This window comes from Streptomyces sp. NPDC051136, from assembly GCF_044455745.1.
Taxonomy (GTDB): domain Bacteria; phylum Actinomycetota; class Actinomycetes; order Streptomycetales; family Streptomycetaceae; genus Streptomyces.
In genome coordinates, this window is record NZ_JBITFE010000006.1 from 396,752 (window position 1) to 565,987 (window position 169,236).

The following is a 169,236-nucleotide window of genomic DNA, read 5'->3' on the forward strand; positions in this document are numbered from 1 at the left end:
CGAGTACGCCGAGTCGTCCCCCTCCGTCGTCACGCCGCTCAACAAGTACATCGGGTACGAGGAGGCCGCCAGGGTCGCCAAGAAGGCGCTGGCCGAGCGGAAGACGATCCGTCAGGTCGTCCTGGAGGGCGGGTACGTCGACCGCGGCGACCTCACGCACGAGCAGCTGGACGAGGCGCTGGACGTGCTGCGGATGACCCGTCCGTGAGGGTCGCCGGCCGGGCCCGGGGCGGGGACCGGTGGGCGCTGCGGCGATCGGCGGCGCGCCGCGTGGCCACGGCACCTAATATCTCCGCATGACAGACGGTGAAGCGGTGAGCGCGACGGCGGGACGGGGAGCGGACGGTCCGGCGGGCCCGGTGGACTTCTGGGCGCCCGGCAGCCGGATCCTGTGGCGGTACCGGGAGAACGGCGGTCCGCACGTGCACATCGCCCGTCCGGTCACCGTGGTGCGGGACGACGCCGAACTGCTCGCCGTGTGGCTGGCGCCCGGCACCGAGTGCGTGAAGCCGGTCCTCGTCGACGGCACTCCCGTGCACCTGGAGCCGCTGGCCTCGCGCTACACCAAGCCGCGCACGGTGCAGCGCGACCGGTGGTTCGGCACGGGCGTGCTGAAGCTGGCGCGGCCCGGTGAGGCCTGGTCGGTGTGGCTGTTCTGGGACCCGGGCTGGCGGTTCAAGAACTGGTACGTGAACCTGGAGCAGCCGCTGACCCGGTGGGAGGGCGGGGTCGACTCCGAGGACCACTTCCTGGACATCTCCGTGCACCCGGACCGTACCTGGCACTGGCGGGACGAGGACGAGTTCGCGCAGGCGCAGCGGGACCGGCTGATGGACCCGGCGCAGGCCGAGCGGGTGCGCCGGGCGGGCCGCGCCGCGGTCGCGGAGATCCGTGCCTGGGGTTCGCCGTTCGCCGACGGCTGGGAGGACTGGCGGCCCGATCCGGCGTGGCCGGTACCGCCCCTGCCGGCCGACTGGGATCGCACGCCCGCGCACGTCTCCTCGTGAGACCCTTGAAGTGCCCCCCGGCAGGAAACGTAGGATCGTCCTCCGCAACGAGCGCGGCAGCGGCAACCTGCGGAGTGTGCACTGTGCTTGACCGATCGTCACCGAGGGGCGGCAGGACGTGAGCGAGGGGTACGAGGGCAACACGGAGACGGGCCGCAGACGGTCCGCCGGTGACACAGGAACTGCCTCTGACCACGCGGGAATCCCGTTCCGTGGGCACGGATTGCGGGTATCGGGATTTCTGCGGGACGAACTGCACGCGACGCGCGCAGTCCCGGACGGATGGATTCGACACGCGTGACGGAGCACCCGACCTCCTTCGACCGCCCCACGACGGGCGCGGACCCCACGGATCCCCGCGGGGCGCTCCTGCGTGCCCCCGGGGCGCCGGGCGCCTCCGGGTCCGCGTTACCGGCCCAGGGGCCCGCCGGGGATCCGCCGCCCGGCGCGGGCGCGGACGCCCCGGGGACCTTCGAGCACGCCCAGCCGGGCGCCGAGCACGCCGCCGAGTCCGACGCGCACCGTCCGCGGCCCGTGGCCGAGGGCGTCCCGGTCCAGCCGGACGGCGGGCGGCAGGGCGGCGCGCCGCCGAGCGGTGCGGACCCCGGCGACTCCCCCTCGGACGGCGTCTCCCCGGGCGGCGGCGGGCGGGCCGGACTGCTGCGGTCCGGCTCCGGGGCACCGGCCGGCGCCGCGGTCCGGCGCGGGGCGCCGCCGGAGCAGGACCGGCGTACCGGGCAGCCCACCGCGCCGGGGCAGCCCACGCCCATGCGGCGGGACGGCGACCGGCTGCGCTTCGTCGGGGCCGCGACCCGGCGGATCGCCCGCGGCATGGACCTCGACGAGATCGTGATGGGGTTGTGCCGGGCCACCGTGCCGACGTTCGCGGACGCCATCCTCGTCTATCTGCGCGAGCCGCTGCCGGTCGGCGACGAGCGCCCCACCGGCCCGCTGGTGCTGCGGTTGCGGCGCACCGACCGGATACCGGCCGAGCGGGACACCGAGGGGGCCTTCACGCCCGCGGCCCCGCCCGAGCCGTCCGAGCTGGAGACGGTCGGCGCCGAGCTGTGCGAGGTGCGGCCGGGCAGTGCGCTGGCCGAGGTGCTGCGCGGGGTGCGCCCGGTGTTCACGGACGCGCCCGCCGCCCGCGCCGCACTGCCGGAACTGCTGGGCGAGGACCGCGACTTCGCGCTGCCCGACGGCCGCAGGGCGATCCTCGCGCCGCTGCGCGGCCGGCGCCGGGTGATCGGCGCCGCGCTGTTCCTGCGCGGCCCGGAGCGCGTCGCCTTCGAGGCCGACGACCTGCTGGTGGCCGCGCAGCTCGCCACGCACAGCGCGCTCGGCATCGACAAGGCGGTGCTGTACGGGCGTGAGGCGTACATCGCCGACGAGTTGCAGCGCACGATGCTCCCGGAGAACCTGCCGCGCTGCACCGGCGTGCGGCTGGCCTCCCGCTATCTCCCGGCCGCCGAGACGGCGCGGGTGGGCGGCGACTGGTACGACGCCATCCCGCTGCCCGGCAGCCGGGTCGCGCTGGTCGTCGGGGACGTGATGGGCCACTCCATGACGTCGGCGGCCATCATGGGTCAGCTGCGGACCACCGCGCAGACCCTGGCCGGGCTCGACCTGCCGCCGCAGGAGGTGCTGCACCACCTGGACGAGCAGGCCCAGCGCCTGGGCACCGACCGCATGGCGACCTGCCTGTACGCGGTGTACGACCCGGTCTCGCACCGCATCACCGTCGCCAACGCCGGGCATCCGCCGCCCGTCCTGCTGCACCTGGGCGGCCACGCCGAGGTGCTGCGGGTGCCGGCCGGCGCCCCGATCGGGGTGGGCGGCGTGGACTTCGAGGCCGTGGAGCTGGACGCCCCGGCCGGCGCGACCCTGCTCCTGTACACGGACGGGCTCGTCGAGTCCCGGCTGCGGGACGTGTGGACCGGCATAGAGCAGCTGCGGGAGCGGCTGGCGGCGACCGCGCAGCTGACCGGTCCCGACCATCCGCCGCCCCTGGAAGCCCTGTGCGACGAGGTGCTGGACATGCTCGGCCCGGGCGACCGGGACGACGACATCGCGCTGCTCGCCGCCCGCTTCGACGGCATCGCGCCCAGCGACGTGGCGTACTGGTTCCTCGATCCCGAGGACGCGGCTCCCGGAAAGGCGCGGCGTCTGGCCCGGCGGGCGCTCGCCCGCTGGGGCATGGAGGACCTCACGGACTCCGTGGAGCTGCTCGTCAGCGAGGTCGTGACCAACGCGGTGCGCTACGCGTCGAAGCCGGTCACGCTGCGGCTGCTGCGCACCGACGTGCTGCGCTGCGAGGTCGGCGACGACGTGCCGCAGCTGCCCCGGCTGCGGCAGGCGCGGGCGACCGACGAGGGCGGGCGTGGGCTGTACCTGGTGAACCGGCTGGCCCGGCGCTGGGGCGCGACCCGGCTGAGCACCGGCAAGGTGGTGTGGTTCGAGCTGAACCGCGGCTGAGGCGGAGGCGCGCGGGAGCAGCGAAGGGCGAAGGGGCGCCCGGTGAGCACCGGGCGCCCCTTCGCGCGTGGAGTGGTCGTCGGCGGTCTACGGCACCAGGTCCGCGCCGGGGAAGTCGGGTTCCCCCGACTCGGTGGAGCCGCCGCCGTCGGGCGGTGTCTCGCCGCTGGACGCGCTGTTCGACGGCGACTGGGACGGCGACTCGGGCGGTTCCTCGGTCGTCGGATCGCTGGACGGCGGCGCCTTGGTCGTCGGGTCGTCGGACGGCGGCGGCTCCTCGCTCGTCTCCTCCTGCGAGGGCGACTTGCTCGGCGACTCGGAGACCGTCGGCGACTTGCTGGGCTTGACCGCGGCGCCCTGCTTGGTCTCCAGTTCGAACTTGGTCACTTCGTCCATGACGCCGAAGGTGTACGCGGACCAGATCTCCGCCGGGGGGCCGCCGCCGTTGACGCGGTAGTCCACGCCGGCCGCCTTGTACATGGGGACCTGCTTGTGCGGGGGCGTGTCGTCCTCGCCGAACAGGCCGACCGAGGTGACCAGGCCGGGGGTGAAGCCGGTGAACCAGGCCGACTTGTTGTTGTCGGACGTACCGGTCTTGCCGGCCACCTGCTGACCGTCGCGCAGCGGGTTCTCCCGCACGGACGTCTTGGCCGTACCGTCGTCGACCACGCCGGTCAGCACGGAGGTCACGGTGTCCGCGGCTTCCCGGCTGATGACGTTCTCACCCACGGGGTCGGGCATCTCGATCGTGCGGTCCTTGTGCTCGACCGCCTTCACGATCGCCGGGGTGACCTTCTTGCCGTGGTTGTCGAAGGTGGCGTAGACGCCGGCCATCTCCAGGGGGCTGGCGCCCATGCTGCCCAGGGTCTGCGCGGGCACGGCCTGCTCGCCCTCGGTGTCCATGCCGAGGTCGGCGGCGACCTTCATGACCTCGGACATGCCGACGTCGGTGCCCATCTGCGCGAAGACGGAGTTGACGGACTTGTTCATCGCCTCCTGGACGTCGATCTCGCCGTAGTCCCGGTCGTCCTCGTTGGGCGGGGCGAAGCCGACCTTCTGGTCGCCGTCCATCACGGGGCGTTCGCTGTCGCCGTCGTAGAGGGTGTTGGCCGTGATCGGCACGCCGTCCTGGGTCTCGGCGTCGTGGTCGACGGCGGCGGCGAGGATCACCGGCTTGAAGGTGGAGGCGGGCTGGTAGTCGTCGCGGGTGGCGTTGTTGGTGTAGTGCTTCAGGTAGTTCACGCCGCCGTACATCGCCACGACGGAGCCCGTCTTCGGGTCGACCGAGACGGCTCCGGCCTGGACGTCCGCGTCGACCTTGCGCTTGTCGGGGTCCAGCTTGCCGGTGAGCTTCTCCTTGACCGCCTTCTCCAGCGCGGCCTGCTTCTTCTTGTCGATGTTGAGGGTGACGGTGTAGCCGCCGAGGTCCACCAGGGCCTTGGCCTGCTCCATGTCCTCGGCGGCGCCCTGGGCGACGAGCTGCTTCCTGAGCGCGTGGTCGGCCGCGTCGACCAGGTAGCCGACCTGGCCCTCCTTGCCGGCGGCGGCCTTGGGCTCCTTGGGCTCCGGGAACTTCATGCCCTGCCGGTCGCCCGCGCCCAGCCACTTCTGCTCGACCATGTTGTCCAGGACGTAGTTCCAGCGCTGCTGGACGAGCTTCTTGCCGGTCTCGCTGGCGATCGCCCAGTCGTACTGGTTCGGGGCCTGGAGCAGGGCCGCGAGGTAGGCGCCCTGCTCGACGGTGAGGTCCTCGGCGTCGACCCGGTAGTAGGCCTGGGCGGCGGCCTGGATGCCGTAGGCGCCGCGGCCGTAGTAGCTGGTGTTGATGTAGCCGGCCAGGATGTAGTCCTTGGACTTCTCCCGGTCCAGCTTCAGGGAGATGACCAGTTCCTTCAGCTTGCGCGAGACCGTCTGTTCCTGGGTCAGGTAGTAGTTCTTGACGTACTGCTGGGTGATCGTCGAACCGCCCTGGGCGCCCTTGCCGGAGAGGGTGTTGAGCACACCGCGCGCGGTGCCCTTCAGGTCGACGCCGGCGTCGTTGTAGAACGTCTTGTTCTCGGCGGCGACGAAGGTGCGCTGGACGTCCTTGGGGATCTTGGCGAGGTCGACGATCTCGCGGTTGCGGTCGCCGGTGCGGGCCATGACGCTGCCGTCGCTGTACTTGTAGACGTTGCTCTGCAGCTCCGCCTCGGGGTTGCCCTCGGGGATGTCGATCATCATGTACAGCACGATGAAGGCGCCCATGCCGAGCAGGCAGAGGCCGAAGAAGGTGCCGAGGATCTTCTTCCAGGTGAACAGCCGGCGTATGCGGCTCTTGCCGCCCGCGGCACCGCCCGCGGTCGACGAACGGCGGCGTTTCGGCGCCGCGCGGCGTCCACCGCGCTGCCGCGCTCTTCTCTCTTCCGCTCGTCCCATGGGTCCGATCCGCTCCGCTTCGGTCATCTGTGGGCACGTCTCGCTCACGTGTCACACAGGTTCGTCGCTCAGGTCAGCTCAGAAAGCTAACACCGGGAGATATGACAAACGGCAACTGATCCGGCCTTGTACGGACGTGAGAATCAGCACCCGCTCCACAGGAACCGACGTACGAGAGGGGTTCAGGGTTGTGATTCCGCGGTAAAGTGATATCACTTAGCTAGACAAGCGATAGACGAACACACAGATGCCGCGGCGCGCCCTGGCCCGCCCGGCGAGAACGGGGGACACCCATGTCCACGCACGATGCCCCGCAGGTCACCGCGGATGTGCCCGAAATGCCGGCGCCCCGGGTACGGGAGCAGCAGGCGCACAGCATCGGCGGCGGTTTCGCGCTGCTGCTCGGTCTGGTCGGGCTGCTCGTCGGAGCGGGCCTGGTCGTCACCGCCACGGCGGTCGACTCGGCCGGCGGCAAGGCCGGGCTGATCATCGGGGGCATCCTGATCGCCCTGGCCGCGTTCCTCGCGATGTGCGGGCTGAACATGGTCGCGCCGGGCGAGGCCCGCGTGGTGCAGCTCTTCGGGCGGTACCGGGGCACGATCCGCCAGGACGGCCTGCGCTGGGTCAACCCCTTCACCTCCCGCACCAAGATCTCGACGCGGGTGCGCAACCACGAGACGGCCGTCCTGAAGGTCAACGACGCCTACGGCAACCCCATCGAGCTGGCGGCGGTCGTGGTGTGGCGGGTGGAGGACACCGCGCAGGCCACCTTCGAGGTGGACGACTACATCGAGTTCGTCTCCACCCAGACCGAGGCCGCCGTGCGGCACATCGCCATCGAGTACCCCTACGACGCCCACGACGAGGACGGCCTCTCGCTGCGCGGCAACGCCGAGGAGATCACCGAGAAGCTCGCCGTCGAACTGCACGCGCGCGTGGAGGCGGCCGGCGTGCAGATCATCGAGTCCCGCTTCACCCACCTCGCCTACGCGCCGGAGATCGCCTCGGCGATGCTCCAGCGGCAGCAGGCCGGCGCGGTGGTCGCGGCCCGGCGCCAGATCGTGGACGGCGCGGTCGGCATGGTCGAGGCGGCGCTCGCCCGGATCAGCGAGCAGGGCATCGTGGAGATGGACGACGAGCGCAAGGCGGCCATGGTGTCCAACCTGATGGTCGTGCTCTGCGGGGACCGCGCCGCCCAGCCGGTCCTGAACACGGGGACGCTCTACCAGTGACACCCCCGTCCGAGGGTTCCGCGCCGTCCGGGGACTCCGCGCCCGAGGGCCCGGCCCCCAAGCGCCGGCCGCAGCAGCGCAAGCAGGTGCTGCTGCGGCTGGACCCGCACGTGTACGAGGCACTGGCCCGCTGGGCGGGCGACGAGCTGCGCTCGGCCAACGCCCAGATCGAGTTCCTGCTCCGCCGGGCCCTGGCCGAGGCGGGCCGGCTGCCCGGTGACACCGGGCCGCTGCCGCGCCGGGGCCGCCCGCCGAGGAGCGGCGGACCCGACAACGCGCCGCCGTCCTGACGGCTGGGCGGGGGCGCTCCGCGAGGCGCCGCCCCCGCCGTAGCGGAACCGTGACAATCGGCCCCGACCTGCGGCGCCGCCCCCTCCCTGCACCGGCCGCCACGGCCTCTGCACGGTGCGTATACATAGCGCGTATACACCGTGTGTAGAGTGCTCGTCATGTCCATCGGTCACACCCTCCTGGGGCTCCTGGAGTCCGGTCCGCGCCACGGTTACGACCTCAAGCGCGCCTTCGACGAGAAGTTCGGTCACGACCGGCCGCTGCACTACGGCCAGGTCTACTCGACGATGTCCCGCCTGCTGAAGAACGGCCTCGTGGTGGTCGACGGCATCGAGGCGGGCGGCGGTCCCGAGCGCAAGCGGTACGCGATCACCGACGAGGGGATCACCGACGTACAGCAGTGGCTCGCCACGCCGGAGAAACCCGAGCCGTACCTCCAGTCGACGCTGTACACCAAGGTCGTCCTCGCGCTGCTCACCCACCGCGACGCCGCCGACATCCTCGACACCCAGCGTTCGGAGCACCTGCGCAGCATGCGCATCCTCACCGACCGCAAGCGCAAGGGCGACCTCGCGGACCAGCTCATCTGCGACCACGCCCTCTTCCACCTCGAGGCCGACCTGCGCTGGCTGGAACTGACCGCCGCGCGCCTCGACAAGCTCCGTGAGGCGGTGACCCGATGACTCCTCCCGCAGGTTCCCTGCTGTCGGCCGAGTCCCTCCGCAAGGCCTACGGCCCGACCCTCGCCCTCGACGACGCGGAGTTCTCCATCCACCCCGGCGAGGTCGTCGCCGTCATGGGCCCCTCCGGGTCCGGCAAGTCGACGCTGCTGCACTGCCTCGCCGGCATCGTGACGCCCGACTCGGGGACGATCACGTACAACGGGAGTGAGCTGTCCGCGATGTCCGACGCCCGGCGCAGTGCGCTGCGCCGCTCGGACTTCGGTTTCGTGTTCCAGTTCGGCCAGCTGGTGCCGGAGCTGACCTGCGTCGAGAACGTCGCCCTCCCGCTGCGCCTGAACGGCACCTCCCGCAAGGAGGCCGAGCGGACCGCGCTGACCTGGATGGAGCGGCTGGAGGTCGACGACCTCAGGAAGAAGCGGCCCGGCGAGGTCTCCGGCGGCCAGGGGCAGCGGGTCGCGGTGGCGCGCTCGCTGGTCACGAGCCCCCGGGTGCTCTTCGCCGACGAGCCGACCGGCGCGCTGGACTCCCTCAACGGGGAGCGCGTGATGGAGCTGCTGACCGACGCGGCCCGTTCCACCAACGCCGCCGTCGTGCTGGTCACGCACGAGGCACGGGTGGCCGCCTACTCCGACCGCGAGATCGTCGTACGCGACGGCAAGTCCCGGGACATGGAGCGCGTCGTATGAACGTGCGCCAGTGGGCCGCGGACCTGATGCTGGGCGTCCGCTTCGCCTTCACCGGGGGCCGGGAGGGCTGGACCCGGGCCGTGCTGACGGCCGTCGGCGTCGGGCTCGGCGTGGCCCTGCTGCTGCTGACGACGGCCCTGCCGAACGCGCTCACCGTCCGGCACGACCGGGAGGCGGCGCGCTCCGACATCACCTTCGCCATCGATCCGATGCCGAAGGCGGACGACACGCTCGTGGTCGCCCACGTCGACGAGGACTTCCGCGACGACGACGTCCGCGGCCGGGCCCTGGAGCCCGAGGGGCCGCGGGCACCGCTGCCGCCCGGGGTGGAGAAGTTCCCCGCGGTGGGCGAGATGGTGGTCTCACCCGCGCTGAAGGAGCTGCTGGACTCGGACTCCGGGGCGCTGCTGCGCGAGCGGCTGCCGGACCGGATCGTCGGCACCATCGCGGAGGAAGGGCTGATCGGCTCGGCCGAACTCGCCTACTACCAGGGCGCGGAAGGACTCGCGGAGCACATCACCGCGGGCCGGATCGAGCGCATCGACCGCTTCGGCGACCCGAAGCCCGGGGAGCAGCAGTCCGACCCGGTGCTGCTCCTGCTGATCCTCGTCGTCTTCGTGGTGCTGCTGATGCCGGTCGCGGTGTTCATCGCCGCAGCCGTGCGCTTCGGCGGCGAGCGGCGGGACCGGCGGCTCGCGGCGCTGCGCCTGGTGGGCTCCGACAGCCGCATGACCCGGCGCATCGCCGCCGGTGAGGCCCTGGCCGGCGCGGTCCTCGGGCTGGTCTTCGGCGCCGGGTTCTTCATGGTCGGGCGGCAACTGGCGGGCAACGCCGAGGTGTTCCGCATCAGCGTGTTCCCCAGCTACCTGAACCCCTCCCCGGTGCTGGCCCTGCTGGTCGCCGTGGCGGTGCCGGCGGCCGCGGTGCTGGTGACGCTGTTCGCGCTGCGCGGGGTCGTCATCGAGCCGCTCGGCGTGGTGCGCGCGGGCCGGCCCGCCCGGCGCCGGCTGTGGTGGCGGCTGATCCTGCCGCTGGCCGGACTGGCGATGCTCTACCCGATGATCGGCAACGGGCGCGAGAACGGCGATTTCAACCAGTACCTGGTGACCGGCGGTGTGATCCTGCTCCTGGTGGGCGTGACCGCGCTGCTGCCGTGGGTCGTGGAGAGCGTCGTCGCGCGGCTCGGCTCCGGCGGTGTGGCCTGGCAGCTGGCCGTGCGCAGGCTGCAGCTGAGCAGCGGTACGGCGGCCCGGATGGTCAACGGCATCGCGGTGGCGGTCGCCGGGGCGATCGCGCTTCAGATGCTGTTCGCCGGCGTGGACGACGACTACACCAAGTCCACCGGGCAGGACGTGTCGTGGGCGCAGATGGAGGCGACCTTCCCGAGCGGGACCCCGACGGACCGGGCGGCCGGGAAGTTCCGCGACACCAAGGGCGTGAAGGAGGTCTTCGGCTACTCCGAGGGCTGGCTGGGCGACCGCCCCCAGGACCCCAACAACGGCACGACGCTGACTGTGGGCGACTGCACCGCGCTGCGGGAGATCGCCCGCCTGCCCTCGTGCGCCGAAGGGGACGTGTTCGTCGTCCACGGCGCCGAGTGGGACGGCGACGAGGACGTGACGAAGCTGGCCGTGCCGGGCCGGAAGCTCTACGCGGACCCGTCCTACGAGGGCGGCCCGAAGCGTCCGGCGGTCCCCTGGACGATGCCGGAGGGCGTCAAGGCCGCGAAGCCGCGTACCGGTCTGCTGGCCGGGACCGACCGGGGCGGGTTCCTGATGACGCGGGAGGCGATGCCGGACGCGCTCGTGCCGGCGCTGGACGGGCACGCCTACCTCCGGCTGGACGAGTCGGTGCCGGACGTGCACGACCTGGTACGGAACACCACGGCGTCCATCGACCCGCTGGCGGACACCGTGACCTGGGCCGAGACCGAACGCACCGACCGGTTCGACGCCGTCCGCACCGGCCTGTTCGTGGGGGCGGCCTGTGTGCTGGCGCTGATCGGCGCGAGTCTGCTGGTCTCGCAGCTGGAGCAGCTGCGCGAGCGGAAGAAACTGCTGTCCGCCCTGGTCGCCTTCGGCACCCGCCGTCGCACGCTCAGCCTGTCGGTGCTGTGGCAGACGGCGATCCCCATCGTGCTCGGCCTGCTGCTCGCCTCCGCGGTGGGCCTGACACTGGGCACGGTGCTGCTGAAGATGACGAACACCCCGGTCCACGTCGACTGGACCGGCGTCCTGTCCATGACCGGCATCGGCGCGGCGGTCGTCCTGGTCGTCACGCTGTGCAGCCTGCCGCCGCTGCTGCGGCTGATGCGGCCGGAGGGACTGCGGACCGAATAGCCGCACCGGCAGGTGACCGGGCGACCGCTCCGACGGGCGGTCGCTCAGTCGTGCACCGTCCGCACCGGGAGGTCCGCCATCGCCTCGCGAAGGGCCACCGCCAGCTCCTCGTACTCCGCCGCGCGGGCCGCTCCGGTGCGCATCGCCAGGGCGACACGGCGGGTGGGCGCCGGGTCGGCGAAGGACGCGGTGAGCAGCTGGCTGGAGCGGGAGGTCTCCACGCGGACGGCGGTGCGGGGCAGCAGCGTCACCCCGAGGCCGCCCGCCACCAGCTGCACCAGGGTGGACAGTCCGGCGGCCGTCGTGGTCGCCGGGACGTCCGCGCGGCCGGCCTCGCGGCAGATGTCGAGGGCCTGGTCGCGCAGGCAGTGCCCCTCGTCGAGCAGCAGCAGCTTCAGCTCGCGCAGCACCGAGCGCGCGAGGCCCTCCCGGCCGCCGAGCCGGTGGTCGAGCGGCGTGACCAGGACGAAGTCCTCGTCGAAGAGCGGCAGTTCGCTGACGCCGGGGACACCGAGCGGGACCGCGAGCAGGAGCAGGTCGAGGCGGCCGGACGTCAGGCCCTCCAACAGGCTCGCGGTCTGCTCCTCGTGGACCTGGAGGTCGAGGTCGGGATAGCGGTCGTGGACCAGCCGCAGCACCGTCGGCAGGAGGTACGGCGCGACGGTCGGGATGACGCCGAGCCGCAGCGCGCCGGTGAAGGGCGCCCGTACCGCCTCCGCCTCCTCCAGCAGCGCGCCGACCTCCGCCAGGACCGCCTTGGTCCGCACCGCGAGCCGTGCACCCGCCGGTGAGAGCAGCACCTTGCGCGTCGTACGCTCCAGGAGCGTGACACCCAGTGCCTCCTCCAGGGCGGACACGGCGCCCGAGAGCGCCGGCTGGCTCATGCCGATCGCCGCTGCGGCGTCGCGGAAATGCAGGTGCTCGGCGACCGCGTCGAAAGCCCGCAGCTGAGCGAGGCTGGGCTGCCTCTTCTTGTTGGACACTAATAGCCACCTCCGATCAACTCGACCGAGTGTAGCTATTTCACTAATCAATGCACCCTGTGCCAACATCATCAGCGTCCAACCCATGGGAAACGCTCGCAAAGCGGGTGTTTCTTCGCTGCACTTATTGGAGAGCGCGTGCTCACTGTCGGTGACAAGTTCCCCGAGTTCGATCTGACCGCCTGCGTCTCGCTGGAGAAGGGCAAGGAGTTCCAGCAGATCAACCACAAGACCTACGAGGGTCAGTGGAAGGTCGTCTTCGCGTGGCCCAAGGACTTCACCTTCGTGTGCCCGACCGAGATCGCCGCCTTCGGCAAGCTGAACGACGAGTTCGCCGACCGTGACGCCCAGATCCTCGGCTTCTCCGGCGACTCCGAGTTCGTGCACCACGCCTGGCGCAAGGACCACCCGGACCTGACCGACCTGCCCTTCCCGATGCTGGCCGACTCGAAGCACGAGCTCATGCGTGACCTCGGCATCGAGGGCGAGGACGGCTTCGCGCAGCGCGCGGTCTTCATCGTGGACCAGAACAACGAGATCCAGTTCACGATGGTCACCGCCGGCTCCGTCGGCCGTAACCCCAAGGAGGTCCTGCGGGTCCTCGACGCCCTCCAGACCGACGAGCTCTGCCCGTGCAACTGGAGCAAGGGCGACGAGACCCTCGACCCGGTCGCGCTGCTGTCGGGGGAGTGATCTGACATGTCGCTCGATTCCCTGAAGTCCGCCGTACCGGACTACGCCAAGGACCTGAAGCTCAACCTGGGCTCGGTCATCGGCAACTCCGACCTCCCGGCGCAGCAGCTGTGGGGCACCGTGCTGGCGACCGCCATCGCCTCGCGCTCCCCCATCGTGCTGCGCGAGCTGGAGCCGGAGGCGAAGGCGAACCTCACGCCTGAGGCGTACTCGGCCGCCAAGTCGGCCGCCGCCGTCATGGCGATGAACAACGTCTTCTACCGCACCCGGCACCTGCTGTCGGACCACGAGTACGGCACCCTGCGCGCCGGCCTGCGGATGAACGTCATCGGCAACCCGGGCGTCGACAAGGTCGACTTCGAGCTGTGGTCCTTCGCGGTGTCCGCCATCAACGGCTGCGGCATGTGCCTGGACTCGCACGAGCAGGTGCTCCGCAAGGCCGGTGTCGACCGCGAGACGATCCAGGAGGCGTTCAAGATCGCCGCCGTGGTCGAGGCGGTCGGCGTCACGCTGGACGCCGAGGCCGTCCTGGCCGGCCAGTAGTCGCGCGCCCGCCCGGCACGCGCGGCACGGGCCCCGCTCACCGGAAGGTGGGCGGGGCCCGTTTCGCGTTGCCGTGCCGTACCGGGGCGGGGCCGAGGCGGAGTGCCTGGGGCAGGCGGCAGGCGGCAGGCGGCAGGCGGCAGGCGGCAGGCGGCAGGCGGCAGGCGGCAGGCGGCAGGCGGCAGGGACAGGTGCCCCGCACCGCCTTCCGTTACGCCGGGGAGGCGTCCGACGGCGGACCGGCCTCCGGTGGGTCCTGGGCCTCGGGGGCGTCCGGGCCCCGGTCGAGGGCCGGGGCGGCGTCGGTCGACGTGGCACCGTGCGGCCGCGGCTTCTGCCGCAGGGCGGCCTCGCGGGAGTACGCCCGCAGGTAGCCCACGACGGTGTTGGTCACCGCGACCAGCGGTACGGCGACCACGGCGCCGCCGATGCCGGCCACCATGCCGCCCGCGGCCACGGACAGCACCACCGCCAGCGGATGGACCCGTACCGCGCGCCCGAGGATGAACGGCTGCAGGATGTGGCCCTCGATCTGCTGCACCACCAGCACCACGACGAGCGTCATGACCGCCGCGAACATGCCCTGCGTCACCAGCGCCACGACGACCGCGAGGGCGCCCGAGACGACGGCGCCGACCAGCGGGACGAAGGCGAACAGGAAGATGAACACGGCCAGCGGGACGGCCATCGGCACGTCCAGGAAGTAGATGCCGAGACCGATGAAGATGGCGTCGATCAGCGCCACGATCACCGTGCCGCGCACGTAGGCGGTCAGCGTCCGCCAGGCGCGGGGGCCGGCGCCGGCCACTCCCGGCCGGGCGGCCGCGGGCACCAGCTTCAGCGACCACTGCCAGATGCGCTTGCCGTCGTAGAGCAGGAAGAGCGTCGAGAAGGCGGCCAGCAGGATGCCGGTGAGCGCCTCGACGACGACCGTGACGCCCTCGAGTCCGGCCGACGTTATCTGGTCGGTGTTGGCGCCGACCGCTTCGCGCAGGTTCTTGGCGATCTCGTTGATCTGCTTGTCGGTGACGTGGAAGGGGCTGTTCAGCAGCCAGTTGCGCAGCTCGTCGATGCCGTCCTGGACCTGGTCGGAGAGGTTGTCGATGTTCTCCATGACCTGCCAGGTGACGAACCAGCCGATCAGCCCCATCACCACGAACCCGAGGATCGCGGTCAGGGCGGTGGCCGGGCCCCGGGGCACCCCGTGCCGGCGCAGCCAGGCCACGGTCGGCTGGAGCAGCGCGGTGATCAGCAGCGCGGCCACGAACGCCAGCACCACCAGCTGTACGGCGCTGATGATCCGCATCAGCACCCACACGGTGCCCGCGAGGACCAGCAGCCGCCATCCGGCCTCCGCGGCCACCCGCACTCCCCAGGGCACGGCTAGGGCCGGGTCGGGGCGGTCGGTGACGGCGACCGGGCCGTGCGCGTCGAGGTGCTCCTCGGCCGCGCCCGCGGCCGTGTCGTCAGGCGTGTCGTGCGGGTGCCGCCGCCCGGGACCGGAGACCGGCCCCGGCCCGTCGTCGACGTCGCGCCGGCGCGCCTCTTCGCGACGCTGCTCCAACCGCTCGCTCACCTGCGTCAGTCCGGCACCGAGCCGGCCGAGCCACCCTGGCACTCGTGACATGATCCGTCCTCTTCCCCCGTCTTTCCCCACCACTCCCCCCGGAGTCCTTCCGGTCCGACCGTACAGGGCGGGAGCGCGAAAGCCCCTCACCGTGAGACGGCGAGGGGCTGCGCGAGGTTGAGCGTGGGTCCCGACGGGGTACGGCGGTCGGCTCAGGGGCCTGGTGCCGGGCTCAGTACCAGTGGTTGGCCTGCCAGAAGCCCCATGCTTCGCACGGGCTGCCGTAGCGGTTGTTCATGTAGCTGAGGCCCCACTTGATCTGGGTGGCCGGGTTGGTCCGCCAGTCGGCGCCCGCGGAGGCGTACTTGCCGGCCGGGAGGGCCTGGAAGAGACCGTAGGCGCCGGAGGAGGCGTTGACGGCCTGGTAGTTCCAGCTCGACTCGTGGTTCACGATGTTGCTGAAGCACTGGAACTGGCCGCTCGGCACCATCTGACGGGCCATCGCCTGAATCTGGCCGGTGCTGTAGGAGCTCTGGACGGCGAAGCTGGTGGCGTCGCGCTCGGCGTCGCGGCTGGCCGCTTCCTTCGCCGCCTCACGCTTCTTGGCGTCCGCGGCCGCCTTCTTGGCCTTCTCCTGCTTGGCCACGGCGGTCTCGGCGGCTGCCTTGCGGGCCGCCTCCTCGGCGTCCTTCTTGGCGCTCGCGTCCGCGGCGATGGCCTGCACGTCGGCCTGCTGCGTCAGGGACGCGGTCTGCACCTGCGCCTGCTCACCCATGGGGATGTCGGCGAGCAGGGTCGTGCCTGCTGCCGTCGCCTCCGCGTCGTCGTTGCTCTGCGCGACGCTGCCCGAGGCAACGCCGACGACGCTTCCGACGGCGGTGACCGCCGTGGCCGAGGCCACTGCGAATCCCCGGACCGAGATCCGGCTCACACGGTTTCCTTCCAGCATCGCCCGCTTCGGTGACCCTCGCGGACGCAATCGTGCCCCTGGCACTGACCTCCCCAACTACGGGTCACGGGAGGCACGGGCCCGGTGGACAACTCCCCTGCGGGAGGCGCCGTGTGATGCTCGGGCGGCATACGACTCTGCTATGGAGTTGGCGTGGTGCTTCTGTGGTGCTGTACCGCTGGGGGTACGGCTGTGTCGTATGCGGGGCCTGACAGGAATGAGACTCTGCCGCAACCCGACGGGGTGAGGCAATTCTGCGTTGCGTGTGAAAGCTCACATCTCGTTTGGCCCAAGGGATTCCCGGAAAGTCGCACACAGCGAGGCGCCGCCCGGCTAGGCTCTCGGCCTTTCGGGCGGCGCCGACTGGTGGGTGACCGACCCTGGTCGGGCCGGAGCTCGCGGCCGGGTCAGATGTGCCCTTCCTCCAGCATTTCGGTGACAAGTGCCGCGATCTGGGACCTCTCGGAACGCGTCAGGGTGACGTGCGCGAAGAGCGGATGCCCCTTCAGCTTCTCGACGACGGCGACCACTCCGTCGTACCGGCCCACCCGCAGGTTGTCCCGCTGCGCCACGTCATGGGTGAGGACCACCCGCGAGTTGGCCCCGATCCGGGACAGCACGGTCAGCAGGACGTTGCGTTCGAGCGACTGCGCCTCGTCGACGATCACGAAGGCGTCGTGCAGCGAGCGTCCCCTGATGTGGGTGAGCGGCAGGACTTCCAGCATCCCGCGCGCGGTCACCTCCTCGATGACCTCCCGGCTGGTGACGGCCGACAGCGTGTCGAAGACCGCCTGCGCCCAGGGGCTCATCTTCTCGGCCTCGGAGCCGGGCAGATAGCCGAGCTCCTGACCGCCCACCGCGTACAGAGGACGGAAGACCATCACCTTCTGGTGCTGCCGGCGCTCCAGGACCGCCTCCAGACCGGCGCAGAGCGCGAGCGCCGACTTGCCGGTGCCGGCCCGGCCGCCCATCGACACGATGCCGACGTCCGGGTCGAGCAGCAGGTCGAGCGCGATCCGCTGCTCCGCGCTGCGGCCCTTGATGCCGAACGCCTCCCGGTCGCCGCGCACCAGCCGGACGTCGCCGTCGGGCGTGACCCGGCCGAGGGCCTTGCCGCGCTCGGACTGAATCGTCAGCCCGGTGTGCACGGGCAGCGCGGCGGCCTCGGGGACGTGGATGTGCCCTTCCTCGAAGAGCACGTCCACCTGCTCGCCCGGAAGGGTGAGTTCGGACATCCCGGTCCAGCCCGAGGCGTCCGTGATGGCCAGCTCGGCGCGGTACTCCTCGGCGAGGAGTCCGACGGAGGACGCCTTGATCCTGAGCGGGAGGTCCTTCGAGACGACGGTGACGTCGAAGCCCTCCGCCTGCAGGTTGCGGGCGACCGCGAGGATGCGGGAGTCGTTGTCCCCCAGGCGGTAGCCGGTGGGCAGCACGCTGGGGTCCGAGTGGTTGAGCTCGACACGGACGGTGCCGCCGAGGTCCCCGATCGGGATGGGGGCGTCGAGGCGACCGTGCCGTACCCGGAACTCGTCGAGCAGGCGCAGGGCCTGCCGGGCGAAGTAGCCCAGTTCGGGATGGTGCCGTTTGGCCTCCAACTCCGTCACCACGACGATGGGGAGCACGACCTCGTGCTCGTCGAAGCGGCTCAGGGCGTTCGGGTCGGCCAGCAGGACGCTGGTGTCGAGAACGTAGGTGCGCCTATCGGGCTTGTGGCGCTTTGTGCTGGTCACCACGGAAGGACGTACCCCCTCGGAAGAGGTCGGGGAGCGACGGAGTGGACGCTGGGCCGGGAGGGCGGGAACGAGCCGCGCCGGGAGAGCGGGAACGAGCCGCACTCGGAGGGCGGGAACGAGCCGACCGGTCCAGGGCCTGCCGGACGGAAGCCGTCAGGCAGGTCCTCCAGGCCGCCCTGCACTGGCGCGGGCCGTGGACCGGCCCTCCGCCGCGTCTTCCGTGCCGTGACCGCACGGTGGGGCTGGTGCAAAGGGCCTCCCGGGCGGACGGCTCCGTGCCGTCCGCTGAGATCCGACACCCGTGGTTCGGGCGTCGACCTGCTTGCCTTATGCCCTGGAACGAGCGCCGCCATGCCACGCCCCGGGGCGGCGCACCGGTGAACTCCTCGTTACGGGCGCACCAGGGTCAGGGGGGCGGAGGAGTGTCCTGGAGGCGGGACAGAAAAACGGGCCGGTCCGTGGGGGGGGAGACGGACCGGCCCGAGGGGGGGGTTCCACCATAACCCTTCGTAAGTGATGCTGCGTGCATCGGCGTGCCACAACTACTCTCCGGAGTCGTCCGGCGACGCCCGGATGGCCCGGACGCCCCCATTCCGCCCTGAATCATGGCCGGAACGCGGTGAACCCCGGGTGAGCGCCCGATTCGCGGGTGGACGGAGTGGCGGAAGGTGCGGTCCGACCGCCGGCCGGATCGGCGCCGGGCACGCGCGGAGCGGGGTGACGCCTCCCCCGTCCGGGTGACGCCGACGGCGCACTCCGACTTGACCCGGCACCGCGCAGCCCCCTCCACTGCGCGGTGCCACGCGCGTAGCTTTGCTCACGCGAATCACATGGATCTGAACTTACGTCACCCCGCGGTCCGGATTCGACCCTGGAAGGACACCGCTGAATAACGATGTGGGCGCCCTGTGAGGATCGGGGGGCGATTCCGCTCCCCGAGGCACCCTGCTCCGATCACGCGGATATTTGCGAAGGTGTGCGAAGATGCGCCCATTACGCCCGGAAGATCCACCCTCCGGACGGCACGCAGCCCCGGAACGACCTGTCCTCGCCTCACCCTCCCCTGACGTCGGCTCACGCCGACGACGACCGGGGTTCCTTGTACGGGAACGGGCACCCGCGCCTTCCGCGGACGCGGACGGCGACGGTTCCTGGCCAAAATGCGCCCGTCCGAGCAGGCCGGTCGTAGCCGCGGTCGCGGTCGCGGCCACCGTATGGGTGTATGGGTGTATGGGTGTATGGGTGTGACGGCGTGCGCTGCACGGCTTGCGCCCTACGGCTCGCGCTCTACGGTTTGCGCGCGTCGAAGAGATGACGGGAGCTGTGGGCGACGAAGGGCCCGTTGGCCCGGATGTGCTCGTGCAGGTCGCGCAACCGGTCGCGGTACGCCTCGACGGTGAACCCGGGGACCATCCACACGACCTTGCGCAGGAAGTGGACGACGGCACCGACGTCGAGGAACTCCATCCGGAGCCGCTCCGCCCGCAGCTCCACGACCTCCAAGCCCGCCGCCTCGGCGTCGGCGCGCTCCCGCTCGGGATCACGTTGCCGACGAGTGGTCTCGGGCAGCGGCCCGAGGAAGTACTCGACGAGCTCGAAGACACTGGCAGGCCCGACGTGCTGGGCGAAGTAGGTACCGCCGGGCGCGAGCACCCGGGCGACGTCCTCCCAGTGCGGCTCGACGGGATGCCGGCTCACCACCAGGTCGAAGGCGCCGTCCGCGAAGGGAAGGCGCGCGTCGTCGGCCGAGGCGACCACCGGGACACCGCGCGGGCGCAGCAGCCGGGTGGCCTCCACGACGTTGGGCGCCCAGCCCTCGGTGGCGACGACGAGCGGGGCCCGGTCCGGTCCGGCGGCGTCGAGGGCGAAGTCCAGCACCTCCCCGCCCCCGGTCTGCACGTCCAGTACCGCGGTGGCCGCGGTCAGCCGCCCCGCCATGGACCGCGCGTATCCCCAGGACGGCCGCGCCTCGGTGGCCCGCCCCTGGAACCAGGAGAAGTCCCAGCCCTCGGTGGGTACGGAGGCGCCTTCGGCCACGAGATCGTCGAAAGAACGGGAGTCGGACATGGCTAGGCCACCACCAGGGGCCGGACCTGCTCGGCGGCGAACCGCACGAACCCCTCCGGATCGGGCTCGTCGCCGGTCGGCTGGAGAATCACGGTGTCGGCCCCGGCCCCGGCCAGCCGCCGCACGACGTCGGCCACGGCCTCCGCGTCCCCGGCGACCCCGAGCTCCGGCACGTCCGCGACGCCTTCGGCGACCAGTTCGGCCCGCAGCCGCTCGTGGGCGCCGGGACCGGTGGCGGTGAGGAGGTACACGACGACCCGGTGCGGGTCACCCGTCCGCCCCGCCGCCGCGCGTCCCTCGTCGATCAGCCGCCGGGCCCTTCGCACCCCGTCGGGCGGCGTGTTCGCGGTGAGGACGGTCCCGTCGGCGGCCTCACCGGCCAGCCGCAGCGAACGGGGCCCGGTGGCGCCGGCGAACACCTCGGCGGCCTGCTCCGGGGACCAGCGCGACGTCGTCGAGCCGCACGTAGCGCCCCTCCACGGTCACCCGCTCCCCCCTCAGCAGCGACCGCAGCGCGAGGAGATGCTCCCGCAGCAGCGTGACCGGTGACTCGACCCGCGCCCCCACCTGACCCATCCAGTCCTGAACCCCGTGCCCCACGCCGAGGATCGCCCGGCCGGGGAACATCCGGTGCAGCGTGGCGGCCTCCATCGCGGTGACGGCCACGTTGCGCAACGGCACGGGCAACAGCCCGACCCCGACCCGCACCCGCTCGGTCCACGCGAGAGCGGCGGCGGCCGTGGAGATCCCACCCTCGCGGAAGCAGTCCTCCCACAGCCACAGCTCCTCGAGCCCCGCCTCTTCGGCGGCCCGAGCCACGGCACGGAGCCGCTCGGGGGCGAGCTGGGGGCGGAATACGGCGCCGAGTCCTGTCATGGTGCCTTCCTATCGTCGGCCGGGCCCCCGTTCAACACCATTACGACGCCGCCCCCAGCGGGTCCTCGAAACGAACGGTCCCGACGATCCCTCTCAACACCGCCCGGTACTCCTCCCGCCGGGCGCCCGAGACGGCGCTGATGGTGAACACGGCCAGCCGCCTGCAGTCGGGGTGAGGGAGGTGGGCGTGGACTTGGAGGACGGGGTGCTGAGGGAGCCCGCTCTCCGCGGCGCAGCGCACCGTCGTCTCACTGAGGACGACCGGGCCGCAGGGCACCTCCTCGAAGGCGATGCGCGTGTGCCCCCCGGCCGCGGTGACAGCACGGGCCGCCGTCACACCACGCGGAGCGACGTTCGTCTCCTGCCAGGAGATGGTGAAGAGGGAGAGCAGGGGCCGGACGCTGCTCCCGACATCATCACGGTGCAAACCGACCGCACAGTGAACCGTGCCGCATTCACGCAGCGCTCCTAACATGCGCTGACCCGATGTCAGGAGCGCCATGCACTCCTGCCGGACCAGCTCGCTCGGGGCCGCCGTGAGCAGGGGTTTAGCAGCCGCGCGCAATCGATCGGCCTCTGGCGTTTCGGGTGTCGCAAGCAGGACTTCCAGGGGCAAGGCGGTGAAGCCTGCCGGTTCAACAAACCACAACTCTGCGTGAGGGTCCTGGAGGGAGTCGTGTGCGGTAAGTACAGCAGGCCTCAAGGTGAGTCTCTTCTCAGCATCTACGGATTGGCGGGGTAGACGCCAGCGCGCTGCCCACGCTCAATGTCGTCCGGCGTGGCTCCCCAGTCGGCGAAGCGTGCACCACTACGCGCGTCGGTTCGCTGCTCAACGACGCGCAACCGACGGGGAACTGCTCCCCACCGGGGTGGCGCGGAAATGATCCCGATGAACCGGGGGTCGCCCGCGAACCAGATGGTTTCAATCTCTGCCTTCAGGCTTCTCCTGGCAAGAGGAGACATGCGACGGGACCACCATCGTCTGCGCAGGTGACTGGGAAAGACAAGTGCTAGCCACTGCTCGGGGCAGGACGGATTGGGAAATTCGAACCAGCCATACTGCTTGCTCACGATTTCTGGGCGTCTGGTCAACCCTCGCGGAGCATCCCGCACAACCCTCCACGGGTATGCGCGCAGAATTCGCAACATCAAAAAGGCGGCCGGAAAGTATTTGAGCTGGACCACCGCTCGGTACGGACCGTAGATGAAGTACGGCATGAACACCCACACGACCCAGTTGGGCGTCCAGAGCGACACCTGCAACAACACAACCCACGCTGCGATCCATCCGACCAGCCCGGTGACGATCAAGACCACATGCGCCACCCAAGCCCATCGCGTCGAGCGGTGGTCCCAGGCCGTCGCATTATTCGCAGGATGCAACTTGATACTCCCTCCGAACGAAGTCAGAATACGTGGCGAACGAGAGCGATCAATCCACCGTTGTCAATGATGAGACGGGAGCCGTCGATCCCGGCCACAGCACCGTCCTTGATGCCGTCGTCGTCGGCATCCACAGCCTTGTTGTAGAGGCCGAAACCTCCGGTGGCAATCCCAGTGAAACCTGATGCCGCCGACACAATCTTCGCAGCCTTATCCGGATTACTGAAACCGCGCACGGCTCGCGCAACAAGCTGGTTGTCCAGACTAGCGATGTGCCCAGCCTCATCGAGGGTCTTCGAGCCGTAGGTTCCCAGTTTCTGCCAGACATCCAGCGATCTTGCACCCGTTTGAATGGCATCTGTAGCTTCGATTCCCCCCTTCGCCACAGCGCCTAGCCCAGGCAGCACCCCCATGAAGTCCGCGCCCACTGAGACGGCGTTGCTCCAGAAATCCGCGTCGAGTTCGCCCTTGGTGATGCCGTCCACGAGGGACGCTCGCACCTCTGGGTCGTTGAGGCGCAGCCCAAGGGCCGTGGCACTCAGCCCGGAAGCCACCAGCATCAACGCCGCCACTGTCGCCAGCCCCAGAGGCCCGGCGAAGAGAAGCGCCACCACGCCGACCAGCCCCGCCACGAAACTGAGGATGTCCGGCAGGTTGTCGCCCAGCCAGTCGAGGACCTCGTCGAACCACCCGGGCTCATGCGGCACCAGCTTCTTCGTGGCGTCGCGGATCTTCCGCGCCCGGTAGCCGGCCTTCTCCTCATGCTCCTCGGCCAGCCGCTTCGCCTTGCCGATGATCTCCTTCAGCTCGGCCTGCGCGTCGACGAGGTCACCGTTCGCGCGCGTGAGCGCCTTCTGCGCGGCGTCCCCCTCGGCCCCTTCCTGCTTCAGGCCGGGAGCACGGCCCGCCGTGTCCGCACGCCCCTGCGCGCGCTCCACCGCGGCCTGCGCGTCCTTCGCGTCGCCCTCCAGCTTCCCGGCCCGCCGCTGGAAGTCGTCGAGTTCGCCCTCCCAGCGGTCCAGCTGCCTGGCCGCCTTGCGGACCGAGTGCGCCGCGTTCTTCAGGTTGAGCGACAGCGGCCCGCCGTCCAGTTGCTCGCGGAACGCGACCGCGGCGTCCCCCTTCCAGTAACTGCCGTCGAGCAGCTTGGTGACGAGGTCGTACGCCTCCTGGAGCACCTTCGCGCATCCGCTGAGCTTCTTCTCCAGCCCGCGCACGGTCTCCGTGTCCCCCGGCACCGGGTTGAAGCCGAGGTGGGGATACGACGGGTTGGGGATAGGCGGCGCGGACTTGAGTCCCTGCGGCTTTCCCAGGTCGGCGCGCGACTGCGGGTCGAGGGCGGCGCCGTACTGGTCGTGGCCGGTCGTGACGGTCACTGTCCGCCGCCCTTGGCCTCACGGGACTGCCGCAGCGCCGCTTCGGGTGCCTTGTCGACCTCGAGGTAGCCGTCCTTGCTCTTGCCGATGATGTCGGCGAGGTCCTCTGTTTGCTTCCCGATCTCCTCGGAGCCGTACTTCCAGTCCTCCTGGAACGCCTCGCACGCCGAGTCGAGCTCGTCCGTGCCGAGACCGACGATCGTCGCGTCCGACAGCGCCTTCCGCACGCCCTTGAGCGAACTCGACGACGTCTTCAGCGACTTCATGAACCGCCCGAGTTCGTCCCCGTCAACGGCGAGCCGCTCCGCCACCTGCCCGTCCCCTCTCACCGGTCCACTGCACCGATGAGAGGAACGACAAGGTCCGCTTTTCGTGGCGCCCTGGTGGCCGCCGCCGCCCTGGAGACTGGCGGAACTGCTCAGCGGTTGACGGCCTGGATCTCCTGGACGACGACGTCTTGCTCCCCGCCGAAGTCACCGTCGGGCAGCCGCCGCTCGCCGGCCACACCGGTGCCCGTCCAGTGGATCTTCCAAGTCACCGTGGCTTTGAGCTGGTAGGACCCGTCCCCCGACGAACGCAGGTACTTGACGCCGCACGGCGGTGTCTCGTCCGCCTTTCCCTTCGCGTACGGCTCACCGATACGGCCGTCATGGATCTCGCACGCCCCCGATGCGGGGTACGTCTCGGCATCGGGAGTGCCCGACTCGATCTGCAGCGAGACCGGTTCCGCCGTGGCCGTCGCCTTGATGCCGATTTCCCGCACGGACGCGGTGACCGAGACCGGCTTGAACTCGGCGCCGTCCAGCCACGCCCACGTCGGCAGGTTCACTTTGGTCGCCCCGGCGGGCGCCAGCGTCACCTTCGTGCCCGGGACGCGGATCTCCGCGTAGGCGAGCTCGGCGAGGACCTCCGGGGTGACGGCGTTCTCCTTGTCCGCCGGCGGCGGGTCGCCCAGGTCCACCCAGAAGTAGTCCGTGTCACACTTGTCCCAGCCCGGCGGGTAGCTCTTGTTCACGTACGAGCCCCACCAGTACCCCTCGCCGGTCTTGTCCTTGTTGAAGCCCTTCTTCTCATCCTTCGCGTTGTACTTCTCCCGCTGCTCGGCATCCCACTGATACCCCGTGGACTCGGCCTCCCAGATCGGCTCCAGGTAATCCTGCAACTCCTTGGGTGAGAACTTCGGGGCGTACCAACACGCCGGCGGCGACCACGAGGTGGACGAGGTCACCGGGCCGACCGATGCGCCACTCCCGTTCTTGGAACGGTCGAAGACGACACCGCCCACGGTGACCGAAACGGTGCCGTCGCCGCCGGCGTCGGCGCGCTGCTCCGTGGCCGTGTTCTCCGTATTGCCGTCCAGAATGTCGTCGGCGTGTGCCGCCCCGGGCAGGACGAGAAGTGACAGACATCCGCTCACCATGAGCGTGACCTGCACCGCCTTCTTCGCACGAGTCAGGGCTGGCACCGGTCACTCCCACTCTGCGAGGCGATCTTCTGGATCTCCCACACGCCCTCACCGTTCTTCTTCAGTGACGTGTGATAAATGACGTAGCTCTTTGCAGAGACCTCGGTTTTCCGTACCTTGCCGGTCTCGAGGTACTTCACGTACGCCTTGCCCTGGTCTTCGCAGTACGTGAACGAAGCGGTGCCGTCCTCGTCGACCGTCACTTCGGGGGCGTAGAAGCGGTAACTTCCCGTGATCCCAGCCTTCTGGTCCACGTAGTTCTGAATGAACTTCTGCGTGCCGGCGGCTGCCTCTCCCTCGTAGTAGTAGAGGTACGCCTGGTCGAGGGCATCCTGGTTCACGATCGCGAGGTCCACCGCCTTGATGGACTGCTCGCCGTCCGCAAGGACCGCGTCCTTGTCCTTGTCCCCCGTCTTGGGCCACTCGAACTTGTAGGAAAGGTCGGCGGGCAACTCGATCTTCGGCCTGGCGGCCTCCGGTGACTCGGAAACGGTCGGCGAGACCGACGGTGAGGCACTGCTCGTGTCCGCCCCCGTGATCTTGTCGTTGTCACCGGAACTGTCGTCGCTTCCGCACGCGGACAGCGTCAGGGCCGCGACGGCGGTCAGCGTGAGCGCTGTGATGAGGGTGGGTCGGCGGCGATTCACGGTCAGCTCCTGGGGGGACGAGACTTCTCTTGAGCGAAGCAACGCTATCCATCGGGGTGGAGGGACACCAGAGCTGACCTCGTGATCATGCTGTGTCTACGAGACGACCCGGACACTCACCGGGATCCGTCGGCCGAAGGCTCAGACCCGGAGCGCACGTTGACACCCGCAGGAGTAGTCGACCGCGAGACTTTCGGCGGACACGAACCGCCGTCGAACACCCGGGCGCCCCGGGCTACGGCTGGCATTGGGCCAGCCCTCTCTTAGAGACGATCTGGGATGTCTGCCAGACACCGTCGGCGTTCTTGTCGAGCCTGGTGTTGTAGTAGACGAAGCTGTTCTCGGTGACGGGCGTCTTGGCGACCTTGCCGGTCTTCTTGTCCTTACTGAAACCCTTGCTCTCGTCCGCGCAGAACGTCAGGACAGCCGAGGTCGGACTCTTGAGCGTCACCTTCCGGTCGAAGTAGCGAACCCGCCCGGTCACAGTGGCGTCGGCCTTCTCGAACTGGCCGATCCACGACACGGCTGCTTCCAAGGCCCTGCCCGTGTTGTAGAAGCGGATCGCCTTACCCTCAGGGTCCGTTCCGGCGATTGCGGCATCGACGGCACGCATCCGCTCCGCGTTGTCGACGAGTACGGCGTCCTTCACGGGGTCCCCAGTAGTAACACCCTCGAAGGTCAGCTTCAGGTCCGCCGGAAGCTCAATGTGCGGCCGGCCTGCCGCCACAGTGGAGGAAGCGGACGGAGTCGGCGCCTTCGCCGCGTCGTCGCCCGCGTCCGCTCCCACGCTTTCGGTCTCCGCCTTGCCGGAGCTGTCGTCGCCTGCGCACGCGGACAGCGTCAAGGCCGCCGCAGCGGTCAGTGTGAGCGCTGCGAGACGGGTCAAGTGGCGGTTCACGGTCAGCTCCTGAGGGGCGAGGCATCTCTTCGGCAACGCTGACGCTATCCAGCGGGGCCGAGCGGCACCATGTGAAGCCGATCGCCCCGCATGCGCTGCAGCTGCGGCACGAGCAACCCTGCCACGCGTGGTTCCCCGAAGCCGTGTCGGTCGGCCGGTCGTCGGTGATGTCCGCCGCGACGCTCCGAGCTGGCGGGTGCCTCAGGGCGAGACGATGTGCAGAAGGGCCGTACCGTTCGCGCCCGTCGTCGCCCGGATCACCGCAACTCCGACAGGCAGGAGGCAACTCGTTCAGCGACTCATGGACGGCACTTCGCACTCCCTCGCTCCGAAGACAGCCGCTCCGTCACCCAGACGCCGTTGCCGTTCTTCCGAAGCGTACCGGCGTAGACAACGTAGCTGTCATCTGTCACCGGCGTGACGTCCGTTTTCCCCGTCTTGAGGAACTTGTTGAACGACTTGCTCTGATCCTCGCAGTACACAAGTGCCGCGGTACCGTCATCGTTGAGGTTGACACTTTCACTGTAGTAGCGAGTCAGGCCCGTCGTACGAGCTTTGTGATCTACGAATTCCTGAATGTACTTCTCGCTGTCGGCGGCCGCTTCGCCCTCAGAGTAGTACCGATAGGCCGCGTGCAGCGGATCCTGCTCCGCGATGGCCATGTCCACAGCCTTGATGCGCTGTTCGGCATCACGCAGTACTGCATCCTTGTCCGGATCACCGGTTTTGGCCCACTCGAATGTGTACGTCACGTCATCCGGCAGGGCGATCTTCGGCCTATCAGGCTGCGCCGAAGCCGTATCTGTCGGTGACGCGGACGGGGTTGAACTCCCGGTGTCCGCCCCCGCGATCGTGCCCTCCCCCTTGCCGGAGCTGTCGTCGCCTCCACACGCGGACAGCGTCAAGGCCGCGACGGCGGTCAGCGTGAGCGCTGTGATGAGGGTGGGTCGGCGGCGATTCACGGTCGGCTCCAGAGTGGGACGAGGGTTCTCTTCAGCGAAGCAACGCTATCCACCGGGGCAGAGGTACACCAGAGGAGAGATTCGGGACCGCACACGGTCAGGGCTGGCACCTGTCGCTGCCCCTCTGGGAGTGAATCTCCTGCACAACCCAGACACCCTTGTCATTCTTGCGCAACTGAGTGTTGTACAGCACGTAGCTGTTCCTGGTCACGGGCGTCTTGTGGACCTTCTTCGGCTTCAGATACATGTCGTAGGCTTTGCTCTGGTCCTCGCAATAGACAAGTGAGGCTTCGCTTTTGCTGCGCATGTTGACCACCACGTCGTAGAAGCGGTACGCGCCCGTCACTCGTGCGTTCTCTTTGACATACGCCTGGATGAACTCCTCCGTGCCGGCTGCGGCTTCACCCTCGTAGTAGAAGAGGTACGCCTTGTCGAGCGGGTCCTGATTGACGATGGCCAGGTCCACGGCCTTGATGGACTGTTGTCCGTCGGCTAGGACGGCGTTCTTGTCCTTGTCCCGGGTTCTGGGCCAGTCGAAGGTGTACGAGAGGTCGGAGGGCAGTTCGATCTTCGGGCGGCCGGGATCCGCCGACGCCGACGCAGTCGATGACGCCGATGGGCTGGAGCTGCCGGTGTCCGCCCCCGCGGTCTTGTCCTCCCCCTTGCCGGAGCTGTCGTCGCCTGCGCACGCGAACAGCGTCAAGGCCGCAACGGCGGTCAGTGTGAGCGCTGCGAGGCGGGTGAAGTGGCGGTTCACGGTCAGCTCCTGGGGGGCGAGGCTTCTTCGGCGACACTGACGCTATCCAGAGGGGCGGCCCGCATGCGCCGTGTCCGCGGCACGAGCAACCGTGCCACGCGTGGTTCCCCGAAGGCGTGTCGATTCTGTTCCCCGGCCGGATACGTTCGGCAGGAAGATTGGACCGACGGGTCGGGGTGAGGGGATCGCTATGGGGTGGGGGCGGCGGAGGCGTCGGCGGGACGGGGTGGGTGTCTTGGTCGTGGAGGGGCGGGGCGGGGCGGCGGGGCTTCGCGTCCCGTTGGAGATCGCTGCTTCGTATCGTGCGCGTTCCAGGGGGCTCTTGGGGCGTGACTCCGTCGAGGGGGCGATGCTGCTGACGCCCGCCAACAGCGTGCACACCTTTCGGATGCGGATGCCCATCGACGTGGCCTACCTGGATCGGAGGCTCACGGTCGTCGCCGTGCGCACCATGCGGCCGGGTCGGCTGGGGCTGCCCCGGCTGCGGGCGCGGCACGTGCTGGAGGCCGAGGCGGGGGCGATGGGTGAGTGGGGGGTGCGGGTGGGGGCGCGGGTGGAGATCGAGGAGGAGGAGGAGGAGGAGGTGCCGGACGGTGGGGCCGGTCGCCGGTGACGTCCGCCGCGACGCTGTGAGCGGGCGGGTGCCTCAGGGCGAGACGATGCGCAGGAGGGCCGTGCCGTTCGTGGCCGTCGTCGCCTGGATCACCACCGCGTCGGGCTGCGGGCTCGGGCGGGTGGCGTCGAGGGGGCCGCAGGAATTGCCGCTGCCGGTCTCGCGCAGGTAGGTGAGGCAGCCCTGGCCCGGGCCGCTCGCGCTGCCCTGGGACCGGTTGTGGCCCGACTTCACCTCGTACTCGATCTCGTCCGGGCCTACCGCCGTCACCGACAACGTTGCCCGGCTGCCGTCAGCCGGTCCCTGGAAGGGGATGGTCACCGGCTCGGTCACCGTGATCTCGCAGTCGCCGTCGGCGCAGGCGTTGATGTCGCTGCCGTCCGCTGCCGACGGGGCGGGGGGCTCGGGGGCGGGGCGGGACGTCGTGGGGCGGTTCCGGGGAGCGGGCTTCCCGTCGGACTCCGGCGCGTTGCTGCACGCCGCCGTCGCGACGGCCGTCAGCACCGCTAGGGCTGTCAGCGCCGTGCGGGCGGGGCTCGGGCCTGGGCGCGTGCGTGTGCCCGTGCGTGTGCGCGTGTGTCTGCTCATGGTGCGTCAGGGCTCCGTGCGGGGGAAGGAGACCTCGACCCTGCGGTTCTTCTTGCGGCCGGCCTCCGTCGCGTTGTCCGCGATGGGGTACTGCTCGCCGTAGCCGCGGACCTCGTAGGTGATGCCGGCGTCGTTGAGGGACTGGGACAGCACGTCGTGCACGGCGTTGGCGCGCCGCTTGGAGAGTACGTCGCCGTGGGCGGAGGAGCCGAGGTCGTCGGTGAAGCCGAAGACGCGGACGCGGGTGGCGTTCTGGGTCCTGATCTCGTCGGCGATGCCCCTGATGCGGGACTTCGCCTCGGCGCCCAGTTTCGCGCTGTCTTTGCCGAACAGCACCTCGGCCTGGAGCGCGAGCGTCACGCTGGTGTTGGTGTCCTCGCGGCGTTCGTCGCCGCTCTGCTCTTCCACGACCGACTTGATGTCCAGGACCTTGGCCTGGGCGAGCGTGGCGCCGTCCGGGAGCTTGAGGTCGGGGTCGTTGGGGTCGACCTCCACGGGGGCGGAGGCGGAGGGTTCGGTGCCCGGGGGGTCGTTGGGGTCGTCTTCGGCGTGGGCCGTGGTGGTGCCGTAGAGGGTTGTGGCGAGCACGAGGGTGACGGCGGCCAGCAGACGGGGTTTCGGGGTCATGTTGCCCTCACCCGGAGATCGAGATGGTCGCGCTGGTGAAGGTCGGTAGTTGAAAGTTGACCTTTGTGGTGTCCTCAGGAGGTGACGGGAACTGCATGAAGACAGGAACAGATGCACCCGGTTTGATCCTGGGCAAATTGGTGGTGGTTAGGGGGCGACCGTCCGTGTCACGCAGCACGTAGTAGCGCTTCTTCTTCGCGGCATCAACGAGGGTTGCTCCGCCCAAGGAGGAACCATGCCGGATAATTTCTGTCTCGTCGCCCGCTGTACGTACGGATACCCGCACCGGTTCGTCGCCGTCATTCTTCAGCTCACCATTGACGGTGACGAATCCTCCGGCGTCTCTCGTGGCAGATGTGATCTTGAGCATGAGCCCTTCCTCGCCCTTGACCTCTGCCATTGCTTCCTCCGAACCCTCTTGAGTGCTCGGATCAGAGCCAGTGTCATTAGTTGCGGATGTCGAGGTTTCCGCCTTTCCCTCTCCCTCCCCGTCCCCGCTGCAACCGACCGCACTCAAGGCGAGGCCAGCAGCGACACCCACTGCAACCATCCCCTTGCGAGCCCTGGTGGTGAACCGAATGATCATGCCCCCTGCTTTCCTCGTCCTCATTGCTCGGTTGTCAGTCGACCAGATGGACATCGAACAGTTCATCGGCCGTCGGCAGATCAACCGGTTCCTCCGGATCGATCACCCAATGCTCGGCCCCGCACGCTAGTTCCGTCAGATCACCATCCTTCGACTCATCGGTGGGCGGGACGAAAGTGCACCGGGATTCGATCTCTGCAGTTGCGGAAGCTTGTGATCGCTTGTTCTCTGTGCCAGGCACGATGGAGTCCCCTACCGGCCTGATCGCCTCCACTTTCACCGTAAAGCCGAGCAACCCTTCCGGGGTGCAGCTCAGCACACGGGCGGCATTACGGGAGGCGAATTGCTCGGCACGCCAGCACGAGGGCCCGAGCCCCGCTACGTCGCCTTCGAAGATGCGTTCCCACTTCGTCGGATCGAGCACGTCATTGATCCACATATCCGCCAGTTGGTCGCGCGCGTCCTGCGCTGCCGCAAGAGCGGCAGCATCAGCGGCTGTCTGAGCCCCGTTCCGATTTGCCGAGGCCTGGCCGACTGCGAAGTAGGCGAGCGCAAGAAAGAGCAGACCTCCCACCACTGTGATGTAGATGGGAAAGGCCTGCCCTGCGTCGCCGCGCCCAAGGCGGCACATCAACCGTTGATGACCTCGTCGACCTTGTCCACGATGGCGTCGTAAATCGTCTGCCCGATGTCCGTCCCCGTGATCGCCAGCACGATCGCCACCACCACCGCGATGATGCCCAGGTACTCCACGGCCGTCTGGCCCTTGTCGTCGCGGTGGGCGGTGTGGGTGTGCAGGTGGGCGGCGGCGGTGTGAAGCCAGTTGGTCATGGTGTTCCCCTCCAGGGTGGGCGAAGCCGCGTTCCTCGTGCGGAACGTGCGGGTGGGCGGTGGGGATCGGGCGGCGGCTGGTCGTGCCGGATGTCGCGGCGTTCGTGATCTCCACCTCCCCAGCGCTCGGTCGGGACCTCGGCCCGGCGGGAATACCAGGCCTCGACTGTCCCACAGTTGGTTGCAAGTGCGAAAGGATTCGCGCGAAAGTAGCCCTACTGGGCGTTACTCCCGTGCCAGTTGACGTGGACGGTGCGTGTGCAGTCGCACTTTGGTTGCGTACGTGTTCCTCCCCTCCTGGACGCTGGACCGTCATGGCGCCGCTCCTCCTCCCCTACTCGCCCGTGATGGTGCCGAAGTCCGTCCCCGAGCCCAGGATCAGGCCCGCGCCGAGGAGGATCATCGTGGCCGGGACCATGAAGGTCGTGATCATGAGCGTGGCCTTGGGGACGGCGCGCGCGGCCTTGCGGCGGGCGTTCTGGGCGTCGGTGCGGCGCATGTCCTTGGCGAGGGAGACCAGGGTGTCGACGATCGGGGCGCCCAGTTCCTCGCCCTGCTGGAGTGCCGTCACGAACATCGCCACCTGCTCGGAGTCGTTGCGTCGGCGCAGCTCGGTGAAGGCTTCTCGGCGGCTCATGCCGAGGTCCATCTGGCGCAGTGTGATGCGCAGTTCGTCGGCCCAGGGGCCCTCGTAGCGCGTCGACACCCGGTCCAGCGCCTGGCGGAAACCCAGGCCCGCGCTGACGACGACCGCCAGGACGTCCAGGAAGTCGGGGAGCGTGCGCTCGATGACGTCCCGGCGGATGCGGATCGCCGACCAGATGCCCACCTCCGTCCAGAACGCGCCGAAGGCCAGCAGGAGGAGGGCCACCAGGTACTGGCCCCGGAGGACGAAGACCAGGAAACCGAGGGCGCCCAGGAAGCCGTAGACCGCGCGGCGGGCGGCGTAGCGGTCGATGGTGAGGCCGCCGGGGTTGCCGGCCAGGTCGATCCGGCGGCGGTAGCGGGCGACCAGGGCCGGGCCCATGAGGCGCAGTACGGCGGGGGCGTAGCGCATGCCCATGCGGTCGATGAGGGAGTGTGCCGCGCCGGTGCGGGTGGCGCCGACCTCCAGGGCGAGGGCGAGGTCGTCGGGGAGCTTGGCGTCCGCCCGGTACATGCGGATGCCGGCGAAGACGCCCCAGACGCCCAGGCCCATGAGGAGGGCCAGGAGCAGGCCGGGGAGCGGGATTCCCATGTCGTCGCTCACCTCCTCTCAGACGTCGATGCGGGACAGGCGGCGGATGAGGACGAAGCCGACGGCGTACAGCGCGAAGGCGGTGATCACCGCTGCCTGGCCGGCCGAGGAGCCCGTCATGCGTTCCAGGGCGCCGTCCTTGACCCCGTTCATGAGGAGCAACGAGCCGATGCCCAGGACGGGGACGGCGTACGACGTCATCGTGACCTGGGAGAGCTGGGTGCGGACCTCGCGCCGGGTCTCCTTGCGTTCCTCCAGGGTCTCCGTCAGGTTGCGCAGCGCGCTGACCACCTGGCCGCCCGCGCGGTTGGACAGGACGAGGGTGGTGACCAGGACCACCAGCTCGCGGGAGGGGAGGCGGCCGGCGAGTTCGCCGAGGGCGTCGTCCATGGTGGCGCCGATGGCGAGTTGGTCGGCCACCTTGGCCAGTTCCTCGCCGGCCGGGGCCTCCAGCTCCTCCGCCGCCATGCCGATGGCGGTGCGCAGGGCGAGGCCCGCCTGGGTGGCGTTGGCGAGGATGCGGGCGAGTTCGGGGAGCTGGTTGATGAACTTCTCGATGCGTTTCTGACGTTGCCAGTTGAGGAACTGGAGGGCGACGCCGATGCCCAGCAGCCCGGCCAGCGGGCCGAAGAAGGGGGCCAGGGCGGCCTGGCCGATCAGCCACAGGCCGGCGACCGTCGCCACCATGTAGGCGAAGAACTCGCCGGGGGTCACGTCCAGGCCGGTCGCCGACAGGCGCCGCTCCAGGTTCCTGCCGAGCCCGGTGCGGCGCAGCCTGCGGTCCAGGGCGGGGAAACGGCGCCGGCGTCCGCTCGCACGCCTCTGCCCGGCCGCGGTGAGGCGGTCGACCAGGGCCGCCCGCTGCGCCTTCCCGGCAGCGTACGAGTGCAGGCCGACGACCGCCAGGACGCAGGTCAGCAGCGTGACGCCGGTGGTGAGCGTGACGAGCGTGTCGAGTTCCGGTTCCATCGGGCGGTCCTACCTGGCTTCTCGGGTGGTGAGCTGGTCCGGGGTGTGGGCCACGCCGAAGGCCTGCGGGACGGGCTGGCCCGCCAGGTAGAGGCGCTCGGCGGTGCGGCGCGGGAGGGCGTGGTACTCGTACACGCCGGCGACGCGGCCGTCGGCGGTCATCGGGCGGGCGTTGAAACGGGCGACCGTGGCCAGCCGGTACGGCTCGCCGCCGTGGCTGGCGAGCATGGCGATCTCGGTGATGCGGCGGGCGCCGTCGGCGAAGCGGGTGAGCTGGATGATGACGTCGACGGAGCTGTTGATCTGGTCGTGCAGGGCGACGAAGGGGATCTCCACGTCCGACATCGAGGCCAGGGTCTGCAAACGCATCAGGGCGTCCTCGGCGCTGTTGGCGTGCACGGTGGCCAGCGAGCCGTCGTGGCCCGTGGACATGGCCTGGAGCATGTCCAGGGACTCGCCGCCGCGCACCTCGCCGACGACGATGCGGTCGGGGCGCATGCGCAGCGAGTTGCGGACCAGGTCGCGGATGGTGACGCGGCCCTGGCCCTCGACGTTCGGCGGGCGGGACTCCAGGCGGATGACGTGCGCCTGCTGGAGCTGGAGTTCGGCCGAGTCCTCGATGGTGATGATGCGGTCCGACTCCGGGATGAGACCGGAGAGGGCGTTGAGGAGGGTCGTCTTCCCGGTGCCGGTCGCGCCCGAGACGATGATGTTGAAGCGGGCCTGCACCAGGCCGGCCAGCAGGTAGAGCATGTTCTCGTCGAGCGAGCCGAGGCCGATCAGCTCCTGGAGGGTGAAGGAGCGCGGGAAGCGGCGGATGGTGAGCGTCGCTCCGGTGAGGGAGAGCGGCGGGATGATGACGTTGACGCGCTCGCCGGAGGGGAGGCGGGCGTCGACCATCGGGTTCGATTCGTCCACGCGGCGGTTGACCGTCGAGACGATGCGCTCGATGGTCTGCATCAGCTGGTCGTGGGAGGCGAAGCGGAGCGGCAGCTGCTCGACGCGGCCGGCCCGCTCCACGAAGATCGCCTCGGGACCGTTGACCATGATCTCCGTGATCGAGGCGTCTTCGAGGAGCGGCTCCAGGATGCCGAGGCCCAGGGCCTCGTCGACGACCCGGCGGATCAGCTGGGCGCGTTCCACCGTCGACAGGACGGGGCCCTCCCGGCTGATGATGTGCCCGAGGACCCGCTCCAGGCGGGCCCGGCGCTCGGCCGCCGCCAGGGAACTCATCTCGGCGAGGTCGATCTCCTCCAGGAGCTTGGCCCGGTAGGAGGCGACCAGGTGGCCGTCCTCGCCCCGGCTGCCGTGCTCCTCGGGGGAGTGGATGCGTGCGCGCAGGCTCATGCGTCCTCGGGCTCCTCGGTCAGTGGTCCAGCGGCATGGTGGCCGTCCGGGTGGCGTCCCCGAAGTCCCAGCCGGGGACGATGGTGGGGATGTGGACGCTGGCGGTGACCGTCACCTCGTCGGCGCCTTCCGACGGCGGGCAGTCGGTGCCGTCCGCCAGCCAGCTGCTGACGGCCGCCGCGCAGGCTCCCGCCGCGCTCTCCCCCAGCGAGGCGCTGCGCGCGCCCGCGCGGGCCGCGGTGCCGGCCTGCTGGGCGGTGTAGGCGATCAGGCCGAGCTGGACGACGGCCATGCCGACCAGGACCAGGATCGGGAGGAAGCCGAGGTACTCGATGGCCACCTGGCCGCGGTCCCTGGCGCGGCCTCCCGTGCGCGCGTGCGGCATCTCAGTCGTCCTCCTCTTCCACGGCCCCGGCGTGTCCGTGCACGGTGAAGGGGACGCTGAGGGTGCCCGGGAAGAGGACGGGGACCTCGATGCGCACGTCGGCGGTGACGTAGCCGCCCGCGCCGCCGCAGTGCACCTCGGCGCCTCCCTCCCAGGAGCCCGGCAGTTTGTCCAGGCCCGCCTGACGGCACGCGCCGTCCCGCGCCCCGCGCTCGGCCGCCGTCGCCGCCCGTACCGCCTCGTCGGCAGCATTCCCCGCGAGGGTGTACGTGTATCCCACGAGCACGAGCTGCCACAGCACGACCAGCGTCGCGACGATCACCGGGGTCATGCCCAGGAACTCGATGGTGACCTGGCCGCTCTCCCCGTCCCGGACCTGTCGCCGGGCGCGTGACCCGCTCACCCCGCGCTCTCCTTCCGGCGTCGGAAGCCGGCCGCGCCCCGGTCCGGCCGCAGGCGCCCGTGGCCCTTGCGGCCCCCCTCCGGCACGCCGGCCAGGCCCAGTTCGCCCGCGAGGGCCCACAGGGCCTGCTTCACGGTGCTCCTGCCGTCCAGTTCGTGCACCCGGCCGGCGTCCACCGCGCCCTGGAGTTCCTTGAAGTTCGCGGGGACGGTGGTCGCGGCGAGCGCCGTGCCGGTGATCTTCTGGATCAGCGGGGGCTGGATCTCGGTCCCCCGCGTGTGCCGGTTGACGACGACGGTCGTCTCCTCCGCCTTGCGGATCTGCAGCCGGTCCCACATCCGCACCGCCCGCTTGGCGCCCCGTACGGCGACCACGTCGGGGGTGGTGATCAGCAGCGCCGTGTCGGCCGTCTCCACGGCGGCCGCGCCGGCCCCGCCGAGCTGGGCGCCGCAGTCGACGACGACGACCTCGTAGCGGGAACGCAGGGCACCGACGATCTGGCGGGCGGCGCGGTCGGTGACCTCCTCGCCGCGTTCGCCCTCGCCGGGGGCGAGCAGCAGGGCGAGGCCGCTGTCGTGGCGGAAGACGGCGTCGGCCAGTACGCGCGGGGACAGATCGGTGATGGCGGCCAGGTCGGCCACGGAGCGGCGGAACTGGACGTCCAGGTAGGAGGCGACGTCGCCGGTCTGGAGGTCCATGTCGAGCAGGGCGGTGGAGCGGCCGGACGCCTGGGCGGCCAGGGCCAGTTGGATGGCGGTGAGGGTGGTGCCCACGCCGCCCTTGGCGCCGCTGACGGTGACGACGGTGCCGCCGGTCCCGGTGAACACGTCGACGGCGCTGCCGAGGTGCCGGCGCACGCCCACCGACCATTGGGCCACGGCCTGGACGCGGCTGGCGAGTTCCTCGTAGCCGAGCGGGAGGGCGACCAGGCCGCGGGCGCCGTGGTCCATGGCGGCCTGGAAGAGGCCCGGGCCGGGGTCGGACGTGACGAGGATGACGCCGGCGGCCGGGAAGCGCAGGGCGACGTCGCGGATGAGTTCCAGGGCCGGGACCGGGCCGATGCGCTCGTGGACGATCACGACTTCGGGCAGCTCGTCCACCGACTCGGCCGCGAGGCGGGCGAGGGTGTCGACGAGCTGGGTGGAGTCGGCGACCGGGGTGACCGGTTCGGCGTCCGGGAGCTGGCTGAGCAGGGTCGTGAGGGACCGTACGGCGTCCGGGTCGCCGACTGCCGGGAGGATCCTCGTGGCCATGCGGCTCTCACTTGTCCTTCGCGAGTTCGTACGTCCGGTCCTTGTCGGGGACCGTGGTGTCGCCGCCGGGGGCCACGAGCGCGAGGCGGACGCGCCGGGCGAACGACTCGGCGTAGGTGATGCGCTGGGCGTCGATGGTGGACAGGGCGAAGGTGATGGGGACGGCGTCGGTGGGTTCGCGGTCGCGGCTGTCCTCGTCGGGCTCCAGCGAGGTGAGTTCGCCGACGTCGATGACCCTGGCGTTGGTCACGATGATCTTGGACTGGTCGGGGTCGCCCTCGCGCGGCCCCTCGAAGGTGGCGTACACGTTGACGGTGGCGCCCGGGGTGATCTTGCCCGCGACACCGGTCGCCGCGTCGATCATGATGGCGACCTCCTGCTGCCCGGGCCGCAGGGCGGGGGTGTCGACGATCATGTCGGTCTGGAGCAGCGATCCCGCTTTCAGCCGGGTCACGGCTATCTTGCCGCGGACCTGGGACAGGTCGGTGACGGCGTTCTCGGACAGCCAGCGCTCGGGCATCTCGATCTTCTCGAACTGCGTCGCGCCGAGTTCCGTGTACGGCTCGATGTCGGCCTTGAGCCGGTACGCGGCGACCTCGGGGCCGACCTTGGACTTCACGTCGTCGATGACGGACAGCACACCGGCGAACGCGCCGAGGGCGCAGAGGACCGACAGGATCAGCAGGATGACGCCGCGGCGCTGACGGGAGTTCATGGGCCGTGCAACCTCATTGGGGGTGGCGGGTGTCCGGGCGGGGGGCGTGCAGCGGGACCGGCGGCCGGGGCCGGCGGACGGGGCGGTACCGACCTACCCAGTCAGGGCCCGTCTCTCACGGCGGTGGCCGAGAGCGGGGTCGCGGCGGTGCCCCAGGGCGCGGTCGCCGCCGCCGCGGCTGCCGTCGTCGTACGCCGGCGGGGTCGCGGAGCAGAACACGCACCGGTCGCCGATGACGTCGATGCCGCACCAGTGGCAGGCGCTCTGCCGTACGGACGTGACCAGTTGGTAGAGGACCGAGAGGTCGGGGAGGTACGCGCAGAACTCGGTCAGCCGGCCCGTCCCCCACCAGTGCGCGGACTCCGCGGGCAGTACCGCCTCGCGCAGTCCCTGCACCCGCCAGGACGGGGCGAGGGTGCCGGTGACCCAGTCGGACGGGAGCTGCCCCTTGGCGACCAGCAGCCAGGTGCCGAACTCGGGCCCGTGCAGCGCGCCTTCGGAGCCGACCTTCACCAGCTGCGGCGCGGGGTGGGCCACGACGCCGAACTGGCTGCCGGGCACCCAGGACCTGGCGTGCGCCTTCAGGGTCACGGGAACGTGGTCGAGGCGGGCGACGGAGCCGAGCAGGGCGCCGGCGTGGAGGTAGTGGGTAAGCAGGCGGCCCGCGGAGGCGAGGACGCCGGGGCTGAGGTCGCAGGAGGCGAGCTGGCGCAACTGGCGGGCCAGCACGGCGATGCCGAGCGGCGGCAGGGGTGGCCGGAACAGGGCGATGCGGTCGGTCTCCAGGAGGGCGCGGACGGTGTGCAGCCGCCGTTCCACGCTTGCAGGGACCGCCCGGGAGCACACCACGATCAGGTGTCCGTGCTGGTCGACCAGCGTCTGGAGCTCGGCCAGCACCTGCTCCAGCGGGCGCCGGTCGACGTCCTGGAGCACGGCTGCGGGCAGCGTCCGTTCGTCCTGCGGCGGCAGTGCCATGTCGGCACTGGTCACGGCAATGGCAGTTGGCACGCGCGGCTCCCCGTCTCCCATGCCCGCCGGTCCGCCGGAGTTACTCCGGCACACCCGGATGACTTCACTGCGTGACTACCTGAGCACTGTATCCACGCGTCTGTGACCGGAGAACAGCGTTTCGGCAGCTGTGGAACAACTCGTGATGTACAAGGTGCGCCAAAACGGGGCAGGTTGAGCATTTTCGAGGACGAGCCGACCGTCGTGAACCGTCCGCGCACTTGGTCCGTACCTACCTCTTGACACTCTCAATTGGTCTGGACCACCTTGTACGTCAGCGGTGGCCACCGTCCCCATCCCCGCCCCACTCCCCCCGGAGGCAGCAGTGGACCCCGTACGCAGACGGCGCGGAAGACGTCTCGGCTCCTTGACGGGCGCCGTCACCGCCGCCCTGGCGCTCGCCGTGACCGCGGTCGGCCCGGCGGCGGCCGCCGACGTCAACAACGCCAAGAACGCCGGCTTCGAGTCCGGTCTGAGCAACTGGACCTGTTCGGCGAACAGCGGCACCACCGTCGCCTCCCCGGCGCACGCGGGCTCCGCCGCGCTGAAGGCCACCCCGGCGGGGCAGGACAACGCGCGCTGTTCGCAGAGCGTCGCGGTGAAGCCCAACTCGACGTACACGCTGAGCGCGTGGGTGCAGGGCGGCTACTCGTACCTGGGCGTGACGGGCACCGGTACGACCGACGTGTCGACCTGGACGCCGGACTCCGCCTCCTGGAAGCAGCTCAAAACGACCTTCAGCACCGGCTCCTCGACGACCGCCGTGACGGTGTACACGCACGGCTGGTACGGGCAGTCGGCGTACTACGTCGACGACCTCTCCGTCTTCGGCCCGGACGGGGGCGGCGGCGACGGCGGGAACCCCGACCCGACGGTCCCGTCGGCCCCGGCCGGCCTGAGCGTCTCCGGCACCACGCCGAGTTCGGCCTCGCTCGCCTGGAACACCGTGTCGGGCGCCACCGGCTACAACGTCTACCGCGACGGCACGAAGGTGACCGCGGTGACCGGCACGTCGGCGACGGTGACCGGCCTCGCGGCGTCGACGTCGTACTCCTTCCAGGTCACGGCGGTGAACGCGGCCGGTGAGTCGGCGAAGTCGGCGGCGGTCACGGCCCGCACCACGGCGCCGGACGACGGCGGCGACGGCGGCGACCTGCCCAAGCACGCGGTGACCGGCTACTGGCAGAACTTCAACAACGGGGCGACGGTCCAGAAGATCTCCGACGTGCCGTCCGCGTACGACATCATCGCGGTGGCCTTCGCCGACGCGACCACCACGCCGGGCGCCGTCACCTTCAACCTGGACTCGGCCGGGCTCGGCGGCTACACGGTCGACCAGTTCAAGGCCGACGTACGGGCCAAGCAGGCGGCGGGCAAGAAGGTCATCGTCTCGGTGGGCGGCGAGAAGGGCACCGTCTCGGTGAACAGCTCCGCCTCCGCGACGAACTTCGCCAACTCCGTCTACTCCCTCATGCAGCAGTACGGCTTCGACGGCGTCGACATCGACCTGGAGAACGGTCTCAACCCGACCTACATGACCCAGGCCCTGCGCGCCCTGTCGGCGAAGGCCGGCCCGGACATGATCCTGACGATGGCACCGCAGACCATCGACATGCAGTCGACGCAGGGCGGCTACTTCCAGACCGCGCTGAACGTGAAGGACATCCTCACGGTCGTCAACATGCAGTACTACAACAGCGGCTCGATGCTGGGCTGCGACGGCAAGGTCTACTCGCAGGGCACGGTCGACTTCCTCACCGCCCTGGCCTGCATCCAGCTGGAGGGCGGCCTCGCCCCGTCCCAGGTCGGCCTGGGCCTCCCGGCCTCCACCCGCGCGGCGGGCGGCGGCTACGTCTCCCCGTCGGTGGTCAACGCCGCCCTGGACTGCCTCACCAAGGCGACCAACTGCGGCTCCTTCAAGCCGTCGAAGACGTACCCCGCCCTGCGCGGCGCGATGACCTGGTCCACCAACTGGGACGCGACGGCGGGCAACGGCTGGTCGAGCGCGGTGGGAGCCCACGTGCACGCGCTGCCGTAACTCCGGCCCGTCCGGACCGTTCTGACCACCCGGCCCCTGCCCGCCGAAACGCGGGCGGGGGTCTCCTCGTCCCCCAGCAGGGGCCCGACGCCGCGTCTCGGCGGCCGGGGTCAGTGCCGGGTGACCTCGAGCCAGCGGGACAGAGCAGCGCGTGTCCGCGCCGGGGTCAATCCGCTCGCCGTCAGTTGTGCACCGAGTTCCCTGAACGCGGGGACTTCGTGGGGGTTCTCCAGACAGACGATGTCCGTCCACTCCTGCCCCTGCGACCCTCTGACCACGAGGGTGCCGTCCAGGGAAAGCATGACGAACTCGGGATGACCGTGACCGCGCCCCGTCACCATGGCAGCCGCCCCGGCCCCGCCGAAGTCCCACTCGGACCGCAATCTCACCCGCGCCCACCACGACTCGCCGGAAGCTTCCGTTCCCTCGGCCACGGCCAGGAGGAACTGAGGGTCGTCCACAGCGAACAGCCCCTGCTGCGCACACAGCATGTACCACTCGTGATTCAGCCGCTCACCAAAATCCGGGGCTTCGTTCTCCACACTCACAGCCCACTCATGCCCCTCCGCGGCTGTGGAGTTGGCGAAGGCGGCGAGACGTGGTGGAACCAGCGGGGCCGCTCGGTCCACCATGCCCAGGTACTCCAGCCCGGCTTTGGCCAATCGACCCTTCAAGTCGTCATCCTGAGCGCACCGAGAGCCCCGAGGATGGAAGGGTCGTGTGATGCGGACTCGAACTCCTGCAGCGGCTTCGCGGTTCGTCATCCGGGCCCTCCCCTGTGATTCACCCTGCGCACACTTCAACCCAACGACCGTAGGGCACTCCCGCCCCCGACGGGCGGGACGGACGCCCTGCGGCGCACAGTCGGTGTCTGGGCGGGGAAGGCCGACCCCCTGTTTCGGATGCGTATGAAACATTTCCCGGGGTCCACCGCATCAGTGAGGTGAAGGCGGTACATGACGGTGGGGACTTCGGGGGAGCGCGTACATGAGGCAGGGACGGGCCGACGAGTACGCCGAGTTCGCGGTGGCGCGGGCCGGGCATCTGTACCGGTCCGCGTGTCTGCTCACCGCTGGGGACACGCATCTGGCCGAGGATCTCGTGCAGGAGACCTTCGGGCGGCTGTACGTGCGGTGGGGGCGGGTGTCGCGGGCGGAGAACCCCGCCGCCTACGCGCAGACCGTGCTCACCCGTGCCTTCCTCGCCCATCAGCGGCGGCGCAGCAGCGGGGAGCGGGCGACCGACGTGTTCCCCGATCTGCCCGGCGCCGGTGACGGGGACGCGTCCCTGCGGCTGACGCTGCTGGACGCGCTCGCGCGGCTGCCTGCCAAGGACCGGGCCGTCGTCGTCCTGCGGTACTGGGACGACCGCTCGGTCGAGCAGGCCGCCGACGTGCTCGGCGTCAGCTCGGCGGCCGTGCGGACCCGGTGCTCGCGGGCGCTCGGGCGGCTGCGGGAAATGCTGGGTGAGGACCTCTCGGAGTACGCCAGATCCTAGACGGCCGCCTCCCGGCCGCCGCCTGTCCCGCCGCGTTCAGCGGCTCAGTTCGACTCACGTGTGGAAAGGGTGGTTCGCCATGCCCGGAACCGATCGTCCAGACCCCTTCGAGGACCGTCTGTCCGCCGCCCTGCGCGAGGCCGGTGACGACTTCCCGGCCGATCGGGAGGCCCTCGTCACCGCCGGACGGCTCCGGGGGCGGCGGGCCCTGCTGCGGCGCAGGACGGCCGTGGTGGGCGGGGTGGCCGGGGTGGCGCTGGCCGGGGTCGGCGGGGTGTTCGTCCTGCCGGCGGACGACCCGGGCGCCGGCCGGTCCACCGCCGCCTCCGCCGGAGCCGCGAGCGGCAGCGCGACCGCCGCGGCCTCCGCCTTCACCGGGGACGACCTGCTGCGAGAGCTCAAGGGCCTGCTTCCCGGAGGGACGTACGGCGAGGAGTGGGCGCGCGGCACGGATGACCGACTGGGCCCGGCCGCGCACCTCGTGTACGACGACGGGGCCGGGCCCGCCGCCGTCGGCCTGGGCTTCGGGCGGGTGGAGCCGGGGAGCGTCCAGGCGCGGGAAGTGACGACGTGTCCCGACCACGAGGTCACGCAGTTCGACGACTGCACCTCCGACCGGCTTCCCGACGGCTCGCTGCTCAAGCTGTACCAGGGCTACGAGTATCCGGACCGGCGCGTGGACACCAAGCTCTGGACCGCCGACCTGGTCACCGCCGAGGGACAGCACGTCAGCGTCTCCGAGTGGAACTCCCCCGCCGAGAAGGACGCCCCGGTCAGCCGTGCCGAGCCTCCCCTGTCCACGGAGCGGCTGCGGCAGCTCGTCACCGCCGGGGTGTGGCGCGAGGTGGTCGACGCCGTCCCCGAGAGCCCGAAGCCGCCGCGGTCGGCCGCGCCCCGCACCGAGCGGCCCGAGGTCGCCGGGAAGTCGGTCGGCGACACGCTCGCCGCGCTGCTCCCCGAGGACCTGGACGTCGTCGCGCGCGGCGGGCAGGAGTCGGAGTACGCGTACGTCGTCGTGGACGACGGGCGGGGCCGCAGTCTGGTCCAGATCAACGTGCAGTACGGCATGGCGGACGTCGCTGGGCAGTTGTACGCCGACGGCGAGACCCTGCCCGACGGCACGCGCGTCGCGACCCGGCAGGGGCCCGGCGAGAAGGCCGGTTCCGGTGTGGTCATGTGGACCGTGGACACGCTGCGTCCCGGACCGGAGGGCTTCCGCGTGGTGATCAGCGCCTTCAACACCGCAGACCAGAACGCGGACGCCACCCGCGACGCGCCCGCTCCGACCATGGAGCAGTTGCGGAAGATCGCGCTCAGCGAGGAGTGGGACGCGTTGCGGTAGGCGGTGCGGGCGAAGTCTGCACGATCGACCACCGACTCTGCCCGCGCGCACCTGGCTCGGCACACGGTGGGCAGGTATCCAGGAAAGTCCTCACCTGAACACCACCGCACAGCCAAGGAAGAGGTAACTCCGTTGCGCGATCAAGCCGTCGACAAGGCCACCGCAGGCGGCGCCGGTCGGCAGTCGCATCGTCAGCGCTCGACACGCGACAAGGCCGCGAGCCGTGGGCTGCCCGAGGCTCAGACCTCGATGGGCAACGCCGGAGTCGTCCAGATGCTTCGCATGGCCGGGCACCCCTGGGCTCAGGGACGGCACCAGCACGGCCCCGGCTGCGGACATCGGACCCCGGCAGCGTCGGGCGGCCCCGGTACGTCCACGGTGCAGCGGCAGATCAGTGTGCGGGACCCGCAGTCGGCGACCCCACAGAACATGAACAGCGCCCGGCAGGTGCAGGATTTCCTCAACGGGCACGGGGTGTCGGTGCGCTCCGTGTACGCGACGCGCTACCGGGTGAGTGAGGCGCGCGCGGCAGCCGTGCACTATCGGCTCGACGAGACGATCGGCGCAATGCTGCAGGACAGTGACGCTCGGGTCTACGACGACAACGAGAGCGGCGCGAAGAGGCTGGCCGCCGACATCTGCGAGCGGATCGGCGCACCCACGGCGGACACGACCGGCGCCCCCATGGGCCAGGGGGCGCTGCTCAACCCGGCCTCCCCCTTCTCGCGCAGGCCCACCGGCATGGGTCATTCCGGCGGCGCGGCCGGCGCCGGGGCCGGCCGGAGGGGCATCATGGACACCGTGGCAGGCAGGGCCGCGGACGAGCTCGCCAACGTCACGCCTCGTACGTCGGCCGCGGAAGCGGCGATGCAGGGGGCGGCCGGGGCTGTCACCGGACGTGCCGACGTGCTCACCGGCAACGTGGCCAAGTGGGAGGACATCAGGGACGGCGTCCGCTGGGCCGCATACCTCGCGTCCGAGGCCGACGTCCAGAAGGCGGACGGCATCGTGCAGAAGATCGCGGCGCAGAGCCCGGAGGAAGGCGAGAGGCTCACCCAGAACTGGCACGAGATGAAGCGGGCCTTCGGCACGAATGCCGCCGCCAAAACAGCCGGTTCCATGGGCGTCGGTACGATACTGGGCCGACTCGCGGGCGCGTTCATTCCCGGCGGTCAGGTGGTCACCGCGGCCACCGGGATGGTTTCACTCGGCAACAACCTGGCCGAACTCAGCCAGCAGGTCAAGCGGTTCGAGCAGCAGCACCCCCAGGCCGTCCGGGCCGTCAGGGAACACCAGGCGCACTCCCTGGAGAAGCTCAGCGAGCGGTCGCGCGAAACGACGATGGACGTTCAGATGCAGTCGATGGGCTTCTGAGCCGACGACGGGACCGGGGTGGGGCCGGCCGGGGCGGTCAGAAGAACTCCGACCACGGCTGGTCCCAGATCTGCTTCACGCACAGGACCAGGAACAGCAGTCCGGCGACGGTGAGCATGGCGTTGCTGAGGCCGCCGTTGCGCCATTCGCGCGGGGTGCGGGAGGAGTTGAGGAGCCACATCAGGGTGAGGGCGAGGAAGGGCATGAAGGCGGCGCCCAGGACGCCGTAGATGATGATCAGGCGGAAGGGCTCGTCCTGGAAGAGCAGGACGATGGGCGGGAAGGTGAGCCAGAGCAGGTAGGCGCGGAAGGCCCAGGAGCGCTCGCGGCGGCCCGAGGCCAACTCGTCGCCCCGCGCTTCCCGTTCACCGCGCCGGCGGGCCAGGAAGTCGGCGAACATCAGGCTCACGCCGTGCCAGACGCCGATCAGCGAGGTGAACGAGGTGGCGAAGAAGCCGATCAGGAAGAGCTTTCCGGTGGCCGTGCCGTACTCCTGCTCCAGGATGTCGCCCAGCTGGATCAGGCCCTTGTCGCCGCTCGCGATCGCGACGTTCGCGGAGTGCAGCAGCTCGGCGCCGACGAAGAGCATCGCGACGACGAAGATGCCGGTCGTGGCGTAGGCGACCCGGTTGTCCAGGCGCATGACCTTCATCCAGCCGGTGTCGGTCCAGCCCTTGGCGTTGACCCAGTAGCCGTACGCGGCCAGCGTGATGGTGCCGCCCACGCCGCCGATCAGGCCCAGGGTGTTGAGGACCGAGTCCTTCTCGTCCGGGAGGACCGGGAGGAGTCCGGCGAGGGCGTCGCCCAGGTGGGGTGTGACGCGGATCGCCAGGTACACCGTCACCACGAACATGACGCCCACCAGGACGGTCATGACCTTCTCGAAGACGTCGTACTTGTTGAACCAGACGAAGACCAGGCCCACCAGTCCGCAGGCGATGCCCCACCATTCGAGGTCCATCACGTCCGGGAAGAGGGCCTGCAGCGGCAGGGCGCTGGACGACATCGCCGCGGCGCCGTAGACGAAGCCCCAGATCACGGCGTAGACCGCGAAGAACCAGGTGGTCCAGGGGCCGATGCTGGCCCAGCCGTCGAAGAGGGTGCGGCCGGTGGCCAGGTGCCAGCGGCCGCACGCCTCGGCGAGGGAGATCTTCACCAGGCAGCCGATGACCGCCGCCCACAGCAGGGTGTAGCCGAAGTTGCTGCCCGCGATGAGGGTGGCCACGAGGTCGCCGGCGCCCACACCGGTCGCGGCCACGACGATGCCGGGGCCGATGTAGCGCCAACTGGACTTGCGGGGAGCCGGGTCGGCACTGCCCGACAGGCCTGCGTCTTGGGTGTTGCCCGTGGTGTCCGCCATGGGGGTCAAGTAAGCCCATGGCCGCCCGGGGCGACAAGAGGGCGTGCACGGATCTTCACCCGAAACGCTTACTCGGTGCGGGTCTTGGTCTCCTCGGCTTCCTTCTCCGCCGGGTCCGCGGCCTCCGCCGGGTCCGCCGCGTGAGCCGTCTCCGCCGCGTCCGCCGCGTCCGCCGCGTCCGCCGTCTCTCCGGCCTCCGCTTCGGTGTCGGCCTCCGCCTCGCCGTCGTCGAAGTACGCGTCCAGGACCTCGTCGAGGGCCGCCTCCCACTCCGGGAAACGGCTGCGGGACGCGGCCTCGATCTCGATCGGGTACCAGCGGCTGTCCGGCGTGTGCACCGTCACCGTGAACCGCTTGCCGAAGCGGCCCGTCTCCGTCTCGACGGCCCCGACCTCGTCCCAGCGGAACTCGCAGCTCTGGTCGTCGAGGGAGAGACGTACGCCCTTGTGGTCGGCGACGATCCGGGCGCGGCGGTCGGCGGCCTCGAAGACCGGGCCGTCCACGGGGGCCTCGTCCTCCGGTTCCGCGGCACCCTCGGCCTCCACGGTGTCCACGGCGGGCGGTTCACCCGCGACCGCGGCCTTCGTGGCCTCCTCGGTCTCCGCCTCGGCGTCCTCGGCCGCCTCGGCGCGTCTCCCGTCCTGCGGCTCACCGGACACGGGTGCGGTGAGCCCGGGGATGAATGCCGGGTCGAATCCGGCGCCTTCCAGGGGCTGGCTCGTCGATCCTCTGCGCTGCTCCACAGCGGGCAGTATGGTCGACGATCCTGTGCCGGGCACAGCCAGCCCCAACTTCGTTATCAGACGCCTACACGAGCCGCCCGGGCGAGCACCCGCAGGAGCCGCCCGGGCGGTCCGCCTACACGAACAGGCTCACCACCGCGGCCACCACGAACCCGGCGAGCGACAGGACGCTCTCCAGGACCGTCCACGTCTTGAGCGTGTCCCGCTCGCTGATGCCGAAGTACTTGGAGACCATCCAGAAGCCGCCGTCGTTGACGTGCGAGGCGAAGATGGAACCCGCCGAGATGGCCATGATGACCAGGGCGACGAACGCCTGCGAGTGGTCGCCCTCGGCGAGCAGCGGCGCCACGATGCCCGCCGTCGTCACGATGGCCACCGTCGCCGAGCCCTGCGCGACCCGCAGCACCAGGGAGATCAGGTAGGCGAGGACGATCACCGGCAGGCCGACGTCGTTGAAGGTGTCGGAGAGGGCCTGGGCGACACCGCTGGCCTTGAGCACGGCGCCGAAGACACCGCCCGCGCCGACCACCAGCAGGATGTTGCCGACCGGCTTCAGCGAGGCCGTCGAGACGGTCTCCAGGGACTTGCGGGACCAGCCGCGCCGGATGCCCAGCAGGTAGTAGGCGAGGAGCAGGGCGATGGTCAGGGCGACGAACGGGTTGCCGAAGAACTCGATGACCGAGCGCAGGGTGGACGGGTCCAGGGCGATGGAGGAGAACGTCGCGGCGAGGATCAGGACCAGCGGGGTGCCGATGATGCCGAGGACCGTGCCGAGCGCGACGGGGCTCTCGGTCGGCGCGACGCCGGCCTTGCGCTGCTCCTCGATGACGGCCTGCTTGGCCTCGTCGGCGGCCTCGACCATGTCCTGCGGCACGGGCACGAAGATGCGGCGGCCGATCCAGGCGGAGAACACCCACGCGGCGAGGACCGCGGGGACGCCGCAGACGATGCCCATGAGGATGATCCAGCCGAGCTTCACGTGCAGCAGTCCCGCGGCGGCCACCGGGCCGGGGTGCGGCGGCAGGAAGGCGTGGGTCATGGAGAGGCCGGCCAGCAGCGGCAGGCAGTACAGCAGGATCGACTTGCCGGAGCGCTTGGCGGCGGCGTAGACGATGGGCGCGAGGACGAAGATGCCCACGTCGAAGAAGACGGGGATGCCGAAGATCAGGCCGGTCAGGCCCATGGCGAGCGGGGCGCGCTTCTCGCCGAACAGGCCGAGCAGGCGCGAGGCCAGCACCTGTGCGCCGCCGCTGACTTCGAGGATCGCGCCGAGCATGGTGCCCAGGCCGATGATGATGGCGACGTGTCCGAGGATGCCGCCCATGCCGGACTCGATGGTGGAGACGGCGTCGGACTTCTGGACGGTGCCGAAGAGTTCGGTGACCGAGAGGCCGGCGAGCAGGCCGACGGCTATGGAGACGGCGAGCAGCGCGACGAAGGGCTGCAGCCGGACCTTGATGATGAGGAAGAGCAGCAGCGCGATGCCGATCGCGGCGACGATCAGCAGGCCGGTGGTGCCGTCGATCAGGGTGAGCAGGCCGCCGGTGTGCGGTGGGGTCTCCGGAGCGGAGGCGGCGAGCTGGAGGGACATGAGGGACATACGGGGGTCCTCTGGGTAAACACATACTGCTTTCGGGCAGGGCGGGGCGCGGCGCGGCGCCCCCGGGGGGTGAGGGGCGCCGCGCCGTGCGACAGACAGGCAGACGGAACGGAGAAGGGACCGGGGAGGGGGTCAGCCCAGGACGGCCAGCGCGTCGATCTCGATGAGGAGGCCGGCGGGCAGACCGACGTAGACGGTCGTGCGGGCGGCGGGCGGCTGGGTGAGGCCCTGCTCCTCGAAGTACGCGTTGTAGATCTCGTTCATCTCGGCGAAGTGGTCCACGTCGGTGAGGTAGACGCGGAGCATCATCACGTCGTCCCAGGAGGCGCCGCCCTCCTCCAGGATCGCCTTGACGTTGGCGAGGGTCTGGAGGGTCTGCTCGCGCAGGGTGGGGCCGGCCGGGGTGGGGGCCTTGCCCTCCTCGTGGGGGAGGAAGCCGACCTGGCCGGCGACCTGGAGGATGTTGCCCTTCCTGACGCCGTGGCTGAACTTCGCCGGGGGGACGGTGTGGGTCGCGGGGGTGAGAGCGGTCTTCTCGGTCATGCGGTGACTTCCTTGACTGGGGTCCTGCCGGAGTACTCGCCGCTGATCGCGTCCGCCGTACGGCGCACCAGCGGGAGCAGGGTGAGGAGTTCGTCGGCGGTGACCACGACGTTCGGCGCGGAGACCGACATCGCGGCGACCACCCGGCCGTCGGCGCCCCGGATGGGCGCCGCGACGCAGTTGATGGACTCCTCGTGGCCACCGAGGTCGGTGGCCCAGCCCTGTTCGCGCACCTTGGCCAGCTCCTTGAGGAAGCCGTCGGCGTGGGGTGTGGAACGGGCCGTGTACATGGGGTAGTCGAGCTTCTCGACGGCGGCTCGGCGTTCGTTCTCGGGGAGGTCGGCGAGCAGGAGTTTCGCCACGGCCGCCACCGTGATGGCGACGGGCTTGCCGATCCGGGAGTACATGCGGACCGGGTAGCGGCTCTCCACCTTGTCGATGTAGAGGACCTCGTGGTCCTCGTGGACGGCGAGGTGGACGGTGTGCCCGCACTGCTCGTTGAGGCGGACGAGGTGGGGGTGGGCGATCTCGCGGACGTCCAGGTTCTCCATCGCCTCCTGGGCGAGCGCTATGAGGCGGGCCCCGAGGCGGTAGCGCTGGTCCTGCTGGCGGTAGACGAAGCCGTGTTCGTGGAGGGTGCGCAGCAGGCGCAGGGCGGTGGACTTGTGGACGCCGAGGCGGTCGGCGACCCGGCCCAGGTCGGCGGGGCCCTCGGCGAGCAGCGGCAGGATGCTCAGCGCGCGGTCGACGGTCTGGCTCATGGGGTGCGTACCTCCTCCTCGGCCCTTTCCGCGGGCTGTGTCCAGCCGGGGCCGAGTCGCAGTGTCCCCCACGCGTCGTCGTCGAGGGCGGCCAGGCGGTCGGCGTGCTCGCGCGCCGGGGGCGTGGCGAGGTCGCCGGGGACGGTGAGGGCGGCGGCGGCCATCAGGTGGCCGTGGCGCAGGCGGTCGCGTACGGGCAGTCCGCGCAGAGTGGCGGAGAGGAACCCGGCGGCGAAGGCGTCGCCCGCGCCGACGGCGGCGACGACGTCGACGGTGAGGGCGGGGACCGAGGTGACGTGGGGGCCGTGGAAGGCGGTGGCGCCGGTGGCGCCCTGCTTGACGACGAGCAGGTCGGGTTCGGGCAGCGCGGCGCGCACGGCCTCGGGTCCGCCGAGCCCCCAGGCCTCGTCCTCGCCGACGAAGACGATGTCGGCGCCCCGGGCCAGCTCCAGCAGCACCCGCGCGCCGTCCGCGTCGCCGCGCCACAGGCCGGGCCGGTGGTTGACGTCGAAGGAGACGAGGGGGCGGCCGGGGCGGCGGGCGGTCAGCTCGCGCATGAGGTTCAGGCAGTCGGCGGAGAGCGCGGGCGTGATGCCGGAGAGGTGGAGGACGCGGCCGGAGCGGATCGCGTCGAGGTCCATGGTGCGCACGGACATCGCGGAGGCGGCGGAGCCCGCGCGGTAGTAGGCGACCTCGTGGGCGTCGGTGGCGCGGTCCCCGGCGGTGCGGAAGTAGACGCCGGTGGGGCGGTCGGGGTCGCGGCGCACGGCGGACACGTCGACCCCGTAGGCGCCGATGGCCTCGACGAGGTGGTCGCCGAAGCCGTCCGCGCCGACCCGGCTGATCCAGCGGGCGGTGTGCCCGGCGGCGGCGAGCACGCAGGCCACGTTGGACTCGGCGCCGCCGATGGCACGGTCGAAGGAGGGGACGTCGGCGAGGCGGCCGGGTACGGAGGGGAGGAAGGTGACCATGGACTCGCCGAGCGTGACGACGTCCACGACGTCGGGAGTGGTGCTGCGGGGTCCGTCGAGGGTCACGATGGTCATGGCTCCTGGTCGCTTCTCGCGGGCGGCGGCTCCGTTGACCCCGCGTTCGTCGAGATGTTAGACAGCAGTAAGCGATATACGCAACGGTCGTTGCAAGTGTTGCAACGCAACCGCAACGCAGCAGAGCAGGGAGGCTCCATGGCCCTCGACACCGGCCCCGCCCACGGAACCGAGGCACTCGCCCGCCTGGCCGAGGAGCACGTCGACCACCGCTTCAAGGGCCTCCCGCCGGACGCGTACGGGCTGACCGTCGCCGAGCTGGCCGGACAGCGCCGCAACCTCTTCACCGACGGCTTCACCACGCCCGTACTGGCCCTGTCCGCGGAGCGCCTGGAGCACAACCTGAAGCTCATGGAGACGTACTCCGCGCGGCACGGCCTCGCCTTCGCGCCGCACGGCAAGACCTCCATGGCCCCGCAGCTCTTCCAGCGTCAGATTGAGCACGGCGCCTGGGGCATCACCCTCGCCGTGCCGCACCAGGTGCGGGTGGCGCGGGCCTTCGGCGTCCAGCGGGTCTTCCTGGCCAACGAGCTGGTCGACGCCGCCGCCCTGCGCTGGATCTCCTCGGAGCTGGACGCCGACCCGGACTTCCGCTTCGTCTGCTACGCCGACTCCGTGCGCGGGGTCGCCCTGATGGACGCGGCCCTGACGGAGGCGGGCGCCTCCCGCCCGGTGGACGTCGTGGTGGAGCTGGCCGCGGGCGAGGGCGCCCGGACCGGGGTGCGCACCGAGGCGGAGTGCGCGGCGGTCGCCGACGCGGTGGCCGGGGCGCGGACGCTGCGGCTGGCCGGTGTCGCCGGGTACGAGGGCGAGGTGCCGGACGCCGATCCGGAGAAGGTGCACGCCTGGCTGCGGCGCCTGGTGGCGCTCGCCGTCGACTTCGACAAGGCCGGGCGGTTCGAGGGGCTGGAGGAGATCGTGCTGAGCGCGGGCGGCAGCGCCTGGTTCGACGCGGTAGCCGACGTGTTCGCCGAGGTCCCCGCCCTCTCCGTGCCCGTGCTGAAACTGCTGCGTTCCGGTGCCTACGTCTCCCACGACGACGGCCACTACCGCGAGCTGACCCCCTTCAACCGGGTGCCCGGGGAGGGCGCCCTGGAGCCCGCCTTCCGCCTGTGGAGCCAGGTGGTCTCCCGCCCCTCCCCCGCGCAGGCGTTCACCAACGCGGGCAAGCGGGACGCGGCCTACGACCTCCACCTGCCCTTCGCCCAGGTCGTGCGCCGCGACGGCGTCGAGCGCCCGGCCACCGGCATCGAGGTGACCGGCCTGTCCGACCAGCACGCCTGGCTGCGCACGACGGCACAGGCGGACCTGGAGGTGGGCGACTGGCTCGGGACCGGCCTGTCGCACCCCTGCACGTCCTTCGACAAGTGGCAGCTCATCCCGGTCGCCGAGGCGGACGGGACGGTCGTCGACTACATCCGCACGTTCTTCTGAGACGTCTGAGAAAGGGAGCCGGGCATGGAAGAGCTGGTCATCAGGGACGCGGACGTCGTCGACGGCTCCGGCGCCGACTCGTACCGCGCGGACGTCGTGGTCGACGGCGGCCGGATCGTGTCGATCGTGAAGGAGGCGGCGGGCGCCGGCTGCCAGCGCCCCGCGGCGCGCCGGGAGCTGGACGCCGAGGGCCTGGTCCTGGCCCCCGGCTTCATCGACATGCACGCCCACAGCGACCTGGCGCTGCTGCGGGACCCCGACCACAGTGCCAAGGCCGCGCAGGGCGTCACCCTGGAGGTCATCGGCCAGGACGGGCTGTCGTACGCGCCGGTCGACGACCGCACCCTCGGCGAGGTGCGCCGCGCGATCGCCGGGTGGAACGGCCCCGGTGACGACGTCGACTTCGACTGGCGGTCGGTCGGCGAGTATCTGGACCGGCTCGACGCGGGTATCGCGGTCAACGCCGCCTACCTGATACCGCAGGGCACGGTGCGCGCCCTCGCGGTCGGCTGGGAGGACCGGGAGGCGACCGGGGCGGAGCTGGCGCACATGCGGCGCCTGGTCGCGGAGGGCCTGGAGCAGGGCGCGGTCGGCATGTCGTCCGGGCTGACGTACACGCCGGGCATGTACGCCAAGGACGCCGAGCTGACCGAGCTGTGCCGGGTGGTGGCCGAGTACGGCGGCTACTACTGCCCGCACCACCGCTCGTACGGGGCCGGGGCGCTCCAGGCGTACGAGGAGATGGTGGAGCTGACCCGGGAGGCGGGCTGCCCGCTGCACCTCGCGCACGCCACCATGAACTTCGGCGTCAACAAGGGCAAGGCCCCCGAACTGCTGACGCTGCTCGACAAGGCGCTCGCCGCCGGCGCCGACATCACGCTCGACACCTACCCGTACACCCCGGGCTGCACCACCCTCGTGGCGATGCTGCCGAGCTGGGCGAGCGAGGGCGGGCCGGAGCAGATCATGAGGCGGCTGGCGGACGACGACACCGCCGAGCGCATCCGGCACCACGTCGAGGAGATCGGCTCCGACGGCTGCCACGGCGTGCCCATGGAGTGGGACACGATCGAGATCTCCGGCACCGGCGACCCGGCGCTCGGGGAGTACGTCGGCCGCACCGTCAAGGAGTCGGCCGCCCTGCGCGGCGAGACGCCCTGGACGGTGGCCCGCAACCTGCTGCTGGCCGACCGGCTGGCGCCGACCATCCTCCAGCACGTCGGGCACGAGGAGAACGTCCGCGCGATCATGCGGCACCGGGTCCACACCGGCGGCTCGGACGGCATCCTCCAGGGCGCCAAGCCGCACCCGCGCGCCTACGGCACCTTCCCGCACTACCTCGGGCACTACGTGCGCGAGCTGGGTGTGCTCTCGCTGGAGGAGTGCGTCGCGCACCTCACCTCCCGCCCGGCGGCCCGGCTGCGGCTGCCGGACCGGGGGCTGGTCCGCGAGGGTCACCGGGCCGACCTGGTCCTCTTCGACCCGGCGACGGTCGCGGCGGGCAGCACCTACGACGACCCGCGCGTGCTGCCGACGGGCATCCCGTACGTGCTGGTGGACGGGCGGTTCGTGATGGAGGACGGGCGCCGCACGGACGTCCTGGCGGGCCGTTCGGTACGGCGGACGCCGCGCTGAGCCACGGGGTGGCGTCCGGATCGGGCCGGCTCCGCGAAAGCGGCCGGATCCGGACGACGCTCCCTACGGCTTGGGCAGGACGCAGCCGCTGCGGGAGAGGTCGAGCTTGTTGTCGAGGCCGAAGCAGGCGGGGATGCGGTAGGTCTGCTGGGCGTAGTTGATGCCCTTGCGGACCGTGACCGTGCCGTTCTCGGCGACCTCGCAGGGGTTGTTGTCGGTGCAGCGCCCACCGTCCTCGTTGCCCGTGTTGTTGACGGCGACGACCTTGCCGGTGGCGTTGTCCACGACGGGCGATCCCGAGGTTCCGCCGATGGTCTGGCAGGCGGAGGTGTAGCGGACCGAGTCCTTCCAGGTCCACTCCCCTTCCTTGAGCCGGTAGGCGAAGCCGTCGACGTTGCAGGCGTAGGTGCGCTTCCAGTAACCGGAGACGACGGTGATCGCGGTGCCGGCCGTGGGGCGGGCGTCGGAGAGCGTGAGCGGGCTGATCCCGTAGGAGCTGCGGATCTGGGCGTACGTGCTGGTGAGCTGGTAGAGCGAGACGTCCGTGTCGGTCATCGTCGCGTACGCGATCTTGCCGGCGCGCAGGGTGCCGACGCGGCTGCCGGAGGCGTTGAGCAGCCCGAAGGAGCGGCTGGAGGGCTGGTTGACGACGACCTCGCCGGCCGCCGGGAAGCCGGTCTCCAGACAGTGGCCGTTGGACATGACCAGCGCCGGGTCGTCGTCCTCGGACGCGGGCAGGCGGACGACGGAGCCGGAGCAGTTGCTGAGCGAGACGGTGCCGGCGAAGGAGACGGCGCGGGCGGTCGGAGCCGCGGCCGGCGCGGGAGCCGCGGATGACGCGACCGCCGGTGCCGTGCCCACGCCGGTGAGGGCCAGGGTCGCGAGCGCGGCAAGGAGAGGCTTCTTCATGTGGGGGTCCCCTCTATGGAGGGCACCGGCCGGAGGTCTTCCGGACGGCACCCGGATTGTCATGAGCATTCTCATGACAGCGAGGGGCGTGAACAAGGGGCGCTATCCGGCCGCCCGTTGGCGCGATCCGGCCCGCCGGACACGGCGCACGACGTCGGCGGCCACCCCGGCGCACACGTCTCACGTGGCGGGAAACACGGCCCAAGGGTCGTAACCGGGCCGTAAGCTCGCGGGCATGCAGGTGATCCAGTCGACCAAGCTCGCCAACGTCTGTTACGAGATCCGGGGCCCGGTGCTCGAGGAGGCGATGCGGCTGGAAGCGGCCGGGCACCGCATCCTGAAGCTGAACACCGGCAACCCTGCCGCCTTCGGCTTCGAGTGCCCGCCGGAGATCCTGGAGGACATCCTCCGCAACGTCTCCACGGCCCACGGCTACGGCGACGCGAAGGGTCTGCTGGCGGCGCGCCGGGCCGTGGTCATGCACAACCAGACCCTCGGCATCGAGACGGACGTCGAGCACGTCTTCATCGGCAACGGCGTCTCCGAGCTGATCGTGATGGCGATGCAGGGACTGCTGGACGACGGCGACGAGGTCCTCGTCCCGGCGCCCGACTACCCGCTGTGGACGGCCGCCGTCTCGCTCTCCGGCGGCACGGCGGTGCACTACCGCTGCGACGAGCAGTCCGACTGGATGCCGGACCTCGCGGACGTGGAACGGAAGATCACCGACCGCACCAAGGCACTGGTGATCATCAATCCGAACAACCCGACAGGCGCGGTCTACGACGACGCGATGCTGCGCGGGCTGACGGACATCGCGCGCCGGCACAACCTGCTGGTCTGCTCCGACGAGATCTACGACAAGATCCTCTACGACGACGCCACGCACACCCCGACCGCCGCGATCGCCCCCGACCTGCTGACGCTCACCTTCAACGGCATGTCGAAGGCCTACCGGGTGGCCGGTTACCGGGTCGGCTGGATGTCGATCTCCGGACCGCGCGCGCACGCCGAGTCCTACATCGAGGGCCTGACGGTCCTGGCGAACATGCGCCTGTGCGCCAACATGCCGGGCCAGCACGGCGTGGTCGCGGCGCTCAGCGGGCGGCAGACCATCAACGAGCTGGTGCTGCCCGGCGGACGGCTGCGCGAGCAGCGGGACGCCGCGCACGAGGCGCTGACCAGCATCCCGGGCGTGACCTGCGTGAAGCCGAAGGGCGCGCTGTACCTGTTCCCGCGGCTGGACCCCAAGGTCTTCAAGATCAAGGACGACCGGCGGATGGTCCTGGACCTGCTGCGCCAGGAGAAGATCATGGTCGTCCAGGGCACCGGCTTCAACTGGCCCGAGCCCGACCACTTCCGGGTGGTGACCCTGCCGACGGCCGCGGACCTGCGCGAGGCGGTGGGCCGGATCGGCACCTTCCTGGACGGGTACGGCCAGCACTGAGCCGTCCGCCGCACCCTGTTCCAGGACTTTGTCCCGAACGGCGTCAACTTTAGATTGAATCCAATGTAGGATGGTTTCCTGAAGCACTCAGGAGGCCATCCCATGTACGAGCCGATCCGCAGCAAGTCGGTCCACAGCACGATGGCCGGCAGCACCACGGACTTCCCCCACCGGTCCCGGGACGAGGAACTGGACATCCAGCTCGCCGGCCATCTCACCGCGCTGCTCGCCGTCACGGACGAGCTGCGCGCACTGGCGCCCGACACCGGCCTGGACGCCGCCGCCGACCGGCTCTGCGAGCAGGTGACCCGGCTGCGGGGAGGTCAGGCGCCGGTCCGGCTGCACGTGACCGCCGGCCACCCGGAGCCGCAACCGGCGGCCCTGCACCGGCGGGCGCACACCCTGGCGGCCCGCGCCCTGGTGGTCGCCGCCTCGCGCGCCGACACGGCGGTCGCGATCCTGACCGCCGAGCGCATGGACGCCCACGCCGCGGCCCTGGAGCCGCGCGAACTCGCGTCCCGCTGAGCCTGCGGGCTCCCCCGGACGGCCCCGGTCCGCGCGCACCCGCAGCGACGCGCGGACCGGGTGCCACTCACTGCGTGGCTTGGTCGGGGTCGCCGCGGCGCCGTGGGGCTGCTGCGGGTCGGCGGCTTTCCGTGCGTTGTGGCTGGTCGCGCAGTTCCCCGCGCCCCTTTGGGGCACGTCTCGCCGCCGGCGTCGGTCGCTGGGGCGCCGTAGGGCTGCTGACGGTCGGCGGGTTTCCGTCCGTCGTGGCTGGTCGCGCAGTTCCCCGCGCCCCTTTGGGGCGCGTCCCTGTCGGTGTGGAGATGTTGAAGGGCCGGGTCCGGCGCACGCCTTTGTGCGGGGACCCGGCCCGTACGGGATCTCCCCCGCTCCGGGACATCGAGCTACTGGAGCGGGGCGAGGCCCCCTCGTGACCGGCCTTCGTGACGACTTCGCGGGTCAGGGCTAGTCGGACCGGCCACGGAGCTGGGTGGGGACGGTGCTCAGCCCAGGCGCTGCACCAGGGCCCGGTACTGGTCCCACAGCTCGGTGGGCGTGTGGTCGCCGAAGGTGTTCAGGTGCTCGGGGACGAGTGCCGCCTCCTCGCGCCACACCTCCTTGTCGACGCTGAGCAGGAACTCCAGGTCGGCGTCGGGCAGGTCGAGGCCGTCGGTGTCGAGGGACTCCTTGGTCGGCAGCACGCCGATCGGGGTCTCCACGCCGTCCGCCCTGCCCTCCAGGCGCTCCACGATCCACTTCAGGACGCGGCCGTTCTCGCCGAAGCCCGGCCAGACGAACCGGCCCTCGTCGTCCTTGCGGAACCAGTTGACGTAGTAGATCTTCGGCAGCTTGGACTGGTCCTTGTCCTTGGCCACGTCGACCCAGTGCCCCATGTAGTCGCCCATGTTGTAGCCGCAGAACGGCAGCATGGCGAAGGGGTCACGGCGCAACTCGCCGACCTTGCCCTCCGCGGCGGCGGTCTTCTCGGAGGCCACGTTGGCGCCGAGGAAGACGCCGTGGTTCCAGTCGAAGGACTCGGTGACCAGCGGTACGGCGGTGGCGCGGCGCCCGCCGAAGAGGATCGCCGAGATCGGCACGCCCTTCGGGTCCTCCCACTCCGGCGCGATGATCGGGCACTGTGACGCGGGCGTGGTGAAGCGCGCGTTGGGGTGCGCGGCCGGCGTGCCCGACTCGGGCGTCCAGTCGTTGCCCTTCCAGTCGGTCAGGTGGGCCGGGGTCTCCTCCGTCATGCCCTCCCACCACACGTCGCCGTCGTCGGTGAGGGCGACGTTGGTGAAGACCGAGTTGCCCCACAGCGTCTTCATCGCGTTGGCGTTGGTGTGCTCACCGGTGCCGGGCGCGACGCCGAAGAAGCCGGCCTCGGGGTTGATCGCGTACAGGCGGCCGTCCTCGCCGAAGCGCATCCAGGCGATGTCGTCGCCGATGGTCTCCACGGTCCAGCCGGAGATCGTGGGCTCCAGCATGGCGAGGTTGGTCTTGCCGCAGGCCGACGGGAAGGCGGCGGCGACGTACTTGGGCGCGCCGGTGGGCGGGGTCAGCTTCAGCACCAGCATGTGCTCGGCGAGCCAGCCCTCGTCGCGGGCCATGACGGAGGCGATGCGCAGCGCGTAGCACTTCTTGCCGAGCAGGGCGTTGCCGCCGTAGCCGGAGCCGTAGGACCAGATCTCGCGGTCCTCGGGGAAGTGCGAGATGTACTTGGTGCTGTTGCACGGCCACGGGACGTCCGCCTCGCCCTCGGCGAGCGGCGCGCCGAGGGTGTGCACGGCCTTGACGAAGAAGCCGCCCTCGCCCAGCTCGTCCAGGACGGGCTGTCCCATGCGGGTCATGGTGCGCATGGAGACCGCGACGTACGCGGAGTCGGTGATCTCGACGCCCAGCGCGGACAGCGGGGAGCCGAGGGGGCCCATGCAGAAGGGCACGACGTACATGGTCCGGCCGCGCATGGAACCGCGGAACAGCCCGCCCTCTCCCTGGTCACCGGTGAAGATCTCCCGCATCTCGGCGGGGTCCTTCCAGTGGTTGGTGGGGCCCGCGTCCTCCTCCTTGACGGAGCAGATGAAGGTCCGGTCCTCGACACGCGCGACGTCGGAGGGGTCGGAGGCCGCGTAGTAGGAGTTGGGGCGCTTGATCGGGTCGAGCTTGCGGAAGGTGCCCTTCTCGACGAGCTCCCCGCACAGGCGCTCGTACTCGGCCTCGGATCCGTCGCACCAGACCACTGCGTCCGGCTGGGTCAGTTCGGCGATCTCGTTCACCCACGAGATCAGTTCCTGGTGGTCGGTGGGGACGGGGGGAGCAGCGATGTCGCGCGCCACGATTGCTCCTAAGTGAGGGGTTTTTGTTGACAGGCCCCGTGGGGGCTGCGACCCGGATGCGTGACGTCGTCCTCTTGGGCGCTCATCCGGTGTCGACCGCACTCATTTGATCATCCGACCTGTGCGCCCATCTGTCCAGAGGGCATCACACTTGAGCGGCGTGAGGCTCGCCACGTCCCGGAACCGGGAATGCGGTACCTCACCGCCCGTGAGACGATGGCCACTTGTCATGGGGCGGCTGGCCGTACTGATGCGTAACTTACGGAACCGTAGGTACGATGCGTCCATGACTGCGTCCGTCCCCGACGCGCCCAGGGACTCGGCCGCCGCCGGCCAGGGCCCTGTCGCGCTCTCCCTTCCGCACCCGGTCAAGCCGAAGCTGCGCGGCTGGCTCCACCTCGGTATGTTCCCGGCCGTCCTCGTCGCCGGTCTGGTGCTCACCGCGCTCGCCGAATCGTCCGAGGCCCGCATCGCCTGCGGGATCTACGTCCTCACGGCCTGCCTGCTGTTCGGCGTCAGCGCGCTCTACCACCGGGGCGACTGGAGCCCGCGCATGGACGGCGTGCTGCGCCGCCTCGATCACGCCAACATCTTCCTCATCATCGCGGGCACCTACACCCCGCTCACGATGCTGCTGCTGCCCGGCGCCCAGGGCGAGTGGCTGCTGTGGGGCATCTGGGCGGCCGCCGCGGCCGGCATCGTCTTCCGGGTCTTCTGGGTCGGCGCACCGCGCTGGCTCTACACCCCCTGCTACCTCGCGATGGGCTGGGCGGCCGTCTTCTACCTGCCCGAGTTCATGCGGGCCGGCGGCATCGCCGTCCTGGTCCTGGTCATCGTGGGCGGGCTCCTCTACAGCGCGGGCGGCGTCATCTACGGCCTGAAGCGCCCCAACCCCTCCCCGCGCTGGTTCGGCTTCCACGAGGTCTTCCACTCCTTCACGCTGGCCGCCTTCATCGCGCACTACGTGGGAATCTCTCTGGTCGCGTACTAGGCGGCAGGGGCGCCGCCTGCCGGGCGGCACGGGCGCCGGCACGGGCGCCCGGGGGGGGCGGCGCATGGCCGACAATGGCCGTATGACCGGCGTACGCTCCCCCCTGCTCTCCCCCACCGGCGGTCCGCGACCGGGTCTGCGGGAGCGGAAGAAGGCCAAGACCCGTGAGGCGATCCGCGCCGCGGCCTACGGGCTGATCCGGCAGCAGGGATACGAGGCCACGACGGTCGAGCAGATCGCGGGGCGCGCCGAGGTGTCTCCGTCGACCGTGCTGCGCTACTTCCCGACCAAGGAGGACATCGTCCTCACGGACGCGTACGACCCGGTCATGGCGGCGGAGCTCGCCGCCCGGCCCGCCGGAGAGCCGTGGCCGGAGTCCCTGCGGCACGTCCTGCGCGCGGTGCTCGGCGTCGGCGCCGGCGAGGAGGCCGAGCTGACCCGGCTGCGGACGCGGCTGCTGGCCGAGGTGCCCGCGGTGCGCTCGCGGATGCTGGAGAACATGTCGGCCACCGGCCGGGTGCTCGCCCGCGCCATCGCCGAACGCACCGGCCTCGCCCCGGACTCGCTGGAGGCCAGGACCGTGTCGATGTCCCTGGTCGGCGGCCTGATGGAGGTCTCGCGGTACTGGGCCGAACACGACCACGAGGAGAGCCTGACCGAGCTGGTCGATCGCGCCCTGGACGCCCTGGAGAACGGGCTGCCCGCGCTCCGGCAAGGCTCCCGGGAGGGCCGCGGAAAAGCCCACGGCCCCGGCCCCGCCCCCGTGGCATCCTGACCGGGTGAACGGTCCCGAGATCCGCGTCGAGTTCGCCCCCGAGCTGCGTCTGTTCGTCCCCCGCGCCCGCTCCACCGGCACCGCCCTGACGGCCACCGACGGCGTCTCCACCCTCGGTCACCTCGTGGAGTCCCTCGGCGTCCCGCTGACCGAGGTCGGCGCCCTGCTCGTCGACGGCCGCGAGACCGGGCCCGGACACGTCCCGGCGGGCGGCGAGTCGGTGCGCGTCCGGCCCGTCGAGCACCCTCAGCGGGTCCCCGGCGCTCCCCTGCGGTTCCTCCTCGACGTGCACCTCGGCACCCTCGCCCGGCGGCTGCGGCTGCTCGGTGTGGACACGGCCTACGAGTCGACGGACCTCGGCGACCCGGCGCTCGCCGCGCTGTCGGCGGCCGAGAAGCGGGTCATGCTCAGCCGCGACCGGGGGCTGCTGCGCCGCCGCGAGCTGTGGGCCGGTGCCTACGTCTACAGCACCCGCCCCGACGAACAGCTCCAGGAGGTCCTGGACCGGTTCCGGCCCGCGCTGCACCCGTGGACGCGGTGCACCGCCTGCAACGGCCTGCTCCGGGCGGCCACCAAGGAGGAGGTGGCCCAGCAGCTCAAGGGCGGAACGCAGCGGTCGTACGACGTCTTCGCCCAGTGCGCCGCGTGCGGACGCGCCTACTGGAGGGGCGCGCACCACGAGCAGCTGGAGGCGATCGTGGAGCGCGCCGTGAGCAGGAGCGCCCGGGGCCACTGAGCGGCCCGGACGGTCACCGGCGGCCGGGGGCTCCCGGCTCAGCCGTTGGGTGCGACCAGAGCGGCGCGCAGCCGCTCCGGGTCGGTGGTCGGCGCGTCGCAGGTGAAGTTCCGGCAGACGTAGGCGGCCGGCGCCCCGCCCACCAGGGGCCGGTCGGCGAGCAGCGGGAACTCGTCGCTCCCCTCGGCGCCGAAGGCCACGACCGCCCCGGGGGCCGTCCCCAGCAGCGCCGTGCGGTGCAGTCCCCGCGCGGCCGGGTCGGCCGGGCCGGCTCCGACCACGGCGACTTCGCGCGGGCCGTCGAGCAGCGCCTCGGCGGCCGCCAGCCCCCAGCCGACGAAGCGCGGGACGCGTGGGCCGAGCGTCTTCACCACGCCCAGGGCGCGCTCGGCGGCGGCCCGGTGCGGTGCGGAACCGGTGTGGGCGGCGTAGGACAGCAGGGCGGCCGCGGCGGCGCTCCAGCCGGACGGGGTGGCGTTGTCGGTCGGGTCCTGCGGGCGGCGGATCAGCTGCTCGGCGTCGGCCGCGGTGTCGTACAGCGAGCCGGACTCGTCCGCGAAGCGGGTGAGGACGTGGTCGAGCAGGAAACCGGCGAAGTCCAGCCAGACGCCCTCCCCGGTGACCGACGCCAGCGCGAGGAAGCCCTCGGCCACGTCGGCGTAGTCCTCCAGGACCCCGGCGTTGGCACCGGCCCTGCCGTCCTTGCTGGTGCGGGTCAGCCGCACCTGCTCGTCGAGGTGCAGCCGCACCAGCAGGTCACCGGCGGTGACGGCGGCCTCGACCAGGTCGGGGCGCTCGAAGTAGGCGCCGGTCTCGGCGAGCGCGGCGATGGCCAGCCCGTTCCAGGCGGCGACCACCTTGTCGTCCCGGCCCGGGGCGGGGCGTGAGTCCCGGGCGGCCAGCAGCCGCTCCCGGATCGACGCGATGCGCCCGGCGTCGAAGACGCCCTCCTGCTGCGGCAGTTGCAGCACGGAGGCGCCGTGCTCGAAGGTGCCCTCCTGTGTCACGCCGAAGTACCGGGCGGCCAGCTCCGCGTCCTCGGCGCCGAGGACCTCGGTGAGCTGGGCCGGCGTCCACACGTAGTACGCGCCCTCCACGTGCTTCCCGCTGCCGTCGTCGCTGTCGGCGTCCAGCGCGGAAGCGAAACCGCCCTCGGCGGTGCGCAGTTCGCGGACCATGAAGTCGGCGGTCTCCAACGCCACCCGGCGGGCGAGGTCGGAGCCGGTGGCCCGCCACAGGTGGGCGTAGACCCGGCACAGCAGGGCGTTGTCGTACAGCATCTTCTCGAAGTGCGGCACGACCCACTCGCGGTCCACGGAGTACCGGGCGAAACCGCCGCCCAGCTGGTCGTAGATGCCGCCGCGCGCCATCCGCTCGCAGGTGTCGGCCGCCATCTGCAGCGCGCCCTCGGCGCCGGTGCGGGCGTGGTGGCGCAGCAGGAACTCGATCACCATGGACGGCGGGAACTTCGGCGCCCCGCCGAACCCGCCGCGCTGCTCGTCGTACTCCCGGGTGAGGCCGAGCAGTGCCTGCCCGAGCTGCTCCTCGCCGGGCGCCTCGGCGCCGCCGTAGGAGATCTCCCGCCCGGCGAGGTCCCGCACGATCTTCCCCGCGACCTCGGTGACCTCGCCGCGCCGCTCCGCCCAGGCCTGGTGCACGCCCTGGAGCACCTGGCGGAAGGACGGCATGCCGTGCCGGGGCTCGGGCGGGTAGTAGGTGCCGAAGTAGAAGGGCTCGGCGTCCGGCGTGAGGAAGACGGTCATGGGCCAGCCGCCCTGCCCGGTCGCCGCCTGCACGGCCTCCATGTAGACGGCGTCCACGTCCGGCCGCTCCTCGCGGTCGACCTTGACGGACACGAAGTGGCTGTTCAGGAACGCGGCGGTCGTCTCGTCCTCGAAGGACTCGTGGGCCATGACATGACACCAGTGGCAGGCGCTGTACCCGACGCTCAGCAGGACCGGGACGTCGCGCCGCCGGGCCTCCTCGAAGGCCTCCGGCTCCCACGACCACCAGTCGACGGGGTTGTCCGCGTGCTGAAGGAGGTACGGGGACGTCGCCTGCGCAAGTCGGTTGGCCATGCCCCCATCCTCGCGCACTCGCTCCCGCACCGCCCATACGCCACGGGGAGCAGCGCACGGACGGGGCAGCCGCGTCCGGCCCTCGGGCCGGCGCGGCCGACGGCGGGCGTCCGGTGGGCGGCGCGTCCGGTCAGTAGTCGATGCGGTCGGTCTTGGCGATCCAGGCATCGAACGGCTGGGTGCGGTGGGGCAGGTCGAGGTGCTCCACGGCCATCGGCCACATCTCCTGGGGCCGCTTCTCGAACAGGTCGTAGAACTTGCGGTCGTCGAAGCCGGCCACGGCGGCGTCGTGGCGGTCGGCGGAGTAGATCAGCCGGTCGACGCGCGCCCACAGGGACGAGGACAGACACATCGGGCAGGGCTCGCAGGACGTGACGAGGGTGCAGCCATCGAGGCTGAAGGTGCCCAGCTCCTGGCAGGCGGCGCGGATGGCGCTGACCTCGGCGTGGGCGGTGGGGTCGAGGCTGGAGGTGACCTTGTTGTTGGCGGTGGCGACGACGACGCCGTCCTTGGCGACGAGGGCGCCGAAGGGGCCGCCGCCGTTCGCGACGCTGGTCGTGGCCAGCTCGATGGCCTGGTCCATCCAGGCGCGCTCGTGCGCGCGGATGCCGGTCTCGACGGTGTGGATGGTCATGACGCTCCTTGGCCGGTGTGTGGGTGGACCTGCTGGCTGCAACCTGTAGAGGGAGTACACAGGTTGTCGGCCGGGACCAGCCAGGGACCGAAGGCACGAACAACGAGCAGGCTGGTACGGGCGCTTCGTAGACTCCTACAAAAGCTGCTCGGGGTCGTGACGCGGGACCGCTCTCATGCCGAAAGGGTGCCCCGCCGGTGTGGTTCACACCGGCGGGGCACCCTGTGGTCCGGCGCGGAGGTCAGTCCCCCGCGGTCTCGAAGGTGCGCAGCAGGTCGGCCGCGACGCTCACGGCGATGGTCGCCGGCTCCTTGCCGGTGATGTCGGCCAGCCCGATCGGCGTCTTGATCCGGTCGATGGCGGCCTCGTCGTGGCCGCCCTCGGTGGCCAGCCGCTTGCGGAACCGCGACCACTTGGCCGCCGACCCGATCAGTCCGACCGAGCCGAGGTGGCCGGTGCGCAGGGCGGCGTCGCACAGGGCGGCGTCCTCGGCGTGGTCGTGCGTCATGATCAGGACGTGGGTGCCGGGCGGCAGCTCGGCCAGCACCTCCTCCGGCAGCAGCGGCGTGTGGTGCACGTGCACGTGCGCCACCGCGTCGGCCAGCACGCCGAGCCGCTCCTCGGACAGGAGCTCGGCGCGGCTGTCGACCAGGTGGAGGTCCAGGTCCTGGCGGGCCAGGATGCGGGCCAGTTCGAGCCCGACGTGGCCGACGCCGAAGACCGCCACCGCCCGCACCACGGGCAGCGGTTCGAGCAGGACCGCGACCGTGCCGCCGCAGCACTGCACGCCGTGCTGGTTGGTCACTTTGTCGTTCAGCGCGAAATCCATCAGCTCGGGCTCCGGCTTGGCCGCGGTGATCATCTCCCGGGCCCGGTCGATCGCGACGGCCTCGACGTTGCCGCCGCCGATCGAACCCCACGTGCCGGTCCGCCCCACGACGAGCTTGGCACCGGCGTCGCGCGGGGCGTGGCCGCGCACGGTCGCGACGGTCACCAGCACGCCGGGTTCCCGGCGGGCCCGCAACCGCGCGACCGCGGCGATCCACGTCATGTCAGGCACCGCTCAGCGCTTCCGCGCCGCTGCGGACCCCGCCGTGGTCGGGGGCGGCCTCGCCGCGTTCCCGGCCGTCCCCGGCGGTGGCGCCCTGCCGGGCCGCCTCGATCGCCCAGTACACCGCCTCCGGCGTGGCGGGCGAGGCCAGTTCGACGCTCACCCCGGCCGGGCCGAAGGCGGCGGCGGCCTGACGCAGCGCCTCGCGCACCGAGAACGCCAGCATCAGCGGGGGCTCGCCGACCGCCTTGGAGCCGTACACGGCGCCTTCTTCGGTGGCGTTCTCCAGCAGGTGGACGTTGAACTCCTCGGGCATCTCCGAGAAGCTCGGCAGCTTGTACGTGCTCGCCGCCTGGGTCAGCAGCCGGCCCCGGTTCGGGCCGTCCCCGGTGTCCCAGCGCAGGTCCTCCAGCGTCAGCCAGCCCGCGCCCTGCACGAAGCCGCCCTCGACCTGACCGATGTCGATCATCGGGGAGAGGCTGTCGCCGACGTCGTGGACGATGTCCACCCGCCGGATGCGGTACGCGCCGGTGAAGCCGTCGACCTCCACCTCGGTCGCCGCGGCGCCGATGGCGAAGTACTTGAACGGAGTCCCCCGGAACGACTTCGCGTCCCAGTGCAGCCCCTCGGTCCGGTAGTAGCCGGCCGCCGAGAGCTGGACCCGCTGGAAGTACGCGGTGTGCACCAGGTCGTCCCAGGCCAGCTCCGCGTCGCCGCCCAGGGCGCGCGCGACGCCGTCGACGATGCGCACGTCGGAGGCGTTCGCACCGAGCCGGCTCGCGGCCACCTGAAGCAGCCGCTCGCGCAACTGCTCGCAGGCGTTCTTGATCGCCCCGCCGTTGAGGTCCGCGCCGGAACTGGCGGCGGTGGCGGAGGTGTTGGGCACCTTGTCGGTACGGGTCGGGGCGAGGCGCACCTTGTGCAGCGGGATGCCCAGGGTGGTCGCGGCCACCTGGAGCATCTTGGTGTGCAGACCCTGGCCCATCTCGGTGCCGCCGTGGTTGATCAGGACGGAGCCGTCCTTGTAGATCAGCACCAGCGCGCCGCCCTGGTTGAAGGCGGTGAGGTTGAACGAGATGCCGAACTTGACGCCGGTGACCGCCAGCGCCCGCTTGGTGTGCGGGTGGGCCGCGTTGAAGGCGGCGATCTCGCGCTTGCGGTCGGCGATGCCGCCGTCGTCCCGCACCTGCTGCCAGACGGTGGCGATCCGCTCGGGCTGGGTGACCGGCTGCCCGTACGGCGTGGTCTGGCCCTGGCCCGGCCGGTAGAAGTTGCGCTCGCGCAGCACCATCGGGTCCAGGCCGAGCCGCGGCGCGCAGCGGCCGAGGATGTCCTCGATCACCAGCATGCCCTGCGGCCCGCCGAAGCCGCGGAAGGCGGTGTTGGAGACGGTGTTGGTCCGGGCGATGCGGCCGGCGACCCGCGCGTTGGGGATCCAGTACGTGTTGTCGATGTGGCACAGCGCCCGGGCGAGGACGGGCTCGGACAGGTCGAGGCTCCAGCCGCCGTCCGCGGTCAGGGTGGCCTCCAGGGCCTGGATGCGGCCCTCGGTGTCGAAGCCGATCTTCCAGCCCGCGTGGAACCCGTGCCGCTTGCCGGACATGGTCAGGTCCTGGGTCCGGTTGAGCCGGAAACGGACCGGACGGCCGGTGAGCTTGGCGCCGAGCGCGGCGACGGCCGCGAAGCCGTGCGGCTGCATCTCCTTGCCGCCGAAGCCGCCGCCCATCCGCAGGCACTGCACGGTCACCTCGTGCGAGGGCACGCCGAGCACGTGCGCGACGATCTCCTGGGTCTCCGAGGGGTGCTGGGTGCTGCTCTGGATGAACAGCTGCCCGTTCTCGTCGACCTGGGCCAGCGCCGCGTGCGTCTCCAGGTAGAAGTGCTCCTGGCCGGAGAACTGGAACTCGCCGGTGAACACGTGCGCGGAGTCGGCGAAGCCCGCGTCGACGTCGCCGTGCGTCATGACGGGGCGGGCGCCGTGGTAGCTGTCCGCCGCGATGGCGTCCTGGAGCGTGATCAGGGAGGGCAGTTCCTCCAGGTCCACCTCGACGGCCGCCGCGCCGAGCCGCGCCGCCTCCAGGGTCTCGCCCAGCACCCAGGCGACGGCGTGGCCGTGGAACATGACCTCGTCGGGGAAGAGGGGCTCGTCGTGCTTCATGCCGGCGTCGTTGACCCCGGGCACGTCGGCACCGGTCAGGACGCGGACCACGCCGGGCACGGCGAGCGCGGGGGCGGTGCGCAGCGCGGTGATCCGGCCGCGGGCCCTCATCACCTGGACCGGGTAGGCGTGCAGCACGTCCTTGGTGCGCTGGACCAGGTCGTCGGTGTAGAGCGCGGTGCCCGTGACGTGCTGGTAGGCGCTCTCGTGGGGCAGCGAGACGCCGACGGCCGGCTTCTCGGGACGCTCTGACAGATGGCTCATGACGGCACCGCCTCGGTGGTCTGGGCGTACAGCTTCAGCAGGCTCTGGCCGAGCATCGCGGAACGGTAGAGGGAACTGGCGCGGTGGTCGTCCATCGGGGTGCCCTCGCCGCGCAGCACCCGGGCCGCGGCCTCGGCGGTCCCGGCCGTCCACGGCCTGCCCTCCAGGGCGGCCTCGGTGGCGAGCGCGCGGACCGGGGTGGCGGCCACGCCGCCCAGGCCGATGCGCGCCTTGCGGACGATCCCGCCGTCCACGTCCAGCGCGAAGGCGACGGCCACGCTGGAGATGTCGTCGAACCGCCGCTTGGCGATCTTGTGGAAGGCGGTGACCGGCGACAGCGGCAGCGGGACGCGTACCGCGCGGATCAGCTCGCCGGGACGGCGCACGCTCTGCCGGTAACCGGTGAAGTAGTCGGCCAGCGGGACCTCCCGCTCGCCGTCGGCGTCGGCGAGCACCAGCGACGCCTCCAGCGCGAGCAGCACCGGCGGGCTGTCGCCGATGGGCGAGCCGGTACCGAGGTTGCCGCCCAGCGTGGCGCCGTTGCGGATCAGCCGGGACGCGAACTGCGGGAACAGCTGCGCCAGCAGCGGGACGGTGCCGTCGAGACGGCGTTCGATCTCGGTGAGTGTGAGGGCCGCGCCGATCTCGACGCGGTCGTCCTCGACGCGCAGTTCCCGCAGTTCGGGCAGCCGGTCGACGGCGACCACGCAGTCGGCGCGGCGGGAGCGGATGTTGACCTCCACGCCCCAGTCGGTGCTGCCGGCGACCACGACCGCGTCGGGCCGCTCGCGCAGCAGCCGCAGGGTCTCGGCCAGGGTGTCCCTGCGCACGAAGGCGCGGTCGTCCTGGCGGTACTCGGTGGCTACGGGTGCGGGCGGGGCCTCGTCGCGGCGCTGGGCCAGCGGGTCCTCGTCGGCGGGCGCGCCGACGGCGAAGGCGGCGTCGCGGATCGGCCGGTAGCCGGTGCAACGGCACAGGTTGCCGCTGAGCGCGTGCAGGTCGAAGCCGTTCGGGCCGTGCTCGGCGTCGCCGCCGTCACCGCTGCCGTCCGCCGCGTCGGCACCCGGCTCCGAGTGGGCGCACCGGTCGGGACGGTAGTACTCACCGGCCATGCTGCAGATGAATCCCGGCGTGCAGTAGCCGCACTGGGAGCCGCCGCGGACCGCCATCTCCTCCTGCACCGGGTGCAGGGCGGGCGGGGTGCCCGGCGCCTGCACGGTGGCGAGGCCCTCCGAGGTGACGACCTCCTGGCCGTCGAGCGCCGCGACCGGGACCAGGCAGGCGTTGACCGGCACCCAGTCGGTGGGCTTGTTCACCCCGGGGCGGGCCACCAGGACCGAGCAGGCGCCGCACTCACCCTCGGCGCAGCCTTCCTTGGTGCCGGTGAGACCGCGCTCGCGCAGGAAGTCGAGGACCGTGGTGTGGGGCGCGGACGGCGCGATCGGTGCTTCTTTTCCGTTGACGGTGATCCGTGCCGTTGTCATGACCGACCTTCATTTCGACTCGGGACGCGTCGATTCATCATGTTCGCCAATTTCAGGCAGCTTTCTTGGTTCATACGCGCCGCGCAGAGAAAGCGAGCGCACATCGGCACGCGACAACGGCGTGCCGTGAAGTGAAGAGGGAGGAAACCCGGGACGTGCCGCGTCAGGGCACGGGGAACGGCGTGTCAGCAGCCGTGCGCGACCCGACCCGAAACCCACACGGTGCGGCGGGCGAGGCGACTCAGATCGGAGTTGGTGTACATCCGTCGGTCGCCTCCTCTCGGTAGTCATGGGTCTGCTTCCCTGGCAAATTAGTGGCTGCGCCCACCCGGGTCAAGAGCGGAATTCGTCGAATTTCCCGGCCGGGAAGAGGCCGCCGCACGACCGGCGGGCGCCGCACGACCCTCCGCAGGCTCTCCTCGCCGCAGGAGTCTTGACCGACGCGGAAGCGGGGAAGGACCCGGGGACCGGGCCGGGAGGGCTCCGGGACGCCCGGGGCCACCGGGGCATCCGGAGCGGTCCCGGCGGAGGAGGGATGCCGCCGGAGGGGGCGCGATGCGGGACAGTCATCGGGCGGAGGCCGAAGCGCTGCTCAGGCGGGCCGTGGAGGAGGAGGTCCGGCGCTCGGGCGGACGTACGGACGGGAACGTGCTGCTCTCCCGGGCCCGCGCGGCACTGGACGCCATGGCGGGAACGGCGGGCGAGGAGTACGCGGCCTACACCCACGCACTCGACGAGGCCGCCGCCGGGCAGCTCACCTTCCGCCAGCGCTACGCCCGTGAGGGCGCCGGCACGCCGCTGCTGGTGGCCGCCGTGGCGGCCGTCGCCGCGGTGGTGGCCGACGTGGCGCTCGGCACCGGGACCGGCACCGCGGTGGGCGCGGGAATGACGGTCGGGGTCGTCGGCGCCGCGGCGACGGTGGTGAAGGTGGCCGGCGTCCATGTGCCGGCCGCCCATCACCGGGCCGGGGCGGCCGGCCAGCCCGGCGGGCCCGAGCAGCTGCGGCTGCAGTGGCTCACCGCGCTGGAGGTGCGCGGCATCCGGCCCTTCCTGGACCAGCAGCGGATGCTCGCCGCGTCCACCGGGCCGGCCAGGACCGGGCCGAAGCTGCGGGGCGCCGACAAGAGCGCGGCCGCGCGGGGGCGCAGCGCCCTGGAGCAGTCGTTCGGGCAACTTCCGGTGGCGGACGGCCCGTTCGCGGGCCGGCGGCAGGAGATGGCGCGGCTGCGGCAGTGGGTGCAGGCGGCCCGGGCGAGCACGGAGACGAAGCCGACGGTGGTCGTGCTGCACGGACCGCCGGGCAGCGGCCGTACGACGCTGGCGGTGCGGGCCGTCCACGAGCTGCGGGACTACTTCCGCGGGGCCTGCCTGGTCGATCTGCGCGGCTCGGGCGCGGGCGGACCGGGCGGCTCGGAGGCGGGAGGTGCCGGGGCGGGCGGCGAGTCGCCGTTGAACACCCGGGACGCCCTGCTGCACCTGCTGAACCGGCTCGGGGCGCCGCGCGAACAGCTGCTGTTCCGGGAGCGGTCCTCCGCCGACCAGCAGGTCAAGCGGCTCAGCGAGCTGTACCACCAGCATCTGACGGGCGTGCCGGTCACCGTCGTCCTCGACGACGCCTCGGACCCCGAGCAGGTACGGGCGCTGGTGCCGGAGCGGTCGGACAGCCTGGTGCTGGTCACCGCGCGCGAGGCACTCCGGCTGCCGTCCGACCTGCCGGCCCGGGTGTACGACCTGCCCGTCGAGGCGCTGGACGCGGCCGGCGCGGAGGAGTTGCTGGGCGCCGCCGCCGAGGACGCGTCGGGGCCCTACGACGCCGAGGCCGGCGATCTGATCCGGCACCTGTGCGGCGGGCTGCCGCTGGCCCTGCGGATCGCCGGGTCGTCGCTGGGCCCGCGCTCACCGCGCGCGCTGGCGACCGACCTGGGCGCCTACGGCCCCGTGGAACCGGTCGAGCGGGCGCTGTGGCTGCGCTACACCGACCAGTCCGAGCCGGCCCGGCGGCTGCTGCGGCGGCTGGCGCTGGCGGGACGCACCTCGCTGGGTGCCGCTGCCGCCGCCGCGCTGCTCGCCACGGACGAGACGGAGGCCACCCGGCAGCTGACGGCCCTGTCGCGGGCGGGTCTGATCGACCACGTCCGGGGCAGCCGCTACCGCCTGCACGACGTGGTGCGCGCCTTCGCCCGCGCCCGCCTCGCCGACGAGGAGGAGCCCGGCGAACGGACGGCCGCGCAGGAACGCCTCATCGCCAACTACGCCGAGCTGGCCGACTCCGTGCTGCGCCTGGTCGACGGCAACATGTCGACCCGCTCCAACCAGTTCGGGCAGTACGGCTTCACGTCCCTGGACGAGGCGCTGCGCTGGCTGGACGACGAGTCGAGCTTCATCACCGCGGCGCTGCGGCACGCGGAGGGCGTCGACCAGGGCGCGGTGCTGAACCTGCTGGGCGCGCTGTGCGACTACTGCCTGCTGCGCGGCGACCTGTACCGGCTGGGGGAGATCAGCGAGCTGGCGCAGTCCGTGGACCAGGGGCTGCTGGTGCGCTCGGTGCAGTGGCGCACCGGCATCGCGGCCCGACAGCTGGGCGAGCTGGACAAGGCGCGTACGACACTGGCCTCCGTGGTCGACCTGTACCGGGACGCCCACCACGACGCCGGTGCGGCGCGTGCCCTGTGCTCGCTGGGGATCACGCTGCACCACCAGGGCAACCTGACCGACGCGGCGGCCAAGCTCCGGGAGGCGCTGGACCTGCAGGCCGCTCCCGAGCTGGACACGGACCGGGCGTGGACGCTGCACGCGCTGGCGGCGGTCCAGCGCGACCGGGCCCGGCTGGCCGAGGCCCTGGAGCTGCTCACCGAGTCGCTGGTGCTGCACCGCGCGGGCGAGTCGTTGCACGGCCAGGCGTGGGCCCACTTCCAGCTCGGCCAGCTGCACCTGCGCAGGGGCGACGTCCCGGGCGCGGAGGAGGACCTGCGGGCGGCCCTGGAGCTGTACGGCCGCACCCAGGACGCGCGCGGGGAGGCGTGGGCGCTGACCCAGCTGGCGCGGGCCCGCCTGGTGGACGGCGACGCCTCGGAGGCGGTGGCGGAGCTGCGGCGGGCGGCGGCCCGGCACCGCGAGAACGAGGACGCCCGCGGCGAGGCGTGGACCGTCTACTACCTGGGCCAGGCCCTGGAGGAGACCGGCGACCTGGACCAGTCGGTGCGCGAGCTGGAACGCTCGCGCACGATGTTCTCCCGGATGCGGGACGTGTACGGCCTGGCCTGCGCCCGGCACCACTCGGCCCGGGTCACCCGGGACCAGCGCGCCGCCCAGACCGGCTCGCTGCGCAACTCGGGCTTCGCCCGCCAGCTCCTGGTCGACGCGCGCGCCGACTTCCAGCGCATCGGCGTGGCGCACGGGGAGGCCTGGACGTGCCTGGAACTGGCGGTCGTGGACGCGGGCAACGCCCGTACCCCGCAGGCGCTGGCCCTGTGCGACGAGGCCGCCGCCCTCTTCGCCGGGTACGGCGACCGGCGGGGCGAGGACTGGGCCCGCTTCCTGCGCTGCACGCTGCTGCCCTACGCGGCCCCCGGCGGGGTGGAGGTCGGCACGGCGGTGGCGCAGGAGGAACTGGCCCAGCTGTCCCGCGCCCGTCACCCCGCCCGCGACACCGAGCTGGACGACTACGTGGACGCCTACCAGCTCCTCCTGGAGCGCGGCGTGCAACTGGAGGCGGGCTGGCAGGCGTGGCGTCTGGGCATGGTCCCGGGCCGCCAGGCCAGGGAGGTGATGGGCGTGGCGGTCACGGCGTGACCGCCGGGACGCGGGGCTCTGTCCCGGCCTGGTCCCGGCCTGGTCCCGGCCTGGTCCCGGCGGGGCTAACCCCGCTGGGGCTTCGCCTCGCCGCCGCCGGAGGCGTCCGGCTCCGCCGCTTCCTTGAAGTCGACCTTGCCCATGTGCCGGTTCATGGACTTCATCAGGCCCCACACCGCCAGGGCCATCACCGCGAACACGACGAACCCGAGGACACCGGGGGTGACCTTGTCCTCGTCCAGCTCGGCGAGGGTGACGAGGTGCGTCATTGCCAGGCTTGCGCTTGCACTCATGTCAGGCATTGTCCCGGATGCCCGCGAAGAGGTCGTCCTCGGGGAGGGAGGTTTCCACGAGGGACTTGGCCAGCTCGTACTCCTCGGTGGGCCAGACCTCCTTCTGGATCTCCATCGGCACCCGGAACCAGCCCCCGTCGGGGTCGATCTGCGTGGCGTGCGCGATCAGCGCCTTGTCGCGGATCTCGAAGAAGTCCGCGCACGGCACGTGCGTGGTGAGGGTGCGCTCCTTGCGCTCGAACTCCGCCCAGCGCTTGAGCCAGTCGTGGTAGGGCGACTCCAGGCCGCGCTCCAGCAGCGCGTTGTGCAGTGCCTCGGTGCGGGGCCGGTTGAAGCCCTGGTTGTAGTAGACCTTCAGCGGCTGGTACGCCGGTCCGTACTCGCCCTCGGGGTACTTCTCGGTGTCGGCCGCACCCTCGAACGCCACCATCGTGATCTTGTGGGTCATGATGTGGTCCGGGTGGGGATAGCCACCGTTCTCGTCGTAGGTGGTGATCACCTGGGGCCGGAAGGAGCGGATCTTCCGCACCAGCTCACCGGCCGCCTTGTCGACGTCCTCCAGGGCGAAGCAGCCCTCCGGCAGCGGCGGCAGCGGGTCGCCCTCGGGCAGACCGGAGTCGACGAAACCGAGCCACTCCTGACCCACGCCCAGGATCTCCCGGGCCTCGTCCATCTCCTTCCTGCGCACCTCGTGGATGTTCTCCTCGATGTACGCGTCGCCCTGGAGCTTCGGGTTGAGGATGGAGCCGCGTTCCCCGCCGGTGCAGGTCACCACCAGCACGTCCACCCCCTCGGACACGTACTTCGCCATGGTGGCCGCGCCCTTGCTCGACTCGTCGTCGGGGTGGGCGTGGACGGCCATCAGTCGCAGCTGGTCAGTCAAGACTCAATCCTCGGGTCAGTCGGCGCCCGTGTGCATCGGCGCAATCGGAGGCTTCTATAGTGACCGAATCGGGGGACGAAAAATTCCGAAGCCCGGACGGACCGGCTTCTGCCGAGAGGACGATCATGAGTACGGCGAGCACGCGGACGCCTCAGGGTCGGTACGGCCGCTCCTCGGACGAACGCGCCGATCGCACCCTCAAGACCGTCGGAGCCGTGCTCGGCGCGCTCCTGCTCGCGCTCATCGGCTGGTTCGGCTACCACTACGTCGGCCAGAACAAGATCAGCGGTGAGCTGATCGGCTTCGAGCTCGCCGACGACTCGGTGCAGGTCCACCTGGAGGTCCGCAAGGACGAAGGGGTCACCGGCTACTGCACGGTGCGCTCCCAGGCGGAGGACGGCGACGAGGTGGGCCGGGCCGACTTCCGCTTCGACGGGGACGAGACGCGGATCGACAAGGTCGTCACCCTGCGCACCAAGGCCGCGGGGACGTCGGCGGAGCTGCTCGGCTGTCATCCGGAGTGATCCGACGGGGCTCGCCGGCGCCAATACGTACCGTCTGGCCTGCTGCGACATGAATCTGGTGGCTTATGTCCTCCCCCTTTGGCCACTGAATTGTTAGGCTCGTGGTTTCGCCCTTCCGTGAAGGAACATCCTTCTGGGTAGGGCGTTGATTTGTATTCCCAGTACCAACGAGGAGCACCCGTGACCCAGACCAGCGAGAACGTCACCTGGCTGACCCAGGAGGCGTACAACAAGCTCAAGGAGGAGCTTGAATACCTTACTGGTCCTGCGCGCACCGAGATCTCTGCCAAGATCGCCGCGGCTCGCGAGGAGGGGGACCTGCGCGAGAACGGCGGGTACCACGCGGCGAAGGAGGAGCAGGGCAAGCAGGAGCTCCGCGTGCGCCAGCTGACCCAGCTGCTGGAGAGCGCCAAGGTCGGTGAGGCTCCGGCCGCCGACGGCGTGGTGGCACCCGGCATGGTCGTCACGATCGCCTTCGACGGTGACGAGGACGACACGCTGACCTTCCTGCTCGCCTCCCGCGAGTACGCGAGCTCGGACATCGAGACCTACTCGCCGCAGTCCCCGCTGGGCTCGGGCGTCCTCGGCCACAAGGTCGGCGAGGACGCGCAGTACGAGCTGCCCAACGGCAAGCCGGCCTCGGTGAAAATCCTCACGGCCGAGCCGTACAACGGCTGACGCGCCCCGTCGGCCGGCCGCAGCCGGCCGACCGGCTTGGTCGAGCCCCCGGTGTCCCCGTGACGCCGGGGGCTCGTCGTCGTTCTGCCGATGCGCGGCCCGTGGGTCCCGGGGTCCGTGAGTCCCGGGGAACGTGAGTCCCGCGGGGCTGTGAGTCTCGCGGGACTGTGAGTCCCGGGGGCCGTGGGTCGTGAGGTCAGCTGGCCGCCGAGCGGTACTTGCGCACCGCCAGCGTCCGGAAGACCGCGATGATCAGGACGGACCAGATCAGCGAGGCCCAGACGGGATGCTGCATCGGCCAGGCGTCGGACTGCACGACACCCGGGTTGCCGAACAGCTCCCGGCAGGCCTGCACCGTGGCGCTGAACGGGTTCCACTCGGCGATGTGCCGCAGCCAGGGCGTCATCTGACTGGAGTCCACGAAGGCGTTCGAGACGAACGTCACCGGGAACAGCCAGATGATCCCTCCCGAGGTCGCCGCCTCCGGGGTGCGCACGGACAGACCGATCAGCGCGCCGATCCAGGTGAAGGCGTAGCCCAGGAGCAGCAGCAGCCCGAAGCCGGCCAGGACCTCCCCGGCGCTGGTCGGGTCGGCGGACCCGGTGCGCCAGCCCACGATCAGCGCGACTATCGCGAGGACGAGCAGCGTGATGGCCGTCTGTACGAGATCGGCGACGGTGCGGCCGGTGAGGACCGCACCGCGGGCCATCGGCAGGGACCGGAAGCGGTCGACGAGCCCCTTCTGCATGTCGTCGGCGATGCCGGCCGCCGATCCGGCGGTGGCGAAGGTGACGGTCTGCGCGAAGATGCCCGCCATCAGGAAGTCCTTGTAGACATCCGGATCGGTGGTGTTCCCGATCTTCATCGAGCCGCCGAAGACGTACGTGAAGAGCACCACGAACATCACCGGCTGGATGATCCCGAACAGGACCATCTCCGGGATCCGGGTCATCCGGATCAGGTTTCTGCGGGCGATGACGAGGGAGTCCCGGACGGACTGGCCGATGGCGTTGGCCGGCGCCGCGGGCGGCGTCGTGTCGGTGGCGGCGCTCACTGGGCGGTCTCCTTCTGCTGCTCGCGGCCGGCGGCGTCCGCCGGACCACTGGTCTCGTCCTTCACCTCGGCCACGTGGCCGGTGAGGGAGAGGAAGACGTCGTCGAGGGTGGGGCGGCGCAGGCCGATGTCGTCGATCTCGATGCCGCGGACGTCCAGCTCGCGGATGACCTCGGCGAGCAGCTTCGCACCGCCGGTCACGGGGACGGTCAGCTTGCGGGTGTGCTCCTCGACGGTGGTCGATCCCTTGCCGAACCGGGCCAGCACCTCGGAAGCCGTCCCCATGTGCTCGCGCTCGTGGACCACGACCTCGACGCGCTCTCCCCCGGTGCGGGCCTTGAGCTGGTCGGAGGTGCCGCGGGCGATGACGCGGCCGTGGTCGACGACCGCGATGTCGTGCGCCAGGTGATCGGCCTCCTCCAGGTACTGCGTGGTCAGCAGCAGGGTCGTGCCGCCGGCGACCAGCTGCTTGATGACCTCCCACAGCTCCTGCCGGTTGCGCGGGTCGAGGCCGGTCGTCGGCTCGTCCATGAACATGACGGGCGGGGAGACGACCAGGGCGGCCGCCAGGTCGAGCCGGCGGCGCATGCCTCCCGAGTAGGTCTTGGTGGGGCGGTCGGCGGCGTCCGAGAGGTGGAACTGGTCGAGCAGCCCACCGGCCCGGGCCTTCGCCGCCCTGCCCTTCATCTGGTAGAGCTGGCCGACCATCTGCAGGTTCTCCCGGCCGGTCAGGTACTCGTCGACCGCGGCGAACTGGCCGGAGAGGCCGATGGAACGCCGTACCTCGTTGGGCTGCCTGAGGACGTCGATGCCCGCGACGACGGCTCTGCCGCTGTCGGGTCGCAACAGGGTCGTCAGGCAGCGGACGGCGGTGGTCTTGCCCGCGCCGTTCGGCCCGAGCAGGCCGAGGACCGTGCCCTCGGGGACGTCCAGGTCGACGCCGTCCAGAGCCCTTACGTCACCGAAGGTCTTCACCAGGCCTTCGGCATAGATGGCGCCTGGCATATGAGTCTCCACGTCGTCGGGGAAATCTTCGGAAAAGCCTAGGTTTGTACGTTTCGCCGCGCTCATCGAGCGAACACACGACACACCGTAACGCGATGTATCGCGTCTCACAATGCAGTTACTCGAACGAGTGACGAACGGGCGACGAAGCGGCCACCGCTCCCCGTCGGGGCTCAGGCGATGACGGTGTAACCCGCCTCCCGCAGCGCCCCGCCGACCTCGGCACAGTGCTCCGGGCCCTTCGTCTCCAGGTGCAGTTCAACCTCCGCCTCCGTGAGCCCGAGCCGCGGATGAGTCCGCACGTGGCTCACATCGAGGACGTTAGCGTCGACCACTGACAACACCCCGAGAAGCGTGGCCAGGGCGCCGGGCCGGTCCGTCAGCCGCAGCCGGACCGCCAGGTAGCGGCCCTGCGCGGCCATGCCGTGCCGCAGCACGCCCTGCATCAGCACCGGGTCCACGTTGCCGCCGGACAGGACCGCGACCACCGGTCCCGCGAAGGCGTCCGGCTCACTCAGCAGCGCCGCCACCGGGCTGGCGCCGGCCGGTTCCACGACCAGCTTCGCCCGCTCCAGGCACAGCAGCAGGGCGGTGGACAATGCGTCCTCGGAGACCGTGCGGACCTCGTCCACCAGCTCGCCGACGATCCCGAACGGCACGTCGCCCGGCCGCCCCACCTTGATGCCGTCGGCCATCGTGGCCGGGTTCTCGACCGCCACCGGGCGCCCCGCGGCCAGCGAGGGCGGGTACGCCGCCGCGCCCTCCGCCTGCACGCCCACGATCCGCACGTCCGGCCGCAGTGCCTTCACCGCCACCGCGATACCGGCCGCGAGCCCGCCCCCGCCGATGCCGACCACGACGGTCCGCACCTCGGGGCACTGCTCCAGGATCTCCAGCCCGACCGTGCCCTGGCCCGCGATGACGTCGGGATGGTCGAAGGGGTGGATGAACACCGCCCCGGTCCGCTCCGCGTACTCCTGTGCGGCGGCCAGCGTCTCGTCGACGACCTGTCCGTGCAGCCGCACCTCGGCGCCGTAGTCCCGGGTGGCGCTGATCTTCGGCAGCGGCGCGCCCTTCGGCATGAACACCGTCGACCGCACGCCGAGCAGGGACGACGCCAGCGCCACGCCCTGCGCGTGGTTGCCCGCGCTCGCCGCGACCACCCCCGCGGCCCGCTGCTCGGGCAGCAGTCCGGCGATCCGCACGTAGGCGCCGCGCAGCTTGAACGAGCCGGTCCGCTGGAGGTTCTCGCACTTGAAGTGCACCGGCGAGCCGACCAGCTGCGACAGGTGCCGGCTGCCCTCCATCGCCGTCACCCGTGCCACGCCCGAGAGCATCTTCTGGGCTCCGCGCACGTCGTCCAGGGTGACGGGACCGACCAGGGCCGCTGTGGTGTAGCTCATACCCTCCAGCATCGCAGTTCCGGGTCGCCCGGGGCCGTTGTGACCAACCTCCGAGACCCGCTTTGCCCAGCGCCGGTACGCCTCGGCGCCCGGCCGCGTACCCTGTCCCCCAATTAGCAGCCCTCCACGAAGTGAGCCCCCGGCCATGCCCACAACGCCTGAAATGTCGATGGACATGACGACCGCCGGTGACACCGGTCTTCTCGAGACGCTCCAGCACGAGGTCGCGCTCTTCGCCCGCCGCGCCGAACAGACCCGGCTCGGCGGGGTCGGACAGGTGCGCAACTCCATGGACCGCGCCGCGTACCTGCTGCTCAACCGGCTCGACAAGGAGGGCCCGATGGGCGTGAAGGCGCTCGCCGCGAGCATGGGCATCGACTCCTCCACGGTCACCCGGCAGGTGGCTCCGCTCGTGGACACGGGACTCGTCAAGCGGACCTCCCACCCCGAGGACGGACGCGCGGTGGTCCTGCAGCTGTCCCCGCGCGGCGTGGCACGGCTGGACGAGGTCCGCTCCTCCCGTCGTCAGCTCATGGCCGAGCTGACCCGCGACTGGGCGCCGGAGGAGCGCGAGACGTTCTGCGCCCTCCTGGCCCGTTTCAACGGTGCCCTGTCCGCACGGATGGCCCCCTCCGGCGTGGCGGCCGCCGAGACGCCTTCGGGCTCCTGACCCGATCGCACGCCTTTCGCAGCCGCACGCGGTTCGGCGCTTCTCGGGCTCCCACCGCCGCGGCTCACGCTTCCGTGGTTCCCGCCGCCGTGGCTCCCGTCTCCGTGGCTCCCGCCTCCGTGGCTCCGCGGCTTTCGGAGCGGGGTTCGCGCCGAACCCTTGACCGGCGGGCCGCCCCTGGCCTGATATGAGACCTCAGGGGTCGTCGCCGTCCGGGCGGGAGGCGCGGTGCGAGATCGGCATGCGTCCCACGGTGCCCGTCGGGCCCGCGAGTTCGAGGCGTTCGTCGCGGGTGCGGCAGGGCGGCTGCTGCATGCCGCCACCCTGCTCACCGCCGAGGCCCCGGACGCCAATCCGCACGCGCGGCGCCTGCTGGCCCTGAGCCTGGCGCACACGTACGCGTCCTGGGACCGGCTGCACGGGGAGGACCCGTACGACCGCGCCCGCCAGTACCTGGCCACGCGGTTCGCCCGCGAGGTCTGGCACCGGTACGGCGTGCTCGCCCGGACCCTCAGACGCCCCGCGGGCACCTTGGGCGGCCTCGCCCCGCAGGAACGCCTGGTCCTGGTGCTCAGGCTGTACGAAGGCGTGGCCGAGGAACAGGCTGCCGCGCTGCTGGGCCTGCCCGTGGACCGCGTGCGGGCGATCTGCGCCCGGGCGACGGCCACGCTCCTGAACCCGCAACCGGCGCCGGCCCGCCCGATGGCGGCGAAGCCGACCGGAGCCGAGGCGGCGACGCCATGACGGGCGGGGCGACGGACGGGCGGACGCATCCGGCGAACGACGCGAAGAGCGATCCCGCGACCGGCACCGGGACCGGCCTTGCGACCGACACCGGGGCAGGTGCCGGGACCGTCGCCGGGTCAGGTGCCGGGACCGTCGCCGGGGCGGAGGCCGCGACCGACACCGGGGCGGGCGCTGCGACCAGCGCCGGGGCGGAAGCCGCGACCGGCAGTGGGGCGGCCGCTGCGACCAGCGCCGGGGCGGCGACCGATACCGGAACGAGTGCTACGGCCAACGCCGGGGCAGGCGTCGCGTCCGCCACCGGGTCACATGCCGCGGCCGGGTCCCGGCCCGGCGGCGCGAGGGGTACGAGGGGTACGCGCGCGTGGTGCGCCGGGAGGTGCCGGTGAACCGGGCCCGGCGCGAGGCGGCCGCGCGGCGGCTCATGGAGCAGTCACCGCCCCGGGTGCCGCCCGACCTGTACGCCGAGGCCGTGCGCAGGGGCGGGCGCATACTGCGGCGCAGGAGGGCGGCCCGCCGCCTGATGTGGCTGCTGATGGGCGCCGCGGCCGTGGTGTTCACGGTGTGGGCGCTGACCGCACAGCCGTGGGCGGAGCCGCCTTCGGAGACGACCCCGCCCGTGACCGGCTGGGAGGGCTGGTGAACCCGGTCCGCTAGCCCAGCGCCTGCTGGAGGTCGGCCAGCAGGTCCTCGGCGTTCTCGATGCCGACCGACAGCCGCACCAGGTCCGAGGGCACCTCCAGGGCGGAGCCGGCCGCGGAGGCGTGCGTCATCCGGCCCGGGTGCTCGATCAGCGACTCGACGCCGCCGAGGGACTCGCCGAGCGTGAAGACCTTCGCCCGGTCGCACACCGCGACGGCCGCCTGCTCGCCGCCCTCGACGCGGAACGACACCATGCCGCCGAACGCCTTCATCTGCTTGGCGGCGACCTCGTGCCCGGGGTGCTCGGGCAGCCCCGGGTACAGCACGCTCGTCACGCGCGGGTGCCGCGAGAGCATCTCGGCGACCTTGGTCGCGTTCTCGCTGTGCCGGTCCATGCGCACCGCGAGGGTCTTGGTGCCGCGCAGCACCAGCCAGGAGTCGAAGGGCCCGGCGACCGCGCCCATCGCGTTCTGGTGGAACGCCAGCTCCTCGCCCAGCTCCTGGTCGTCGACGATCAGCGCGCCGCCCACGACGTCCGAGTGCCCGCCCATGTACTTCGTCAGCGAGTGCACGACGACGTCGGCGCCGAGCGCCAGCGGCTGCTGGAGGTACGGGGTGGCGAAGGTGTTGTCGACGACGAGCCGGGCGCCGGCGTCCCGGGCGACCTGGGCGACCTGGGCGATGTCGGTGATGCCGAGCAGCGGGTTGGAGGGGGTCTCCACCCACACCACCTTGGTCTTCGGGGTGAGGGCGGCCCGTACGGCGGCGGCGTCGCCGGTGTCGGCGACCGACCACTCCACGCCCCACCGGGTGGCGACCTTGGCGAAGAGGCGGAAGGTGCCGCCATAGGCGTCGTTGGGGATCACCACGTGGTCGCCGGGGCGCAGCAGCGTACGCAACAGGCAGTCCTCGGCCGCCAGTCCGGACGCGAACGCGAGACCGCGACGGCCGCCCTCCAGGGCGGCGAGGTTCTCCTCCAGGGCCGTGCGGGTCGGGTTCGCGCTGCGGCTGTACTCGTAGCCGCCGCGCAACCCCCCGACGCCGTCCTGCTTGTAGGTCGACACCTGATAGATCGGCGGGACGACCGCGCCCGTCAGGGGATCGGCGGTGTTGCCCGCGTGAATCGCGAGCGTCTCGAAGTGCTGACTGATGTGCCTGTCGCTCATGAGCACCGAGGGTAGCCGTGCGGAACGCCTCGTGCGTTTTCCACAGGGCGCGGGACGGGTTGGCCAATTGTCGGCGGCGTCTGGTTCGCTTGAGACATGGAGATTCTGTGGGTCCTGATGGCACTGGTCATGCTCGGCTTCGTGCTGCTCCAACTCTCGCGGCGCCGGCGCGGCGCGGTCGGCCTGGTCCCGCCCGGCCACCCGGACGCGGCGGACCCGGCGAACTACGGCTTCGCCCGCGAAGAGGAGCTGGACGTCCGCATGCCGGGGCCCGACCAGGACCTGCTGGACGTCCTGGACCTGGTGCAGCGCTCCCAGGACTACCGGGGGGCGCAGCAGCTCCTCGCCGGCACGGAGGCGGCGGGCGAGCGGCGCTGGCAGCGCGTGCAGGCCTTCGCCGGTGCCGCGTCGCTGGAGCTGCGGCAGCGGCCGGGCGGTGTGGGGCAGACGCCGGGCGGGCAGTGGCTGCGGGTGTGGCGGGCCGAGGTCCCGAAGGACGCGGGCGGCGCGGCGGTGCACGCCGAGTTCCTGGTGCAGCAGGCGTGGCGGACGGCGACGCCGGGCACGGACGACTTCCGGATCATCATGGAGGAGGCGAGGGCGGCCTGCGGCGAGGCGGCCCTTCTTGCCCCCGGTGACCCCGTGCCGTACATCGTCGAGCTGTCGGTGGCCCGCGGCCTCGGCTACCCGCGCGAGGAGTTCGAGCAGCTCTGGCTGAAGATCCTGGACCGCGCTCCGCATCACATGGGCGCGCACCTGGCCGCCCTGCAGTACTGGTGCGAGAAGTGGCACGGCTCGCGCGACCTGGCGTACTCCTTCGCGGAGGCGGCGGCCGCCCGCGCCCCGCAGGGTTCGCTCCTCGCGGCGCTGCCGCTCTTCGCGGTCTTCGAGCACCTGCCCGAGGTCAACCTGGTCGCCGGCTTCTACCAGAGCGAGGTCGTCACCAAGGCCGTCCACGGCGCGCTGCACGCGGTCCACTCGGCCCGCCCGGACGACCCGATGCAGGCGCACGTCCGCCATCTGCTGGTCTTCTTCCTGGTCCGCGGCGAGCGCTGGGCCGAGGCGATGAACCAGCTGACGGTCATAGACGGTCACGTGGGCGCCCTGCCCTGGACGCTGTCGGCCGACCCGGCGGCGGAGTTCGCGGTCTACCGCGCGCTCGCGGTCGCAGGTTACGAGGCGAACGGCGGCAGCCCGGCGACGCTGCCCCACTGAGCACCGGGGACGCGCATACGACGACGGTCCGGCCGTGACCCGGCCGGACCGCCCTCCGCTCACCCGCTGTCGCTCAGCCTTCGCCGCGAGCGGGCAGCCGCCAGCCCGGTCGCGGGAAGTGGCAGGTGTACCCGTCCGGGTACCGCTGCAGGTAGTCCTGGTGCTCCGGCTCGGCCTCCCAGAAGGGGCCGACCGGCTCCACCTCGGTGACGACCTTGCCGGGCCACAGTCCGGAGGCGTCCACGTCGGCGATGGTGTCCTCCGCGATCCGCTTCTGCTCGTCGTCGACGTAGTAGATCGCCGAGCGGTAGCTGAGGCCGATGTCGTTGCCCTGGCGGTTCTTGGTGCTCGGGTCGTGGATCTGGAAGAAGAACTCCAGAAGCGCGCGGTAGTCGGTCGCCTCGGGGTCGTAGAGGATCTCGATGGCCTCCGCGTGCGTGCCGTGGTCGCGGTACGTCGCGTTCGGCACGTCACCCCCGGTGTAGCCGACCCGGGTCGCGGTCACGCCCGGCAGCCGACGGATCAGCTCCTCCATCCCCCAGAAGCATCCGCCCGCCAGCACGGCCCTCTGCGTCTGCGCAGCCATTGCGGCCCTCCAATGTCTCTCTCGGCTCGGTCACCCGGGCTGCTCGGCCCGCACACGACCGGCCTTTCATGCCCACCCTGCGTGCAACGCACGAGGCCCCCCGACGATTCCACGCCCGGCCTTCGCGCTCCCCTCGGGGGCGGCCGTCTCCGCGGAAAACGGGTGGCCCGCGTCCGGCCCACGCCACAAGCTGTACGGCATGCAGGAACCGCGACACCGGATCCGGGCGGACCACACGGCGTCCACCGTCACCGTCTACCAGGCGTACACCCCGGAGATCGGCCTCCCCGCCGCCCGGGAGGGACGCTTTCCCGCCGCCTGGAAGCGGGACAGGATGACGTGGATCAAGCCCTCGTTCCTGTGGATGATGTACCGCTGCGGCTGGGCCGCCAAGCCGGGTCAGGAGACCGTCCTCGCCGTCGAGATCAGCCGCGAGGGCTTCGAATGGGCCCTGCGCCACGCGTGCCTGTCCAGCCACGTGCCCGGCGTGCACGGTGACCGGGCCGCCTGGCGGCGCGCGTTGAAGCGTTCGCCCACCCGCGTCCAGTGGGACCCCGAGCGGGACCTGCGCCTGCGCCCCCTGCCGTACCGCTCCCTGCAGCTCGGTCTCTCCGGCGAGGCCGCCCGCCGCTACGCCGACGAGTGGACGGTCGCCGTCCGCGACGTGACACCGCTCGCCCACGAGATCCACGCCCTGGTGGGCGAGGACGACCTCGACGCGGCCCGGGCCCTGCTGCCCGTGGAGCGGCCGTATCCCGCGGCGGACGACGTGCTGAGCGGCCTGCGCCCGTGAGACCGTCGTCCCGGCCCCCGGCCGCACATCCACCCGCACACCTCAGGGAGACCGATGTCCCGGCCGACGACCTCCGATTCCGGCGAGCGTCCGGGGCGCGGACCGGAGCTCTCCGCGTACCAACAGGCGATGCGGGACCGGCTGCTCGCGGCGCCCGTGACGACCGCCCCCGAACCCTGGCAGGCCCTCCCCCTCGTCCCGGTCGGCGGATTGATCGGCATCGGTTTCGCATCGGACCCCGGCACCGGCCATGACCTGGTCATGGTCGTCTCGAACGACGGCCACGGCCTCTTCGACGCCGTCACCGGGGAAAGGCTCGCCAGGAACCGCGACCCCCGCGACGAGGACAGCACTCCCGAAGGGGTCGCCGACCTGACCTGCCCGGGGCTCGGACCGATCGCCGGTAGCAGGGTGCACATCGCGGGGCTCTTCGGCGGCGGCCTGCACCACCGGACCCGGGACGGCTGGCGTCTGGAAGTCGTCACCCCGGCCTGGCCGAACGAACGCGTGCTGCTGTCCCGCGGCGGCGGGCTCCCGCACGCCGGTCCGCACGGAGAGAAGTGGTGGCACATCTTCCACTCCTGCTACTCCACCTTCCGGGCGGCCGGCTTCTCACCCTCAGGGCACACCATCGCCGTGGCGACGAGCAGCGACCTCACGCTGTGGACGCGTCAGTCCACGTCGATGCCGAAGTCGCGCACCGGCCCCTCCGGCCGGCCCGAGTAGCCGAACGCGGCGCGCACACCCCACCCGCCGCCTCGTCCCGCCGGTCCGCTGTCAGCCCCTCCGGCGCAACCCCGCGATCAGCACCCCCACCAGTTGCCGCGCGTCGTAGCGCGGGTCGGGGTTTTCCGCGCCGATGCAGAGGTTGCCGACGCCGCGCATGAGGGCGATGGCCGGTACGTCGGTGCGGATCTCGCCGGAGGCGGTCGCCGCGGCGAGGAGGTCGGTGCAGACCGGGACCAGGCGGTCGAGGAAGTACGCGTGCAGGGTCTCGAAGCCGGTGTTGTCGGACTGGAGGACCGCGGCGAGGCCGTGCTTGGTGACCAGGAAGTCGACGAACAGGTCGATCCAGCTGGCCAGGGCGGCGTACGGGGTCGGGCTGCTCGCCAGCAGGGCGGGGCCGGCCTCGGCGCAGGCCTCCACCTGGTGACGGTAGACGCCGATGATGAGGTCCGCCCGGGTCGGGAAGTGGCGGTAGATCGTGGCCGTGCCGACGCCCGCCTCGGCCGCGATGTCGCGTACCGGAGCCTCCACGCCCGCCCTGACGAACACCGCGGCGGCGGCGTCGAGCAGGGACCTCTCGTTGCGCCGGGCGTCGGCGCGCTTGGGCCGGGAGGACGCCTGCGCCGTCGTCGCCCGGCCCGTGCCCGACTGACCCTCGCCCGCCCGGCCCTCGCCCGCCTGGCCCGTGTTCACCCGCCGCGTCTCCGCTTCGCCGTCCTGCACCGTGCCGTTCCCTTCGTCGGTTGATAAACGGGACACCGTTCCGTATCGTTGGCCGGGTAAACGGGACGGTGTTCCGCTTGGCCTTCCATGATGCCAGAGCGTGGAGCCCGCCACCACGTCATGCCTCGATCCACCCCGCAAGCCATCCCGTGGAGGAATCGTCATGCAGTACCGCACCTTGGGCCGCACCGGTGTGCAGGTCAGCTCGCTCGCGCTCGGCGCCATGAACTTCGGCGCCATCGGGCGCACCACCCAGGACGAGGCCACCGCCATCGTCGACGCCGCCCTGGAGGGCGGGATCAACCTCATCGACACCGCCGACTGGTACAGCGGCGGCGAGTCCGAGGAGATGGTCGGCAAGGCGATCGCCGGGCGCCGCGACGACATCGTGCTGGCCACCAAGGCGAACATGCCGATGAGCGACGAGCCCAACCACCAGGGCTCCTCGCGGCGTTGGCTGGTCACCGAGCTGGACAACAGCCTGCGCAGGCTCGGCGTCGACCACGTCGACCTCTACCAGATCCACCGGTGGGACCCGAGCACGAGTGACGAGGAGACGCTGTCCGCGCTCACCGACCTCCAGCGCGCCGGGAAGATCCGGTACTTCGGCTCCTCGACCTTCCCCGCGTACCGGATCGTGGAGGCGCAGTGGGCCGCCCGCGAGCACCGGCTGAGCCGGTACGTCACGGAGCAGCCCAGCTACTCCCTCCTCCAGCGCGGGATCGAGAGCCACGTGCTGCCGGTGGCCGAGCAGTACGGGCTCGGCGTGCTGGTGTGGAGCCCGCTCGCCTCGGGCTGGCTGTCCGGCGCAGTGCGCGCGGGGCAGACGGTCGCCACGCACCGGTCGGCGGTCCTGCCCGAGCGCTTCGACCCCGCCCTGCCCGCCAACCGGGCCCGGCTCGACGCCGTCGAGAAGCTCGCCGCGATCGCCGACGAGGCCGGGCTGACCCTGATCCAGCTCGCGCTCGGCTTCGTGACCGCGCACCCCGCCGTCACCGGCGCGCTCATCGGGCCCCGGACCCTGGACCACCTGCACTCCCAGCTCGCAGCCGCCGACACCGCGCTCTCCGACGACGTCCTCGACGCGATCGACGCCGTCGCCGCGCCCGGCACCGACCTGGCCGCGCACGAGAAGTTCGACGCCCCGCCCGCGCTGCTCGACCCGGCACTGCGCCGCCGTCGCCACCCGGCGGCCCGCTGAGCGGTCAGCGTCCCGGCCGGCCCGGCACCGTCACCGTGCCCCGGTGGCGGTACCCGGCGTACGGCCGCACCAGGTCCCGACGGGAACGGGCCGGCATGGCCGGATCGAGGGCTCGGATCGCCCACCCACTCGATCCGCTCCGACTCGAACCGCCCCACCCCGATCCCCCCACCCGATCCACCCGCTCCGCCCGGCGAAACTATGCCGCGTTCCCTGCCCCCGAAGACTCATGTATGTCACACACGTCACACGGAGAGAGCGCTTTCCCAGAGGCTGCCACCGCCCACCCCTCTCGCCCTGCGAAACCCTGCCCCTCGCGCTCATCTTCCTGCGTTACACAGGCTCCATGCGCGGAAATCCGTGGTTTTACGGACAGTCATCTGACTACGCTCGGTATTCCCGGCTTTGGAATGTGCGGTTCCGGTGGGGGTCGTGGTGAGGATAGGGAGGCGCACCGGGCGGGTGCGCCTTCCATTACGCGGGTGCCCGGCTGAGGTTTCGGGTGGCTGGGGGCTGTGCGTCTTTCCAAGGGGGTAGTGCACGTGAAGCGTGCGCGTGTGACGGGTCTTGCCGCGGCCGTGACTGCGGCGACAGCGTTGTCGGTGCTGGGCGGCGGGGTTGCCTCGGCGGCGACGGGGCCGGGGCAGACACCGCAGCAGCAGGCGGCGAACCGGGCCGCGGGGACGGCGGGTACGGAGGCCGGCAATCCGCTGAGCAGCGCGGCGACGGCCGCGGGGGTGTGCGCGGACGCCGCGCAGATCGGTACGACGGAGTACATCTACCGGGGCACGGAGAAGATCGCCTCGGTCAAGCAGTTCTACTCGGCCCAGTGCGACGAGAACTACGGCTACGTGTGGGTCTGGAAGTCGTTCCTGGACAAGAACATCGAGTTCGACCTGACGGTCGGCGTGTGGTCCTACGAGCGCAACGCGCTGGTGGGCCGCAAGGACGTGTTCGGCACCCACTCCCAGGAATTCTGGGGCAACGCCGCCAAGACGGTGGACGAGTGCACCTCGGGCGACGGGACCATGAGCATCCCCGACGACCCGCAGCAGCTGCACACCCGCACGTCCAAGCGCTGCTGACGCGGGGTCCCGGCGCCGGCGCAGCGACGTCGGCCAGGTGAAACCGTACGACTTCCTCCGAGCAGGACGGGGCGGCACCCGTGCAGGGGTGCCGCCCCGGAAAGGCCCTGCTCCCTCGTCATTCAACGCATCGGAGAGACCTTCGTGAATCCTCGCATGCCCGTGACGCGTCGGCGTAGGCACTGGCTGCCGCTGGCGATCATGGCGGTGACCACCGCGACCGCCACCGTGGCCGCCGCCGTCCCGGCCACCGCACGACCGCAACCGGCCCCGTCCGCCACCGCCGCCACCTCGGCCCGGCCGGCCCCCTCGCCGCTGGGGGTGACCAAGGCTTCGGCAAGCACCCCGTTCAGGGCGACCGGGCAGGCCGGCCGGCCGGTGGTCGAGTCGGCCGCGGCCGATCCCGGCTTCTACGCCCTCGGCGTCGGGCAGGTGCCCTGGTCGGAGTTCTTCACCGCGCAGCTCTCGGACGGTGTCAGCGCCCAGGTCAACTACGGCAACGGCAACCTGCTGCTGACCGTCGACGGCTTCGACATCGCCGACGCCGGCCCGGGGCTGTCCTACGGCAACACCTTCAACAGCCTCAACGGTGCCGGCTGGAACGCCACCTCCGGCGCCGACTACCGCGTCGAGGAGCCCACCCCCGACGGCGTCTCCGTGCAGGGCCCCACCGGCACCGTCGGCGTCTTCGCCCGCTCCGGCTCGGCCCTCACCCCGGCCAGGGGTTACAAGCAGGACCTGACCGAGGCGTCGGACAAGAAGTCCTTCACGCTGATCAGCCGCCGGACCGGTGAGAAGACGACCTTCTCCCGTTCGGGCACCACCGGCGCCGCGCGGGTGTCGAAGGTGGAGGACAAGAACGGCAACGCCACCACCATCGCCTACTCCGGGAACTTCACCTCGAAGATCACGTCGGCCTCCGGGCGCACGCTGACCTTCACCAACGACGGCAAGCACATCACCAAGGTCACCGACAACACGGGCCGGACGGTCGGCTACACCTACAGCGGCGATCTGATCAAGACGTTCACCGACACCGACGGCAAGACCACGACCTTCGACTACGACTCCTCCGGCCGCCTGACCAAGGTGACCACGGCGGAGGGGCGGCAGACGAAGTTCACCTGGGACAGCGACAAGGTCGCCTCCGTCACCCGGGTGGTCACCAACTCCACCGGCGCCGGCAACACCACGGCGTTCCGCTGGATCCTGCCCCCCGACAACAACCCCGACGCCGAAGGCGTCGTCCGCGTCACCGACCCGCGCGGCAAGAACACGCTCAAGACGGTGGACGGCTACTGGCGCACCAAGAAGACCGAGGACCCCCTCGGCCACACCCGCTCGAAGTCCTGGGGACCGGACAACGACGTCGCCACCGCCACGGACGCGATGGGCGCGGCCCCGGAGGACGGCAACGTCACCAGCTACAAGTACGACAGCGTCTTCAACCCCACCACCGTCACCATCCCCACCGGGGCGTCGGCGACGGTGACCTGGGTGAAGAAGGGCAGCGGCTACTTCCCGGAGAACGCCACCACGGCCTCGGCGGAGAAGACGACCAACGCCTACGACACCTCCGGCAACCTGCTGACCTCGACCGACTCGACGACCGGCGGCACCGGCGCCAAGTGGACCTACGACTACAACCCCGAGTCCGGGACCATGGAGTGCGGCGGCCTGCCCGGCCAGCGGTGCAGCGCCACCGACCCGCGGGACAAGAAGACGAGCTACAGCTACGACTCCAAGGGCAACCTGACCAAGGTCACCCCGCCGTCCCCGCTCAAGGCGATCACCTACACCTACGACGACCTCGGCCGCCAGAAGACGGTGACCGACGGCCGTGGGGTCACCACCAGCTACACCTACGACAACCGCGACCGCGTCAAGACCCAGACCGCCGGCGGCGCCACGGCCACCTTCACCTATGACGCCGACGGCAACCTCAGGACCCGCACCACCCCGGCCGGCACGTCGACGTTCACCTACGACGAGCAGAACCGCGAGCGCACCCGGGTCCTGCCCGGCAGCCCGGCGACGTCCATCACGTACGACGCCACCGGCAACGTCGCCACCGCCACCGACCCCGCGGGCACGGTGACGTACGGCTACGACGACGCCAACGAACTGACCTCGGTCACCGAGCCCGGTGGCGCGAAGACGACGTACACCTACGACGACAACGGCAAGCGCACCAAGACCGTCTTCCCCGGCGGCACGACGCAGACCGTCACCTCCGACGACTCGAGCCGTCCGACGAAGATCGAGGTCAAGTCGGGTTCCACGACGCTGTCGTCGATCTCCTACGACTACGCGAACGCGGGCAAGGACACCGACAGGATCCGCAAGCGCACCACCGACGGCGCCGCCCTCGCCTACACCTACGACTCGATGGGCCGCCTGACCAAGGCCGTGGAGACCGAGTCCGGCTCCACGACGGCCGGCTGGTCGTACTGCTACGACAAGGCCGGCAACCGCACCGGGCGTTCCTCGGGGACCTCGCTGCCGGCCGGCTGCGACGACGCCGAGCAGAAGGCCGTCTACAACGACGCCGGCGAACTGACCTCGTTCGACGGCGACGACGGCTTCGCCTACGACGGCGCGGGCAACGAGACCTCGGCCGCGAGCCCGACCGGTACCCGTACCGGCGAGACCTGGACGCCGTTCACCCAGCTCGGCTCCTACACCCAGTCCGGCACCACCACCGACCAGACCTACGCGGGCACCGACAACACCCAGCGTCTCAAGGCCGGTTCCTCGACCTTCACCAACGCCGCCGTGGGCATCACCGGCCGGAGCGTCTCCGGCGCGGCCACGGGTTTCGTCCGCGAGCCCTCGGGCACGCTGGTCGCCATGAGGAGCGGGGGCGCCAGCCAGTACTACCTGACCGACGCCCAGAACTCCGTCGTCGGCCTGGTCGACGCGAGCGGCAGGCGCACGGCCACCTACTCCTACGGACCGTACGGTGAGCCGCGCGTCAACAGCGGCACCGACCAGCCGTTCCGCTACACCAGCACCTACCTCGACCCGACCGGCCTCTACCAGATGGACGCCCGGTACTACGACCCCGGCCTCGGCCGCTTCACCCAGCCCGACCCGGCCGGTGAGGAGCAGAACGCCTATCTGTACGCGGCCGGAGACCCGGTCAACCACACCGACCCCACCGGCACGAGTCTCCTCGGCTGCATCGGCGGAGGGCTGTCGGTGCTCGGCGGGGCGATCTCGACCGGCGCCGGGATAGCCAGTGCCATCGGCTCGGGCGGGCTCAGCACGCCGGCGTCCCTGGCGGCCATCGGCACCGGAATCGGACTCGTCGGAGCGGGCATCGGAATGATCGACGCCTGCACGTCATGACGGACAGGAAGCAGAAGATGCTCGCCAGACTCGTGTGGATCGGGATCGCCCTGGGGTGCCTCGGAGTGCTCCTCTTTCTCCTCGACGTCCTGGTGAACTAGTCCCGGAGCTTCGCACCGAGGCATGCGTGCCGTGAAGGCGGAGGCAGCCTGCCCGTGGCAGGCTGCCTCCGCCTTCGGCGTACCGCTCCCCCGCCCCGGTCCTGTGCCGGGGCCCGGGGTCAGATCGTCGCGGTGTCGATCACGAAGCGGTAGCGGACGTCGCTGGCCAGGACCCGCTCGTAGGCCTCGTTGACCTCGGACGCGGCGATCAGCTCGATCTCGGCGCCGATGCCGTGCTCCGCGCAGAAGTCCAGCATCTCCTGGGTCTCGGCGATGCCGCCGATCATGGATCCGGAGAGGGACTTGCCGCCGCCGAGCAGCGCGAACAGGTTCAGCGAGACCGGCTCCTCGGGGGCACCGACGTTGGCCAGCGTGCCCTCCGTCTTCAGCAGTCCCAGGTAGGCGGCGAAGTCGAGGGGGGCCGAGACCGTGGAGACGATCAGGTCGAAGGTGCCGGCCAGCTCCTCGAAGGTGGCCGGGTCGCTGGTGGCGTAGTAGTGGTCGGCGCCCAGCTTCAGGCCGTCGTCCTTCTTGCGCAGGGACTGCGACAGCACGGTCACCTCGGCGCCCAGGGCGTGCGCGAGCTTGACGGCCATGTGGCCGAGGCCGCCCATGCCGACGACGGCGACCTTCTTGCCGGGACCCGCGTTCCAGCGCTTGAGCGGGGAGTACGTGGTGATGCCGGCGCACAGCAGGGGCGCGGCCTCGTCCAGGGCGATGCCCTCGGGGATGCCGAGGACGAAGTTCTCGTCGACGACGACCTTCTCCGAGTAGCCGCCGTAGGTGGGCTCGCCGTCCTTGCCGATGCCGTTGTACGTCATCACGTTGCCGCCCGTGCAGTACTGCTCACGGCCGGCCTTGCAGTTCTCGCACTCGCGGCAGGAGTCGACCATGCAGCCGACGCCCACCCGGTCGCCGACGGCGAACTTGGTGACGCCGGGGCCGACCTCGGAGACGACGCCCGCGATCTCGTGACCGGGGACCATCGGGAAGATGGCCTCGCCCCAGCCCTCACGGACCTGGTGGATGTCGGAGTGGCAGATGCCGGCGAACTTGATGTCGATCAGGACGTCGTGTTCCCGCACCTCGCGCCGCTCGATGGTGGTGCGCTCCAGCGGCGCCTTGGCGGCAGGTGCTGCGTACGCGGCGACAGTGGTCATGCCGGGTTCTCCGGGATTCTCTCGACGTGACTGGGTGATGCTTCCACTGTGCCCGCGACCTGCGCTTCCACCCAGACCACGGCTTTGCGTACGTCCAGCGTGCGTACCACTGACGGGGACAGGCTCGTGTGCGTACGACCGGGAATACGTCCGGTGATACTGGAGCCATGGATGGACAGCTTGACCGGCGGGCCGAACTGAGCGAGTTCCTGCGCACCCGGCGGGCGCGGCTGAAGCCGGAGGACGTGGGCCTGGAGTCGTTCGGGCGGCAGCGCAGGGTGCCGGGGCTGCGGCGCGAGGAGCTGGCGCAGCTGGCCGGGGTGTCGGTGGCGTACTACACCCGTCTGGAACAGGGCAACGGGCAGAACGTGTCGACGGAGGTCCTGGACGCCATCGCCCGGGCCCTGCGGCTGACCGACGCCGAGCAGGCACACCTGACGCACCTGGCCAAGCCGAAGCAGCAGCGCAGGCGCAGCGGCGCCCCGCGGGGCAAGCAGCCGGTGCGGGTGGCGCTGCTCCAGCTCCTCGAGTCGATCGACACGGTGCCCGCGTACGTGACGGGCCGCCGCTCGGAGATCCTCGCCTGGAACCGGATGGCCGCGGCCCTCTTCGGCGACTGGGGCAAGCTGCCCGCCCCGGAGCGGAACTGGGCGCGGCTGGTCTTCCTGAACCCGGACTACCGCGAGCTGTTCATCGACTGGGACCAGAAGGCGTACGACATGGTCAGCTTCCTGCGCATGGACGCGGGCCGGCACCCGGACGACCCGCGGCTGTCCGCGCTGGTGGGCGAGCTGTCGGTGAAGAGCGAGGAGTTCCGGCGGCTGTGGGCCACGCACGACGTCAAGGAGAAGAGCTACGGCGTCAAGCGGATGCGGCACCCGCTGGTCGGTGACCTGACCCTGTCGTTCGAGACGTTCCGCCTGGTCGACGACGACGAGCAGGCCTTCATCACCTACCACGCGGAGCCCGGCTCCCCGTCGGCGGACGCGCTGCGCCTGCTGGCCAGCTGGGGGACGGACGCGACGGCTTCGCTGCCGACGTGACGCGGGCCGACGGGGTGTGACCACCCGGTCGGACCCGGTGGGGCATGGCGGCGGCGCCCTCAGCGGGCCGCCGGGGCGCCGGATGCGAAGTCGTACACCGCGAAGTCCGCGACCGGGCGGTATCCGATCCGCTGGTAGAGGGCGTTGCTCGTCGCGTTGGCCAGGTCGGTGAAGAGCAGGACCTGGGCCGCTCCCGCTCCGAGCGCCGCCCGGCTCGCCGCCACCGTCGCGGCGCCCCCGTAACCGCGGCCTCGCAGGTGGGGCGGGGTGTACACGGGTGCGATCCGGATCTGCCCGGCCACCAGCGGGGACACACCGGCCATGGACACGGGCGTGCCGTCCGGGGTCTCCCAGAGCGTGACGCGTCCCGCGGCGATGCGCGTGTCCGCCCACGATTCGCCGTCCGCGGCGGAGGTTCCCCCGACGTCGGCGACGAACCCGCGGTGCCAGAGCACGAGCTGCTCGCGGTCCGCCTCGCCCGCGATCCGCGCCCGGCCCGCAGGAGACGGCTCGGGCGGTGTGAGGCCGCCCAGACGGTACAGGCGTTTGCGCTCGCTCAGCGTCGGTATCGCGCCCGTGTGCCGCTGCCACGCCTCGGCGAAGGACGCGGCGGTGTCGCGGTCCCCGTCGACGCCGGGGAGCGGGTGGCCGAGGTGCGCCAGGCGGACGGCGAGACCGTCGGCGTCCTCGGGGGTGAGGGGGGTGAGGACCAGGTGGTGGGGCGGGGTGCGGAAGAAGACCGCACGGACCTCCCCCGCCCGTTCCAGCAGGCCGAAGGCGGGTGCGGCGGAGCCGTACACGGCCGCCCCGTGCGTACGCAGTGCCTCGGTCACCGTCAGCGGCACGGTGTGCAGGTCGGGGCGCGAGTGCAGGAAGTCTGTGGCGCGGGCGAGGAGGTCGCCGACGTCTTCGGTGAAGTACCAGTCGCTGGGGCTCATGCCGCATGATCCACCGTGACGGTCCGCGCGCGCCCGTGAATTTCCACCGCGTCGGCGACAGGACCCGGCGGCGGCCACAGCCCACCGGCGCGGCACCGCCCTGCCCCGTCTCCGCGGGGCCGCGAATCCCCGACACGGTGCCGCCGGCTCGCCCCGCCAGAAGGCCGCAGGCCGCGCAGGCCGAAGACCGCAGGCCCGTCGGAGGCCGCAGACCGCAGGCCCGTCGGAGGCCGCAGACCGCAGGCCCGTCGGAGGCCGCAGACCGCAGGCCCGTCGGAGGCCGCAGACCGCAGGCCGGTCTGCGGCCTCCGTCCGGCGGCCTGCGTCCGGCCGGCGGACGGAAGCCTCCGACCGGCCTGCTCCGTCTCCGCTGCGACCGGTACGGGGCCCGCAGGTCCCGACACGGCGCCGCCCGGCCCGCATCGGGGCGCACACGGGGCTCGCCGGAGACACCGCTTCCACGGGCCGCATCCGCCGGGCCGCGTGCCGCACTGCTCCGTTCCCGCTGCGACCGGTGCGGGCCGCAGCCCCCGACGCGGTGCCGCCCGGCCCGCGTCGAAATCCCGCCGGGGCCCGACGGATCCCGTGCATCCCGCCGGTCCCGGCGCAGTCCCACCGGGCCCGGCGCAGTCCCACCGGACTCGCCGGGCCCCCCGGACCCACCCGCCGGGCTCCGGGCCCCATCCCCCGCCGGGTGTGCCGGCTCCCGCCGAGTCGTGGCCGGCGCCCGGTGTCAGGCCGACGCGTTCTCCTTGACGGTGATGCGGCCCTTGCGGAGGGTGGCCACGCGTGGGGCCTTCCGGGCGATCGCCGAGTCGTGGGTGACCATGACGAACGTGAGGCCCAGCTCCCGCCACATGCGGTCGAGCACCTCCATGATCTCGTCGCGGGTCGACTCGTCGAGGTTCCCGGTGGGCTCGTCGGCCAGGAGCACCTTCGGCTGCTTCACCAGGGCGCGGGCGATGGCGACGCGCTGCTGCTGGCCGCCGGACATCTCGCCGGGAAGGTGACCGAGGCGTTCGCCGAGGCCGACGGAGGCCAGGGCCTCGGCGGCCTTCTCGCGCCGGTCCCCCGCCCGGACGCCGAGCGGGACCAGGGCGGTCTCGACGTTCTCCTGGGCGGTCAGGGTCGGGATCAGGTTGAAGGACTGGAAGACGAAGCCGATGCTCTCGCTGCGCACCCGGGTCAGCCGGGCCTCGGGGAGCGTGGCGAGGTCGGTGCCGTCGAGGACGACCTCGCCCGAGCTGGGCCGGTCGAGACCGCCCAGCATCTGCAACAGGGTGGACTTGCCGCCGCCGGTGGGGCCCTGGATGACGAGCCGGTCGCCGTCGGCGATGGTCAGGTCGACGCCGTCGAGGGCCTGCACGGCGGCCTTGCCGCGGGTGTAGCGCTTGGTGACGCCGCTGAGTTGGTACATGGTGCGACTCCTGGAGTACGGGGAAGGTGGAGCTACTCGACGCGGCGCAGGGCGTCCGCGGGGCGCAGCCGTGCGGCGCGCCAGCCGCCGAAACCGCCGGCGACGAGCCCGCCGGCCACGGCGAGGGCGACGGCGAGGGCGATGGTGGTGAGGCTGACGGGCGCGGTCAGCGCGATGTCCAGGGTCTTGGCGGCGGTCTGCCGGCCGGGACCGCCCATGCCACCGCCGCCGCCGAAGCCGCCGGGACCACCCGTGCCGCCCCCGCCCGTGCCGCCGCCCAGCTGGGCCTGCAACGTCGGGCTGACGGCCGTGAAGGCGTACGCGCCGGCGAGTCCGAGCGCGATGCCGAGGGCGCCGCCGACCAGGCCGTTGACGACGGCCTCGCCGATCACCTGCCGGGTGACCCGGCCCGAGCGCCAGCCGAGCGCCTTGAGGGTGCCGAACTCGCGCACCCGGCGGGAGACGGCGGACGAGGTGAGCAGCCCGGCGACCAGGAACGCCGCCGCCAGGACGAGGACGGACAGCCACTTGCCGACGCCGGTGGCGAGCGAGGAGGCGGTGGAGAGTGAGCCGGAGACGGTGTCGGCGAGGTCGGCGGAGGTGGTGACCGTCGTCCCCGGGATGTTCTTCCGGATGGCGGACTTGACGCCGTCGATCCGCTGCGAGTCGGTCGCCTTGACGTAGATCGTGGTGACCTTGTCCTTCGCGTCGCCCAGCGTCTGGGCCTGCTTGAGCGGCACGTAGAGGTCGGCCGCCGCGTCGCCGCTGTCGGCCGTGGCGATGCCGACGATCTTGAACTCGGTGTCCTTGACGGTGACCTTGCTGCCGGTCTTGAGCTTCTTCTCCTTGGCGTAGGCCGAGTCGGCGACGGCGACCTTCGCGTCGGTCTCCGACGCCTCGAAGGTGCGTCCGCTGGTGATGGCGGACGTGGTCAGCGGGCCGAGGGCGGGCTCGGTGACGTCGGTGCCGTAGACGGAGTAGCTGTTGACGTCGAAGTCGGCGCCGCCGCCCTGGACGCGGCCCTGCGGGGACTGCCCGCCGCCCGGGCCGCCGCCCTGCCCCTGCCCCTGCCCCTGCCCCTGGGCCGTGCCGCCGGAGGCGTCCTGCTGGAACTGGCCGCGGGAGAACTCGCCGCTGACCTTGACGACTTGGAGGCTCAGGCCGCCCACCGCGTCGGCGACCCCGTTCTGCCCGGCGACCTTGCCGACGGTCGAGCCGGCCAGGGTCTGGAAGCCCTGCACCATGACGCGGTCGGTGCTCTGCTCCTTCTCGGCGCCGTCGTCCTGCGCGTCGAAGCGGAAGCGCGGCCGTTCGGCGGTGCTCCCGGACGAGGGCTCGGCGGCCTTGGTGACCGTCATGTCCGTGCCCAGCCCGTACAGGGACTGAAGGACCTTGTCCTGGGCCCGGCCCATGCCGGAGGAGACGGAGCCGACCACGATGACCAGCGCGATGCCCAGCGCCAGGCCGGAGGCGACGACGAGGGCCGCCTTTCTGCGGCGGCGCAGTTCGCGCCTCAGGTAGGTGAAGAACATGGCCGCAAAGTAGGGACGGCCCGTGATGAAGGGATAAGGCCCGCGTAAGAGAAGGATGAGAAGCCGGGAAAGGCGCGGGCGCCCGCCGCTCCCGTGCGGGGAGTGGCGGGCGCCCGTGCGAAGTGCGCCGGGTCCGGCGGGAGTTCGGCGTCAGACGGCCGAACCCGCCTTCCACTGGGCCCAGTCCATGTTCCAGCCGTTGAGGCCGTTGTCCGGGGAGACGGTCTTGTCGCCGGTGTTCTGGACGACGACCACGTCACCGATGATCGAGTTGTTGTAGAACCAGGCGCCGGGCGTGTTCGGGTCGTTGGCGCCCTTGGCGTCCTCCAGGCCCACGCAGCCGTGGCTGGTGTTGACGTTGCCGAAGATGCCCTTGCCCCAGTAGTTGCCGTGGATGAAGGTGCCGGAGGTGCTCAGGCGCATGGCGTGCGGCACGTCCTTGATGTCGTACTCGCCCTTGCCGTCGTCGTCGGTGAAGCCGACGGTCGAGCCGTCCATCCGGGTCTCCTTGTACTTCTCGGAGATCACCATCTGGCCTTCGTAGGTCTTGTTGTCCGGGGAGCCGGCGGAGATCGGGATGGTCTTGACCGTCTTGCCGTCCTGCGTGACCTTCATCTGCTTGGTCTTCGCGTCGACGTAGGAGACCTGGTTGCGGCCGATCTTGAAGGTGACCGACTTCTGCTGGACGCCGTAGACGCCGTCGGCGCCCTCTACCCCGTCGAGCGCCAGCTTGAGGGTGACGGTCGAGCCCTCCTGCCAGTAGTCCTTGGGACGGCAGTCCATGCGCTGGGTGGAGAACCAGTGGCAGGCGACCTCCTGGCCGCTGCTGCTGTTGACCGTGATGCCCTTCTGGACGGCGGCCTTGTCGGTGATCTGCTTGTCGAAGTTGATCGACACGGGCATCCCGACGCCGACGGTCTTGCCGTCGTCCGGGGTGAAGTTCCCGATGAAGCTGTTCTGCGGGGAGACCGTGGTGAACGACGCGTTCTCGTGGGCGGCGCGGCCCTCGGAGTCCTGCGCGGTCGCCGTGATCTGGTACTTGGTGGCGCGCTCCAGCTGGCCGCTCGGCTTCCAGCTGGTCTTGTCGGCGGATATCTCGCCGCTGACCTCGGTGCCGTCCGAGGCGGTCATCTTCACCTCGGTGAGCGTGCCCTTGCTCACGGTGACGCCGGCGGAGTTGTTGATGGAGGCGTTGTCCGAGCCGCCCTTGGGCGTGATCTTGATCTGGGCCTCGGACGTCTTCTTGGCCGCCGCTTCGTCGACCTCGGCCTGCGAGGTCTTGCCGTCCCCACCCCCGGAGGTGTCGGCGTCGCCACTGGAACATGCAGAGAGCACCAGTACACCGCCGAGCAGTGCGGACGCGGCCGCCAGGCCCTTGCGCCGCTTACCGTCCGTCATCACACGCTTCTCCATCGTTGCCGATTCCCGAAACCCCGAGATACCCCGTCAATAACTTTCAACGCTACGACCGGTTCGTCCCGTTCCACATCGCTCACGGGTGTGGGCCATGCCACGTTTGCCGCGGGGGCTCCGGCGGCGCGGGGAGGCGTCGGTCAGTGCGCACCGTGAGACGAGGAAACCCCGGACGGCGGTTGCCGCCCGGGGCCGGGATTTTCCCCACACCGCGTCAGCCGACCGTCATTTCGTCGTCTTCCAGGTCGTTCTCCTCGCCATCATCCTCGTCGAGGTTCCACTCGGGGGAGTCGGGGTCGTAGTCGATCTGCTCACTGCTCCAGGAGGCCTGCTGGAGCTCGACCCCGGGCACCGCGCTGACCAGGTCGAACGGGTCCACCAGGTGGGCGAGCGCCTCTGCGGTGTCCTCCGTCACAGCGCGCTCGGAATCGGCCCGCTCCGCGCCGGACAGCTCGGCGTCGTCGGCGAGGGCCTGGAGTGCGGCTCCGGTGACGGCCTCCTCGTCGTCGATCTCGAGGACCAGCTCGACGCGAATCCGTACAAACCGTGATGTCTCTGGAGTGCTCATGTCCGGAGCGTAAGGCCGACCCCTCGCGTGACTTTCCTGTGACCCGCGCCTTTCACTAACATCTGCCCACACGGCCAATTCGCCAGCGCCACAAGGGGATCGATATTCCGTGTCATCCGCTCGCCGTTCCTTGCTGACCGCCACCGCCGCGGGCGGCCTGCTGTGTGCCCTCTGGTTCGTCCCGTCGGCCAACGCGACACCCGAGGCACCGGTGCTCGAGTCCGCGGCCGCGACGCCGTCCTCGCAGGTCACGGCCCAGGCGAGAGCCGTGTCCGCGGACACGGCTACGGACACGGCGGCGACCGGCGAGGGCACCACCCGGCTGGCCGACACCGGCAGCTTCGACAGCACGCCGTACGTCGTCGGCGGCGCCGTCTGCCTCGGTCTCGGCGCCGGCTTCGTGGGCTACTCGGTGCGCCGGGAACGCCTCGGTTTCTGAGCCGACCTGACGGTCTTTTGGCTTTCTTTTGGTTTTCTTGACCCACGGTAGATCTTCCCGGCCGTCCGGGGCGTGCGCGGACGGCGCGAGGGGGCCCCGACATCGCGCCGGGGCCCCCTCGCACACGTCACCGCCGGTTACCGCAGCGGCCCCGTGACCGTCTCCGCCGCGGCGACCAGGTGCCCGGCGCGCACGAAGGCGTCCGCCGCGGCGAGGTCGGGCGCCAGGTAGCGGTCCGGACCGGGTCCCTCGACGCCGGCCGCCCGTACGGCGTCGATGACGGCCCGCGAGGCCGGGGCCGGGGCGAGACCCTCGCGGAGCTCGATCGCGCGCGTGGCGGCGTACAGCTCCACGGCGATCACGCGACTGAGGTTGTCGACGGCCGTACGCAGCTTGCGCGCCGCCGACCAGCCCATGGAGACGTGGTCCTCCTGCATGGCGGAGGACGGGATGGAGTCGGCGGAGGCCGGTACCGCGAGCCGCTTCAGCTCGCTGACCAGCGCGGCCTGCGTGTACTGGGCGATCATCAGCCCGGAGTCGACGCCCGCGTCGTCGGCCAGGAACGGCGGCAGGCCGTGGCTGCGGTTCTTGTCGAGCAGCCGGTCGGTACGCCGCTCTGCGATGGAGCCCAGGTCGGCGACGGCGACGGCGAGGAAGTCCAGGACGTAGGCGACCGGGGCGCCGTGGAAGTTGCCGTTGGACTCGACGCGGCCGTCGGGCAGGACGACCGGGTTGTCCACGGCCGCGGCCAGCTCGCGCTCGGCGACCAGGCCGGCGTGGGCCATGGTGTCCCGTCCGGCACCGGCGACCTGCGGGGCGCAGCGCACCGAGTAGGCGTCCTGGACGCGCGGGGCGTCGTCCTGGTGGTGCCCGGTCAGGGCGGAGCCCTTGAGCACGGCGGCCATGTTGGCGGCGCTGGCGGCCTGACCCGGGTGCGGGCGGATGGCGTGCAGCTCGGGGGCGAGCACCTTGTCGGTGCCGAGCAGGGCCTCCATGGACAGCGCGGCGGTGATGTCGGCCGACTTGTAGAGGGTGTCGAGGTCGGCGAGGGCCATGATCAGCATGCCGAGCATGCCGTCGGTGCCGTTGAGGAGGGCGAGGCCCTCCTTCTCGCGCAGCTCGACCGGGGTGATCCCGTGCGCGGCGAGCAGCTCGCCGGCGGGCCGCACGGTGCCGTCGGGGCCCTCGGCGTCGCCCTCGCCCATGAGGGTCAGCGCGCAGTGCGACAGCGGTGCGAGGTCGCCGGAGCAGCCCAGCGAGCCGTACTCATGCACGACCGGGGTGATCCCGGCGTTGAGCACGTCGGCCATCGTCTGCGCGACCTCGGGGCGCACGCCGGTGTGGCCGGAGCAGACGGTCTTCAGCCGCAGGAACATCAGCGCGCGGACCACCTCGCGCTCGACGCGCGGGCCCATCCCGGCGGCGTGCGAGCGCACGATGTTGCGCTGGAGCTGCGCCCGCAGGTCGGGGCTGATGTGCCGGGTCGCCAGGGCGCCGAAGCCGGTGCTGACGCCGTACACGGGATCCGGCTTGGCGGCCAGCGCGTCCACGATGCCGCGGGCCGCGGCCAGGGCGGCGACCGCGTCGTCGGAGAGTTCGATCCGGGCGCCGCCGCGCGCCACGGCGAGGACGTCGGCCGCGGTGACCCCGGCCGTCCCCACCACCACAGTGTGCATATCCATATTCAGGAGCGTACGCAGTGAATTCGATGATGTCACGAGGGGGTACGTCACGGATGCGCACCCGGAGCGCCCCTTACCGGACCGGCGTCACGGAGAGTGCCGTCCGCGGAACCGCCGACGCTCCCCGTCCTCCTCCCGCGAAGGCTCGTCGGCGAGCCGCACCACGGGGTCGTCCGGCCCCTCGCGGCCGGCGACGACCGGCCCGGCCGAGCGTTCCGCCTTGGCGCGGTACTGGGCGGCGTCGGCGAGCCGGAAGAGCCGGCGGGCGGAGCGGACCGGACCGACCGGGTCCTCCGTGGACGCGACCCCGCAGGCCACGCCGTCACCCAGTGCCAGTTCGGCGGCCCGGCGGCACAGCTCCTCGGCGGCCTTGACCACCGCGTCGGCGGACGGCCCGACCGCGAGCAGGCAGAACTCGTCCCCGCCGAGCCGTGCCGCGAGCGCTCCCGGCACCATCGCCCCGCACAGCGACAGCACCGACCCGAACCGCTCCAGGAGCCGGTCCCCGACGGCGTGGCCGTGCGTGTCGTTCACCCGCTTGAGTCCGTTCAGGTCGCAGACGACGAGGCTGACGACGACGCCCTCCTCGCGGTGCCGCTCCACGGCTTCGTCGAGCGCGGAGTCGACGGCTCGGCGGTTGGCCAGCCCGGTGAGCGCGTCGGTGTACGCGAGCCGCCGGACCTCCTCCAGCCGCTCGGTCTGCGCGATCCCGGCGGCGACGACGGAGGCCAGCACGGTGGCGAAGTCGGCGTCGCCCCGCTCGAAGACCCGCTCCCCCACCGGGCGGGCCACGTACAGCTCACCCCAGGCCCGCCCGTGCAGCACGATCGGCGCGACCACGCAGCAGCCGCGGCCCCGGCGGCGCAGGGCGGCGACGCGCTGGTGGACGTACCCGGGGCTCCCGGTGGCCGGCCCCTCGGCGGTCTCGACCCAGGCGTCGGGTTCGCCGCCGCCCGCCCAGCGCTCGTGCAGGAACTCGGTGATCTCCGCGAACTGGTGCACCGGGTAGGACTCGTCCTCCGGGAACTCCTCCTCGTCCTCGGCCCGCCGGCCGACGTTCACCAGCACCCGGAGCCGGCCCAGCTCGCGCTCCCACACCGACAGCGCGGCGAAGCTGCCGCCGAGCGCCATGCAGCCGCCGACGGCCGCCGCCCGCCACGCCTCACGCGCGCTGTGCGCGGCGGCCATCCCCTGCGCAAGCGCCACCACGGCCGCGAGCCGCCTGTCGTCACCCATCACTCCAGGCTAGGGAGATTCACGAAGAAACGTTACTCAAGCGGGGCGAACCGGGCGAGTGTCGACGGCCGCGGTACCTGCCTGCCGTCACTCGCCCGGCCAGCGCGGCGCCCGCTTCTCGTTGAACGCCGCCACGCCCTCCGCCCGGTCGCCCGAGAACGCCACCGACCGCCACGCCGCGTCCTCGACCTCCAGCCCCGCGCGCAGGTCGAGCCCGTGCCCGAGCCGCAGCGCCCGCTTGGCCGCCCGCAGGCCCACGGGGGAGTTCGCGGCCATCCGGGAGGCCAGCTCCAGCGCGTCCTCCCGGTCCCGCCCCTCGTCCGCCAGCTGGTCCACGAGCCCCAGCTCACGCGCCTCCACGGCCGCGACCCGCCGCGCCGTGAACACCAGCTCGGCCGCTCGCGCCGCCCCCACCCGGCGGGGCAGCAGCTGGGTACCGCCGCCGCCCGGGATCACCCCGACCGACACCTCCGGAAGCCCCACCACGGCCGTACGGTCGGCCACGATCACGTCGCACGCCAGCGCCAGCTCGAACCCGCCGCCCAGGGCGAACCCGTGCACGGCCGCGACCGTCGGCTGCGGCAGTTCGAGGACCGCCGTGTACGCGCCCCGGGTCACCGGCCGCTGCCGCAGCAGGTCGGCGTCGGAGAAGGAGTTGCGCTCCTTCAGGTCCGCCCCGACGCAGAACGCCCGCTCGTGCGTCGAGGTCAGCACCACCACCCGCACGTCCCGGTCCTCGCCCAGCGCCGCGCAGGCCGCGCTCAGGGACCGGGCCATGGCGGTCGAGACGGCGTTCATGGCCTTCGGCCGGTCGAGCGCGAGCTCCGCGACATGCCCGTCCCCGTGCCGCCGCACCAGGACGAACTCTCCGAACCGCTCCTCGCTCATGACACCCTCCGGTTAACGCGTGTTAACAAGTCGACCGACCGATCATCGCAGGCGGGCCCGCCCGGGGGAAGACCGGACGCGCCCGCTCCCCGCACGACCCCGTCCACCCGTTCGGGTGACAGGTGTCCGACCGCCCCCCTCCGGCCGGAGGCAGCCCGTAGCCTCGCTCCGCCAGGGCGCAGCGGGGGCGCGTGCGCACCGGGGAGGGATCATGACGACGACCGGTACACCGACGACCGGCGGGCCGACCGCCGGGCCGCGGCCGGAGCCGCGGTACGCGTGGATCCGCCGCGGCCGGCACCGCCGGCCCCGCCCCCGCAAGGTGGTGCTGGCGGCCGGCGGCCTCGCCCTGGCGGCCGGCGCCCTGAGCCTCGTACGCCTGCTGCCCGAGCCCGGCGTGGACGTGGGCGGCGGCCCCGGCGCCCGGGCGGCCCCGCGTGTCGAGGGCGGCGGCCGGGACGCGGCCGCGCAGGACCCGGCGTCCACGTCGGCCGCCTCGGGCACCGGTCGCGGCTCTCCCGAGGCCGGCCCGTCGGCGACGTCCGTCATGGGCGGCCTGGGCGGATCCCCCGGGCCGGGCCTGATACCCGGGCTCGCGCCGGACCCGTCCGCGAGCGGCGCGCCCCTCCCGCCCGCGGCCACGTCCGCGCCCGCCGCTCCCGACGCCGCCGAAGGACGGCCGGCGGACCGGCAGGAGCGGGGAGAACGGGAGGGCGGATCCGACGGCCGCACCCGGCCCCCGGGCACGCCGCAGCCCTCACGGTCCGACCGTCCCGCGCCCCGGCCCACGCCGACCCCGCCGCCGGACCGCGGCACACCCCCGGCGTCCGACCCGGCGCCGGAACCCGACGACCCCGGCCTGTGCGTGCCCGTCATCGGCCTCTGCGTCGACCTGCTGGGCGGCTGAGGGGCACCCGGCCCGGGGTGCCTCGGGGCCATCCGGCCCCGGGCTACCCGTCGCCCACCCCGGCTCCTCCCCGGTCCCGGCGCTCCGACCGGTCGGCGTACGGGCCGGGCGAGCGGCCTACGCTTCTGGGCCGTCCTCGCCCCGGCGGGTGAGCAGCCACGGCTCGACCACGCCGAGACCGCGCACCGGGCGCTGCCACATCGGCTGGAGCGCGAAGCGGTACACCGGCGGCTCCTCGCCCTCCTTCTCCGCCGCGGCGGCCTCCTCGGCGGCCGCGGCCTCAGAGGCGGGGGCGTCCCGGGTGCGGATCAGCTCCTGGGCGAAGGCGGTGTCGACGAGGACGGCGTCCTTCGGGGCTATCGAGGTGAGCCGGGAGGCCAGGTTGACGGTGGTGCCGAAGACATCGCCCATCCGGGTGGTGACGGTGCCGAAAGCGATGCCCACGCGCAGCTCGGGCATGGTCTCGTCGTTGGCCATCGTCTCGATGAGCCGCAGGGCGATCTCGGCGGCCGTGCCGGCGTCGTCGGCGGCGTAGAGCACCTCGTCACCGAGGGTCTTGACCAGCCGTCCGCCGCGGGCGGCCACCAGGTCGGCGGAGGTGGTCTCGAAGGCCTCGACCAGCTCGCCGAGCTCCTCCTCCTCCATCCGCCGGGTCAGCCGCGTGAAGCCGACCAGGTCCGCGAAGCCGACCGCGAGGCGCCGGTCCACCATCTCCTCGTCGTCCCCGGCCTGGATGACCCGTCCGGCGGAGGCGGCGAGCTGGCGCCGCCAGACGTAGACGAGGAACTCCTGGAGCTCGGGAAGGAGCAGTTCGACGATGGGATACGTCACCTCGGTGCGCGTCATCCCGGGCTCCGGGGGCTCGGTCAGGCCCTCCAGGAAGCTGTCGATCTGCCACTCGGCCAACCGGGCGGTGGTCTGCCCCGTGGACCGGGCGACCTGCACGGCCATCGCCTCGCTGAGCAGCCCCGCCTCCACCAGGCCGGCCAGCCGCCGCAGGGCGAGGACGTCGGCCTCGGTGAGTGCCTTGGCCTGGCCGATGTCGGCGAAGCCCATGGCCCGCCAGAACCGGGAGGCCAGCTCCATGGAGACGCCCGCGCTGCGGGCGGCCTGGAAGGGCGTGTAGCGGCGCTCGGCGCCCAGGATGAGCCCTTCGAGGCGCAGCGCGAGCGGGTCATCGCCGGGATCGGCGGAGTCCGGGGCGGGCTCGGGGTCCACCCGGCCGTCCCCGTCCGCGCCGGAGCCGGTGTCGTCGACGGTCACGCCTGTTGCCTTTCCGATCTGCCGCGGTCAGGTTCGACCGGCCCCAACTTTACGTCAGGTGTGCCCCAGCTCACTCCCGTGCGGCCCGTACCGCGAGCGGGCCCCGGGGCCGCGCTCACGCCGGCCGCAGGTGCACGATGTCCCCCGCGCCCACCGGTTCCTGCACTCCCGTCTCCGTCGCCAGCACCAGCCGGCCGTCCCCGTCCACGGCCACCGCCTCCCCCACGAGCGACCGGTCCCCCGGAAGCTCCGCCCGCACCACGCGCCCGAGGGTCGCGCAGCCCGCCGCGTACGTCTCCTGGAGCCCGCTGGCCGCCGGGTCGCCGCCTGCCTCGCGCCAGCGCCCGTACCAGTCCTCCAGCGACCGCAGCACCCCGCGCAGCAGCGGGTCCCGGTCGGTGTTCGCGGCTCCGGCCAGGGCCAGCGACCCGGCCCGCGGGACCGGCAGCTCGTCGGCGCGCAGCGAGACGTTGACGCCGACGCCGATGACGACGCCGTCGTCCCCGGCTCGCTCGGCGAGGATGCCGCCGGCCTTGCGCTCCTCGTCGCCGACGGTCACCAGCAGGTCGTTGGGCCACTTCAGAGCGGTGTCGACGCCCGCGACGCGGGACAGCCCGGTCGCCACGGCGACGCCGGTGAGCAGCGGCAGCCAGCCCCAGCGGGTCACGGGGACCTCGGCGGGCCGCAGCAGCACGGAGAAGAAGAGCCCGGAGCGGGCCGGTGCCGTCCACTGCCGGTCCAGGCGCCCGCGCGCGGCACTCTGCTCCTCGGCGACCAGGACCACGCCCTCGGCCAGGTCCTCCTCGGCGGCACGCGACACGAGGTCGGAGTTGGTGGAGCCGGTGCGCTGCACCACGTCCACCTGCCGCCACAGGCCTTCCTCCCGCACCAGGCCCCGGCGCAGGGCGGTGCCGTTGAGGGGCGGCCGGTCCAGGTCGGACCACCGGCCGTTCGGGGAGTCGGATGCGTCGGAGGAGTCTCGGGGCGTCATGCAACCCACCCTAGGTGTGGGAAACACCGCACTGCCGATCGGAAGGGCCCCTACTACTCTACGAACGAGTAACCGTCCCCCCTTTTGAGCAGGCAGGGAGCCGCATCCCGATGTCCGAGCCGGAAGAGCAGCAGCCCGACATCCACACGACCGCGGGCAAGCTCGCGGATCTCAGGCGCCGTATCGAGGAAGCGACGCACGCCGGTTCCGCACGCGCCGTCGAAAAGCAGCACGCCAAGGGCAAGCTGACGGCTCGTGAACGCATCGACCTCCTTCTCGACGAGGGTTCCTTCGTCGAGCTGGACGAGTTCGCCCGGCACCGCTCCACCAACTTCGGTCTCGACGCCAACCGCCCCTACGGCGACGGCGTCGTCACCGGCTACGGCACCGTCGACGGCCGCCCCGTCGCCGTCTTCTCCCAGGACTTCACCGTCTTCGGCGGCGCGCTGGGCGAGGTCTACGGCCAGAAGATCGTCAAGGTCATGGACTTCGCGCTGAAGACCGGCTGCCCGGTCGTCGGCATCAACGACTCCGGCGGCGCCCGCATCCAGGAGGGCGTCGCCTCCCTCGGTGCCTACGGCGAGATCTTCCGCCGCAACACCCACGCCTCCGGCGTGATCCCGCAGATCAGCCTGGTCGTCGGCCCGTGCGCGGGCGGCGCGGTGTACTCCCCCGCGATCACCGACTTCACGGTCATGGTCGACCAGACCAGCCACATGTTCATCACCGGGCCCGACGTCATCAAGACGGTCACCGGCGAGGACGTCGGCTTCGAGGAGCTGGGCGGCGCCCGCACCCACAACTCCACCTCGGGCGTGGCCCACCACATGGCCGGCGACGAGAAGGACGCCGTCGAGTACGTCAAGCAGCTGCTGTCGTACCTGCCGTCCAACAACCTGTCCGAGCCCCCCGCCTTCCCGGAGGAGGCGGACCTCGCGGTCACGGACGAGGACACCGAGCTGGACACGATCGTCCCCGACTCGGCGAACCAGCCCTACGACATGCACACCGTCATCGAGCACGTCCTCGACGACGCCGAGTTCTTCGAGACGCAGCCGCTGTTCGCGCCGAACATCCTCACCGGCTTCGGCCGCGTCGAGGGCCGCCCCGTCGGCATCGTCGCCAACCAGCCCATGCAGTTCGCCGGGTGCCTGGACATCACCGCCTCCGAGAAGGCGGCCCGCTTCGTGCGCACCTGCGACGCCTTCAACGTCCCCGTGCTCACCTTCGTGGACGTCCCCGGCTTCCTGCCCGGCGTCGACCAGGAGCACGACGGCATCATCCGCCGCGGCGCCAAGCTGATCTTCGCCTACGCCGAGGCCACGGTCCCGCTGATCACGGTCATCACCCGCAAGGCCTTCGGCGGCGCCTACGACGTCATGGGCTCCAAGCACCTGGGCGCCGACCTCAACCTGGCCTGGCCCACCGCCCAGATCGCCGTCATGGGCGCCCAGGGGGCGGTCAACATCCTGCACCGCCGCACCATCGCCGACGCCGGTGACGACGCCGAGGCCACCCGCGCCCGCCTCATCCAGGAGTACGAGGACACCCTCCTCAACCCCTACACGGCGGCCGAGCGCGGCTACGTCGACGCGGTGATCATGCCGTCCGACACCCGCCGCCACATCGTCCGCGGCCTGCGCCAGCTGCGCACCAAGCGGGAGTCCCTGCCCCCGAAGAAGCACGGCAACATCCCCCTGTAAGGAGCCGCTGTGACCATCAAGGTCGTACGGGGCAACCCCACCCCGGAAGAACTGGCCGCCGCCCTGACGGTGGTCCGGGCCCGCGCGGTGACGGCATCCGAGGAGCCGCCCGCCACCGAGGCCCCACGCGACGCCTGGTCGGACCCGTCCCGCATCGCGGCCCACCGCATGCCCCAGCCGGGCCCGGTCTCATGGGGCCGCACCTACTGGCCGAGCTGAGGACAGCCCACCCAGGGGCGCGGGGAACCGCGCACTCCAGTGCAACCCCGCGCCCCGATCTAGGTACCCGTACTCAAGCCCCGCCCCACGGCCAAGCCCCACGCTAGTGACATGCTGTGGTCCGACCCCGAGAACGAGCCGCCCAAGGAACTGCGCGACATGCAGGACATGCTGCGGCGGCTGAGCGTCTTCCTGGCGCTGGCCATGGTCCTCGCGATGATCGTGATCGGCGTGCACTGAGGCCCCGCCGACCCGGGCGGCGCCGATACCCTGGCCCCATGACCGACCAGCAGCCCCGCCGCCGCCTCGTCCTCGCCTCCCAGTCCCCGGCCCGGCTCGGCCTGTTGCGCCAGGCCGGGCTCGCCCCCGAGGTGCTCGTGAGCGGCGTCGACGAGGAGGCCGTCACCGCCCCCACCCCCGCCGAGCTGGCCCTCGCCCTGGCCGAGGCCAAGGCGTCCGTGGTCGCCGCGAAGCCCGAGGTGCGCGGCGCCCTGGTGATCGGCTGCGACTCGGTGCTCGACCTGGACGGCCGGGCGCTCGGCAAGCCGGCGGACGCCGAGGAGGCCACCGCCCGCTGGAAGGCCATGCGCGGCCGGTCGGGCACGCTGCAGACCGGCCACTGCGTCTGGGACACCGCCTCCGGCCGCCACGTCTCGGCGACCGCGTCCACCGTCGTCCGCTTCGGCGAGCCCACCGACGCCGAGATCGCCGCCTACGTGGCCTCCGGGGAGCCCCTGTACGTCGCCGGGGCGTTCACCCTGGACGGCCGCTCCGCGCCGTTCATCGACGGCATCGAGGGCGACCACGGGAACGTCATCGGCCTCAGCCTGCCCCTGCTGCGACGGCTCCTCGCCGAGCTGGGCACCGGCATCACGGAGTTGTGGGCGCCGGCGGAGAGCTGACCGGGGAGCCGTCACCGCCCTTGCCGCCGTCGCCGCCCTCGGGGCGCGGCCCGGCGGCGGGCGCCTCGCGGGCGTCGTACGTCATCAGCAGCAGCACGATCAGGGCCAGTACGACGATCATGAAGACGAAGGCGCCGGGGCCCACCAGCCCCCAGGTGAAGGCGCCGAGCAGCCCGTGCACCACGGCGGCGCTGATCAGCAGGATCCGCCCGAGCCCCGCGGGCGGGCGGTCGCGCAGCGCCACCAGCAGGGCGACCAGGGCGCACAGCGCGAAGTACAGGCCGAAGACGACCCCGCCGATCTTCGAGGACACGGACATCGTGTCCGGGTCCAGCCCGGCCAGGGACATGTCCTGCCGGTCGACGACGATCCCCAGGAACCAGTTCAGCGCCGCGACGCCGACCGCCTCCACGAAGAGCACGACCGCCACGATCCACGCCACCGGCCTGCGCACCGACACCGGCCCCCACCCCTTTTCGACCGCTGCCGCACAGGACAGCTGTTACCCCAAGTACGTTCGAGACGTTCCGAACGCTACTAACGGGTAAACCTCGCCACAAGGGTTCCGGCACGAGCAAAGAATCATTGGGCCATTAGTAGGGACTCCACAAAGAAACCGAGTGGCCCGCAGCACGCTCTTACAGAGACCTTGGCCACATGGGAGGGCTAGGGTTTGCCCAAGGAGTCCTGCGTACCTCGGTACTACAAGGGCTTTCGGGGGTCGAGCGAGCCTCGAATCACGCTCCGTGTGGGCAAGCTCACCATTGGGGACGGGTCGAAGTGCCGTGTCGGCAGTCCCTAAACTCGGCTTGTTTCAAGGAGGGAGCCTCAATCGTGCGCAAGGTGCTCATCGCCAATCGTGGCGAAATCGCTGTCCGCGTGGCCCGGGCCTGCCGGGACGCCGGGATCGCGAGCGTGGCCGTCTACGCGGACCCGGACCGGGACGCATTGCATGTCCGCGCCGCTGATGAGGCGTTCGCCCTGGGTGGTGACACCCCCGCGACCAGCTATCTGGACATCGAGAAGGTCCTCAAGGCCGCGCGTGAGTCGGGCGCGGACGCCATCCACCCGGGGTACGGATTCCTGTCGGAGAACGCGGAGTTCGCCCAGGCGGTCCTGGACGCGGGCCTGGTGTGGATCGGTCCGCCGCCGCACGCCATCCGCGACCTGGGCGACAAGGTCGCCGCCCGCCACATCGCCCAGCGGGCCGGCGCACCCCTGGTCGCCGGCACCCCCGACCCGGTCTCCGGCGCGGACGAGGTCGTCGCCTTCGCCAAGGAGCACGGCCTGCCGATCGCGATCAAGGCCGCCTTCGGCGGCGGCGGCCGCGGCCTCAAGGTCGCCCGCACCCTGGAGGAGGTCCCCGAGCTGTACGACTCCGCCGTACGCGAGGCCGTGGCCGCCTTCGGCCGCGGCGAGTGCTTCGTCGAGCGCTACCTCGACAAGCCCCGCCACGTGGAGACCCAGTGCCTGGCCGACACCCACGGCAACGTCGTCGTCGTCTCCACCCGCGACTGCTCCCTGCAACGCCGCCACCAAAAACTCGTGGAGGAGGCCCCCGCCCCCTTCCTCTCCACCGCCCAGCTGGAGGAGCTGTACGCCTCCTCCAAGGCGATCCTCAAGGAAGCCGGCTACGTCGGCGCCGGCACCGTGGAGTTCCTCGTCGGAGCCGACGGCACCATCTCCTTCCTGGAGGTCAACACCCGCCTCCAGGTCGAACACCCGGTCACCGAGGAAGTCGCCGGCATCGACCTGGTCCGCGAGATGTTCCGCATCGCCGACGGCGAGGAACTCGGCTACGGCGACCCCGCCCTGCGCGGCCACTCCTTCGAGTTCCGCATCAACGGCGAGGACCCCGGCCGCGGCTTCCTGCCCGCCCCCGGCACCGTCACCCTCTTCGACGCCCCCACCGGCCCCGGCGTCCGCCTCGACGCCGGCGTCGAATCCGGCAGCGTGATCGGCCCCGCCTGGGACTCCCTGCTGGCCAAACTCGTCATCACCGGCCGCACCCGCGAGGAAGCCCTCCAGCGCGCCGCCCGCGCCCTGGACGAGTTCACCGTCGAGGGCATGGCCACCGCCATCCCCTTCCACCGCGCCGTCGTCCGCGATCCGGCCTTCGCCCCCGAACTCACCGGCTCCACCAACCCCTTCACCGTCCACACCCGCTGGATCGAGACCGAGTTCGTCAACGAGATCAAACCCTTCACCGCGCCCGCCGACGGTGAGGCGGACGAGGAGTCCGGCCGCGAGACCGTCGTCGTCGAGGTCGGCGGCAAACGCCTGGAGGTCTCCCTCCCCTCCAGCCTGGGCATGTCCCTGGCCCGCACCGGCCTGGCCGCCGGCGCCCGCCCCAAACGCCGCGCGGCCAAGAAGTCCGGGCCCGCCGCCTCCGGCGACACCCTCGCCTCCCCCATGCAGGGCACCATCGTCAAGATCGCCGTCGAGGAAGGCCAGGACGTCCAGGAAGGCGACCTGATCGTCGTACTCGAAGCCATGAAGATGGAACAGCCCCTCAACGCCCACAAGTCCGGCACCATCAAGGGCCTCAGCGCCGAGGTCGGCGCCTCCCTCACCTCCGGCGCCGCCATCTGCGAGATCAAGGACTGACGACACCGGTACACCGCCAGGGGCGCCCGGCAGACCGCATCACGGTCCGCCGGGCGCCCCTGTCACTGCCCGGCGCACACCGACCACCGCCACCCGGACGACGACCGACACCGCACGAACCACAACCGGCGACGCACGCACAGCAACCGACAACGCTCGGACAACAACCGACCCCAACGCACGGACAACGGCAAGCGCGCCCGGGCAACGACCGACGACACTCGGCCGCCACCAACCGTCCGTCTTGCCGCGACGGACCCTGACCGCCCCCGCACGGACGCCTAGCGTCGACGCATGTCGGCGACGCGCGCCCGTTCCGCCCCGCCGCCCTGCTCCCCCAGGGCGGTGGCCGACCGCAACCCCGCCCCCGCGCCCGGAACCTGCCGGCGCGGCCCCGGAAGCGGCACGTCCCGGCGCTGCTGACGCGCCACCGCATCACCGCCCGACGCCCCCGACGGACCACTGCCGTTCGCCGCACCACCCCCCGACGCCCCGGCCACGGCGATCTGCACGCCCTGGTCGGCCAAGGCCTGCAACTCGGTGGCGGCACGGTCGTCGTGGACCGGCGACTCGTCGGTGACCAGGCGGGTGATGACATCGGTGGGCACGGTCTGGAACATGGTGTCCGTGCCCAGCTTGGAGTGGTCGGCGAGGACGACGACCTCGGCGGCCGCCTGGACCAGCGCCCGGTCGACGGAGGCCGACAGCATGTTGGACGTGGACAGGCCCCGCTCGGCGGTCAGCCCGCTCCCGGACAGGAATGCCTTGGAGACCCGCAGCCCCTGCAAGGACTGCTCGGCCCCGGATCCCACCAGGGCGTAGTTGGATCCCCGGAGGGTGCCGCCGGTCATCACGACCTCGACCCGGTTGGCGTGGGCGAGGGCCTGGGCCACCAGCAGCGAGTTGGTGACCACGGTCAGCCCAGGGACCCGGGCGAGCCGGCGGGCCAGCTCCTGTGTCGTGGTACCCGCCCCCACCACGATGGCCTCGCCTTCTTCGACGAGACCCGCGGCGAGATCGGCGATGGCCGTCTTCTCGGCGGTCGCGAGATGGGACTTCTGCGGGAAGCCGGACTCTCGCGTGAACCCGCCCGGCAGTACCGCACCGCCGTGCCGGCGGTCGAGGAGTCCTTCTGCCTCCAGTGCGCGCACGTCCCGCCGTACGGTCACTTCGGAGGTCTGGACGACGCGGGCGAGTTCACGGAGCGACACGGCCCCGTTCGCTCGCACCATTTCGAGGATCAATTGGCGACGTTCTGCAGCGAACACGAAACTGACAGTAACCCCAACGACCGTCTGCTTTCAGCAGTATGCGCCGAATAACAGAAGTTGTTCGCATGCCACCACGCGAAGTGGTATACGCGCCTACTCCGGGCGCCTATGCCGCCCGCAAGCGCCGCAACTCCCCGTGACCAGCGGGGAGTCGATTCCAGCCGCGCCCCGCCGGCTAGCCCTCCCCGCCGGCCTTGCGGGTGTGCAACTGCCGTGCCACCTCCGCGATCGACCCCGAGAGCGAGGGGTACACGGTGAAGGCGTTGGCGATCTGCTCGACCGTCAGGTTGTTGTCGACGGCGATCGAGATCGGGTGGATGAGCTCCGAGGCACGCGGCGCCACGACGACACCGCCCACCACGATCTCGGTACCGGGCCGGCAGAAGATCTTGACGAAGCCGTCCCGGATGCCCTGCATCTTGGCGCGCGGGTTGCGCAGCAGCGGCAGCTTCACCACCCGGGCGTCGATCTTGCCCGCGTCCACGTCGGCCTGGGAGTAGCCGACGGTGGCGATCTCGGGGTCGGTGAAGACGTTGGCGGACACGGTCTTCAGGTTCAGCGGAGTGACCGCGTCGCCCAGGAAGTGGTACATGGCGATGCGTCCCTGCATCGCCGCCACCGAGGCGAGCGCGAAGACACCGGTGACGTCACCGGCGGCGTACACGCCGGGCGCCGAGGTCCGCGAGACCCGGTCGGTCTTGATGTGCCCGGAGTCCTTGAGCCGGACCCCGGCCTCCTCCAGACCCATCCCCTCGGTGTTGGGGATGGCGCCCACGGCCATCAGACAGTGCGACCCGGTGATGACCCGCCCGTCGGACAGCGTCACCTCGACCCGGTCGCCCACGCGCTTGGCGGACTGGGCCCGGGACCGCGACATGACGTTCATCCCGCGCCGCCGGAAGACGTCCTCCAGGACGGCCGCCGCGTCCGGGTCCTCACCGGGCAGCACCCGGTCCCGCGACGACACGAGGGTGACCCGCGACCCGAGCGCCTGGTAGGCCCCGGCGAACTCGGCACCGGTCACACCGGACCCGACCACGATCAGCTCTTCGGGCAGCTCGTCCAGGTCGTACACCTGGGTCCAGTTCAGGATGCGCTCGCCGTCGGGCCGCGCGTCGGGCAGCTCCCGCGGGTGCCCACCGGTGGCGATGAGAACTGCGTCCGCGGTGAGCGTCTCCTCACTCCCGTCCGCGGCCCGCACCACGACCTTCCGCGAACCGTCGAGCCCCTGCATGCCCTCTAGGCGCCCGCGCCCCCGCATGACCCGCGCACCCGCACGGGTCACGGACGCGGTGATGTCGTGCGACTGCGCCAGCGCGAGCCGCTTCACCCGCCGGTTGACCTTGCCCAGGTCGACGCCCACCACCCGGGCGGCCTGCTCCATGGGCGGGGTGTCGTCGGCGACGATGATCCCCAGCTCCTCGTAGGAGGAGTCGAAGGTGGTCATCACCTCAGCCGTGGCGATGAGGGTCTTGGACGGCACGCAGTCGGTCAGCACCGACGCCCCGCCCAGACCGTCGCAGTCGACGACGGTCACCTCCGCGCCGAGCTGAGCGGCCACCAGCGCCGCTTCGTATCCGCCGGGTCCGCCGCCAATGATCACGATCCGAGTCACGTACTCCATTGTCCCGCACCCTTCAACGACCGGCCGCCCGGGGCCGCCACCGTTACAAGAACGGCGCGTACGCTTCCCCCCATGTCGCTCTACGCCGCCTACGCCGGCAACCTCGACGCGCGGCTGATGACCCGCCGCGCCCCGCACTCGCCGCTGCGCGCCACCGGCTGGCTGAACGGGTGGCGGCTGACCTTCGGGGGCGAGCACATGGGCTGGGAGGGCGCGCTCGCGACCCTCGTGGAGGACCCGCTCTCCCAGGTCTTCGTGTCCCTCTACGACATCGCCCCGATGGACGAGGACTCCCTCGACCGCTGGGAGGGCGTGGGCCTGGAGATCTACCGGCGGACCCGCGTGCGCATCCACACCCTGGACGGCGAGGAGGGTGCCTGGACCTACGTCCTGAACGCCTACGAGGGCGGCCTGCCCTCCGCCCGCTACCTCGGCGAGGTCGCGGACGCCGCCGAATCGGCCGGGGCCCCCCACGACTACGTCATGGAACTCCGCAAGCGCCCCTGCTGAGACCCCCCCTGTCAAAACCTCCAACCCAAAAACCCCCATCCCGTGACCTCCGACATCTACGCGCGTAGCCGCAAACCGGCTACCCTCTTCGGCGTGAACGCATCTCTTCTTCCGGACGACATCCAGGGCGACCCTTACGCCGCCGCCGACGCCGCCGCGGCCCGCCTGCGCGAACTCACCGGCGCCGAGACCCACGACGTCGCCCTCGTGATGGGCTCCGGCTGGGCACCGGCCGTGGACGCACTGGGCGCCCCCGAGGCCGATCTCCAGGTCACCGACCTGCCGGGCTTCCCCAAGCCCGCGGTGGAGGGGCACGGCGGCAAGGTCCGCTCGTACTCCATCGGTGACAAGCGCGCGCTGGTCTTCCTGGGCCGCACCCACTACTACGAGGGCCACGGCGTGGCCGCCGTCTCCCACGGCGTCCGCACCGCCGTCGCCGCCGGCGCCAAGACGATCATCCTGACCAACGGGTGCGGCGGCCTGCGCGAGGGCATGCGCCCCGGCCAGCCGGTCCTGATCAGCGACCACATCAACCTCACCGCCACCTCCCCCATCGTCGGCGCCAACTTCGTCGACCTCACCGACCTGTACTCGCCCCGCCTGCGGGCCCTGTGCAAGGAGGTCGACGACACGCTGGAGGAGGGCGTCTACGCCCAGTTCCCCGGCCCGCACTACGAGACCCCGGCCGAGATCCGCATGGCCCGCGTCATCGGTGCCGACCTGGTGGGCATGTCCACGGTCCTGGAGGCGATCGCGGCCCGCGAGGCCGGCGCGGAGGTGCTGGGCATCTCCCTGGTCACCAACCTCGCCGCGGGCATGACGGGCGAGCCCCTCAACCACGAGGAGGTCCTCCAGGCGGGCCGCGACTCCGCCGCGCGCATGGGAACGCTGCTGACCCAGGTCCTGGGCCGGCTGTAGCCCGCGCTGCGCTGCGCGGCGCGCGGCGGGGCTGGGTCGCGTGACCCGGCGTCGTCCGGTGGGCCGGGGCGGGCGGGACCGCGTGGTCCGGCGTTACCCGGTAGGCCGGGGTGGGTGCGGGCGCGAGGAGACGCGTGGCCCGGCGCTGCCGGGGTGCCGCTGCGCCCACCCGTGCCGCCCCAGCGGCACGACTGCCCGCAGCTGGGGGCGGCGGGGCGGCGACCACCCGCCGCGGCGCGGCGATGGCGACCGGCACCCGCGTACGGCGGGAACGGGCCGCCGGGGGATGGCGACCCGCGGCCGCGTACGGCGGGGAGGGGACGGGGTGGGGGTGTCCGCCCGCAGCGGTTGGCGCGTCAACGCCCCGAGCCCTTTCAAGTGACCGATTCCGCGCCGTTCCGAGGACGGACACCCCCCACCCCGGCCCCGCACCACCCACCGAACCCAAAGCGCTACACGCACCCCCACCGAACCCGCACAGGCGCCGCAGGCATCACACCCACCACAACCGAACCCCCACAGCCCGCCGCAGGCACCCGCACACACCGACCCCGAGAGGCTGACCGACGTGCAAGACGTGAACGACGACGACCTCCTCGCACGAGCCAAGGCATGGCTGGCCGAGGACCCCGACGCGGACACCCGCGCGGAACTCGCCCGCCTCATCGACGCCGAGGACCTCGCCGAGCTCACCGCACGCTTCTCCGGCACCCTCCAGTTCGGCACCGCGGGCCTCCGCGGCGAACTCGGCGCCGGCCCGATGCGCATGAACCGCTCGGTCGTCATCCGCGCCGCCGCCGGCCTCGCCGCGTACCTCAAGAAGCAGGGCCACCCCGACGGCCTGGTCGTCGTCGGCTACGACGCCCGCCACAAGTCGGAGGACTTCGCCCGGGACACCGCCGCCGTCATGACCGGCGCCGGCCTCAGGGCGGCCGTACTCCCCCGCCCCCTCCCCACCCCCGTACTCGCCTTCGCGATCCGGCACCTCGGCGCCGTGGCCGGAGTAGAGGTCACCGCCAGCCACAACCCGCCCCGCGACAACGGCTACAAGGTGTACCTCGGCGACGGCTCCCAGATCGTGCCCCCCGCCGACGCCGACATCGCCGCCGAGATCGACGCCGTACGCACCCTCCACGACGTCCCCCGCCCCGACACCGGCTGGCAGACCCTCGCCGACGACGTCCTCGACGCCTACCTCACCCGCACGGACGCCGTCCTCGCCCCCGACTCCCCCCGCACCGCCCGCACCGTCTACACCGCGATGCACGGCGTCGGCAAGGACACCCTCCTCGCCGCCTTCGCCCGGGCCGGCTTCCCGCCGCCCGCCCTCGTCACCGAGCAGGCCGACCCCGACCCGGACTTCCCCACCGTCGCCTTCCCCAACCCGGAAGAGCCCGGCGCGATGGACCTCGCCTTCGCGAAGGCCCGCGAGACCGGCCCGGACCTGGTCATCGCCAACGACCCGGACGCGGACCGCCTGGCGGTGGCCGTACCCGACGCCGAGGACGCCGCCGGCTGGCGCATGCTCCGCGGCGACGAGGTGGGCGCCCTCCTCGCCGCCCACCTGGTCACCCGCGGAGCACGAGGCACGTTCGCGGAGTCGATCGTGTCGTCCTCCCTCCTCGGCCGCATCGCGGCGAAGGCGGGCCTCCCCCACGAGGAGACCCTCACCGGCTTCAAGTGGATCGCCCGCGTGGAGAACATCCGCTACGGCTACGAGGAGGCCCTCGGCTACTGCGTCGACCCGGAGGGCGTCCGCGACAAGGACGGCATCACCGCGGCCCTCCTGAGCACCGAGCTGGCCTCGGCCCTGAAGGAGGCCGGCCGCACCCTCCTGGACCTCCTCGACGACATCGCCGTGGAGCACGGTCTGCACGCCACGGACCAGCTCTCGGTCCGCGTGGAGGACCTCTCCCTCATCGCCGCCGCGATGCACCGCCTGCGCGAACAGCCCCCGACGACCCTCGCGGGCCTCCCCGTCACCAGGGCGGAGGACCTCACCCGGGGCACGGACACCCTCCCGCCCACGGACGGCCTGCGCTACACGCTCGACGGCGCCCGGGTGATCGTCCGCCCGAGCGGCACGGAGCCCAAGCTCAAGTGCTACCTGGAGGTGGTCGTCCCGGTCGCCGGGCACGCCGACCTCCCGGCGGCCCGGACCAAGGCCACGGACCTCCTGACGTCGCTCAAGCGCGACCTGTCTGCAGCGGCAGGCATCTGACCGCGTCCGGGGGCCCGCAAGGGCCCCCGGACACCACTCACCAGCGCACCACACCACACAGCCGACCGGCCCCACCCCGAGCGGCACCGCACCGCGCACCCGCACCACGCAGCACCCGCACCACGCAGCACCCGCACCAGCACCCGCCGCCCGCCCGGAGCCGGCTCACCCCACCCCGAGCAGCACCGCCAGCGCCACCGCCCCGACGACGACCGGTACGACGATCTCGTAGGCCCACCGCACCGTCACCTCGCCCTGGGAGGCCGCGGCGTCCTTCCGCGCCTCCTGCAGGTCGCGCAGCTCGTCCATGATCCTGTCGCCCTGTGCCCGCACCGGCCTGTCCGCCCCGTCGGTGGCCGTGGCCCCCCGGCCGCCCGGACCGAACTGCGACGTCCCCATGCCGCTGAGCAGACCGCCGCGTCTGCCGCCGCCCGCGGCCCGCCGGTCCTCCTGCCGCGCGGCCTTCTTGCGTCCCCGCAGCGAGACGGGCACGGACCACAGCTGGTACTTGTCGCCGCTCGGGACGAGGACCTCGTTGGAGTAGGAGGACCGGAACGCTGCCACCTGCCCCCAGGGGAGCACGATCACGCGGAACGGATTGCGCACCCGCAGCCGGTCCTCGTTCGCGAAGACGGCGGGCCGCACGGTGTAGGCGGCGATGAGCGGCACGAGGAAGACCAGCATCGCGAGCGCCTTCCAGCGGGTGCTCCCCTCGCCCGTGACCAGGGCGTCGATGCCGAGCCACAGCGCGAGGGCGAGGAGCAGCACGCCTCCGGCGATGCCTGCGGGCGAGCGGTGGACCCGGTCCTTGGACACGGGTTCCGACGGCTGCGGCGAGGGCGACTGGGGCTCCGGGGTCGTCATGCTGCCGATTGTGCCCGACGGCCGACCGAAGCTCACGGGCGGTGCCGCCGCACCCGACCCGCACCGAAGAAGCGACCCACACCCGAAGGGCCCCGCGACCCGCACCCGGAGAAGCGACCCACACCCGGAGAAACCCGCCCGACCCGCACCCGAAGAAGCGACCCACACCCGAAGGGACCCCGCGACCCACACCCGAAGAACCCACCCGACCCGCACCTCAAAGGCCCACCCGACCCGCGCCCAGAAACCACTCGCCCCGCACCCGACCCCCACCCGATCCCCCCGATCCGCCCCCGGGGCTGTACAGACCGCTACGCGCGTAGATATGCTCACCTGGTGACCATGCCCACCACTGCACCCGCCGCACAGGGCCCCGTGAACGGCCCCGCACACGGACTCGCCGACGTCACCGCGTCCGACAGCACGCTGCGCCGCTTCCTCCACGGGCTGCCCGGCGTCGACACGGTCGGCCTGGAGGCGCGCGCCGCCTCCCTCGGCACCCGTTCCATCAAGACCACCGCGAAGGCGTACGCCCTCGACCTGGCCATCTCGATGGTCGACCTGACGACGCTGGAAGGCGCGGACACCCCGGGCAAGGTCCGGGCGCTCGGCGCGAAGGCGGTCCGCCCCGACCCGACCGACCGCACGGCCCCCGCCACCGCCGCCGTCTGCGTGTACCCCGACATGGTGCCCACCGCAAAGGAGGCCGTGGCCGGCTCCGGCGTGAAGGTCGCTTCGGTGGCCACCGCGTTCCCGGCCGGCCGGGCCTCGCTGGCCGTGAAGCTGGCCGACGTGCGCGAGGCCGTGGAAGCGGGCGCGGACGAGGTCGACATGGTCATCGACCGCGGCGCGTTCCTGGCCGGTCACTACATGAAGGTGTACGAGGAGATCACCGCCGTGCGCGAGGCCTGCGGCACGGCGGCCCGCCTGAAGGTGATCTTCGAGACCGGCGAGCTGTCGACGTACGACAACATCCGCCGCGCCAGCTGGCTCGGCATGCTGGCCGGCGCCGACTTCATCAAGACCTCGACCGGCAAGGTCGCGGTCAACGCCACCCCCGCCAACACCCTCCTGATGCTGGAGGCGGTCCGCGACTTCCGCGCGCAGACCGGTGTCCAGGTCGGCGTGAAGCCGGCCGGCGGCATCCGCACCGCGAAGGACGCGATCAAGTTCCTGGTCCTGGTCAACGAGACCGCGGGCGAGGACTGGCTGGACAACCACTGGTTCCGCTTCGGCGCCTCCTCGCTCCTGAACGACCTGCTGATGCAGCGCCAGAAGCTGGCCACAGGCCGTTACTCCGGCCCCGACTACGTGACGGTGGACTGATCCCCATGGCATCCGCATCCGCATCTGTATCCGCATCCGCATCCGCATTCGAGTACGCCCCGGCGCCCGAGTCCCGAGCGGTCGTCGACATCGCCCCGTCGTACGGCCTCTTCATCGACGGCGAGTTTACCGAGGCCGCCGACGGCAAGGTCTTCAAGACGGTCTCCCCCTCCACCGAGGAGGTCCTCTCCGAGGTCGCCGAGGCCGGTGAGGCGGACGTCGACCGTGCCGTGAAGGCCGCCCGCAAGGCCTTCGAGAAGTGGTCCGCGCTGCCCGGCTCCGAGCGCGCCAAGTACCTCTTCCGCATCGCCCGCATCGTCCAGGAGCGCAGCCGTGAGCTGGCCGTCCTGGAAACCCTCGACAACGGCAAGCCGATCAAGGAGACCCGCGACGCGGACCTCCCGCTGGTCGCCGCGCACTTCTTCTACTACGCGGGCTGGGCCGACAAGCTCGACCACGCCGGCTACGGCGCGAACCCGCGTCCGCTCGGCGTCGCGGGCCAGGTCATCCCGTGGAACTTCCCGCTCCTGATGCTGGCGTGGAAGATCGCCCCGGCGCTGGCGACCGGCAACACGGTGGTCCTCAAGCCCGCCGAGACGACCCCGCTGTCCGCCCTGTTCTTCGCGGACATCTGCCGCCAGGCGGGTCTCCCCCGGGGCGTCGTCAACATCATCACCGGTGACGGCCGCGCCGGCGCCGCGCTGACCGCCCACCCCGACGTGAACAAGGTCGCCTTCACCGGCTCCACCGCCGTCGGCAAGCAGATCGCGCGCACCGTCGCGGGCACCCGCAAGAAGCTCACGCTCGAACTGGGCGGCAAGGGCGCCAACATCGTCTTCGACGACGCCCCGATCGACCAGGCCGTCGAGGGCATCGTCAACGGCATCTTCTTCAACCAGGGCCAGGTCTGCTGCGCGGGCTCCCGCCTCCTGGTCCAGGAGTCGATCCACGACGAGCTGCTCGACTCCCTGAAGCGGAGGCTCACCACGCTCCGCCTGGGCGACCCGCTGGACAAGAACACGGACATCGGCGCGATCAACTCGGCCGAGCAGCTGGCCCGTATCACCGCCCTCGCCGACCAGGGCGAGGCGGAGGGCGCCGAGCGCTGGTCGCCGGCCTGCGAACTCCCCTCCTCCGGTTACTGGTTCGCCCCGACGCTGTTCACGAACGTCACGCAGGCGCACACCGTCGCCCGCGACGAGATCTTCGGCCCGGTCCTGTCCGTCCTCACCTTCCGCACGCCGGACGAGGCGGTCGCCAAGGCCAACAACACCCCGTACGGCCTGTCGGCGGGCATCTGGACGGAGAAGGGCTCGCGCATCCTGGCGGTCGCGAACAAGCTCCGCGCGGGTGTGATCTGGTCCAACACGTTCAACAAGTTCGACCCGACCTCGCCGTTCGGCGGTTACAAGGAGTCGGGCTTCGGCCGCGAGGGCGGCCGCCACGGCCTGGAGGCATACCTCGATGTCTGATGCACGACTCAGTGTCCTCAAGACCTACAAGCTGTACGTCGGCGGGAAGTTCCCGCGTTCCGAGAGCGGCCGGGTGTACGAGGTGACCGACGCAAAGGGCAAGTGGCTGGCGAACGCGCCGCTCTCCTCCCGCAAGGACGCCCGTGACGCGGTGGTCGCCGCGCGCAAGGCGTTCGGCGGCTGGTCGGGCGCGACGGCGTACAACCGCGGCCAGATCCTCTACCGCGTCGCCGAGATGCTGGAGGGCCGCCGCGACCAGTACGTCGCGGAGGTGGCCGACGCGGAGGGCCTGTCGAAGTCGAAGGCGGCGGCGCAGGTGGACGCCGCGATCGACCGCTGGGTCTGGTACGCGGGCTGGACCGACAAGATCGCCCAGGTGGTCGGCGGCGGCAACCCGGTCGCGGGCCCCTTCTTCAACCTCTCCTCCCCGGAGCCCACCGGCGTCGTCGCCGTCCTGGCCCCGCAGGAGTCGTCCTTCCTGGGCCTGGTCTCGGTGATCGCCCCGGTCATCGCGACGGGCAACACGGCCGTCGTGATCGCCTCGGAGAAGTCCCCCCTCCCCGCCCTCTCCCTCGGCGAGGTCCTGGCCACCTCCGACCTCCCCGGCGGCGTGGTCAACGTCCTGTCGGGCCGTACGGCGGAGATCGCGGCCCCGCTCGCCTCGCACCAGGACGTCAACGCGATCGACCTCACCGGCGCCGACGAGACGCTGGCCAAGGAGCTGGAGATCGCGGCGGCGGACAATCTCAAGCGCGTCCTGCGTCCACAGCCTGTGGACGACGTCGACTGGTCGGCGGCGCCGGGCACCGAGCGCATGACGGCGTTCCTGGAGACGAAGACGGTCTGGCACCCGACGGGCGCACTGGGCGCGTCGGGTTCGTCGTACTAGGCCCCACCGCATCGCGGTAGGTACACCCGCGGCACCCGCGACTCCCGCGATGCCCACGACCCCCGCGTCCCGCGACCGAGCCGCGCCCTCCCTCCGTCCGGGGAGGACGCGGCTCCTCGCGTGCGTGCACCGCGCCGCCGGGGAGTGTCAGCGCAGCAGCTCCGTCGCCTGTCCCAGCACCGGCACGCTCCCCAGGGACTGGGCCTGCGCGACCGGTCCCGTCAGGGCCGTCGAGGTCAGCGGCTGGAAGTCGGCGACCTTGGTGCCGACGCCGTTGTCCAGCGGGTCGACGCCGGTTCCGGCCAGCGGGTTGGGCCTCAGGTCGGCGACCGGGCCGGTGACGTAACCGACGATGCCGGTCACCGCCTGGGCGCCCGCCTGCGGATCGATGTTGCCCAGCGAGGTGGGCCGGGTGTGGGCCAGGCCGGCGATCGTCTCGCCGCCGTCCGCGGAAGCCGTCGCCGCTCCTGCGGCCAGGGCGGCCCCGGCGGTCGCGAGGGCGACCAGGGCGCGCTGTGCGTGCGGAGTGCGGGGGGACGCGTGTCGGGACATCGCTGCTGCCACCTCTTGATGTGGATTGCTACGGACTGCCCTGACAACAGCACGGACCGTGATCAGGTCACCCCGCAGCGCCATCGGGATGTGACGCGTGCGGCAAAGTCCACCCGCGGGGTCGTACGACGGCCGTTCGATGCCTCAGACTGGTGTCCCGTGAGCTCCCATCCGCCCATACCGACGCGAGTCGTGCTGCTCTGCGGCCCCTCCGGCTCCGGCAAGTCCCTCCTCGCCGCGCACTCCGGCCTCCCGGTGCTGCGCCTCGACGACTTCTACAAGGAGGGCACCGACCCGACGCTGCCGACGGTGCCCCAGAGTTCCGACATCGACTGGGACCACCCGGCATCGTGGGACGCGGACGTGGCGGTCGCCGCCATCGGCGAGCTGTGCCGCACGGGGCGCACCACCGTGCCCGTGTACGACCTGTCGCTCAGCGCCCGCACCGGCGCCGAGACGGTCGACATCGGGCGGACGCCGCTGTTCCTCGCGGAGGGCATCTTCGCGGCGGAACTGGTGGACCGCTGCCGGGAACTGGGCGTGCTGGCCGACGCGCTGTGCCTGAGCCGGGGCCCGCTGACGACCTTCCGCCGCCGTTTCCTGCGGGACCTGCGCGAGGGCCGCAAGTCCGTGCCGTTCCTGCTGCGCAGGGGCTGGCGGCTGATGCGGCAGGAGCGGTCGGTCGTCGCCCGGCAGACGGCCCTGGGCGCGCACGCCTGCGACCGGGACGAGGCGATGGGCCGGCTGGCGGCCGCGGCGGCGGGACGCCGCGCCTCCGCCCGTACGACGGCCTAGGGGCCTCCGGGGCGGAGAACAGGGCGGAGACGGAAAAAGCGGGACTGGACGGACCCCCCGGCCCTCCAGTCCCGCTCCCTTTCCACTCCCCCGTGGATCCCCCGTGATCCCCGTCCGGGGATCCAGGTTCCCCCGTGGATCCCCGTCCCCCGTTGTTCCCCCGTGGTGCTTCCCCGTGAGTAAGAGCCCGGGTCCCTCCCCCTGATACACCCCGGCCCGTACTTTTCTCACGGGGCTTTTTTCACGGGGCCCCGCCCCCTGCCTTCAGGCGACCAGTTCGCCGAAGGCGTCCTCCCGGTCACGGCCGAAGCTGAGGACCTCGTCCTCGCGCAGCCGGCGGAGCGACCGCCAGATGCTGGACTTCACCGTGCCGACGCTGATGTCGAGGATGTCCGCGATCTCCGGGTCCGTGCGGCCCTCGTAGTAGCGCAGGACCAGCATGGTGCGCTGGAGCTCGGGCAGCCGGGCCAGCGCCTGCCACAGGACCGCGCGCAGTTCGGTGCCGCGCATCGCGTCCATGTCGCCGGGCGTCTCCGGCAGTTCCTCGGTCGGGTACTCGTTGAGCTTGCGGCGCCGCCAGGCGCTGATGTGCAGGTTGGTCATGGTGCGGCGGAGGTATCCGCCGACCGCCGCCTTGTCACTGATCCGGTCCCACGCCCGGTAGGTCGAGAACAGCGCGCTCTGCAGCAGGTCCTCGGCCTCGAAGCGGTCGCCGGTGAGGTGGTACGCGGTGGCGTACAGGGAGGAGCGGCGCTCCTGCACGTAGGCGGTGAACTCCGCCTCCGACAGTGACGTGCGCTCCCCCTGCGCCTCCCCGTACGCGGTCCCCCCGCGCGTCTCCCCCCGGTCCCCCGTGTTCCCCGCTGCCCCCGTGTCCCCCGTGTTCGCGTCGACCACCGTCATGTACCCGGTGTGCTGACGCCCGGTGCCGCGAGCGCACCCCCGCCCGCTCACGGCACCGGACTTCTCGGAACCCCGGTGTGCGTGCACGTCGTGCAGACGCGTGACCACTGCGCTGGTGTTGGTGCCCTTCAGCGTGTTCATCTCGCGCCCCCCGTCGTGGACTTCCGGTGTTCGGCCTGGTGCTGCGACGTGCCGCGTTGCGGCCTGTCGTGTTGCGTCCTGCTGTGTTGCGACCTGCTGTGTTGCTGCCTGCTGTGTTGCTTGTGACGAAAAGCTTGCCGGGGTGACTTCATCGCCGTGTCCGCCGACTGTCACAGAGCTGTCACAGGGGTCCGTCACGGTCGCACCACCGTTCCTTCACAGGGTCCGGCGGCGTGGTCGGGGCTCATCCGCACCCACAGGTCGAACACCCACCCCCTCATGGGCCAGAATGAGCGCGTGCCTTCCCTGTTGCTGATCGAGGACGACGACGCCATCCGCACGGCCCTGGAGCTCTCCCTGACCCGCCAGGGCCATCGGGTGGCCACCGCTGCCAGTGGTGAGGACGGTCTGAAGCTGTTGCGCGAGCAGCGGCCGGACCTGATCGTGCTGGACGTGATGCTGCCCGGCATCGACGGTTTCGAGGTGTGCCGCCGCATCCGGCGCACCGACCAGCTGCCGATCATTCTGCTGACCGCGCGCAACGACGACATCGACGTGGTCGTCGGTCTCGAGTCGGGCGCCGACGACTACGTGGTCAAGCCCGTCCAGGGCCGGGTGCTCGACGCCCGGATCCGCGCCGTGCTGCGGCGCGGGGAGCGGGAGTCCACGGACTCGGCGAGCTTCGGCAGCCTGGTCATCGACCGGTCCGCGATGACCGTGACGAAGAACGGCGAGGACCTCCAGCTGACGCCGACCGAGCTGCGGCTGCTGCTCGAACTGAGCCGGCGGCCGGGGCAGGCGCTGTCCCGGCAGCAGTTGCTGCGGCTGGTGTGGGAGCACGACTACCTCGGTGACTCCCGGCTGGTGGACGCCTGCGTGCAGCGGCTGCGCGCTAAGGTCGAGGACGTGCCGTCGTCCCCGACGCTGATCCGTACCGTGCGGGGTGTCGGTTACCGGCTGGATCCGCCTCAGTGACCAAGGAACACCAGGGGGGCAGCCGCGGCCTGGCCGCGGCTCGCAAGGGAGTCTGGTCCTGGCTGCGCTTCACCAGCCTGCGCCTGAGGCTGGTCCTCGTCTTCGGTCTGGTCGCGCTCACCGCGGCCGTGTCCGCGTCCGGCATCGCCTACTGGCTGAACCGGGAGGCGGTGCTCACCCGTACCCAGGACGCCGTGCTGCGCGACTTCGAGCAGGAGATGCAGAACCGGGCGGGGGCGCTGCCCGAGCACCCCTCCCAGGACGAGTTGCAGCACACCGCGGGTCAGATGGCCAGCAGCAGCCAGCGCTTCGGCGTGCTGCTGGTCGCCGAGGACGCCGACGGCGGTGCCGTCTACGGCAGTTCCGGCGGCCTGGGCGGGTTCGCGCTGTCCGACGTGCCCGAGTCGCTGCGCACGGCGGTGACCAGGGAGCAGAAGCTCACCTCGGCCAACAAGCACCCGTACCACCTGTACTGGCAGCGGATCACCGACGACGGCACCCCGTACCTGGTGGCCGGCACGAAGGTGATCGGCGGTGGGCCGACCGGCTACATGCTCAAGTCGCTGGAGCCGGAGGCCAAGGACTTGAACTCGCTCGCGTGGTCGCTGGGGATCGCCACCGCGCTCGCCCTGCTCGGCTCCGCGCTGCTCGCGCAGGCCCTGGCGACGACCGTGCTCAAGCCGGTGCACCGGCTCGGGGTGGCGGCGCGGCGCCTGGGCGAGGGGAAGCTGGACACCCGGCTGCGCGTGTCCGGCACCGACGAACTGGCCGATCTGTCCCGGACGTTCAACAACGCCGCCGAGAACCTGGAGAAGCGGGTCGCGGACATGGCGGGCCGGGAGCAGGCCTCCCGGCGCTTCGTCGCGGACATGAGCCACGAGCTGCGCACGCCGTTGACGGCACTCACCGCGGTGACGGAAGTGCTGGAGGAGGAGCTGGAGTTCGCGGGCGAGGGCGAGGGCGGGAGCTTCGACCCGATGGTCGAGCCCGCCGTACGGCTGGTGGTGAGCGAGACCCGGCGGCTGAACGACCTGGTGGAGAACCTGATGGAGGTGACCCGCTTCGACGCCGGCACCGCCCGCCTCGTCCTGGACGACGTGGACGTCGCCGACCAGATCACCGCCTGCATCGACGCCCGGGCCTGGCTGGACGCCGTCGACCTGGACGCGGAGCGCGGCATCCACGCCCGCCTCGACCCGCGCCGCCTGGACGTCATCCTCGCCAATCTGATCGGCAACGCGCTCAAGCACGGCGGTTCGCCCGTCACGGTGTCCGTGTCGCGGGCCGACGACGAGATCGTCATCCGGGTGCGGGACAACGGCCCCGGCATCCCCGAGGACGTCCTGCCGCACGTCTTCGACCGCTTCTACAAGGCGAGCGCCTCCCGGCCGCGCTCCGACGGCAGTGGGCTCGGCCTGTCCATCGCCCTGGAGAACGCCCACATCCACGGCGGCGGGATCACCGCGGAGAACGTCCCGGACGGCGGTGCGATGTTCACGCTGCGGCTGCCGCAGGACCCGTCCCCGCCCGCCGACGAGGACGCCGGGGACCCGGCGGGGACGGCGGGCGACGGGAGCAAGGGCAAGGACGCGAAGGGACAGGTCTGATGACCGTACGCCGGCTGCCGGCCCTCTCCGGGCTCGTGGGACTGGCCGTGCTGCTGACCGGGTGCGGCATCCGCGCCACCGAGGTGCCCACGGACTACGGGCCCGCCCCCTCGCGGGTGCGCTGCTCGCTCCCCGAGCCCGGCGTGTCGACGCGGGCCGCGTCCGGCCTGCCGGCGCAGGTGTTCCTGCTGTGCGGCTCGTCGCTGGTGGCCGTGGACCGCACGGTGCGAGTGCCGGACGGCGCCCCGGACTCCGGGCGGCGCGTGCTGGTGGCCCAAGGACTGCTGGACGAGCTGGCGGCGCAGCCGTCGGCCGCGGAGAAGGAGGCCGGGTACACGTCGGACGTGCGCCGCCCGATCACCGTGACGGGGCCGCGCTCCGGCGACCCCGAGGACACGCTGCGGCTGGACACCGACCCGGGCGGCCTCACGTCGTACGCCCTGGCCCAGGTCGTGTGCACCTTCTCCGACTCCGCCGCGGCCGAGGGCGACGGCTCGGTGATCCTGGCCGGCCCGGCCGACCGGTCCGTCCGCCGCTACTCCTGCACGGACGAGGTCCGGTCCAGACCCGGCAGCAACGAGCCGCCGTCCGACGAGGTCAAGGACGGCTGACGGCCCCCTCACGGCCGACGGCCGGGCAGTACAGGCGGCGCGGGGGGCGGGAGCCCGCAGGCGGACGGGGCCGTGTCCCGGCGCCGGAGCAGCCCTACGGGGGCGAGGAGGCCGCACAGGCCGCAAGCCGGTCGTGGACGCCCACCCGGGGGCCGGAGGGCCGCACGCGGCCAGGGACCGCGCCCCGAGGTGGGACCGCACCCCCGGGGGCGGCGAGACCGCGCCTGGGCCAGGGAGGCCGCACCGGGGCCGTGGAAGCCGCTCGCGGTCGTCGTGGATGCCGTTCCCCGGGCCGTGTGGCGCAGGCCTCACCCTTGCGGGGCAGGGGCCGGAACCGCGCGCGGCGCGGGCCGCGTCTAGGGGGGCGTGCAGCGTCATGGGTTCCTCGGCGGCAGCGCCGCGCTCCGCATCCGTGTGACAGGAGGTGTGCTCCTCGTCGCACACGTCGTGTTCGTCGCCTGGTACGCGCTGCGGCCACTGGACGTCCCCTGGGTGCTGCCGCCCAATGTGCAGCCGTTCGCCGGAATCCGCGCCGACCTGGCGCTCGGCGGCCGCGAGGCCGTGCGTTCGCTGGGCGGTGGGCTGGCCCTGCTGGCGCCGCTGGGCGTTCTGCTGCCGATGGCCGGCGGCCGGCTGCACGTCTCGCGGCTGGCCTCCCTGCTGCGCACCGCGGCCGCCGCCGCCCTGCTGTCGGTGGGCGTCGAACTGCTGCAGACCGGGGTGCCCGGTCAGGTCGTCGACATCGACTCGGTGCTGCTGAACACGGTGGGCGTGGCCCTGGCCCACCTCGCCGTCGTCCCTGCAGGCCGGGCGTGGCTCCGCCGCCGGTACCGGCAGGAGGGGCTGGAGGACGTCCCCCAGGAGGAGCCCGCTCAGGGTCGGACCCCGACGATTCCCAGGGTCGGTATCGCCCCGTAGAGCGACGCTTTGCGCCGTTCGTCTCCGTAGCGTGGAGGGCAGATGAAGGGGAAGCCGCAGGGCAGCCCCGCCCACCCGCTCACGAAGGAGCCGCGATGTCCAGCCTCGCCCGCCCCACCCACGGCCGCATGATCGGCGGAGTGTGCGCCGCGCTGGCCCGGCGCTTCGGCACCTCCGCCGGCACGATGCGGGTGATCTTCCTGGTCTCCTGCCTGCTGCCCGGCCCGCAGTTCCTGCTCTACCTGGCCCTGTGGATCCTGCTCCCGTCGGAGGAGAAGGCCGCCCGCACGGCCTGGTGACGGCCGTACCTCCCTCTGGTACACCGATGGGGCGCACCCGCCGAGCGGGTGCGCCCCATCGGCGCGGGGGGGGCGGTGCGGTCAGCCGCCGAGCGGGAGACCGTTGACCGGCAGGCCCTGGGTGGGCAGCCCCTTCAGCGGCACCCCGCCGAGCAGCTTGGCGACCGGCTCGGTCGGGCCCTCGGCGAGCTGCTCGGCGACCACCTGCTCGACGACCGGCTGCGCGGCGGTCAGGCCGGTGCCGGAGATCCTGCGGCCCTGCTCCAGCGCGTTGCCCGCGCCGGGCGCCACCTGGGAGATGGTCTCCGCGGGGAGGGTGCGGGCGACGGAGTCCACCGTCTGCGCGGTGTCCGGGAGCTCGGGGGCCGCGGTGGCCGCGCCGGCACCGGCGGCGGCGAAGGCGGCGCCGAGGGCGGCGACACCGAGGGTCTTGGCAGCAGACTGCTTCATGGAAATGCGTCCTCGTAATGGGGTGACGGGGATGTGAGCGGTGCTCGACCGTAAACACGCTTCACCCCCGGCGGCAAACATCGAAATGCGGACGGATGGTGAAAGCCCGTCCGCACATCCGTATTACCGTCACCCCCTGCTCAGCCGTCGTCCTCCGAAGAACCGCTGGTGGAAGCCGCCTGCTGGAACAGCCATTCGGACTTCAGCTCGGCATATCCGGGCTTGATGACGTCATTGATCATGGCCAGTCGTTCGTCGAAAGGAATGAACGCTGATTTCATCGCATTGACGGAGAACCACTGCATGTCGTCGAGCGTGTAACCGAACGCCTCGACAAGGTGCTCGAATTCGCGGCTCATGCTGGTGTGGGACATCAGCCTGTTGTCCGTGTTGACGGTGGCCCTGAAGTGCAGTCGGCGCAGCAGTCCGATGGGGTGCTCGGCGTAGGAGTCGGCGGCGCCCGTCTGGAGGTTGGAGCTGGGGCACAGCTCCAGCGGGATCCGCTTGTCCCGGACGTAGGAGGCGAGCCGGCCGAGCTTGACCGAGCCGTCCTCGTGGACCTGGATGTCGTCGACGATGCGCACCCCGTGACCGAGCCGGTCGGCGCCGCACCACTGCAGGGCCTGCCAGATGGACGGCAGCCCGAAGGCCTCCCCGGCGTGGATCGTGAAGTGGTTGTTCTCCCGCTTCAGGTACTCGAAGGCGTCCAGGTGCCGGGTGGGCGGGTAGCCGGCCTCGGCACCGGCGATGTCGAACCCGACGACGCCGAGGTCGCGGTAGCGGTTGGCGAGTTCGGCGATCTCCAGGGAGCGGGCGGCGTGCCGCATCGCGGTGAGCAGGGCCCCGACCCGGATCCGGTGGCCGTTCTCCCGGGCGCGCCGCTCCCCTTCCCGGAAGCCCTCGTTGACGGCCTCGACGACCTCTTCGAGGGTGAGGCCCCGCTCCAGGTGCTGCTCGGGCGCGTACCGCACCTCGGCGTAGACGACGCCGTCCTCGGCGAGGTCCTCGGCGCACTCGGCGGCGACCCGGACCAGGGCGTCGCGGGTCTGCATGACGCCGACGGTGTGGGAGAAGGTTTCCAGGTACCGCTCCAGCGAGCCGGAGTCGGCGGCCTGGCGGAACCAGGTGCCGAGCCGGTCGGCGTCGGTCTCCGGGAGGTCCGAGTAGCCCGTGGCGCGGGCGAGTTCGACGACGGTGCCGGGGCGCAGCCCGCCGTCGAGGTGGTCGTGCAGCAGAACCTTCGGCGCCCGGCGGATGTGGTCCGGCGTCGGCGTCCTCGCACTGGTCTTCGCGGTGCTCTGGCTCGTCATTTCCGCACTGTAACTCCTACGCGCGTAGAGCACCGGGCGAACGCCCGGACGCGCGGGGCCGGGGGCCCGGCTTTACGGATCGGCCGATATGTAACGGTGATTGCGCGGACGGGTGGCGTACACCCGCCTTTCTGAGAATGTTCTGTCATGGGACAGCAAGCGACGCCGGTCCGTCGGGCCCGGCTGGGGCGAACGCTCGGTCCGGAGGGGACCGCGGTGAGCGGCGTGGTGCTGCTGCTCCCCGGCGGCGACGAGGTGTCCGGCCGCAGACCGTCCCCGCTGCTGGCGGCGGCCTCCGTGCGTCCGCTCGGGCGCCGACTGGCGCGCGCGGGCCGGGCGGAGGGCCTGGCTCCCCATGTCGTGCACTACCGCTACCGCGGTTGGAACGGCACCGAGGCGCACCTCGCCCGGGACGCCGAATGGGCCGCCGACGAGGCCGTACGGCGCTACGGCGACGTGCCCGTCTGCCTGGCCGGTGTCGGCATGGGCGGCCGGGCGGCGCTGCGGGCGGCCGGGCACCAGGCCGTCAACTCGGTGCTGGCGATCGCTCCTTGGCTGCCGGAGGACGACGTGGCCGCGCCACCCGAGCCGGTGAAGCAGCTGGCCGGGCGGCAGGTGCTGATCGTGCAAGGCACCAACGACGGGCGCAGCGATCCGGAGTTGTCGTTCCGGCTGGCCTCCCGGGCGAAGAAGGCGAACCGCGCCGTGTGCCGGTTCGAGGTGCATTCCGACGGGCACGGCCTGCGCCAGTACCGGGACGAAGTGGCGGCGCTCGCCGAGGACTTCGTACTGGGGGCGCTGTTCGGGCAGCCCTTCTCGCGCCCGGTGGAGGACGCCCTGGCCGCTCCCCCGCCGCTGGGTCTGCGGATGCCGCTCGCGGTGGGCTTCGGGAAGTCGCTGCGCCGATAGCGCGCGGCCCGTCCGAGCCCGAGGTTCAGGACGGCAGCAGGCTGCCCCGCCGCGACAGCAGGAACTTCTTGAACGCCGCCACGGGTGGCGTGTCCGTGCGGCCCGCCAGCCAGGCCACGCCGATCTCGCGGGCGGCGCGCGGCGCCGTGACCGTCAGTTCGACCACGCCGGGCCGGGGCACCGCGGGCGGCGGCAGCAGGGCCACGCCGAGTCCGGCGGCGACCAGGCCGCGCAGCGTCTCCGCCTCCTCGCCCTCGAAGGCGACCCTGGGGCGGAAACCGGCCTCTTTGCACAGGGCGTCGGTGATGCGGCGCAGGCCGTAGCCGGGCTCCAGGGTCACGAAGATCTCCTCGGCGGCCTCGGCGAGACGGATGCGCCGGCGCCGGGCCAGGGGGTGGTCGGCCGGCACGACCAGGCGCAGCTTCTGCTCGTCGAGGCGGCGGGCGACCAGGTCGGGGGCGTCGGGGACCGGGGAGGTCAGGCACAGGTCCAGCTCGCCCGCGCGCAGGCGCTCCAGCATGGCCTCGCCGTAGTTCTGCACGAGGCTGAAGCGGACCCGAGGGTGGTCGGCGCGGAAGGCGTGCAGCAGACCGGGGACGGTCTCGGCGCCCATGGTGTGCAGGAAGCCGAAGGCGACCTTGCCGGTGGCCGGGTCGGCGTCGGCCCGGACCTCGTCGGCGGCGCGCTCGACCTCGGCGAGGGCCCGCTCGACGGAGCCGAGGAAGGTCCGTCCGGCGACGGTCAGCGCGAGGGTGCGGCCGCGCCGCACGAACAGGTCGACGCCGAGGTCCTCCTCCAGGCGGACCAGGGCGCGCGACAGGGTGGACTGGGGGACGTTCATCTCCTGGGCGGCCCGGGTGACGTGCTCGGTGCGGGCCACCCCGGCGAAGTGCGCGAGGCGGGGCGCGAGCAGCGCGACGATGTCTTCCGTGTCACCGGACGGTGACAGGCGGGGCCGTGAGCTTGGCTGATGCACCATGGGAACGATTATGGCCAGTCCATGCATTGGACGGATGAGTAAGGGGCTTCGTACCTTCGGGGCATGACTCCCGCCGATACCGGGGCGTCCACCAGCGTGGACGCCGCGACCGCAGTCTCCGCTCCCGACACCACCGGCGCTCCCGACGCTCCCGACGCCGCTTCCGCCACCGCCGGCGTCCCCGGGACGCCCGACTCGCGCATGGCTCCGGGCGGCCCCGGCTACCGCCGGATGAGTTTCGCGCTGTTCCTGGCGGGCGTCGCGACCTTCGCGCTCCTGTACTCCACCCAGGCACTGCTGCCGCTGATCTCGGGCGACCTGGGGGTCACGGCGAGCGACGCGAGCTGGACGGTGGCCGCGGCGACCGGTGGCCTCGCGGTGTTCGTGCTGCCGATGAGCGCGCTGTCGGAGCGGTTCGGACGGCGTACGGTCATGACCGCCTCGCTGGCGGTCGCGGTGACCGTCGGGCTGCTGGTGCCCTTCGCCCCGTCGCTGCCGGCGCTGGTCGCGCTGCGGGCGGTGCAGGGCGCGGCGCTGGCCGGGCTGCCGGCCTCGGCGACGGCGTACCTCGCCGAGGAGGTGCGGCCGCGGGCGCTGGTGACCGCGATCGGCCTGTTCGTGGCGGGCAACAGCGTGGGCGGCATGAGCGGCCGGGTCATCACCGGATGGGTCGCCCAGGAGTGGGGCTGGCGGGTCGCCGTCGGGGCCATCGGCCTCGTCGCGGTGGCGTGCGCGGTGGCCTTCCGGCTGCTGCTGCCGGCGCCGCAGCACTTCACGCCGGGCTCGCTGCGCCCCCGGGTGCTGGTCCGCACGGTCCGCGACCACCTCGCCGACCCGCTGCTGCGCCGCCTGTACGCGATCGGCGCGCTGTTCATGACGGTGTTCGGCGGCGTCTACACGGTGATCGGCTACCGCCTGACGGAGGCGCCGTTCTCGCTGCCGCAGGGGCTGATCGGCTCGATCTTCCTGGTCTACCTGGTCGGCACGGTCTCGGCGTCGACGGCGGGCCGCCTGGTGGGCCGCCTCGGCCGCCGCGGGGCGCTGTACCTGGGCGCCGGTACGACGGCGGCGGGTCTGCTGCTGTCCCTGGCGCCGTCGCTGCCGCTGGTCCTGCTGGGCCTGGTGCTGATCACGGCGGGCTTCTTCGCCGGGCACGCGGTGGCGTCCTCGGCGGTCGGCAAGACCGCCCAGCACGGCCGCGCCCAGGCCTCGGCGCTGTACCAGTCCGCCTACTACGTGGGCTCCAGCGCGGGCAGCACGGTCGGTGCGGTGGCCTTCCACTCCGGCGGCTGGGCCGGGACGGTCGGGGTGGGGGTGCTCGCGGTGCTGGGCGTCGTGGTGATCACGGTGTCCGGGTCGCTGGCCGCCCGCCGGCAGTCCGGCGGGGCCCCGGCGAAGGTGCTCGGCCTGTCCCGCTGAGGTTCCGCACACCCGCTTCGACCTGCGCGTTCTTTGACTGCACAGGCCATTGTCAGTCCCCTGCGGTAGCTTCCGAAGTACGAGGCGCGAAGACGCGCACTCCGGGACGCCACAGGGGTGGGTGGACGATGACCGAGGGCACCGTGACCACGGAGCTGGATTCCGCGCTGGAGAAGCACCGGCCCGAGCTGACGGGGTACTGCTACCGGATGCTCGGCTCCTCGTTCGAGGCCGAGGACGCGGTGCAGGACACGCTGGTCCGCGCCTGGCGCAGCTACGACAAGTTCGAGGGCCGCTCCAGCCTGCGCTCCTGGCTGTACCGGATCGCGACCAACGTCTGCCTGGACATGCTGAGCGCGGGCAACAAGCGGGCGCGCCCGATGGACCTGACGGACTCGACGCCGCTGGCCCAGGCCGCCCTGTCCCCCCGCCCGGACCACACCTGGCTGGAGCCGATGCCGGACGCCCGCGTGCTGCCGCAGACCGCGGACCCGGCGGAGGCCGCGGTCGCCAAGGAGTCGGTGCGGCTCGCCTTCATGGCCGCCCTTCAGCAGCTGCCGCCCAAGCAGCGGGCGGTGCTGATCCTGCGCGAGGTGCTCGCGTGGAAGGCGAGCGAGGTCGCCGAGCTGCTCGGCACGACGGTCGCCTCCGTCAACAGCGCCCTGCAGCGCGCCCGTGCGACGCTCGCCGAGCGGGCCGACCGGGGGGCCGACGCCGCGGTGTCGGACCCGCTGGACGAGGAGCAGCAGAAGCTCCTCGACCGTTATGTGGCGGCCTTCGAGGGGTACGACATGACGGCGCTGACGGCGCTCCTGCACGAGGACGCGGTCATGACGATGCCGCCGTTCGACCTGTGGCTGGCCGGTGCGGCGGACATCACCGGGTTCATGACCACGCTCGGCGCCGCGTGCGCCGACTCCCGGCTGGTGCGGGTGGAGGCCAACGGGCTGCCGGCCTTCGCGCACTACAAGCCGGACCCGGAGGCGGGCGGGTTCGCCCCCTGGGCGGTCCAGGTGCTGGAGATCTCAGACGGCCGGATCACCGGGTTCCACTGCTTCCTCGACACCAAGCGGTGGTTCCCGCTGTTCGACCTGCCGCTCCGTCTCGAAGCGGAGGCCGACGAGGTTCAGTAGCGCGTGCAGCGCCGGGTCGGGGTCGCGCAGCCGGATCCGCCCCCCGGCGCGCCGGGCGGTGAGCTCCAGGCGGGCCAGCAGGTCGACGACGGCGAGCCCCGGCGGTCCGAGTCCGCCGACGTCGCAGACGACCACCCCGGCCCGGGTGCTTTCCAGCAGCGCGCGCACCTCGGCGCAGAACCGGGGCGTCTCCCCTCGGGAGACGGGCCCCGGCAGCACGAGTACGGCGGGTGTCACGGCGTCCACGTGCGGTAGACCCGGCGTGCGCCGGGAAATCATCGGTGGCCGCCGCTGGAGAGCGCATCAGAGATCACATTGACGTGCGCGGACCCCGCCCCGGAGGGTTTGCTGCATGCCCCACGCATCCCCTCCCCCGGCGCTCTGCCGGATATCGCCGTCCCAGGTCCGCCCGCTCGGCGGGGAGGTGCCGTGCAGGGGGTGCTGACCGGGTTCGCGGTCATCGCGGTGGTGATCGGGGTTGGTTACGTGCTCGGCCTGCGCGGCCACCTCGGTCCCCAGGGCCGCGAGGTGCTGACCAGGCTCGCCTTCCACGTGGCCTCCCCCGCCCTGCTGTTCACCACCCTCGCCACGGCCGACCTGTCGGTGGTCTTCTCCGCCCGGCTCCTGGTGACGGCGCTGTCCACGGTGGCGGTGGCCGGCGCGTTCGTCGCGGTGGGCGTCGTACGCGGCTGGGGCGTGGGCCGTACGACGATCGGCGCGCTCTGCTCCGGCTACGTCAACTCCGGCAACCTCGGCATTCCGATCGCCGTGTACGTGCTGGGCGACGCCTCGCTGGTGGCGCCGGTGCTGCTGTTCCAGCTGGTGCTGGTCACGCCGGTGGCCGTGACGATCCTGGACCTGTCGCGCGGGGGCGGTGAGCGCACCCTGTGGCGGCGGTTGCTGACGCCGCTGCGCAATCCGATAGCACTGGGGTCGCTGGCCGGGGTCGTGGTCGCCGCGAGCGGCCTGCGCGTGCCGGACGCGGTCATGGATCCGGTGACGCTGATCGGCAACATGTCCGTCCCCGCGGTGCTGCTCGCCTTCGGCATCGGCCTGTGCGGCTCCACGATGCCGCTGCGGGGCGTGGAGCGGCGGCCCGTGCTGCTCGCGGTGGCGCTGAAGGCCGTGGGCCAGCCGGCGGTGGCCTGGGCGCTGGCGTCGGGAGTATTCGGTCTGCGGGGCCCGCAACTGCTCGACGTGGTGGTGACGTCGGCGCTGCCGGCCGCGCAGAACCTCTACACGTACGCGTCGACCTACGGGGTCGGCGAGCGCCTGGCCCGGGACGCGATCCTGGTGTCGACGGTGGTGTCGGTGCCGGTGCTGGTGGGGGTGGCGGCGGTTTTGGGGTGACTCAGGCCCCGGGGAACTCGCCGGTGTCGAAGGTCAGGTCGAAGGGGGCGGGGAGCGTCAGCGGATCGCCGAACTTGGCGGCGCTCAGTACCCGGTAGACGTCACCCTTCCGTTCACCGTAGAGCGTCGCCGTGGGGCCGCCGGGGGCCCAGCGGTCGACGAGGAGGTAGAGGGGGATTCCGGCGGTGGCGCAGGCGGCCGGCTTGCTGATGCGGTCGTGCCGGGCGTTGGACTTGGAGGTGACTTCGACGACGAGTTCCGCGAGAGCGGCGGGGATGTGGGTGTCCGACTCCGAATGGTCCGGCAACTGTGTCACCACGAGGTCCGGGATCAGCATCCCGAGGCGGGAGGGCACGGAGAGCGCCAGGGTCTGATAAACCCCCCAACGGCCGGGAATCACCGAATACAAGCGGCGCTGGATGCGTGCGGCGATCACGTTGTGAGGCAGTCCCGGAGCTGGTGACACGGTGATGATCCCCTCGATGATCTCCACCTTGCTGCCCTCGGGCCAATCCATCTCCTCCCAGAACCGGACGAGGTCGTCCCAGTTCTGGTCGGGCTCCTGGCTCACGGTGAGTGCGCTCATGGGGGTTCTCCCTTATCGGTGCGTCACCGATCCCAGCACGCCGAACGGGACCGGCATTGGTCTACCGATCCCGTTCACCCGAAAGGGGAAAGCGCAGGTCAGGCGATGCGCTCCCGTACCACCGGCGAGGCGGTGAAGTCCGTGCCCGCCGGGGACACGTCGTACGCGCCCTCGACCGCCGCGAGGGCGTACGCGAAGCGGTCCGGGGTGTCCGTGTGGAGGGTGAGGAGGGGCTGGCCCTCGGTGACGGTGTCGCCGGGCTTGGCGTGGAGCTCGACGCCCGCGGCGGCCTGCACCGGGTCCTCCTTGCGGGCCCGGCCGGCGCCCAGGCGCCAGGCGGCGACGCCGATGTCGTAGGCGTCCAGGCGGGTCAGGACGCCCGAGGAGGCGGCCTTCACCACGTGCTGCTCCTTCGAGGTGGGCAGGGCCGCGTCGGGGTCGCCGCCCTGGGCCGCGATCATGCGGCGCCAGACGTCCATCGCGGAGCCGTCGGCCAGCGCCTTCGCCGGGTCGGCGTCCTTCAGGCCCGCCGCGTCGAGCATCTCGCGGGCCAGCGCGAGGGTCAGCTCGACCACGTCGGCGGGGCCGCCGCCGGCCAGCACCTCGACCGACTCGCGGACCTCCAGGGCGTTGCCCGCGGTGAGGCCGAGGGGCGTGGCCATGTCGGTGAGCAGCGCGACGGTCTTCACGCCGTGGTCGGTGCCGAGGCCGACCATGGTGGAGGCCAGCTCCCGCGCGTCCTCGATCGTCTTCATGAAGGCACCGGAGCCCACCTTCACGTCGAGGACCAGCGACCCGGTGCCCTCGGCGATCTTCTTGGACATGATGGAGGAGGCGATCAGCGGGATCGCCTCGACCGTGCCGGTGACGTCCCGCAGCGCGTACAGCTTCTTGTCGGCGGGGGCGAGACCGTCGCCCGCCGCGCAGATCACCGCGCCGGTGGTGTCCAGGACGTCCAGCATCTCCTCGTTGGAGAGCAGGGCGCGCCAGCCGGGGATCGACTCCAGCTTGTCCAGGGTGCCGCCGGTGTGGCCGAGGCCGCGGCCGGAGAGCTGCGGGACGGCCGCCCCGCACGCCGCGACCAGGGGCGCGAGCGGCAGGGTGATCTTGTCGCCGACGCCGCCCGTGGAGTGCTTGTCGGCGGTGGGGCGGGACAGGGACGAGAAGGCCATGCGCTCGCCCGAGGCGATCATCGCGGCCGTCCAGCGGGCGATCTCGCCGCGGTTCATGCCGTTGAGCAGGATGGCCATGGCGAGGGCCGACATCTGCTCGTCGGCGACCTCGCCGCGGGTGTACGCGTCGATGACCCAGTCGATCTGCTCGTCGCTGAGTTCGCCGCGGTCCCGCTTGGTGCGGATGACGGAGATGACGTCCATGGCCATACCTGGCCCTTTCTGACGGGTGTGCGGGATCACTTCGTGAGGTGGTCGGGGCCGAAGGCCTGCGGGAGCATCTCCGCGAGGGTGACGATCCCCGCCGGGGTCTCCAGCAGCATCTCCGGGCCGCCGAACTCGTACAGCAGCTGCCGGCAGCGGCCGCAGGGGACGAGGACCTCGCCCTCGCCGTCGACGCAGACGAAGTGCGTCAGCCGGCCTCCGCCGGTCACCTGCAGCTGGGAGACCAGGCCGCACTCGGCGCACAGGCCGATGCCGTAGCTGGCGTTCTCCACGTTGCAGCCGGTGACGGTGCGGCCGTCGTCGGCCAGGGCGGCGGCGCCCACGGCGTACCCGGAGTAGGGGGCGTACGCCCGGGACATGGCGTCCCGGGCCGCCCTGCGCAGCTCCTCCCAGTCGGGCCCGGTCACTTGCCCTGGCCCTTGCGGTACTGCATGCCGTCCGCCTTGGGCATCCGCAGCCGTTGCGCGGACAGGGCGAGGACGACGAGGGTGACGACGTACGGCGTGGCGGAGACCACCTGGTTCGGGACCTCGTTGGTGCCGGCGTACCAGGCGAAGACCAGGGCGCCGACGACGAAGGTGATCGCGGCCTTGACGTACTTCTTGCGGACCACCAGCCAGATGGCGCCGGCGACCAGCAGCAGCGCACCGAGCAGCAGCAGGGCGTGCACGTTGGCGGAGCCGCCGCGCAGGTTGAGGCTGTCGGTGTAGCCGAAGAGCCCGGCGCCGATGGCGAGGCCGCCCGGCATCCAGTTGCCGAAGATCATCGCGGCGAGGCCGATGTAGCCGCGGCCGCTGGTCTGGCCCTCCAGGTAGAAGGGGTTGGCCACGATGGAGAGGAACACGCCGCCGAGGCCGGCCAGGCCGCCGGAGATGATCACGGCCAGGTACTTGTACTTGTAGACGTTGACGCCGAGGGACTCGGCCGCGATCGGGTTCTCGCCGCAGGAGCGCAGGCGCAGGCCGAACGGGGTGCGCCACAGGATCCACCAGGTGGCGGGGACCAGGGCGACCGCGAGCAGGGTGAGCCAGGAGACGTTGGTGACCAGGCCGCCCAGCAGCCCGGCGATGTCCGAGACGAAGAACCAGTGCTGCTCGTTGAGGCTCTCCAGCCCGTCCGACAGCCCGGGGACGGAGAAGTGCCCGAGGGAGTCGACCGGCGGGGACTGCTTGGCCGAGCCGCCCTGGTGGCCCTCGAAGGCGAGCGGGGCGAGGTAGCGGGTGGCGCCGAGCGCGAGGATGTTGATGGCCACACCGGAGACGATGTGGTTGACGTTGAAGGTGATCGTCACGATGGCGTGCAGCAGGCCGCCTAGGCAGCCGCCGACGATGCCGACGAGGACGCCGGTCCACGGACCCCACTGGAAGCCGGCCCAGGCACCGAACCAGGTGCCGAGGATCATCATGCCTTCGAGGCCGATGTTGACGACGCCCGCGCGCTCGGCCCACAGACCGCCGAGACCGGCGAGGCCGATCGGCACGGCGAGCTGGAGCGCGGTGGACATCTGACTGACGTTGGTGATGCCGTTGGCGCCGGTGATCAGGCGGACGATCGAGGTCAGCGCCAGGGCTCCGGCGATGACCAGGAGCAGCACCGGCCACGACATGCGGCGGCCGGTGGGCGCCCCGGGCTGCAGCGAGGGCTGGTTGACGTCGGTCGCTGTGGTCGGAGCGGTCATCGGCCGGCCACCTCCTTCTTCGAGTTGTCGGTGGCGCCGAGGACGTGACCGGCGGCCAGCTCCGCGCCGACCCGGCGCTGCTGGCGGCGCAGGCCCCACTCACGGACGGCCTCGTAGGAGACGACGACCGAGAGGACGATCAGGCCCTGCATGATGACCGCGATCTCCTTGTCGAAGCCGTGGTAGTCCAGCTCCGGCGAGGCCTTGTCGAGCCAGGCCCACAGCAGGGCGGCGAAGGCGATGCCGACCGGGCTGTTGCGGCCGAGCAGGGCGATGCCGATGCCGAGGAAGCCGACCCCGGTGGGGAAGTTGAGGCTGTAGGTGTGGGTGTCGCCCATCAGGATGGGCAGGCCCGCGAGACCGGCGAGGCCGCCGGAGATGAGCATCGCGGTGAGCACCATGCGCTTGGGGTCGACGCCGCTGGCCGCCGCGGCGGACTCGGAGGCGCCGGAGGCGCGCAGGTCGAAGCCGAAGCGGGTGCGGTTGAGGACGATCCAGTAGCCGATGCCGAGCAGCGCGGCGAGGATGACCAGGCCGTAGATCTCGCCGGCCGCGCCCATGTCGATGCCGGGGATCCAGCCGGACTCGTGCATCTCGCCGGTGGTGCTGTTGTTGCCGACCTTGACGCCGAAGACGTCCGGCTTCCACATGTAGACGATGAGCGAGGTGGCGATCGCGTTGAGCATGATCGTCGCGACGACCTCGCTGACGCCCCGGGTCACCTTCAGGACACCGGCGATGCCGGACCAGAAGGCGCCGGTGAGGACGGCGGTCAGGAGCAGCAGCGGGACCTGGAGAAACGCCGGCAGGTTGGCGTGGGCACCGACGACGGCGGCCATGAAGGCGCCGAGCTGGTACTGGCCGTCCACGCCGATGTTGAACAGGTTCATCCGGAAGCCGATGGCCACCGCGAGGGCCGCGATGTAGTACAGCGAGGCCTGGTTGATGATCAGGACCTGGATGTCGGAGAATCCGGCCTGCTCCAGCATGAGGGTGAACGGTTCGACCGGGTTCTTGCCCGAGGCGATCAGGACGATCGCGCTGAGCACGAAGGCCACGGCGAGCGCGATGACCGGGCCGGCCACCGCGAGGAGCACGCGCTCCTTGTCGAACTTCTTCATCAGCGGGCCTCGTCTTCCGGAGACTCGGGGGACTCAGGGGCCTCGGGGGACTTGAGCGACTTGGACGGCGCGGACGGCCCGGGGGCGTCCGGGGAGGTGGACACCCCGGCCGGGGAGGCCGCGGACCCGGCGCCCTCCTCGTCCTCCAGGTGTCCGGTGGCGGCGCCGGTCATCGCCGAGCCGAGTGCCTCGGGGGTGATGGTGGCCGGGTCGGCGTCCGCGACCAGCCTGCCGTCGTAGATCACCCGGAGGGTGTCGGACAGGCCGATCAGCTCGTCCAGGTCGGCGGAGATCAGCAGCACGGCGAGGCCCTCGCGGCGGGCCTCGCGGATGTGGTCCCAGATCGCGGCCTGCGCGCCGACGTCCACACCGCGGGTGGGGTGGGCGGCGATCAGGAAGCGCGGCTTGTGGCTCATCTCGCGGCCGACGATCAGCTTCTGCTGGTTGCCGCCCGAGAGGGAGGCCGCGGTGACGTCGATGCCGGGGGTGCGGACGTCGTAGGTCTCGACGATGCGGCGGGTGTCCTGCTGGGCGTTCTTCAGGTCCAGCCAGACGCCCTTGCTGTTGGGCTTCTCGGTGACGTGGCCGAGGATGCGGTTCTCCCAGAGGGGGGCCTCCAGGAGCAGGCCGTGGCGGTGGCGGTCCTCGGGGATGTAGCCGACGCCCTGCTCGCGGCGCTTGCGGGTGGGCAGCGCGGTGATGTCCTGGTCCAGGAAGCGGATGGAGCCGGAGTCGGCGTGGCGCAGGCCGATGAGCGCGTCGACCAGCTCGGTCTGGCCGTTGCCCTCGACACCGGCGATGCCCAGCACCTCACCGGCGTGGATGGTGAAGGAGATGTCGTCGAGCAGGGCCTTGCCGCCGGGCGCCGCGAGGCGCAGCGCGTCCACGGTGAGGACGGCGCGGTCGGTGACCGTGGACTCCGCCGTCTCCGGGGTGGGCAGTTCGCTGCCGACCATCAGCTCGGCGAGCTGGCGGGGTGTCGTCTCGGCGGGGACGGCCGTGCCGACCGTGGTGCCCCGGCGGATGACGGTGATCTCGTCGGCGACGGAGAGCACCTCGCCCAGCTTGTGGGAGATGAAGATGACGGACAGGCCCTCGGCCTTCAGCTCGCGCAGGTTGTCGAAGAGGGCGTCCACCTCCTGCGGCACGAGGACGGCCGTGGGCTCGTCGAGGATCAGCGTGCGGGCGCCGCGGTAGAGGACCTTGAGGATCTCCACGCGCTGGCGGGCGGCGACGCCGAGCTCCTCGACCAGGACGTCGGGGCGCACGCCGAGGCCGTACCGCTCGGAGATCTCCTTGATCTTCCGGCGGGCCTTGGAGCCGATGCCGTAGAGCTTCTCGCTGCCGAGGACCACGTTCTCGAGGACCGTGAGGTTGTCGGCGAGCATGAAGTGCTGGTGGACCATGCCGATGCCGCGGACGATGGCGTCGGCGGGCGACGAGAAGGAGACCTTCTCGCCGTCGACGGCGATGGTGCCCTCGTCCGGCTTCTGCATGCCGTAGAGAATCTTCATCAGCGTCGACTTGCCGGCGCCGTTCTCGCCGACGAGGGCGTGCACGGTGCCCTTGCGGACGGTGAGGTGGATGTCGTGGTTGGCCACGACACCGGGGAAACGCTTGGTGATCCCGGCGAGTTCGACGGCGGTCACCGGTTCGTTGACCGCCGCTCCGGCCGGAGGGCTGCTGGACGCGTTGATGGCGCACTCTCCTGGGGACGGGGGCCGTCTACGCGCGTAGCGCCCCTACGGCATCTAAAAGCGGCGGCGGCGCATCGACACGACGGGGTACGAGGAGGACGACTCTCGGGCCGCTCTTCCCGTACCCCGCCGCTCGGCGCAACCGGCGCGGTTACACGCTGTTCGAGGTGTTGCAGGTGCTACTCAGCCGTTCAGCTGCTCTTGACCTTGATCTCGCCGCTGATGATCTTCTCCTTGGCCGTCTTGATGGCTGCCTGGAGGTCGGCGTCGTCCGCGAACTTCGGGTTGGAGTCCGAGAGACCGACCTCGCCGGACTTCAGATCGCCCCGAACGATACCCGTCTCCGGCTTGCCGCCCTCGACCGACTTCGCAAGGCTGTAGACCGCCTTGGCGACGTCCTTGGTGGCCGAGGTCAGGATGGAGCCCTTGTACTTCGCGAGGGCTTCCTGCTTGTACTGGTCGGAGTCGACACCGATCGCCCAGACCTTGTTGGCGGCGGCGGCCTCGATCACGCCCTGACCGGAGAGACCGGCCGCCGCGTAGACCACGTCGGCCTTCTTCTCGATCTGGCCCTCGGCGGCGGTCTTGCCCTTGTCGGGGCTGGAGAAGCCACCCTCCTCCGCGGTCTGCGTGAGGTACTGGGAGACGACCTTGACCTTCGGGTCGGTGTCCTTGACGCCCTGCTCGTAGCCGGCCTGGAACTTGTGGATCAGCGGGACGTTCACACCGCCCACGAAGCCGACCGTCTTGGTCTTGGTGCTCTTGGCGGCGGCGACACCGGCCAGGTAGGACGCCTCCTGCTCGTTGAAGACCAGGTCCGCGACGTTCTTCGCCTCGATCGTGGCGTCGTCGACGATGCCGAAGGTGGTGTCCGGGTACTTCTCCGCGACGTTCTTCATGGCGGTGGCGTACGCGTAGCCGATGCCGACGACCGGGTTGTAGCCCTGCTTCGCCAGCGACGAGAGCCGCTGCTCCTTGTCGGCGTCCGTCTCACCGTCGGTGGGCTCGACGTCGGCCGTCTCGTAGCCGAACTCCTTCTTGGCCTGCTCCAGACCGGCGTACGCCGCGTCGTTGAAGGACTGGTCGCCCTTGCCGCCGACGTCGTACGCGATGGCGAGGCCCTTGTCCCCCTTGGACTCCGAGCCGGAGTCGGTCGAGGTACCACCGCAGGCGGCGAGGGCGAGGGCCAGGGAGGCGGTCGCTGCGCCTGCGACCGTGATCCGGGAAATCCGGCGCATGTCTGGTGCTCCTGTCGTACAAGCGCCGGGGACGGTTCGGCTGCGGCGCTGGCTTCGCCGCAGATTAACGCGCGTAGACCTGCCTGAAAACCCCTTCTGTCCACCTTGTTATCCGGCCGTGAGCAAGGGGACGCCGACGGGGGTGCCGGGCTTGCCGGGCGCAAACGCGGGGTGGCGGAGGGTGACGCCGGAGGGCCTCGTGCCGCGCCCCGCGGGAGGGGGCGACGCCGGGGGCTCGCGCCGCGCCCCGCGGGGAGGGCGCCGGTCGCCGGCGGGACGGCATGCGGAAGCGGACGGGTACCCGGGGGTGCCCGTCCGCTTCGCGGGGTTCCGTGCCGTGCCGCTGTGAGCGGCGGGCGCGTGGCTACTCGGTCTTGACCTTGATGGAGCCGCCGACGATGCCCGCCTTGGCCTTGTCGACGGCCTCCTTGGCGCCGGGGACCTCGGCGAACTTCGGGTTGCTGTCGGACAGGCCCACGCCGTCGGACTTCAGGTCGAAGGTGTGGGTGCCGGTGAGCGGCTTGCCGTCCTCGACGGACTTGGCCAGCGCGAAGACCGCGCCGTCGATGTCCTTGAGCGCGGAGGTCAGGATCGAGTCCTTGTAGGCCGCGAGGGCTTCCTGCTTGTACTGGTCGGAGTCGACACCGATCGCCCAGATCTTCGCCTTGGCGGCGGCCTCGATCACGCCCTGGCCGGAGAGTCCGGCCGCCGCGTACACGACGTCGGCCTTCTTCTCGATCTGGCCCTCGGCGGCGGCCTTCCCCTTGTCGGGGCTGGAGAAGCCGCCCTCCTCCGCGGTCTGCGTGAGGTACTGCGAGAGCACCTTGACCTTCGGGTCGGTGTCCTTGACGCCCTGCGCGAAGCCGGCCTCGAACTTGTGGATCAGCGGGACGTTCACCCCGCCCACGAAGCCGACCGTCTTGGTCTTGGTGGCCTTGGCGGCGGCGACGCCGGCCAGGTAGGACGCCTCGTTCTCGGCGAAGACGAGGGAGGCCACGTTCTTGCCCTCGACCACGGAGTCGACGATGCCGAAGGTGGTGTCCGGGTACTTGGCCGCGACGGCCGTCATGGCCGGGCCGTAGGCGAAGCCGACGCCGATCACGGGGTTGTAGCCCTGCTTGGCCAGGGAGGTCAGGCGCTGTTCCTTGTCGGCGTCCGTCTCGCCGTCGGTGGGCTCGATGTCGGCGGTCTTGTAGCCGAACTCCTTCTTGGCCTGCTCCAGACCGGCGTACGCGGCGTCGTTGAAGGACTGGTCGCCCTTGCCGCCGACGTCGTAGGCGATGGCGAGACCCTTGTCGTCGTCGCCGCCGTCGTCTCCTCCGCTGGTGCCGCCGCAGGCCGTGGCGGCGAGGGCGAGCGACGCGACCCCCACCGCGACGCGGGTCAGTCTCGAAATCCGACGCATCTGAAGTTCCCCATTCTCCAAAGCCCCGCAGCGGGCGCTCGGTTCGGCGCACATTAACGCGCGTAGAACCTCCTGGGAACGGGGTTGCGGGGCGCCGTTACCCATTCGTGCCGCTGGCCGGTTACCGCCTTGTGAACGACCGGATCGAAGGGGGACTTTCTACTGCACGGCGTCGATCAGCGCCGCCGCGGTGAACATCTCCACGCCGACCGTGATGGCGTGCTCGTCCACGTCGAAGTCGCCCTGGTGCAGGTCGCGGACCGTGCGTTCGCCGGGCGGGCGGACGCCGAGGCGGGCCATGGCGCCGGGCACGTGCTCCAGGTACCAGGAGAAGTCCTCACCGCCGAGGCTCTGCTCGGTGCTCTCGACGGCGTCGGTGCCGCGCCGGGCGACCATGGCGGCCTGGAGCAGCTCGGTGCTGGTCACCTCGTTGACGACCGGGGGGACGCCGCGGACGTAAGTGATCTCGGACTTGGCCCGGTACAGGTTGGCGATCTCGTCGATGGCCCCCATCACCAGGTCGGGCGCCTGCCGCCAGGCGTCGAGGTCGAGGCAGCGCACGGTGCCCGCGAGTTCGGCGTGCTGGGGGATGACGTTCGGCGCGTGGCCGGACTCGATCCGCCCCCAGGTCAGGGCGAGTCCGCTGCGGCTGTCGACGCGCCGGGCGACGAGCGCGGGCACGTCGGTGGCCACGCGGGCGGCGGCGGTGACCAGGTCGGTGGTCAGGTGCGGGCGGGCGGTGTGGCCGCCGGGCCCGTTGAGCGCGATCTCCATCCGGTCGCAGGCGGAGGTGATGGGGCCGACCCTGAGCCCGATCTTCCCGGCGTCCACGCGGGGGTCGCAGTGCACGGCCAGGATGCGGCGGACACCGTCGAGCGCACCGCCCTCGATGGCGTCGGCGGCACCGCCGGGCAGCACCTCCTCCGCCGGCTGGAAGACCAGCCGTACGGGCCGGGGCAGCAGGCCCTGCTCGTGCAGGGCGGCGAGCACGAGGCCGGTGCCGAGGACGACGGTGGTGTGCACGTCGTGCCCGCAGGCGTGGGCGCGGTCCGGCACCTGCGAGCGGTAGGCGCACTCGTTCTTGGTGTCCGGGATGGGCAGGGCGTCGATGTCGGCCCGCAGGGCCAGCATGCGCGGCCCGCCCGACCACTGCCCCGAGTCGGTGCCGATGTCGCAGACGAGTCCGGTGCCGACGGGGAGCACGCGCGGCTTGAGACCGGCCCGCTCCAGTCGTTCCTTGATCGCGGCGGTGGTGCGGAACTCCTGGTTGCCCAGCTCGGGGTGCATGTGCAGATCGCGGCGGAAGGCCACGAGCTCCGCGCGCAGCGTGTCCGGCAAGGTGCCGGGCAGCGTGGCTTCACCGGGAGTGTCGGCCTCGGACTCTGGGGACATCAACGCGTTCACCCTTTGCAGCGTAGGGCGCCCGAGCGACCGGTGGACCCACGATCAACAAAAATTCAGCCCGTTAGGGGAAGAAACTCGACCGCCCTACGCATAGCCATCATCTCGCTTGGGTAAACTCGGCCGCCTTTCCGACCGAGTCGTTCGTCGGGCTCACCAGGGACACCGTCCGATTCCCGGCGTCCGCTCTCCGGCACCCGTGCTCTCTTCACGGTTACCACGCACCGTCCGTCCCACGCGCCCGATTCCACCTGCCGGACGCGGCGGCGCCCAGGCCGCCGGGTCCGGGTCCGTGGAGGATGCCAGGACGCCGCGCGGCTCCGAGCCTTCGGGCACCTGTTCGATACGGGCGGCCCCGCGCCGGCATCTCCTCAGCCGGTGCCCGCCACCGCCGACAGGCGGTGCACGTCGCGTGCGGAGCCCGTGACGCCGCTCAGGAAGCCGCGGGCCCGGGGGGAGGCGGTCTCGGTGAGCCAGGCGGGGTCGATGTCGCAGACGGCGACGCGGACCTCGGTGCCGGCCAGGGCCAGCGGGAGGGTGTGGACGACGGTGGAGGGGAAGCTGAGGACGGTGCGGCCGATCGGGCCGCGGCGGGCGATCAGCTCCAGGGGGAGGTCGGGGCGGACGATCTGCAGGCCGGTCTCGACGGCCAGCCGGTGCAGCTTCTCGGCGCTCTCCCGGCGGTGGGCGAAGTAGCGGGCGGCTCCGTGGGTCTTCGCCAGGCCCTGTACGGCGGCCACGTAGCGGTCGGCGTCGACGACGCCGGTCTCCACGAGGGAGGTGCCGACCATGTCGGCGCCCTTGGTGATGCGGGGCGGGCCGAAGCGGGCCCTGGTCCAGGTGAAGTCGTTGGCGGCGACGGTGACGCCGTCCGGTACGTCCTCGATGGGCATGGAGGAGAAGACCGAGACCTGGCGCTCGGGGGTCGGCGTGAGGCGGTGACGGGCGGACCGGGAGACGGGGGCGAAGAGCAGGTCGCGCGGGCCGGGCCGGCTGCCCTTGCGGTGCCAGCGCACCAGGCGCTCACCGTGGGCCAGTTGGGTGACGAACTCCATCGTGGCCGTGCCGTCGTCGACGACGACCAGGTCGTGGGCGCGGGTGATGGTGAGGAGCAGCTGCACGTAGCGGGAGAACGGGTCGCCCATGACGATCCGTTCCGCCCGCCGCAGTTCGGCGGTCAGGCCGCCGACCGTACGGAAGGGGGCGGTGGCGCCTCCGCGCGCCTCCTCCCAGCGGATCTCGTGGCCCTCCTTGCGGGCCAGTTCCGCCATGCGGCGCAGCTGGCCGCGGGTCATCGGGTCGACGGGTGAGAGGACCACGAGGGTGAGCTCCGCGCCGGGTGCGCGGGTGTGCGCCCACTCCAGCACGTTCAGCAGTTGTACCGGGCTCTCGACGAAGGCGAGAGTGCGGGGGCCGGCGTTCCCGGCGCGGGGGCTCATCGGTGGGGGACCGTCCCGTCGTGAGTGGCTCGGTGACCGGGGATCAGACGGTGACGGGCTCGCCCGCGGCGGCGGCGATCTCCGCCTCGGCGACGACGCCGGTGACGCGGCGCAGCTTCTTCATGGGGCCCAGCTCGGAGTCGTAGACCTTCTTGACGCCGTCGCCGAGGGACGCCTCGATGGTGCGGATGTCGCGGACCAGGCGGGTCAGGCCCTGCGGCTCGACGGAGGCGGCCTGGTCGGAGCCCCACATGGCGCGGTCGAGGGTGATGTGGCGCTCGACGAACACCGCGCCCAGCGCCACGGCGGCGAGCGTGGTCTGCAGGCCGGTCTCGTGGCCGGAGTAGCCGATCGGGACGTTCGGGTACTCCTGCTGGAGGGTGTTGATGACGCGGAGGTTGAGCTCCTCGGCCTGCGCCGGGTACGTCGAGGTGGCGTGGCACATCAGGATGTTGTCGGAGCCGAGGACCTCGACCGCGTGGCGGATCTGGCGGGGGGTCGACATGCCCGTCGAGAGGATGACCGTGCGGCCCGTGGCGCGCAGGGCGCGCAGCAGCTCGTCGTCGGTCAGGGAGGCGGAGGCCACCTTGTGGGCGGGCACGTCGAACTTCTCCAGGAAGGCGACGGCCTCGGTGTCCCACGGGGAGGCGAACCAGGCGATGTCCTTGGTCCGGCAGTACTCGTCGATCTGGCGGTACTCGTCCTCGCCGAACTCCACGCGGTGGCGGTAGTCGATGTAGGTCATGCGGCCCCAGGGGGTGTCCCGCTCGATGTCCCACTGGTCGCGCGGGGTGCAGATCTCGGGCGTGCGCTTCTGGAACTTGACGGCGTCGCAGCCGGCCTCGGCGGCCGCGTCGATCAGCTTGAAGGCGTTCTCCAGCTCGCCGTTGTGGTTGATGCCGATCTCGCCGGTGATGTAGACGGGGCGGCCGGGGCCGGCCTCGCGGGTGCCGAAGGTGCGGATGCGGGAGTTGCTGCTCATGGCGGGAGGTTCCTTACTTGGACTGGGTGAGCGTGGGGGACACGAAGGTGGTCAGGGGGGTGTCGACGGGGTCGAGGGCGTCGAGCGACGGGCCCAGGAGCCAGGTCGCGATCTCCCGTACGGCGCCTTCGCCGCCGGGGACGGTGGTGACGGCGCGGGCCGCGCCGCGTACGGCGTCGTGGGCGCTGGCGACCGCCACGGGCCAGCCGACGAGGGAGAAGCACCGGAGGTCGTTGACGTCGTTGCCGACGTAGAGCACGCGGTCGGGGGCGATGCCCTGTTCCGCGCACCACCGCTCGAGGGCGAGGTCCTTGCGGTCGATGCCGTGCAGCACGGGGAGCTTCAGCTTGCGTGCGCGGGCGGCGACCACCGGGTTCACCTCGGTGGACAGGATGAGCATCGTCAGGCCGCTGCGGCGCAGGGCGGCGATGCCGAGTCCGTCGCCGCGGTGCACGGAGACGAACTCCCGTCCGTCGGAGTCGATCAGCACCCGGTCGTCGGTCTGGGTGCCGTCGAAGTCGAGGACCACGGCGTCGATGTCGGCCGCGGTGGGGAGCCGGCTGGGCGGAGCGGCGGCGAGCGCGCCGGGCCGGTCCGCGTCGAAGAGCGGAGCCAGGGCGCGGGCGCGGGCCAGGTCGTGCGGGTCGTCGACCTCCAGGACGCGGGCCGGGTCGGTGCGGACCAGGTCGGTGCGGCCGAAGAAGCGGTGCCGGTGCTCGCGGAAGCCGCGGGCGGCCATGGCGTAGGCGGCGCCGGTCTCCAGCAGGTCCTGGGGCCGGTCCTGGCGGCGGGGGCGGTACGACTTGTCGTGGTTGACGCCGTGGCCGCCTTCGGCCCCGCCCGCCTCGTCGGCGCCGTCGCGCCAGACGAAGCCGTGGAAGGGGGCGACGGTGACCGCGCTGTCGGCGCCGTCCTCGACGACCGCGCCGGCCACCCCGTCGATGTCCTCGCGGACCAGGAAGGGGCTGGTGCACTGCACGAGCAGCACCACGTCGACGGCGGCGCCGTGCAGGGCCTCGTGGGCGTCCATCGCGTGCAGCACGGCGGCCTCGGAGGTGGCCGTGTCCCCGGCGATGGCGGCGGGCCGCAGCACGACCTCGGCCCCTGCCTCGCGGGCCGCGGCGGCGATGGCCTGGTCGTCGGTGGAGACGACCACGTCCGTCACGAGACGGGTGGCCCGGCACTCGCGCACCGCGCGCACCACCAGGGGGACGCCGCCGACGGGGGCCAGGTTTTTCGCGGGCACTCCCTTGGAGCCGCCGCGCGCGGGGATCACGGCGAGCACCCGGCGCACCGAAGCGCCTTGGCCCGCTTGCGGGTTGGACATGGGATCTGCTCCTTGCGCAGGTGTCGGGGCGGTCCCCCGTGTCGGGGCGGTCCCCCGTGTCGGGGCGGACCCCGGTGCCGGGCCAGCCATCCGGGTCGGGCCGGTCACCCGGGTCGGGCGGCTCACAGCTCCCCCATCCGCCGGATCACCGGAGCGACCCGCTGGACGCCGTGCCGGTAGGCGCCGCGTGCGGCGCGGCGTACCACCTGGCGGACCGGGCCGGGGGGCCGCTCGGCGGCCGGGGCCCCGGGCAGTGGTGTGCCGTCGGGGGCGAGGTGGTGGCGGGCGAGGATGCGGGGGAGGTAGCCGGGTGCGGTGACCAGGGAGTAGTAGGGGGCGAGCGGCGGCAGGCCGCCGGGCCGGGCCAGCAGGGCGGCGACGCGCCCGCGGGCCGCGTCGAAGGCGGTGTCGTAGCCCCCGTCGGCCGCCACGCCCTGCCGGGCGACCCACTCGGGGTCGGGCGCCGGACGGTGGCCCGCGTCGAGCTGGTCCCAGGAGGCGAGGCAGCCGGAGCCCACGAAGTGGTGGTTGCCGAGCGCCTCGCGCACCCCCAGGTCGCTGAGGACGACGGTCGGGATACGGCGGTGCAGCGATTCCAGGGCCGCCGTGGAGCTCACGGTGACCAGCAGGTCGGTGCGGTCGAGGACCTCGCCCATGTGCCCGTAGACGAGGCGGAAGTTGGCCGGCGGGTCGGCCCGCTGCACCAGCTTCTGGTAGGGCAGTTCCTCGATGTGCGTGGTGTGTTCGCCGGGCCTGGAGCGCAGCTTGAGCAGCACCTCGCGCTCGGGGTGGAGGCGGGCGTGCCGGATCAGCCTGTCGAGGAGGTAGGTACGGTCCGCGCGGTTGTCCGGCACCGAGGGCTGGGCGGCGAACACGACCGTGTGGGCGCGGCCCCCGCCGTCCTGCCGGTCCTCGCCGCCCTGCCCGTCGCCGTCCGTCCCGCCCGGCTCACCGGCGTAGGCGGCTCCGCCCAGGAAGGGCAGGGCGACCTCGGTCACCGCGGCGGCGTCGGCGCCGACCCCCTCGTACACGGCGCGGAAACGGTCCGCGTCCTGGCGGGAGTTGGCGAGGACGAGGTCGGCGCCGTGGCGCAGCAGCAGGCCGTCGGCGAGTTTCTCGTAGACGACGCCGACGTATCCGGTGACGACCACGGGCCGTTCGGCGCGGTCCTGCCAGACCCGGCCGAGCCCGTGCAGCATGGCCTGGACGCCGCCGCCGACCAGGGCGAGGACGAGGACGTCGTACGACTCCTCGCCCCGCGCTCCGTCCATGGCGCGCAGGAACTCGACGGCGGTCACCTCGCGGAGCGAGTCCGCGCTGACGCCGACTTCCCGCAGCTGGCGGGCAGTGGGGGTGGCTCGGCCGCGCAGGAGGTAGCCGTCGAGGCGGATCTCCGCTTCCCCGGGGCCGTCGGGCAGGATGCGGGTCGCGGTGAGCGCGCCCCATTTCCACCGGGTGTCGGAGTCCGCCAGGACGGCGACTCGCAGGGCCTTCGTTGCACTTGCTGGCACGCCGTAGACGTTAGGGACGCTTTTCTAGGAACCGCCCAACCGGAATCCAACAGATGGTGAACGGCACACCGCCGAATAGGAAATCCGCCCGCTCCGGGCCCCGGACAGCGCGCGCTTCACCGCTTCGCCATACCTCGTTCACCGCGTGTCAAGGTCCAGGTAAAGCCCGGTGCCGGGTCGGCACCTAACGTCATTCACGTGCCAAAGCTCTCCGTCATCGTGCCGTTCTACAACGTGCGGCAATACGCACCCGACACTCTGCGAAGTCTGCGCGCGAACGCGCGGGACGACTTCGAATTCATTCTCGTCGACGACTGCTCGTCCGACGGGACCGCGGACCTTCTCGCGCGGGCCGAGTCCGAGCTGCCGGGGGCGGTGCTGGTCCGACACGAACAGAACGGCGGCCTGGCCACCGCCCGCAACACCGGCATCGACCGGGCGCGCGGCGAGTACCTGACGTTCCTGGACGGGGACGACTGGCTGGCCCCGGGCCACTACGACCGGCTCGTCGCCGCGATCGAGGAGCTGGGCTGCGACTTCGTGCGCACCGACCACGTCCAGTGCACGGCGCGGGCCCGGGTCGTGCACCGGGTGCCGGTCGGCCGCCGCAACGTCCGGCTGCACCCGCGCGACGCCATCCTCCCCGCCCACCGGTCCACCTCCGTCGACTACGCCTACGCGTGGGCCGGCGTGTACCACCGCCGGCTGGCGGAGCGCGGTCTGCTGCACTTCACCGACGGGCTGCGCACGGCCGAGGACCGGCCCTGGATCTGGAAGCTGCACCGGGAGGCGGAGTCGTTCGCGGTGACCGGGCTGCTCGGTGTCTTCTACCGGCGCGGGGTGGCGTCCTCGCTCACCCAGATCGGCGACGTCCGCCAGCTCGACTTCATCCGCGCCTTCGACGAGGTCGTCGCGGGGGCGGCCGGGGACGTCGACGCCGAGCGTCTGCTGCCGAAGGCCGTGCGCACGTACTGCGCGATCATCTCCCACCATCTCGGCTCCGTCGAAAGGTTCGAGCCTGCCGTGGCCCGCAAACTGAAGGCGATGAGCGCCGCCGCTCTGCGGCGGATGCCGCAGGACGCGCTCGACGAGGTGCTCGGCACGATGGACGCCGAGCGCGCCACGCTGCTGCGCCGGCTGCGCCGCCGGGCCCTGCCGGGTGCGGAGGTGGCGGCGTGAGCACGCAGATCTTCCTGGCGTCGACGCTGTACGGCACGGCCACGCTCGCCGCGGCCCTGGACGCCGGCTGCTTCGACCCGGCCGACCGGCGGATCCTGCTGGTCTCCAACAACGCGGCGACGCCCGAGACGACGCCCGCCCTGGACGAGATGCCGGGGTTCGAGCGGCTGCGGCCGCGGTTCGACGACGTGGTCTCCTGGAACGAGACGATCTTCCCCTTCCATCCCGGCGGCTGGTCGCCGCGGGTGGAGGACGCGCCCCTGTGGGAGCGGCACCTGCGGCTGGCCTGGGGGCTGGGCGAGGACGACGTGGCACTCGTCGTCGAGTCGATCCAGGTGCACCCCGCGCTCGGTGTGGCGCAGATCTTCACCGACGCGCCCCTGACCGTGTACGCGGACGGCCTCATGAGTTACGGCCCCACCCGCGTCAAGCTCGACCCGCTGGTCGGCACCCGGGTGGAGCGGCTGCTCCACCTCGACCTGGTCCCGGGACTCGCGCCCCTGCTGCTGACCGAGTTCGACGTCCCGGCGGAGATCGTGCCCACCGAGGCGTTCACCAAGGTGCTGGCCGAGTCGGCGGACACCGGCGCCGCGCTGCCCGAGGGCGAGGGGTCGGCGCTGCTCCTCGGCCAGTACCTGTCGGCGCTGGGCATCCTCTCCACCGAGGAGGAGGAGAGCCTGCACGTGGAGATGCTGACGGGCGCCGTCGGGCTCGGCCACTCCCGGGTGGTGTTCAAGCCGCACCCCACGGCGCCGCCCCGCTTCGTCCGCACCCTGGAGCAGGAGGCGGAGAAGCTGGGTGTCGAGCTCACCGTCCTCGACACGCCGGTCCTGGCCGAGGTGCTGTACCAGCGGATGCGCCCGGCGCTGGTGGTCGGCTGCTTCTCCACGGCGCTGCTGACGGCCTCGGCGCTGTACGGGCTGCCCGTCGCCCGGGTCGGCACGGAGATCCTGCTGGACCGGCTGACGCCGTACGAGAACAGCAACCGGGTCCCGGTCACCATCGTCGACGCGCTGCTGCCCGGGCCGGCCGACCGGACCGCCGTCGCCGAGGGCCGGCGGGGCCTGGACACCGACGCCCTGGCCGCGCTCGTACGGGCCGTCGGGTTCGCGATGCAGCCCAGGATCCTTCCCGAGCTGCGCCCGGCGGCCGAGGAGTACCTCCGGGCCAACCTGAACGCGGGCACCCGCCGGTACTTCAAGAAGCGGCGGCTGACCTCGCTGGGCCTGCCCGGCGGGATCCCGGAGCGGCTGGCCTTCCTGCCGCGCAACTCCGCGGCACGCAAGGTGGTGCGGCGGGCGCGGGCCATCCGGGGCTCGATCAGGCGGTGAGGCGGGGGCCGGTTCCGGCGAGGACCCGCTAGCGGTGCCGTGACCGCACGGGTCCGCCGGGCCCGGGCCGCGGCTCCCGGAGGGCGTCCGCCTCGGCGGGCGCCCTCTGCGTTTCGGGCACGAGCGCGACGGTCCGAGCGGTCCGAGCCGTCTGCGCGTCCCGCTTGCCCTGCCCGCTCTGCTTGTTCTGCTTGTTCTGCTTGTCCTGCGTCTTCGGCATCATGATCCAGCGGGAGACCACGAAGGTCACCGGGATCGCCGCCGCGGAGGCGAGCAGGGGCGCGAACCGGCTGCCGGCCCGCAGCACGTCCACGATCACGTACACCCCGGCGGTGGTGATCACGAAGTTGGCGGCGTTCGTCAGGGGGAACAGCAGGAACTTCCGCCAGGTCGGCCGGGTCCGGTAGGTGAAGCGCGCGTTCAGGAAGAAGGACCCGACCATGCTGAGCAGGAACGCGAGGACGTGCGCGAGGAGATACGGCAGGCGCACGAGGAACAGCAGGTAGAGGCCGTAGTACAGGCCGGTGTTGACGACGCCGACCACCGCGAAGGTCGCGATCTGCCTCGGCATCGGGCCGGTGGTGACGGTACGCATCAGCGGATGAGGTCCTTCGCGCGTTCCACGTTGCTCGCCTTCACCAGGAAGTGCGGGCGCCCCTTGACCTCGTAGTAGATCCGGCCGGTGTACTCCCCGATCACGCCCAGCATCACCATCTGCACCCCGGCGAGCGCGGTCACGACGGTGATGATCGTGACGTATCCGGGCGTCTCCACGCCGTTGACGAGCGCGGCGCCCACGATCCACGCCGTGTAGAGCCCGGCGAAGGTCAGCAGGACCATGCCGAGGTGCAGGGCGGCGCGCAGCGGTCGGTTGTTGAACGACAGCAGCCCGTCGAGCCCGTAGTTCAGCAGGGACTTCAGGGTCCAGGAGCTGCGACCGTGCTCGCGCACGGCGTTCTCGTACTCGAAGGTGGTGGTGGGGAACCCGACCCAGGCGAACAGCCCCTTGGAGAAGCGGTTGTACTCGGTCAGGGCCAGCACCGCGTCCACCACACGCCGGGACAGCAGCCGGAAGTCGCCGACGCCGTCGACGAGTTCGACGTCGACGAGCCGGTTGACCAGTCGGTAGTACAGGCGGGCGGTGAGGGTGCGGGCGAACCGGTCGCCGCGCCGGCTGCGCCGGGCGAGCACCTGGTCGTAGCCCTGGCCGTGCAGCTCGACCATGCGCTCGATCAGCTCCGGCGGGTGCTGGAGGTCGGCGTCCATGACCACCACCGTGTCGCCGGAGGCGTGGCGCAGTCCGGCGAGGAGGGCGGCCTCCTTGCCGAAGTTGCGGCTGAAGGAGACGAAGCGGACGCGCGGGTCGCGTGCGGCGAGCTGTTCCAGGAGGCTGAGCGTCCGGTCGCGGCTGCCGTCGTCGACGTAGACGAACTCCATGTCGTGGCCGAGCGGCAGCAGGTCGTCGGCGACCTGCTGCACGGCGCTGTGGAAGCGTTCGACGACGTCTTCCTCGTTGTAGCAGGGGGCGACGATCGATATGAGCATGGTGGTCTCCGGGGCGCGGGTCAGAGGGTGCTGGTGGTGCGCTCGCGCGGTCGCGCGGTGGTGCGCGGCTCCGGGCGGGGCGCGGGGCGCCGTCGGCGGACGGCGGTGAGCGTGCCGAGCAGGACGAGGGTCAGGAGCGAGACGCCCCCGACGGCCGTGCCCAGGCGCAGGCCGGGCGGGTGGAAGGTGCAGGTGATGCTGGTCGCGGAGCCGTCCAGCGGGACGGCGACCAGCCCGTAGTAGGTCCGGGCGGGTTCGGCCCCGGCCCCGTCCGCCGCGCACCGCCAGCCGGCGATCCTGGGGGCGGCGAGCACGGCGGTGCCCGTGCTGCCGGCCGGGAGCCGGGCCCGGACGGTGCCGTCGGAGACGGTCACCTCTTCGGCGCCCGTGTCCTTCAGCTCCCGGACGGCGGCGCGCAGCCGCGCGGTGTCGAGGCAGCCGACCGCGCCGTCCGGGACGGTGCCGGTCCGGGTGGGCGACAGCTCGATCCGCACCGGGCCGGACGCCGGGGCCGTGCCGAGCCGCTGCATCGCGGCGATCTTGGCGGCGTCGGAGGTGAAGCGGCCGGTCAGCGGGGCGGCCGGGGTGGCGGTGAGGCGGGCGGTGCCCGAGAAGTGCGGCGCCCAGAGGTAGACCTCGCTGCCCGCCGGGCACCGGGCCGTGATCGTCGGCCGTCGGTTTGCGGCCGCCTTCGTGCGGGGGGCCTCGATCACCGAGCCCGTCCCGTCGCCGGCCTTGCGGTCTCCCGTCGCGCGGTCTCCCGTCGCGCGGTCTCCCGTCGCGCGGTCTTCGGCCGCGTGGTCTCCGGTCGCCCGGTCTTCGGCCGCGCGGCCGGGCTGCCCGCCGTCGCCGGTGCGCACGGTCAGCTCGGGCACCGTGTAGACGCGCGTGCCGAGCAGCAGTTCCTGGTTGCGGTAGGGCGACGGGCCGAAGGCGGAGACGCCGGTGCCGGCGGTCGCGGCGGACGGCCGGACGGTCACCAGGGGCGGTACGTCCTGCCGGGACACGGTCACCGGGGTGCGGTCGCGGGGGTTCCACCTCTGGTGCTGGTCGGGCGGGGAGTGGACCCGGGCGCCCACCGAGAAGATCGCGTCGGTGACGGCGTTGTCCAGGCTCTGCACGTTCCGCCCGCGCGAGGTCCAGCCGTCACCGAGGGCGGTGAGGGTGCGGCTGAGGACGTCCGCGGTGAGGCTGCTGTAGTACTGGGCGCCCTGGCCGCCCACCACCATCGGGTCGTTGCCCACGGTCTGTTCCCGGCCGGGGTCGGTCCGGTGGGCGGGCCAGCCGTCGGCCCCGGCCACGGCCTCCGCCTGACTGCGCTGCCGGTCTCCCCAGGACGCGTAGTCGTCCAGGTGGTTCAGGCGCAGCCGGGTGGCCACCGCGGAGGTGGCGGCGGCCTCGCCGACCTGGGCGCCGACCAGGAGGACGGCGGCGAGTCCGGCGAGCGCCGCGCGGTGCCGCGGACGCGCACCGGGGCCGGCGGGGCCCGTCCGCGGGGCGTCCGTCTTCGGGGCGCTGCCGTCCCCCGCGTCCGGGACCGGGGAAGCGGCGGTGACGGGCCGCACGGTCTCCAGGTGCCGCAGCAGGAGCAGCCCGCCGAGCGACCCGGCGACGGCCGCGAGCAGTACCGGCCAGGCGTAGGAGTGCACCAGGCCGCTGCGGCTCGCGACGGCCGCCACGAGGGCGAGCAGTGCGGTGGCCGCCGCCAGCGCGCGCCGGGCGGGCACGCCGTACGACAGCGTGTGCCAGGCCGCCACGACCAGCAGCGCGCACAGCACGAACGTCTGGCGGTAGGGGCTGCCGTTGGGGGTGGTGAAGGCGTGCCAGGCGAGGTGGGTCGGCGTCCACTGCATGGACAGCGCGACGGCGGCCACCAGCAGGGTCCAGCCGGCGCGCACCCGCACGGGGGCGGCCCGGTGGAAGGGCAGCGCGAGGGCGAGCAGCAGCGTGGTGGTGCCGACGAAGACCGCCGGGCTGCCGAATCCGTACGTCGTCGGAAGCAGCCGGGCGAGCAGGTCCTCGGTCGCGACCGGCGCGAAGTGCGTGACGCGCCCCGGGTAGGCGTGCCGGGTGCCGAAGTAGACGACCGTGACCATCGGTGCCGCCAGGCCGACGCCGAGGGCCACGGTGACCGCGGCGCGGCCGGCCGCCGTCCACGCCGGGCGGCGCGGGAGGCCGGAGAGCCACAGCCGCAGCAGCAGGAAGAGACCGGCGCCGAGGGTGGCCATGTACGCGGTGTAGAAGTTGGCGATCCAGGCGAGCGCCACGATCAGCACACCGGACAGCCGGCGCCGTCCGGTGAGCGACCATTCCCCGACCAGGCACAGCAGGGGCAGGGCGACGAGACCGTCGAGCCACATCGGGTTGTACGAGGCGTCGGCGAGCGACCAGCCGCACAGCGCGTACGCGGCGCCCAGCAGCCCCGCGGCCCACCAGCGGCCGGGGCGCAGCCGGAGCAGCAGCCAGGCCATGGCGGCCCCGGCGCAGGCGGTCTTCAGGACGGTGACCGCGTAGACGGCCAGGTCGATCTCGTCCCTCGGGAACAGCGCGACGAGCAGGGCGAACGGGCTGCTCAGGTACGTACCGAGGTCGGGCAGGAAGCTGGAGCCGTACCCGGACTGCCAGTTGACGAGCAGCCCGCCGTCGGACCGGCCGTGCAGCAGGTCCCACAGGTGGGCGTGGAACGGCACGTACTGGTTGCCCAGGTCGTTGACCGCGCGGGTGCGCGGGCCGAAGGGGTAGCTGCGGGCGACGGCGTCGGCCGCGCAGAACGCGATGACGGTGACGGCCGCGGCGAGCAGTGCGGCGGCCCGCCGCGGTCTGCCGCGCAGGGTTGGGCGAATCATTCTCGGCGGACCCCAAGCAAATTCGTCGCGTACAGCGCCTCCTGTGGGGACGTCACTCCCTGCGCGCTTGTCCGACCGATTAGACCGGGGCTATTCCCTCCTGGTTGTGCCACAGCCGGTGAACGATGGGGGAATAATCAATGACCAATCACGCCCACGACCCGACGGAACAATCAATTCGAGCCGCATTCCGTCGACCGAAAGGAAAACGTCATGCGTCCTGAATGTGGCGCGGGGGTTAATGGGATCTTTCGCGACGGCCCGCCGGGAAATTCGGTTGCGCATTTCCTGGGCTAGCCTGTGCGCCACCTCCCACGTGTCCGACGCATCTCCCCCATGACGGATAGAGGCCCCTGCTCCATGAACAGCCGCTCCCTGCTCCGCAGCTCGGTGTCCCGGCGTCTGCTGCGCCCGGTGGCCGACCTCATAGACCAGCGCATCGAGCGCCAGGTCCGCTCGGCGGTCCGCCGGACCGACACCCGGACGGCACCGGCCGTCCCGGACACCGAGCGGCTGGCCCGTGACGTCGAGGTGCTCAGGCACCGGCAGCTCACCTTCGAGCTGCTGCTCGGCCCCGACGGCCGCGGCATCTCCCGCATGGTGGGCGAGGCGTCGCTGGAGCACCTGTACGCCGAGGTCACGGAGCTGTCGGGGGACCGCGACGCGGCGGTGCGCAACGTCGCCGCCGCGTTCCGGCTGCTGGTGGCGCTGGAGTCGCTGGGCGTCGGCCGGATCGCGGGCGGCACCATGAACATCTGCGGCAAGCTCGGCACGATCCCCCTGCTGGACCCGCCGAACGACGAGATCCTGGAGATCGGCACGCTGTACGGCATGTTCTCCACGGGGCTGGTCCGGATGATGGAGCGCGACGGCCGCAGCCCGCACCTGACCATCGTCGACCCGTTCGCCGGCGTGCAGCTCCAGCCGGGCACCGACCAGCGCCCGGACCCCACGGGAGCGCCGGTGGACGAGCACGCCGTGCGCACCAACCTCGCCCTGGCCGGCCCGGCGGGCGCCGCGGCACGGATCCGGCAGGGCTTCTCCGAGGACCCGGAGACCCGGGCGGCCGTGGCGGACCGCAGCTACGGCGTGATCGTCGTGGACGGAGACCACTCGGCCAAGGGTGTCGCCCAGGACCTCGAGTGGGCGGAGGAGATCGCGGCTTCCGGCGCGATCGTGGTCCTGGACGACTACGGCGATCCCCGCTGGCCGGGCATCAAGGACGCCCTGGACGACCGCCTCCGGGGAAAGACCCGCTTCACCTTCCTGGGCAAGGCGGCCCGCTCGGCGTACCTCCGGGCGGCCTGACGGGCCGAGCGGCAGGAGCGGGCCGCGCACGGTGCCCGGCCGGACACGTTGGGCAATTCGTGCGATTTTCTGCCCATCGGATCGCGCGCGCCCCCTTCCTTTCGGGGGTGGAGGGGGCATCCTCGCCTCATGGCCACTGCGCAAGAGACGCACGAGTACCCCGGAGAGCTGAACGACGTCCCGGGCTGGTTCTGGCCGCTCGACCAGGTGCTGTTCTCCTGGTTCCTGGAGCGCCAGGAACGGCTGCACACCCGGGGCGACCTGCTCGAACTGGGCGCCTACCTGGGCAAGAGCGCGATCCTGCTGGGGCACCACCTGCGGGACGGCGAGACCCTGACCGTCTGCGACCTGTTCGGGGCCGAGCCGCCGGACGCCGCCAACCGGGCGGAGGCGGCGAAGTCGTACTCCTCCCTCACCCGCCAGGCCTTCGAGCGCAACTACCTCTCCTTCCACGACACCCTGCCGACGGTCATTCAGGCGCCCAGTTCCGCGGTCGTCGACCGGGTCGCGCCGGGCTCCTGCCGCTTCGTCCACGTCGACGCCTCGCACCTGTACGAGCACGTCGAGGGCGACATCGGCGCGGCCAGGGAGCTGCTGGGCCCCGACGGCATCGTCGTCCTGGACGACTTCCGCAGCGAGCACACCCCGGGCGTCGCGGTCGCGGCCTGGGAGGCGGTGCTCAACCGCGGACTGCGCCCGGTCTGCCTGAGCAGCCAGAAGCTGTACGGCACCTGGGGCGACCCGGAGCCCGTGCAGGAGGAGCTGCTCGCGGCGCTGCGCGGGCGCGAGGACATCGCCGTGACCGTGGAGCGGGCCGCCGGACAGCGGCTGGTGCGGACCCGCGCCAGGAGCAAGCGGCTGCGGCCGCCCTCGCTGCCGTCCTCACGGCACCCGGCGCCCGCCGCGGCGCCGGCTGCGGCGCCGGACGCGGGCCGGCCGGACGCCGCACCGGTGCCGGGCCGGACCGCCGAGGCCCGTCCGCCGGCCCGGGCGGTTCGCCCGCCGGCCCCGCGGGAGCGCACCCGGCGGCTCGCGCTCGACCTGCTGCCGCCTCTGGTCACGCGCGCGGTGCGCCGCCACCGGGCGGCCCGGCGGGCGAAGGCGGCGGGGGCGGGGAGGGCGGCTCAGTCGAGGCCGTAGGTGGCCGCGACGCCCTCGATCACCAGGGCCAGCGACTCCTCGAAGTGCCGGTCGTAGTCCGTGAAGATCTCCGCGCCCGCCGCGGCCGTCAGGGGGTAGTCGGCCAGCAGGCGGGCGCGTTCGTCCACGTCGTAGCCCTCGCGGCGCTCGCCGGGCACGGGCACGACGCCCTGTTCCTCGGTGACGAAGCCAAGGGTGAACTGGTACGTCGTGGTGGTCGCCCGGACCGCCTGGGCCAGGGTGAACCCCGCGGCGGTGAACAGCCGCAGAGTGCCCTCCATGTACTCGGCGTGCACCGCGCCGGTGAAACGTGAACCGCTGAACACCTTGGCGCCGTCGCGGTAGGCGAGCAGGGACGCGCGCAGGCCGTGGTTGGCCTTGAGCAGCCGCTCCCGCCAGGTGTCGGCCGGGTCGAGGGGTGTCCCGGCGACCATCCGCCGGTACATCTCGGTGGCCATCTCGTCGAGCAGGGCCTGCTTGTCCTTGAAGTGCCAGTAGAGGGCGGGCGCCTTGACGTCCAGCTCCCTGGCGATGGTGCGCAGGGTCAGACCGTCGAGACCGACCTCGTTCAGCAGCTCCAGCGCCGTGTCCGCGACCCGTCGGCGGTCGAGGGGGGCGCGTCGTTCCGTACTCACGCTTGACACCTTAACGGCGTTAGGTCCATCCTCGGACCCGGACGTAACTTAACGACGTTAAGGAGACTTGCCCGTGGATGTCATGGATACGCACGCCCTGGACACGGACGTGCTGATAGTCGGCGCCGGGCCCACCGGCCTCGCCCTCGGCGTGGACCTGGCCCGGCGCGGGGTGGACGCGCTGGTCCTGGAGGCGGCCGGAGAGCTGTTCCCCGGCTCGCGGGGCAAGGGATTCCAGCCCCGCACGATGGAGGTCTTCGACGATCTCGGCATCGTCGACGCGATCCACGCGGCGGGCGGCCCCTACCCGGTCGGCATGGTCTGGCGCGACGGCGAGCGGGTGGGCGAGCACCAGATGTTCGAGCCGGCCGAGCCGAGCGAGGACTCGCCGTACAACCGGGCGTGGATGGTGCCGCAGTGGCGCACCCAGGAGATCCTGGCGGCGCGGCTCGCCGAACTGGGCGGCAAGGTCGCCTTCCGCCACGAGGTCGCCGGTGTCACGCAGGACGGCACGGGCGTCACCGCGCACCTCGCCGCGGGCGCAACGGTGCGCGCCCGCTACCTGGTCGCGGCGGACGGCGGCCGTTCGGCGGTGCGCCGCGCGCTCGGCATCCGCATGACCGGCGAGACCGTCGACCCGAGCCCGACACTGGTGGCGGACGTCCGGATCAGCGGCCTGGACCGCGACAACTGGCACGTCTTCCCGCCGCACGACGGCGAGGACTTCCTCGCCGTCTGCCCGCTGGCCGGCACCGAGGACTTCCAGGTGATGGCGCGGTTCCCGGAGGGCGCGGCCGTGGACACCTCACCGGACGGCGTGCGCGAGGTCGTCGCGCGGCGCTCGCACATCGCCGCCGAGGACGTGACCGAGGTGCGCTGGACCTCCGACTTCCGGCCGCGGGCGGCCCTGGCCGACCGCTTCCGCGCGGGCCGGGTCTTCCTCGCCGGCGACGCGGCGCACGTGCACTCCCCCGCGGGCGGCCAGGGACTGAACACCAGCGTCCAGGACGCCTACAACCTGGGCTGGAAGCTGGGCGCGGTGCTGTCGGGCAGCGCCCCGGCCGCCCTCCTGGACAGCTACGAGGAGGAGCGGCGCCCGGTCGCCGCCCGGATGCTGGACCTGTCGACCGCCGTCCACCGCGGCGAGGTGCGGCGCGGCGGCGAGACCCGGCAGATGGGGATCGGCTACCGGGGCTCGTCCCTGACGGTGGAGACGCGTGCCGTCCCCGACGGTGCCCTGCGGGCCGGCGACCGCGCGCCCGACGGCACCGTGGACGGCGTCCGGCTCTTCGACGCGTTCCGCGGACCGCACTGGACGCTGCTGGCGCTGGGCGTCGCGGCGCCGCCGGTGCCGGAGTCGGTGCCCGTCGTCCGGGGGCCGGGACACGCGATGTACGGCACCGGCCTCTTCCTGGTCCGGCCGGACGGCTACGTCGGCTGGGCGGGCGAGGACGCGACCGGGCTCGGCGGCTACCTGGCCCGCTTCGGACCGGCCTGACGACGCGCCCCGGCGCCGCCCGGCGCGGTGTCCGGGGCCGGACCCCGCGACCGCGGCAGGATCCGGACGACATCCTCCGGTTAGGCGCTGGCCACCGACAGCTTCACCGCGAAACCGAGGAACAGCGCGCCCGCCGCCGAGGTCGCTCCCGCCGACAGCCGCTTGCGGCGGCGGAAGGCGGCGGACAGCTTGGTGCCGCTGAAGATCAGCGCGCTCAGGTAGAGGAAGCTGAAGAACTGGGCGAAGGCGCCGAGGACGACGAAGGACAGGGCGGGGTAGGCGTAGCCCGGGTCGACGAACTGCACGAAGAAGGCGACGAAGAAGAGGATGGCCTTCGGGTTGAAGAGGCTGACGACCAGGGCCCGGCGGAAGGGCCGCTCGTCCCCGGCCACCGGCTCGGCGGAATCCGTCGCCGCCTGCTCGCGCCGGGTCCGCCACATCCCCCACGCGGCCCGCATCATCCCGACCGCGAGCCACGTGAGGTAGCCGGCGCCGGCGTACTTCACGATCCCGAACAGCACGGCGTTGGCCTGGAGCAGCGAGGCCACTCCGGCGGCCGACAGCGTCATCAGCACCGCGTCGCCGCACCAGACCCCGGCGGCGGCCGTGTACCCGGCGCGCACGCCGCGGCGGGCGGCCACGGAGAGGACGTAGAGGGAGTTGGGGCCGGGCAGCAGGACGATGAGGACGAGGCCCGCGAGGTAGGTGGGGAGATCTATGACGCCGAACATGGAGGGAGTGTCGCACGCGGGTGCGACACTCCTCGCCGGTGTTCCAGCCGTCGGTACGGACGCGCACGCAGCGCGTCCGACGGGTGATCAGAAACGCACTCAGAAGGCGTCGGAGGGCACGTAGGTCCCCCACACCTCCCGCAGCGCGTTGCACACCTCGCCCACCGTGGCGCGGGCGCGCAGCGCGTCCTTCATCGGGTACAGGACGTTGTCCTCGCCCTCGGCCGCCTTCTTCAGGGCCGCCAGCGCCGAGTCCACCGCCGCCTGGTCGCGCTCGGCGCGGAGCCCGGCCAGGCGCTCGGCCTGCTGGGCCTCGATGGCCGGGTCGACGCGCAGCGGCTCGTAGGGCTCCTCCGCGTCGAGCTGGAAGCGGTTGACGCCGACCACGACCCGTTCGCCGGAGTCGGTCTCCTGGGCGATGCGGTAGGCGGAGCGCTCGATCTCGCTCTTCTGGAAGCCGTGCTCGATGGCGTTGACCGCGCCGCCGAGGTCCTCGACCTTGCCCATCAGCTCCAGGGCCGCCGCCTCGACGTCGTCGGTCATCTTCTCCACGACGTAGGAGCCGGCGAAGGGGTCGACGGTCGCCGTCACGTCCGTCTCGTAGGCGAGGACCTGCTGGGTGCGCAGGGCGAGGCGCGCCGACTTGTCGGTGGGCAGCGCGATGGCCTCGTCGAAGGAGTTGGTGTGCAGCGACTGCGTGCCGCCGAGGACCGCGCCGAGACCCTGCACGGCCACGCGGACCAGGTTGACCTCGGGCTGCTGGGCGGTCAGCTGCACGCCCGCGGTCTGGGTGTGGAAGCGCAGCATCAGCGACTTGGGGTTCTTCGCGCCGAACTCCTCCTTCATCACCCGCGCCCAGATCCGGCGGGCCGCGCGGAACTTGGCGACCTCCTCCAGGATCGTCGTCCGGGCCACGAAGAAGAACGAGAGGCGGGGCGCGAAGTCGTCCACGTCCATGCCGGCCGCGACCGCGGTGCGCACGTACTCGATGCCGTCCGCGAGGGTGAACGCGATCTCCTGCGCGGGCGAGGCGCCGGCCTCGGCCATGTGGTAGCCGGAGATCGAGATGGTGTTCCACTTGGGGATCTCGGCCCGGCAGTACTTGAAGATGTCGGCGATCAGCCGCAGCGAGGGCTTCGGCGGGAAGATGTACGTCCCGCGCGCGATGTACTCCTTCAGCACGTCGTTCTGGATCGTGCCGGTGAGCTGGTCGGCGCGCACGCCCTGCTCCTCGGCGACGAGTTGGTAGAGCAGGAGCAGCAGGGAGGCCGGCGCGTTGATCGTCATCGACGTGGAGACCTTGTCCAGCGGGATCCCGCCGAACAGCACGCGCATGTCGTCGATGGAGTCGATGGCGACCCCGACCTTGCCGACCTCGCCGCTCGCGATGGGGGCGTCGGAGTCGTGACCCATCTGGGTGGGCAGGTCGAAGGCGACCGACAGGCCCATGGTGCCGTTGGCGATCAGCTGCTTGTAACGGGCGTTGGACTCGGTCGCCGTGCCGAAACCGGCGTACTGGCGCATCGTCCATGGCCGGCCCGTGTACATCGACGGGTAGACACCGCGGGTGAAGGGGTACTTCCCGGGCTCGCCCAGCTTCTCGGCCGCGTCCCAGTCCGCCAGGGCGTCGGGACCGTAGACCGGTTCGATGGGCAGCCCGGACTCGGACTCGCGCGTCATGGTGTGATGCCTCCCGCTGAGCACATGTTCCTACTGCTCGAACTACCCGTCATTGACCCGCCGGTAGGGACCGGCATCTCGACGGACTGTATCCGCGTGCGTGCACCCGGTGGAGTGGCCCACGCTGGGACCTTGCTCACAACCTCGATGCGGTCCCGGTCACAACGATGCCGTGTCGTTCGCGGCGCGTCATCCGCGGGCACTAGTCAGGTGACGCCGGTGCTGGGCCGTGGGACGACGGGGGGCCGTGATGCGTGGGACGGGCAGGGGGACAACGGGACGGGCGGTCGCCGTCGCGCTGGGAGCGGCCCTGGTGGCGGGCGGCTGCACCGTGCAGGGCACGGGGCCGGACGGCAAGGGGCGGGCGCCGGTGCGCATCGACGTCACCACCGGGGCGCCGTCGAAGAGCACGTCGTCCCCGGACCGGCGCTCGCCGAGTGCGCCGCCGGCCGGACCGAGGACCGGCCGGGTGCTGTGGGAGCCGGGCGACACCGGCCGTGACGTCCGTGAACTGCAGGCCCGGCTGCGGCAGGTCGCCTGGCTGGTGGACGGGCCGACCGGGACGTACGACGACCTGACCGAGCGCGCCGTCAGCGGGTTCCAGGGCAAGCGCGGACTGCCCAGGACCGGCCGGACGGACACCGTCACCTGGCAGCGGCTGCTGGGGATGTCGCGCGAGCCGGGCAAGTGGGACCTGTACCTGATGGGCGGGCAGCCCGCCGCCGCGCCCGACCCGCGCTGCACGACCGGACGGGTGCTGTGTGTCAGCAAGTCCAGCCGGACGCTGCGCTGGATGATCGACGGACGGACCGTGTCGACGATGTCCGTGCGCTTCGGCTCGCAGCACACGCCGACCCGGGAGGGCGTCTTCCGGGTCTACTGGAAGTCCCGTGACCACTGGTCGACCCTCTACGACTCGGCCATGCCGTACGCCATGTTCTTCAGCGGCGGCCAGGCCGTGCACTACTCCTACGACTTCGCGGCCCACGGGTACGCGGGCGCCTCGCACGGCTGCGTCAACGTGCGGGACGAGGGAGCGATCGCGGATCTGTACGCGCAGGTGAGGAACGGCGACAAGGTCGTCGTCTACCGGTGAGGCCGCGCGGCGGGGACACCGCGGTGCGGCGAAGGGGGGCGGGGGGGGGGGGGGGGGGGGGGGGGGGGGGGGGGCCCGCCCCCGGCCCCGCCGCGCCCGCCCCGCGGCGCCCCCCCCCCCCCCACCCCCCCCACCCCCCCCGACACTCCAA

General features: G+C 71.8%; 153 protein-coding genes and 2 pseudogenes (1 of these 155 running past the window's edge). 64 read left to right on the forward strand and 91 right to left on the reverse strand.

The window, feature by feature from the left end; translation table 11 throughout:
* The 3 genes from ACIBCJ_RS19710 to ACIBCJ_RS19720 form a co-directional block, all read left to right on the forward strand.
* Nucleotides 1-208, forward strand: the final stretch of a protein-coding gene (locus tag ACIBCJ_RS19710; RefSeq protein WP_362107608.1) for a class II fumarate hydratase. The gene continues 1,199 nt to the left of window position 1, outside the view; 208 of the gene's 1,407 nt are visible here — the last part of the coding sequence; its start codon lies beyond the left edge, outside the window; its stop codon occupies nucleotides 206-208.
* An 88-nt stretch (nucleotides 209-296) separates the two neighbouring features.
* A complete protein-coding gene (locus ACIBCJ_RS19715; RefSeq protein WP_365980045.1) occupies nucleotides 297-1,007 on the forward strand; it encodes a DUF402 domain-containing protein in 711 nt (236 codons plus the stop codon).
* A 282-nt stretch (nucleotides 1,008-1,289) separates the two neighbouring features.
* A complete protein-coding gene (locus ACIBCJ_RS19720; RefSeq protein ID WP_362107604.1) occupies nucleotides 1,290-3,482 on the forward strand; it encodes a SpoIIE family protein phosphatase in 2,193 nt (730 codons plus the stop codon).
* Nucleotides 3,483-3,569: 87 nt separating this feature from the next.
* Here the strand turns inward: ACIBCJ_RS19720 and ACIBCJ_RS19725 are convergent, their stop codons facing one another.
* Complete coding sequence (locus tag ACIBCJ_RS19725) at nucleotides 3,570-5,897, reverse strand: transglycosylase domain-containing protein (protein WP_365980046.1); 2,328 nt, start codon at nucleotides 5,895-5,897, stop codon at nucleotides 3,570-3,572.
* Nucleotides 5,898-6,190: 293 nt separating this feature from the next.
* On the opposite strand from ACIBCJ_RS19725, the gene ACIBCJ_RS19730 reads away from it, so the two are divergent.
* From ACIBCJ_RS19730 to ACIBCJ_RS19750, 5 genes are all read left to right on the forward strand, one after another.
* Nucleotides 6,191-7,129: an SPFH domain-containing protein gene (locus tag ACIBCJ_RS19730; protein WP_133887148.1), complete on the forward strand. Its 939-nt coding sequence runs from the start codon at nucleotides 6,191-6,193 to the stop codon at nucleotides 7,127-7,129.
* Complete coding sequence (locus ACIBCJ_RS19735) at nucleotides 7,075-7,419, forward strand: hypothetical protein (protein ID WP_393529563.1); 345 nt, start codon at nucleotides 7,075-7,077, stop codon at nucleotides 7,417-7,419. The genes ACIBCJ_RS19730 and ACIBCJ_RS19735 overlap by 55 nt, the downstream gene beginning before the upstream one ends.
* 159 nt (nucleotides 7,420-7,578) lie before the next feature.
* Nucleotides 7,579-8,103: a PadR family transcriptional regulator gene (locus tag ACIBCJ_RS19740; protein ID WP_362107594.1), complete on the forward strand. Its 525-nt coding sequence runs from the start codon at nucleotides 7,579-7,581 to the stop codon at nucleotides 8,101-8,103.
* Entirely contained in the window at nucleotides 8,100-8,789 is a 690-nt protein-coding gene (locus ACIBCJ_RS19745) for an ABC transporter ATP-binding protein (protein WP_362107591.1), read from the forward strand. Before ACIBCJ_RS19740 ends, ACIBCJ_RS19745 begins: the two co-directional genes overlap by 4 nt.
* Entirely contained in the window at nucleotides 8,786-11,128 is a 2,343-nt protein-coding gene (locus ACIBCJ_RS19750; protein ID WP_362107588.1) for an FtsX-like permease family protein, read from the forward strand. The genes ACIBCJ_RS19745 and ACIBCJ_RS19750 overlap by 4 nt, the downstream gene beginning before the upstream one ends.
* 44 nt (nucleotides 11,129-11,172) lie before the next feature.
* On the opposite strand, the gene ACIBCJ_RS19755 is transcribed toward ACIBCJ_RS19750, so the two are convergent.
* Complete coding sequence (locus tag ACIBCJ_RS19755; protein ID WP_362107585.1) at nucleotides 11,173-12,111, reverse strand: LysR substrate-binding domain-containing protein; 939 nt, start codon at nucleotides 12,109-12,111, stop codon at nucleotides 11,173-11,175.
* Between the two features lie 138 nt (nucleotides 12,112-12,249).
* On the opposite strand from ACIBCJ_RS19755, the gene ACIBCJ_RS19760 reads away from it, so the two are divergent.
* Entirely contained in the window at nucleotides 12,250-12,804 is a 555-nt protein-coding gene (locus ACIBCJ_RS19760; protein ID WP_003973945.1) for a peroxiredoxin, read from the forward strand.
* A gap of 6 nt (nucleotides 12,805-12,810) precedes the next feature.
* Nucleotides 12,811-13,347 carry an alkyl hydroperoxide reductase gene (locus tag ACIBCJ_RS19765; protein ID WP_121748979.1) on the forward strand — a complete coding sequence of 179 codons (537 nt, stop codon included), beginning with the start codon at nucleotides 12,811-12,813 and terminating at the stop codon, nucleotides 13,345-13,347.
* 211 nt (nucleotides 13,348-13,558) lie between these two features.
* Here ACIBCJ_RS19765 and ACIBCJ_RS19770 read toward each other — a convergent pair whose 3' ends face one another.
* The 14 genes and pseudogenes from ACIBCJ_RS19770 to ACIBCJ_RS19835 all read right to left on the reverse strand — a co-directional run bounded on the left by ACIBCJ_RS19770 (nucleotide 13,559) and on the right by ACIBCJ_RS19835 (nucleotide 28,027).
* Nucleotides 13,559-14,974, reverse strand: coding sequence for an AI-2E family transporter (locus ACIBCJ_RS19770; RefSeq protein ID WP_362506482.1), 1,416 nt, complete (start codon nucleotides 14,972-14,974; stop codon nucleotides 13,559-13,561).
* A 172-nt stretch (nucleotides 14,975-15,146) separates the two neighbouring features.
* A complete protein-coding gene (locus ACIBCJ_RS19775) occupies nucleotides 15,147-15,845 on the reverse strand; it encodes a transglycosylase SLT domain-containing protein (RefSeq protein ID WP_362107577.1) in 699 nt (232 codons plus the stop codon).
* 425 nt (nucleotides 15,846-16,270) lie between these two features.
* Nucleotides 16,271-17,596 carry a PhoH family protein gene (locus ACIBCJ_RS19780; protein WP_362107574.1) on the reverse strand — a complete coding sequence of 442 codons (1,326 nt, stop codon included), beginning with the start codon at nucleotides 17,594-17,596 and terminating at the stop codon, nucleotides 16,271-16,273.
* A gap of 1,287 nt (nucleotides 17,597-18,883) precedes the next feature.
* A complete protein-coding gene (locus ACIBCJ_RS19785) occupies nucleotides 18,884-19,663 on the reverse strand; it encodes a class I SAM-dependent methyltransferase (protein ID WP_365980047.1) in 780 nt (259 codons plus the stop codon).
* Nucleotides 19,664-19,665: 2 nt separating this feature from the next.
* Nucleotides 19,666-20,446, reverse strand: a pseudogene (locus ACIBCJ_RS19790) (LLM class flavin-dependent oxidoreductase).
* 133 nt (nucleotides 20,447-20,579) lie between these two features.
* On the reverse strand, nucleotides 20,580-20,966 hold the full coding sequence (locus ACIBCJ_RS19795) for a hypothetical protein (RefSeq protein ID WP_365980048.1): 387 nt from the start codon (nucleotides 20,964-20,966) through the stop codon (nucleotides 20,580-20,582).
* Nucleotides 20,967-21,262: 296 nt separating this feature from the next.
* On the reverse strand, nucleotides 21,263-21,865 hold the full coding sequence (locus ACIBCJ_RS19800; RefSeq protein WP_365980049.1) for a hypothetical protein: 603 nt from the start codon (nucleotides 21,863-21,865) through the stop codon (nucleotides 21,263-21,265).
* An 80-nt stretch (nucleotides 21,866-21,945) separates the two neighbouring features.
* Entirely contained in the window at nucleotides 21,946-23,298 is a 1,353-nt protein-coding gene (locus ACIBCJ_RS19805; protein ID WP_365980050.1) for a hypothetical protein, read from the reverse strand.
* On the reverse strand, nucleotides 23,295-23,627 hold the full coding sequence (locus ACIBCJ_RS19810) for a hypothetical protein (RefSeq protein WP_365980051.1): 333 nt from the start codon (nucleotides 23,625-23,627) through the stop codon (nucleotides 23,295-23,297). The genes ACIBCJ_RS19805 and ACIBCJ_RS19810 overlap by 4 nt, the downstream gene beginning before the upstream one ends.
* Nucleotides 23,628-23,716: 89 nt before the next feature.
* Nucleotides 23,717-24,763: a hypothetical protein gene (locus ACIBCJ_RS19815; protein WP_399282860.1), complete on the reverse strand. Its 1,047-nt coding sequence runs from the start codon at nucleotides 24,761-24,763 to the stop codon at nucleotides 23,717-23,719.
* Nucleotides 24,751-25,410 (reverse strand): hypothetical protein, encoded by a 660-nt coding sequence (locus tag ACIBCJ_RS19820; protein ID WP_365980052.1) that lies wholly within the window; start codon nucleotides 25,408-25,410, stop codon nucleotides 24,751-24,753. Before ACIBCJ_RS19820 ends, ACIBCJ_RS19815 begins: the two co-directional genes overlap by 13 nt.
* 235 nt (nucleotides 25,411-25,645) lie before the next feature.
* Nucleotides 25,646-26,308 carry a hypothetical protein gene (locus tag ACIBCJ_RS19825; RefSeq protein ID WP_365980053.1) on the reverse strand — a complete coding sequence of 221 codons (663 nt, stop codon included), beginning with the start codon at nucleotides 26,306-26,308 and terminating at the stop codon, nucleotides 25,646-25,648.
* A gap of 299 nt (nucleotides 26,309-26,607) precedes the next feature.
* Nucleotides 26,608-27,270: a hypothetical protein gene (locus ACIBCJ_RS19830; RefSeq protein ID WP_365980054.1), complete on the reverse strand. Its 663-nt coding sequence runs from the start codon at nucleotides 27,268-27,270 to the stop codon at nucleotides 26,608-26,610.
* Nucleotides 27,271-27,367: 97 nt separating this feature from the next.
* Nucleotides 27,368-28,027 (reverse strand): hypothetical protein, encoded by a 660-nt coding sequence (locus ACIBCJ_RS19835; protein ID WP_365980055.1) that lies wholly within the window; start codon nucleotides 28,025-28,027, stop codon nucleotides 27,368-27,370.
* A 190-nt stretch (nucleotides 28,028-28,217) separates the two neighbouring features.
* Here ACIBCJ_RS19835 and ACIBCJ_RS19840 point away from each other — a divergent pair, with 190 nt between their 5' ends.
* Entirely contained in the window at nucleotides 28,218-28,640 is a 423-nt protein-coding gene (locus tag ACIBCJ_RS19840) for a DUF192 domain-containing protein (RefSeq protein ID WP_365980056.1), read from the forward strand.
* A gap of 33 nt (nucleotides 28,641-28,673) precedes the next feature.
* Here ACIBCJ_RS19840 and ACIBCJ_RS19845 read toward each other — a convergent pair whose 3' ends face one another.
* From ACIBCJ_RS19845 to ACIBCJ_RS19905, 13 genes are all read right to left on the reverse strand, one after another.
* Entirely contained in the window at nucleotides 28,674-29,144 is a 471-nt protein-coding gene (locus ACIBCJ_RS19845) for a hypothetical protein (protein WP_365980057.1), read from the reverse strand.
* Between the two features lie 90 nt (nucleotides 29,145-29,234).
* Nucleotides 29,235-29,855 carry an OmpA family protein gene (locus tag ACIBCJ_RS19850; protein WP_365980058.1) on the reverse strand — a complete coding sequence of 207 codons (621 nt, stop codon included), beginning with the start codon at nucleotides 29,853-29,855 and terminating at the stop codon, nucleotides 29,235-29,237.
* 7 nt (nucleotides 29,856-29,862) lie between these two features.
* Nucleotides 29,863-30,441, reverse strand: a complete 579-nt coding sequence (locus ACIBCJ_RS19855; RefSeq protein WP_365980059.1) for a hypothetical protein — start codon at nucleotides 30,439-30,441, stop codon at nucleotides 29,863-29,865.
* A 34-nt stretch (nucleotides 30,442-30,475) separates the two neighbouring features.
* Complete coding sequence (locus tag ACIBCJ_RS19860) at nucleotides 30,476-31,072, reverse strand: pilus assembly protein TadG-related protein (protein ID WP_365980060.1); 597 nt, start codon at nucleotides 31,070-31,072, stop codon at nucleotides 30,476-30,478.
* Nucleotides 31,072-31,272, reverse strand: coding sequence for a hypothetical protein (locus ACIBCJ_RS19865; protein WP_365980061.1), 201 nt, complete (start codon nucleotides 31,270-31,272; stop codon nucleotides 31,072-31,074). Before ACIBCJ_RS19865 ends, ACIBCJ_RS19860 begins: the two co-directional genes overlap by 1 nt.
* Nucleotides 31,273-31,606: 334 nt before the next feature.
* A complete protein-coding gene (locus tag ACIBCJ_RS19870; protein ID WP_362506528.1) occupies nucleotides 31,607-32,509 on the reverse strand; it encodes a DUF5936 domain-containing protein in 903 nt (300 codons plus the stop codon).
* A gap of 18 nt (nucleotides 32,510-32,527) precedes the next feature.
* Nucleotides 32,528-33,478 carry a type II secretion system F family protein gene (locus ACIBCJ_RS19875; RefSeq protein WP_365980062.1) on the reverse strand — a complete coding sequence of 317 codons (951 nt, stop codon included), beginning with the start codon at nucleotides 33,476-33,478 and terminating at the stop codon, nucleotides 32,528-32,530.
* A gap of 9 nt (nucleotides 33,479-33,487) precedes the next feature.
* Nucleotides 33,488-34,825 (reverse strand): CpaF family protein, encoded by a 1,338-nt coding sequence (locus ACIBCJ_RS19880; RefSeq protein ID WP_362104534.1) that lies wholly within the window; start codon nucleotides 34,823-34,825, stop codon nucleotides 33,488-33,490.
* A 19-nt stretch (nucleotides 34,826-34,844) separates the two neighbouring features.
* On the reverse strand, nucleotides 34,845-35,210 hold the full coding sequence (locus ACIBCJ_RS19885; RefSeq protein ID WP_362104532.1) for a TadE/TadG family type IV pilus assembly protein: 366 nt from the start codon (nucleotides 35,208-35,210) through the stop codon (nucleotides 34,845-34,847).
* 1 nt (nucleotide 35,211) lies between these two features.
* Nucleotides 35,212-35,613 (reverse strand): TadE/TadG family type IV pilus assembly protein, encoded by a 402-nt coding sequence (locus ACIBCJ_RS19890; RefSeq protein WP_362104530.1) that lies wholly within the window; start codon nucleotides 35,611-35,613, stop codon nucleotides 35,212-35,214.
* Nucleotides 35,610-36,866, reverse strand: a complete 1,257-nt coding sequence (locus ACIBCJ_RS19895) for an AAA family ATPase (protein ID WP_365980063.1) — start codon at nucleotides 36,864-36,866, stop codon at nucleotides 35,610-35,612. Before ACIBCJ_RS19895 ends, ACIBCJ_RS19890 begins: the two co-directional genes overlap by 4 nt.
* Before the next feature lie 7 nt (nucleotides 36,867-36,873).
* Nucleotides 36,874-37,581, reverse strand: a complete 708-nt coding sequence (gene cpaB / locus ACIBCJ_RS19900) for a Flp pilus assembly protein CpaB (protein ID WP_362506537.1) — start codon at nucleotides 37,579-37,581, stop codon at nucleotides 36,874-36,876.
* 93 nt (nucleotides 37,582-37,674) lie between these two features.
* A complete protein-coding gene (locus ACIBCJ_RS19905) occupies nucleotides 37,675-38,610 on the reverse strand; it encodes a hypothetical protein (protein ID WP_365980064.1) in 936 nt (311 codons plus the stop codon).
* 304 nt (nucleotides 38,611-38,914) lie between these two features.
* Here ACIBCJ_RS19905 and ACIBCJ_RS19910 point away from each other — a divergent pair, with 304 nt between their 5' ends.
* Nucleotides 38,915-40,627 carry a glycoside hydrolase family 18 protein gene (locus tag ACIBCJ_RS19910; protein ID WP_365980065.1) on the forward strand — a complete coding sequence of 571 codons (1,713 nt, stop codon included), beginning with the start codon at nucleotides 38,915-38,917 and terminating at the stop codon, nucleotides 40,625-40,627.
* A 110-nt stretch (nucleotides 40,628-40,737) separates the two neighbouring features.
* Here ACIBCJ_RS19910 and ACIBCJ_RS19915 read toward each other — a convergent pair whose 3' ends face one another.
* Nucleotides 40,738-41,301 (reverse strand): hypothetical protein, encoded by a 564-nt coding sequence (locus tag ACIBCJ_RS19915; RefSeq protein ID WP_362104520.1) that lies wholly within the window; start codon nucleotides 41,299-41,301, stop codon nucleotides 40,738-40,740.
* Nucleotides 41,302-41,614: 313 nt separating this feature from the next.
* Here ACIBCJ_RS19915 and ACIBCJ_RS19920 point away from each other — a divergent pair, with 313 nt between their 5' ends.
* The 3 genes from ACIBCJ_RS19920 to ACIBCJ_RS19930 all read left to right on the forward strand — a co-directional run bounded on the left by ACIBCJ_RS19920 (nucleotide 41,615) and on the right by ACIBCJ_RS19930 (nucleotide 44,840).
* Nucleotides 41,615-42,124 (forward strand): SigE family RNA polymerase sigma factor, encoded by a 510-nt coding sequence (locus ACIBCJ_RS19920; RefSeq protein ID WP_362104518.1) that lies wholly within the window; start codon nucleotides 41,615-41,617, stop codon nucleotides 42,122-42,124.
* A 79-nt stretch (nucleotides 42,125-42,203) separates the two neighbouring features.
* Entirely contained in the window at nucleotides 42,204-43,466 is a 1,263-nt protein-coding gene (locus ACIBCJ_RS19925) for a hypothetical protein (RefSeq protein WP_362104516.1), read from the forward strand.
* A 132-nt stretch (nucleotides 43,467-43,598) separates the two neighbouring features.
* A complete protein-coding gene (locus tag ACIBCJ_RS19930; protein ID WP_362104514.1) occupies nucleotides 43,599-44,840 on the forward strand; it encodes a hypothetical protein in 1,242 nt (413 codons plus the stop codon).
* 37 nt (nucleotides 44,841-44,877) lie between these two features.
* Here the strand turns inward: ACIBCJ_RS19930 and ACIBCJ_RS19935 are convergent, their stop codons facing one another.
* From ACIBCJ_RS19935 to ACIBCJ_RS19960, 6 genes are all read right to left on the reverse strand, one after another.
* Entirely contained in the window at nucleotides 44,878-46,200 is a 1,323-nt protein-coding gene (locus ACIBCJ_RS19935; RefSeq protein WP_365980066.1) for an Nramp family divalent metal transporter, read from the reverse strand.
* 68 nt (nucleotides 46,201-46,268) lie between these two features.
* A complete protein-coding gene (locus ACIBCJ_RS19940) occupies nucleotides 46,269-46,943 on the reverse strand; it encodes a hypothetical protein (RefSeq protein WP_365980067.1) in 675 nt (224 codons plus the stop codon).
* 115 nt (nucleotides 46,944-47,058) lie between these two features.
* The gene (locus ACIBCJ_RS19945) at nucleotides 47,059-48,543 is read right to left on the reverse strand and encodes a gluconate:H+ symporter (protein ID WP_362104507.1); all 1,485 of its coding nucleotides are present in this window, start codon (nucleotides 48,541-48,543) and stop codon (nucleotides 47,059-47,061) included.
* A gap of 132 nt (nucleotides 48,544-48,675) precedes the next feature.
* Complete coding sequence (locus ACIBCJ_RS19950; protein WP_133887113.1) at nucleotides 48,676-49,086, reverse strand: RidA family protein; 411 nt, start codon at nucleotides 49,084-49,086, stop codon at nucleotides 48,676-48,678.
* Nucleotides 49,083-49,847 carry an IclR family transcriptional regulator gene (locus ACIBCJ_RS19955; RefSeq protein WP_362104504.1) on the reverse strand — a complete coding sequence of 255 codons (765 nt, stop codon included), beginning with the start codon at nucleotides 49,845-49,847 and terminating at the stop codon, nucleotides 49,083-49,085. Before ACIBCJ_RS19955 ends, ACIBCJ_RS19950 begins: the two co-directional genes overlap by 4 nt.
* A complete protein-coding gene (locus ACIBCJ_RS19960; RefSeq protein WP_362104502.1) occupies nucleotides 49,844-50,893 on the reverse strand; it encodes a sugar kinase in 1,050 nt (349 codons plus the stop codon). The genes ACIBCJ_RS19955 and ACIBCJ_RS19960 overlap by 4 nt, the downstream gene beginning before the upstream one ends.
* A 138-nt stretch (nucleotides 50,894-51,031) precedes the next feature.
* Between ACIBCJ_RS19960 and ACIBCJ_RS19965 the strand changes: the two genes are divergently transcribed.
* A complete protein-coding gene (locus tag ACIBCJ_RS19965) occupies nucleotides 51,032-52,327 on the forward strand; it encodes an amino acid deaminase (RefSeq protein ID WP_362104500.1) in 1,296 nt (431 codons plus the stop codon).
* Nucleotides 52,328-52,351: 24 nt separating this feature from the next.
* Entirely contained in the window at nucleotides 52,352-53,962 is a 1,611-nt protein-coding gene (locus ACIBCJ_RS19970) for a D-aminoacylase (protein WP_362104498.1), read from the forward strand.
* A gap of 63 nt (nucleotides 53,963-54,025) precedes the next feature.
* On the opposite strand, the gene ACIBCJ_RS19975 is transcribed toward ACIBCJ_RS19970, so the two are convergent.
* Nucleotides 54,026-54,871: a serine protease gene (locus ACIBCJ_RS19975; RefSeq protein WP_362104496.1), complete on the reverse strand. Its 846-nt coding sequence runs from the start codon at nucleotides 54,869-54,871 to the stop codon at nucleotides 54,026-54,028.
* 235 nt (nucleotides 54,872-55,106) lie between these two features.
* Here ACIBCJ_RS19975 and ACIBCJ_RS19980 point away from each other — a divergent pair, with 235 nt between their 5' ends.
* Nucleotides 55,107-56,318 (forward strand): pyridoxal phosphate-dependent aminotransferase, encoded by a 1,212-nt coding sequence (locus tag ACIBCJ_RS19980; RefSeq protein WP_133887108.1) that lies wholly within the window; start codon nucleotides 55,107-55,109, stop codon nucleotides 56,316-56,318.
* A 102-nt stretch (nucleotides 56,319-56,420) separates the two neighbouring features.
* Entirely contained in the window at nucleotides 56,421-56,843 is a 423-nt protein-coding gene (locus ACIBCJ_RS19985) for a hypothetical protein (protein ID WP_365980068.1), read from the forward strand.
* Nucleotides 56,844-57,325: 482 nt separating this feature from the next.
* Here the strand turns inward: ACIBCJ_RS19985 and ACIBCJ_RS19990 are convergent, their stop codons facing one another.
* A complete protein-coding gene (locus tag ACIBCJ_RS19990; RefSeq protein ID WP_365980069.1) occupies nucleotides 57,326-59,155 on the reverse strand; it encodes a phosphoenolpyruvate carboxykinase (GTP) in 1,830 nt (609 codons plus the stop codon).
* Nucleotides 59,156-59,441: 286 nt separating this feature from the next.
* Between ACIBCJ_RS19990 and ACIBCJ_RS19995 the strand changes: the two genes are divergently transcribed.
* From ACIBCJ_RS19995 to ACIBCJ_RS20005, 3 genes are all read left to right on the forward strand, one after another.
* On the forward strand, nucleotides 59,442-60,146 hold the full coding sequence (locus ACIBCJ_RS19995) for a hemolysin III family protein (protein WP_362104489.1): 705 nt from the start codon (nucleotides 59,442-59,444) through the stop codon (nucleotides 60,144-60,146).
* 82 nt (nucleotides 60,147-60,228) lie between these two features.
* Nucleotides 60,229-60,921: a TetR family transcriptional regulator gene (locus ACIBCJ_RS20000; protein ID WP_365980070.1), complete on the forward strand. Its 693-nt coding sequence runs from the start codon at nucleotides 60,229-60,231 to the stop codon at nucleotides 60,919-60,921.
* 4 nt (nucleotides 60,922-60,925) lie between these two features.
* Nucleotides 60,926-61,657: a Mut7-C RNAse domain-containing protein gene (locus tag ACIBCJ_RS20005; RefSeq protein WP_362104487.1), complete on the forward strand. Its 732-nt coding sequence runs from the start codon at nucleotides 60,926-60,928 to the stop codon at nucleotides 61,655-61,657.
* 38 nt (nucleotides 61,658-61,695) lie between these two features.
* Here the strand turns inward: ACIBCJ_RS20005 and ACIBCJ_RS20010 are convergent, their stop codons facing one another.
* The 5 genes from ACIBCJ_RS20010 to ACIBCJ_RS20030 form a co-directional block, all read right to left on the reverse strand.
* Nucleotides 61,696-63,735: a thioredoxin domain-containing protein gene (locus tag ACIBCJ_RS20010; RefSeq protein ID WP_365980071.1), complete on the reverse strand. Its 2,040-nt coding sequence runs from the start codon at nucleotides 63,733-63,735 to the stop codon at nucleotides 61,696-61,698.
* Nucleotides 63,736-63,865: 130 nt separating this feature from the next.
* Complete coding sequence (locus ACIBCJ_RS20015; protein ID WP_362104482.1) at nucleotides 63,866-64,369, reverse strand: nucleoside deaminase; 504 nt, start codon at nucleotides 64,367-64,369, stop codon at nucleotides 63,866-63,868.
* A 241-nt stretch (nucleotides 64,370-64,610) separates the two neighbouring features.
* Nucleotides 64,611-65,420 carry a xanthine dehydrogenase accessory protein XdhC gene (gene xdhC, locus ACIBCJ_RS20020; protein WP_365980072.1) on the reverse strand — a complete coding sequence of 270 codons (810 nt, stop codon included), beginning with the start codon at nucleotides 65,418-65,420 and terminating at the stop codon, nucleotides 64,611-64,613.
* 1 nt (nucleotide 65,421) lies between these two features.
* Entirely contained in the window at nucleotides 65,422-67,842 is a 2,421-nt protein-coding gene (xdhB, locus tag ACIBCJ_RS20025) for a xanthine dehydrogenase molybdopterin binding subunit (RefSeq protein ID WP_365980073.1), read from the reverse strand.
* The gene (locus ACIBCJ_RS20030) at nucleotides 67,839-69,326 is read right to left on the reverse strand and encodes an FAD binding domain-containing protein (RefSeq protein WP_365980074.1); all 1,488 of its coding nucleotides are present in this window, start codon (nucleotides 69,324-69,326) and stop codon (nucleotides 67,839-67,841) included. Before ACIBCJ_RS20030 ends, xdhB begins: the two co-directional genes overlap by 4 nt.
* Nucleotides 69,327-69,881: 555 nt before the next feature.
* Here ACIBCJ_RS20030 and ACIBCJ_RS20035 point away from each other — a divergent pair.
* Nucleotides 69,882-73,118, forward strand: a complete 3,237-nt coding sequence (locus ACIBCJ_RS20035; RefSeq protein ID WP_365980075.1) for a tetratricopeptide repeat protein — start codon at nucleotides 69,882-69,884, stop codon at nucleotides 73,116-73,118.
* 65 nt (nucleotides 73,119-73,183) lie between these two features.
* On the opposite strand, the gene ACIBCJ_RS20040 is transcribed toward ACIBCJ_RS20035, so the two are convergent.
* Together ACIBCJ_RS20040 and mca are read right to left on the reverse strand one after the other, a co-directional pair.
* Nucleotides 73,184-73,420: a hypothetical protein gene (locus tag ACIBCJ_RS20040; protein WP_362104472.1), complete on the reverse strand. Its 237-nt coding sequence runs from the start codon at nucleotides 73,418-73,420 to the stop codon at nucleotides 73,184-73,186.
* On the reverse strand, nucleotides 73,413-74,294 hold the full coding sequence (mca, locus tag ACIBCJ_RS20045; protein ID WP_133887095.1) for a mycothiol conjugate amidase Mca: 882 nt from the start codon (nucleotides 74,292-74,294) through the stop codon (nucleotides 73,413-73,415). Before mca ends, ACIBCJ_RS20040 begins: the two co-directional genes overlap by 8 nt.
* Nucleotides 74,295-74,419: 125 nt before the next feature.
* On the opposite strand from mca, the gene ACIBCJ_RS20050 reads away from it, so the two are divergent.
* A complete protein-coding gene (locus tag ACIBCJ_RS20050; RefSeq protein WP_133887094.1) occupies nucleotides 74,420-74,818 on the forward strand; it encodes a DUF4307 domain-containing protein in 399 nt (132 codons plus the stop codon).
* A 180-nt stretch (nucleotides 74,819-74,998) separates the two neighbouring features.
* Nucleotides 74,999-75,496 (forward strand): transcription elongation factor GreA, encoded by a 498-nt coding sequence (greA, locus tag ACIBCJ_RS20055; RefSeq protein ID WP_133887093.1) that lies wholly within the window; start codon nucleotides 74,999-75,001, stop codon nucleotides 75,494-75,496.
* Between the two features lie 196 nt (nucleotides 75,497-75,692).
* Here greA and ACIBCJ_RS20060 read toward each other — a convergent pair whose 3' ends face one another.
* The 3 genes from ACIBCJ_RS20060 to ilvA form a co-directional block, all read right to left on the reverse strand.
* On the reverse strand, nucleotides 75,693-76,550 hold the full coding sequence (locus ACIBCJ_RS20060; RefSeq protein WP_362104469.1) for an ABC transporter permease: 858 nt from the start codon (nucleotides 76,548-76,550) through the stop codon (nucleotides 75,693-75,695).
* Nucleotides 76,547-77,554: an ATP-binding cassette domain-containing protein gene (locus ACIBCJ_RS20065; protein ID WP_365980076.1), complete on the reverse strand. Its 1,008-nt coding sequence runs from the start codon at nucleotides 77,552-77,554 to the stop codon at nucleotides 76,547-76,549. Before ACIBCJ_RS20065 ends, ACIBCJ_RS20060 begins: the two co-directional genes overlap by 4 nt.
* Before the next feature lie 173 nt (nucleotides 77,555-77,727).
* Nucleotides 77,728-78,957: a threonine ammonia-lyase gene (gene ilvA / locus ACIBCJ_RS20070; protein WP_362506589.1), complete on the reverse strand. Its 1,230-nt coding sequence runs from the start codon at nucleotides 78,955-78,957 to the stop codon at nucleotides 77,728-77,730.
* 163 nt (nucleotides 78,958-79,120) lie between these two features.
* Here ilvA and ACIBCJ_RS20075 point away from each other — a divergent pair, with 163 nt between their 5' ends.
* From ACIBCJ_RS20075 to ACIBCJ_RS20085, 3 genes are all read left to right on the forward strand, one after another.
* A complete protein-coding gene (locus ACIBCJ_RS20075; RefSeq protein WP_362104575.1) occupies nucleotides 79,121-79,627 on the forward strand; it encodes a MarR family transcriptional regulator in 507 nt (168 codons plus the stop codon).
* A 228-nt stretch (nucleotides 79,628-79,855) separates the two neighbouring features.
* Nucleotides 79,856-80,371: a sigma factor-like helix-turn-helix DNA-binding protein gene (locus ACIBCJ_RS20080; RefSeq protein WP_365980077.1), complete on the forward strand. Its 516-nt coding sequence runs from the start codon at nucleotides 79,856-79,858 to the stop codon at nucleotides 80,369-80,371.
* 385 nt (nucleotides 80,372-80,756) lie between these two features.
* Nucleotides 80,757-81,014 (forward strand): hypothetical protein, encoded by a 258-nt coding sequence (locus ACIBCJ_RS20085; RefSeq protein ID WP_362506615.1) that lies wholly within the window; start codon nucleotides 80,757-80,759, stop codon nucleotides 81,012-81,014.
* Between the two features lie 10 nt (nucleotides 81,015-81,024).
* Here the strand turns inward: ACIBCJ_RS20085 and ACIBCJ_RS20090 are convergent, their stop codons facing one another.
* Entirely contained in the window at nucleotides 81,025-82,179 is a 1,155-nt protein-coding gene (locus tag ACIBCJ_RS20090; RefSeq protein WP_362104461.1) for a cystathionine gamma-synthase, read from the reverse strand.
* Nucleotides 82,180-82,275: 96 nt separating this feature from the next.
* Between ACIBCJ_RS20090 and ACIBCJ_RS20095 the strand changes: the two genes are divergently transcribed.
* Entirely contained in the window at nucleotides 82,276-83,394 is a 1,119-nt protein-coding gene (locus ACIBCJ_RS20095) for a hypothetical protein (RefSeq protein WP_365980078.1), read from the forward strand.
* Nucleotides 83,395-83,467: 73 nt separating this feature from the next.
* On the opposite strand, the gene msrA is transcribed toward ACIBCJ_RS20095, so the two are convergent.
* Nucleotides 83,468-83,980, reverse strand: a complete 513-nt coding sequence (gene msrA, locus ACIBCJ_RS20100; RefSeq protein WP_133887085.1) for a peptide-methionine (S)-S-oxide reductase MsrA — start codon at nucleotides 83,978-83,980, stop codon at nucleotides 83,468-83,470.
* 199 nt (nucleotides 83,981-84,179) lie between these two features.
* Between msrA and ACIBCJ_RS20105 the strand changes: the two genes are divergently transcribed.
* Both ACIBCJ_RS20105 and ACIBCJ_RS20110 read left to right on the forward strand, forming a co-directional pair.
* Nucleotides 84,180-84,773 carry a DUF4291 domain-containing protein gene (locus ACIBCJ_RS20105; protein ID WP_365980079.1) on the forward strand — a complete coding sequence of 198 codons (594 nt, stop codon included), beginning with the start codon at nucleotides 84,180-84,182 and terminating at the stop codon, nucleotides 84,771-84,773.
* A 54-nt stretch (nucleotides 84,774-84,827) separates the two neighbouring features.
* The gene (locus ACIBCJ_RS20110) at nucleotides 84,828-85,499 is read left to right on the forward strand and encodes a hypothetical protein (protein ID WP_365980080.1); all 672 of its coding nucleotides are present in this window, start codon (nucleotides 84,828-84,830) and stop codon (nucleotides 85,497-85,499) included.
* Nucleotides 85,500-85,550: 51 nt separating this feature from the next.
* Here ACIBCJ_RS20110 and ACIBCJ_RS20115 read toward each other — a convergent pair whose 3' ends face one another.
* On the reverse strand, nucleotides 85,551-86,192 hold the full coding sequence (locus ACIBCJ_RS20115; RefSeq protein WP_399282908.1) for a TetR/AcrR family transcriptional regulator: 642 nt from the start codon (nucleotides 86,190-86,192) through the stop codon (nucleotides 85,551-85,553).
* 193 nt (nucleotides 86,193-86,385) lie between these two features.
* Here ACIBCJ_RS20115 and ACIBCJ_RS20120 point away from each other — a divergent pair, with 193 nt between their 5' ends.
* The 3 genes from ACIBCJ_RS20120 to ACIBCJ_RS20130 all read left to right on the forward strand — a co-directional run bounded on the left by ACIBCJ_RS20120 (nucleotide 86,386) and on the right by ACIBCJ_RS20130 (nucleotide 91,859).
* The gene (locus ACIBCJ_RS20120) at nucleotides 86,386-87,423 is read left to right on the forward strand and encodes an aldo/keto reductase (protein ID WP_365980081.1); all 1,038 of its coding nucleotides are present in this window, start codon (nucleotides 86,386-86,388) and stop codon (nucleotides 87,421-87,423) included.
* A 542-nt stretch (nucleotides 87,424-87,965) separates the two neighbouring features.
* Nucleotides 87,966-88,508, forward strand: coding sequence for a hypothetical protein (locus ACIBCJ_RS20125; protein WP_362104448.1), 543 nt, complete (start codon nucleotides 87,966-87,968; stop codon nucleotides 88,506-88,508).
* 156 nt (nucleotides 88,509-88,664) lie between these two features.
* Nucleotides 88,665-91,859 carry an RHS repeat-associated core domain-containing protein gene (locus tag ACIBCJ_RS20130; RefSeq protein ID WP_365980082.1) on the forward strand — a complete coding sequence of 1,065 codons (3,195 nt, stop codon included), beginning with the start codon at nucleotides 88,665-88,667 and terminating at the stop codon, nucleotides 91,857-91,859.
* 220 nt (nucleotides 91,860-92,079) lie between these two features.
* Here the strand turns inward: ACIBCJ_RS20130 and ACIBCJ_RS20135 are convergent, their stop codons facing one another.
* Entirely contained in the window at nucleotides 92,080-93,120 is a 1,041-nt protein-coding gene (locus tag ACIBCJ_RS20135) for an NAD(P)-dependent alcohol dehydrogenase (protein WP_362104444.1), read from the reverse strand.
* A 167-nt stretch (nucleotides 93,121-93,287) separates the two neighbouring features.
* On the opposite strand from ACIBCJ_RS20135, the gene ACIBCJ_RS20140 reads away from it, so the two are divergent.
* Nucleotides 93,288-94,163, forward strand: a complete 876-nt coding sequence (locus tag ACIBCJ_RS20140) for a helix-turn-helix transcriptional regulator (protein WP_365980083.1) — start codon at nucleotides 93,288-93,290, stop codon at nucleotides 94,161-94,163.
* Nucleotides 94,164-94,222: 59 nt separating this feature from the next.
* On the opposite strand, the gene ACIBCJ_RS20145 is transcribed toward ACIBCJ_RS20140, so the two are convergent.
* From ACIBCJ_RS20145 to ACIBCJ_RS20165, 5 genes are all read right to left on the reverse strand, one after another.
* Nucleotides 94,223-95,101, reverse strand: a complete 879-nt coding sequence (locus ACIBCJ_RS20145; RefSeq protein ID WP_362513430.1) for a GNAT family N-acetyltransferase — start codon at nucleotides 95,099-95,101, stop codon at nucleotides 94,223-94,225.
* Nucleotides 95,102-95,834: 733 nt separating this feature from the next.
* A complete protein-coding gene (locus ACIBCJ_RS20150) occupies nucleotides 95,835-96,518 on the reverse strand; it encodes an ABC transporter ATP-binding protein (RefSeq protein WP_362104438.1) in 684 nt (227 codons plus the stop codon).
* A gap of 32 nt (nucleotides 96,519-96,550) precedes the next feature.
* Nucleotides 96,551-98,050, reverse strand: a complete 1,500-nt coding sequence (locus tag ACIBCJ_RS20155; protein ID WP_365980084.1) for an ABC transporter permease — start codon at nucleotides 98,048-98,050, stop codon at nucleotides 96,551-96,553.
* 150 nt (nucleotides 98,051-98,200) lie between these two features.
* A complete protein-coding gene (locus tag ACIBCJ_RS20160; protein ID WP_362104434.1) occupies nucleotides 98,201-99,448 on the reverse strand; it encodes an Ig-like domain-containing protein in 1,248 nt (415 codons plus the stop codon).
* Nucleotides 99,449-99,677: 229 nt separating this feature from the next.
* A complete protein-coding gene (locus ACIBCJ_RS20165; RefSeq protein WP_362104432.1) occupies nucleotides 99,678-100,031 on the reverse strand; it encodes a hypothetical protein in 354 nt (117 codons plus the stop codon).
* Nucleotides 100,032-100,140: 109 nt separating this feature from the next.
* Between ACIBCJ_RS20165 and ACIBCJ_RS20170 the strand changes: the two genes are divergently transcribed.
* Nucleotides 100,141-100,470, forward strand: coding sequence for a hypothetical protein (locus ACIBCJ_RS20170; protein ID WP_362104430.1), 330 nt, complete (start codon nucleotides 100,141-100,143; stop codon nucleotides 100,468-100,470).
* 137 nt (nucleotides 100,471-100,607) lie between these two features.
* On the opposite strand, the gene hutH is transcribed toward ACIBCJ_RS20170, so the two are convergent.
* The 3 genes from hutH to ACIBCJ_RS20185 form a co-directional block, all read right to left on the reverse strand.
* Nucleotides 100,608-102,146, reverse strand: a complete 1,539-nt coding sequence (gene hutH / locus ACIBCJ_RS20175) for a histidine ammonia-lyase (protein ID WP_362104571.1) — start codon at nucleotides 102,144-102,146, stop codon at nucleotides 100,608-100,610.
* A gap of 93 nt (nucleotides 102,147-102,239) precedes the next feature.
* Nucleotides 102,240-103,388 (reverse strand): sensor domain-containing diguanylate cyclase, encoded by a 1,149-nt coding sequence (locus ACIBCJ_RS20180; RefSeq protein ID WP_362513439.1) that lies wholly within the window; start codon nucleotides 103,386-103,388, stop codon nucleotides 102,240-102,242.
* Nucleotides 103,389-103,475: 87 nt separating this feature from the next.
* Nucleotides 103,476-104,276 (reverse strand): enoyl-CoA hydratase-related protein, encoded by an 801-nt coding sequence (locus ACIBCJ_RS20185; protein WP_362104426.1) that lies wholly within the window; start codon nucleotides 104,274-104,276, stop codon nucleotides 103,476-103,478.
* A gap of 211 nt (nucleotides 104,277-104,487) precedes the next feature.
* Here ACIBCJ_RS20185 and ACIBCJ_RS20190 point away from each other — a divergent pair, with 211 nt between their 5' ends.
* Nucleotides 104,488-105,183, forward strand: coding sequence for a hypothetical protein (locus ACIBCJ_RS20190; protein ID WP_365980085.1), 696 nt, complete (start codon nucleotides 104,488-104,490; stop codon nucleotides 105,181-105,183).
* A 117-nt stretch (nucleotides 105,184-105,300) separates the two neighbouring features.
* Here ACIBCJ_RS20190 and ACIBCJ_RS20195 read toward each other — a convergent pair whose 3' ends face one another.
* Together ACIBCJ_RS20195 and ACIBCJ_RS20200 are read right to left on the reverse strand one after the other, a co-directional pair.
* Nucleotides 105,301-106,446 (reverse strand): adenylate/guanylate cyclase domain-containing protein, encoded by a 1,146-nt coding sequence (locus ACIBCJ_RS20195; protein WP_362104422.1) that lies wholly within the window; start codon nucleotides 106,444-106,446, stop codon nucleotides 105,301-105,303.
* Between the two features lie 115 nt (nucleotides 106,447-106,561).
* Entirely contained in the window at nucleotides 106,562-107,437 is an 876-nt protein-coding gene (locus tag ACIBCJ_RS20200) for a biotin--[acetyl-CoA-carboxylase] ligase (protein ID WP_365980086.1), read from the reverse strand.
* A gap of 110 nt (nucleotides 107,438-107,547) precedes the next feature.
* Here ACIBCJ_RS20200 and ACIBCJ_RS20205 point away from each other — a divergent pair, with 110 nt between their 5' ends.
* The 4 genes from ACIBCJ_RS20205 (at nucleotide 107,548) to ACIBCJ_RS20220 (ending at nucleotide 110,261) form a co-directional block, all read left to right on the forward strand.
* Nucleotides 107,548-109,140 (forward strand): acyl-CoA carboxylase subunit beta, encoded by a 1,593-nt coding sequence (locus ACIBCJ_RS20205; protein ID WP_365980087.1) that lies wholly within the window; start codon nucleotides 107,548-107,550, stop codon nucleotides 109,138-109,140.
* Between the two features lie 9 nt (nucleotides 109,141-109,149).
* Complete coding sequence (locus ACIBCJ_RS20210) at nucleotides 109,150-109,359, forward strand: acyl-CoA carboxylase subunit epsilon (RefSeq protein WP_362104415.1); 210 nt, start codon at nucleotides 109,150-109,152, stop codon at nucleotides 109,357-109,359.
* A 111-nt stretch (nucleotides 109,360-109,470) separates the two neighbouring features.
* The gene (mmpB, locus tag ACIBCJ_RS20215; protein WP_362104413.1) at nucleotides 109,471-109,599 is read left to right on the forward strand and encodes a morphogenic membrane protein MmpB; all 129 of its coding nucleotides are present in this window, start codon (nucleotides 109,471-109,473) and stop codon (nucleotides 109,597-109,599) included.
* Between the two features lie 38 nt (nucleotides 109,600-109,637).
* Nucleotides 109,638-110,261 (forward strand): nucleoside triphosphate pyrophosphatase, encoded by a 624-nt coding sequence (locus ACIBCJ_RS20220; RefSeq protein ID WP_133887065.1) that lies wholly within the window; start codon nucleotides 109,638-109,640, stop codon nucleotides 110,259-110,261.
* Here ACIBCJ_RS20220 and ACIBCJ_RS20225 read toward each other — a convergent pair.
* Nucleotides 110,230-110,721, reverse strand: a complete 492-nt coding sequence (locus ACIBCJ_RS20225) for a hypothetical protein (protein WP_362104411.1) — start codon at nucleotides 110,719-110,721, stop codon at nucleotides 110,230-110,232. The genes ACIBCJ_RS20220 and ACIBCJ_RS20225 overlap by 32 nt on opposite strands.
* Nucleotides 110,722-111,095: 374 nt before the next feature.
* Between ACIBCJ_RS20225 and ACIBCJ_RS20230 the strand changes: the two genes are divergently transcribed.
* Nucleotides 111,096-112,868, forward strand: coding sequence for a biotin carboxylase N-terminal domain-containing protein (locus tag ACIBCJ_RS20230; protein WP_365980088.1), 1,773 nt, complete (start codon nucleotides 111,096-111,098; stop codon nucleotides 112,866-112,868).
* Between the two features lie 281 nt (nucleotides 112,869-113,149).
* On the opposite strand, the gene ACIBCJ_RS20235 is transcribed toward ACIBCJ_RS20230, so the two are convergent.
* Together ACIBCJ_RS20235 and ACIBCJ_RS20240 are read right to left on the reverse strand one after the other, a co-directional pair.
* Entirely contained in the window at nucleotides 113,150-114,136 is a 987-nt protein-coding gene (locus ACIBCJ_RS20235) for a DeoR/GlpR family DNA-binding transcription regulator (protein WP_362108075.1), read from the reverse strand.
* Nucleotides 114,137-114,314: 178 nt separating this feature from the next.
* The gene (locus ACIBCJ_RS20240) at nucleotides 114,315-115,763 is read right to left on the reverse strand and encodes an NAD(P)H-quinone dehydrogenase (protein WP_362108072.1); all 1,449 of its coding nucleotides are present in this window, start codon (nucleotides 115,761-115,763) and stop codon (nucleotides 114,315-114,317) included.
* Nucleotides 115,764-115,835: 72 nt separating this feature from the next.
* On the opposite strand from ACIBCJ_RS20240, the gene ACIBCJ_RS20245 reads away from it, so the two are divergent.
* From ACIBCJ_RS20245 to ACIBCJ_RS20255, 3 genes are all read left to right on the forward strand, one after another.
* Nucleotides 115,836-116,273 carry a gamma-glutamylcyclotransferase gene (locus ACIBCJ_RS20245; RefSeq protein WP_133890881.1) on the forward strand — a complete coding sequence of 146 codons (438 nt, stop codon included), beginning with the start codon at nucleotides 115,836-115,838 and terminating at the stop codon, nucleotides 116,271-116,273.
* Between the two features lie 93 nt (nucleotides 116,274-116,366).
* Nucleotides 116,367-117,191, forward strand: coding sequence for a purine-nucleoside phosphorylase (locus ACIBCJ_RS20250; protein ID WP_362108068.1), 825 nt, complete (start codon nucleotides 116,367-116,369; stop codon nucleotides 117,189-117,191).
* A 568-nt stretch (nucleotides 117,192-117,759) separates the two neighbouring features.
* Entirely contained in the window at nucleotides 117,760-119,412 is a 1,653-nt protein-coding gene (locus ACIBCJ_RS20255) for a phospho-sugar mutase (protein WP_365980498.1), read from the forward strand.
* 165 nt (nucleotides 119,413-119,577) lie between these two features.
* On the opposite strand, the gene ACIBCJ_RS20260 is transcribed toward ACIBCJ_RS20255, so the two are convergent.
* On the reverse strand, nucleotides 119,578-120,276 hold the full coding sequence (locus ACIBCJ_RS20260; RefSeq protein WP_362103614.1) for a PH domain-containing protein: 699 nt from the start codon (nucleotides 120,274-120,276) through the stop codon (nucleotides 119,578-119,580).
* Between the two features lie 342 nt (nucleotides 120,277-120,618).
* Between ACIBCJ_RS20260 and deoC the strand changes: the two genes are divergently transcribed.
* The 3 genes from deoC to ACIBCJ_RS20275 are packed head-to-tail and all read left to right on the forward strand — an operon-like array spanning nucleotide 120,619 to nucleotide 123,963.
* Nucleotides 120,619-121,602, forward strand: a complete 984-nt coding sequence (gene deoC / locus ACIBCJ_RS20265) for a deoxyribose-phosphate aldolase (RefSeq protein ID WP_365980510.1) — start codon at nucleotides 120,619-120,621, stop codon at nucleotides 121,600-121,602.
* A gap of 5 nt (nucleotides 121,603-121,607) precedes the next feature.
* The gene (locus tag ACIBCJ_RS20270; protein WP_365980497.1) at nucleotides 121,608-123,074 is read left to right on the forward strand and encodes an aldehyde dehydrogenase family protein; all 1,467 of its coding nucleotides are present in this window, start codon (nucleotides 121,608-121,610) and stop codon (nucleotides 123,072-123,074) included.
* Entirely contained in the window at nucleotides 123,067-123,963 is an 897-nt protein-coding gene (locus ACIBCJ_RS20275; protein ID WP_362103611.1) for an aldehyde dehydrogenase family protein, read from the forward strand. Before ACIBCJ_RS20270 ends, ACIBCJ_RS20275 begins: the two co-directional genes overlap by 8 nt.
* 147 nt (nucleotides 123,964-124,110) lie before the next feature.
* Here the strand turns inward: ACIBCJ_RS20275 and ACIBCJ_RS20280 are convergent, their stop codons facing one another.
* Nucleotides 124,111-124,515, reverse strand: a complete 405-nt coding sequence (locus ACIBCJ_RS20280) for a hypothetical protein (protein WP_365980496.1) — start codon at nucleotides 124,513-124,515, stop codon at nucleotides 124,111-124,113.
* Between the two features lie 192 nt (nucleotides 124,516-124,707).
* On the opposite strand from ACIBCJ_RS20280, the gene ACIBCJ_RS20285 reads away from it, so the two are divergent.
* Nucleotides 124,708-125,310 (forward strand): uridine kinase, encoded by a 603-nt coding sequence (locus ACIBCJ_RS20285; protein WP_362103622.1) that lies wholly within the window; start codon nucleotides 124,708-124,710, stop codon nucleotides 125,308-125,310.
* Nucleotides 125,311-125,574: 264 nt separating this feature from the next.
* Here ACIBCJ_RS20285 and ACIBCJ_RS20290 read toward each other — a convergent pair whose 3' ends face one another.
* On the reverse strand, nucleotides 125,575-126,354 hold the full coding sequence (locus ACIBCJ_RS20290; protein WP_362103609.1) for a SigE family RNA polymerase sigma factor: 780 nt from the start codon (nucleotides 126,352-126,354) through the stop codon (nucleotides 125,575-125,577).
* 297 nt (nucleotides 126,355-126,651) lie between these two features.
* On the opposite strand from ACIBCJ_RS20290, the gene afsQ1 reads away from it, so the two are divergent.
* The 5 genes from afsQ1 (at nucleotide 126,652) to ACIBCJ_RS20315 (ending at nucleotide 130,764) form a co-directional block, all read left to right on the forward strand.
* Entirely contained in the window at nucleotides 126,652-127,329 is a 678-nt protein-coding gene (afsQ1, locus tag ACIBCJ_RS20295; RefSeq protein ID WP_003974066.1) for a two-component system response regulator AfsQ1, read from the forward strand.
* Nucleotides 127,326-128,936, forward strand: coding sequence for a HAMP domain-containing sensor histidine kinase (locus ACIBCJ_RS20300; protein WP_362103608.1), 1,611 nt, complete (start codon nucleotides 127,326-127,328; stop codon nucleotides 128,934-128,936). The genes afsQ1 and ACIBCJ_RS20300 overlap by 4 nt, the downstream gene beginning before the upstream one ends.
* On the forward strand, nucleotides 128,936-129,547 hold the full coding sequence (locus ACIBCJ_RS20305) for a hypothetical protein (protein ID WP_365980495.1): 612 nt from the start codon (nucleotides 128,936-128,938) through the stop codon (nucleotides 129,545-129,547). The genes ACIBCJ_RS20300 and ACIBCJ_RS20305 overlap by 1 nt, the downstream gene beginning before the upstream one ends.
* A 366-nt stretch (nucleotides 129,548-129,913) precedes the next feature.
* Nucleotides 129,914-130,465 carry a VanZ family protein gene (locus ACIBCJ_RS20310; protein WP_362103606.1) on the forward strand — a complete coding sequence of 184 codons (552 nt, stop codon included), beginning with the start codon at nucleotides 129,914-129,916 and terminating at the stop codon, nucleotides 130,463-130,465.
* 95 nt (nucleotides 130,466-130,560) lie between these two features.
* A complete protein-coding gene (locus ACIBCJ_RS20315; RefSeq protein WP_003974070.1) occupies nucleotides 130,561-130,764 on the forward strand; it encodes a PspC domain-containing protein in 204 nt (67 codons plus the stop codon).
* 81 nt (nucleotides 130,765-130,845) lie between these two features.
* Here ACIBCJ_RS20315 and ACIBCJ_RS20320 read toward each other — a convergent pair whose 3' ends face one another.
* Nucleotides 130,846-131,214, reverse strand: coding sequence for an ATP-binding protein (locus tag ACIBCJ_RS20320; RefSeq protein ID WP_133887838.1), 369 nt, complete (start codon nucleotides 131,212-131,214; stop codon nucleotides 130,846-130,848).
* A gap of 140 nt (nucleotides 131,215-131,354) precedes the next feature.
* Nucleotides 131,355-132,524, reverse strand: a complete 1,170-nt coding sequence (locus ACIBCJ_RS20325; protein WP_365980494.1) for an adenosine deaminase — start codon at nucleotides 132,522-132,524, stop codon at nucleotides 131,355-131,357.
* A 147-nt stretch (nucleotides 132,525-132,671) separates the two neighbouring features.
* Here ACIBCJ_RS20325 and ACIBCJ_RS20330 point away from each other — a divergent pair, with 147 nt between their 5' ends.
* Nucleotides 132,672-133,433 carry an alpha/beta hydrolase gene (locus tag ACIBCJ_RS20330; RefSeq protein WP_365980493.1) on the forward strand — a complete coding sequence of 254 codons (762 nt, stop codon included), beginning with the start codon at nucleotides 132,672-132,674 and terminating at the stop codon, nucleotides 133,431-133,433.
* Between the two features lie 25 nt (nucleotides 133,434-133,458).
* On the opposite strand, the gene ACIBCJ_RS20335 is transcribed toward ACIBCJ_RS20330, so the two are convergent.
* On the reverse strand, nucleotides 133,459-134,412 hold the full coding sequence (locus tag ACIBCJ_RS20335) for a LysR substrate-binding domain-containing protein (protein WP_362103603.1): 954 nt from the start codon (nucleotides 134,410-134,412) through the stop codon (nucleotides 133,459-133,461).
* 63 nt (nucleotides 134,413-134,475) lie between these two features.
* On the opposite strand from ACIBCJ_RS20335, the gene ACIBCJ_RS20340 reads away from it, so the two are divergent.
* Together ACIBCJ_RS20340 and ACIBCJ_RS20345 are read left to right on the forward strand one after the other, a co-directional pair.
* Entirely contained in the window at nucleotides 134,476-135,831 is a 1,356-nt protein-coding gene (locus tag ACIBCJ_RS20340) for an MFS transporter (protein WP_365980492.1), read from the forward strand.
* A gap of 128 nt (nucleotides 135,832-135,959) precedes the next feature.
* Complete coding sequence (locus tag ACIBCJ_RS20345; protein WP_362502809.1) at nucleotides 135,960-136,964, forward strand: sigma-70 family RNA polymerase sigma factor; 1,005 nt, start codon at nucleotides 135,960-135,962, stop codon at nucleotides 136,962-136,964.
* Here the strand turns inward: ACIBCJ_RS20345 and ACIBCJ_RS20350 are convergent.
* On the reverse strand, nucleotides 136,857-137,243 hold the full coding sequence (locus tag ACIBCJ_RS20350; protein ID WP_133887832.1) for an STAS domain-containing protein: 387 nt from the start codon (nucleotides 137,241-137,243) through the stop codon (nucleotides 136,857-136,859). The genes ACIBCJ_RS20345 and ACIBCJ_RS20350 overlap by 108 nt on opposite strands.
* A gap of 150 nt (nucleotides 137,244-137,393) precedes the next feature.
* On the opposite strand from ACIBCJ_RS20350, the gene ACIBCJ_RS20355 reads away from it, so the two are divergent.
* Nucleotides 137,394-138,314: an AEC family transporter gene (locus tag ACIBCJ_RS20355; protein ID WP_365980491.1), complete on the forward strand. Its 921-nt coding sequence runs from the start codon at nucleotides 137,394-137,396 to the stop codon at nucleotides 138,312-138,314.
* 1 nt (nucleotide 138,315) lies between these two features.
* Here the strand turns inward: ACIBCJ_RS20355 and ACIBCJ_RS20360 are convergent, their stop codons facing one another.
* The 13 genes from ACIBCJ_RS20360 to ACIBCJ_RS20420 form a co-directional block, all read right to left on the reverse strand.
* Nucleotides 138,316-138,900 carry a Uma2 family endonuclease gene (locus ACIBCJ_RS20360; protein WP_365980490.1) on the reverse strand — a complete coding sequence of 195 codons (585 nt, stop codon included), beginning with the start codon at nucleotides 138,898-138,900 and terminating at the stop codon, nucleotides 138,316-138,318.
* A gap of 98 nt (nucleotides 138,901-138,998) precedes the next feature.
* Nucleotides 138,999-140,276 carry a thymidine phosphorylase gene (locus ACIBCJ_RS20365; protein ID WP_365980489.1) on the reverse strand — a complete coding sequence of 426 codons (1,278 nt, stop codon included), beginning with the start codon at nucleotides 140,274-140,276 and terminating at the stop codon, nucleotides 138,999-139,001.
* Between the two features lie 35 nt (nucleotides 140,277-140,311).
* Nucleotides 140,312-140,704, reverse strand: coding sequence for a cytidine deaminase (locus ACIBCJ_RS20370; RefSeq protein ID WP_133887828.1), 393 nt, complete (start codon nucleotides 140,702-140,704; stop codon nucleotides 140,312-140,314).
* Complete coding sequence (locus ACIBCJ_RS20375; protein ID WP_362103597.1) at nucleotides 140,701-141,975, reverse strand: ABC transporter permease; 1,275 nt, start codon at nucleotides 141,973-141,975, stop codon at nucleotides 140,701-140,703. Before ACIBCJ_RS20375 ends, ACIBCJ_RS20370 begins: the two co-directional genes overlap by 4 nt.
* Complete coding sequence (locus ACIBCJ_RS20380) at nucleotides 141,972-143,096, reverse strand: ABC transporter permease (RefSeq protein ID WP_362103596.1); 1,125 nt, start codon at nucleotides 143,094-143,096, stop codon at nucleotides 141,972-141,974. Before ACIBCJ_RS20380 ends, ACIBCJ_RS20375 begins: the two co-directional genes overlap by 4 nt.
* Nucleotides 143,096-144,745 carry an ABC transporter ATP-binding protein gene (locus ACIBCJ_RS20385; protein ID WP_365980488.1) on the reverse strand — a complete coding sequence of 550 codons (1,650 nt, stop codon included), beginning with the start codon at nucleotides 144,743-144,745 and terminating at the stop codon, nucleotides 143,096-143,098. Before ACIBCJ_RS20385 ends, ACIBCJ_RS20380 begins: the two co-directional genes overlap by 1 nt.
* 239 nt (nucleotides 144,746-144,984) lie before the next feature.
* A complete protein-coding gene (locus ACIBCJ_RS20390; protein WP_362103594.1) occupies nucleotides 144,985-146,031 on the reverse strand; it encodes a BMP family ABC transporter substrate-binding protein in 1,047 nt (348 codons plus the stop codon).
* Between the two features lie 364 nt (nucleotides 146,032-146,395).
* Nucleotides 146,396-147,436, reverse strand: coding sequence for a BMP family ABC transporter substrate-binding protein (locus ACIBCJ_RS20395; RefSeq protein ID WP_362103593.1), 1,041 nt, complete (start codon nucleotides 147,434-147,436; stop codon nucleotides 146,396-146,398).
* 159 nt (nucleotides 147,437-147,595) lie between these two features.
* Nucleotides 147,596-148,828 carry a M20 family metallopeptidase gene (locus tag ACIBCJ_RS20400; protein ID WP_362502796.1) on the reverse strand — a complete coding sequence of 411 codons (1,233 nt, stop codon included), beginning with the start codon at nucleotides 148,826-148,828 and terminating at the stop codon, nucleotides 147,596-147,598.
* A 380-nt stretch (nucleotides 148,829-149,208) separates the two neighbouring features.
* Nucleotides 149,209-150,276 (reverse strand): hypothetical protein, encoded by a 1,068-nt coding sequence (locus tag ACIBCJ_RS20405; RefSeq protein ID WP_362103591.1) that lies wholly within the window; start codon nucleotides 150,274-150,276, stop codon nucleotides 149,209-149,211.
* 43 nt (nucleotides 150,277-150,319) lie between these two features.
* Nucleotides 150,320-151,258 carry an N-acetylneuraminate synthase family protein gene (locus tag ACIBCJ_RS20410; RefSeq protein ID WP_365980487.1) on the reverse strand — a complete coding sequence of 313 codons (939 nt, stop codon included), beginning with the start codon at nucleotides 151,256-151,258 and terminating at the stop codon, nucleotides 150,320-150,322.
* 13 nt (nucleotides 151,259-151,271) lie between these two features.
* A complete protein-coding gene (locus ACIBCJ_RS20415; protein WP_365980486.1) occupies nucleotides 151,272-152,585 on the reverse strand; it encodes an N-acylneuraminate cytidylyltransferase in 1,314 nt (437 codons plus the stop codon).
* A gap of 122 nt (nucleotides 152,586-152,707) precedes the next feature.
* Nucleotides 152,708-154,096, reverse strand: a complete 1,389-nt coding sequence (locus ACIBCJ_RS20420) for a DUF6716 putative glycosyltransferase (RefSeq protein WP_365980485.1) — start codon at nucleotides 154,094-154,096, stop codon at nucleotides 152,708-152,710.
* A gap of 198 nt (nucleotides 154,097-154,294) precedes the next feature.
* Here ACIBCJ_RS20420 and ACIBCJ_RS20425 point away from each other — a divergent pair, with 198 nt between their 5' ends.
* A complete protein-coding gene (locus tag ACIBCJ_RS20425) occupies nucleotides 154,295-155,275 on the forward strand; it encodes a glycosyltransferase family 2 protein (RefSeq protein WP_362103587.1) in 981 nt (326 codons plus the stop codon).
* Nucleotides 155,272-156,606 (forward strand): polysialyltransferase family glycosyltransferase, encoded by a 1,335-nt coding sequence (locus ACIBCJ_RS20430; protein ID WP_362103586.1) that lies wholly within the window; start codon nucleotides 155,272-155,274, stop codon nucleotides 156,604-156,606. The genes ACIBCJ_RS20425 and ACIBCJ_RS20430 overlap by 4 nt, the downstream gene beginning before the upstream one ends.
* 211 nt (nucleotides 156,607-156,817) lie before the next feature.
* Here the strand turns inward: ACIBCJ_RS20430 and ACIBCJ_RS20435 are convergent.
* From ACIBCJ_RS20435 to ACIBCJ_RS20445, 3 genes and pseudogenes are all read right to left on the reverse strand, one after another.
* Nucleotides 156,818-157,201, reverse strand: a pseudogene (locus ACIBCJ_RS20435) (GtrA family protein); the annotation flags it as partial.
* Nucleotides 157,201-158,151, reverse strand: coding sequence for a glycosyltransferase family 2 protein (locus ACIBCJ_RS20440; RefSeq protein WP_362103585.1), 951 nt, complete (start codon nucleotides 158,149-158,151; stop codon nucleotides 157,201-157,203). The pseudogene ACIBCJ_RS20435 and the gene ACIBCJ_RS20440, both read right to left, overlap by 1 nt.
* 20 nt (nucleotides 158,152-158,171) lie before the next feature.
* Nucleotides 158,172-160,997, reverse strand: a complete 2,826-nt coding sequence (locus tag ACIBCJ_RS20445) for a YfhO family protein (RefSeq protein WP_365980484.1) — start codon at nucleotides 160,995-160,997, stop codon at nucleotides 158,172-158,174.
* A 360-nt stretch (nucleotides 160,998-161,357) separates the two neighbouring features.
* On the opposite strand from ACIBCJ_RS20445, the gene ACIBCJ_RS20450 reads away from it, so the two are divergent.
* On the forward strand, nucleotides 161,358-162,305 hold the full coding sequence (locus ACIBCJ_RS20450; protein ID WP_365980483.1) for a class I SAM-dependent methyltransferase: 948 nt from the start codon (nucleotides 161,358-161,360) through the stop codon (nucleotides 162,303-162,305).
* A 129-nt stretch (nucleotides 162,306-162,434) separates the two neighbouring features.
* Nucleotides 162,435-163,445, forward strand: coding sequence for a class I SAM-dependent methyltransferase (locus ACIBCJ_RS20455; RefSeq protein WP_362103582.1), 1,011 nt, complete (start codon nucleotides 162,435-162,437; stop codon nucleotides 163,443-163,445).
* Here the strand turns inward: ACIBCJ_RS20455 and ACIBCJ_RS20460 are convergent.
* A complete protein-coding gene (locus ACIBCJ_RS20460) occupies nucleotides 163,430-164,080 on the reverse strand; it encodes a TetR/AcrR family transcriptional regulator (protein ID WP_362103581.1) in 651 nt (216 codons plus the stop codon). The genes ACIBCJ_RS20455 and ACIBCJ_RS20460 overlap by 16 nt on opposite strands.
* A gap of 82 nt (nucleotides 164,081-164,162) precedes the next feature.
* Here ACIBCJ_RS20460 and ACIBCJ_RS20465 point away from each other — a divergent pair, with 82 nt between their 5' ends.
* On the forward strand, nucleotides 164,163-165,578 hold the full coding sequence (locus tag ACIBCJ_RS20465) for an FAD-dependent oxidoreductase (protein WP_365980509.1): 1,416 nt from the start codon (nucleotides 164,163-164,165) through the stop codon (nucleotides 165,576-165,578).
* 80 nt (nucleotides 165,579-165,658) lie between these two features.
* Here ACIBCJ_RS20465 and leuE read toward each other — a convergent pair whose 3' ends face one another.
* Together leuE and ACIBCJ_RS20475 are read right to left on the reverse strand one after the other, a co-directional pair.
* Nucleotides 165,659-166,309 (reverse strand): leucine efflux protein LeuE, encoded by a 651-nt coding sequence (gene leuE / locus ACIBCJ_RS20470; RefSeq protein ID WP_362103580.1) that lies wholly within the window; start codon nucleotides 166,307-166,309, stop codon nucleotides 165,659-165,661.
* Nucleotides 166,310-166,408: 99 nt separating this feature from the next.
* Nucleotides 166,409-167,989, reverse strand: a complete 1,581-nt coding sequence (locus tag ACIBCJ_RS20475) for a methylmalonyl-CoA mutase family protein (RefSeq protein ID WP_362103579.1) — start codon at nucleotides 167,987-167,989, stop codon at nucleotides 166,409-166,411.
* A gap of 250 nt (nucleotides 167,990-168,239) precedes the next feature.
* Here ACIBCJ_RS20475 and ACIBCJ_RS20480 point away from each other — a divergent pair, with 250 nt between their 5' ends.
* The gene (locus tag ACIBCJ_RS20480; RefSeq protein WP_362502864.1) at nucleotides 168,240-169,085 is read left to right on the forward strand and encodes a L,D-transpeptidase family protein; all 846 of its coding nucleotides are present in this window, start codon (nucleotides 168,240-168,242) and stop codon (nucleotides 169,083-169,085) included.
* Nucleotides 169,086-169,236: the final 151 nt, after the last annotated feature.

What these genes read in the sequence shown, in the direction of transcription:
- ACIBCJ_RS19715 (WP_365980045.1), top strand. Translation starts at nt 297, where the DNA reads ATGACAGACGGTGAAGCGGTGAGCGCGACGGCGGGACGGGGAGCGGAC.
- ACIBCJ_RS19720 (WP_362107604.1), top strand. Translation starts at nt 1,290, where the DNA reads ATGGATTCGACACGCGTGACGGAGCACCCGACCTCCTTCGACCGCCCC.
- ACIBCJ_RS19725 (WP_365980046.1), bottom strand. Translation starts at nt 5,897, where the DNA reads ATGGGACGAGCGGAAGAGAGAAGAGCGCGGCAGCGCGGTGGACGCCGC.
- ACIBCJ_RS19730 (WP_133887148.1), top strand. Translation starts at nt 6,191, where the DNA reads ATGTCCACGCACGATGCCCCGCAGGTCACCGCGGATGTGCCCGAAATG.
- ACIBCJ_RS19740 (WP_362107594.1), top strand. Translation starts at nt 7,579, where the DNA reads ATGTCCATCGGTCACACCCTCCTGGGGCTCCTGGAGTCCGGTCCGCGC.
- ACIBCJ_RS19745 (WP_362107591.1), top strand. Translation starts at nt 8,100, where the DNA reads ATGACTCCTCCCGCAGGTTCCCTGCTGTCGGCCGAGTCCCTCCGCAAG.
- ACIBCJ_RS19750 (WP_362107588.1), top strand. Translation starts at nt 8,786, where the DNA reads ATGAACGTGCGCCAGTGGGCCGCGGACCTGATGCTGGGCGTCCGCTTC.
- ACIBCJ_RS19765 (WP_121748979.1), top strand. Translation starts at nt 12,811, where the DNA reads ATGTCGCTCGATTCCCTGAAGTCCGCCGTACCGGACTACGCCAAGGAC.
- ACIBCJ_RS19770 (WP_362506482.1), bottom strand. Translation starts at nt 14,974, where the DNA reads ATGTCACGAGTGCCAGGGTGGCTCGGCCGGCTCGGTGCCGGACTGACG.
- ACIBCJ_RS19785 (WP_365980047.1), bottom strand. Translation starts at nt 19,663, where the DNA reads ATGTCCGACTCCCGTTCTTTCGACGATCTCGTGGCCGAAGGCGCCTCC.
- ACIBCJ_RS19840 (WP_365980056.1), top strand. Translation starts at nt 28,218, where the DNA reads ATGGGGTGGGGGCGGCGGAGGCGTCGGCGGGACGGGGTGGGTGTCTTG.
- ACIBCJ_RS19850 (WP_365980058.1), bottom strand. Translation starts at nt 29,855, where the DNA reads ATGACCCCGAAACCCCGTCTGCTGGCCGCCGTCACCCTCGTGCTCGCC.
- ACIBCJ_RS19855 (WP_365980059.1), bottom strand. Translation starts at nt 30,441, where the DNA reads ATGATCATTCGGTTCACCACCAGGGCTCGCAAGGGGATGGTTGCAGTG.
- ACIBCJ_RS19860 (WP_365980060.1), bottom strand. Translation starts at nt 31,072, where the DNA reads ATGTGCCGCCTTGGGCGCGGCGACGCAGGGCAGGCCTTTCCCATCTAC.
- ACIBCJ_RS19865 (WP_365980061.1), bottom strand. Translation starts at nt 31,272, where the DNA reads ATGACCAACTGGCTTCACACCGCCGCCGCCCACCTGCACACCCACACC.
- ACIBCJ_RS19870 (WP_362506528.1), bottom strand. Translation starts at nt 32,509, where the DNA reads ATGGGAATCCCGCTCCCCGGCCTGCTCCTGGCCCTCCTCATGGGCCTG.
- ACIBCJ_RS19875 (WP_365980062.1), bottom strand. Translation starts at nt 33,478, where the DNA reads ATGGAACCGGAACTCGACACGCTCGTCACGCTCACCACCGGCGTCACG.
- ACIBCJ_RS19880 (WP_362104534.1), bottom strand. Translation starts at nt 34,825, where the DNA reads ATGAGCCTGCGCGCACGCATCCACTCCCCCGAGGAGCACGGCAGCCGG.
- ACIBCJ_RS19885 (WP_362104532.1), bottom strand. Translation starts at nt 35,210, where the DNA reads ATGCCGCACGCGCGCACGGGAGGCCGCGCCAGGGACCGCGGCCAGGTG.
- ACIBCJ_RS19895 (WP_365980063.1), bottom strand. Translation starts at nt 36,866, where the DNA reads ATGGCCACGAGGATCCTCCCGGCAGTCGGCGACCCGGACGCCGTACGG.
- cpaB (WP_362506537.1), bottom strand. Translation starts at nt 37,581, where the DNA reads ATGAACTCCCGTCAGCGCCGCGGCGTCATCCTGCTGATCCTGTCGGTC.
- ACIBCJ_RS19905 (WP_365980064.1), bottom strand. Translation starts at nt 38,610, where the DNA reads ATGGGAGACGGGGAGCCGCGCGTGCCAACTGCCATTGCCGTGACCAGT.
- ACIBCJ_RS19920 (WP_362104518.1), top strand. Translation starts at nt 41,615, where the DNA reads ATGAGGCAGGGACGGGCCGACGAGTACGCCGAGTTCGCGGTGGCGCGG.
- ACIBCJ_RS19925 (WP_362104516.1), top strand. Translation starts at nt 42,204, where the DNA reads ATGCCCGGAACCGATCGTCCAGACCCCTTCGAGGACCGTCTGTCCGCC.
- ACIBCJ_RS19935 (WP_365980066.1), bottom strand. Translation starts at nt 46,200, where the DNA reads ATGGCGGACACCACGGGCAACACCCAAGACGCAGGCCTGTCGGGCAGT.
- ACIBCJ_RS19945 (WP_362104507.1), bottom strand. Translation starts at nt 48,543, where the DNA reads ATGTCCCTCATGTCCCTCCAGCTCGCCGCCTCCGCTCCGGAGACCCCA.
- ACIBCJ_RS19950 (WP_133887113.1), bottom strand. Translation starts at nt 49,086, where the DNA reads ATGACCGAGAAGACCGCTCTCACCCCCGCGACCCACACCGTCCCCCCG.
- ACIBCJ_RS19955 (WP_362104504.1), bottom strand. Translation starts at nt 49,847, where the DNA reads ATGAGCCAGACCGTCGACCGCGCGCTGAGCATCCTGCCGCTGCTCGCC.
- ACIBCJ_RS19960 (WP_362104502.1), bottom strand. Translation starts at nt 50,893, where the DNA reads ATGACCATCGTGACCCTCGACGGACCCCGCAGCACCACTCCCGACGTC.
- ACIBCJ_RS19965 (WP_362104500.1), top strand. Translation starts at nt 51,032, where the DNA reads ATGGCCCTCGACACCGGCCCCGCCCACGGAACCGAGGCACTCGCCCGC.
- ACIBCJ_RS19970 (WP_362104498.1), top strand. Translation starts at nt 52,352, where the DNA reads ATGGAAGAGCTGGTCATCAGGGACGCGGACGTCGTCGACGGCTCCGGC.
- ACIBCJ_RS19975 (WP_362104496.1), bottom strand. Translation starts at nt 54,871, where the DNA reads ATGAAGAAGCCTCTCCTTGCCGCGCTCGCGACCCTGGCCCTCACCGGC.
- ACIBCJ_RS19980 (WP_133887108.1), top strand. Translation starts at nt 55,107, where the DNA reads ATGCAGGTGATCCAGTCGACCAAGCTCGCCAACGTCTGTTACGAGATC.
- ACIBCJ_RS19985 (WP_365980068.1), top strand. Translation starts at nt 56,421, where the DNA reads ATGTACGAGCCGATCCGCAGCAAGTCGGTCCACAGCACGATGGCCGGC.
- ACIBCJ_RS19995 (WP_362104489.1), top strand. Translation starts at nt 59,442, where the DNA reads ATGACTGCGTCCGTCCCCGACGCGCCCAGGGACTCGGCCGCCGCCGGC.
- ACIBCJ_RS20000 (WP_365980070.1), top strand. Translation starts at nt 60,229, where the DNA reads ATGACCGGCGTACGCTCCCCCCTGCTCTCCCCCACCGGCGGTCCGCGA.
- ACIBCJ_RS20010 (WP_365980071.1), bottom strand. Translation starts at nt 63,735, where the DNA reads ATGGCCAACCGACTTGCGCAGGCGACGTCCCCGTACCTCCTTCAGCAC.
- ACIBCJ_RS20015 (WP_362104482.1), bottom strand. Translation starts at nt 64,369, where the DNA reads ATGACCATCCACACCGTCGAGACCGGCATCCGCGCGCACGAGCGCGCC.
- xdhC (WP_365980072.1), bottom strand. Translation starts at nt 65,420, where the DNA reads ATGACGTGGATCGCCGCGGTCGCGCGGTTGCGGGCCCGCCGGGAACCC.
- xdhB (WP_365980073.1), bottom strand. Translation starts at nt 67,842, where the DNA reads ATGAGCCATCTGTCAGAGCGTCCCGAGAAGCCGGCCGTCGGCGTCTCG.
- ACIBCJ_RS20030 (WP_365980074.1), bottom strand. Translation starts at nt 69,326, where the DNA reads ATGACAACGGCACGGATCACCGTCAACGGAAAAGAAGCACCGATCGCG.
- ACIBCJ_RS20035 (WP_365980075.1), top strand. Translation starts at nt 69,882, where the DNA reads ATGCGGGACAGTCATCGGGCGGAGGCCGAAGCGCTGCTCAGGCGGGCC.
- ACIBCJ_RS20040 (WP_362104472.1), bottom strand. Translation starts at nt 73,420, where the DNA reads ATGCCTGACATGAGTGCAAGCGCAAGCCTGGCAATGACGCACCTCGTC.
- ACIBCJ_RS20050 (WP_133887094.1), top strand. Translation starts at nt 74,420, where the DNA reads ATGAGTACGGCGAGCACGCGGACGCCTCAGGGTCGGTACGGCCGCTCC.
- ACIBCJ_RS20065 (WP_365980076.1), bottom strand. Translation starts at nt 77,554, where the DNA reads ATGCCAGGCGCCATCTATGCCGAAGGCCTGGTGAAGACCTTCGGTGAC.
- ilvA (WP_362506589.1), bottom strand. Translation starts at nt 78,957, where the DNA reads ATGAGCTACACCACAGCGGCCCTGGTCGGTCCCGTCACCCTGGACGAC.
- ACIBCJ_RS20075 (WP_362104575.1), top strand. Translation starts at nt 79,121, where the DNA reads ATGTCGATGGACATGACGACCGCCGGTGACACCGGTCTTCTCGAGACG.
- ACIBCJ_RS20090 (WP_362104461.1), bottom strand. Translation starts at nt 82,179, where the DNA reads ATGAGCGACAGGCACATCAGTCAGCACTTCGAGACGCTCGCGATTCAC.
- ACIBCJ_RS20095 (WP_365980078.1), top strand. Translation starts at nt 82,276, where the DNA reads ATGGAGATTCTGTGGGTCCTGATGGCACTGGTCATGCTCGGCTTCGTG.
- msrA (WP_133887085.1), bottom strand. Translation starts at nt 83,980, where the DNA reads ATGGCTGCGCAGACGCAGAGGGCCGTGCTGGCGGGCGGATGCTTCTGG.
- ACIBCJ_RS20105 (WP_365980079.1), top strand. Translation starts at nt 84,180, where the DNA reads ATGCAGGAACCGCGACACCGGATCCGGGCGGACCACACGGCGTCCACC.
- ACIBCJ_RS20110 (WP_365980080.1), top strand. Translation starts at nt 84,828, where the DNA reads ATGTCCCGGCCGACGACCTCCGATTCCGGCGAGCGTCCGGGGCGCGGA.
- ACIBCJ_RS20120 (WP_365980081.1), top strand. Translation starts at nt 86,386, where the DNA reads ATGCAGTACCGCACCTTGGGCCGCACCGGTGTGCAGGTCAGCTCGCTC.
- ACIBCJ_RS20130 (WP_365980082.1), top strand. Translation starts at nt 88,665, where the DNA reads ATGCCCGTGACGCGTCGGCGTAGGCACTGGCTGCCGCTGGCGATCATG.
- ACIBCJ_RS20135 (WP_362104444.1), bottom strand. Translation starts at nt 93,120, where the DNA reads ATGACCACTGTCGCCGCGTACGCAGCACCTGCCGCCAAGGCGCCGCTG.
- ACIBCJ_RS20140 (WP_365980083.1), top strand. Translation starts at nt 93,288, where the DNA reads ATGGATGGACAGCTTGACCGGCGGGCCGAACTGAGCGAGTTCCTGCGC.
- ACIBCJ_RS20145 (WP_362513430.1), bottom strand. Translation starts at nt 95,101, where the DNA reads ATGAGCCCCAGCGACTGGTACTTCACCGAAGACGTCGGCGACCTCCTC.
- ACIBCJ_RS20150 (WP_362104438.1), bottom strand. Translation starts at nt 96,518, where the DNA reads ATGTACCAACTCAGCGGCGTCACCAAGCGCTACACCCGCGGCAAGGCC.
- ACIBCJ_RS20155 (WP_365980084.1), bottom strand. Translation starts at nt 98,050, where the DNA reads ATGTTCTTCACCTACCTGAGGCGCGAACTGCGCCGCCGCAGAAAGGCG.
- ACIBCJ_RS20160 (WP_362104434.1), bottom strand. Translation starts at nt 99,448, where the DNA reads ATGACGGACGGTAAGCGGCGCAAGGGCCTGGCGGCCGCGTCCGCACTG.
- ACIBCJ_RS20165 (WP_362104432.1), bottom strand. Translation starts at nt 100,031, where the DNA reads ATGAGCACTCCAGAGACATCACGGTTTGTACGGATTCGCGTCGAGCTG.
- hutH (WP_362104571.1), bottom strand. Translation starts at nt 102,146, where the DNA reads ATGCACACTGTGGTGGTGGGGACGGCCGGGGTCACCGCGGCCGACGTC.
- ACIBCJ_RS20180 (WP_362513439.1), bottom strand. Translation starts at nt 103,388, where the DNA reads ATGGGTGACGACAGGCGGCTCGCGGCCGTGGTGGCGCTTGCGCAGGGG.
- ACIBCJ_RS20185 (WP_362104426.1), bottom strand. Translation starts at nt 104,276, where the DNA reads ATGAGCGAGGAGCGGTTCGGAGAGTTCGTCCTGGTGCGGCGGCACGGG.
- ACIBCJ_RS20190 (WP_365980085.1), top strand. Translation starts at nt 104,488, where the DNA reads ATGACGACGACCGGTACACCGACGACCGGCGGGCCGACCGCCGGGCCG.
- ACIBCJ_RS20200 (WP_365980086.1), bottom strand. Translation starts at nt 107,437, where the DNA reads ATGACGCCCCGAGACTCCTCCGACGCATCCGACTCCCCGAACGGCCGG.
- ACIBCJ_RS20205 (WP_365980087.1), top strand. Translation starts at nt 107,548, where the DNA reads ATGTCCGAGCCGGAAGAGCAGCAGCCCGACATCCACACGACCGCGGGC.
- mmpB (WP_362104413.1), top strand. Translation starts at nt 109,471, where the DNA reads ATGCTGTGGTCCGACCCCGAGAACGAGCCGCCCAAGGAACTGCGCGAC.
- ACIBCJ_RS20220 (WP_133887065.1), top strand. Translation starts at nt 109,638, where the DNA reads ATGACCGACCAGCAGCCCCGCCGCCGCCTCGTCCTCGCCTCCCAGTCC.
- ACIBCJ_RS20240 (WP_362108072.1), bottom strand. Translation starts at nt 115,763, where the DNA reads ATGGAGTACGTGACTCGGATCGTGATCATTGGCGGCGGACCCGGCGGA.
- ACIBCJ_RS20245 (WP_133890881.1), top strand. Translation starts at nt 115,836, where the DNA reads ATGTCGCTCTACGCCGCCTACGCCGGCAACCTCGACGCGCGGCTGATG.
- ACIBCJ_RS20260 (WP_362103614.1), bottom strand. Translation starts at nt 120,276, where the DNA reads ATGACGACCCCGGAGCCCCAGTCGCCCTCGCCGCAGCCGTCGGAACCC.
- deoC (WP_365980510.1), top strand. Translation starts at nt 120,619, where the DNA reads ATGCCCACCACTGCACCCGCCGCACAGGGCCCCGTGAACGGCCCCGCA.
- ACIBCJ_RS20270 (WP_365980497.1), top strand. Translation starts at nt 121,608, where the DNA reads ATGGCATCCGCATCCGCATCTGTATCCGCATCCGCATCCGCATTCGAG.
- ACIBCJ_RS20275 (WP_362103611.1), top strand. Translation starts at nt 123,067, where the DNA reads ATGTCTGATGCACGACTCAGTGTCCTCAAGACCTACAAGCTGTACGTC.
- ACIBCJ_RS20280 (WP_365980496.1), bottom strand. Translation starts at nt 124,515, where the DNA reads ATGTCCCGACACGCGTCCCCCCGCACTCCGCACGCACAGCGCGCCCTG.
- ACIBCJ_RS20290 (WP_362103609.1), bottom strand. Translation starts at nt 126,354, where the DNA reads ATGAACACGCTGAAGGGCACCAACACCAGCGCAGTGGTCACGCGTCTG.
- ACIBCJ_RS20305 (WP_365980495.1), top strand. Translation starts at nt 128,936, where the DNA reads ATGACCGTACGCCGGCTGCCGGCCCTCTCCGGGCTCGTGGGACTGGCC.
- ACIBCJ_RS20315 (WP_003974070.1), top strand. Translation starts at nt 130,561, where the DNA reads ATGTCCAGCCTCGCCCGCCCCACCCACGGCCGCATGATCGGCGGAGTG.
- ACIBCJ_RS20320 (WP_133887838.1), bottom strand. Translation starts at nt 131,214, where the DNA reads ATGAAGCAGTCTGCTGCCAAGACCCTCGGTGTCGCCGCCCTCGGCGCC.
- ACIBCJ_RS20325 (WP_365980494.1), bottom strand. Translation starts at nt 132,524, where the DNA reads ATGACGAGCCAGAGCACCGCGAAGACCAGTGCGAGGACGCCGACGCCG.
- ACIBCJ_RS20330 (WP_365980493.1), top strand. Translation starts at nt 132,672, where the DNA reads ATGGGACAGCAAGCGACGCCGGTCCGTCGGGCCCGGCTGGGGCGAACG.
- ACIBCJ_RS20335 (WP_362103603.1), bottom strand. Translation starts at nt 134,412, where the DNA reads ATGGTGCATCAGCCAAGCTCACGGCCCCGCCTGTCACCGTCCGGTGAC.
- ACIBCJ_RS20340 (WP_365980492.1), top strand. Translation starts at nt 134,476, where the DNA reads ATGACTCCCGCCGATACCGGGGCGTCCACCAGCGTGGACGCCGCGACC.
- ACIBCJ_RS20345 (WP_362502809.1), top strand. Translation starts at nt 135,960, where the DNA reads ATGACCGAGGGCACCGTGACCACGGAGCTGGATTCCGCGCTGGAGAAG.
- ACIBCJ_RS20350 (WP_133887832.1), bottom strand. Translation starts at nt 137,243, where the DNA reads ATGATTTCCCGGCGCACGCCGGGTCTACCGCACGTGGACGCCGTGACA.
- ACIBCJ_RS20360 (WP_365980490.1), bottom strand. Translation starts at nt 138,900, where the DNA reads ATGAGCGCACTCACCGTGAGCCAGGAGCCCGACCAGAACTGGGACGAC.
- ACIBCJ_RS20365 (WP_365980489.1), bottom strand. Translation starts at nt 140,276, where the DNA reads ATGGACGTCATCTCCGTCATCCGCACCAAGCGGGACCGCGGCGAACTC.
- ACIBCJ_RS20375 (WP_362103597.1), bottom strand. Translation starts at nt 141,975, where the DNA reads ATGACCGCTCCGACCACAGCGACCGACGTCAACCAGCCCTCGCTGCAG.
- ACIBCJ_RS20380 (WP_362103596.1), bottom strand. Translation starts at nt 143,096, where the DNA reads ATGAAGAAGTTCGACAAGGAGCGCGTGCTCCTCGCGGTGGCCGGCCCG.
- ACIBCJ_RS20390 (WP_362103594.1), bottom strand. Translation starts at nt 146,031, where the DNA reads ATGCGCCGGATTTCCCGGATCACGGTCGCAGGCGCAGCGACCGCCTCC.
- ACIBCJ_RS20395 (WP_362103593.1), bottom strand. Translation starts at nt 147,436, where the DNA reads ATGCGTCGGATTTCGAGACTGACCCGCGTCGCGGTGGGGGTCGCGTCG.
- ACIBCJ_RS20400 (WP_362502796.1), bottom strand. Translation starts at nt 148,828, where the DNA reads ATGTCCCCAGAGTCCGAGGCCGACACTCCCGGTGAAGCCACGCTGCCC.
- ACIBCJ_RS20405 (WP_362103591.1), bottom strand. Translation starts at nt 150,276, where the DNA reads ATGAGCCCCCGCGCCGGGAACGCCGGCCCCCGCACTCTCGCCTTCGTC.
- ACIBCJ_RS20410 (WP_365980487.1), bottom strand. Translation starts at nt 151,258, where the DNA reads ATGAGCAGCAACTCCCGCATCCGCACCTTCGGCACCCGCGAGGCCGGC.
- ACIBCJ_RS20415 (WP_365980486.1), bottom strand. Translation starts at nt 152,585, where the DNA reads ATGTCCAACCCGCAAGCGGGCCAAGGCGCTTCGGTGCGCCGGGTGCTC.
- ACIBCJ_RS20440 (WP_362103585.1), bottom strand. Translation starts at nt 158,151, where the DNA reads ATGCTCATATCGATCGTCGCCCCCTGCTACAACGAGGAAGACGTCGTC.
- ACIBCJ_RS20445 (WP_365980484.1), bottom strand. Translation starts at nt 160,997, where the DNA reads ATGATTCGCCCAACCCTGCGCGGCAGACCGCGGCGGGCCGCCGCACTG.
- ACIBCJ_RS20450 (WP_365980483.1), top strand. Translation starts at nt 161,358, where the DNA reads ATGAACAGCCGCTCCCTGCTCCGCAGCTCGGTGTCCCGGCGTCTGCTG.
- ACIBCJ_RS20455 (WP_362103582.1), top strand. Translation starts at nt 162,435, where the DNA reads ATGGCCACTGCGCAAGAGACGCACGAGTACCCCGGAGAGCTGAACGAC.
- ACIBCJ_RS20465 (WP_365980509.1), top strand. Translation starts at nt 164,163, where the DNA reads ATGGATACGCACGCCCTGGACACGGACGTGCTGATAGTCGGCGCCGGG.
- leuE (WP_362103580.1), bottom strand. Translation starts at nt 166,309, where the DNA reads ATGTTCGGCGTCATAGATCTCCCCACCTACCTCGCGGGCCTCGTCCTC.
- ACIBCJ_RS20475 (WP_362103579.1), bottom strand. Translation starts at nt 167,989, where the DNA reads ATGACGCGCGAGTCCGAGTCCGGGCTGCCCATCGAACCGGTCTACGGT.
- ACIBCJ_RS20480 (WP_362502864.1), top strand. Translation starts at nt 168,240, where the DNA reads ATGCGTGGGACGGGCAGGGGGACAACGGGACGGGCGGTCGCCGTCGCG.